A 230,686-nucleotide genomic window follows, 5' to 3' on the forward strand; every position below is an offset into this window, starting at 1 on the left:
CAGACAATGGAATTTTTTTAACGGATTGCATTGAAATTTTCTTAACGCCCATGATTTCTAAGTCGATTAATGGAGAGTATATAAAATAGGCTATCCCATTTCTGAGACAGCCTGTTGTACGTGATTTTCATGAATCAAATTAATCAATAAGTCCGCACGGTGATCCTACAGGAATACATTTCTTTTCGAACGAACACCAGAAGTATCCTGCCAAACACATAGGGATCCCTCCTTGAACTGTTTTCAATTCTTTTTTTGAAAGTTTTTTTAGATTTTTCATACTGCTATTTTTTGATTTTTCCTACTCTATATGCTTTTCGGATTACGCTTTAATTTGGTAGCAGTAAGATACATATTTTTTCAGCAACAAATCGCAAAGCATTCATTTTAAATTATTTAATTAAAAAAAATCACCTTTAATTCAGAATTCCCAGCTGCACTATTTGTTATTTATATTCTTAATATAATCATTTAAATGATTTCCTTTAACAACGATATCCGGCGTTATTCCTTTTCCTATCTCGCCATATACTTCATGCTTTCTATTGATTAGAGTTCCTGTCGTAAGTTTTAATATCGCCCCGTCTGACAATCTGAATTCTGAATTATCAGAAGTCAGTCCCTGAGTATTAACACCCACTACTTTTACATTTTTCTGTCCTATCAGTGCGGCTGTAACAAATTCCCCAGAACTGGCTGTCTTCTTGCTTACCAGTACAAAAACGGGCAGATCTTTCTTTTTAAGCTCAATCTGCTTTACATCTATTGTAGCAATGATCGTATCATCAAAAAGGATATTTTTATCTTTATATTTATAATAGCTTATTTTACCATTGTTGTCTTTAGATCCAACCACATCTTGCTGATTAAGGAAAGGTTGTATAGCTTTAAACATCGGAGAAAACATACCGCCATCATTTTCCCGAAGGTCAACAACCCAGGCTTTAATCTTTTTAGAATCAAGAATTTTTATCTTTTTGTAAAAATCACTTACGTAAAGATTCCAATCATCATTATTGAGATTACCAATTGCAGGAAGTGTAATGTATCCCAGATTTCCATTGATAAGACTATCGTGAGGAAATGGAAACTGAATCCCGGATTCCTGATATGTTTTCATGTAAGCCTCAACCATTTCCGGAGGATAGAACCCTGAATGATGATCTTTCAGAAAGTTCAGGCTGTTGATAATAGCAGGATAGGTTTCCCTGATCGTTTTTTTATCTTTTATTACGCTCATCGTCTCCGAAGTCAGCCCAGCCCAGTCAATTGTACTTTTATTAACTGAATGCTGCTTCATCAGTAAGATCGCATTTTCCACATATTTCTGCGGATTATCCTGAGCATTCAGAAATTGAGAGAAGATTAATAAACAGAATAATACAGCACGCAATAGTTTCATTTTTTCAAGGTAAAATTAGATCTCAAATCTACATATTTATTTACAGGATTGTTAATATTATTCAAACTTTAAGCAATGCACAAAAACAGACAATACACGAAAACAAAAAGCTGCCTCACTATCGAGGCAGCCTTATTCATTTTTATACGTTCTGATCTTACTGATAGATGACTACATCATTTTTTTTAATTTGGTATCCTTTTTTGTAAGGAGTTAAAACATAGCTATCTTTAATGTGAGATCCACTTTTCCAAACCTTCTCATTTCCTTCTCTGTCCAGAATGATGCTTTTAGCCACTCCATCAGGAATAAAAACTTCAACTTTTTTCATGTTTTTAGTGAAAATCACTGCGGTCGTTGAAGAATAACTTTGATCTGAATTTACAGCTTTCAACTTTATTTTCTGACTAAAAGTCTTTATACAATCGTTTTTCAACTGTGAATAGGTATATCCTGCAGATCCGATACAACCATGAACATCTCTGTCACCTCCTAACACGGGAGCTTTTTTTTGTGTGAAAGCTAAAGAGCTAAGGAACATAGCACTGAATAAAATTGTTTTTTTCATATTTAAATTTTTTGATGATGATTGGTCAACTATATTCCCGAAAGAATATTCGTAAATTTCCTCATAAGTTACAAAAAAAACCACTCATGCGAGTGGTTTTTTTATTTTTTGACATCTGTTATTATCTGTAGATCACAACATTATCTTTTTTAAGCTGGTAGCCGTTTTTTTTGTACGGAACCAATATATATTCTCCATTTTTCCAGGCTTTGGCTTTTCCGCCTGCTCTGGTAAGAATTAAACTTTCCGCTCCGGCATCTTTAACGAAAACTTCAGCTTTTTGCTTATCCTTACTGAAGATTACTGCTGCCATTGAAGTTGAACTGCCTTTTGGAGCCACTTCAGTCAGCTTTATTTTTTGTTCAAACGTTCGTACGCAGTCTTTTTTAATTTGCGAATACGTATATCCTGCTGAACCAATACATCCATGTGCATCTTTATCGCCACCTAGTACAGGTGTTTTTTGTGCAAGAACTAAAGATCCAAGGAACAATGCACTAAGTAAAACTGTTTTTTTCATGTTGTTTGTATATGATAATAATTACGAAGTATTATTAAAAATTATGCCAAAAAAACATAAAACCCCAAAACAGTGAATAATTTTCTATTTCCTTATTTCGTCCAATTGATCTTTGAATGTTGTACATTATCGGAACTTGTTCCTATCATAATATCGAAATCACCTGATTCCCAATCGTATTTTAAGTCACCATTGTAGAATTTCAGATTTTCCGGACTGATATCGAAGGTTACTTTCTTAGATTCTCCTTTCTTCAAAAATACTTTCTGGAAGCCTTTCAGTTCTTTTACCGGTCTGGTGATACTTCCCACCCAATCTCTGATGTACAGCTGAACAACTTCAGCACCATCATAATTTCCTGAGTTGGTAACCGTCACAGATGCCTGGATGGTTTGGTTACCTTTTGGATTGGTATTGGAAACAGCGATATCAGAATAATTGAACTTTGTATAACTCAGTCCGTATCCGAAAGCATATAATGGAGTATTACACTCATCCATATAGTTTGAACGGAATCTCTGGTATTCACATTTATCAGTCAGTTCCTGGCTTAATGGGCGGCCTGTATTTTTAGCATTATAATAAATTGGAACCTGTCCAAGGCTTCTTGGGAAAGTCATTGGAAGTTTTCCTGATGGGTTTACTTTTCCAAATAGGACATCAGCAATAGCATTACCTGCTTCAGATCCCGCAAACCATGCATTCAAAATAGCATCTGGTGTATCTTTTACATTGGTTAAAGCTAATGGACGACCAGTGAAAAGAACCATTGCAATGGGCTTCCCGGTTTTCTTCAATTCGTTCAACAGATCAATCTGTGATTGAGGAATGGTAATTTCCGTTCTGGAAGAAGATTCTCCGCTCATTTCTGCAGATTCTCCGATAGCAAGAACGATAAAATCTGCTTTATTGGCAACTTCTACCGCTTCTTTTAATAATTCTTCTTTGGAACGGTTATCTCTGTCTGTTTTCTTTCCGTGAGCAGCATAAATTTCCTCAAGCTTTGCATCATAATCGATATTAGCACCTTTTGCAGAAAGGAATTTTACATCTTTTCCGTAGTTTGCCTGTAGCCCTTGCATCAAATTAACTGAAATAGCATGCTTAGTTGCTACACTCCAGGTTCCCGCCATGTTCATGGAGTTGTTCACCAATGGACCAATTACTGCAACTGTTCCTGATTTTTTCAGTGGTAAAACCTGGTTTTCATTTTTCAATAAAACCATCGATTGGGCAGCAGCATTTCTTGCAATGTTACGGTTTTCAAGGTTGTAAACTTCTTTTGCGGCCAGTTTTGCATCTCCATGCTTGTATGGATTATCAAATAAGCCTAAATCGTATTTTGCTTCAAGAATTCTTCGGGTAGCCATATCAATCTCTGCCTGAGTCACTTTTCCTTCTGAAAGAGATTTTTTAAGGGTAGTTAAAAATCCTTCCCCTACCATATCCATATCAACACCAGCTTTTAGGGCCAAAGCAGAAACCTGCTGAAGATCTCCCATTCCGTGGTCAACCATTTCATTGATTCCTGTATAATCCGTTACCACAAATCCTTTGAATTTCCACAGATTTCTCAATACCTCAGTTTGAAGCCATCTGTTTCCTGTTGCAGGCACTCCGTCCACTTCATTAAAAGAAGCCATCACTGAAGCTACACCGGCATCCACAGCGGCTTTATAAGGCGGAAAATATTCATTGAACATTCTCACGTGGCTCATATCAACCGTGTTATAATCTCTTCCTGCTTCACCAGCTCCGTATAATGCAAAATGCTTTACACAAGCTAATATATTGGTTCCGTTAGCAAGGTCTTTTCCCTGGTAACCGTATACCATATTTTTAGAAATTTCACTTCCTAAATATGGATCTTCACCAGAGCCTTCGGATACTCTCCCCCATCTCGGTTCACGGGAAATATCGACCATTGGGGAGAAGGTCCAGTTGATTCCGTCTGAAGCAGCTTCTCTGGCGGCTACTCTGGCAGACTGCTGGATAATATTCATATCCCACGAAGCGGCTAATCCCAATGGAATAGGGAAAGTAGTTTCATATCCGTGAATAACATCCATACCAAAAATCATTGGAATTTTTAAGCGGCTTTTTTCAACAGCTACTTTCTGAACGGCTTTAATTTTGTCTGCTCCTTTTATATTGAACAATCCTCCCACAAGTCCCTGTTCTACTTTCTTTCCGATATCTGAACTTTGAGCCATTCCGGTGGTAAAGTCTCCGGAAGTCGGAAGATTCAGCTGGCCAATTTTTTCGTCCAGTGTCATTTTAGATAAAAGATTATCTACAAAAGCTTTCTTTTTTGCCTGATATTGAGCGGTCTGATAAGCCTGTACGGGTTTATCCACCATCTCCTGGGCAGAAAATACCGGCGAAAGTGCTAAAGTTGCAAGTACAATTAACTTTTTCATAAATCTATCTTCTTAAATTATTGTTTTATATTTTAATTCAACGGAATTTTTCTTTATCATTCTGTGTTTTATCAACTATTTTTGTTGCTTTTCTTATTTCCTTTTGGATAGCATCCATTCATATAGTTGCGGGTTTGAATAGGCAGAATCCCAGGAATTGTGATTATCATTTGGGAAAATAGTCAATTCGGCATTAGGATTTACCGGATGAAGCTTTTGATAAAACTTAAAAGCATTTTCTGGCAATACAATATCATCCATTCCACCGTGGTATATTTGCATATTCAAATTTTTATATTGTTGAATATTGGCAGTCATTACCTGATCTGTAGGCGCGCAAACAGAAACAACGGCAGCAAACATTTCCGGATGTTCCATTGCCAGTTTTAAGGTTCCCCAACCTCCCATAGAAAGCCCGGTAAGATAAATTCTGGAGGCATCTATTTTATATTTTTTCTGAATTTCTTTGATCAGATTATAAACCGTAACGGTATCCCACCACATATTTTCCGGACACTGAGGGGCAAGAATAGCTACCGGTTCCTTGATTAGTTCTCTGTAAGTAAAAGGGCTGTGTGCTTTTACCATTTCAAGATTATTCCCTCTTTCTCCTGAACCATGAAGGAAAACAATTAATGGAACATTTCCTTTTACTTTTTGTGGATAATCCAAAATATAGGACATTTTTTCGGTCCTTTTAATTTCTTTATTCAATTCTGCTTTTATTTCCTGCGCATTCACCTGTAATGAAAACGGAAGAAGTAAAAGCGGAAGGTGTTTTAGTTTTAATTTCATATTGATTTCGGTTTTGCCTAAAGTCTTTGGATGTGATGTTATTTTATTCCATATTTTGTGGATTGGAAGCTTAGTTTTTTCAATCCTTGCTGAATTTCCGGAGCGTTCATAAAGAGTTTCCAAAGAAATCCGGTTCTGTAATTTTCTATCATAGGAGCAATTGTTCCCTGATCTATTGCCAAATATCTTGGAGTAAACCAATTGTTATAATTGATTGATGTTGCATCATAAGGTCCTGCCGAACCTATAAATTCAGGTTTTTGAGTGTAAATAAATCTCAAAAAATCCATAGATTCTTTTGGTGTATATGGAAAACTGCTGAGTGCAGCTGTAGGAGTGATTACTCCGTGGTCATTTTGTGGAAAATGGGCATCATAACCAACGCTGCCATCTTTATTTCTTGAATAACCGGCTGTTAACCCCCAATAATTTGGTCCATAGCCCTGCCATTGTTTTGGGTTTTCAACACAGTATTTATAGTCGATAAGAACTTGATTTTTATTTAAATCAAAATAATTTTTAATTAACTTATCTGATAAATGGGTCGGATCTAATCCTATGTACGAATATTGTGTCCAGAATAATGGGCCACCATATTCTTCCGCTCCATTATGTTTTACGTACATTGGAAGTCCATATTTTTCGTTATTTGAAAGGTAAGTTCCATTTCTGGTCCAGCCTTTATAATACGTTTCTGCATCAATTGAATAAGTAGGTGAAGAGGCTGCCAGAATATAGGTAATTAGACATTCGTTGTATCCTTCAAGAGGGAAGTTCATTTCCCATTGGTAATCGGGTGACCAGTGCCAGTAAAGAACTTTTTCACCTCCTTTGGTATACCAGTTCCATTGGATTCCTTTCCAAAGCTCATCACATTTTGCAGCGAGTGCTTTTTCTTCTTTGTTTCCATTCTTAAAATATTCTCGAACCATCAAAATTCCTGAAGTAAGAAATGCAGTTTCTACAAGATCACCACCATTATCTTTTTTACCAAAAGGAACTGTTTTTCCTGTTTCTCCGTTGATCCAATGCGACCAGACACCTTTATGACGGTCTGCTTTTGCCAGGAAATCCATGATATGAGAAAGTCTTTCTACAGCAGCTTTTCTCGGGACAAAACCTCTTTCTACCCCTACGAGAATGGTTGCCAATCCAAACCCGGAACCTCCTGTTGTGATCACATGCTTATCATGATCCGGATAAATATCATCTTCATGGTAACGTTCTCTTCCCAGCATAGAATTAGGTTCAGCATAGTCCCAGAAATATGTAAGGGCATCTTTTTGAACTCTGTCCATTAACTGTTCGTCTGTAATATTGTTTTTTACGGCTTCAATTTTCCCAACTTGCTGTTGAGCTCCTGAAGTATTTTTACAGGAATAGGTAAATAATAAAGAGGTGATAGCAATTGATAATATAGTCCTTTTCATGAGATCTCTTTTTTATGGGGTTCTAAAAGAAGAGGAGAACTTTCATTCTCCTCTTAAAGTTTATAATTAAATTTTTAATAGTTAGGATTTTGCTGAGACAATCCTCCAGCTTCTGTTATAAAATCCTGAGGAAGTGGGAATAGCTCGTGCTTTCCAACAATGAACTTCTTACCACCATCAGCGGCCATTGCAGCTTGTGCCTGTCCTGTTCTCACAAGATCAAACCATCTATCATGCTCGAAAGCTAGTTCTAATCTTCTTTGTTTCCAAATATCTGCTCTTACATCCCCTTGAGAAGACGCAGGCGTATCTCCTATATGAGCTCTGTTTCTTACCTGATTCAAAAAAGGAATAGCTAAAGAAGTTTGCCCTAACTCATTCATTGCTTCGGCTCTAATTAAAAGCACCTCCGCATATCTTAAATATCGAATGTTAACATCTGTTGAAGCTTGATCTCTATAATTAGAAGAGTAAGCTTTATAATTATAAAATTTATTTTCTGTATTTGGACCTACATAATACCCATCATATAAAGTCATATCTCTGTGGATAATTGTAGCATCTCTTCTTGTATCTGTTGCTGAATAAGCATCATACAAACTTTGCGTTGGAGTAGCAAATCCCCAACCCCAACCAGTTGTACCTCTAGCTCCTTGTACTTGACTATATTGTTGAATTGCTCTTCCTGCTGTTCCTCCACTACCATTAATTTCAAAAATAGATTCAGCATTATTTTCTCCTGAAACTTTATAAATCTCCTGAAAATCTGGTGTAAGGGAATAGCCGGTAACCAAGTTTGTTTCATCTACAGCTAATTGCCATTTTTTCTGATACAAATAGACCTTAGCTAATAATGCATGAGCAGCCCCTTTTGTTGCTCTAGCACCTCCCGTTCCTGTTGGCAGAACCTCAGCAGCTTCTTTAAGATCTTTTTCTATAAATGCATAAATCTCTTCCTTACTTTTCCTTGTAAGCATCATTAATTTATCAGCCTCAACCCCTGTTACAGCGACATGATCTACCAAAGGTACTCCGCCAAAAGATCTTACTAGGGTAAAGTACATAAATGCTCTTAAAAACTTGGCTTCACCTGCTAATCTAGCACGTAACTGCGAATCAGCTTTATCCAATTGGGGAAGATATTTCAATGCTTGATTACATCTATTAATTCCCTGATAATTAGACGCAAATAATTCTTTAAAAGAAGGTGTTGAAGCCGAAAAAGTTAAAGCATCCAAAATATCTTTATCTGAACCAGAGTCACTTGCACTAGAGCCTTTATCCGCGTCATCAGAAACTATCGACGTCACTCCTATCCATGCAAATGTACTCATATTCCAATCTAGAAACTTAGCATATATAGCTGTGACTAGATTATTTGCTCCTTCATTATTATTATATATTTCTCCAAGTGCAGACTCGGGGATTGCCTCTGTAGGTGAAACATCAACAAAATCATTACTACAACTTTGGTTTACTGCTCCTAAAATCAGAAATGCTGCTGCTATTATATATTTTTTATTCATTTTTTAAAAGTTTAAATTAACACCAAATACAAAAGATCTTAATGTTGGGTAAGCATCTAACTCCACCCCTGCACGTTTGTATGGATCACCCTCAGCGGTAGGATCAGCAGGATTATATCCTGAAAGCTCAGAAGAGTATCCTGAATATTTTTGGAATACAAATGGATTAATTGCACTTACATAAAGCTTAATTGATTTAACGTAATTCGTTAGGTTTTTGAAAGTATATCCTACAGAGATATTATTAATTCTGAAATAATCTCCATCTTCTAGATAAAATGTAGAAGCAATTGGAATATTTTCAGGATTTATTGGATTTGCTGCATTGGTGTTTGTTGGCGACCAGAAATTATTAGCTACAGAAGCTTCAACATTCTCACCTCCACTTCTTTGTGCTTTTTTACCATTATATACTTTAAATCCAAAAGCACCATAACCATTAAGAGCGAAATCCCAATTTTTATAAGCCATAGAAATATTCACACCTAATGTTGATTTTGGTATGTAAGAATCAAAAAAACGTCTGTCTCCTCCATCTACAACTCCATTACCATTCAAATCTTTAAATTTCAGGTTTCCTTTATCATCATAACCATCTGCTTCATATAGATAGAAGCTACCCAAAGCATAACCAACTGCCGCAGCATTGAAAATTTTTGTATCTACTCCATTACCAAGATTTCCTCCTACAATTTGTGAAACTGGTTTAGAAAGATCCATGCTGGTAAGTTTGTTCTTGTTATAAGAATAATTTGCACCAATTGAATAAGTAAAATCCTGACCAACTTTATCTGACCAGTTTAAGCTTACTTCAGCACCTTTATTCACAACACTTCCCATATGAGAATAATTCACTTCGGAGATTCCTGTTGCCATATATGGTACTACTCCTAGAATAAGGTTCTTTGTTTTTCTGTTATAAATATCGAAAGTACCTGTTAATCTGTTATTCAAGATACCAAAATCTAATCCTAAAGAAGATTCTTCTGTCACTTCCCATCCTAAATCCGGATCATAGCCTTTATTCACTGTAACTCCATTGCTTACAGGAGAACTTCCAAATGCATAATTATAGCTAGCTCCCATTGAAAGTGGCAGATAATTCAGAGGCACAGTTTGGTTACCTATTCTACCCCATCCTCCTCTAACTTTTAACATATTAAAGAATCCATCTTTCATAAATTCTTCCTCGGAAACAACCCAACCTGCACCAAATGATGGGAATGTCCCCCACTTGTTACCATCAGAAAACTGAGAAGAACCATCTCTCCTGATTGTTCCACTCAATAAATAACGGTTCATAAATTTATACTGAAATCTTCCAAAATAAGAAATTGTTGTATTTCTGTTACCTTGTATAGATTCAATAGCTTTGGTATCATTATCACTATATAAATCACCATAGTAATCTACTCCATTTAGGTTCCAATAATCTTTTGAAACAGGAAGGTTCTTTCTATTGATCACTAAAGTTTCAAGGCCATTCTTTACAGATGCTTCCGTACCAATAACAACCTCAATATCATGATTCTCAATTTTCTTAGTATATGTTAAATAGTTATTTAATAGCCAGTTGTAGTAATTTTGACTTTTGTTTGTCAATCTTGTTTTCGGAGAAGTAGCTGAATATAAATTCTCTGTTCTCGTCGGATCACTATCCAACCATAAAGCTCTGGAGTTTACAAAATTATAATATTTATAATTACCATATTCTCCACTAAACTGAGAGGTGAATTTTAAATCTTTAATAATATCTATATCCAACTTCAGACCTCCTTGTAATACAAAATTTTTTGCTTTTTGGTCATCATAATTAAGCTGCATTAAAGGGTTGGCTACATTATTGAATCGCCCTCCCACATAACCTATATCTCCAGTAGTCTTATTAATAATTGGTTGACCATATTTCCCATTTGGATAATATACAGGTACTAATGGAGATTGCTTATAAGCATTTGTAAAAGCTCCAAATGATTTTGGTGTCTCATTTGTGAATGTTGCACTTAGAGTTTGTGCTAATCTAATTCCTTTAGCAATTCTAAACTCGTTATTACTTCTTACTGTAGTTCTGTTATAATTGGTTCCTTTAAGAATAGATTGCTCATCATAGTTTCCTAAACTTAAAAAGTATTTTGCAGCTTCAGAAGAGCCCGAAATAGAAACATTATGTTGATTATAAATACCTGTTCTTGTAATTTCTTTAAACCAATCTGTATTATAAGGTTGGTTAGGATTTATATAATCACTTTTACGACCTGCATTATTATAGTTTGCAAATTCTGAACCATTGGCCATTTTGATTGTTTTTAATGGGCTTCTAAACCCAACTAAACCATCATAGGAAATACTTAATTTACCTTTACCTGATTTTGTAGTAATAATAACTACTCCATTAGCGGCCCTGTTACCATAAATAGCTAATGCTGCCGCATCTTTCAATATATCATATGTAAGAATATCATTCGTATTAATATTATTAATATTTTCAGCAAACATTCCATCTACAACATATAAAGGTGTTCTACCACCTAACACGGTTCCCAGACCTCTAATCATAACTGTAGGAGTAGATCCTGGTGCATCAGAAGCTATAATCTGTACCCCTGCTGCTTTTCCCTGAATAGCTTGTGAAGCATTCAATACTTTGGTTCTGGTTACTTCCTCTGCGCTGATAGAGCTGATAGAAGTTGTATTGTCTACTTTCTTACGGCTACCATATCCAATCATAACGACTTCGTCAATCTTCTGGACTTTGGTAGAATCCGGAGTAGTTTGTGCATTCACGTTCATTCCGAAATACAGCACGGCAATGAGACATGAATACTTTAAATCACGTTGTTTCATATAGTTTCAATTTATTCAAATAATCAAATTGTAATATGTCTTAATAAGTGGAGTTATTTCAAAATCTCAAAAAAAGACATTAGCCAAAAATATAAAAAATATCCCACCATGTTAAAATATCTTAAAAATTTAACATTAATTCGTTTTTATTGAATGAAAATTGGAATAGAATCAATTTTTATGAATTTTAATTCAAAATATTCACGATCAAATTAATATATTACTAATAACAAAACATTAATTTTAATGCAATTCTTACCCAAATATCGACCCAACAATTAATATTTTGTTAAATAAAGAATAGTATTTACCTTTGGTGCAGTTTTTGAAAAAAGCATTACGAAAAAAATCAATAGAAAGATCAATGAAAAAATATATCATTGCAGCCGCTTTTATTATCGGAACCGGCGCAGTTATTACCACCACCGTACAATCCTGCACCACTCTCGCAACAAGTGATATGGGACTTTCCATTATCAAGAGGATGCTTTTGAATGGTATTGATAAAGGAATGGGAGTATATGCAAACAAAGAAGCATTTCTACAGAATAATATGGTAGATAAGGCCCTTCCAAAGGAACTTAGAGACATTAACTCTATGCTTGAAAAAATTGCGCCTTCATTGGTTGCCAAAGAGAGAGATTATATTGCGCAGGCAGCTGCATATACGGTAACTACCTCTAAACCGATTTTAGAAGGTGCCGTCAACAGCCTTAATGCTCAGGATGTCACCAGAATTATTCAGGGGACAACTGCTACACAGATTCTGAAAGAAAAAACATCTCAACAGCTTGTAGCTGCCATTGCTCCGAAAGTAGATGAAAAACTGAACGAGTACGGAATCGTAAAAACAATCAATACAGCCTTAGCAGGAAACAATTTTCTGGGGAGTCTTTTAGTAGGAAACAAGAACACTGTAAACTCCGGTGGATTGAGCCAACTTGCCTCTGAGCAGCTTGTGAACGGCTTGTTCAATATCATTGAAGATTACGAGCACCAGAATTCCAAATCCCTATTGGGGCCATTTGGAAAATAGGAATTTTTTCGCTATATTTATATTATATTAACTATTGCAGATGGATATATTACAAGGAAATCAACACGCAAGTCCTGAGGATTTTTACAAGTCCTTAAAGGACAAACTGGAAGGTCATCACGATTTTCCTGAGGATTATTTATTTAAATTTATTGTTCCCACAGATCAGTCAAAATTAACTGAGATTTACAAAGTTTTTGATGGTATCAAGTTTACATTGGGGAACCGAGAAAGCAAAAATGGAAAATATACGGCCTGCAACATTAATGCATTTGTACTGGATGCAGATCAGGTTGTACATATTTATAAAGAAGTAGCAAAAGTAGAAGGCGTTATTCTATTATAAAAAAGCAATAGCCGTTTCATCATCGTGAAACGGTTTTTTATTTCCAGAAAACATAGACAATAGCATGATGAACATTCCATTGATTTTATTTAGTAGTGTTGTAGTGATTTCTTCGATAAGCTGTGTTCATCAGAACAAGAGTGAGAATCATACAATAAATACATCCACCGTGATTCAACAACAAAAAATTGAAAAGATTGAGCTAACAGAACAAACAAGAGGCTTTAGAAGAAGTATAGTACTTACTCCTGCTTCAAAGACCATCAATACGAATGAAGAAGTTGTCAGTTCTAAAATAGCTTCTTCTGAATGGGCTAAGATTTCCAAACTGGTTGAAACCATTGATTTAAAACAAATATCAAGACTACAATCCCCCACTACAGGCAGAAATTCTGATCGTGCGCTGGCTTCTTCTATAATCATCACTTCCGAAGGGACAGAGTATACTTCTTCAAGTTTTGATTCAGGAAAGCCACCTAAGGAGCTAGAAGCTTTATATAATGCTATTGAGATCAAAGAGGAAAAGTAATAAAATACCAGACATAAAAAAACTGCTCTTTTCACAGAGCAGTTTTCTTATTTATTTTTCAATAAAAAATTTTACATTTTCAAGCGGTCTTCCCAGCATAGCGACTGAGCCTTTCACCAGAATCGGCCTTTGGATCAGTGAAGGATTTTCGGATAGAATTTTAATCCATTCTTCTTCGGAATAACTCTTATCTGCATAGTTTTCTGTATACAGCTTATCCATCTTACGGATAATGTGAAAAACGCTTTGATTCAACTTCTTCAAAACTGTTTTGATCTCCAGAATACTTAACGGATCTTCAATGATATTAATAATCTCAAAAGGCACTCCGTTTTCATCAAGATACTCCAATACAGCATTTGATTTTGAACAGTTCCCGTTGTGTAAGACTTTAACTAACATTTTTAATTGTTTTTAAAAATTAAACTCGCCTATAACAAATGTAAGAAGATTAATCCTGAAGGATTCTTAATATTCTGATAAATGTTTGTTAAAACAACCCGTGAAGTTCGGCTTCAATTTTTTCAAGAATCAATCCGAAATCTTCAGGTTTTTCAACAAAATCAAGGTCGTCTACTTCAATAATAAGGAGCTTTCCCTCGGTATAATTTGAGATCCACTTTTCGTATTTCTGGTTCAGCTTTGATAGATATTCAATACTGATAGATGCTTCATATTCACGTCCTCTTTTATAGATCTTTTTTACGAGATTAGGAACGTCTGATTTTAGATAGATCAAAAGATCAGGAGCTGAAACAAAAGATTTCATCAGATCAAAAACTGAGGAATAGTTATTAAAATCCCTGTCTGAAAGAAGATTCATATCATTTAAGTTTTCTGCAAAAATATGGGCATCTTCATAAATGGTACGGTCCTGAATAATATTTTTACCACTTTCTCTGATCTCTTTTACCTGACGGAATCTGCTTCCCAGGAAGTACACCTGCAGTGCGAAACTCCACTTGCTCATATCCGAATAAAAATCCTCCAGATAAGGATTATGATCTACATCTTCAAATTGTGCATCCCATCCGTAATGCTTGGAAAGCATGGTAGTCAAAGTTGTTTTTCCTGCTCCAATGTTTCCTGTAACTGCAATGTGCATATTCTTTTTCCTTGTATTTACTGATTAATTGATAAGCTTTTCCAGGCCTTCAGTCTGAACTTCGGAAGCAGTTTCAATCAATTTTTCTAAAGCATTGTCTGAAGACTTCTCCGTTTTTATTCCTTCCTTATTCTCCTGAGGTTTCTCAGTAGGTTCCGGTTGAAAATCCAGCTGTTTTTGCCTTTTGGCTTTTTCTACTTTTTCAAGGCTGTAAAGATAGAGTTTGTTGGCCTTGATTTCAAAATAAGAAAGGATGTTTTTATCCACAATTTGTGCATCCTGGTCATCGAAAATTATCGATATTCCTTTTTCGGGAATATATTTTGAAATGGAGTTATTGGAGATCACCAGAATATTATCGTTCTCTCTTCTGAACCTCTTTCCGTTATCTATAGGAGCTTCAAAGAGTTTTTCAAATTTAAGACTGTATATTCTGATATGTTTTCTGGTCAGAATATAGACTTTTCCCTCGTACACTAAAAGATCCATCAAATCATCGAAGCTGACATCAAAAGGATACGAATTGATTGTTGTATCGTTTCTGAAATTATATTGTATCAGACGCTTAGTACTATCATCCAAGAGCCACATTTGCTGAAGATCTTCGGCATAAGCCATTCTGATAAATCCAAATTTCTGTTTGAAATCTACCCGTTGGATCTCGTTCATGTTTTGATCTACAAATTTCATTTCCTGCGCATTTTCTGAAAAAAGAGGAACGTTGAGCGGATTCTGGACCGTTTGTATTTTATAGGGAACTGTAAGCATCATCTGCCCGATCTGTTTACCTAAAGAATCGTATTTCGTAAGACTAAAGTCTTTATTTTTATAGATATACAGATTTCCGTAGTCGTCGGCCAACAGATCTTTAGCTTCCTTCAGTTTCAAAGTGTCTAAAGGAATGATATTCTGTCCGAATGCTGTACAGAAAAGGAAAAAAAATAGTATGTTTAAAAACTTCACTCTGCTTTTTTAATGTGTTCAATATACTGAAAAATAATTTCATCCAAAAGGTCATTTTAGGAAACAATACGATCCTTGCCATTCACTAAAATGATTGTTCAAATTACCATTTATTTTTGAGGCATTTTGTAGATTGATTGTTTAATTATTGAATCTGAACTTCGTAAATTTTAGGCCACCTCTTACCTGTTATAAGCATATTTTCACCTTTAAAAGCAATTCCGTTCAATACATTTTCGCTATCGCCACGGCTATTTTCTTTAGTAATTTGTGTAAAATCAAATTTTCCTACAACTTCACCGGTTGCAGGATCGATCTTTAGAACAAAAGGTTTGTGCCATACATTTGAATAAATAAATCCGTTGTGGTACTCGAGCTCATTCAACTGATCATAGGTTTGAGAACTTCCGGCTACGGAAACGGTCTTTACAACTTTTGAAGGGTCTGCAACATCCAGAAAGTAAAGGTTTTTTGAGCCGTCTGTAGCAATCAGATTTTTCCCGTCATAGGTTAATCCCCAACCTTCTCCTATGATATTCGGCAAAGGAAATTCGGAAAGTTTTTCCAGGGTATTTTTATCATAGACAAGGCCAATTTTATTCTTATAAGTAAGCTGATAAATTTTATCTCCCACAATAGTACAGCCTTCAGAAAAGATTTTAGCAGGCTGCTTTCTAACAATTGAAGGAACTTTTGAACCTAATATATATTTTATAAGCTGAGAAGATCCTTCGATCCCATCACTTTCATAAACGGTATTTCCTTCTACTACAAATCCTTCAATAAAATTATTCCGGTCATGCAGATATTCTGCTACAACTTTATACGGAATAGTCTGTTCTTTATTTTTTGTAAATACGTTGATGGTGGCATCCTGATTGAGGGTTTCTCCATTTTTCGTTTTAATCTCAAAAATGACATTGTTATCGCCTAATCTGAAAAATTTCGGGTCTACAACTAAACTGGAGGTTTCTTTATCTTCTAAATTGATGGTGATAGATGCCGCATTATCGGTTACTTCTTTTGGAAGTTGAAGTTTATCTCCAAAATGATATCCTTTTTCTTCTTTTGCGTTGTTGTAATCTGCCAGCACGTCAAGCATCTTTTCATTTTTGTTGCATGACATCAGGAGAAGAACATTGGCCAGACCAGTTATTATATTCAGTTTTATAATACTTTTTATCATTTTTCAAAAATACTAAAATTTAATCCTTACAATGAAAATAGCGTCCACTAAGGAACGCTATTTTATATCTGTATTGTATTATTTTCTATTATTTGATCTGAACTTCATAGATTTTCGGCCAGTTCTTACCTGTAACCAGCATATTTTCACCTTTAAAAGCAATTCCGTTCAATACATCATCACTTCCTTTGGTATTCTGTTTCGCAATTTCTGTGAAATCAAATGTTCCAACCACTTCTCCTGTGGCAGGGTTAATTTTTAAAATAATCGGCTTTTGCCATACATTGGCATAGATAAATCCGTTGTGGTATTCCAGTTCGTTCAACTGATCATAAGCCTGAGAGCTTCCTGCTACAGCGATATATTTCACCACTTTTGAAGGATCATTTACATCAAGGAAATACAATAGTTTGCTTCCATCCGAAGCAATCAGGTTTTTCCCATCATACGTTAATCCCCAACCTTCCCCTAAAACGTTAGGATAAGGAAATTCAGAAAGGAGTTTTAAAGAGCTTTTATCATAAATGTATCCTTTTTTGCTTTGCCACGTCAGTTGGTAAACTTTGTCTCCCACAATAGTACTTCCTTCGGAAAAATCTTCTTGAGCCTGCTTGGTAGAAGCCAAAGGTGTAGTGGTTCCCAAAGTATATTTTAAGATTTGTGACGATCCGTTCTGCCCATCACTTTCATAGATGGTATTTCCTTCAACCTGGAATCCCTGTACAAAGTTTTTTGGGTCGTGAGGATATTCAGCAATAATCTGATATGCTATATTTTTTTCAGGATTTTTTGCAAATACATTGATGGTAGCATCCTGATTCAGGACTTCTCCTCCTTTTTTCTTAACATTAAAGGTGACTGCATTATCTCCTAACGTGAAAAACTTAGGATCAATAGTCAAATTGGTTGTTTCTTTATCTCCGAAACTTATTGTTACACTTTCTGCATTATCAGTGACTTCTTTTGGAAGCTCCAGCTTGTCTCCAAAATGATATCCCTTTGCTTCCATCGAGGTATTATAGGTACTCAGCGTATTAAGAATCTCTTTATCCTTATTACAAGACACCAGTAATACAAAGGCTGCGAAACCTACTATTATATTTTTTTTCATTGAATTTCTAAATATTTCCCCAAAAATAGCAAATTTTATTCCGTATTGCCAATATTATCGACGTTTTCCCCAAATTGCAGGATATAGCCGTTGTTATCATAGATTGCAAATTCTCTCATCCCCCAATCAAAGGTCTCGATTTCATAGCAGATTTTAGCTTTTGTTTTAAGGTCTTCCCAAAGTTTATCCACTGTTTCTACATTGAAATAAAATGATCCTGAAAAGCCGATTCCGGAAGTCTTTTCATGGTGATTAGGCTGGGAAAGCATAATAAAGACTTCGTCTTTTTGAAGTGAAGCCCACTGCCAATCGTCGTTTTTAGCCAGTAATGTAAAACCAAGAATATGGGTATAAAATTCGATGGTTTCCTTCAGATTTTCTGTCCAGAAAATAGGCCGTAATCCTGTAAACTTTGTCATCATGGTTGTGGTTTAAAAGTATTTTTATGGATTTTCATATTAAGGCTAATCCATGTTTCTTCATCAATTTTAACTTCACTCTTCACGTTAGGATCGAAGGTAAAGCCTACTTTTTATAGCATTCAATGGCGCCGGTATTCCAGTCGTAAACATTGAGCTCTGCTGTTTCTTTATCGAAATGGGTAAAACCGTACTTCAGAAGTTCATGCATTACTTTTTTACCATATCCTTTACCTCTGTTGTTTTCATCCCAAATAAGAATTCTTCCGAGGAGAAATGTCTCTTCTTTTAAAAAGATTTGCGCATGCCCTATGGTATTCTGTTGGGTTTGATCTATGATATTGAATAATGTTCTGTTGTTGTCACACAAATCCTTTTCCAACTGAGTTTCTGTAAGGGGAAAATGATACCTGGGCCCTGCAAACTGAAGAAGCATTTTAGCATCTTTTATTTGAGAGATAAGCATTCGAGCGTCCTGAATGGTAAAAAGCTGTAATTCAATCATGATCTATTTTTCTACATATTCTTTTAAACTTTGACCGATAATGGTGTTCCATCCTCCTGTAAAGCTTTCTCTTGAGAAGCCATCACCAAGATCTTTAAAGTTTTCAATATCTTCATGGGTTAGCTTTACTAAAGTTTGTTCGTCTTTCGGCTGTAATTCCCAAGTCACTATGGTTTTCAGTGTTGAAAAATCCGGATAAGACCATGTGTGTTTTAGTTTCTGATTAGGTATTATTTCTAAAATCTCTCCGTGATGGTGGTATTTATTGGCTCCGCCCGGTTCATAGAAATTAAATTCTTTCCCTGTTCCCAATACAAAATCCTGAATATCAAAGTACCAGAATTTCATTTTTATCGGTTAATGCTTTCCATACTTTTTCAGCCGGAGCATTTATGTCATACTGAACAATGATCGGTTCACTCATAGTATTGATTTAATAGATTTAAGTCTTCATCTTCCCAATCAAGGTAAAACGTTTATGCATTCTAAGCTAAAAATTATCCATGTGAAAATCCGGTGATTTTGGCTTCATCAAAATCCAACTGCATTTCAATGGTTCTCATCACGTGATCATCAAAGATTTTCTCTCTTTTCATCCTGTGCAATTCGTTTCTCTGGGCCTGAATGATCTGGCGCAACACATCTTTGTTTTGATTAATTGCTGTGACATAATCTCCCGTAGATGCCATACATTGAGCTTTATCTGCCATCAGCATCATTTCATTTTCAAGTTTATGCTTTTGGTGACGTACCAGGCTATTGGTCACTGTCAGCTCGGAAAATTCATTTTCCAGTTTGTGTAAAGCTGTTTCTTTTAGCTTACGCATCAGAATGACCTCCTGTTTTTCCTCTGGCAATTCACTTCCGGCATCCTGAATGTTCAACAATTTCAGGATGGGGCTTAACAATAAACCCTGTCCTACCAAAGTGATCAATATAATAACGAAAGTTACGAATAAAATGATATTTCGGTGCGGAAATGCATCTCCATTTGGTAAAAATGCAGGAATGGACAATGCAGCTGCTAAAGAAACCACTCCTCTCATCGCTGCAAAACTGATGATAAAGGGCTCTCTCCAATCCGGCTTGGGAACTTTTAATCTTAATTCTTTGGAACAAACTCTGGGAAAATACATTAAGGCATAGCTGTACAGTATTCTTGTTCCGATGATAGCTCCGCCAATGACAACGCTGTAGAATATTCCTTCAGAAATAGTATAGTCTTTCAAACCTTCCACAACGATAGGAAGCTCCAGACCAATAAGGATGAAGATGATGGTATTCATTAAAAATATCAGAACACTCCAAACGTTCCCCGACTGAATTCTCGAGGTATGGCTTAAATAACAATGGGAGTTATAAGACATCAGCAGTCCTCCTGCAACCACCGCCAGTACCCCTGAAAAATGGAAATGCTCTGCTCCCACGTACATAATGTAAGGTACGATAAGGGTAATAATGGTATCTATGTTGGAATTGGTTGGGATGATTCTCAATAAAGCTCCAAACAGAAATCCTACGGCAACCCCTATGGCAATTCCGCCAATAGCCATCGTAAAGAAGTCCTGAACAGCGTCTCTCCAGATAAACTGTCCTGAAATAACTGCTGCAAGAGCAAATTTAAAAACAATTAAACTCGAAGCATCATTGATCAAACTTTCCCCTTCCAAAATACTGGTGATCTTTTTAGGAATTTTCATATGCTTCAATACCGAAGTTGCTGCTACGGCATCTGGTGGCGAATTTACTCCTCCCAGCAGGAATCCCATTGCTACTGTAAGCCCTGGAATAATGGAAGAAGAAAGGTAAGCCACTACAATGGAAGTAAGAAATACCAAACCGAAAGCCATGGAAAAAATCTGCTTTCTCCATTTGTGAAAATCCTGCCAGGAAGTAAACCAAGCCGCTTCAAATAAGATAGGCGGCAGAAAAATAAGGAAAACCAGATCCGGCTCTATTTCCACACGGGGCATTCCTGGAATAAAGCTTATGAGCAATCCTGCAATAACCAGAAAAATAGGATAAGCCACCTTCAGCTTCTGCCCGATCATTACTAATATCATTACAGACAGTAAGACGACAATGGATATGATAACATAGCTGTGAATCATTTTGATGTTGTTTTTTTAAGTGTTGTTTTTAAGTAAGTTCTTGATAAAACGTTATTGAATACTTTAGATGATATATTTTTTATCTAAACCTTATAGGTTTAAAGTAGTCCTTATGTTGAGTTTTTAAAGCACAATATTATTTTTTGGAGTGATAGCGGGTGGAAGTTCTGCCTCATCCAGCATATCTCTCATGTCAATTTCAATTGTTCGGCTGATCTGGGTAATCGGGACGTCGTTCGGACTTCCTTCAAAAGGGTTTACAGAAGCTTCGCCTACACTGTCAAGGGTATGAAAGCACCATGTTACCAATAGTGAAAAAGGAATATTAAACCACAATGTCCAGCCCTCTACCATTGTTCCTTCTCCCAGTTTATCAAATTCCTTCAACAGTCCGAAAGGAACGAAAATGATGAATAAAAGCAAAAGATAAGTCGTAATAGAAGAAAAGTTCCTTGGGTAAGGAAAGTTTTTAATTCGCTCTGTTTTCCCTTGATTATCGGTAAATTTTACAAGCTGCTGGTTGATCTGCGTCCATTGAAAATCATTAATTTCTCCTTTCTCATAAGCTTCGGACAGCTGTTTGCTTTGGGCAGCCATCAACTGTGTTGCTCTGTTTTTTTTGCTTAGAATATATTTAAGCTCATCGTCTGAAAGGTATTTTTCTAATTCTTCGTCCAGTTTTGTAAGTCTTTCCGGAATATCATATTTCTTTGAATATTCGTCAAACTGAACGGTTCCCATGTTTTCCCAAGCTCTGGGCTCACGAAGCTGAAACCTTAGAGCAGTAAGCCAGGAATAATGACGCAGAAACATTTGATTTACTGTATCCGGATCCTTTGAAATAAGGGCATCTCTAAGAATATACCCAAAGCTTCGGCTATCATTGATGATAGCTCCATAGATCTGTCTTGCTTCCCACAATCTGCTGTAGCTGGCATTGTTTTTAAATCCTACAATGAAAGCAACCGCGGTTCCCATGATAGCGATAGGCTGCCATGGTACGGAAAGAAACTTCCAACCAAAAAAGTACAGAACTGTTGGAATTGCGGATAATAACGTAAGTGCGTAGATGCTGCGCCTGGTCCATACTATGAACTCACGCGCTCCAAATCTTTTCCCTGAATGCATATGTGTTTATTTAATTGTATAAATGATATTTTATAAAATTACGATTTCATTTTTCATCCCGGCATTCAGTAAAAAAGGATTACTAATTTCGGGTAAATGGTATGTTGTTATAAAAACCGATTTGAATCTGACCACGGTTTCTGTTTTCCTGAATTTGATTCATATATCCGGCTTCTACTCTCATATTTTTATTGATGACATATCCTAAGGCACCATACACTCGGTTCCTGTCGAAAACCGGGCTGTTGAAATGCAGAAATATTTCATTATACACTGAAGCGTAGATCGTTTTGGGCAACATTTCTTTTTGAGTAATGGGGATATTGAAACCCAGCATATATCGAAATCTCATTCTGAAATCATCTTCCAGAAAACGTTCTTCCAAACGATAACGGTGTTGAATATTAAAACGTCCAAATTTCTGTTTTGTGATATATTGCTGGAAAATTCTGTGTTCGATATTTTCTTTCTTTTCTCCGTTTACATAGGGTTGGCTTAGAATAAAACCATATCCTAACAAAACATTATTATTGTTTTCAGTAAGGTCATATCCTACTCCTGTTCGGATGAGAAGCTGCTCCAGATCACCAATACCATCAAAATTACGGTACTGAATTTCATTATGCCAGTTCAGTTTTTTACTGATCTTATTATTTCCAAAGTACATATACCAGGCGCCAAGATCGTTTTTCTGTGCAAATGTTAAGAGGGAGCTTAATCCTAATACTGTAAAAGCCAACTTCGTAAAAACCTTTCTCATGTTTATCAATTACTATTATCTATCGTTTTTAACAAAATTAATAATTTAAATCAATAATAGCAAACAAATATTGAAGCAAACCTGAAAGTGGTTTGAGAAGCAAGTCATTTTAAATGTGTCACTTCATAAAATCATGACCCTCTATTATCCTGGAATATTTTCAACGAGAATATCTTGTCCTTTTTGATCAAAATAAGTACAGGTCATCTCCGCCAGGTTAATTGTCCAGCCAACCACTCCATTTGCTGCGCAATCGTTACAAAATTTGATATAATCTGTACCACCTTGCTGATGAAGTTTTAATCTTGCTTTAAAACTGTCGAGATCTAAATCATGAGAAATGGTCAAAGGATCGTATTTATTTCCGGTATGAACAGATTGGTTATCTGTATTGAAATATTCTGTATTGCCATCAGTAACATAAGCGGTGTAATGAGAAACACCCAGTTCTTTTATATCCTGGATATACTGTGGAAAATCTGCACCACTTTTTACTTTTTGATGCGCTGCTTTGATGTTTTCGATTGTAAATTTCATTCTTTTGTATTTTGCTGTTAATCCATTGATAAAAATAATATTAATTTTATCAGAAATACAAAAAAGTTATCTATTTACTGTTCAATCATACAATAAAAAGTTCAATATAAGCAAGAGTGCCAATATCTAAAAATGAAGGGTATGTGAGAGCGATAAGCCAAGAATTATCAATAAAATTTACTCAAATCTATCTTTTAAATAATTGGTATCTACAATTTTACTTTCTATGGCAAATACCACCAGACCGGCTGTATTTTTAGCTCCTGTTTTTAGAAGAAGGCTGTTTCGATGTCCTTCCACCGTTCTGGAACTTATAAAAAGCTGATCAGCGATTTCGGAAGTGCTGTATTGTTTGCAGATCAGTTCCAATACTTCTTTTTCACGTTTTGAGATGTGATTGGCATCAAATATACTGGAAACCTTCTTTTTAGGTTCTGTAAGGTTCTGATGAAGAGCTTCCATTACTTCAACATTATAGAAGAAACCTTTTTGATATACCTCTCTGATGGCATTTAACAGTTCTGCAGGGCTGGAATTTTTTTTAAGAAAAGAGCAGGCTCCCGACTGAATCATGTTGACAACAAAGGCTTTTGTATTATAACTGGTAAGGGCAATAATCTTGACTTGGGGATATTTAACATGAATTTGCTTCGTTGCTTCTACCCCATTGATTTCCGGCATATTAAGATCCATTAAAATAATATCCGGAAGTTCCTGGAGGATTGAAAGCGCATCAAGCAGTTCTTTTCCGTTGCTGAAATCACTAACCAATTCAATATCTTTTTCTCTCTGTATCAGCAATGTGATACCCTGGCGAAAGAGGGCTTCATCATCTACAGTTATGACACGGATTGTCTCTTTTTCCATCTTATAATTATTTAAAATGTAAATTCTACGGTGATTCCTTTATTGGTTTCACTTTCAATCTTCAGTGTACCGTTGATCAGTTCTACCCGGCTTCTGATGTTTCGAAGGCCTAGCCCTCCTTTCAATGTCCGCTCATCAAGGTTAAATCCTTTACCGTCATCTTTATAAATACAGGTATTTTTTCCATCTTTTCCAATAAACGCTATTTGAATGTGGCTACTTTCACCATGTTTTATAGAATTATTGATCAATTCCTGAAGAATCCTAAAGATATGCAAATTTTTCTCTTCCTCTGTTTTTGCAAAATACAAACTATTAGAGTAGGAAACCTGTAACGTTTTGGAAAGGTTAATTTCTGAGCAAAGAGCATCTATAGCAGCGTGCAGTCCAAATTTTTCTAAAATAGGAGGAAGTAAATCATGAGAAATCTGTCTGGCACTTTCTGCAGTTTTGTTAACGAGATGGATAATTTTATTTTTCAGATCATTATATTCTTCTCTTTCCAGATTATCAAAATCCAGAAGATGAATATTTAAAGAAACTACACTCAGCTTCGAGCTGATATCATCATGCAGGTCCTGAGCAATACGTAACCGCTCTTTTTCCTGAGCACCAATAATAGCATGGGTAAGGTCTTTCTCGTACCGTATTTCCAGCTCTTTCTTCTGAATAAGGTTTCTCGTTATTTTTTTGTTGGAAAAATAATAAAACAGAATTAGGGTAACAGCCAGTAAGGTAAACGCCAAAAAGGTGTATACAATAGTGGAAATAATAGCATTCTCATTCATCTTGTAAAATCATAACAGTAATTACACATTTTTTTTACGGGAAGAAAGATATTCTGTGAAAATAAAAATCTGATATACAATAAACATAACGACATTGAGGACCCATATTTCTTTATGCAGCTGACTATTCATTACTGTATAAAGGTTTCCGGACAAAAATATCACGGTACTGCTTATAAGATACAGCAAAAGCCCCAGGCTTATATAGTTGTATTTCTTCTGGGCGTCCAGCGTATTATATAAATGAAATAACGCCAGAATAATTATGGAATAGGACGTGACAAAAATTTCAAATAAGTTAAAAACATAATATTTTTCAGGATATAAAATATACTGTACAACAAGAACCGCCGGAATAATTACTAAAAGGAAACGGGCTGTTTTCTTTTGATAAGCTTCCGTAAGAATTTCATGAAAGAATAACCCCAACAACAGGAACTGTCCTATCAGATAATAATGGGAGAAAAAAAGGTTATTGATCTTCTGATAGTTTAATACATAAAATACAACTTCACATATTAACAGCCAGGCCAGATAACTTATAAAAAATGTATAGGCCCTTCCGGAGCCGAAAAAGCCTATACAGTATACCGCCAGATTAATCAGCAGGATGCCTTTTCCAACCAGCGACAATATTTCAATCCAATGATCCAATAATCCTAAGTTTTTGGAATTATCTTTCCCACCATCTATTCAGGGAACATACACTTGGGCAAGGTGTTGTCATATCATATACATAATAGCCTTTTTCATAGTCTACCATATCATTTCCTGAAGCATTAACGCCTACCAAAAGAAATTTAAACTCTCCTTCGTCATTAATTGCGTTATACCCTCTATATTCGGTAAACCCTGTATCTTTCATTAAGATATCGTTAACATCCTGAGCAGGAATTAAGTTAGCTTTTATCGACATTCCAGGAATATCTTTTCTACTTTGCCAGTTTGCAATCCAAGATTGAGCTTGATCCAGTGTTACTGCATGTTTTGGTAAATCCATAGTTTTTAGTTTTTTATTTAAATAATAGTTTTATTATGAATAGTGTTAATAAAAACACACACAATTTAGGAAAAAACACATTATAACGCCAAAATAAATGTATTTTATTTTCAATTTTACAGAATCTTTCTTTTTCTTTTCCAAAATTAGGATAATGTCCCCTTCTAACATTGCGTATTTCTACGGGTTTTCTAATTTGGCATTTTATACCCTGTTCTCTTTTTCTATTTCTCCGTTACTTTGATCTATACTTTAAGATAAAACTTTACCGCAGAATACACTGTCCCAATATTGTTTTATTCTAAAAATATTTTGAGAATACTAAGCCTAAAAATCCATATCATGAAAAAATTGACCTTTTTTGCGATTTTTGTTTTCATAAGCAATATTGCAGGTATGAATGCACAGACAACTACTGTAACTTTTGAAACCTCAACAGGCGGAAGCACAAGCTTTACCAGCAACGGATATGTATTTAATATTGTCTCACAGGCCGGAACATTCAGAATTCAATCCAATTATCCAGGTACTGGCTGGAATGGTACAGCCAATGACAATGTTTATATTGACAATACCGGAACAACCAACATCAATTCCCCATCTTTCAGTGTGAAAAGTACTTCTCTATTTACGGTATCAAAGTTTTGGGTGTTTCTGAGCAATACCGCTTTGAACCAATCTACCTCATCAGGAACGTTAATTATTACGGGAAAACTGGCAGGTATTACCAAATTCAGCACCACCAAAACATCAGGTTTTAATACTACATTTAATGCTACTGCCGGAACAACTGGAAATTTCAACGGATTTACTTTGATTGATCTTGCGACTCTGAACAATCAGAACAACAGCAATACAGTTATTGATGAAATCCAGCTGCAATCTACCGGAGGCTATGTTTATATGTGTCTGGATGCTTTTACCTGGTCAGCCACAGCGACATTGGGAACTTTTGAAAATAAATGGGAAGCAAAAACAAATGTATATCCCAATCCTACCTCAGGAATCTTCCATATTGATCTGAAAAAAAACAATCCGATTTCTATATACGATCAATCCGGAAGACTTGTAAAATCTGTAGACGCTTCAAAAGGTGAAAACAACATTGACATTACAGAACTACCGGATGGTGTTTATATCATTACCTCAGGAACAGAAAGCTATAAGATTATTAAAAAGAACTAAAATCTCAGAGAATACCAATCATCAGCTATACTATAAAAAAACCGACAGCTATCTGTCGGTTTATACGTATTTTGAATATCCATCTGTTTTTATGGATGTTGTTGCATTTTCGCAGGATCATCATAGTTCACCATCCAGTTGATTCCAAACTGATCTGAAAACATTCCGAAATAAGCGCCCCAAAATGTATCAGCCATTGGCATAGTTATCTGTCCGCCAGCAGAAAGACCATTGAACAGTTTATCAGCCTCTTCTTTAGATTCTGCATTGATAGAAACAGAGAAATTATTCCCAGCCTGAAAGTGAGAAGCCCACTCTCCTCCTGTATCACTTCCCATCAATACGGTTTCTTTAGAAATCGGAAGCGTTACGTGCATAATTTTATCTTTATCCTCTTCGGGCATTTCTTTGCCTTCCATTGGAGGCATTTCTCCAAAAGTACCCATGTAAGGATATTCTCCACCGAAAACTGATTTATAGAAATCGAATGCTTCTCTGCAGTTTCCGTTGAATGTTAAATAAACATTTACTGTTGCCATGATTGTTTTTTTATACGTTAAGTTTTTTATTGAATGTTGTTTCAGATCTTTTATGATCTGTGCTGATCGATCAAAATCATATTTCCATCCGGATCTTTCAGATAGATATGTTCAGGACCTGAAGTGGTTTCATCAGCTTCTTTTTCAATCTCTACTCCATTTTCTTTTAAATGCTTCTGAATCGTGCGTACATCATCAAAAGATTCAAGATTCTGCGCATTTTCATCCCATCCCGGATTGAAAGTAAGCATATTGCCATCAAACATCGCTTGAAAAAGGCCTATCAGCGTTGATCCGTTTTTCATAATCAGATAATTCTGTTCCGTATTTCCGGCCATGGCTGTAAAGCCGAGCTTTTCATAAAAGTCTTTAGATTTCTGCAGATCTTTCACACTTAAACTGATTGAAAATGCTCCTAATTTCATATGGTTATATTGGGTTATTTTAAAATTTGGATGATGATTATTGATTTTTAAGACGGGTTTTAAATTCCAGGGTTCCGTCGTAGCTTTTCCAGTCGCCGATTAATTCAATATACTCTCCTTCTACCTTTTCTGCTTTCCTATCCCATTTGAAGTTGTACACAAATTTTCCTTTCAGCATCCCTGAATGTTTTCCTTTGTTTTCTTCCGCCAGCTCATATTCTCCGAATACAGTTCCCTGTTTCTTAGCATCTTTATACTTCGAAATGGTAATCTTTCCTTCGAATTTTGCATAGTTGGCATCTACAAGAGTATATCCCGAAACAAAATATTCCTGATCATTCTTCTTGTTCTGCTCGGCAGTATTGATCTTGAGCTTAAGCTCCTGACCTTTGCTTCCGATTGTGCCTGTATAAGGCTTGCTTTTGTTGAGCCAAACATTTGAAATATCCGGCATCTGGCCCATGACGAAGTGAGCCGCAAAAATAAAGAGTAATAAAAGTTTTTTCATATTGTGAGGGGTCTAAACGCCAAATTGGGATAAATGGTGATTCAGGTGTTTTGCAAACATATTATTCCATTCCTGAGCTTTTAATTTTCCAAAAGAAAAAGATTCTTTACCATCGAAAGCATCTGCTCCCAACTGCTGAGTTTTCTGAATGAAACCGATAAGTCTTGTTTTTTCTTCGTGGAAGTTTTTTCTTCCCGTCACCAAAAACTGAGGAGAGGTAGGGGAATCTCTGGGATATGCTTTCTCTCCCACCACTTTAGATTTTACAAAAGTTTTTAAAATAAATTTTGCAATAGATCCCGGTTTCTTATGTTTTTCAGGTTCGTAAACCATTTCATAAGTGATGCAACAGTGTGCCAACATCTGGTCTACCGTCATTTTTCCCCATAAACCATGCGTATCTTCTACAAGCTTGTTGATTCTATCTATATATCTTTGAGCATCTTTCGCTTCAAATACATTTTCCATATTCTTTCTATTTTCTAACAGACAAATATATCAGTTTTTTTGTTTGATTTTATAGCCTGACACAATTTCGTTCAGGATTTGAAGATAGAAATAAAAGGATCTTTCCAATGTATTTAAAAGAAAGATATAACGGGTTCCAATTCAAGAATAAGGCAGACGTTTTTCCCGGCTTACTTTTTTATTCTTCCATCTTTTTCCCGGAAGTTTCTTCCAAAGCAACTTCCTGTGATGAAGCTTTTTTGAAGATCAGCCAAAGTTTAATTTTCAAAGCAATCCAACCTAAAATTGCATATATAATTAGAAGAATACTCAAATGTTTAAGATAAGGAAAAGTAAGTTCTACAGATCCTTTTTGAATCAGTAAAATCTTAAAAGCCTGTAAAAAAGGAGTCAACGGAATAATATTAGCAATAAACTGCACAAAAGCAGGCATCGCACTTAATGGCCATGTAAATCCACTGATAATGAAGGCCGGCGAGGCGATAACCATCAAAATCTGGGTAGCCTTCAATGCATCAGGAATAAGAATACTTACAAGTACTCCCAGAAATGAAGCGGAACCTACAAACACAGCGGTAAGAAGGATAAAGTTAAATATCCCTTCCGGCATAGGAACCCTGAAAATCATATGCATAAAGTAATAAACGCTGACGATAAGAATAGAAAACACCCAGATCGGAATTACTTTAATTAACATGGTAGGAAAAGCCCATCTTTTCATATTACGGTACTCTTTCACAAAGGATCCTCTTTCAAATTCTGCGGCAAAACTTACTGCCATGGCCAAAAGAATAACCTGTTGTAAAACCACCGCCAGCATTGCCGGCCACATAAAGATAAGATAGTTACCCGTTGTATTGAAAAGCGTTATATAATTGGCTTTGAAGGGCTCATACTGTGTGGCTGCTTTTGCAGCAGGCATTCCTGCTTTCTGAAGCGCTTTTATGGAAGCTCCTGCAGAAAATGTCCCTATGGTCAGCTGAAGAGCTTTGGAGGCAAAATTGGCAGTTAGAACGTTTCCGGTATTGATGTAAACATTGAGTTCCGGGTATTTTTTCTGAAGCATATCTCCTTCAAATCTGGAGGGGATGATCACCACTCCGGCTGCTTCATGTTTGATCACCTCATCTTTAATACTCAGAGGTTCCTGAAGGTATCTGATGATTTTGATACTTTTATTATCGTCCAGCATCTCTGTCAGCTGATTAGATAAAGGTGTATTATCTCTGTCGATTACCAATACAGGAGTATTTTCAACTTTTCCGCTTTTATAGACAAACCCCAGCAAAGTTGCATAAAAAACCGGTGCCAAAAAGAACACCGTCCTCAAGGTAGAATTGCCAATAAAAAGTTTGAACTCACGTTTTAAAAGACGGAAAAATTCTTTCATCTGTTTATTTTTATATTTTTAACGGAGAGGGAATGAATATTTCTGCCCTTCCCATTTCATATTATTTCAGGATAACATTTGCATTGACAAGGATATTTTTAGCCTTATTCATATCTTTTGGCTTCACTTTGATCTCATAAATTGCATCCTGAAGCTGATAATCCGGGTAAGCTGTTGTAATATCTGCGTATTTTGTCAATTGTTTGATGTATACGATATTTCCTGCCAGATTTTCTTTATTATAAACAACCTGCATATTCACATCCTGCCCTTTTTTATATTTTGAGATCGCACTTTCCGGAATAGTAAATCTGAAATAGGTACTTTCGGGAATATATCCGTTGAATAATGCAAATCCGGCAGTTGCCAGTTCTCCGGTATTCAGGCTGATGGTTTCTATTTCCATATTGTTGGTAGCAATGATATATCTTTCAGAATAGGCTACGTTGGCTTCCTGCAAAGCACCTTTAGCTTGAGATGCCTGCCCTGCCGCCATTTCTACTTTTTCGAAACGGGTTCCTCTTGTCACATCATCCAATTCTGCAACAACGGCATCATATTGAGCTTTTGCTCCTTGAAGCTTAGCATAAATTTCATCATGAGCCTGTGGAGACATTAAGCTGTCGCGGAACATATTATTGGCTCTCTTGTAAGATTTTTGGGCAAATTCGTATTGCTCTTTTAAGCCTTTATATTTTGCCTGCAGCTGTTTCATCTGATCTGCTGTAGCTCCATTTTTTGCCATTTGTTCCTGAGCTGTGGCAGCATTCACTGCTCCCTGGGCCTGGGCTATTTTTGCGGAAACTTCAGGTACATCAAGCTGAGCCAGGGTATCTCCTTTTTTCACTGTTTGTCCTTCAGCAACGTATATTTTTACAATTCTTCCGGTAACTTTAGGAGCAAAGGAGATTACATCCTTTTTGGTTTTTCCTTCAGGTTCCGTGATCTTTTCATTTTTCTTGTCACAGCTTCCCAGTATCAACAGAGCAGCAAAGAGTATAGATATATTTTTAGGCATCATTTTCAATTTTAAGGGATTAAATAAAGTTTGGTGATATCCAGCTCCTGGGTAGACCTCATAAGTTCTATTCCTGCTCTTCTCTGGTTAAAAATTGCGTTCTGATATTCAAGCTCGGCCGCTTCCAGATCATTTTCTGCATCAATGAGCTGTGAGGATTTGCTCATCCCATATCTGAATTCTTTTTCAGCCTGCACCAAAGCACTTTTTGCCAGTTCTTTTTCTTTAGCTTTTAAAGTGATCTGAGCGGAAGCAATGTCATAATTGGTTTTATTGTTAGCCAAATTTAGAGTCAGCTTTTTTAAAGCATCTTCTTTCTGGTTCTGCAATACTTCTTTTCCGACTTTCGCTGTTTCTTCGGCATGTTTTCCTTCTTTTCCGTCAAAGATTTCCCACTTGAATCCAACTCCTGCCGTAATAAGGGGAAGCACATTGATATTATTGGGTCTCCAATCCAGTTTTTTGCCTTCATATCCAAGCAAAGGAACGGCAGGAATTATGTTTTCAGAACTTTTGATATGGCTTCCGTAAAGACCGATATAATAGGCAGACGCCATTAACTGTACTTTAGGAATCATCCATGTTTTTTCAGCTTTGATCTTATAATCTGCTGCAGTGATCCCGTGATCCAGCGCGCGGATCTCAGCCCTTTGTTCTATTCCTTTTTCTGCTGTGAGAAGCTCTACCGGAGATAAGGCAGGATCGATCATTTTAAGACGTTCTCTGTTGATTCCTGTTAAAATATAGAGCTGGGTAAGGAGAAGTTCTTTTTTTCCTTCGTATTCTACCAGTTTAGCATTTAACGTAGCCTGAGCCAATTCTATCTTCTTATGATCATAAGGAGTGATCAGTCCGTAGCCCAGTGCTTTATCGGCTGTCTTTTTATTAATGTCCAGTCTTTTGGTACTTTCGTCCAGAACTTTTTTGGACTGATGAATCAATGCCAGCTGATCATAAGCTTTAGAAATGGTAGCCACGACTTCGTCTTTTGTTTTTTCCAGCAGGATGTCTTCAGACTTTTTCTTTTCTTCAACGGCTTTTTTCAGGTATTTCACTTTTCCTCCGGAATACAGAAGCATTTTAGCATCGGCTTTTGCTATACCGGAAAATCCTGACACGTTGAAATTGTTATTAAAAGCACCTTCTGGAATGTTGATAAAAGGAGCAAGGTTAATTTCCGGCGAGGTTAATCTTGCCGTTCCGTTGAGATACCCTGCTTTTCCACTCAGTTCAAGAGTAGGTAAGAAAATATCCTTTAGCTTATGTTCATCAAGGTCGGTAAGTTTATTTTGGGTAATCTGCATTTTGAGATCCGAATCCCGAACCATGGCGCTGTCTAGAAGTTCCTTAAAATCAGGAGCAGACTGTGACCAACCCAAAGCAGGAAAAGCCAAAAAACCAAACGTAAAAATCAATAAATTGTTTTTCATGGCTTATGTTTATAACAAATATAATGCAAAAAATGTTAAAATACTTAAAGATAATTCCACAATACAGTGAATTTAAAGTAAGTTTAAAATATGTTTAAGTGAAACACCTTTACAAACAAAGTTTTGGCTAAAGTGTTTAAATGTTAATTAAAACTTAAAAATTTTTGAAAAAATATTTAACTCTACTTTTTTCCACTCTCCATTTTTGTGTTTTTTTGAGGAAATAAAGGGGGTAAAATAATATTTGATCTGAAAACTTACTGTATATTTTATTTTGAATTTTGGAAGCTGGATTCCTGTGGAATGACAAACTGGATGGATATACATTGCTAGCAATTAAAAACGAAAACTCCCCACATTACTGTGAGGAGCTTGTTTATAATAAGCTTGCAAATTTTACTTTTGAACTGCTTTTTTCATCGTATTATCTGGGCGTAAAACTCTGTAACGAACTTCGATATCTTTTGGTACATAGAATACCAATGGCAGTTTACTGTTGTATCTTACGATTTCAGGTTTTAAAGAAACGAACTTTTTGGTCTGTTTCTTATCCAGACAGCCCATTAATGTACCGGCTGTTTCTCCTTTAGACTCTACTTCGTAGTAGTTGTAGCCCCATCCCTGAAGGTCCTGATTTTTCATGTCTCCCATCAGAAAATAATTGTTACAGTCTAACATTTTTTCCATTCCTACAAAAAGCTCAACTTTTAAATCGTTTTCGTTTTTTTCTATAGGAAGCTGAATATACACTTGTTTATATCCATCTTTTGCTTTTGGGAACATTTCAATCTGTAGTTTTTCAAACCTTTCAGCTTTCTTTTGAGCGAAAGCATTTACACCGATCATTAAAATCAATCCTGTAATTAAAGTTTTAGAAAATTTCATCTTTTAATAATTTTTTTAATTGATATTACTATAATTCCAAAAATCATTCCAAAATTAAACAATTGTTTGGTTTTTTATTTTATTTCTGTTTTATAAACCATTCTGTAATAAAAAAGCTGTAGTAAAAATTACTACAGCTCTTTTATCATTTATTCTGAAATGGCAACATTACTTCCTTTCGTATGAGCATTCATCTGCGGCGCGTAGTAATTCTGCATGGTTGTAATTCCGTTGGAGAATTTTCCTGCAGCATTGGCTACAACATCATATTCAAAAACATATTTTCCTTTCGGCATATATTGAATATAGAAGTTGGTAGAAGCATCTTTTGTAGACTGATAATAGCCCAGATTATTCTTCCACTGATACCCTGATAGTACGTCTAGAGGTTCAAATCCTGCAGCACGCATATCTTTAATATGAATAAATTCCATTGCTCTGTCTGTATTCAGTATCATTCTTACGGTTACTTTATCACCTACTTTCAACGGGGTTTCGGTAGATATTTTCTGAAGTTCTTCTCCGTTTACGGTTTTCACTTTTTTATAAAGTTCTTTGGTTACCGAGATATAGTTTTCTGAAGATTTCACTTTATCCAGGTCTTCGTAATACTGCCAGAATAACCCTCCCTGAACAATACCCGGACCAGGTTTCGTAACGGTAACAGTAGCCAGATTCTTATCAATAGTCTCTGTTTTTACTGTTGATTTCACATATCCCGTCGCCTGAATTTGAGGAGCCAATTCTTTGCCACCCCAAACGATCGTCGCTTTATCACTTTCTGTACCCGTCCATGATTTCCCTGAGTTCAGAATGGTGAAGATCACTTCTGAGGTTCCTCTTGAGCTTCCCCACGAATTGACTTCTTTCTGAGTAATAAGCCAGATTTTCATCTCTTCAATAAATTGCTGATCATTAGGTTTCAACTTATTGAAAGCTTCCAATGCTCCAGCATGATTCACTACTTTTGAACCAAACCATCCCCAGTCGTTCAGATTCTGTTTCCAGTAAACACCTTGTGTTTTAGTGTCTGTGGATGTTTCTTTCAGGTAAGTCATGAGCTTATCAGATACCGTTTTCAGATCATAATTATTCATAAGCAATGCCGCTCTGTGCAATCCGAAGAATGTGAAGTCTGTGATTTTTGCTGTTTTAGCTTTTTGTTTCACCAGCGATTTCAAAGTGGCTCCTTTTCCTGTTAACGGATATTCTTTTTCCCAGTAGTTTCTGGTATCAAGATAGTCGAGCGTCCAGTTATTCCAAATGTTTCCTTTCTTCACATCTGCATATTTATTGATCTCAGTATCTACATAGCGGATCAGTTTTGACACTAAGTCTTTCTGATCTTCATTTTGGTAATCTTTCACATTATCTTTTAACCATGAATTGATTTTCCCAAGATTTTTAAGAATATATAATGAAGTTCCGTATGAACTTGGATATCCTTGATACCATGAGAATCCACCATCAGGGTTCTGCAATTCTCTGAAATCATCCCAATCCTGATTGATAGAGTTTTTCATCGTATTGGCATCAAACAGCAACGAAAGTTTCTGCATTTGCTCTCCTTCATTTTTACTTTCCAGAATCCAAGGCGTTTCTTCCAGTAAAAGCTGTTTTAATTCCTGATTTTTTTCAAGGTTTGAGTTCAGCAGTCCTTTATTCTGATATTCCTCGAAAACGGTCTTCATTTTAGGATTAGCTTTGAATATTTCGGAAGCCAATACATCGGCAAACCATTTGTTGAAGATAACATCAGCAGAATTATTCTGGTCGTTTTTCAAACTTGGAAGTGCAAACATAATTTCCCAAATAGGATTGGTTGTCAGTTCCAACGTATTGGAAACATTAGAAGCTGTAGCTGACGTATTATTTTTAAGATTATCAATTACAAATGTTTTTGTTTCTCCTTCTTTCACAAATACAGGCACAGCATCGGTTACCAGCATTCTGTTGGGCAATATGGCAACCGCTTTTTGTTCTCCGTCTGAATAAGCTCCAGCTTTTGCTACCACCTTCAGGATAATGGACGAAATATTGTTAGGAACCTTCAATTTCCATGTAAGGGCTCCGTTTCCGTTTTCATTCAAATCAAAATTTTGAGTTCCTGATGAAAGTCCGAATTTTGAAGAAATATTTTCATTGGTAAAGGCATCCAAAATCTGCAATTCTGCCGATCCGCTCAGTTTTTTATTGGTAAGATTGGATAGTTTGGATTGTAGATTCAGTTCGTCTCCTTCTCTTAAAAACCTAGGATAGTTTGGTGTTACAGAAAATTCTTTCTGGGTAACAACTTCTTTCTCCAAACTGGCGGCTCTAGCATCTTTAGTATGGGCTAGGAACATCAGTTTCCATTTTGTAAGGGCTTCCGGAGAAGTAAATTCAAAATTTACATTTCCTTCTGCGTCTGTTTTTAAATCTGGATAGAAAAATGCTGTTTCATTTAAGTTTTGACGAACAGCGACTTTGTCCAGCTCTTTTTGTGTGTGACCCTGATCTAAAACACCGTCTGGACCAGATTCCATTTTTGGAGCTTTGGAAGGCTCCGGAACCACATTCTGAACAATTTCAATTTTATCTTCCATAGCATCCTTTCTCATCACCATTCTCGCTTTTGCTCTTACAGATGGCGCTGGCATTGGCGAATAGCCTGCAGTCATTACAACATTATTACTTCTCGGAATATTTCCACGATAGAACTCGAATACCTCACCTCCATCAAACCAGTTAAAATAAGGAATCTCTACAGAGTTACTGCCAAAATATTTCATTCTTTTCTCATAAGTGCTTTGCTCCAGATAATTCTGAATCCCATATGAAACTACTCTCTTAACAGGTGAATATAATCTGTTCCAGCTATAATTATTAGCAGCAAATTGATCCAGAGACATATCGTACATATTGGCCAAAACCTCGGCATTGATTTTCTCTTTATCATTTCCTGTTACCTTTACACTCCATTTTTCTTTTGAGTTAGGCTCTATTTTATCTCTGAAAGTAACCGTTTCTATTTTTAAAGGGCTTTCGGTATCTTTAATTTTTAAAACAACATTCTTAGTGTTGATGTCGTTGAAGGCTACCATTTGAAACTGAATATTCAGGTCAGAAACTTCTTTATCTTTTGGAGCTTCAATTGTATATTCGAGAATTCCTTTTTTAAAGGTATGGGTTTCTGTAATTGTTTTTCCTGATCCGTTCTGTACAAAGACATTTACCAAAGCATCAGGAACTGCAGAAAACACATAGATCTTCGCTTTTTCACCTCTTACAATTTCGTCTTTTGGTGCAATGACGGTAAGGAATGTTTTTTGAGCAGGTTTTAACATTGTTTTATCCCAAACACTGAAATACTGCGATGACTTTATGGTATCTTTTCCTTCGATATTGAAGAGTTCAAGCTGATAATCTCCTGCTTCCAATTTTCCGAGATCCAGATCATTATCGGCGGAAGGCTGTTGTTGTCTTTCTACAAGAACTTTTTCTGTTTTCCAGTTTTTAATCTCATCATTTTTATCGAAAAGATCATGTGGGAATTTATTGATGAACTCTTCTTTCGAATATTTCGGAAGATTCTGAACTTCAAGTTTAAAATTATTACGGAAAACTCTACCTGGAGCTGCAAGCTTCGACAGTTTCACCTGATAGGCTTTTTTAAGGAGCTGTTCGTTATAATTTTTAGTTTCTACTTTCAGTTTTACATTTTCATCAGCAAATGTATCATTGATTTCATTTGCTTTAATGTAGTGAGAAACTGAAGCTACTTTCAACTGGGTATTGGCAGATTGGGTTTCACCATTAATATCTGTAACGGAAGCATTTATTTCATAATTATCAATCTGGATACCTTCCAAGGTTTCATCTTTTTTAAGATCTAAACGAATGGTAAACTCTCCTTTTTCATTGGTCTTAGCTTCTCCCAATATTGAGTTTTCATTATCATACACTTCAGGATACCAGCTGAAATATCTCCATCGTATATTATGTTTTTTAATTTCGTAATCTACCACGGTATTGCTTAAAGCAACTCCTGAAAACATTTTAGCGCTTCCTTTCAGTTCTATGACCTGCCCGTATTTATATTCTTCTTTTACAGGCTCGAAAGTAACTTCAAATTTAGGTCTTTTGTACTCTTCGACACTGATTCCTTTATTTCCACGAGGTTCGCCAATGGTTCTTAAGAAAAACATACCATTCAGCTTACCTTTAGGAAGAATGAAACTTCCATGATAAGAACCAAATTCGTTAGTCGTAAATTCCTGTGTAGATAATTCCTGATTATTAGCATCGTATAGGGTAATTTTCTGTTTCAGACCAGACATTACCGCTTCTACTTCCTTTTCAATTCTGGTATTGATCACCTTAAAATATACCGTCTGACCGGGACGATAAATGCCTCTGTCTGTAAAAATCTGTGCCGTGGTACGGGTTTGTTTATTAGGATCATAGCTTTCGTTATAGGTATTGCTGCCATATATTCTCATGATCTGGAAATCATTGGTTTTAGGCTGCTGAATCAGAAAGGTTCTGTAATAATCTTTATTGGCAGTAGCTGGAAATTTAAAGACACCTTTTTCATTGGTTTTTCCTTCTATTTTGCTTAAATTATTATTGCCTACAAATTCATAGAATGTCAGATTTTCATTGGCCAGAAGTTTTCCATTTTCACTGTTGACTAGTTTCAATTCGTTTGAAAGTGCATTTCGGTCTGTTTTAGACTGATAAACCACTCGATTTCCGGAAACTATAAAATAAAAATTCAGAGGTGAGTCGCTATCTTTAGCGTTTTCTCCTGCAACACTATATTCTACCGCATAAATACCTGATGGAAGCGGTTTTATTTCCAAAGAAGTTTTATGAAGCTGGAAGTCTTTCGGATCTGTCAGTTCAAACGTTTCTTTTCTTACCAGATTTTTCTTTACTTTTTCAAAAGTATTATTATAAGGATTTCTTATATAATCCATGAATGAAGTATAATTATCTTTTACTTCATAAATATTCAAAGTAAATGCAGATACATTTTTGTACTCTGCTACAAAATGAATAGGAAGATTATTTTGAGTCTGAGATTCATATTTGACATTCAGTGTAGGATTGGTAATCTGTTCTTCCTTATTCTTTATATTTTCGATGTATGGTGACTTTGGATACTCACTTTTGGCCTGTTTAGCTACTGCAATGGCTTCTTTAATTTTATTTTTTTCAACAAGCCCATCCATTATATTTTCCATGATGATGACTTTGTAATCACCTGCTTCACTGGATTTCAAAATATTTTGATACTGTTCCAATCGGTCTTTGCAATGAGTCAGATCACAGTTGGTCAGCATCTTTTCTTTCATCAGATAAAGCTTGGCGTTTCCACTATTCTGAGCAATCAACTCATCATAAATAGCATTAATTTTAATATAATTTGCTGTAAGTTCATTTTTTGTAAAAATAAAACTGGAAGACCAAAACTTTATTTTCTGAAGAGCATACCAGTCGTATAACGAAGGGAAGTAAGCCATATTCTTTGTATCAGAAAAAACATTTTCATATTTCTTTAGAGAGATCTTTTTCATTTCCGAACTTCGAGAATCAAGCTCGTTGTAGACCTTCGTTAAATAGTTTTTAAAATCCAGCTTACTCCAAGTCTCAATCTGGGAGATATCCTGAGAGTTCATATTAGTTCTACCCGTTAATTTCCAAAGGTTATTATTATAGTAATCCTGGAAAAAATTGCTTAATAAAACCTGATAAAACAGTTTTTCGTCACCTTTCAGTTTTCCTTCCGTATCCTGTAGTTTTTTGAAAAATGTTGAAACAGAATTATTCTGATCATCATCCGAAGTTCGATTGATAATATTAAATTCAGATTTCAGAGCACTGATCAGCTGAAGGGTGTTATTTTCTTTCATAGCTTGGTTTTGTATGGCCAAAATAATGGGGAGATTAGATTTATAAGCTCCTTTGCTCGTGTTTTCATTGATTTTTTTCCACTGGTCTTCGTAATATTTCTGAGCAAAGACCGATGAAAAGCTTTGCATTACAAGCAAAAGCATAAAAATCTTGGAAAATATTTTCATATATATTATTTTTGATAAATGAACATCTTAAAAATACTGAAAAAAACTGTCATAGACAGCCAAATTTATGTCTCTTTAATGGGAACTCTTTTTGCAGTATTTTTTATGGAAGAGCAAAACACATTCCGTTTCCCTACTACGATTCTGATTTTCATTACTTATTTCAGCGGTTATCTTTACACTAAATATCAATATACCCGACATTTTCTAAAAATCTTAGCCTTAAATGCCGTTGCAGGAATTATCTGCGCCTGTCTGATTATTTATAACCATAATGAGATCAGGCTTCTGAAATGGTTTATTATTGTCATTCTGGGGCTTCTTTATAATAGCTTTTTTCTGGATATTTATATCAGAAAAATTCCTTTACTGAAGGTATTTTATGTGGGATTGGTCTGGGCATTGGTCAACTGCTGGCTTACCCTTCCCGAATTTAGCATTCCTATTTTTCTGATCAGCTTTTTCTTCATTACAGCATTGGTGCTTCCTTTCGATATCAGAGATATGGAAAGTGATACGGTAAAAACTTTTCCCATGTTTATCGGGGTACAGAATACAAAATATGTCGCCTATGCTTTGGTTTTCATAAGCAGTATGATTGCCATCTTTTATCTTAAATTCAATTATGCAGTCTCATTTTTTCTGACTACGATTATCTCTTATATTTTTATTTATTTCGCTGACAACAAAAGGGATGACTCGTATTTTTCCTTCGGCGTGGAAACTTGTTCATCACTTCCTTTTTTATTTTTGCTAATAATGGAGTATTTTTGACCCATGATTATCAAGAAGCTCTCCCTTTACAATTTCAAAAACCATTCAGAAAAAAAGTTTGAATTTTCTCCTCAGATCAATTGCTTTGTAGGCAACAATGGCGTGGGAAAAACCAATATTCTGGATGCATTACACTATTTATCGGTAGGCAAAAGCTTTTTGGGAAATACAGATCTTAACAATATTAAGACGGAAGAAGATTTTTTCACTATTGATGCTGAGATTCAAAATGAAGACAGTGAAGACATTATCAGAATCACTCAACCGAAGGAAGCTAAAAAAGTCATTAAGAAAAATGACAAAAGCTATGACAGGCTTGCTGATCATATTGGATATTTGCCAAGTGTGATGATTTCTCCGTATGACTCGAATTTAATTTCAGATTCCGGGGAAAGCAGACGTAAGTTTCTGGATGCTATGATTTCTCAGACCGATTCAGAATATCTTTTTGATCTTATACAATATCAGAAAACCATTCAGCAAAGAAATGCCCTGCTAAAATATTTTGCTAAAAACAGAACCTGGGATAAAGATTCTCTTGAAATTTATGATGATCCAATTACCCGTTTTGGAACTAAAATTTTCAGGAAAAGAAAAGAATTTGTTGAACAGCTCAACCCTATTGTTCAGAATTTTTATCAGATCATTTCGGGCGGTAAAGAAACGGTATCGGTCATTTATGAATCTCATTTACTAGAAAACTCTTTTGAGACACTTTTAAAAGAAAGTGTTGAACGTGACCGTATGTTAACTTATACTTCAAAAGGAATTCATAAAGATGATCTTCTTTTCGAAATGGATCATGTTCTGATTAAAAAAACAGGCTCCCAGGGACAGCAGAAATCCTTCCTTATCTCTTTAAAACTAGCCCAGATGAGTCTTGTGAAAGAGCTTACGAAGAAAACTCCTATTCTTTTACTGGATGATATTTTTGATAAGCTTGATGACACCAGAGTTTCGCAGCTTATTGAGCTCGTGAATAAAGAAAGTTTCGGCCAGATCTTCATCACTGATACTCACAGAGAACGTACGGAAAGCGTGGTAAAGAAGATCAATGAAGAAAGTATAATCTTTGAGATATGATACAAAAAGTTTTACTTATCCTGTTTTCATTCTGTTTTCTTTTTTCTTTCAGTCAGAAAAAAAAGAAAAAGCATGTGAATCTTCTATCAGAATATAATTCTTATAAGGATGGTGATCTTAGAAAAGATTTCAAGCCTATACCACTCGATAAGAGAATGGCCAGATTTCCTTTCAATAAAGCGGCTCAGGTAAGAATCATTTCTTATAATCTGAATTTAAAAAGAAGCAGTGCCAGTACTTATGCACCCCTGCCGCCACCGCCAAAAACCAAGGAAGATTCTGCCCGGATTACAAGATATTACGACAGTATTAAAATAAATAAGAGATTTGAATTAAGGGAAGCTATTGATCATTCAGCTTTTGAAGGCATCCAGGAATCGAGGACGTTAACTTCAGCCGAAGTTTCTGAGCTCACGGATGTCATCTACAATACCTGCGAAAAATATTATATAGGTGTTGTCTCCACAAGCGGCTGTTTTTTCCCAAGAAATGCGATCCTGTTTTATGATAAAAACGACAAGGTTTTTGCTTTTTTTGAAATTTGCTTTGAGTGTTCAGGTATAGAGTCTTTACCCAGAAAAATGCTGGAACCTATTGAAGCGTGTGAATACCTTTACCCGGAACTGGAAAAGTTCTTTAAAAGTAAGGGATTAACTACTGAATTTATAGAGAGAAAATAGTATGAAGAAGAAAAAACGTGAATATCAATCCTCAGAACTGGTGAAATCTTTCGCCAGAATTTATGGTTTTGAAAATAAACTAATTGCATTTGAGATCAAAGATTTCCTAGAAGATTATCTTGATGAAAGCCTGTTCAATGAAATCAGAAGTGTGAATATTGAAAATGGCTTTATCATTATCAAAATAGATTCCCCATTATTGAAGCATGATTTCAAAATGCGTAAGAGTTTCTATCTGAAGAAGTTCCAGGATAAATTTGGCACAGAACAGTTTCATGATCTTCAGATTTTATAAAGTTTCTCCTATCCATAGATATTACAGAAAATTTATTTAAAAACAATTGAGCTTATTTCGAAATAAAGTGATATATTTAAGGTACATAAAAAAAATATTTACCATGAAAAAAGTACTTACACAAAAGAAATTATCGAGAGAAAATTTAAAAAAAATACAAGGGGCTGGAAAAATGATATGTTGTGCAGTAGTCTGCTCAGACCCCACAGTATGTGCCGTTTGGACACAATTACCAGCATTGTGCCCTGAATCACCAGATTGCAGCATGTAATCATCGATACCATATATAGAAAAAGCTACCAAAAATGGTAGCTTTTTTATTTTATTAATGGTCTTCTGATTTATTAGATTTTGTACTGCTCATCAGGTCATCTGCTTTTTTATCCAATCCTGAACTTAGCGGAATGAAAAATTTCAAAGGGTGTTTGATAAAGTAACTGAAAATCTCTTTATAAATCTCACTTACCTGTCCAAAATTCATTTTTCTTGATCGGAATGCCAAAAACATGGATAAACTAAAACTTACCAAAAAGTTAAAAAATCCTATCAGAAATACGGTCACAAAAGAGATCCAGAATGTATAGGAATCTACTGAAAAATCTTTCCCATAAAGTCCTAATGCGAAGTTTCCTGCAGCAAATGTAATGTGTCTGATGTCCAAATCCAGTCCAAAAAACATTCCTACAGGAGCCGTTGCTCCCAGGAAAACACCAAACCAAAAATTAGAAACAATTCCCGGCCAGTTTTTAGCATAATATTTTGAAAGTCCTTTTGCGAATTTCTTTCCAAAAAAGCTTCTGATAGACAGATTTTTTGCAATCCTCTCAGGAATCTGATAAAAAACAGAGTTATTCCCAATATTTCCAGAAATAATCCCGGAAATAAACAGATAAAAACCTGCAATACTTGCGTGTAAAATGGCTTTCGACTGGAAAGGATCTAAATCTTTTAATAATTTATCTGATCTCTCAACCGCGAGATTTTGTGAAAAGAATACATCCAAACCATAAATAATAGCTAGCGCTACTGGGAATGCCAGTAAAACATTTCCTACAAAAGCAATAAATTGGCTTCGGAACAGTTTGGATACCAAATGTGCAAATTCGGTATTGTTTCTCTGGCTGTTTCCTTCTTCTGAAAGCACTTTAGTCATGGTAGCAGCAGTCATTGCCGGCTGTTTGGTAGCAAGGGTGAATCCCATCAGATAAATCATGACAAACCCCATTGCATAGTTCATAGAATATAAAAATGCATGTGAAAAATCACTCCCGGGAATGTACCCATACAGCATTTTCAGGACACAGAGAGCCCCAACAATAATACCACCACCACTTGCTTTGTAGAACATGGTCATATATTCTTTGCGGGTAGATGTTATATAATGAGTTCCTGCTTCTGCAGTGTGATTGGTGATAAGATGGGAAATCAATCTCGTGCTGTCATTAATCAGATCAGCAATATTGTTTTTGTGAGATTTGTAGCTCAATATATTAAATGCCAACTGCTTGGATTTAATAAGAATATCTCCCTCATTATCAATTACTAATAACTGTACGATATCATAAATTCTTTCTGTCTGCTGACGGATCTTTAACAGGGATTGATTGATCTTTCCTGAAATCCCATATTTTGCCGAATTTTTAAATGCAATATTTACAAATTCAAGACATTGTTCTGTATAAATTTTAATCTGCTTATAGCGGCTGTCTTTGGAATGAAGTTGCAGTTCCGGATCTTTTACCAGATCATCTGCCAGTGTTTCCAATTCATTCTGTAAAGCCAGAAATGGATTGTCCAGATTTCTGTATTGAGGAGCCATTCTCACTACTTCCACTTCCATTGCCATCCCTGTAACCCTCCATGAAAGGATGTTCATTGAGAAAATAAGTTCTTTTTTCACATTGGGTCTGATGATAAAATCAGCTGTACCTAAAATGGTCAGAAATTCATTGATCTCGTTCTCCGGAAGATTATGTAGGTATTTTAAATCCTTCTTTGGTCTCAGACTGACATTATCAATCATATACCAAACCGTTTTTTCATTTTCTACGGGAGGGAGAACTTTATTCAGGATTCGTTTTTTAAGCTCCGGGAAGAAAGCATTTTCAGAAAGGATATTAGCTTCTGTTAGAGACAGGTTGAAAGGCCTTCCTTTAAATATATTATGGATATAATATTTAAAGTTTTCTGCAAAATTCGGATTGCTTCGAAAAAAATTAAGCACATCGGTAAAATCTGCCATTTTAATGCTTTCTAAAAACTCGGCAAATGGCTCTAATGAAAGAGTTTCGTTCTTAAAAGAAAAATATTTTTTAAGAACTGACTCAAAATTTGTGCTGGAATTAAAGAATTTCATTAGTACAAAGATACTATTTCAAACTCACATTCCTCATCTGTCTCATGATCCAATTGTGTTTCTTTCTTAAATAAGGAGATGGACTCTTCGGATCATATTTCTTTGGATTCGGCAGTACAGCAGCAATCCACGCTGCATCTGAAGTACTTAGATCTTTAGATGATTTTCCAAAATAATATTGTGCGGCAGCTTCTACCCCAAAAACGCCCTGCCCCATTTCAATAGAATTAAGGTATCTTTCCAGGATAATATCTTTACCCCATACTTTTTCTATAATAAAGGTATAAACTGCTTCCAACCCTTTTCTCAACCAGCTTCTGCCTTGCCATAGGAAGACATTTTTTGCCGTCTGCTGGGAGATCGTACTTCCTCCTCTGATCTTTTTCCCTTTCTCATTATTTTTCATCGCTTTTTCAATAGCGGTATAATCGAAACCGTCGTGATCAAAGAATTTCTGGTCTTCTGAAGCGATCACTGCTTTTTTCACGTTGCTTCCCATTTCGTCATAGGAAATATAATCTCTGTGGAGTTTTCCGTACTCAAAAAGCCCACCAATCTGGGTAATGGTAATGGGTGGGTTGAAGAATCTTCCCCAGATGATAAAAACTACATTCAGAACAAGAATGATGAAGATAAGTTGTTTAATTTTTTTCCACATAACTTTATAAAAAGGAAGAACAAAAATAAGCAAATAGTACGAGTTACTGCAATTCTTTCATGTAAGTAAGCTTATAATTCTGTAAAAGTTCTGGATGGAAGATTTTAATATAATCTTTAAGAATGAGATCAGCTCTTACCACACCACTTTCAAAAAAATCATTAGCTTTCAGTTTTTCTTTTCCGGCAATGGTATATATTTTTCCTTTATTGAATACATCCAGTTTTCCGTAAAAAGGATTCATGCCCAACATTTCCTGTTTGGAAGTATGACTTCCGGCATTTACCCAGTACTGCACTCCGCCTGCTTTAGCATATACCTCTTCAAAGCTCATCGTTAAAGCTTTTTCATCCTTATTATCTTTCATAATATAAGTAGCGTTAGCATCAGCAATATAGTGAGCTACAGAAGTGTTTCCACCAGGAAGATACCAAACGTCACCATACATTTCATTAGCCAGCACAACAGGTTTTTCTTTTGCTGTAAGGGCTAATTTTTTCAGATCATTATAATTTTTTTCAATTTTATCATATACAGTGAGTGCTTCTTTTTCTTTTCCTAAAAATTCACCAAAAAGTTTAATATAAGCTGTTTTCTGTAATGGCTGCTGCTCCATATATTCATCCAGAAATATCACCTGAATCCCATTGTTCTTCAATAACTGATACGCATTATCAAAACTTGCAATATAATTGGTGAAAATAGCATCCGGTTTCATGGAAATAATTTTCTCTACATCATACTTCTGATCGCTCCCTACATTCTGAATTTTTCCTTCCTTCAACAGATTTTGAATTTTTTCCGAATAAATATACTCCGGACTTGACACTCCAATGATTAAATTTTCTACTCCCAATTCAGAAATATACCCCGCCATACTCGCATTAAGAAGGATGATTTTTTTAAAAGGAGTTTGATTTTGCCTGAAATTATAGGTGAAATTTCCCGATTTCAGCTCCAGGTTTCCATCTTGTTCCTTGTATTGGGTGCGATTTGAGATATTTGTCCAATCTGAGGACGAAATTTTTGATTCTCTTTTACAGGCAATTAGCGAAAATACCGTAAATAAAAGTAAAATTTTCTTTTTCATGTTTCAAAGAACGGAAAAAAGTGGTATATTTGCAACCGTTAAACAACAACAAAACAAACGGCCTCGTGGCGCAACTGAATAGCGCATCTGATTACGGCTCAGAAGGTTACAGGTTTGAATCCTGTCGAGGTCACAAGACCGACATTTGAAGATTTCACTCTTCGATGTCGGTTTTTTTTATTTCCTAATCCGTTGTTATACTGGTAGATACACTGAGCAACAATATTCATTTTAGGTGTTTGAAAACTTTTTCCGTCAAATTCAACTTTTTGGGGAAATATCAAACACCCTATCGTTCTTTTTGTTTGAAGATCTCCCTGCTGATAAAGGTTTGCAAGGTTTTCCATCCCGTCAAGTGCATTTTCTATTTTTGCTCTAATGTCAAGCTCCTTGCTATCCGAAACCATTTGCTGAATTTCCTGTTCCAGTTGTTCAATTTGTGATTTTGTGATCCTTTTGATCTCTTTATAATCCTCTTCATCTAATTTATCTACTAGATATTTATCTCTTGCATTAGCAACCTTTTCATTAAGTAAATTGATCTCTTTTGAAATTGACTTTCTTTTAGCTTCTATATCATAGGTGAATTGTTTATAATTATCTAAAAGTATCTCCTTCATAAGTTCTTTGATGATCGGATTGTATTCCAGTTTAGAAATTTCAAGCTCAAAGAGCTCATTTAACTTGTCAGAGTCAAACCTGAATCCGCACTTATAATGGCAATGATAGTAATAATAGGTTTTTGACTTTCCTTTTGCACCGCTTGCCGTAAGATTCTTTCCACACCTTGGACAGATCAGAAGACCTCTAAGGGGAAAACGCTCGTTTCCAAGAACTCTTCCACCAGGACCTTCTACTTTTCTTTTTTTGTCCATAATGTGTTGAACCTGATTAAACAATCGTTCGCTAATCAATGCCTCATGTTTTCCTTCAGCGTAATAAGCTTCCTCTTGTTTGTAGTCTTCAATATAGATCTTCCCGCAGTAAACCAGATTTCTCATCGCTTTGGCGAAGGCGCTTCTTGACATCGATGCGCCCTCCCTTTTATTCATTTGTATTCTTACATGGTCTGCTGGTATGTGCCCTTTTGCTACTTCGTTAAAGACCCAGATGATATTCGAGGCTCAGGTTCTTTGATAGCAATGTATTCTTACCATCCTCATGACTTCTGTTGATCCATCCATAAGGAGCAATTCCCATGAGCCATCCTTCTTTTTAGGGCATGGATCGGTTTTAGAGATTATTAATAAGATCTTATCGAATTTTCAGAAGACCGCAGGATTATTCTTTCATACCTTATACACCAAAATCTTTACAGTAGTTCTTTTGGCATTAAGCTGCTGGGGAACAAAAGGTGTCAAAAATGAAAAAACCACCTAGAAATGATAAATACTACTTCAGTAATTGGCGTATTACTTTTTTTAACGGTTTACTTCTTAACTCCTTTTTTAAATATTCTATATTTTTATACATATTGACTACATGTTGTGGTTACATCAGCTTGAAGATGTCTGGAGTTTGGATCAGCCGTCTTTTAAGAACTAATCTGATAGAAGATTCTTTCAATAATAAAAACGACAGTTTTCAACAGGAGACAAAGTTGATGCAGAATGAATATTCAGTAAACCTTCTCACAAATTTTCATTATAAAGGTCAATGGAATGACGGATAGATTAAATATTGTCAATCCTTCAGTGCAACGATTGTATTGGGAATACCTGGGTCCGGAAAATCTTATGCTATTGTTAATAATTACATCAAACAACAGATTGAATTAAATCATCCCCCCTCTTCCATCTTGGCAATCCAATCTCATTCTCTTGTGGATAGGGCTTGCGATGGGTCATGCTCATATCTTCCTTAATGTTTTTATGAACTTCCAATTGCTTCTGCGGATCATAACCATATCTCGGATCAGGAATAAAAGACATCTTTACCATTATTGAAATCGTGATAGTCGGAAAATGATAATCGACTGCCAAGCTAAGAACAGCCTCATTTTAAAACGAATATTAATATTTCATGTTTTTTTAATTTTCTTTATATACTTAACTGTATAAAACGGCCTTTAATAGACAGTTTTATGTTAAATTACAATTATAATATTGAGTTAATAGAATAGAAGTCGTTATTCTTTAAAAGATTAGCTACGTTAATTTTTGTATAAAATCACTAATATCCTTCATGGCCTCGGCGCCTTGTTGTGAATTAACGTCCTGCTTAAAAAACTGAATAAATCCATGTTCTACTCCAGTGTATTCTTTAAAAAAAACAGGCACTTGTGCTTCTTTTAGTTTATCAGCATAATCTCTACATTCATCTTTAAGTGGGTCTAAACTTCCTACAACAATCAGTGCGGGTGGTAGGTTATCTACGGCTCCAACCAAAGGAAAAGCATAAGGATTAGTTGCTTCTTTCTCGAAATTTTCGATGTACATTTTTCTTACAAACTTCGCAACATCAAGTGTAGGAAAATATTTATCTCCTAAAACTTTAAACGATTCTGTATTCATATAAGGCGATAATGATGGGTAAAATAACAATTGCGCCCAAACAGTAGCTTTCGACTCTTTTTTATCTCTTAAATATTGTACCAATGAAGCACTTAGGGTAGCCCCTGCACTATCACCCGCCACTAATATCTTGTCGACATCCCCACCATAGCCACCAATATGCTCCTTAATCCAAAGCAAAGCCGTATAACAGTCATCAAAGCCTGCAGGAAATTGATGCTCTGGAGCCAAACGATAATCTATAGATAGCACGAGTGCTTGGTTATGATTGGCTAAGCCACGGGACAACACCTCGTGCGTATCTAAATCACCAGATACAAAGCCACCACCATGAATAAACAAAATTACTGGGCGCTTTTCATCTTCATTTCCCAAACCAATAAACAGTTTAGAGCCAATGATTCTATTAGGATCTTCGGTCGGGATATTTATCTCATGAATATGAGCGACCTCATCTTTTATGCCCGCTAAAGGTATCATATTGCGATAATCTTTACGCATAGTTTCAACTATTTGTCTGTCAGTAACTGACATTTTATTTTTTTCCATTGTATATATTTTTAGATATATAATTTAACATTTTTTGCGATCTTTTATTCGATCCACTTTTTAAAAACCTTTAATACTATAGGCATTACTAGATATACCATAAGGCTTGAAATAATTAAAGCGACTAATATTCCTTTTAGAATCACTGAATCAAATTCCAGCTTAATAAATAAAGTAGTCACCTGCTTAGGAATAATTACGGTAAGTGGATAAACAGCTATAAAAGAAACGATCACCTGTCTTATACGAGATTTCTTTTTAACTGAATTAAGCTGAAACCCAAAAGGATTCTGGATGACTTGCTCTAATCTATTTGATATATCACCTAGCGCTTCTTCTAAAAGCTTTTTCCGTTTTTCTGACTCTAACCAATTTTTGGCATCTCTCAAAGTCATAAAACACAATACAATGGTTAGGTGCTCTTCTTCTAAAATTGGAGGCAGCTGTAACATATCAATAAATCCTTCTTCCTGCTCCGTTACTTCTTTTAATTTTTTAAGCCAACCAGTCGATTCAAAATTAGCAACATCATTTAGTTTATACTTTACAACAACTGTACTAATCATTTTGCAACTAATATTGTTTATTTAGCAATTATACCTTATAACTTACATAAACTTAACTATGCTTTTAATATACCTGCATGATGATAAATATGCTTATGCTCCAAAAAATCTTCAAGTGCAGCTAAACCATTAAGTCTACCTAATCCACTACATTTATAACCACCTTCTTCAAATTCGTCATTAACTTTTGCCCAATCATTAATCCAAACAGTACCCGCATTTAACTCTCTAACCACCTGTAATGGTAAATCTACGTTAGTACTCCAAACCGATGCTGCCAAACCATAATCATTATCATTAGCTAACTCTATAGCTTCTTCAGCTGTTTCAAATATTTGAACCGTTGCCACAGGACCAAAGGTTTCTTCTTGTACAATAGACATTTTATTATCATCTACTAATAGTAACGTTGGACGATAAAAAGCGCCTGTTGCAAGTGGGCCTTCAAGTACTGTTCCTCCTCTTACTAATATCTTCGCACCTTCTGCAATTGCTCTTTTTACCACTTCATCTACTCTTTCCACATTAACCTTATCAATCATTGGGCCCATATCGCTACTTAAATCGGCTGCTGGGCCAACTTTTACATGCTCTAATTGTGCAGATAGCTTTTTTATAAATACATCTGCAATACCTCTTTGAACCAAAATACGGCTTCCTGTCATACAAAACTGACCTGCAAATACAGTAATCGCTTTTTCTAATGTTGACACCGCCGCTTCTAAGTTGGCATCGTTAAAAACTAGCATCGGCGTTTTTCCGCCTAGCTCAAAACCAAACCTTTTAAGCTGCGCCGATCCATTCTTCATCAATATTTTTCCTGTTTTTGTACTTCCGGTATAAGAAATTGTAGGCACATCTTTAGATGCTACCATTAAAGCAGCACCTCCGTTTCCACTTTCTGTAAATTGATTAATGACTCCTTTTGGCAAACTTTTAACAGCGGCGAAAACCTCATTAATTTTTGCATTAATCTGTGCCGTTTGCGCTGGCATTTTAATTACAGCTGTACAACCTGCTGCCAATGCAGGGGCTAAAGATCGAATCATTAAAATAATAGGCGAATTCCATGGAGCAATAATCCCTGCTACACCAATAGCCTCGGTAATCACCATACTATACGAACCTGGTTTAGTTTCTAAGGCTCTACCCGATTGTGTTAATACTTGCGCTGCATAATATCTTAATTTTGGCGCTACCAAATTAAATTCAAATTCCGCTTCACCTCTAATTTTTCCATTTTCTAAGGTTAAGAGTTCTATTAATTCCGTTTGATAAGCTTCAAATTGATTCGCTAGTTCATTAATAACTTGATATCTTAATTGCCTGTTATTTTTCCAATCGCTTTCTTTAAATGCTTTTTTAGCCGCTGCAATAGCTTGTTCTGCTTCTGCAATACCTCCATCAGAATAAGATCCAATTTTTTCTCCTGTAGCTGGATTAAAGCTATCTTTATAAATACCATTATCTACCCATTCTCCATTAATCCAATTTGTTACTGCTTTCATATCTTTAAAGTTTTGTGATTAATTTTAGTTAAGTATTTTTTAATTACCTTTTTTTATTTCATCAGCAATCTTCTCCGCAATCATAATTACCGTTGGGTTAGGGGCTGCAGAAACGGCATCTGGAAAAATAGATGCATCTACTACTCTCAAGTTTTCTACATTAAAAACTTTCCCTGTAAAATCAACCACCGCTGTCGGATCATTTTCTGCGCCCATTGGCACCGTCGAGAAAGGATGATGGTAGGTATCTAAACTCTGTTTCATAGAGTTCAGTAAATCTTCTTCCTCAATTAGCTGTTTACCTGGATTAAGTTCTTGAACCACTATATCTTTAAAAGGAGCAGTTTCACCTATAAATCTTGCTATTTTGATCCCCTCTAATAAGCGATCCCGATCTTCTTTTTCTGCTAAAAAGTTTAAATCGATAATAGGTGCTTCCTCTGGTTTTGTGCTGGCAAGTTTAAGCGTACCTTTCGATTTTGGATTGGTTAAAGCAACCGCTAATACAAAGCCCACTTTTGTTGGACTTTGCTCATGTGGAAATAAATGGGTTGCAGTGATATGTAAATCCAATTCACCCTCTTTTGCAAAAGACGATTTAGTCCATACTTTAGCACCTATCACTGGTGTTTGGCGTCCTACATGTGCCGCATCAAGGGCATAGGCATTGTAATAAAAAGGATGGTCGTATAACTTCAGGCCTACTGGAAGGTTTGCTTTTAAAGGGATACTTAATTGTTGTAAATGCGCTTTAGGACCTATACCAGATCGTAATAAAATAGCTGCGCTACCATAAGTACCAGCAGAAATAATAATTTCTTTTCCTTTAAATACGCTACCATCTGCCAGTAAAACCCCAACCGCTTTTTGCTCTTCAAATAAAATTTTATCTGTTAATGCTTCGCCAACAACCGTTAAATTATTTCTACCCCTAACAGCCTCATTAAGATAAGCCATTCCTGCGTTGTTGCGTATTCCATTAACAATATTCATCGGGTAAGAACCTACACCATGCTGCTCATTGGCGTTGAAATCTGATATTTCTTGATAACCTAATGCCTTCGATGCCTGTATAAACAACTTCTGCATAGGGCTAATTTCATCCTTAGTCATTTGATGAATTACAAATGGCCCTGTATTTCCATGCCATGTAGCATCTTCAATCGAAGTGCTTTCCATTTTTTTGTAATACGGCAATACATCATCCCAAGAAAAACCTTTGATATTGTATTTCTCTGTCCAACGTTCGAAATCTGAAGGTAAAGACCGCACCGCAACCGCACCATTAACACTAGAGCTACCTCCTAAAACTTTGCCACGTATGGTTGCAATTGGGTGGCTCACAAAAGAGCCTTCTACAGATTGAAAACCCCACTCGTAACGACGATCGCCATTAGCACCTAAAATATCACTACTGGCAATACTATCTGGAAAGCCTTTTTTATCAAATACTGATCCTGCTTCCAGCACCAATATTTTTTTATCTGCACTTTCTGATAGCCTATTCCCTAAAACTGATCCTGAAGATCCTGCGCCAACAATGATATAATCATATTCTACTAAGCTGGCTAATGTGGTGTTTTCTGCTTTCATTTTTCTTAATTTTAGATTTAACAAAAATTATTATTCAAAAAAAGTATGGATATACCATTTTGAATACCACAAAATTATAAGGGAAGGAAAAGTCAAGAAAGGTAAAAATCCGACTTTATAGTGCCTTTTTACGAAAAAAGCGTTAAAACGACTAAAATAAATACTTCTATTACAAGCTTTTACAAAGTGCTTTTCAGAATAGTATCTGTTAATTGCTTTGTCTATTTTTCAACATAAACTGTGTTGGGGTAATACCTACTTTCGATCTGAAAAACTTAGTAAAATAAGAAGGCTCGTCAAAACCCAAAGCATAAGCAACCTCTTTTACGGTCATCGATGCATGTATCAACAAACGTTTACCCTCTAAAATAACTTGTTCATCAATAAGCTCCTTCGGCGATTTGCCCAAAATATCCATCACCACTTTCTGTAATTTTCTCTCGCTAATGTTAAGTTTATTAGCATAATATGTTACTGTTGAAGATTGCTTAAATTCTTCTTTAATCATTTTTTTATATGTTGCCACATACTGGTAATCTTTAGAATAATTGTTATGATTAAATGCCGTATGATGATTAAGAACTTTCCATTTTCGTTCTAAAATAAATAAAATATTGGATAGAAAATTATTGAGAATAGACGTCTGAAATTCATCATTAGGTTTAGAAAGTTCGATTCTCATTTTGTTAATGAGATGAAGTATATCTTCAAAAATCTGGGCATCACAATGAAATTTAGTCAGTAAATCTACGTTGTTAAAAATTTGAGCGTTTTCTATAAATAGTTTATTTTGAATAGTTTGATAAAAAAATTCTTTTGGAAAGGCAATTAGGTAACCATCATAAGGTTCTATTTTAATAAATTTATGAACCTGACTTGGAGATATTACCAATACGTCTCCAACTGACATCTCCACTTCTTGAAAGTCTATCATGTGTTTTGAGCGTCCTTCTGACATGATATAGATAATGTAAAAATCTGTCCTATGAGGGATTTCTACAGAATTCCCACCTTTTTTTAACCGTTCAGAAATTGTAATAATATGCACATTTTGCTGCGGATTATTGATAGGTTTAAAAAGATAAGATTCTAAAGAAGTCATAGTGATAATTTTATCTACTAAACTAATATCGTACAATCAATTTCTTTATGTTTCAAAAATTAGCTTGAGATAGGATAGTAAATATACTAATAAATAATCTTAATACTTTCTACTTTATGATTTATTGCATAACGAAAATACTTCAAAGTTAAATCATTAGCTATTTTTATCTAATTAAATAGAACATGAAGCATGACTATTAGGGAAAGTTTTGATATAAGATAAAGTAAGATTTTTATTAATGGTATATGCTCAGAATTAATTTATGAGATTTTTTTAATCATCAATGTACAATTACAATCCAAAAATATAATTGTGAACATTATGAAAGTAGAATTATAATTTAGGAATTACATTCTAGAACTTACTAGGGAAAATTTATATGTTCATAAAGACTTTATCGATCAATATAATGTGATTGATAAAGACTGGTTAGATATATTAAATTATGTGATAGTAAAAGATTAGTTTTAGATTCAACTCCGATAAAATGAAGGCGTATGATTGGCTTTCTTTTTAAAGAAATGATTAAAATGTGATGTGTCTTTAAAGCCCAGATTATAGGCAATCTTACCTGCTCCTTATTTTACAGATAAATAGGTTTTTCTGCTTTCTGAAATTAGGGGAAAGATTGAATATATTCTCTAAAACAAGCATCATAAAAAGCTTCCGTGAAAATAAAATAACCTGTATTTTCTTGTTCTTCGATCTCTTCTATAAGGAACCGACGGACTGAAAAAAGACAATGAAACACCCGCTACTTTGATACTTTCATCGGCATAATGCACCACATAATTTCCGTCCAACAAACTTACTTTGTAAAAATCTCGTCTTCGGTATAATATAGGATTTCCAGACAAGCAATCGGCTGAGCTAAAAAAGCGAAATGACATATCTGCAGAAACGCTATTTTACAAAAGCAAATTTCGCTTTTCGAATTCAGTTACACTTTCATTTTTCGGTATTACTTTTTGTTTTTTCATTTTTCAACTAGAATAAACAAACTGTCCCTTATTTGGATAAGGAAACAGTTTGAATTAGATATAAATAGATGAAATATTATGCTCCTGTCGCGGCATTAACCATAATTAAAGCTTTTTCTGGCGAACGAAGATAGGTTTGGTAAATAGCTTTTGTTAAACCAGTACGTATTTCAAAGTTTTGATTTTTCATACTTTCTACCAGATCTGCAATCACTTGCTCTAGTGATACTTTTAAATCTGATTTCACTGCGCTTGAAAAAGGTGAGTCTACCAACTTGTAGTTTCTAAAATTTATATTTACCCAATCTAAATCAATTCAAAAAACAGTTTTTGCTTTGAGACTTTCTGTCAATAAAATCTCAGCTTCCAGAAAACTTGACAAATTAAAATCAATAATATTCCCAGAAACCTTTACTTGATCATAACCTTTGATAGTATCTAAATAGGCATTAATAGCATAACCCAAAATCTTGATATCACGATCATTGGTAACTTTATAGCATTGACACGTTCCTTGATTAGCTTCTTTCTCCCCTTCCCTTTAAACCCCAAATTATCTAAACTTTCACAATTATAAGATAACTTAGCATTTAACATTGCTTCAGTATGATCATATAAATACACCTAAAGATGAAATATGAACACTTTTAGAAATACAAGACTATTTACGAACTCATAAAAATTACTTCACAGAATTTGTAAACATTACCCCAAAATCATAAACAAATAAATACTAAAGATAGTAAACTCAACAGACTTCAAACTAAAAACAAAAAAACATACAATACGTTTAATTCCAATAACATAACTCAAAAAAAACTCTCTAAATTAGTAAAAAAAGAGTTTGAATAGCGTCCTGGCAAGCGTCTTTTTTATTCACCAGCACTGTTCTCTATAATTAATTTTTATATAAATTAATAAATCATTTCAGTAGAACTCATTTTCAATCTCTCAAGAAGTTATTAGCATTCATAAAAATTCTTTTTTATCAACTCGTACGAAAGAACTATATTTAGCCATGATATGCCACCACAAATCTTCAAAACAACTTTAATAAAAAATTGATTTATACAACACTTTTAAATATTGCTATTTTTCAGGGAATAATCCTAGGCGTAGTTATTTTAAAATCTTCCCTATTCAATAGCAATTCAAATAAGTATTTAGCATACTTACTATTTGCGCTTTCTATTGTTTTACTGAATTATGTTTTCGAAATTGAAGGTGCATTTACGTCCTATCCTTTGCTATGTTTTCTGGATTATATTGAGTGGATATTTTTACTCCCCGTCTTCATCTTCCTATTTATAATAAACAGAATTAATGATACTGTAAAGAACAGACAGAAAACCTATTTGTATTACATTCCGTTTGTCTACTCCTCTACTTTTACTATTGCATACCATCTTAATGATATTTTAGGAATTTATAAAATTACAGATTCAGGCATTTTCATAATCAATATACTTAGATTGATTCAGCTTTTATTTGCCTTTATCATCATCCTGTTTCCTCCTTTTTACTCTTATTTTATGATAAGGCACTTAAAAGACCCACAAGAGAAAAAATGGGTAATTACCTTATTAACTACTCTGTATTTATTATTATCTACCTGGCTAATTACGTATATGGTTGGCTTCTTTTTTGGAATAGACATTTCCTCTACCATGAGTGTACTGGCTTTATCAGCAACATTTATCATGCACTGGACAGCTTATATAGGCATTTACAAATACAAACTTGCAAAAAACAAAGATGCCATCTACAATTTTCTAAACAACGAGTTGGTTACTGTACATCCCAATTTGCAAATTGCAGAAAACAGTATCAATATTATTCAAGAAAAGAGCACTGTAGAAGAATCCAAAGAATCTATGACAGCAGAAAATCTTTATTTTCAAAAACTTGAGCAGCTTTGCAAAGAGCAGTTCATTTATACCGACAGTACATTAAACAGAGAAAAAGTGGCTGAAAAACTAGGGATAAGTGCTGGATATGTTTCACAAATTGTAAACACGATAACAGGAGATAACTTTGCTCATTATATCAATCAATACCGGGTGGAAGCCGTAAAGGAAATGATATCAAATCCGGAATATGAAAACTATAATCTACTGACAATGGGATTGGAAGCCGGATTTACTTCAAAAACAACTTTTTTTAAAGCGTTTAAAAAAATTACCGGTCAGACACCTAATGAATATAAAAGCACCAACAAATAAGTACTATTTTATCCATTTTTAAGCTTTTGAAACCCGTTCTAATTTGAATTAATTGAGTTTTGCACTTAAATAATTTAAATTAATATTTATGAAAAACAAACTTTTACAGATCATTGTTTTGCTTGCCTTTTATTCTGTGAATGCTCAAAGTAAAGCTGATGCAAATTCTTATCAAAAAAACAATGAAATCAAATTAAATTTACTTTCCCCCTTTTCCGGTGCCGTGGAAGTAAGTTATGAACGGTTTCTTAACAAAAATTCATCATTAGGGATTTCTGCATTCAAGGTATATGAGCATTCAACAAATGATGATATGAACTACTACATCTCTCCCTACTACAGATATTATTTTGGAAAAAAATATGCTTCCGGTTTCTTTATCGAAGGATTTGGAATGTTCACTTCCATTGATGGAAAAAAAATATACGCTACAGACAACGTGACATTCACCGAAGGTAAAGATGTATATGATCTTGCATTAGGCGCAGGTCTCGGATGGAAGTTGGTTACCAAGAAAGGATTTGTTTTCGAAGCCAATGCTGCCTTCGGAAAACTTGTCTTCAATGCAGATAAAACAGATCATGATCAGGTTCTAAAGCTTGGTCTGAGTATTGGCTATCGATTTTAAAATTTACTATAAGCATATCAACACTTTTGATTTATTACCTTGAATACAAATTAAGACAACTATATACTTGGATGTACTGAAAAAAAATATAATACTATTTTTTAAATCAATTTTACTATTTGTAGAGAAGTATAATTGATTTTTCAGTGTAATAATAAGACTGGTAAATTTAAGTATATAGTAATATTAAATTAACTTCAAGCTTGATTTTCGCTGATATATTGAGATACTGCAATAATTTAGAGAGTAACGAAATACAAAGTCAGACCCGGTCTTTTAATTAGCCAGATCGTTATTTTCAATTTTTCTACTCGTACATTTGATTTCATCCTTTGGCTTTACAAATTTGTAAGCAATATTAAACCCAATGATGTGTAATAATCTCTCGTATAATTATTCTGGCAGAAATCAGTTTCGATTGTTTCTGTCATAGCTTTTTTGAATTTACTATCCATTTTTCAGTGTTAAGAACCCAATTTGGTTTTAGCCAAAATCGAATATAAGTTTTGATAATGTTGTAATAAGATAAAAATCTCTACATTTGTATATTGTATACAATATGCAGATTGAATTATGATTACACAAGAATCCCTGAAAAGTCAAATCATTAAGGCGTTGTGGCAATTGATTATTGATGGGAAAATATTGCCTAATGAACCTATGAGAGAAGTACAATTGACAGAATTGCTCAACATTAGTCGGACTCCATTGAGGGATGCACTTCAACAATTGGAATGGGAAGGAATTGTGGTTTCGGAACCGAGAAAAGGATATAGATTGGCTCAATTTTCGGAAGCTGATATTGTTGAAATTTATCCGTTGAGAGCAAAATTGGAATCGTTTGCTTTAGAATTATCGGGCCTTCCGGATAAAACAGCTTTAGATGAGCTCAATGAAATTAATTTAAAAATCCTCAATTCAAAATCACCTAGAGAAATAGTTGAGTTAGATGAAAGCTGGCACATTCTACTGATTTCAAATTGTCCCAATCAAAGATTATTAAAAATGATAAAAACCCTGCATCGCCAATCTCAACGTTATGAATACGCTTATATGGCAATGAATAAAACGGTTGAAAAATCAAGTAATCAACACGCAAATATTCTTCATCAATTACAAAAAGGACAACTCCAAAAAGCAACAGAGTTGTTGTCCGAAAATAACTTAGTTGGGATGGATGCGCTTATCAATTGGTTGAAATCTGACAATAAATAAAATGATAATTTTAAACAAAAAATAATGTTAAAATTGCCCATAAATACACCTGTTCCATAAAAAATATTTTAGAAACTATTTTAACCTTGAAAATTTATGACACCAAAAATAATAGTCTTTTTATTACTATGCCTGTTTACAATAGGATATGGGCAGAATAAAAAAGAATTTAAAAATCAGACTAATTCAGGACTTGACAGCCTGAAAATCACAGCAGAAAAATTGATGAAACAAAAAAAGCTCAATGGATTAAGCGTTGCGGTTTTTGAAGATTATAAAGTCATCTGGACAAATCAATGGGGAATAAAAGAAGCGGGCTCAGCTGAGAAGATCGATGTGAATACGGCATTTTCTACAGCCTCAATATCCAAACCTATAACAGCTATTGTATGTGCAATTTTGGAAGAGAAAGGGCTAATTAACTTAGATGATCCTATTTCAAGATATATTAAAAGATGGGAATTGCCAAAAAGTGATTTCACAAAAGATACCGAAGTTACCTGGAAGCACCTTTTATCTCATACTTCCGGAACTTCCCAGGGTGGATTTGAAGATTATTATGAGGGCGATTCTATACCTACCATTGTACAAAGCCTAAATGGCATCTTACTGCCAAGAACTAAAGAACCGATTAAATTTCTTTTTAAGCCTGGTACCAACTGGGAGTATAGCGGCGGTGGATATGTGATTGTGCAGCTTGCACTTGAAGACCATTTACAAAAGCCTATGCCAGCAATTGTAAAAGAGTATTTACTTGATCCTTTGCAACTTAAAAACTCAACAATGATCCAGCCCAATGAAAAAGGATTTCTGATTAATGTTGCCAAAGTACATAATGATAACGGAGAAATAATACGAACGGGAGTTCCAATCACACCACAGGTTGCCCCCTCAGGTCTATGGTCAACTCCTTCTGATCTCGCTGTTATAGCCATCGAAATGCAAAAAGCATTAATCGGAAAAGATAATAAGGTCATTTCCACCAACGTCGCAAAAAAAGTTACGGACATTGTTACGCTCATGGGACCCAGAGGTTGGGGATATGGCTGGCAACGTAGCGTAGGCTGGGGAAATCAGGAGTGGTTTTTTCATGATGGATCCAATACAGGAGTTGGTGGAGATGTCTTAGCAAATATGAAGAATGGTAGTGGCATTGTCATTTTAGCTAACGGTGACAAACCTAACAGGTATCCTTTGATGAGTCATATTAAAAACAAAGTTTTCAGCATACTTAATTGGAATCTTCCAAAAGATAAAAAGAGTATAAAAAAGATACCGAAGAGTTTGGCTAAGGCAATTAGCGGTGTCTATACCGAATTTCTTCTAGGATATACCCGAATTGGGATGAATACAATTTTTCAAGAAAATAATATACTCTATATCAATTCCCCGGTTTTGAAGCAAGATATAGGAATTGAGAAAAATAAGATGTCTTACCTTGGTAATAATACCTTTGTGATTGATAATTACCCAAATCTTATCCGATTTGATCTCAATAAAAATAATGAGCTAACGGGAATGACAATTTTTAAAGAGCAGGAAAACCTAAAAAAGCTAATTATTCCTATTGACAAACTTAGAACTATTGATACGAAATTATATGATGCTTTTCGCAACAACGATTATGAAAAAGCATTATATATATATCAGCAGATAAAAATGAAGGATCCCATCTTTAATTTTGAAAATGCACTGAATAATTTAGGATACCAGTTTTCTGCAGAGAACCAAAGCGAAATTGCTTTCAATGTTTTCAATCTTAATGTAAAAGAATTTCCAATGTCGTCCAATGTATATGACAGCCGGGGTGAAACTTATTTCAATAAAAAGAATTATTTATTATCAAAAAAAGATTATTTGAAAGTATTAGAATTGCAACCCGGCAACCAAAATGCAAAAGAAATGCTTTTGAAGATAGAGCAGGAATTAAAAAAATAAAACAAAATATAAAAACCCTCTATCAATCAAAAATGAAAAAACTAAACCAAATCATCGTATTGTTTTTATCACTCAACACTTTTGCACAAAATGTAAATGATAAAATTAAAATATTTGAATCCGATTTTTTCCATTGGGACAAATCGAGAAAAAAGTCATCTTTAAAAGATTGAATGGCATTTTACAACGTCAATGCGGTAAGTATTGCAGTCATTAAAGATTACAAAGTAGAATGGGTAAAAATATACGGTTGCAGATGTGTCCGAGAAAAGATCAGCTACACTTCAAACGTTATTTCAGGCTGGTTCTATTAGCAAAACAATTAATAGTTGGGACATTTTAAAATTGGTTCAGGAAGGAAAATTGAGTTTGGACGATGATATTAATAATTATCTTAAAACCTGGAAATTTCCTTATGATGATGTTTAAAAGGGGAAGAAAATCACTATAGCCAATTTATTAAGTCATACTGCAGGTTTGTCGGTTCACGGTTTCAGAGGTTATGAAAAGTCACTTTACCTACAACCATTCAAACGCTGGATGGATTGAAACCTTCCAATTCTGGTGCAGTTTGGTCTATATTTGAGCCCGGTTTGAAATACGAATATTCTGGTGGCGGAACTACAATTTCTCAATTAATTCTTGAAAATACAACCAGTGAAAAATACGAAGACTATATACTGAAAAATATTTTGACCCCATTGGAAATGAATAACAGTTCTTTCAGTCAACCTCCGGCAAAAGACAAAGAAAGTTTCTTGGCAACGGGTTATAATTATGATAAAGAAGTGAAAGGAAAATAATTAGTGGTATTCGTTTCTTTCTATTTTTTAATTGATTATTTGATTCAACAGTTAAAAAAAAACGGAATTGTATCTGCCTTTCTTATATATAACTAAGGATTTTTTCATCATTGATCTTTAAATCATAATTTTAAGATTTTCCAATAATTTTTGCTTTTTCTTTCATAATCCCAAAGTAGGAATTGGTAAAAGCCGATAGACTTTTATAGCCAATCATAAAAGCGATCTGACTTAAAGTATATTCTCCTGTATTAATGAGTTCAATACTTTTTAAAATACGAATCAGCTGCATATATTTTTGGATAGTAATACCTGTTTCCCGCTTAAATATACGCTGAAGACTTCTTACAGACATTAAGGATAGATCAGCCAAATCATCTATATTCACCTGTTCCATGTAATTCTTATTAATATAATTGCATACAGGCAGTAATCTTGGATCAGCTGGAATCGGGATCTGTAACCCTACTTTCTCTGTGCAGAAATGGGGAAGACTATTCAGTAAAGCGGTCAGGAAATACCCCTGTTCTTCATCTTCTTCCAATAATTTATTCCACTTTGAGGCATATTGTAACATTTCTCTCAAAACCGGGGGCGCTGCAAAAACATGCACTTTATTATAAAAATCATTATCAAAAACCGTTTTGAATAAGATCACCATAAGATTAACTGTACTGGCTTCCGACTGAGTATGATGTTTTTTGCCTGAAGGGATCCAGATTAAGTGATTTTGCGGAACCAGATAGATTTTATTTTCAATATGAAAATACTGATACCCCTCTTCAACATAAGTCAGCTGATATCTTTGGTGAGCATGATCATAGTCATCATGTGCCCAGTCTTTCTCATACCACACATAAGCATCGATATTAATTTCATCATCAAACTCCCCTTTTCTTTTTTCTAATAACCCACATTTCATTTTGGCGTTTTATATAATAATTCTGGCAAAGTTAATAATAATACCAATTGTAAATTTGTATTATAAAATAGTTACACTTCCTGTTTTTCTATAATTAGATGAATTTGTAGTAAACATTTACTGTTAAAAGATAAAAATTTATCAATGGGAAAGGCATAGGAAGGTTATATATTCAATACCTGGAAACTCATCTGTTGAAATTCAAGCTATCTTTGAGATAGATTAATAGTAAAAATAACATTCAATACATAAAAAATAATAGTATGAAAAAAGTTTTTGTTGCAGGAGCCACCGGATGGGCGGGTTCTGAAATTAGCAGAGCAATATTTAATAATGACGAAATGATATTAACGGGCGGACTTTCTTTATCTCAAGATGGGAAAAATCTGTCAGAGATTCTGTCATTAAAATCGGATAACAATATACCCCTGTTTAAATCTATAGAAGAAGCAATAGAACATGTAGAATTTGATATTCTTGTAGATTTTACCAAACCGGAGATCGCGAAGCATAATATCCACACTGCTTTGCAAAAAGGCAAAAAAGTCATCATTGGAACTTCAGGACTAACTGATAAAGATTATGAGGAAATAGAACGTATTGCCAATGAAAATAATACTTCTGTTCTTGCTGCAGGAAACTTTGCACTCACTGTTGTTTTATTGCAAAAGTTTGCTGAAATGGCCGCAAAATATATCCCCCACTACGAAATCATTGACTATGCGGATGCTAAAAAAATTGATGCACCAAGCGGAACAGTGGCAGAACTGGCTTATCGTCTTTCTAAAGTTCAAAAGCCCGAACTATCCGTAGCCATAGATGATACCATAGGAAATAAAGAAACAAGAGGCGCAACAATAAACGGTATACAGGTTCATGCTGTTCGCCTGCCCGGTCACACACTCGGCGTGGAAACTATCTTTGGACTCAAAGGAGAAAAATTAATCCTAAGACATGATTCCGGAGAAAGTGCAGAACCCTATGTAAAAGGAGTACTCCTTGCCATCAAAAATATTGATACTTTCAAAGGTTTACGAAGAGGATTAGACTCAATAATGGAATTTTAACAATACGTGTTTGAAAATACGCTTGTTTGGCCAGCAATAACAAAAAATCGTTACTTTTTAAGTAGCGATTTTTTCATGTATACTTTTATCTTAAAACAAAAAAATTCAAGACTGGAATCATGCGCTAAAAATTGAGATTGACTCCTAACATTTCTCTCCTTCTTTGAAGTATAAGGTGCGCGGCATCCAGCATTTTAACGGTATGAATGTAAGGCATCACGATATTCCTTTCCGGGAGTTTTTCATAGACGCCCATTGAGAAATAGACAATTCCGGACATAAAATAATCAAATTCTTTGAGGGTGTATTCCCTGAATGCTTTTTTGAAAACCAGTAGTGGATTCCGGTATTCTTTCTCCGAAAGCAGGCCGAGAACCCAAGGAGAAATCTTTTCAGTCTTGGTATAGGCCGTCCATTTCCTTTCCTTTAGCATGATGAGATAGCTTGCCCGGATCAATGACCGCATCGACTGGTAAAATTCAGAGATCTCTGCCGGATCTTCATGGATCCAGCTATTCCTCTTTACTGCATAATTCATCATATTGCTGAGCCTTTCTTTGGAAACATCCAGCTCATTGAAGTGAAAGAACCTTTCCATCAGTTGTAGACCGGAGCGCTTCTTACCTGCCCGAAACCAGGGATTGAAATTTGTTTTCATCTTTTTCATGTGTTTGTATTTTTTTATAAATACAAGAAAAGAAATTTGATTACGGTCGATCGATCGTAATTTTTTATTATTTCATTTGTTCTATGACAGATATAAACGAGAAAATTAGTTTATACATTACAAAAAAATGGTTGATACCTTGGCTTCAAGAAGGCAAGTCACAAAATTCTTTTGCTAAAAATCATGGTGTAGAAGAAAGTACTATTAGAAAAATTAAAAGTGAAGAAACTTACAGAATACCAGTTGAAACACTTTTTAAGATATGCGAAGCAAGAAAAATTAGTTTATCTGATTTCTTTAAACTTATAAATGAATAATCCTGACGAAAGTTGTTTCTTTTGTATGTAATATCTTAGCTATAATTTCTAAATAAAGTTTCGGTATATGATTTATTACAAAATCTACAATGTTTATCACCAGAGTTTTCAAGCACAATTTTATTAGTCGGATCATTTTCTTGAACTTCAATTGATATTTCTGTTCAAATTTGCTGTTCATGGAGTTGAAGAGAATTACTTTCTTGCCTGTAAAGTTGTTTTACGGGCAAATTCAAAGATTTGTGGAGCTGGGCTGTACAGCGAGATTGGAGAACCCATATGGATGGTTTCGTACTTCAATAGATCAATTTTACCGGGAGTAATCTCAGAGGCTGTATTTCTTGCGTCCTGTAATGCTTCAATCCATCCTGTGAATCCTATACAATCTCTGTCTGATTGGATAGGTATTACTGCTGCATTCTAAAGTTTTTGATTTTCGCATTAAAAGATTCTGCTGCTGCATTGTTGCTTCTTTTGTCAAAGTAGCTCAGGATATCCCTATAATGATTCATTATTGTCTTTCTTAAGGTGGAAAATGATTTAAACCCTGCTTCTTCAACATTTTTGAACCAATGCGCCAGCTTAGTCATTGCAAAAGATTTTGGAATGTTGTGATTACAAATTTTTCTAAGGCCGTCAGCTTTTTCCAAATCAGGATATTCACTAAAAAGGATGGAAACTGATTGTCTTTGGGGTAAAGTCCATTTTTCCCTTCATTTTAGACCACTTTCAAAACTCATCACTATTACACTAAATTCTGTCTTAATACCCGACCCCAAACCTATCGAACTCCCTCAAACTCTTTTTTAATCAATCGTAGTTTTACTATATTTTTTGGATTTTTCAAAATTTATATTGTTGGTATTGTCTAATTATCTATATTTGAAAACAACACAAATCACTCTTATCGATGAAAAAAAATCTTTCTAATTCTGAAAGGATTTCAGAGAATCATATGCCCGGAATTAACCGTGTGGTTAAGCTGGACATCGTGATTGAAGGAAAATCCATCAGCCATTTTAAACACTTCCGTTTACAGCAAAGCGCCAAAACGCATCATCATTTTAAACTGACTTTAGCTTATGATTCTTTAGATGAAGTACAGAATCATAACCTTGAAGAAGCGAGGCAGTTTTTAGGGAAACGCATTACAGTAACTTTCAAATACAAAGACTTTGAAGATGAAAGTCCTGAAACAACTTTTGTAGGGGTTATTACACAGGTTGCATTTAGCCAAAAGCAAATGAGTCTTGGTAATATTGTTCTGGAAGGATATAGCCCAACAATTTTAATGGATTCGGCCCCGCATACCCAGAGTTTTGGAGGAAATCAATCGGTAAACACCTCTATTATTGCCGACAGAATCATTAAAGAATCTCTGGGAACCAGTAAGTTTGATTACAGAATAGAATCTCAAAATAAAGGTTACATCAATTACAGTGCACAGTATTGTGAAACCCATTACAATTATCTTGCAAGATTAGCAGAAGCCTATGGAGAGCAATTTTATTATGATGGGTATATTTTACATTTTGGAAAACTTCCTCCATCTGAAAAGGCTATACAACTCATCTATGGAAGTAATGTTACAGATGTACAGGTAGAATTAAAGGCAGTTCATATAAAACCCGAATATTTTGGTTATAATAGCAGCAGCCATGCAAAAATGCTTGGGTCCGATAATAAGATAAAACACCTCGGAGATTTATCTCAAAAAGCATACGAATTAAATGATGGCATTTTTAAAACAAGGTCTCTTACCCCTACTCCTATCAATGCTAATATGTTTCTGGATGTGGACGACTCCCAAAAAAGTGCAAGAGGAAGTAAAGCCGTAGAAGTTTTTACGGTTTCAGGAAATACAACAGTTCCCTTTCTGTTTGTAGGTTGTATAGCAGATATAGACATGAGAAATCAAGATAGTAACCAGACTTCCCATTTCACAACATTAATGATGACAGAAGTAAGCCATGAAGTGGATGCCAGAGGTTATTATACAGGCAGCTTTAAGGCTATCGCTGAAGGAACAGGCTTCATGCCTAAACCTGATTTTATAATGCCAAAAGCTGAGCCACAAGTGGCCACTGTAATCTCCAACGTTGACCCTTTAAACCAAGGAAGAATACAGGTTAGATTTGACTGGCAATTAAATGACACCACCCATTTTATCAGAATGATGAGTCCTGATGCAGGGGGAACAGATGCTGTAAGCCAGAATAGAGGCTTTGTAGCTGTTCCAGAAATCGGGGACCAGGTAATGATGGATTTTGAATATCATCATCCCGATTTCCCTTTTGCAATGGGAGGAATGTTTCACGGAGGTGTAGGTTTAGGAGGTGGAATGGATAACCGGGTAAAATCTTTACAGACCAGAAGTGGGCACAGATTAGTGTTTACAGAAGACGAAAGTATTGTATTGACTGATAAAAGTGGTAATGAACTTAGGTTTGATACAAAAGGAAGTAACATCAACATTACAGCCCCTGAAACCATTACTATAAAATCAAAGAATCTGAAGTTTGATATTGAGGAAAATATTGAAACCAAAGCAGGCAAGAATATAGATACCCATGTTGGACAGAATATCAAGATTATTGCCAAGCAGGAGATCAGCCAGGACAGTGGTAAGAAGACCATCATTAATGCCGGAACCAATACTGAAATATCAGCAAAAGCACACTTAGACCTTTATGGTAAAGAAAAATTCATAGGTTATACAGATGGCCAGACAGAGTTCGGAGCCAAAGACAGAATGCATGTATACGGAGCTAACTCATTACTGACGGCTAAAGACAAGATTGAGTACAAAGCCCCTCAAATGAATAAACTCCCTCAAAATGGAGAGTTTGAGTATACCAAAGAGAAGCAAATAGCATCAATGTATTGGGCATATGGAGAAGACAATGCTCTATTATTAGATGACTCAAGATTCTATGTTGATATGAATTTGGTCGTACAAACAAGAAACTATGAGGAAGGAGAAAGTATTGATGTGCTGATTAAATCTGAGGATGGAGAACCAATTGCCGAAGGCTTGCACGAATTAAATCTATCGGGAGTAGTTGATAAAAACGGAATAGTAATCTTTAAAGAACCTTTGAAGTCATATTCCTTAAAGCTTGAAAACGATGAGGAAGTAACAGAACATGTATGAAAAATTTATTAAAATGAATATTAATAATCTTATACCTATATTATTGGAGCAACGAAGAGGGTTTGTTGCTCAGAGTGGAAGTCAGCAAACTAAACCTATTCAGATTAAAAGACCTAAGTGGGATGATGTTTATCATGGTTATCCAAAAGTAAATCCTGGAAAATCTAATGAAAATGATTTACCAGCCTCTTTGGTATTTGCTTCCATATTTGGAGAAAATTATGATAAAGTGACATTTGGAAATGCTTGTGCAACCAGAGTTTCATTGGGGCTTATCAATGGAAAAATTAAAGTTAAAACTGAATATCCAATTAGTGAAGGGCTTAATAAAGGAAAGGGGATTATTGTTAGTGCTGTAAACATGGGAAACTGGCTAAAGAATAAACAATTTGGTAAACCTGATGAAACAATTGAAAATCCAAAATCTTTTAGTGAAGTTTCTAATAGAATAGGAAATAGAAAGGGAATATATGTACTAATATCTAATGATTCTCGATGGGCAAGTGGACATGCTACTTTGTGGCATGATGGCGACGCAATTGGTGGGCATAATTACTATGAGCATGCAAAAGTTATATATTTTTGGGAACTGAAATAAAAAACAAAATGAAATATTTATTAATTGCTTTATTTACCTCTGTAAGTTTTTATTCACAAAAAACATCGAATGATGTTCAGAATAAAATAATAAATGATAAGGTTGCATATATACATTTTTTAGAATTGGGTAAGTGTCAATGTATGGATATTCTTATACAAAAAAGTAAAATATATCGTACTGAATCTAAAGGTAAAAACAACAATTTGTTTGATAGACACTATTATACTCTTTATGATTTAGGATACACATTACCAGTTTTTTATAAAAAAAGTGAAATAGAGCTAATTATTACTGATTTTCATAATAATAATATAGGAAGTGTTGTAAATTTTTACAAAGAAAAAGATGAGCATATAAAAGATGACTATAGCTCTCCATTTTTATTTTGTAATAAATTGTTTGAAGAGGATAGAATGACTAAGGAATTATATAAGAAGCTTGTTTACAATCCAAATGCATTTATTAGCAACTATCAGAGTGAAGAGAAATATTTAAAAACAAAGTAATTATAATATGCCCCATCACATCACAGATACCACCCAGCTAAAATGTGATAAAGGAGCTTCACCAGCTTCGCTCACACTAACAAGTCATTCCTTTATGTGTATTAATGAATTATATGTGCTCTCACATGCTGCATGAGGAGGGGTATATTTAGGCTATCATAATAATGAAAGTCAAGTATCTCGAACTGATGCTTATAATCGAAGCCTGGTGACCAGACAGAGTTTGGAGCAAAAGACAGGATGCATGTATATGGAGCAAACTCATTATTGACTGCAAAAGATAAAATTGAGTACAAAGCTCCTCAAATGAATAAGCTTCCTCAAAATGGTGAGTTTGAGTATACCAGAGAGAAGCAAATAGCATCAATATATTGGGCATATGGAGAAGACAATACTCTATTATTAGATGACTCAAGATTCTATGTTGATATGTGAATTTGGTCGTACACACAAGAAACTATTAGGAAGGAGAAAGTATTGATGTGCTGATTAAATCTGAGGATGGAGAACCAATTGCTGAAGGCTTGCAAGAATTAAATCTATCGGGAGTAGTTGATAAAAACGGAATAGTAATCTTTAAAGAACCTTTGAAGTCATATTCCTTAAAGCTTGAAAACGATGAGTAAGTAACAGAACATGTATGAAAAATTTATTACAATGAATATTAATAATCTTATACCTATATTATTGGAGCAACGAAGAGGGATTGTTGCAACATGTGGAAGAGCATCTACGACAATACGAGTGAAAAGACCCAGTTGGTCAGATGTTTATAATGGTTATCCTAAAGTTGGTAATGATGATGAGCCTGCAACTTCAATTTTTCCTAAAATCTTGGGTGATGATTATAATAAAAAAACTTTTGGAAATGCTTGTGCAACTAGAGTGTCTCTTGGACTATTAAAAGGAAAAATGATTGTAAGAAAAGATTTTCAGATACAGAAAGGAGATTTTAAAGACAAAGGATTTATAGCCAGTGCTGGAAGTCTGAAAAAATGGTTAGAAAAAGAAAGTGTGTGGGGTACTGCTGATATAACAGTAACTGGTCCATCAGATATTAAGACTGTTGCTAATAAAATTAACGAGAGCAGAATAAAAAATGGAGTTTATATCATTTTAGGTGGATTTGTAGACGGAATTACAGGACATGCTACCTTATGGATTGGAAATAATAGAGATGTAATTGGTGGACATAATTATGTTAGCTATGGCGGAACAGTTTATTTTTGGGAATTAAAATAAGTTTTAATTATGAAATGGATAGTAATTTTTACCGTGTTTTTTATTTCATTAAATGCACAAAAAACGAGATTTGATTCTGTTGCAATTAAATTTAAAAAAGATAGTATTTCTTATAACCAATATATTGAGTTTGGGAAAATTTATTGTTTAAATAACAAATCATATACTTTAGAAGATGAATATGGTTCAAAATATAATTTATTATTTCCACTACCCAGACTAATAAGTAGTAAAGTAATAAAACAGCAATTTGCCAATTATAATAAAAATCACAAAAAGAAAAAATGTAATTGCATATATCGGTCGGGTAGTGATTTGAAAAAGATGTACATTAATTTAGTAGAAAATAAGAAAAATTACAATATAGAACCTGAATATGATGTTGAAAATTATATGAAAGACTATCTTGAGAATTATTATATAAGGATTCAGACAGAGTAAAAATATAAAATTAAAGACATTATATACATTATTAAAATCCGTGATAAATTCAAATTACGCCCCAACACATCACAGATATCATCCAGCTGAAATTTAGCAAAGGAGCCTCACCAACTCCACTCACAGTAACAAGTCAATCTTTTATGAGTATTGATGGAAAGCTACAAACCACAGAAAATGACAAACAGCCTAACACTAACATTAAACCTTTTGGAATGTGTAGTGTTTTAAGGTCTCCCTGTACGCCCGCACTTTTAAACTGAGAATAAATGACAAATTTAAATTAATATTTGATTCAATGCACTTTTATAACACCCTAAAATAAACTCAGTATAATATAGATGAGCGTCTAAAGCCCGGAACATGGAGAAAAAGGACAGAAACCATAAGCTCCTATCCTTAATTAATTAAAACCTTTTGAAAACAGATTTACTATTTTATAGGGATTTTAATATGTTCATTATTAAAGTCAAGAATTCTTAAGCCTATTCTCATGGTGTATATTGCTTTTTTCCAGTCTTTATTTAAGACTACAGTGTTTTCAAATACCGGAGAACAGCATTTTGTATGCTCAATACTTTCAACCGCTCACCCTATTTTCCAGTATAAAAACGTATTACTTTATGGTGATATGACTTTAATAGGTTTGATAAATTCCTGATTATTATAATACAAAGATGACCGTTTCCGTATATACCAAGCTATATATATCCGGAATATTCTTACATATATCCCACTTTTTTATAAGTCTTCCAGATTTCCAAGGCGTCTTTGTTTCAACTGTTTATAAAATGAAGGGGAAAGCCCCGTGATCTTTTTAAACTGATTAGAAAGATGGGCTACACTGCTATAGTTGAGTTTATAAGAGATTTCTGTAAGGTTAAGTTCATCATACAACAGGAGTTCTTTTACCTTTTCTACTTTATTAATAATGATAAAATGCTGAAGGGTCATTCCTTTAACTTCTGAAAAGGTATTGGCAAGGTAGGTATAGTCATATCCTAATTTTTCACTTATATAGTCTGAGAAATTTTCTTTTGGAAGCGCATCTGAATAATGAATCATTTCTATGACTACATTTTTTATTTTTTCTATCAGTATGCTTTTTTTATCATCTAATACTTCAAGTCCTGTCTTAAGTAAATTTTCTTTCAGAATTTGTCTTAGTTCCACGCTGATATCATTCAATAATTCTACAGTTCCCAAATCTACAATAGCATTTTTAATGCCCAGCCTTTCCAATTCCTGATGAACAACCATTTTGCAGCGCAAACTTACCATATATTTTATATACAACTTCATTCCCCTTACTGTTTATATCTGCAATTATTTCATTGACAGTTATTTACCAAAGTTAGTCTATTAAATCGGAAATATCTATGATTTATACAACAAATTAAAAGACAATTGTAAAGCTTTCCTTTTTTAATGATTGAAATTTACAGGTAACAAAAAAATATTTTACAATGTCAAAGGAAAAAGACGGAAAAAAAAAATCAGATAAAACTCCACCTGCAAAATCCGCAAAAGAGAAACGGGAAGATAAAATGAATAAACGAAGAAACAAGGAAGCAGAATCCCGAAATACCGGTAACTAACATGGTATCTCTGAAAAAAGAAGGAATTATACTCAGAAAAACAACATTAGATTTTGAAAGTGAGGGTGTTTTAAACCCTGCGGTTATACAGGATAACGGAAAGATACATTTACTGTACAGGGCTCTTGCCAAGAATAATTTCTCCAGTATCGGATACTGTATACTATCAGATTATAAAACTATAGAAACCCGGTTGGATAATCCGGTTATCATCCCCGAGTTTGAATATGAGAAACATGGGGTTGAAGATCCGAGAATCGTAAAAATCGATCATTTATTTTACCTTACTTATACCAGTTATGACGGGATTAATGCATTGGGAACCCTTGCCGTATCTGAAAACCTTATATCGTGGCAAAAATTGGGTATTATCGTTCCCCGAATTCCATACAAAAAATTTAGACTTTTATCAGAATCGCAAGGTGAAATTGGAGAAAAGTACAGACGCTTTAACAAACTTCCGTCTACTCATAACAAGAATAAAGAGGTCTTCCTATGGGATAAAAATGTGATATTTTTCCCAAGAAGAATTAACGGGAAGCTTTATTTTCTTCATCGCATAAGACCCGATATCCAAATTGCAGGTATAGAAAATATAGAAGATCTGAATACTGATTTCTGGAAAGATTATTTTCTTCACTTTAATCAGCATATTGTATTATCTCCCAAATATGAGCATGAGGTAAGCTATATTGGCGGAGGATGCCCCCCTATAGAAACCGAACATGGGTGGCTTTTGATATACCATGGTGTACATGATACCATTGAAGGCTATGTTTACAGCGCATGTGCTGCTTTACTGGAGCTTGATAATCCTGAAAAAGAAATTTCAAGACTTCCTTATCCTCTTTTCAAACCCGAAGAAGAATGGGAACAGAAGGGAGAAGTGAACAATGTCTGCTTCCCTACCGGAGCCATCGTAGAAGGAGATACACTCCATATCTACTACGGAGCTGCAGATAAAAGAATAGCTGTTGTTTCTTTAAGTGTTCCGGAATTACTAAAGGAATTACTACAATACACATCATAACTGGCTATTCACTACAGAATGTCAGACTTTAAAACAGATATCAACATGAATAAAAATATAAAATCAGACGTGGAGGAAAAGACAAAGAGACGATCTGTACAAAATAAAAAAAACACAATTAATTATAAACCAGAAATCATCTTTATAAGTACTTTTCCTCCTAAGGTTTGCGGCATTGCAACGTATTGTCAGGATTTGATAAAATCTCTACAGTTAAAGTTCAGAGAATCATTTACAATAACCATCTGTCCAATGGAAACAGAGGACGAACACTATCATTATAACGAAAACATTGAATATAGCTTAAATACATCCGATGCTATTTCTTATTTGGAGCTGGCTTCTAAAATCAACAAAAATGACAATATTCAACTGGTTATGCTCCAGCATGAATTTGGATTTTTCAACGAAGCCAAAAACGGATTGCTGCTTTTTCTTCAAAATGTAGAGAAAGATATCATTGTTACTTTTCACACCGTTCTACCAAAACCGGATAGGGAATTAAAAGAAAAGGTAAAAGAAATCAGCAGTTTCGTCCAATTTATTATTGTGATGACCGATATTTCTGCAGATATACTGTCCAATGATTATGATATTCCATATGATAAAATTAAAGTGATACCCCATGGCACTCATTTACTACCATTTATCGACAAAAGTTCATTGAAAGCAAAATACGGATTTAAAGATAAAAAGATACTTTCAACATTTGGTTTATTGGGGTCCGGGAAAAATATAGAAACTACTTTAGAAGCACTTCCCGAAATTATTGTCCAGAACCCCGATGTAATGTTTCTGATTATTGGAAAAACGCATCCCGGCATCATTAAGTATGAAGGTGAAGAATATCGTGATTTCTTGCATAAAACAATCAGCAGACTCCATTTGGAAAAACACACTTATTTTATCAACCAATATCTACCTTTGGATGAGTTGCTAGATTATCTCCAGCTTACCAATATCTATCTTTTCACTTCAAAAGACAGAAACCAGGCAGTAAGCGGCACCTTTTCCTATGCCATCAGTTGTGGCTGCCCTATTGTTTCCACTCCTATTCCCCATGCCCTGGAAGTATTAAATGAAGACCTGGGAGTTATTATTGATTTTGAAGCTCCGCAACAACTTGCAGCTGCCGTGAATACATTACTGAAAAATGAAACCGTACAGGAAAAATTACGATCAAATAGTTTAGAAAAAATGGCTCCTACAGCCTGGGAGAATTCTTCAATTTCACACGCCTTATTATTTCAACAATACAGCAAAGATAAAATGACATTACATTATACATTCCCCATCATCAATCTCAGCCATATCAAAAATATGACAACAGATTTTGGGATGATCCAGTTTTCTAACATCAACAAACCTGATATCAATTCCGGATATACTTTAGATGATAATGCCCGTGCTATGATTGTAGCCTGCAGACATTATGAACTAAGCAAAGATGAATCTGACCTTGATTTAATTTCAACTTATCTGAGGCTTATTAAGTTTTGCCAACAGCCCGATGGAAGTTTCCTCAATTATATCAACCAACACAGGGAATTTGCACAGCAGAATTATGAGACCAATCTTGAAGATTCCAATGGGAGGGCTATCTGGGCTCTGGGATATCTTCTTTCGATAAAAACGATCTTACCACTACAATTTTCTGATGAGGCAGAATCCATCATTGAAAAAAGTCTTTTATCTATTGAGAAGATCCATTCTACCCGTGCCATGGCTTTTATCATAAAGGGATTGCATTATCAAAATTCTGAAAACAATATTCCATTACTAAAAAAACTGGCCAATAGACTGGTAAAAATGTATCAGCATGAAAAACACAGAGACTGGCATTGGTTTGAAAGCTATCTTACCTACGGAAACGGTATACTCCCTGAGTCTTTATTGTGTGCATGGATTACGACCCAAGACGAAATGTATAAGCAAGTTGCAGACGAATCATTCAAGTTTTTGCTTTCTAAAATATTCATTAAAGGAGGCATCAAAGTAATTTCCAACAAAGGGTGGCTACAGAAAGAAACGATTAAAAATCCTGAAACGATTGGTGGTGAACAGCCTATAGATGTTGCTTATACCATACTGGCCTTATCTACATTCTATAAGGTTTTTAAGGATGAAAAATATTTGCAGATGATGAGGAATGCTTTTAGTTGGTTTTTAGGAAAAAATCATTTACATCAGATTATTTATAACCCTGCAACAGGAGGATGTTATGACGGTCTTGAAGAGAAAAATGTTAATCTCAATCAGGGAGCAGAGTCAACAGTCAGCTATCTTATGGCAAGGCTCTGTTTTCCAAGATAAATCCCTCGATTACCGCTATCTTTATATATATTTATATGCAATAGTTTAGTTTATGGAACTATCGTAATGAAAAGATAAATTAAAAATATAGCAATCAGTACAATTCCCTGCATGATATTGGTTCTGCCTGTTGCCAGTGAAACGGTAATAATAAAAAGTGAAAGTCCTAAAAGTATGGTTGATTTAATATCTATTCCCAATGTCATTCTTATCCCGGTTATTACGGATATAATGGCTATGGCAGGAATACTCAGTCCGATACTTGCCAAGGCAGAGCCAAAAGCCAGGTTTAATGAGGTCTGGATTTCATCACTTTTTGCGGCTCTGAATGCAGCCAGCCCTTCCGGAAGAAGAACAATACCGGCAATAATGATCCCTACCAAAGACCTGGGAGCACCCGCTGAAACCACTATATGCTCAACATCTTTGGAAAGGAGCTTTGCCAATAAGACGACTATCCCCAGGGATAATATTAACAATACACAGCTGATATACAATTGTTTTCGGGAAATCATTTCATGACTATTCTGTACAGACTGATTTTCGGATAGCTTGTTTTGTGGGGAAATGAAAAAGCTTCGGTGCCTAAGTGTTTGGATCATGGTAAAGCCGAGGTAAAGCCCCAAAGAAATCAAAGCAATAAAAAGCAACTGAAAGGAAGTATATTCCCCTCCGAGATGGCTTACGGTATAATTGGGCAGGATAAGCACAAAAATAATAACTGAGGTAAGCGTAATCAATGCAGTACTTACCCCTTGTAAGGTAAAGCTTTGTTCTCTATATCGTAAAGAGCCTATTACAATGCAGCTTCCGATGATTCCGGTAAGGATGATCATCACTGCTGCAAAAACAGTATCTCTGGCAAGGGTGATAGTCTCTAACCCTTTCGCTCCCATCATGATAGAAATAATAAGCCCTACTTCGATGACCGTAATGGCAAATGCCAGAAGTAAAGTTCCGAATGGCTCACCCAAACGATGGGCAATGACTTCGGAATGATACACTGCGGCCAAAACACTTCCCATCAAAAATAAAACAAGAATCACAGAATAATATCCTGAAGAGAAAACAGAATTTCCAACATAAGAAAGCCACGCCAGGATAGGAATCAAAAACGTCCACATCTCTAAATATTTTTTTATATTCATAAAAACACTAATATTTTTTACAATTGAATTGTCGTTTGAAGAAAATCACAAGCTTCATATTTCCTTTTTCAAGAGCGTTTCTATAAATGATTTGAAGCAGACTGGAGGATATACTGGAAATACCAAATAATGAAAAGAAGTGAATATGTCAGAACCAAAAGTCCCGATCGCCAGTTCAATGTAGTTATTCAGCAAGATACGAATAATCAATCACTTATTGGGGATTATATAGTAGTATTTTAATTATATGAACAACATTCAGATACTCAAAACAATCCGGAGTTTTTGTAAAAGTGTGATATGTGCAACATAAAAGAAACAATCTGTAATACAATAAATTGTAAAACGTCCACCTTTGTACTGTAGCAATGAAGTTACACTAAAATCCACATTATGGACACAAATCACAACAAAGGCGACAAATTTTTCAAAACTCCTGGAGACTGGATTGAGCAGTCAAAGCAACTGAAAGAAAAATTTTCAACATTAACGGATCACGATCTGAAGTTTGAAGAAGGTAAAGAAAAGGAAATGCTTGAAAGAATCGGAAACAGATTAAGAAAAAACCGTGAAGAAGTTCTCAATATTATCAAAGAAATTAATCTTTCATAAATTGTTTCAAGAACAGCTAAAATCCATGAAAAGAGATATTTATCAAAAGTTTTTAGCTGGAAAAAGGGATGGAATATTAGACAGTTCTATCCCTTTTGTTTACAAGACCTTCTACTCTTTTATGCTTATATACTTTCAGGTAGAATGTTCCCCTTACCATCACCCTATCCAAAAGATGGATCAATAGAAAAATGAAAGATAAGCTTCACAATAAATCTCAAACTAAATTTTCATCTTATTAAATATTTTTGCAATGAAAACAATACATCTCTTTCGGTTTAACGATTCTATTTTCCGTAAAATTCCTTTCTTCAAAGAAGAACATAGGTTGAAAACCGATGTAACGGACCTCGATTTAATGAATATTGAAATAGTAACCGAATATATCGTGAAAACCCATGATGACTTTAGTTTCGACAACACCTCAAGAAATGATCTTTTATCAATGTGCAAAAAAGCTCAAAAAACAATTGAACATTACTTTGTGATAAAACTGGATCACTATGATTTTATATGAAAAAGTTATTTAATTAGATTTTAGAATAACCATCCAAACGATAAACTTCCAAGAATTTAATCTTTTTTAGTCTGTCATTTTTACTATAAAAAATGATAAAGAAAAATAACATCTCCCACATAAGCAGGTTTTGAATAATTTCTTATCAAAAGTTTCGCTTCCACCACTACCTTTACCGTTCCTCTGAGATCCGTCACTGATTTTACAGTGGCCTGTAGCTGCACATCACTCCCTACCGGAACGGCCTGGCCAAATTTAAGATTCTCAATCCCATAATTGATTTCCATTTTGACGTTCCTTACCTCAGCAATTTGCTTCCATAAATAAGGGATTAGCGCTAATAGCAAATAACCATGAGCAATAGTGGATTTAAAGGGGCATTCATTTTTTGCCCTCTCCTCATTAATATGGATCCACTGATCATCTAAAGTCGCTTCTGCAAACCTATTGATTTGCTTCTGGTCTATTGTGTACCACTCAGAAAAACCAACCATTTGTCCTTCCAAAGCTTTATATTCAATAAAATTGTTAATAATAATCATGTTGAATGTCTTAGTATTTAAGCTGATGAGAATTATTTCTTGAAAAACCTCTCACGTACTGTGAGAGGCAAATGAACATTATGAAAATAAAAAGTAATTAAACTTACACCAATGTTCTTTCAAACAATATACTTCAAACTCCAAAGGTTACTGGACTTTGAATTGTAAAAAAATAAAAAAATATAATACTGAAATTGAAAATAATATTTATTTCAAACAGATGATATTAAAGATTAATTACGCCAATTTTACATTCACCGCATTTAAACCTTTATCACTCTTTTGTACATCGAAAACGACTTTATCATTTTCACGGATTGCGCTTGTGCTTAATCCTGAAGAATGTACAAATATGTCCTTACTCCCATCTATAGGAGAAATAAATCCGAAGCCTTTTGCTTCATTGAAAAATTTTACTGTGCCTTGTTGCATTGTAATTATTATTAAAAAATTATTTAGTACTTTCTGTAAACGCTACAGATTTTATTTATAAAATGATCTGACCGGCATTGTGAATCCTATCAATTTTTGAATATTTTTAAGATCTAACCGCTCATCGGTATCGCAAAATGAAATAGCGGTACCTTCCATTCCTACCCTACCGGTTCTTCCGATCCTGTGGACATAAGTTTCCGGGATATTGGGAAGCTCGTAGTTCACTGCATGAGGAAGATCATCAACATCAATCCCTCTCGCTGATATACCACTAGCTATCAACACTTTAATCTTACTGTTTTTGAAATCATCAAGTGCATGCCTTCTTGCCATATGAGATTTGTTTCCATGAATTGCTGCTGCAAAAATTCCTACTCCTTCCAATTGCTGTACAAGCTTATTGGCAACATGTTTCGTACGGGTAAAAACTAGTGAGCGCATTATTTTCATTTTGCAATAAATCAATTAGTAAACCCGTCTTATCTATTTTTTCCACAAAATAAACGGATTGTTTCACCATTTGTACAGTTGAAGATACTGGAGTTACAGTAACCTCTACAGGATTATTCAGAATTGTTTCCGCAAATTTCCTTATCCCTGCGGGCATTGTAGCCGAAAAAAACAAGGTCTGTCTTTTCTGGGGAATTAGCCTCGAAATTTTTTTGACATCATTGACAAATCCCGTATCCAACATTCTGTCTGCTTCATCCAAAACTAATATTTCTATTTTAGAAAGATCAATATGTCTTTGACTAACCAAATCCAGTAATCTGCCGGGTGTAGCCACCAGAATATCTACTCTTTTTCTAAGGGCGGCAAGCTGATTTCCTGCTGCAACTCCCTCATAAATAGAAAGCTGTGATAAAGGTAAATATTTGCTGTAAACAGCAAAACTCTCTTCAATCTGTATTGCCAACTCACGAGTTGGTGTAAGTATTAATGTCCTTATTTCTTTATGTTCTGGAGTATATTTTTTTAACAGCTGCAGAATAGGCATTGCAAAGGCTGCCGTTTTCCCCGTTCCTGTCTGGGCACATCCTATAATATCTTTCCCGGCAAGAATATGCGGTATAGCGGAATACTGTATTTCAGTTGGCTTGGAATATCCTGATTCTGTTACAGCACGGATTATTGGATTAATTAAATTTAAACTTTTAAAACTCATCATAATTTTCTCATTTCCCTATATTTTGTAAGCAAATTCAGTTTTTAGAATTTGAATTGGTATATGATAGAATGAGTAAAGAATTTCTTTTCTCATCACTTTCCCTTGCTTAGCTTAATATGTAATTATCATTAATAAGCCTGCAATAACGTATCATTCTAAGATGAAAAAATTTATATAGCATTTCACATTAGAAACACGATTGATAATTGGGTGGCTGAAAAAGCAAAGACTGAAAGAAAAAATTGTGAGTTTAAACTATTACAGAATAGCAAAGGCAGAAACCTTTTTTATAAGTGCTTTGCAAATATACAATAAAATAACTGAGCCATAATCAATTTAATCAACTGATTATCAAAAATATATTCGTAGATTACGCACATAAACTGAATTGTTTGCCTGTGCGGATGATTTTAAATTTCACTCCTATGCAAACGTCACTTCCTATAACTCATCCCCATTCACAAACTTCAGACCTACATTCTGCTTCGCAGGTGAGGATTGCTTATTTTATTATGATCCATCATAAACCTGATGTATTTAAAGAAATGTTTCAGAAGATTTATACAAGGGATCAATTTTATCTTATTCATATTGACCGGAAGGCAAAAGCAGAATTTACAGAAGAAATACAATTATATTTAATACACTTTCCCAATGTATATATTTTGGAAAGCATGAATATTGTAGCTGGAGGGTTTAGTATGATTCAGGCTGAACTTAATGCAATGGAATATCTTTTGAATGTTAGCAATGAATGGGATTATTTTATCAATCTAAGCGGTGAAGATTCCCCCCTTAAGTCACAAAATATTATACGTAAATTTCTTACAGTCAATAATGGAAGAAACTATATTTTTTATTACGATCAGAAGTTTTACAGGCCAGATACACTTCAGAGAATACAAAATCACTTTACAGAGCTTACCCACAAAATCTCTTCATTAATATATAAAAGAGATTTCATGAAGGGAGTTATCCCTTATATTGGTGGGAAATGGTTTATTTTTACAAGAGAAACCTGTCTTTTCTTGACCAATAATAAGAGGGTAATGGATTTTGAAGACTATTATCTTCATACTCTTTTACCAACTGAATCATTTTTTCAGACGGTTCTTCTCAATACCCTATTTAATGATATTATTGTGAACGACGATAAAAGAGCAATTATTGAAAAAAGTTTTTTTAATAAAGACCAATATACTGATAATCTCATCAAAACTCTAAAATCTTCTAATTATCTTTTTATCAGAAAAGTAAATGATAAAACAAGTGAAAATATTCTAAAATATATAAGTGAAAGTTATCAGCTTCCTTTATTGGAAATTGATGAGATAGAACGAGAGCTTAGGAGGAATAGTAGTCAGAATAATTAATTAAAATTATCAGAATAGGAATATTTATTTCTGTGAATCTTTCCAAATCCTCCACCAAATATTTCGAATAAGAGTAAAATATAGCTACCTAAATGTAATTTCTCAAATTGATTTCTTTTGTAACCTGTTCCGAACCGCCAATTATCAGAACTCCTTGAGGAGTAGCTGGAGTATCGAACTGAACTTTTGTCACAGGATACCATTCTCTTTCTATAAGTGCTTTAGTACATAATTCTGCATAGCCAGAATAATAATCAGAAACAGCTTCTCCATGAATTGTAGCTTCATAACCTAGTGAATATAAACAAACTTTTAACTGTTCAGGGGCAAAACCAGTTCCATATCCTGCTTATCTGTATAAATCGATCAAAGGACAAAAACGTGCTGTTTCATCACCAATTATTGCGACCATTAAAGGAAATCATAAACTTACGGCTTTTACAAAAGATTCGGGAGTTCTCCTCCTACTCCAAATCAAACCTGGATTTTTTCCTGAACTGATCGGTTAATGATTTAATGACATCATTACTTTTATTTTTCTAAATGTCTTCAAAAAATCTCCGGACAGTTAACACTAGCACAAATATCTTTGATATTGTAAAAAATTTAATTCAAATGAAAACTTGTAGGGATTTAGGAAAACACCTAAATTTACAAAACAAAATTTATGGAGTATGAAATTATTGGAGGTCATCAAATCGTTATCAAATGAGACACGTCTGAATATCCTTATATGGTTAAAAGATCCCTTCGCTCATTTTCCTAAGGAAGAATTAAGTAATTATATTCCTGAATTAGGAGTCTGTGTTTCTGATATTGCGCAAAAAGCCGGAATGTCGGTTCCTACAGTATCAGATTATTTAAAAACAATGTCGACCGCTGAAATTCTTATTGCAACCAGAAAGGGACAATGGACCTATTATAGGAGAAATGAAAAAGCAATACAGGAATTAGCAAGATCCATCAGAGAGGATTTGTAAAAAATTTCAACCAGCATTTAGATATTTACCTAATTATATAATTAATATTCCTGAAAAATTTTTGAGAATAAAAAAATCTCCAATAAGATTTTTTAGCATCGGCTATTGGTAATTTACTCATTAACATTTGCCAAAGTTTCCTTATCATAATATAAATTGATATAAATTTTTATAGTCAAGAGAAACTAACCAGAAATACAATAACAACTTCTTACGATCTTCATTATCAAAAAAGGAAAGAATGAATTCAAGATTAATAATGAGTAAACAATTTTCAACTAGAATTTAGATTTTTACCTAAATATATAAATAACTAAAGAAATAAAATCATTATGAAAGCAGCAGTATTAAACGAATTTGGCTCAGTAGAAAAATTTGAAATACTAGACGTTCCAACCCCAAAACCGGGAGTTGATGAAGTACTGGTAAAAGTAATGGCCACATCGGTAAATCCATTGGATTTTCAGGTTCGCAGAGGGGATTATAAAAATGAGTTGCAGCTTCCGGTAATCACAGGACATGATGTGTCGGGCGTTATTGTGGAGATTGGGACGGGTGTCAAAAACTTTAAAATTGGTGACGAAGTATATTATACTCCCGAAATTTTCAATGGATATGGAAGCTATGCAGAATATCATGTTGCCAAGGAATCAATAATCGGTATCAAACCGAAAAACATCAGTCATTTGGAAGCAGCAACGTTTCCTTTAGCAGCAGGAACTGCCTGGGAAATGCTTTACACAAGAGCCCAACTTAAGATCAATCAAACAATATTGATACATGGAGGTGCAGGAGGTGTAGGAATACCTACGATTCAATTAGCAAAAGCCATGGGTGCAACTGTTTATACGACAGCCAGAACCGTTCACCATGAATTTCTCAAAGAGTTGGGAGCAGACCATATTATTGATTATAAAAAAGAAAACTATATTGATACCATTTTAGAGTTGACAAATAATAAAGGCGTAGATGTTGTCATCGATACGATTGGAGGTAATACTCTTTCCGATAGCGGAAATATTTTAAATCAAATGGGACAGGTGGTGACCCTAGTGGATATTGAAATCCCACAAAATCTAATTCATGCATGGGGCAAAAATGCTACTTATCATTTTGTATTTACAAGGCAGAATAGGAACAAATTAGATGAACTAACGAAGCTGATAGAGTCTGGAAAATTAAAGCCTGTCTTGAACATTGTTTTCCAATTGTCAGAAATAGGTAAGGCACACAGACTGCTTGAATTCAGAGATAATGATCCGGATTTTTACGGAAAGATCGGTGTACAAATTGGTAGTTCATCAAGTCATTAAATAAAGTCGATCATGAGCAATCAGGATAGTTTTACCTATGGAAAATAATGCCTGCGAAGCCCTGAATAAAGAAATTGAGGGGCTTAACAAATTGCTTTCAGAGCTAGGCTTCACAATACCCATCCAACTATCATAAAAACAGATGACTGAATAATCAGGAGGTATACCAGCTTTTGAACATTAGTAAAGGAAGCCTGCAAAGCTTTAAGTAAAAAAGCCTATCGTCATACACCTTCATCAGCAGAAAAAAATATTTTTAATATAATGATGTAATCGCAATGAGTTAATCAATAATAACGATAAAGGCCTTGGTCATGTCAGATAAAGGTGCTAGATTTGATTTAATGATATTTGTAAGTAGAGCTTAATTTTGAATGACAACATTGTATTACCCTTTAAATTTATTCTATCATGAAAAAACAAATTGTTATCGCGATGTCGTTTCTAGGAGCAATCGCTTTAGAAACTGAGCAGGTTTTGGCACAAAATTCTGATCAAGTTAGTAACTCCGTCAATATTGTGTTATCAGATGTTATTTCAATGGATATAGGTACTGTTGCATCACAAGGCACTGTAGATTTTAATTATGTGAATACAACAGATTATAATTCTTCAAAAAAGGTGACGGTGCCCAATAGTTTAGTCATTATCTCCTCCAAAAATTTCGATGTAAAAGTAAAATCTGAGGGCCCAAATTTTGTAAGTGGCGCCAACGTAATTCCAGTAGATATATTACAGATAAAAGCAATACCGGGGGGAAGTTTAATGGGAACCCTGAATGAGATCACCTTATCCGCAACCGATCAGGTCCTGGTAGGTAATGCAAGTTCTGGAGCAAAACAATCTTTAAATATTGCATATTCTATTTCGGCAGAAAAAGCATCTAAGGTACTTCTGGGAAAACCTAAGGGAACTTATGCGCAAACGGTAACCTATACTGCGACAGCTTTATAATAAAAAACAAACAGCAATTTTATATAAGCCCTCAACACCTTGGAAGTGTTGAGGGCTTTTCTATTTACACCCAATAAATAGTCCTGTAGTGATTTTACTACATGAACTTCCATTTTCCACTACAAAGAAACTTTTATAGCCACTGTAGATTTGCAGTATAATTAAACAACAATTAAACATTATGATCATGAAAAAGCAAATCGCAATCGTGGCCTTATCTCTTGGAGCAATTATATTAGGAACTAACAATGTTCAGGCTCAAAATACCACTGCAACCACAACGGTAAACATCACCCTGAACGATGTAATCTCTATTGATGCGGGAAGTACTGCAATTGGTAATACGGTTGACTTTAACTATGCTACTGCAGCAGATTACAACTCTGATCAAACGGTTACTAAAGCCAACTCGTTAAAAGTTACTTCAACGAAGAACTTTAATGTAAAAGTTAAAGCAGGAGGTGCTAATTTTATGAATGGGACCAACTTAATCCCTGTAAATGTTTTGACCATCAAAGCAGCTACAGCTGCCGGAACTATGGGCGGAACAAAAAGTGCTGTGGTTTTATCTGCAACCGATCAAACGCTGGTATCAAACGCTCCGCTTGGAAGCGCATTAACACTGAATTTGGACTACACTATTCCAGCAGCGAAATCATCTTCGTCCGATATTTTAGGTAAACCAGCCGGAACTTATACGCAAACAGTAACTTATACTGCAACCGCTTTATAAAAAAAACACAACAATTATATAAGCCCTCAACATTGTACCGGTGTTGAGGGTTTTTATGTGTAAGCCAAATTAACAATCCTGTAGTGATTTTACTACATCAACATCCATTTTCCATTACAAAGAAACTTTTAACGCTGCTGTAGATTTGCAGTATACAAAAGAAAACAATTAAATAAAATTTAAATATTACGATCATGAAAAAACAAATCGCCATCGCAGCCTTAACTATCGGAGCCGTTATACTGGGAACTAACAATGTTCAGGCTCAAAATACCACTGCAACCACAACGGTAAATATCACCCTGAACGATGTAATCTCTATTGACGCGGGAAGTACTGCAATTGGTAATACGGTTGACTTTAACTATGCTACTGCAGCAGATTATAACTCTGATCAAACCGTTACTAAAGCCAATTCTTTAAAAGTTACTTCAACGAAGAACTTTAATGTAAAAGTAAAAGCGGGAGGTGCTAATTTCATGAATGGAACCAACGTAATCCCTGTAAATGTTTTGACCATCAAAGCAGCTACAGCTGCCGGAACTATGGGAGGTACAAAAAACGCTGTTGTTTTATCTGCAACCGATCAAACGCTGGTATCAAACGCTCCGCTTGGAAGCGCATTAACACTGAATTTGGACTACACCATTCCAGCAGCGAAATCATCTTCGTCTGACATTTTAGGTAAACCAGCAGGAACTTACACGCAAACAGTAACTTATACTGCGACTGCTTTATAATATTTTTTTTTAGTTTATAAAGGTTCCTTTTGTTACGTTTTCAGTAGTTTTAGGAATCTTTTATTTTAAACAATTTACAACATGCGCAAGTTTATTCATCTCTTCATTTTCGTTATCCTCACAGGGTCTTCTTCAATCCTGGCACAAAGTATTTCTATGTCTCCGACACGCTTATTTTTTACCGGTAATCCTGGTGAAAAAGTGACACAGACTGTGACGCTTCAAAACAGTTCGGATAAGGATTATGTTTTTAATCTCAACTATAAAGATTGGGTGAGAGAAGAAGATGGAAATAAGGTGTATCTTGATGCAGGCAGTTCAAAAACGTCCAATGCCTCCTGGATATCCACCTTAGAAAACGCTGTTACAGTTCCTGCAAAAAGTACGAAAGAAATTGTAGTGACCATGCAGATTCCTGCAAACGCATCCAGGTCTGCTGTTACAAACAGCATGTTGTTTTTCACCCAGCTTCCTCAGCAGGCAGATAAGGCACGTATTCAAAATGGCATTGGTATTATCACCTTATTTGAGGTAGGACTTCACATCTTTTATACACCACCGGGGAACCATGTAAAAAGTTTGGATATTACCAATATTTCAGAGGTGAATAATGACAAGGCAGCGAACAGAAAAGTCGCAGTAAGCATCCATAATGATGGAAATACCATCAATGATGCCACCGTTGCATTTGAACTCACCGACACCGATAGTGGCAAGGAAATAAAATTACCTTCAATTTCCATCTCCATGCTTCCGGATACCAACCAAACCGTTCAATTTTCTTTACCAGACAACATTTCAGGAAACTTTCTTGGCGTGGCTATTATTAAAATGGCAGAATCCAATGATTTACGTGTAGGCGAAAAAAACTTTAAATTTTAAAATTAAGTCTTGAAACAGAGTGGCATATCGATATCAATCCTAAGAAGAACCATCTTATTTTTTGCATTGGCTCTCCTGCACTTTTCATTAGCCTTTGCGCAGGAAAAGAAGGATATCCAAATTCATTTTGAAAATGAAAGTGTAGCTGTTGAGAAGGGTTCTACTTTTACTAATTTTCTGGTTATTGAGAATAAAAGTTCCGAAGAGATTAACATTCAGAATATCATACCGGAGGAACAATATCCGGGATTGCTTTTCTATCCCAAAAACACCTTTACCTTAGGTGCGGGTCAGTCTAAAAACCTTCCTGTGAAACTAATCGCTAATGTGGATTTTATGAAGCTGAGATCTAATGAGATCAAATTCAAGGTTTCGTACACTACCCCAACGGTCACCGGCACTGAAAGCTCGTCATTCTTCGTTAAAAAAGACGAGAACAAGAACATCGCAATTTATACGGCCACGTACGAAAATTTTATTAATCCTGGCACGCCCGAATCCTCAATTCTTCTGATTGTAGAAAACCAGGGCTATAGTAAACGAACTGTTAGGATTGATTTGCAATCAGTTCCCGATGGCTTGGAAATGATGCCCAGGCAACAAACCGTATCTCTGGAAGGTTTAGAAAAACAAACGGTTGAGATCAAAATTGCAGTCAGAAAACAGAATACTCTTTATCCGGAATTTAATATTAATGCAACCGCTACAGACATGCTTGATAATAAAATCGTCGGAAGCAATACGCTCTATCTGGTTATTTTATCACACAACAGACAAATTGCCCGGGGAAACGAAGCGGTGAGCGGAAGTAATTTTGCTGAAATCAGCTATAATGAAAACAGTTCTGGTTTTGATTATCTTCAATTGAGGGGAAACACAGCGTTTCGGATCAACGAAAATTTGAAATCGCGCTTCAATGTGGGTGCGGATTACTATCTTGACGGTCGTTATAACCTGTATGACACCTGGCTGGAAGTCGAGAGAAAAAAGACAGTATTACGAGTAGGAAATGTTAATAGCAACGATTACGATTATCCGGTTTTCGGAAGAGGTGGGAAAGTTGCTACCCAATTTGGTAAAAATAACCAGATTGAAATTCTTGCACTGGAAAATAATTATAACCTATATGGTACTTATTTCCAACAAACAAAAGGATCTACCATGGCGGGAGCAAAATATAGTTTCGGGAATTCCAAATCTTTCAATGGGAAAGTGTCTTATATATTCGACCATGATCCTCGCTTCAACGTAGATACACAAGTGACGAACGGGACAGCATCATTTTTAATTAGCGATAAACACATCCTCCGCACAGAGGTAGGATTGAGCAACGAGAAAGGCCTTTCGAACAAAGATGAAAACACAGGCGCTTTAATGGGAGCCAATTACGAAGGGAAAATAGGGAAATGGGATATCCAATCTATTAATTCCTTTGCGACCAAAAGTTATGCAGGGATTAAAAGAGGATCTTTTATCTCAAATCAGCGAATCGGCCTCCAATTATCTAATTCTCAGCGTGCTTTTATACAATATCAGGATTCGCAGGTAGATCCCGAGTTCCTGAGCTTTCAGAATGCTCCCATACAACCTGGGAATACCGCTAATCTGCGTTATTATTTCAACAGTACAGAAGCTTTGGGATTAGGTTATCAGTTTTCTTTAAAGAAGTGGAATTTTCTACTGGCTCCAAAGGTTGAAAAGCAGAAAACAGCCAATTTTTATGCATCGCAGGAACTTTTTTCTTACCGACTGGAGACCAGCATAAGTGCTGTACTGGGTGCTCACGGATTGAATTGGACGGCGGAATATTCTTATTCAAAAGCTAATAACAGGGAAGAATGGTTCAACAGCCTGAAAACAACTTTGTCTTACAGGTATAAATCCTTCTCCCTTAACGGAACTGCCCAGTGGAATGCAACAAGTGTATTTGATTTAAATTCTTACTACAATGCTGCAGACCGTAATTTCGCCAACTATAATTTATATGCCTCGTATAATTTCCAGATGATGAATAATCATCTGAGCGGATCTTTTTCAGCAGGAGCTTCCTATTCGGAACTTTATAAAAACTTAAACAGTAATGTGAGCGGTAATCTGGAATATAAGATTTCACCTTCCTGGTCCAGCACAGGTTATTTTAATTTTTCAGGTTATAAATCTACGGCTGATTATGTAACCAGTGGCAGTTATTACCAGCTTAGAGTCGGAATTAAAAAATATTTTACAGCAGCGACCTCTCTGGGAAATCATAAAGTGACGTTACAGTTATTTGAAGATAAAAATTTCAATGGACTTCTGGAGACTGGTGAATCGGTACTTGCCAATGAAATAGTAAAACTGGACAATTTTGTTGCATTAACCGATAAAAATGGAAAAGTAGTTTTTCAGAATGTGCCTGAAGGTATGTATACCCTAAAAGTAAACGAAAGTGCAGGGGCTCAATTGATGATGGATCCTGTAATTATGGTGAATAACAACATCAACCGCAAAGTAGGCTTGGTAAAAAACATCAGAATCAAAGGGAAATTAACAGAGATCAGACAAGCATACGATGTGGTGGAAACGGATGTAACGGGAATCCTGGTGTACGCAAAAAGTGAAGATGGTAAGATCTATACTGCAGTGGTTAACCAAAAAAATGAGTTTGAGTTTTTCCTGAAAGATGGAAAATACGATCTCTATATTGAAAATGATAAATACAGCTATACAAAACCCATCCAAACTATTAAGGTAACAAAAGATGGTTATTCAGAAACCGTTATTTTTGAATACAAAAAGAAAGACACTACCATTAAGGTAAAAAAGTTTTAAATTTAGACGTATGAAAAAGATGAAGGCTTTTTTAACAGGAATTTTCATGGTGTTCTGCGGGGCTACAGCAACGAAAGCTCAGGATATGTACCTATCGATTCCTGAAAATAATATTTTTAACAGGAGTGAATTTACCTCAGTGCCTACCAGAGTAATGGTAAACGCCAACAGGACAAACTGGGATTATACTTTTTTTGGATTGGTGCCAACAGCTCCTACATTTACCTCTGTGTCCGGGCCCAATTTTACACACACCTCTTCCGCATTTACTTTACCCAGTTCCATTCTTCTGTGGCAGTTGGAAAGTATGGGCGGCCAGCTTCCAGCTACTGGATTTTCAGGTTCTTTACCCGGTTTTCAGTCGTTCAGTACGAGCGCTGTAAAATGGTTTGAACCACCATCGATCAGTATTGCGGGAGGATTCAACCGGGGAAATATTAATTTTATATTTAAAATTCCAGCCGCACAGTTTGCTGCCAATGCTTACCGAGCCGGGAATTACTCCATGGATATCAGTCAAAATTATAATGATTTCACGCCACGTAACTTTAAAGCAATTTTAACCATTCCTTCATCCATCAAATGGAACACAACATCTTTAACAAAATACATAGAAATATCTTCTTTAAATGACTACAGAGTTGCAGGCACGCGAGTGTTGAGTTTAGATAATGCGGAAATTGCGCATACCGTTGATTTTAATTTATGGGCGAAAACTGCTGCCACAAATATTCAGTTCACTTCTTCTAAAGGTGTTCCTGGAACCCGAAACATAGCAGCCATTAAATTGGGCAGTAATGGATCTACACTTACGACCAAAGCCTTATCTGGTGATTTTCAGAATTTCTCCGCCACTAATTTCAATGTTGTAGCGGGAAACAGAAACAACTTCAGTCCAGAGCTTTATGTGTCTGCAGAAGATTTCAAAACCCTTTTTTTTGAAGCCGGAACTTATACATTTGAACTGAACTTCAATGCCAGAAGTACAGATAACTCAATTAATAGTTTGCAAAATACTGCTGTTCAGCTAAAGGTGCTTCCTCTGTCGGAAATCACCATTCCCAGCTCCGGGCGAAATGTAAATTTCAATTTTAATACAGCTGCCCAGTATACTAATGGTCAGTCACAAACGATTCCAAACCAGATTGTATTGTCCAATAATGAGAATTTTGAACTGTATGTGAAATCGGACGAAAATTATTTCAAGAAAGGCGGTCTTCAGACCGACATCAATTCCAACCTATTACAAATTGGAGTGGATGGAAGTTCTGTAAATGCTCCCTTATCCAAAACTCCGCAAAAAATACTTTTTAACGGAACACCAGTTTTGGACCGGGGATTGAACATGAGATATACCATACCAGCGGCGGGTGCCCAAAGTTTGGTAGGTAAAGAAAATACCACCTACTCTATCAATGTGTATTATAGCTTTACGGCAATTTGACAATACTCCTCAAACTCTGCTGCTTCTAAGATGATCAACATGGAGCTTTGTACAATGCATATTGCCGCTGAAAGGCCAGTCTATTTTTTCACTTCCAGCATTGCATATCAAAATCAGATTTATCCTCAGCATGGACAAGTCTGATTTTGACATGATTATTACGGATCAGCAGAGTCCGGTTATCGGACAGCATTGAAACCATTAGGAAATGGATATATTATTCACAGCGCTCATCATGTAGCGCCGTGAATTGTTCTGTATAGCTCTTCCGATGGCATTAATTGACAGACGCATGTGGCAAATTGGAAATGGAAAATCAAATTGCAAAGCCCAATTATACATCACAGATATACCAGATGTTGTCCTCCTTAAAAGACAAACTGAAGCAAAAACAAAATTTAGCACATGAAGTGAGCAAGCACTAATAAAAATTTTAATTGCTTCTTACAATACTATTAATTTTACTTCTTATTAAAACATATTTAAATAATATTATTTCTAAAAATTTATTATTCGAAGCAAATTATGGCATTAAAACGATTGAAAATGCCAAAAAGAGAGCCATGATCTTATGACTATGGAGATTTATAGCCTTATCTAAAAAAGCATGGAAGCAACCAAAACAATAAGAGTTTTGGAAAAATGTACTGAAATACCTATTATTGCACTGCCAGAAGGGATTCTTACTTATAAGAGAGCAGTTTCTGCAAGCCAGAAGGCCGGATTTTTTAAGTATTAATACAGAATGTATGAATGACGTGATCAACGAACTACAATTAAAAATCGAAAGACTGGAAAACGAAATCAGTTTTAAGAACGGTCTGATCTCGATATTGTCTCATGATTCAAAAGAAATGTTTGGAAATTTTCTGTGGCTTATAGAAGCGCTGGAAGATAAGATGATCAATGAAGAGGATTTTTTCAACTTGTTGCCGCAGGTAAAAAGCGATGCACGAAAGAATATGCAAACCATTCAGGACAGCACGGCCTGGTTAAAAACACAATACGGGGACTTTAAGATTAAGCCTGTGAAAATGCTGGTGATTGATCTTTTTCACCATTTCGAAGAAAAATATGCTGCTCAATTGAAAGAAAAGAATATTAAATTTTATTTTAAGGGAGATCCCAATACATCTCTTACCACTGATCGCGTATTACTTGAATATGTTGTAGACAAAATTTTTAATAATGCGGTGAAATACTCTTTTCCCGGGCAAGATATCTACCTTCAGGAAGCTACAGAAAGCGATCAGACCGTACTTTCTGTCATAGATTTTGGAACGGGAATGGCTGAAAAATATGTATCTGCGATCTTCTCTTTTGACAACCCGATATTCCAGGGAACTTCTGGCGAGAAAGGCGTTGGATTAAGTTTGAAAATTGTTAAAAATTTTGTATCCTTGATGCGTGGAAACATCCAAATCATTTCCGCTGAAAATAAAGGCACTACAGTTTCCCTTTTTTTAAGTAAATTAATAGAATGATGGGTTTAAAAGTAAACGTTCGTATTATTGTAGCAGACGATCATGGCATCGTCCGGATGGGATTGGTACAAACCATCAAACGTCTCCAACCTGAAGCTATAATTTCAGAAGTAGAGGATTATAGATCGCTGTACAAAGCAATTTCGAAAGAAGAATGGGATCTGGCCATCATGGACGTTAATATGCCTAATGGTTCTGTTCAGGAAGCGATCGATTACATAAAAATTCACCAACCCGACTTAAGAATTCTCATATTTTCTTCTCAGGATGAAGAGCTCTACGCAGTGCGTTATTTAAGAATGGGTGCCGGGGGCTATCTAAGCAAACAAAGCTCCACTGCAGTAATTGAAACAGCTTTAACGAAGATGCTAACTACCGGCCGGTATGCAAGTGACAGCATAAAAGAAGCAATGTTTTTAGAATCATTGAATGGTGAGACAAAAAATTCACCCTTTGAAGCACTGTCAGACCGCGAGCTGCAAATTGCCAATAAGATTGCAGAAGGTCTTCCCCTCAAAGAAATTTCTAATCAACTGAATCTCCATTCATCAACAGTCAGCACTTATAAAAACAGACTGTTTGAGAAGCTAAAAATACGGTCTGTGCCTGAATTGGTGGAGATTCTCAGGTTGTATAATCAGTAAACAATCTATTATTTCCCACTTTGTCATCCCGAAGAATTGCGGGATCTTTTACCTCACAAAAAGATGATTCACTCCGCTATCTTCAGCAAATTTTTAGTTAAATATCATTTTATACTGACAGAACCGGAGGTTGTGAGATCGGCAGAAGCCAGGCTCACGAATCTCCCGTGCTATCAGATATATTCCTCTCTTTTGAATTTGCTTATCACAAAATCAAGGAGATTATATTCTTACCTAACTTTTTGATTTTATTTTAGTACATTTTTTATCAGATCTAATCCTATTGTTATTTCTTCTTTTATTTCTTTTTCCATCGCTGAAAAATCTATATTTTCATCAGCTTTTTTCTCCCATTTCAGCGCAGAGTCTGAAAGTCTGAAAAGACCTGCAGTTCCGGCGGTGCCTTTAAGCTTATGAAGGATTATTTTGGCAGAGTCTGCATCGTTTACTGCGGCGGCGCCAACAATATTATTCACGGTCTGTGTAAGCTCGTTAATCACAAGGTTTAAAAAGATTTCTTTGAATTCATCATCACCTCCAATCTGCTCATTCAGCATATCCATATTGATATATTTCTCGGGTAATATTTCAACATCTGCTTCAACATCTTTATCTTTTTTAATAACAATATATTTTTTGAGCATCTCCAAAAGATCTCCCTGTCGCAAAGGTTTAGGCAGAAAATCGGTCATTCCCGACTCCAGACATTTTTCTTTCTCTCCCAAAACGTTTCCGGCTGTTACCCCAATAATGGGTACGTTTTTGTAAGCAGGCAGGAGGCGGACCTGTTGTGTAGCTTCTATACCGTTCATTATTGGCATCTGTACATCCATAAGAATGATAGAAAAATCTTTTTTCTTACATTCTTCCAAAGCTTCGAGACCATTGACTGCTTCTGTAAGATGCACGCCAGGTATAAGTGATTTCATCATTCTATTATTCAGAACCATATTCACCGGATTATCATCTACTAAGAGAACTTCCAGCTCATTCATAAAAGAAAACTGGTCTTTTTCAAAATGTTCCGGAACAGCCGCTTCTGTCACGGTATTTTGATCTACACGTCTAAGTGTTTTATAAAGATCATCAGACTTAATAGGCTTCAGAAGAAAATAAGAATTATCTTCCTTACGGAAAGAATTAAGGACATCATGCTCCTCCGAAGAAGTGTGAAGAATGACCAATGGTGAAGTCTCATTCCGTTGACTAAATAACTCTTTGATCTTATCAATTGTTTCCAAACCGGAAATTACTGGCATATGATAATCCATTAAGATCACATCGAAACGTTCCCCTTTAAGCAATATCTGCAAAGCCTCCATTCCGTTGGCAGCCAGTGTAGATTCTATATTTTTATAGATAAGCATGTGTTGAAGAATGATTCTGTTTGCCTCATTATCATCTACCACAAGCACTTTTTTTATACTAAGATCACCTTCTTCTCTCAATTCGGATATTTCGTAAGGAATTTCAATATCGAAGAAAAAAACAGAACCTTTTTCTGGCATACTGATCAATGATAAATGACTTCCCATATATCCAAGAATATTGTTTGAAATGGTAAGACCGAGACCGGTTCCTCCGTAACGCTTACTGATAGAGCTATTTTCCTGAGTAAAAGCATCAAATATATGTTTCTGCTTTTCAACAGGTATACCAATTCCTGTATCTCTTACAGAAAATCGCAGAACAATGTTTCTATCATCCATGCGGAGTTTTTCCACTTTCAGCTCAATTTCACCTTGTTCGGTGAACTTTACTGCATTACCCAAGAGGTTAATAAGGATTTGCTTTAATCTGGATTCATCAAGTAATAAAGTTTTTGGAAGTCCCTGCTCAATATTAAGAAGAAGTTCAATATCTTTTTTCTGAGACTGATACAGAATGACATTAATAACCTGACTTACCATATCATAAACATCACTTTTCTCTATAAGAAGTTCCATCTTACCTGATTCTATTTTAGAAAAATCCAGAATATCATTAATAATGTTCAAGAGATTTTCCCCCGATTCATTAATATAATTAAGATATTGAGTCTGAATATCGTTGAGAGGAGTTCGCAAAAGAAGATCAGAGAAACCAATCACTCCATTTAAAGGTGTGCGTATCTCATGACTCATATTAGCAAGAAACTCTGATTTTGCCTTGCTTGCGATGTCAGCCATTTTTTTTGCATTTTTAAGCTCTTCATTGGTGCTTACAGAATTGGTAATATTTTGTACAGAAACAATTACCCCTCCAATTTCATTATCTGAAAGATACCATGGCCCCACCTTAAGGTCGAAATGCTGAATTTCTTCTTTGCCATCAACACTAATTGCAAAATCTTCATTAATATAAATTTTACCTTGCAAAGCAGCACGATAAATTTCTTTTCGTTCTTCAGGAATGTTTGGTGATACCACAAAAAGATTCTTTCCGATTATATCATTCTCATCCATTCTGAATTCATCTATCCATCTGCTGCTTACAGAAATGTAATTAAGATCTTTATCAAACATCGCCACGGCAACCGGAACATAAGTAACGAACGACTGCATCATTGCCTCTTTTTTAGCAATATCAAGAAACATATTTTTAAATACATCAATATCCTGAATAATCCCATACACCCTGTTACAAACTCCATTTTCAAATTCCGGGATTCCTTTTACCCTTACCCAGATTGTAACACCATCATTACGTACCAGTTGAAATTCTTCATCATACGGAATTCCTTCTGTTACCGCTCTGTTGAATAAAAATTGTACTCTTTCTCTACTATCTTCTTTATAAAAACCGATAGTATTTTCTAAATTAGGCTGAAAATCATTACTAATTTTATGAATTTCTTTGGTACTTTGAGACCATAATACGGTATCTTTTTTCAAATTGACTTCCCAACCTCCAACTTGAGCTACAGAACTTGTCTGCTCCAGCATTTTTTTGGTATGAATCAAATCTTTCTCTAAAGTCATTCTTTCCGTGACATTCAATGCTGTGCTTATTATATAAGATTTGCCTTCTTTATCTATCTCAACAAGATTGTGGTACATCCAGATCTGCTCTACTCCATTCTTTCCCTTAAGAATCATCGTTCCGAAATCCTCTTTGTTTCTATTAATCCTATCAAGGTACTGGTATAAAGAAGGCCAATTATGCTCAGGAACAAGATCTCTAAGGTTTAATTTTTTTACCTCATCTGCAGAATAATGAAGTGTTTCTCTTCCTTTTTCGTTAACAGCGATAATATTTCCCTCCATGTCATGCATGCTCATCAAACCGATAGCATTTTCAAAGAAACTCCTGAAACGTCTCTCTGAGCTTTCCAACTGACGTTTTTCTTCTGTCTGTGCAGTAATATTGATTCCGAAGCAAAAAATTTCAGAAAGTTCCTGATTGGGTTTCAAAACCCATTCTACAATGACAGAACTGCCATCATAAACTATGGTAGAAGTCGTAAAAGATACTTCCTGGTAAATTTTCGTAAGATTTTTAAGCTTTGAAAGTTCTTTACTCCCTTCACCGAAAACCTGATTGAAACCCAGTCCAACTGCATCTGCTTTATTTAATGAAAATACTTTTTCGACTACCGGATTGAAATCTTTAAACTTTAATTCGTCATCTAAAACACAGATTAGATTATTGGATATATTGAAGAGTTGTTGAAAATATTCTGCATAAATTGTCTTTCTCTTTACCATCAGAAGGTTAGAAATAACATCTGAAAGCTTTTTGAGTGCTGCAATCTGCCTGTCTGATATGGTTCGGGGTTCATAATCAATCACACAGATTGTTGCTAATGCAAAACCTTCGTCGTCAATAATTGGTATGCCTACATAGAACCGTATTCCGCCTTCCAAAATTAGTGGATTGTTCCGGGATCTGTCATCCAAAAGCGTATCATTAATAATCACTACTTCTCCACTTGCTATCGCATACTGGCAAACCGTATTCTCGCGTTCTACAGAATCTATCTCAAGGCCTATACAGCTTTGGATGGTCTGCGTTTCACTTTTCATAATTGCAATTAAAGAAGCAGGACAATCGGCAATGAGACACGCAGTCTCTGCAAAAACATCAAATTGAGGATCTTTGCCTAAGTTCAGGAGATCGAAAAATTCTATTTTTTTTAGTCTTCCTGACTCATTATCAGGAATGATATTGTTCATCATATTAGTCGCTAAATTATTTAAAAATAAATAAATATTATTATAATATGTATTCAAATAACTTTTTACAAAAGGTTTATTTAAATACCATAATCCCTACTTATTCAAAAATAGGGACAGAGTGATAAAAATCTTGCTTTGAAGTTTATAGATTATAAAATATGATCTGTGGAATTGCAACAAAAAACCGGAGATTATTTTACGGTATTTTTGGTTTTTATTTGTTTTATTTCCAGGCAACATTTCCAGTGAGTTCATCCCGTCTGCTTGTTGAATATATCCTGTTTGTATTGTACCAATTTAATATAACTAACCTTTACCCTTATCTCTTCACATTATTGCATTTTTTTAATCATTAGCTTCTTTTTCACCTTTTTGTCGAAAAGCAAAATATATAATAATTACACTTATAAACATTAAAATGGAGGCCAGAAAAAACGGAGCTCCTGAAAATTGAAATGGTGCTTCATCATGAGTGAAATAATAGAATAAGTTAGTCATCACTGGTGGTCCCAAAATAGAGGTAGCACTCACTAAACTTGATAATGCTCCCTGCAGTTCACCTTGTTCATTTGCAGGAATATTTTTACTGATTATTGACTGAAGTGCGGGTCCGCAGATTCCACCTAAGGAATAAGGAACGAGAAAAACAAACATCATCCACCCTTGATTAGTAAATGCAAAAAGCATTAAACCTAATGCATAAAATAGCAACCCCAAAAATACACTTTTATGTTCTCCTAATTTTGGAGTTGTCCACCTAATTAGAATTCCCTGTACTAAGCCAAGCAATAAACCAAGCAAACCAAGCGATAGGCCCACAGTTCTTTCTGTCCAATTAAATTTATACATAGTAAAAAAATGCCAATTGCTTTGTACGGCGTGGAGAGCAACATAAACCAAAATTAAAGCTATGACGAGATTTGATATTTTTGACTGTTTTCGCAAAAAATTAACTGTTCCAATAGGGTTTGCACGTTTCCAGCTAAATGATCGACGTCTATCTTTTGCTAAACTTTCCGGTAGTATAAGCAGGCCGTAAAGAAAATTCACCATGCATAATATAGCAGCGAAATAAAAAGGAACTCTTGCTCCATAATGGCCAAGCAAACCACCTATTACAGGACCTATAATAAACCCTAATCCAAAAGCTACACCGATTAAGCCGAAATTTTTAGCTCTATCTTCATCGGTGGATATGTCAGCGATATATGCACTTGCTGTTGAAATACTAGCCCCAGTAAGACCGGCAATGATTCTTCCAAAAAACAACCACCTAATAGAAGGCGCTAGTGCTAATAGTACGTAATCTATAGCAAATCCGAAAAGAGAAATTAAAATAATTGGGCGTCTCCCATACTTATCACTGAGATTACCCACTACAGGTGCAAATATAAATTGCGTAATAGCATAAGCAAAGCCAAGCCAACCTCCATATTTTGCCGCTTCACTAAGGTCGCTGTTGATAAGTTCTCCAATGAGTTTAGGGACCACAGGAAGTATAATTCCCCAACCCGTAATATCAATCAACAACGTTATAAATATAAATCCAATAGCTGCTTTTTTTCCTGTTTTTTTCATGTTGTAAAATTAAACAGAGAAAAAAAGCAGGTATTAACAATTTAATGGTGTTTACGTACAATCTGAAAGCTAATGATATTTAGCAATCTATAAATAGTTTAGAAGTATAAAAGAAGATAAATTATTATTCGTTTCTATAGGTCTTTGGTGACAATCCCACTATTCTTTTAAAGTATCTGCAAAAGACACTTGTTTCTTCGAAATGAAGCTCGTTGCTAATTTCTTTAATTGATAAATTAGAAGATTTCAGTAGTGTTTTAGCATGTAGAATTGTGATATGATCAATCCACTGTAATACAGATTTTCCCGTTTTCTGTTTCAGGAAAGTTGAAAGATATTGTGGTGTTAAATGTAGCTTTTCAGCGTAAAATGCAACACTTCTTTGTTGGTTTGCATGCTTTGAGATTAGCAGATAAAAATCATCTATAATCTCATGTGTGCGGTTTTTCACAAAGCTTTTGTTACTCGGTAAACAAGAATATACCTCAGAAATCATACTCATTAGAACCATAACAAGATGTCGAAGCATTTCCGTTTTATTATGGCTGGGTTTTTTATTGTAGAAATTCTGTATAAGCGTCAATACTTCATTTTGCAACTTCATTTCTTCAGGCTGAAGTCTGATAATGGGCTGCCATCTAATTTGGTTGTTCATTATAAACTCACGTAAAATTGGAAATGCTGTAATAAAATCTAAGGAAAGACCAATTGTTACAATTTTAGCATCTTCACTCAATGATTTTGTGTCGATCATCAATTGCGGTTGTAAAATAGCAATATCACCTGCGTTCATTTCATATTCTAAAAAATGAATCTGTGCTTTCATAGATCCTTGTATCAAGAATCCTAGCAATAAGCCGTCAAATAGACGACTATTATTTGTATACTCCTTTTTAGGATCATTTTGTTGATTGAGAATAACTATTCCTTCCGTCTTTTTTGAAGAATCAAGATTGTACAATTTATAGACATTATCCAAAGTTATCAATAGAGCCATGTGCAAATATCTAAAAAATGAAATTATATCTTAAATTAATAAGGTGCTAAATCATCAATATGGGGTAATTTATCCTGTCAAGTTAGCAAAAAAACAAAGAGAGTTGACATCTTTTATTTTGTTTTTAGAGTACCCAACAATAGCTTCTTTGGACGTTTGGAATCTGATCTTAAAAAATCATCGTTATAAATTCATTTCCATTATACAAAAGAAAAACATCACACATTCTTATTATAATAATAATTTTTATACTATAAAAATATAATAATGATAAAAATATATTTATTTTACATTATATTTGATAAAATAAAAAATAAATCAACCAATTATGAATTGTAAATTATTGACGAACTGGCCTATTATTAATGCTATAATTTTGGCAAATACAATAGTGAATCAATAATATATTAGACATTGTAACTTTCCCCCTTATTAATACAAAACACAGATCAATAAACTTTAAACCACAATATATTTAATTATGAAAAAAAAACATCTAAGTCTTATTTTTGTTCCCATAATTTGCATTGCATTATCTGCATGCAATAAAACCATTGATTCACTTAATGATGAGCCTGATGCAGTCTCCCCAACTATGGGAAGGGCAGCAGAATCCGTTAGTATCTGGGTTACCTCCAGTGATAAAAGCCGGCTTCTTCAGCAACAGCCAAATGTTACCTTTGGCCCAGATGGAGGATCCAATAATACTACAATAACGGTTAATGAGGGTTCTACTTTTCAAACGATAGACGGATATGGCTATACCCTGACACAAGGAAGTGCCAAATTGATTTCCAATTTGCCATCGGCAACCCAAAATTCCTTGCTGAATGAGCTGTTCAGCCCTTCCTCTGGGATAGCTGTTTCCATAATTAGGATAGGAATAGGGGCAACCGACCTGAGTGATTACTCTTATACCTATCGTGATGGCAGCTCATTTAGCCTTGCAGGTCCTGATCTGACGTATACTATCCCAGTCTTAAAGAAAATATTGGCAGTAAACCCCAATATCAAAGTTTTGGCTACACCATGGACCGCTCCTAGATGGATGAAGACGAATGGTTCATTCGTCGGTGGCACATTGAAGGCAGAAAATTATGAGAGCTATGGCCAGTATTGGCTGGATTATATGAACGCCATGAAAGCCCAGGGAATCAATATATGGGGGATAACCCCGCAAAATGAGCCTGAAAATCCACATAATGAACCCAGTATGACTCTGACCAAAGAAAACCAGCTGGGATTAATCAACGACTATATCGGTCCAAAGCTTAGGGGGGCAGGCTATAATTGTAAAATCATCTGTTTTGATCACAACTGTGACAACACCCAATACCCTATCTATGTAGCAAACAACAGCCAGTATGTGGATGGTTCAGCCTTCCATTTATATGCCGGGGACATTTCCGCGATGACTACTGTGAGAAACGCTACTGGAAAAAATGTTTATTTTACGGAGCAATATACAGCACCTACTACAAATTTTTCTGATTTATCATGGCATATGAGGAATGTAGTAATCGGCTCCATGAACAACTGGTCAAGAACTGCAATGGAATGGAACCTAGCTAGCGATAATAACCAAGGGCCACATACCCCTGGTGGAAGTTCTGTATCCATGGGAGCGCTTACCATTCAGGGAAGCTCAATTACCCGTAATGTTTCCTATTATATTATTGCCCATGCCTCAAAGTTTGTTACTCCCGGTGCAGTTCGGATTGGATCAAATAATTCAGGAAACGTTTCCTCAACGGCATTTAGAAATCCTGATGGCTCAAAGGTTCTTATCGCTTACAATAATAGCGGCTCAGCAACTTCATCCAAAGTCAAATGGGGGACGCAATCCTTCACCTATAGCATACCTGCCAATTCGGCAGCCACATTCAAATGGACTGGCAGCACCAATTAGTCATCCACTGCATCAATTGACCAGAGCGTTACCCTTAAGGGACTTAACAAGCGGTATGTGAGGAGTGAAAATGGTGTTGGCGAAATGACATGCAGTTGCAAGTCTATCAGACACCAGAGAAAATTTGAATGGGTGGTCAATGCTACTGGAAAAATCTCATTATACAGCGACAATGGACGCTATAATTAACCCCAGAAGATAACCTGCAACAGGGCCGGAATATCTGGCTGGGAAGCATTTGTTGTACACCAGGAACCAAAAATATCCGATCGGCATTATTACCGGTCGGTTTTTTAGTATTTAGAAGTATCATGTTAGGTAGATGTATTTTCTAAATATGGCTAAGGGTATAACCTTGACAATGAGCTTGTACCAAGATTTCGTTAAAAAAAGCTTCATACATTGCGGAAGAAGGAAAGGAAAGCATCATTAGATTTGCGCTGGAAGATTGGTGGGTCAGCGATTATGATGCTTATTTAAAAAAAGAACCTGCAAAGCTACCCATTGAATGTCTTGAAGACTGTGAACTTCTCGCGCTCTCCTTTCATGACCGCGAAAAACTCTGCAGAGAATTCCCCGAAATGGATTATCTTTTCAAACAAAGAAAAACAAGGCTGAAAAAATACATCATTAATCTCGTGAAATTGAGGTTATTTTTGATATAAAATTGAGATAGTTCTTACTTAAATAATTAATTTCGTTTTCTATTTATGAGAAAAGAAAATTCTACGAATTCCATTAATGAAAAAGCATTACAAAATTTCTGTAATGCTTCTAAAACATTGATGATGATCAGTGGTCGTTGGAAGCTTTCAATTTTATTTAAACTGATTGATGAAAATGTATCTTATTCTGAGTTTAAAATTCTTCTGCCCGAAATTACCGACAGAACGCTTTCAAAACAGCTGAATGAGTTGATTCGGGATGAATTGATAACAAAGGATAAAAATAAAATTTCCTCCATATATTCACTGACCGAAAAAGGAAAAAAATTGCAGCTGGTTTTATTTTCATTATCAGATTTTCAAAAGTAAACTTTTTGCTAAAAATTTACTTTCTCTAAAAACTCGATCACTTCACCATTGGGACTGTAAACCAAACTGTTTTTTACATTCACAGATTTAGTATTATTGATGAGGTCTAATTGAAATACCCCTTCGCTAAGATCCTTTGCTCCATATTCTATTGCTTTTTTCCGTGCATATTCAGCATTCTTCACAGTAAAACAAATATGAAGCAAAGCACTTTCAACATACTCCTCACTTTCTAAACGCTTTCTTCCCTGTGTTGGCATATCTGCATTTCTATCGCATATTTCGAGGTAACAATTGATTTTTTGATGATGCAGCATGGCACATTTTTCAAGATTAAAATCAGGTAACGACCAGTCATGAACCATTTCGAACCCTAATTTCTTATAAAAGATGATGGTTTTTTCTAAATCCTGAGCTTTAATGGATACATGATGGAAAGCAATGATATTTTCTGATAATTCCATTTATAGTTAATTTTTCATCAAAGGTAGAGAGACTGATATTGGCATGAAAGGACTTACAAAATTGTAAGTTGAATGAACCCGGCTATTATGCTGACATCTTGTGATTACAATAGTATCGATTAAACTATAATATTATTATTTCTTTTTTATCCTAGTTTTCTACGCTGGCCGTTACCAATACTTAACTTCGAACACAATATTGGTTACCAGAAACTTACCCATTAGGTTTTCACTTCTGTGTGCGCTTAATTTTAATCCTTTAAATCCTTTTATTACATCGGTAAACTTCCCTGTTTTTCAAACAAATTAAAATTATTAAATTTAGTTTGATAAACCTTATGAAAAAGAGTAAATTTTCAGAACATCAGATTATCAATATTCTGAAAGAATATGAATCTGGGAAAGCGGCAAAGACTATTGCCATATAATCATTTTGGAATTTGGCTTTACCTGAAACTGTACTATTGATTATATATATAATTCCGGAACTTAAAATAGTATTTGAAAGTGCATAGAAGATTATATATATTAATTCTTTAAATTTTAATTTGAATATAATAAATTATTTTACAATTACATGAGTAAAATAGCCCTCAATTAATTTTGCCAATTCCTGGGCATGTTCATTAATAAAAAAATGATTTCCTTTACATATTTTAAATTGAAAATCAGCATTCGTAAAATTTCTCCAATTTTCTAATCTGTCGCAAGTTTCTTCTTCATCTCCCATTAATCCATACAATGATGTATTTAATCTGATTTCTTTTTCTGAAAAATTATCGTTTTCAAGTACTTCGAAATCAGCTCTAATTATTGGGCTAAAGAATTCATACAGTTCTTCATTTTCAAGGACTTCATCCGGAATTCCACCTAACTCTTTTAATACAATCTTAAATTCAGCATCTTCTAATAGATAGCGCTTTGTATTATCTTCTTTTTGTATTCCCGGTCCCGGATTACCAGAAACTATTAAAGCTTCTGGTTGATCTCCGTTTTTTTCCATCTTTTCTACAACAGATAAACCTAATGTGGCCCCCATACTATGTCCAAATATTAAATAGGGTTTATTATTTCTCAAGGCTTTAATCTGAATGACATAATCTTTGATGGCTTCTTTTTTATTCTTTAGCAATTCTTCGCTAAAACGTTTCCCTCTTCCAGGCAGTTCAAGAGGAATAAATTCTATATTAGGTTTTATATATTTCTTAAGAAAGTCAAAAGAATAGACACTTCCTCCTGCAAAATGGAGTAAGAATAATTGATATTTCATGGTTTTTTTTTATTATTAGTATTCGATACTAGAGGACATTTGATAAACTTTGGTATTAAATTCCAGAACGTCTTTGCTCTTCTTCATTACCAAATTTTCTATTGTCAGCTTTTACTTTCTTGCTTCCAAAGCTGTAAAGAAGAGAAAGTCTGAAAAATCTGTTACTGTAATTAAAATTTCCTATTTGCTTTACCCCATTTACAATGGATATGCTATTATTTAAGTACGATGTATTAAATAAATCAGTAATTAACAGAACAACCTTTAAGTTATCATTTAATAAACTTTGTCTCACTCCTATATCAAGACTATGGGACTGTCCATTTTCAAACAATCCTCTTTTATGCTTCGAGCTATACCAGTAATTAACTTCTAATTTTGTTGTTTTAGTAAGTGAAAAAGTATTGTTTGTATTAAAATAAACCCTAACTCCGTTCTGAACCTCTGCATTTATATCATCAAGTAAGGTAGTTTTAGAACCTAAAAGCGACAGGCTGCTTTGGCTTGTCCACCAAGAATATTTATCAAATGTGTAGCTTTCGCTAATACCATAATAATATTCCTTTGAGTAGTTTTTTCTTGTTATAACCTGTAAGTCCTTCTCTGTATCTGTAGTAAAAAATATCCCAAAATTATCATTGGTAACTCTAAAAAACAGATTTGAGCTTAGCTTTTTCTTAAAAGTGTGGGTTAAATCAAAATTATCACTAAATGAAGGCTGTAAAAAAGGATTACCTACAGAATAACTGTTATTATTTAAATAAAATCGATATGGATTTAAATCATTAAATCCGGGGCGGTTAATTCGTCTTCCATAATTAAAGACAAAATTGTTCTTATCGTTTGCAGCATAGGAAACATAAAATGTAGGAAACAATTTAAAGTAATCCCGCTTATTTGTTTGATTTATTGTTTTTGAGAAACCTTCTGTGGTTGTATTCTCCATTCTTAGTCCTAATTGTAAACTCAGTTTTGAGCTTATTTTCTTTGAACCACTGGCATATAATGCCTGAATGTTTTCTTTATATTCAAACTCATTAGATTGCGATTCATCCAATACTGGCGGATTTGTTGTAGCATCAAAAAACTTGACATCACTATTTGATTTATTGAAACTTAGCTTACCTCCATAAGAGAAGTTGGCAAATTTGGTTGGATGCTCAACATCAACCTTTGCACTAAAATTTTCAATAGTCTGTCCTGAATTGTTAATGGCTGATCGCTGTTGCATAAAAGCAGGGTCATTGGGAACTGACGTATTTGTTGCAAAGCTATTATTTTGTTTTACATTGTAATCTAAATAACTAAAATCTACAGTAAGTTTTCTTCCTAAGGTGTCTAATTTCGACATAACATTCATATTATAAATATTACTGTTATATTCTCTGTCATTAAAACCTTTACTTTGAATTATTTGCTCAAGATTATGATTAGAATCAAATAATTGAGTAACTGATTTATTATCTTGATCTGGTCTTCTTATATTACCTAAGTACATAAGACCTAAAACGATATTTTTAGTAAGATCATAATCAACTGACGCTCTTCCTGTAAAACTATTCTTTTTTTGTTTCGTATCAGAATCCAGTTCCTGTAACTTATTTGTGGAAAAAGCATCAAAACTTTCAAGAGCCCTATAAGCACCAATACTTCCATTTAGCCCCAAAGAGAATCTAAGTTTATTTTTATTGTATAGGAAATCATTACCTAATGTAAAAGAGCTATAACGGTTCTGATCATAAGCAAAAGAAGATGAATTTTTCCAAGAGTTTCTCATTCCTTCTTTATAAACGATATTGATGAGTCCTCCATTTCCTCCTGCATCATACTGAGCCGGTGGGTTCGTTATAATTTCGATTTTTTTGATGTTGCCAGCAGGAATTGAATTCAAAAAACTGATTAAGTCATCACCTGACATCTGCATCAATTTACCATTCACCATTACCTGTGATGATCCTTTACCTAAAATACTAATAGTCCCATTTTGAATCATAAGACCTGGCGCTATTTTTAATGCATCCAGGGCATTACCTGAACCTGCAGTAGGACTATTCTCAACATTAAATACAAGACGATCCATCTGCTGCTCAAAGACTCTTTTTTTGCCTGTGATAACAACTTCCTCCAAATTTTTTGAATCCGAGATCAACATTATATCGTCCAAAATAGTACTGTTTTCTAAGCTGACTTTTTTATCCCAACTTTTATATCCCCAAAGATTAACCTTAATAGTATAAGCTCCTTTAACTGTCTTGATTGTAAATGCACCATTATTATCTGTAGTTGCTCCGGATTTTACTACTCCAAGGGAGTCAACAAGTGCCACATTTGCAAATGGAACGGGAGCTGTATTATTCTTTATCTTTCCTTTTACCTCTATTTGGCAAATTGCCAAATAGGGAATTAAAAGAAATAGTGCTATTAAAAAGTTTTTGTTCCTGAGTTTTTTTCTCATTCTGTTTAATTTCATAAAAGAGTTATTCATGTTATTACTTAGATAGTAAATTTATATAATTCTTAAGAAAACATGTTCAATTTAGAAATTCTTTTGTTAGTGATTAATTTTAAAAAAAATCTTATTTTAAGGGCCTTATCTGATGATAACACTTTCTAAAAGGTCATCTAATTGAAGTATAACTTCCTCATTTTGTTGATAAATAAGGGTGACTTCAACTCCATTATCTCTTACCCTACATATGATATCCAATGGATGCTGATTTGATAATAAACCTGTTTAAACTTTTATTTTTATGAGAAACAAAATAGAAAAAGCCAGATAATGTAGATTTCTCCAAGTTAGATTCAAAGTTTCAAACCTTATTAACAAAGCTTTGAAGCCATCAGGCCAAGCATTTGTTTTTTCTATCTTGAATCTTCTTTTATACAGTTTGGGATCAAAATATTTTTCGTTCTTTGTATCCCCCGTTACCAGAATTCTCCTTAATGTTCCCGATAATCTCTTTTTTATTTAGAATATCTCTGAATTTTTTACTGTCAAAACCAGAATCTGCGTTTAGAAATAATCCCTTGCTCTCGATATCTGCATCATGCAAAAGACCAAGAATCTCTTCTAATGTTTCTTCAATATTATAAAGGTCATGATGCTCTCCACTTATTGGTTTTCCCATTGAAAGCATTTGCCCCTGACTATCACAAAGGAAAATACAATTACTCGTCTTAGATGATTTTCTTCCCTGATAGCCGACTGATTCTCCTCCCATTCTGCTTCGGGTATGGCTTCCATCTAATTGTACGCTGGAAAGATTCAATTTCTTTTTATTATTCTGCAAAAGAGAAAGCCAAATTCGCCGGAAAGAACCATCCTTACACCATTTATTGAAGTAATAATAAATCAGTTGCCAACTTACGTTTTCTTCAGAAAAATATTCTTTCAGGCCTAATTCTCGCCATTGACAACCCGTTTTTAATCGTTTTATAATGAGTTTGAATATTTTTCCTAAATCAAATCTTGTAGAAAAGCCTCGCTTACCTGTGCTTAAATGAGGTAAAATCCATTTTTCCAGTTTATCTTTGCTTATAAGTTCCAGATTTTAGTTCTTTTTTTTGCAACTCTAAATTGCTAATTTTCTGGAAACTCTTTCTCTAAATAAGTTTAAACAGGTTTATTAATAAAAGTTTTTGTATAAACGCTCATAAAGTTCACAAGACCTATATTTGAAGATTCCTTTCATTTTCGCACCCATTACTATACCGACAGATACATTGATCAACAATGTTCATTTAAGTTGTTTGATGACTTTTTTCGTCAAATTCGACTTCTAAAAAAAACATCAAATTCAGTAAAAATACTTAAAAGATAATTGGTAATGTTTATTAATTTTACTTTGTAATTGAAATCTTAAGACTTATCAAAATTTATACATTACAGATGAAACTGAAGTGACATTTTTAGGAAACAAGCACATAGGTAACAATCATATATTATAGGCACAGTTACATCCTTATTCTGAAAACACACCTTAAAACATTTCTGGTATAAAAAGGGTTGACCATCCGGAATAACAGAAAAAAGATATACCGTTTTACAAGCACTCAAATAACATCAACCTGCAGAAATATCTGCCAGGATAAAATATTCACAAAAACTAATTAACAATGGAAAAAATCAAATTAACATTACCCATTTCGAATACCTACTCGCTAGGTGCCCTGAAAATAATGCAAAAGGAAATACCATTAGAAATGGAGCTCATAGAAGGCAATCACATTATTAACAGTGATTCTATTGAAATAGGCAATTATTTTCAATATAAAATATTTGCTTACCTATCGATTCCTTACAGCTATGACCCCGATTTGCAGTACGTAACTATAGCAGGACCTGACGATACAAGCGATCGGCAGATTAGAATTATCACCAACCTGGAGACGATCCCGGAGACAACGTACGTTCATCTTTTGAACAGTAAAGGACTTGTGGTAAGCTCCAACAATCTCTGGTCAGATTTTATAGAAAAATCCCCGGAAATCAGACAAGTCAATAAAATAGCTTTAAGACAGACCATAGAAACGCTTGTGCAACAGCTGTTGGATGCGGGAGTACAGGGTGTAATACAAACAGGAACACCTCCAGTGGTAACACCTGATAACTACAATGATTACAAAGCAATGTTCATGCCCGAGAAAGAAGATGTACAACAGCCAACATTAGAAGATATTCTTCAGGTTCAGGCGGTTGTATTCTCTACTTATTATGGGACCATTACCTGGACCTCCATGTACTCTTTTGCCAATATTATGTACTCTACCAATGATCCCAAACCTCCTGGATATAGTTCCTGGATTACGCTCTGGAACGATAAATGCAACGGCGGTTATTACCCTGCAAAATGTACCTCATATAACTATTCGAATGGCAAGTCCGGATTTGTCTGTGGGACAGATTTTGTAGGTGGTCATGTCATCCCGGGAACTACAGCAAAAAGTGTTGCCAAGGGTGGTACTGCTTATATTTTCCCTATTTGTAAGGCGCATAACAATAACGACAACATTTATATGTCTTGCCGATTTAATCCGAAAGGAGTAGTGCTGAAAAATTATAATCAATAGCTTTTCACACAACTATCAGAAAACTTGTAAGTCGCCATAGCATATACATGTTAAATCATAAAAAGTAAATAGAATATGGGCGACTCGTTACAGTGATGAAGGCAAGTAAAAACATGTGGAGCAGCACCCACTAAAAAAAGAATTAGTATACGAAAAGCAATAGTAGAAACTTAAATATTATAAAATTATGGCATACGCACAATGGATTGAAGTTAAAATCGTATCAGAAAACATGACTTTAACAGTAAAAAATGCAAGCTTATCATGGGGTAAGTTTTATGAGCAAGGAAATAAAGATAAAGAAATCAGCACTGCTGATATCAATAAAATCACAGTAGAATCTGGCAAAAATGCATCCATATGCTCCTGCGGAAGATCAGACGCTTCTTCCGGTACAGAAGGTAGTTTTGAACTGTATAATGGAGATACCAAGATTGGTAAATTTAACTGGGACTGCCCTTGGGGTAAAAAAGACAATAGTTTTAACTGGAATCAGGATGCCAGCAAAGATTCCTACTTTTCCAGCAGAGAAGGCGGGAATACAAATTCCGGAGCAATTGGTAATGTAACGATTACTTGTATTAAACTATAGTTGATTAATACAATTTTCTAAAAACTATAAACTATAATAATCATGAGCAATACAAAAAGTTCAAACGGATCAATCAATCCCTTTTATGCTGTTGAGGTTGGAAGCATTATAAAAAGTGATACAGGGCGATTCATGGCCACTATCATAAAAGGAGATATTACAAGAATGGTTCCCGACAAGGAAGTAAAGCAAACGATGACAGGTGGTAGTTCATTTGTTTATACCGACAGCCTAAACCAAGGTTCTGTAGGAGTTTCAGGATCTTACGGTATCTCCGGACTTTCGAGTATTAATGCCGGATTGTCTGTATATGTGGGTAATTCAGCTGCAGAATTAACAAAGAAGATCTCAGTGAATTATAACGTACAAATGTTGTCAGGTGTTGAGTATATAAATTTCAACGATTTAAAAGCCGAAGATTTAATTAACTCACTGCAAGAAAACCCTAAACAAATGGCATTGCAGGCATTAGACAATTATAATGCTTTAACAAAGAAATTAGGAAATGATAACCTGTTAAAGATCATGCAATCTCCGGACGAACATCCTGAAATTATGAGACTAGTCAATGATTGGGTAAAATCTGTTCAGCTTTTCTTTAAAGAACACGGTGACGGAATGGTTGTAGGAGTAGTATGGGGAGGTATGGGAACAGTGTCTTTGGAGATGATATCTTCATCTGGTGAAAGCAGCTGGAAATATGGCAGCAAAGGGAATTTTACGTATTCAGGAATTGGTAAGGCGATTACTGTAGAAGCGGCATATGACGGAAGTAATTCTCGCAGAGAATCAGATGTCAAGGTAACCACATCATCCTGGTCCAGTGGCGGATGTGTACAACAACAGATTGCTGCATGGAGTCAGGTTGTGGAGGACAAAGCATTCAGTGAGATCAGTTCAATCAGCCTACTGGAAAAAGCGCCACAGGTAAGTTCAGTAGCAGATGCACCCAAAATACCCGAATTCAAAACACCGGAAAAAGATCCGAAAGTAACGGAAAAAGTAGACGAAATAAAAAGTCTGGATAATTTGGAAGAAATGGCAAAGGCATCCGCCTTTGAGGAAGCTAAAAAGACCGAAAAAGACCTGACATTAGAAGAGTTTTTAAAACGTTCTGAGGATAAAGCAGATCCGAAAAATGTTGTTGATCTTAAAAAAGATGTTGCTGAAAATAATCTTGATGTGCTTCAAAAAGATACTGCACTCAGAAAGGTTAATCTTACAAAACAATCCAGAGCTATTGGGCTGCTTGATACTGAACCAATTGAAAAAATTGAAACTTTAAAAAAAGATGACAATTATACTGTGCTTGGTGTATGGATCAGTAACTGGCCCGACTTATTCCCATGGATGGCTACGGGATATTTAAATGCTATAGATGATTTAAGTTCTACACAAGAGCTATTAAAAAAACAATCGATGATTCAGGATTTTCTTACCCTCGGAAAAACCTATTATATGCTGGAAGCAAGCGGAATATCATATACTGATTTTAAAATGTCTCCGTTTAATCAGATTGCAGCCTCCTTCAGTCAGCAAGCAGGTTATATCAGGGATAATTTTGATGCTGAAGACGTTATCCAAACCGCATACAGCAAACTAAGTACAGATGCACAGAAAATTTATAAAAAATGGAACGACATTAAGTTTCTGCGTAGTGCAGAGTTAGGATTAGGTGTACTTTATAAAGGTCAAAAATCCATCGGAAATGACATTGTAAAAACAGAATATAATGCCGGATATACCAATATATGGTATAAAACAGAAGATTGTTCTTTTTTACCTAATAACTACAGTGCCTTTAGTACATTTTTAAAAGTTCTTCCATTCATTACACCATCCGGAGACATCTATGCTTTTGGCCCTTCACAAATGATTCTAAACCAGATCAATAGTGATGGAGCGAAGTTTTCTAAAAACCCGTTAATCGCTGCAAAGTTTGAAGTCGATATGGATAATCGAACATTAAAAAAGGGAGATATGGTGCTTTATCCGGTAAAGTTTGATGCGGCTAAAGATATCTCATCAACATGGCAGGGTCAAAGTATCAACACCAATATAGCAGCGATCAAAAACATTAATGAGCATCTTGATAATGCAATACAAAAGATGAAAAACTTAAATGTTTACAGCTTTAGCAGCAGCAGTTGGAAACCCAATTGGAAACCTGAAAATTATTACAGCATTAATTCCATCAAAAAACAATACATTGGAATTGTAGAAGAACTACATAATGTATTTGGCAATTAATACCTGTCACTACACCTGATCATCACAAAACCATCAAATGTAATTCATTACTTGATGGTTTTTTAGTTCTTTGTAAACATGTCTATAATTTTTTGTTTTGCCTCTGGTTCTTCTTGTTCATATACCTTATTAAGTATTAAATAAGAGTTTTGCTCAGGCGAGTTTAAATGAACGAAATGTTCGGAATTAAAGAAAAACCTGGCAAAATATGTATACACTGAAAGACGTTTATTGTTTGCCTTATTTACATTACTGAGCTCATCAATAGTTGGACTAGCCATAAAAAAAAACGACGCTAATGGATTTTCTTTATAGATTGACAATCCGATTTGAACACAGGTTGCGATCACGTTTTTTGCTATGGAAGGACCAACATTGGCAAGTTCATTAAATTTGTCAGCAATTTCTTGGTTTTCTTCAAGGCAAAATTGAAGGACATATACGTGATGTTGGTATTCCTCAAAGGTAACCAAATAACGTTTTTCGCCAGCATTAAATTTATATACATGTACTGCTTTAAAATAATGACTGGGATTATTTGCTCTCAGTACTTCACAAAATTTATACTGATAAATTTCTAATTCAGAAAGTGACATATAAGTAAGGATATAATCATCAAATAACTTGGCTGTTTTTTTATAAATGTAAAAAATAAATGTAATATAATTCTAATATTTTACTCAAAGAATAGATATACTTACAATTTAAGATTTTTAAAATGATGTACAACTTCCGACAAATGATTTGAGCAGAATCCTTACGAGATCACAAAAGTTTCCATTAGATGAAGATGGAGCCTTTTAATTTTGAGAACAAAATTCTTCAAATCATACTTTTCAAAATTTAATGATTGTGATGGAACCAAAATGAATTGCCCCGGATTTTCACTTTATTTTTGTAATTCTAAATCGCTAATTTTCTGGAAACGCTCTTCTAAATAAGTTTAAAACAGGTTCAAAATCAGACATTATTTTGAAGAGAAATTTCATCCTATTTTAATAGCTATTCTAATTTTTAAAAATCACCGCAAACTACCATAAAATAAGGATTTTTTGAAAAAAAATCTCAATTAATTCCGAATAAATTCAGTACTTTTGCGCGCAAATTAAATTCTTTAATGAAACAAAAATTAACTACTATTTTACTATTGTCCTCTGCAATTATTTTCGGACAAAATTCTATCACAACTACTTCAACTACTGTAGGGGCAACCACTACATATACCTTTAACTTAACCGCTGGTCCAGGAGGAGGAACCTGGAATGCTATTTCTGCCAAAGTTGTACCGGGATCTACCCTTCCCTCTTTCTCTGCTAATGCTTCACCTGCCAGTACTTCTGATATTGATGTTTTTCTTAATGGTTCTACTACCGAAACTCCAGGATATCTACGAAATTTTGGAAATGGTGAATTGAAAATAGATATTTCTCAGGCACTTTCTCAAGGCACAACAATTAAGGTAATTATTAAAAATGTTATCAACCCATCTGCAGCCAACAATGCAACCGCTAAAATAGCCTTTCAGAATAGCAATTATGCTGACCTAAATAGCTTTTCAAATAACTTTAATATCACGGCGGGAACACTGAATACTTCTGAAAATACATTCTCAAAAAATAAAACAGAGATTTATCCAAATCCTACCACTGATTTTATAAGATTAACAAACCTTCAATCCAAAGTTCACTATACAATTAATAATCTTAATGGGCAGTTGGTTTTGGCTGGAGAATATAATAACAGAGATATCGATGTCAGACAACTTCCAGTTGGAATATATATTCTTAATTATGATAATCAATCAATTAAATTTCTAAAAAAATAAGTAAATAATTACAATATTAAATACGTCGGTATAATATAAAGATAGAACATCTGTTCTATCTTTTTTAATTTTATGAGTATTGTAAATAAAAATTAACTTCAATCATTTACTGCAATATTTAAAATAATTCCAACCCCAGGTTTATCCAATTATTATAAGCGGCTTCCTGAGCCTGCAATCATTTTTGAGCCAAAATTATATCAATTTCCTTTTCTACTCATACTTCGAACAATATTTTTCTGCCCCTACATACAATGGAGTAAGATCTACTTTAGCCGTATTTACTGCTAATACAAGTTTTTCATTTTTAGAATATCAATGATCTCAAAAAACACAAATGGTATCTATCACAAGATTCCCAATCAGAACATGATTCACAGTGGACAAATTCTGTTTCAATAGGTTTTGATACATTGTTACGGTTCTTTATATCTTGTTTTTCATAACGTTTATTTAGCTTCTCCTCCTCCACTCAACTTTATCTTCTTATTAAAATGTACAAATAGCTTCATTAAAATTCGGTGCAGTTCTTGCCTTTGTTAGCTGATAGGCACGCTTAAGCGCATCCTCAAATTTACTGTCAGGAGTGACAATTTGCTTACCATCTATCTGGCGGATTGCTTTATCATCCTTTGCATAATAACGGTATACACTTTTTGTTTCAGGGCCCATTGCAGGACCTCCGACAATGGCCTCAACGGCAAAAATAAATTTTCCCTCTTTAAAATAATATTCAGTGAGTGTGTATCCATCACCTTTAATATATTTTTCAACAATCTTCCTTACATCATTACCCTTCATAAAGTAGGCAGTCTCCCCTTCATCAACACACTCAAGATCTTCATATTTAAAAGATTTTGTCTTTAAATTCATTCCATTGATCTTTTTGTATTCCGCTTTAATATCATCTATATCTTTATTTCCCTGTTGTACGGAACGTTTCAAATATCGTTCGGAATAGTTAAAATGATTGTTGGGAATGCTGGCTGAAGACATACAAAAGAAAAAAAAGAGCACAGCTAAGGTCTGTATTTTATTCATTGATCTGGTTATTTGTTCAAAAATAAGGAGATATTTTCAAATCAGGATTTGTCTTACAATAAATTTCAGATAATATGCTTGAATCTATCAAAAGGAAAAATACATAAAAAGAGAATCGTATTTAAAGATACTGAATAAATATATTTGAAAGAGCAGACATGAAGAATACATAAATAAGAAATAATGATTCAATCCTGCCAAAGAAAGCGCAGGCTTATTGCCGGACTGATAAAGGATTTATTCACAATCCTTATATGAATGATGAATGAGAGAGCGTTTATGCTTTCTAAGGCAAAAGACTAAAGAATAGAAAACTATTTTTCCTGCCCTTTTAAGCTCAAGAGTTCCTTGTACTTGATTAGGCTTTGCCGGCTACTTTTCCACGCGGATCGTCTATATGAATTTTTGAAACATCATAACGAACACCTTCCCTGTCGAGAATTCGAACGTTTTTCACCACAGTACTCAACGCCTTTAAAAATGTTTCTGAGTTTTCGTGGCGTTTATACGCTTCCTCATCCTTCCAGCCTTCCAACAGATGAAATGTATTTTCATCTGTTAAGTCTTGTGAGAAAGCATAATAAATACAGCCTTGCAATTGATTGGCAGCAATCATCTCAGGAATAACTGCATCAATGAAAATGTGTCTGTCTTCTGGATGTACTTTGTAATAAGCACTTACCGTAATTTCGGTAGGTTGCGTTTTATCGTGATTGTTGGATGTACCTATTTTTTCTGAATGATTCATATTATTTATTTAAAAAATTAATGATTAAAGAAAAGTAACAAAATCCTCAAAGGGTTTGCGTACTTTTTTCTGTGTAAGATTCCAGTCATTTTCTGGGTCTCTGTAGCCCAAAGCCAGGAGCATTGAACTTCGTAAACCTCTGGAAGAAAGTTTCAAAAATTCATCCAGTGCAATTGGGTCAAAACCTTCCATTGGTGAAGAGTCTATTTCTTCTGAAGCAGCTTCAACAATTGCTAAACCTAAAGCAATATTCGCTTGTTTTGCTGCGTGATGAAAATTTTCCTCGATGCTCATATTTCCGAAAAACTGCTTTGAAAATTCTCTTTGTTTGTCATAATGAGCAAAATCCAGATTGCGTTCTTCAACCAGATAATCGAATACCTTATCAATTCTTTCTTTAGAATATTCGTCCCAAACTGCGAAAACCAGAAGATGTGAAGACTCCACAATTTGAGGCTGATTCATTGCAATTGGCAATATTTTCTTTTTGATTTCGGCATCACTGATGACGATGATTTCGTAAGGCTTCAGTCCAATTCCTGAAGGAGCTAAATGAGCGGCTTCCAAAATTTTACGGAGTTTCTCTGAAGGAATTTTTTCGCCCGTCATTTTTTTTGTGGCGTATCGCCAGTTCAATAATTCTATTATATTTTTCATTCGATCTTATGTTTTAAATCAAGGCAAATGATGATTCAAACGACCTTGATGGCTTTATATTTAAAGAACTCCTAACTGTCCTAACAGGATCGTTCCTGCATTATAACAATGAAATGATTTCACTTTGCCATTTTCTATTTTGAAGACGTCGCAACAAGGCACTTCGATTGTTTTTCCTGTAGGGGCCAAAGTTCCTGACGCCAATTGAAGGGGTCCGTTGTGAGTTCCGTTCAACGACAATTCTACGATTACTGTATTTTCATCTTCCAGGACATACAGGTCGTATAATTCTCTGTGCATGTCCGGAAATGCGGTAGCAAAAACATCTACCGTTTTACCAATGTCCTGACCATAATATCTAGTTCCGGAAGATACGTCCCAAAAATAACCGTCTTCTGAAAAAAGTTCCGTAAATCCCTTCGAATCCTGAACTTCGGCAATTCTGTACAATTCGCGGATTAATGTTTCGTTTGCTGAATTTTGATTGATTACTGATGCTTTCATACTGTTTTATTTTATATGTTAAAGAGTAGTTGATTAAAATTTGGTTTGATATTGAATAGAAATTACTTTTTGTTGTCTACAAAAACGTATAGTTTCACAGCTTTACCGTTTTCAAAAACGAATAAATCCATTCCTGTAACAGCATCCGGTTTTTCGGGAGTTCCGTTTTGCCAGTACAGTCTTGCAATGTTATGGTTGACGTCTATTGCTTTGATATGAGAAAATTTAGAATTTGGACTTTTCTGTTGCAATCCATCCACAAAACCATTGATTTCTCTATGACCGATGGCGATAAAGTGACTATCGACCATTTCAATATCATCAGCATAAATTTTTGACATTAAAGCTTCACGCTTTTCAGGGTCTTTCTCATTCCAGATAGCCAAATGCCCTTCTACCAAAGATTTAATCTCTTTTTCAGAAAGTGTTTTAGAATCTGACTTTTCAGTTTGATTTTTTACAGCATCTTTAGGTGACCATAAAATTGTTGCCGGATTTTTTTTCTCATACCCTTTTCCGTTTGGATAAGAAACCAATTCCATTTTAGAGCCCCAAGGTGTTACAAAATATACCCAGGTTTCACCTTCCGTATCTCCTGAAGGCATTAAAAATGGCTCTCCTAAAAATTGAACGCCTTTACCTTTAAGATAAGCTACACTTTTGCTGATATCATTAGTATAAAAAGCAATATGGCTTGCTCCGATATCGTCTCCTCCTGGGTGCTGTAAACTTCCTCTGTTATCCTGATATTCGAATAACTCTATATTGGCACCTGTTCCGGTCTTTACCATTTTGATCGTTACAGGACCTGTTTTAGCATTCATATGGTTATTCTTTTTCCAAGTATTATCCAAAGGAATCGGACCTAAATTGGTAACTACTGAGAAACCCAAAACATCTGTAAAAAAATGAACCGCCTGTTTCATATCCGGAACGTTGATTCCCGTGTGATCTATTCCAAGGATTCCTGTTTTTTCCTGTGCTGATGTATTTGAAACAGCTGTTGATAATAAAAGTGCACTTGCTACTGCTGTTGCATTGGCTTTGATTTGTTTTTTTAAATTGCTCATTGTGATAAATTTGTTTGTTATTGTATGAAGCAAATTTCCAACATTCAGGGGCCTTCTTCCATTGACAAAAGCTTGAAAAAAAAGCAAACAAATGTCAATGAAAATGATAGTCTTATTTTTAAAACCATCATTTTAGCCCCGATTGCAACGGCATCCTTTTGTGGAGCAAAGCGGATCAAAAGATATAGTGGAAAGCGGGATTAAGCTCCCAAAGAATAAATACTGATTGAATTTTAAAAAATAAAAAAGATCGGAACGAAACATTCCAACCTTTGAATTACTATTTACATTCTGTTTATTCAGTGTATTTTGCAAGCCATTTTGTTTTCAATTCTGCTCTTGCATTGATGAATTCCCAATCTATTCCCTGTGCAACAGCATCCAGTGGGAAACGTAAAGGCCGAGGGCCTCCTTTCATCTGAATCAATTCTAAAATTCCGTCTGCGATGGTTTGCGGATTCATATTAAATTCTTTCATTTTACCAAACAATGCAGCTCCAATCGCATTGAATTGCTCAGTTGCCACAGGATCATACAACGTTGCAATTTCTGGTTTGTCTGCATTAACTCCTGCTTTTTCTCCTGTATTCATTTCTGTGAGATACTCTCCGGGCTGGATGGAAACGTTATCGATATTAAATTGTTTCAATTCGCCCTGCAAACCTTCGGTAATACTTTCAACCCCAAATTTCGATGCAAAATAGGGAACGTCTTATTTCCTGACCATATTCCTACGCAGTCTGGTAAGGGTTTCGGGAGTAATGCCAATATATGAAGCAATCATATGCTGCGGAATACGATTGACAATATGAGGATATTTTTCAAGGAAATTCTGATATTTTTCTTCCGCTGTAAAACTGATATTAGCCAAAATTCTTCCTTGTGAAACAATAAAGCTTTTCTGAATAATCTGATTGACCATTTGGTTCAGTTGAGGAATTTCGTTGCAAAGTTTTTCAAAATCTGATTTTTCTATTAAAATCAATTCTGTAGGTTCAACAGCATCGATATTAAGACGAGATGGGGTTCCATTAATTAGGCTTTCACGATCACCGGTCCAATAATTTTCGGGAGCGAAGTTGATGATGTGCTCTGTTCCATTTTCAGCGATAGAAAAAGTTTTCACCAAGCCTCTACAAATAAAAGCGTTGTAGTTCCAAACATCTCCTTCCTGACAAAGAAACTGTTTCTTGCGGAGCTTTTTTGGTTTGCAAACAGATTCTATTAAATGTACTTCCGAATCGGAAAGTTCTATTTTGTCGGTAAGGTATTTTAGAAAGATTTCGAACATGTATTAACGGTTATAGAACAAATGTAATCAAAATACAGATTTTATGATATTATAATAGCATGTTTGACTTGATATTTCTCTTTTCCCTGCAACGTTAAAAGACAATCGGAATAAACTAAAGTCAAATTGCCACTACTTCAATGAATTTAAATATTTAAAATAAAACAGTAAAAAAACTGACCCTACAAGAAATTGAATACGGGATATAATATAGCACATACTTATTTAATTGGGTTTGAATGAAACCAATCATCGATAAAAGAGGTTGAGGATCCACTGGTCTTAGTTACAAAAAGCAAATAGCGCCCATTAAAGATAGTTGGCGCCATTTTTTAAAGATAATTTTAATACGTTTCTAGTTCCTGAAATACCAAAGTATAGATTATCTTAGTCTTATGTCTGTTCAAACTTAACCACAAAAGTTTTTTATTTTCTTAACACTTTAGTGTTTTAATTTGTTGTGGCTTTTAACGGAGTTGAATCTTCAATTTACGGTTTAATAAAAACACATAAAAGAATGATAATTTCTAAGGCTGGATTCCTACGGAATTACAAACAGCATGTTGAGAGCATCCGTACACTTCGTCATTCCGAAGGAATCTAAACATTCTATAATGTTCAACTAGCTTACTCTAGTTTTAAATTTTCTATTTTTTTATGATTTTTACAGTCTCAAGACCTTGTTCAGTTTTTACTCTCACCCAATAAGTGGCTGGAGTAAGAGATGACACATTAATTTCTGCTTTAACGCTGTTTATTTTTTGTGCAATAACAGTTTGTCCTAAAAAATTAATCACTTCAACATTTAAAATGGGTTGTTGAGAGGTCAGGAATACCTTATTTGTAGCGGGATTAGGAAATAATTTAAAATTTGTTGTTTTTTCTACTGAGGATACATTTAAATAAGTGGTACAAGTATTTCCGGTACTGATAACACTATTGCCAACCCAGTTAGAAGTATTTCCATTTAAAGCAAAACCATTAAGAGCTCCATGATAATTATTTCCGCTGCTGTCCAGCAAGGTTGTTACGGAAGCATTATTCCCATTAGCGATACCCTGATTAAATTTATAATACGCAATTAATCCTGCTACCGGACCTGGAAGCTCACAGTTCATCGTGCTTGTTATTTCCCCGGGAGACAATGCTCTGTTCCAGATTCTTACCTCATCCATCATTCCTTTAAATACATTGTCTGCACTATTAAAGGCACCTAATCTAACCATGCTTCCCATCTCAACCGGATCAATATCATTACTACTATCTACTAATGTACCATCTTTGTATAACTTCAGTGTGGCGGTAGCCGCATCATAAGTTACAGCTACGTGATGCCAGGTATTAACAGGAAAGGGAACACTGTCCTCTACAGCATACCAATCTCCGTTATGCCCCGCAGCAAGTTTACCGGAACTATTGGGTACCCAGAAAGCGTGCAATCCATCAGAATCACCACCAGAGATGATATTATTCTGACTGCTTAAACTTTTCACATAGATCCATGCTTCTTTGGTGTAAGATACAGGCAAAATGTTTCCACAGCTTACATCATCGTTTATGCCGTCAAAATCTAATGCCGTGCCTTGCTGAGAAAATCCAATTTGGAAAATCATTAAAAAAGATGCCATCCAAATTTTTTGAAAATTGAGTTTGATGGGCATTAAAAGTATTTTACTTTTCATAATAATAATTTTTATTAATTACCTCACAAAATTGTAGTATTCTTCCCGAGATTCATACAAGGGTAAACCCCTGAATTGAAGATTGCACAATTTTCAATATTAGAAATTGATACATTTGTAAAAAAATATAGGTATGCCTACGATTAAGAAAATTATATTCTTATTCATTACTTTTTTCATATTATCTTGTAGAGAAAGCAAGGAAAATTTTTATTTTGAAAAAGTAGCTCCACCCAAAGAAGAGCCTACAAAAGTTTGGTTAAGAAAAAATGAAAATTATAACACAAATAAAGAACGTTATCTGAAAGTTTTTCTGGACTATTATCAGAGTAAAGTTGGTAAAGGTGATTATTCGGACGCTTCCAAAATTCTAGATTTAGTGACTACAAAATTTGTCTATTTCTATGATTTTGATCCTCGTCTCACCAACATTGTCAATGAGTTTAATGAAAAATACAGAAGTGAATTACCGCCCATCAAAACAATTTATATTGACAGTTATTATGGCAATTTAGAATTTGACAGAGACCATCTCAACAAGGCTAAAGATTATTTTTTAAAAATTACCGCGTTAGAACCTGATGATTATAAGAGCTGTTATAAAATAGCCCGTGCTTATTACGACTTATCATATACCTATTTTGTGTTAGGAGATTTGAAAAACAGCATAGAAGCGAATGAAAAATCAAGAAACTACTCCATAAGAATCAGAGATCAGGAAAGTATAGCTTCTGTAGAGTCGAATTATGTCAATATTTATAAAGCAAATGGTTCTTTTCAGAAAGCTATTGAAAGTGCGGATGAAGTAATAAAGATCTCTAAAGAAACCGGGAATACCTATGATTATTTTATGGGTAAATATAACAAATGTTCGGTTTACGGTTTTTTTAATAAGCATCCGCTGAAAAATAAATACATCCACGAAACTTACAAAGAATATATAGCCAGCCAATATGATAATGATGTACTTCTGCTTGGTATTTCTGATTATGAAATAGAAGCTTTAATTGAAGAAAATAAACTGAACGACGCCCAGATCGTTTTAGACAGAATAAAACCTGTTGCAGAAAAAAACACCTCTCAGAATTGGCAAAAGGATTACCAGGCGACATTAGCTTTATATGAAATCGCCAAAGATGTAAAAACATGTAACACAAAATATATAGAAAATTCACTGCCCAATTTGCTTGAACATAAAAACTACGAACGAGCCAACTTATTTTATAGTGTTTTATTAGAAAAAGCAATTCAAAGCAAAGATCTGAACAAGGTTGTCCTTTATAATAATGAAGTTTACCGTACAAAGGACAGTTTATCAAGTGCAAAAAGCAAGCTGATCAATTTAGAACTCGCAGCAAAATATGAAACTAAAGAGAAAGAGCAGGAAATTCAGCTCCAACAGGAAACTATTATCAATAAAAATGCCGTTATTATGGCTTTAATACTCGTTTTTATTGCATTGTTACTGGCAATTATCATTTATTATTTAAAACAAAAACAAAAGAAATTGTCTTTAGAAAAAGAACGTTCATTACAGTTTACTAAAAACCTTCTGGATAAAACCGAGGAAGAGCGGAAAAGAATTGCTTCTGATCTCCATGATAGCGTGAGCCATGAACTATTGTCGCTTAAGCATTCGTTTGAGGTAAGCCAACTTCAATTAAACGAAAAAGTGGATAACATCATCAATGATATCAGAGCCATCAGCAGAAATTTACATCCCGTTCTTTTTGAAAAAATAGGACTCGAAGCCAGTTTGGAGCAGTTCATAGAACGTATCCAAAATACACACCTCTTTATGATCTCATCCGAAATCAATTATCAGGATGGTCTCCCGACTGAAAAGGAATTACAGATTTATAGAATTGTACAGGAAGCGGTTTCAAATATTATAAAATATGCAGATGCTATCGCAGCAAAAGTAATGTTAACTGAAAACAAAGACACCGTTATTTTAGAAATTATGGATAACGGAAAAGGATTTAATGTAAAGGAAACTTTGGAAAAAAAAGATGCTTTTGGGTTACACAATATGATAGAAAGAAGCAAAGCAATTGGTGGGCAAGCTTATATTACATCAACTGATAAAGGCACAAAAATAGTGGTGCAAATAAAAAAATAATACAATGAAAATTCTCGTTGCAGACGATCATCCTTTAACCCTGAACGGAACTGTTTCTTACCTTACCAATCTGGGATATAACGTCGTAAGTGCCTGCTCTAACGGAACAGCAGCACTTAATTACATTCAGATTTATTTGCCGGATGTAGCCGTCTTAGATTTAAATATGCCAGGTTTGGACGGATTGGAAGTGGCCAAAAAAGTAATGGAAAATAAATGGCGAACTAAAATTATCATCCTTACCATGCACAATGAAATCGGCGTTCTGAACAAAGCAAAAGAATTTGAAGTAGATGGTTATATTTTAAAAGAAAAAGCTTGTCCTGATTTGGAAAAATGTATGAAGGAAATTGCTTTAGGAAAGAAATATTATTCCGGAGCTTTACTCCAAAATTACACGATAGAACCTACAGATGACCTCGGCAAACTCAACCTCCTAACCCTTTCTGAAAGAAAAATAATAGAATTAATAGCCGCTCAAAAAACAAGTAAGCAAATCGCAGAGCTTCTTTTTCTGTCCGAGAAAACAGTAGAAGGACACCGTACCAGAATTATAGAAAAATTGGGGATTCCAAAAGAAAAAAATGCGTTACTGATTTGGGCCATACAGAATTACAAAAAATGAAAGATATCTGGATATTCAGAGGGGTGAACTACATTATGAAATGTCTGATAAAGCGACTATTACAAGGTTGACAAAACTTTGATACATCATGAAAAGAATAAAGTGCTTCAAAATAAAAAACCGTCTCATACCCATCATGAAACGGTTTTTTTATTACCTATAATATCGGGAATTTATTTATCTTCTGCCTCTTCCACCACCTCCTCTGTGCATTCCTCCCATTCCCATTTCTCTTCCTCCTCTGTCAAATCCCTGTCCTCCCGGAAAGTTCATGCTGTGGATCATTGGACCGGAATTATGATGAAACTGTCCCATATTATTTCTCATATTCATTTCATGGTCCATTTGTTCTTTGCTTGCGGAAACACGGTTATCATGCATACCGTCCATTTCATCTTTATTCGGATGGTACATCACGCCTTTTCCTCCATTAAAGCTCATACGATTGTTATTAACAATATTCACTTTATTGATGTAGGTATTGTGAATATTGTTATTCACTCTCCACACTGAAGTGTTGTACATAAAGTGCCCATGATCCCATCTTCCGCCATAGAAACCGCTTCCAAAATATCCGAAACCATAGTTGATTCCTCCATAATACCCTACTCTGTGTCCCCAATATCCAGGGTGCCATCCGTAGAAGCTATCGTAGAATCCCCAGTATCCAGGGGTCCACAACAGGCCAACAGAAGGTGGCAAAATCCAGACTCCCGGAACCCAGTAGTATCCGCTTACATCCCAGGCCCAATACCCGGGATTCCACAAATAACCATCTCCCGGACACGGAGGTTGTACATAATCCGGTAATGCAGGTGGGGCAACCTGAGTTTTTACAGTAACCGTCGTTTGGTCATCAATATACCCTGTATTCTGTGCAGAAAAAGAAGTTGTTGCAAAGAGCGCAATAATGGAAAGCATTATTAATTTTTTCAGAGCCATGTACCATTTTGCAGCAAGCAATTGAGTACCGTCTGAGGTCATATCATCCTTCATTAGGAATACGTCTTCATGATAGGAAATTGTGTTTGTTTTCATAAAAAAGAGATTTAAGGTTTGATTTAAATTATTATATCATACCTCATAGAGGTTATAGTTATCAAAAAATTATAATTGAAAAACTATAATGTATGGGGATTACTCTTAATTATTCGGATAAAGAATGTAAATGTTTAATAAAATTAGGGGGCTATATACAATTTTACATTACTGTCATTCTGACGAAGGAAGAATCTCATAATATAGCTTAGATTCTTCATTTCACTTCGTTACATTCAGAATGACAGAGTCATCATAATAAGATAACCGCATTAGTGCAAAATTGTGTGTAATTACCTAAAATTATTATTTATTTTCTATTGAATAACATCCTTTTTCTAATCATTTATATCCAAACTACAGACCAATCTCAATAATTAAGCATCAATAAAATTAAAATTATATTAAATATTGATTACCAAACCAATACAATATTATTGAGTGAATCTGGCCTGCAGCAAAAACAAATGGTGTAAGCTCAAAAATTTTCAGATCATTTCAGCCGGTAATGGGAAATAATTAGATTTAGAAAACTTAACATTTTTGGTCATTATTATTTTTTTTGAGGTAAATTGATCCAGTGAAAACCGTCTTTGGCGATCAGCGCATCTGCATTTTCCGGGCCCCACGAATTGGCGGGATAATTCGGGAAGCTAGTCATTTTATTGTTTTCCCAATGATCAAGAATCGGCATGACGACTTTCCATGCTTCCTCCACCTGATCAGCCCGCATAAATAAGGTCTGATCTCCCGAAATAACATCTAATAATAGTGTTTCATAAGCCTCCGGTGACTCGGTCTTTATTTTTTCAGAATAATCAAATACCATATCCACTGTATTCAGCATCATTTCAAGACCCGGTGTTTTACTTTCAAGCTGAAATTTAATCGACATATCCGGTTGGATACTAATAATGAGTCTATTCTGTTTTGGAATAGCGTGTTCTTCATTATTGAACATATTATGTGGCACTTCCCGAAATTGTATCACGATATAAGAAGCTGTTTTAGAAAGCCTTTTACCGGTTCGCAAATAAAAGGGAACACCCTGCCAGCGCCAGTTATCAATATTGAATTTTATGGCAGCATAGGTTTCAGTATTTGAATCCTCCTGTACATCAGATTCTTCAGGGTAACCGGGAACTTCTTTACCTTCAACCCAGCCGGAGGCATACTGTCCTCTGACAGCAACAGTATCAATCTTACCAGGAACAATTTTCCTAATGGCCTTCAAAACATCAACCTTCCGGTCGCGCACAAGATCAGCATCAAAGTTAATAGGAGGCTCCATGGCGACAATACATAAAAGTTGCAGTAAATGATTTTGGATCATATCCCGTAAGATACCTGCATGATCAAAATAACTTCCCCTGTTTTCTACACCAATCTGTTCGGTCACCGAGATCTGAATATGTTCTATATGCGTACGGTTCCATAATGGTTCCATAATGGTATTGGCAAAGCGAAAAGCCATCACATTCTGAACGACTTCTTTTCCCAGGTAATGATCTATCCTGTAGATTTGCTTTTCATCAAAAATGGTCAGTAAGTTTGCGTTCAACGCTTTTGCAGATTCCAGATCTCTCCCGAATGGTTTCTCAATGATGATGCGCGTGGTTTTCTGATCATTCTCCAATTTGCTTTTAGAAATATTCTCTGCAATGGTACAGAACAAATCCGGTGAAACAGCACAATAATACAATATTGAAGGGCTCTGCTTCCACTCCTCCTTCAGCTTGCTTATTCTCAAATAGAATTCATTATAAGAAGCTACATCATTGATATCAGCTGCCTGATAAAAAATATTTGAGGAAAATTCTGCCCAATTCTCTTTTTTCGCCTTACCTGTTCTGGAAAATTTATTGATTCCATACAACAGGGAATCCCGATACTTCTGATCACTCAATTCTGTTCTTGAAGTTCCTATGATGGCAAATTTTTCAGGCAATCTGTTTTCAAGAAAGAGGTTATACAATGCCGGGATGATTTTCCGTTGAGTTAAATCGCCGTTTCCTCCGAAAATAATTAAGACTGTAGGGTTTATTTTTATATCTGATGTTTTTGACATTTTTATTTACTTTTTTAATTTAGCTTAAAAGAAACAGGTTATTTTAAAATGCTAACATTTGAAAGCACTTACTATCACGCACGGTCTTCCAGATTCCGAATTTTTTCCAGGCGCCGCAGATGTCTTTCAGCACCAATGAATTTTGCATTAAGAAAAGCTAAAACCAATTCTTCAGCTATTGCATACCCTGTTACACGTCCGCCGAGACAGATTAAATTCATATCATCATCCTCAACGCCCTGATGTGCAGAGAAATAATCTGCAATTAACGCTGCCCGGATACCGGGAATTTTATTGGCAGCAACACAGGCTCCCACCCCACTGCCACAAATTGCAATACCCCGGAAAACTTCTTTTGAAGCCACGGCTTTTGCAAGTGGAATTACAAAATCCGGAAAATCATCTGCATTATTAAGTTCCATTGCACCATAATCCACCGGTTCGAATTGATTTTCAGTCAAGAAAGATTTTATCTTTTCCTTAAGTTCAAAACCACCGTGATCTGCACAGATTCCAATTTTTATTAATGTTGACATTCCAATTTTTTATTTAATTCTAAAATATTTTTGTAATGGTCAGAATACATATTTAGCTCGTAAAAAGGTTATCTGCTTTTTGAAAATAAAACAACAGCTCTTTCTACTATATTTTCGATGCTAAATCCGTATTCTTTCATGATTTCCTCTCCCGGTGCAGATTCTCCAAATTTGTCGATTCCAATCACATCACCATCGTCAGTTGTATACTTCATCCATCCCATTGGCGAGCCCGCTTCAACGGCCAGTCGTTTACGGATGTTTTTGGGAAAAACCTTTTCCTTATAGGCATCAGCCTGCTGATCAAATATATTCCAGGAAGGCATGCTTACCACACGGGCATCAATCTTATTTTTCTTCAATTCCTCCTGTGCCTTCAAAATCAAATGGACTTCGGATCCACTGGCAATCAGGATAATATCAGGTTCTCCTTCCGAATCTGAAAGAATATAAGCCCCTTTCTCCAGGTTTTTTGCATTCGTATATTTTTTTTGATTAATAATCGGAATTTCCTGTCTGGTCAGTGCAATGGCAACAGGTCCGCTTTTGTGTTCAATAGCAACCCGCCATGCATGTACGGTTTCGTTGGCATCTGCCGGACGAATAACTGTCATATTCGGAACAGTGCGTAATCCGATCAGTTGTTCTATAGGCTGATGTGTTGTCCCATCTTCTCCGAGTCCGATACTATCGTGGGTAAAGACCATGATCTGACGTATTTTCATAATCGCTGCAAGCCGAAGTGGCGGACGCATATAATCTGAAAATATTAAAAATGTTGCGCCATATGGAATTAAATAATTGCTTAGAGCCATTCCGTTAAGGACAGCCCCCATAGAATGCTCGCGGATTCCAAAATGGAAATTGCGGCCATCTCGGTTGGCTGTGGAAAATGATTGATAAGCTTCCAGAACTGTATTTGTAGAGGGCGATAAATCTGCTGACCCGCCTATTAACTGAGGTAAATATTCTGCGATCGCATTCAGTGTTTTACCTGAAGCTTTACGGGTTGCCATATCTTCACCTTGTTCAAACACCGGTAGCTTTTCTTCCCAGCCCTCAGGCAATTTTCCGGAAGAGATCAACTCATATTCTTCAGCAAGATCAGGATATTTTTTCTTGTAATTTTTAAATAAGTCATTCCATTCATCCTCATTTTTGGCGGATTTCCTGCCTGCCTCACGATAAAAATCTAACACATCATGAGGCACAACGAAGCTTTTTTCAGGATCAAATCCGAAGTTTTCTTTTACCAACTGAACTTCATCTTTCCCCAATGGAGAACCATGTGCTGACGCAGAATCCTGCTTGTTGGGACTTCCATAACCGATATGGCTGCGAACTTTAATTAAAGAGGGACGCCCTGTTTCTTCCTGCGCATTTTTAATGGCATGGGATAATGCTTCCAGATCATTAATATCCTGTACATCTTGTACGTGCCATCCGTATGCTTCAAATCTTCTGGCAACGTCTTCATTAAAAGCCAGATCAGTATTCCCTTCAATGGTAATATGGTTGCTGTCGTAGAAATAAATCATATTTCCTAACCCCAGATGTCCGGCAAGCGAGGCTGCTTCAGCAGATACTCCTTCCATGATATCACCATCACTGCATATGGCATAAATTTTATAATCAAAAATAGTAAAATCCGGTTGGTTGTAACGTTTTGCCATATATTGCTGAGCAATCGCCATTCCGACTCCGTTCGCAAACCCCTGTCCTAAAGGGCCGGTCGTTACTTCAATTCCCGGAGTGAGTCCATACTCAGGATGACCTGCTGTAATACTGTGCAGCTGTCTGAAATTTTCAATGTCACTTAATGTAACGTTATACCCTGTTAAATATAAATAGCTGTATTGAAGCATACACGCATGGCCACAAGAAAGAACAAACCGGTCTCGATTGGCCCATTCTGTATTTTGTGGATTATAATGCATGACCTCAGACCAAAGTAAATGCCCGAGTGGTGCTAAAGCCATTGGCGTTCCCGGATGTCCTGAATTTGCTTTCTGTACTGCGTCTGCGGATAGAACTCTTACTGTATCAATACTTTTTTGAATTAAATTTTTATTTTCCATTGCTACATTTTTGATTAATTATTTTCAGTTTCCAAATTCAATGTTCTCTTTTTTTACATCAAAACTGTGACCATTTAAAAATAACCCGACATTCAATACTTCAAAAAAATCTAAACAAGATGGTGACAGGAAAAGCCTGTGAGCAATTTCTTGAATGATATAATTAAAAAATGACAGGGCCGGAAAGAGTATGGTTTATTCCCAGATCGGGAAAAATTTGGTGAGCCAAGCATGTGATTAATGGTAAAACTATTGCAAGGCAGGACAGGCAATATAACAGGAGAGTATCATAATAGTTTTTTAATACAATATAAAATTTAAAACAATAAACTCTTGTAGATATAAAAATAATCCTTCAAAATAAAGCAGTTTCTAACGAATATATCTGTAACATTTTTATTCATGACTCAGTTTTTATCAAATTAAATTGTATTTTTGCCATTCTAATTATGCAAAAATTCCTAAGAGTTTTTTTCATTTTATCTTTATTTCTGATATTTGTTTCTAGTGTCAGTGGTGTAACCACATGTCTTGATCATGCGAAACATTCAAAGACTAAAGTGGTCTATAAAAAAGGTTCCAAAGAAGAGAAAATCCCTACTTTTTCCCAGGATGACGAATGTCAGTGTGCGCTTCATATGCACATGAATAATGTTCTTCTTCCTGAACCCTTGAACATGGATTTTTCCATCAATATTACGAATGACAACGAAATGCCTCAACCAAAAGCGATTTCCTACCGTTGTCTTCTCGATTTCTTCAGCTCCAGAGCACCCCCTGCAACATCTTTGGTGGTAGCTTAATCCGGCTGCCTTATTTTTCTCTAAACAGATTCAATAATCTGTAGAATTTTTTACGTGGATACCTGTGTCTTCACACCATTAAAGGTATCCTTTTATTAATGGGCGTTTTCACTGCCCGTATATCCCTATTCATGATTACCAGTAATTTTAATTATTTGGGAATAATTCATTGTATTTCCCCAAATTCTGCAAAACTTTTAAGTTTAAGTTTCGTTACCGCATCATCTTTTCTGCATGCTCAGTCTCATTCTGAAGATTCCTTATCTACAGTGGTACAAACCGTTGAAATCATCGGAAGAAAGTCTAAAGATTATACATCAGACTACTCTTTTGCTGCCACTAAGATTGCTATGAAAAACAAAGATCTGCCTTTAACTCTTAATACAGTGACCAAGGAACTGATTACCGACCGCCAGGCTTTTCAGCTTGGAGATGTTATGAAAAGCGTGAACGGAGTCTCTCCTTCCAGTTATTACAACCAATACAACATCCGGGGAATCAGCCAGAATGAAGAAGGACAGATTATCAATGGAATGCGGACAAGACAGTATTATTTTCTACAACCTATGACCTCCAATATCGAACGTGTAGAAATTTTCAAAGGTCCGGCAAGCATTACCATGTCCAGTGTAGATCCCGGAGGAACCATTAATATGGTTACCAAAAAACCGTTGCCTGTTTCCCGTCACGAGATCACCTCATCGGGAGGTAGTTTTGATACTTACCGTGTCACCACAGATCTTACAGGACCTTTAAATAAAAGCAGAACCTTGTTGTACCGTTTTAACGGTGCTTACCAAAATGCCCGGTCGTTCAGGGATCATGTCAAAAACAGTGGTATTTTACTCTCTCCTTCCATCACCTTTGTTCCCAATGAAAAAACGTCGGTGAATGTGGAAATGATTTTCAATGATCTTTATGGAAACCTGGACAGAGGACAGCCTATTTTCGGCGCCGTTGCAGGAAAAACAGATCTGAACAGCACTCCAAGAACATTGAATCTGGGAGCACCTGATGATTTCTTTAAAACCAGAGAACTCATTATCATGGGAAGTGCCGCTCACCACTTTAACGAAGCCATCAGTTTTAATGCCTCCTATATGAAGCAATACTGGAGAGAAAATCTGCAGGAACACCGGACAACCAATTCCTTTGCTCCTGATATGGATAATAAACCGGTTTCCAGCCTTGCGATGATGCAGTTTGTACAAAGAAAACAAAATTGGGCCGTAGACAATATTAATGCTTATTTTAATTTTAAATTCAAAACAGGAGCTGTTCTGCATCAGGCTTTAATAGGCTATGACAGCCAGATCTGGGAAAAACGAAAAGGCGGGCAACAGAATGCCGCAAGAGGTTTTCTTTTAAAAAACGGTTCTGTAGCTCCTTCTTATAAACCTGCTAACGCTGCTGATTATCAAACGCTCAGTTATAATGGAACGCTCATTCCTAAGCCCAACGTCACTCCATTTGATCTGAATCCTGGCGCAGAGAATTATCAGGGTAATGATTATAACACATTGAATGTCATTACTCCTCTGCCTTCCGCTCTTACAACGACACATGCTGCTTATATTCAATATTTTTTCACATGGAAAAAGTTCAAGGTTCTATCGGGAATACGGCAGGAATGGTTTCAGGACATCACCAATTTCAAAGAATCGAATGAGTCTTCATTCCGGAATAATAAACTCCTGTACAGATTTGGAATTACCTATAGTCTTACAGAAAACATCAATATTTACGGAACTTATCTTACCGGTTTCCAGCCACAATCCAATACAGTAACTTTAATGCCCAATACTTCCAACCTTACAGGCACAGCGTCTGCAGCGCGATTTAAACCATTGACTTCAGACCTTAAAGAACTTGGAATGAAAGCACAGCTTTTCGGAAAAATCTCATTGAATATTGCAGTATATGAGATTAATCAGAGAAATATTTTAATCAATGCCAATAATCCTTCAGAACCTGACGAACTTGTACAGAGAGGTGCCGACCGGAGTCGCGGATTTGAAACTGAAATTTCAGGACATCTCCTTCCTCAATGGCATATTTACGGAGGGTACAGCTATATTGATGCTAAAATACTTGATGATACTCATCCTGATCTTGTAGGAAAAAGGAAAGAAAATACTTCTAAAAATTCTTTCAATATCTGGACGCGCTATAACTTTTCAACCATAGAACTGATAAAAGATTTTGGAATTGGAGCGGGAATGCTATACCAGAGTTCAAAAGTACCATGGTTTACAAGAAGCTTTGAGCTACCATCCTATACCACCATAGACGCTGCCTTGTACTATACTCCTGCAAAATCTGTCCAGTTGGCTTTTAACCTGAATAATATTACCAATAAAGTCTACTGGATTGGTGCTCAGAATTACCTGAGATTATTTCCAGGCACACCAAGAAACTATTTACTAACCGCTACTTATAAATTTTAAATTATGGCTATTTCAAACTTACAACTGATTGTGCGAAAGACCTGGCAGGACCTCTTTAAAGGGAAACAAAACCTGCTCATCACAATCGCTGTACTCCTCTTCTGCATGCTGAGCATCAGTATAGGATTTACAAAATATACCGATTCTTTTTCAAAAATAAAGGAATATCGGAAAGAAGTCAGGGAACACTGGGAGCACAGACCTGATAAGCATCCGCACCGTATGGCTCATTATGGTTATCTGGTTTTCAGAATCGGGCATCCATTGAATATTTTTGACAACGGATTAGACGATTATCTTGGAAATGTTATATTCCTGGAAGCGCATAAACAGAATACAGCCAATCTTTCAGAAGCTGGTAGTTCAGGCACGTTGGTAAGATTCGGGGCCTTTAGCAGTGCTTTTATTCTGCAGAGTATTGTTCCCCTGGTTATTCTTTTTCTGGGGTTTGGATTACTTGTCCAGGAACGTGAAAACGCCACCTTAAAAATCATCAGTGTACAGGGCGCTTCAGGAAGAGATATTGTCTGGGGAAAAGTTTTGGGGCTCTGGCTTTTCTCTTTATGTTTCCTGATTCCTGTAATTCCTCTTGTTTTCGTGGCTGCATGGATGTCAAAAACTACAGATTCTGTTGATATACTGATCCGTTTATCACTTCTCCTGCCTGCTTATATGATGTATTACTTTTTCATCAGCGCCTTAACGGTTATCGTTTCTGCGAACAGTAAAAGTACATCTTCAGCCCTCATTAGTCTTATCGGGTTCTGGCTTCTTTTCATTATTATTTTACCTAAAGGAATTCAGTTTGCAGCTCAGAATTTATATCCGGCTCCATCCCGTATTGCTTTTGAAACTCATCTCGAAAAGGATATTCTAAAATCGGGAGACAGCCACAATCCTGAAGATCCTCATTTTAAAAAAATTAAAGACTCTCTACTGGCTCATTATAAAGTGACCACTACCAATGAACTTCCTTTCAATTATGGTGGATTTGTCATGAAGGAAGGGGAAAAAATAAGTTCCCGAATCTATATAAGACATCAAAAAGAACTGCAGACCATTTACCAACAACAGCAAAATCTCACTGATATTTCGGGGTTAATCAACCCTGCTATCGCTATTAAAAATTTTTCTATGATAGCGACGGGCACTGATTTTTTCTCTTATACTCAATTTCAAAAGCAGGCGGAAGAATACCGTTATCAGATGGCTCAGCATTTAAATGATCTGCAGATTAAGCATATCAGCAATATAAAACCGGAAAAAGGAGGACCACCTGCCATAATTGATAAAGATAACTGGAAGAAATTCCCGGACTTTAATTATCAGTATACTACTGTTTGGGACAGCTTGAAAGAACAATCTATTCCCGCTGTTGCTTTACTTCTTTGGTTTGCAATATGTATAACCGTCATTGAAATAAGTGGAAGAAAATTAAAATTAATCTAGATGAATCGTTATTTATACACCCAATTTTACCGTAACAAAGCTTATATCATTGCGCTGCTATTCTTATTCATGGCCGGGATGATGGCTATTTATACAGGAAAGAAATTTCTGGACCGGAATGAAGATATCATTTCCAAAAGCGGTACGTTCCAGAAAGAAAGCATAGAAAGGAACACGAAGTTTCATAAAGATGATCTGGGACTGGTACTTTATTATATTACATTTAATCTGGCCAATGAAACTCCCAGACTGGCTGCCTTAAATATCGGAATGCGGGATTTAAATCCTTCTATCCAGGGAGTCACCATCCGAAATCTTGAAGAACAGCGTTATAATTCTGATTTTTATAATCCTGCCAATGCTGCTGCCGGAAATTTTGATTTCAGTTTTGTCATTGTATTTCTTTTTCCTTTGGTAATTGTCGCCTTTTGTTATAATCTGATTTCTGAAGAAGAAGAAAGAGGAACCTGGAAGCTGCTATCGGTTCAAAGTGGTAATTTACAAAAGCTTTTAGATAATAAAATGCTCATACGACTGTGTGCTGTAACTGCTGTGTATCTGGCTCTGATGATCATCGCTCTGGTTTGGATAAAAATACCTTTAGACCTTTATTACATTGCGTTTGGAATCAGTGGATGGCTTTATATCCTGTTTTGGTTTGCTCTGTGCAGATGGATTATTTCTTTCCGGAAATCGTCAGCTCAGAATGCGTTGATCCTTCTTATGGTATGGGTAAGCATCAATTTTATCATTCCGATGAGCAGCAATATTCTCATCCAGAAGATCTATCCTGTTCATGAATCCCTTAAAGCTGTTATGGAACAAAGAGAGGGCTATCACAACAAATGGGATGAAGCCAAACGCCCGACTATGGAAAAGTTCTATAAAGTATACCCTCAATACAGGAATTTTACGGTAGAAGAAAATGACACTTTTACCTGGACCTGGTATTATGCCATGCAGCATATGGGAGATCTGGAGTCTGCAAAATCTTCACAACTGTACACAGAAAAAATGCAGAAGCGAAATCAGGCGGCAACTTATTTAGGCTATCTCCTTCCGAATCTCCATACTCAGCTCGTAGAGAGTCATCTTGCAAAAACTGATATGAGTAATCAGTTGCAGTATGCATCTTCACTCAAGAAATTTCACGAGAAGAAGCGCTTGTTCTTCTACCCGTTTATTTTTTCAGGAAAAAATGCCGAATCTATAGACTGGGCACAGCAAACCATAGAGGTATTCAGCTGGTCTGAAGATCTGAAGTGGCTTCAGCTGGTTCTGCCCTACCTCATCTTTATTGCTTTATTCATGATCCTTTCACAAAACAAATACAGACAACTATGTTAAAAACCATCAACCTACATAAAAAATACAACGATTTTACAGCACTTCAGTCTCTTAATCTTGAAGTAAAAAAAGGAGAAATATTTGCTCTTCTCGGACAAAACGGAGCCGGAAAAAGTACAACGATCAATATTCTTCTCGGGCTCATTAAAGCAACCTCTGGAGATGCTTTCATTAATGATATTTCAGTAAAAGATGAGCCTCAGAAAATTAAAAAACATCTCGCCTATATCCCTGAAACGGTTCTTTTATATCCTCATCTTACGGGAATAGAGAACCTTGACTTTTTCTCCAAAATTGCAGGATTTAACTATCAGAGAGAAGAATTATCTGCATTACTTCAACGTACCGGATTGCAGGAAACAGCCTATCATAAAGCATTGGGAGGTTATTCTAAAGGAATGCGTCAGAAAGTGGGAATTGCCATTGCCCTCGCCAAAGATGCAAAGGTATTGCTTCTGGATGAGCCCACCAGCGGACTGGACCCCATCGCTACAGCAGAATTTACCGAAATCGTACGTCAGCTGGGTAAAGAAGGCCGAACTGTTTTGATGGCTACCCATGATATCTTCAATGCGGTAAGTGTTGCCACGAATATTGGTATTATGAAACAGGGAGAGCTTGTACAAAATCTTCCTTCCAAAGCATTTACAGCACAGGAATTACAGGAGCTGTACCTGAAAACAATCTGATTGTGCTTCCACACATTCAGTGATATAAAACAATTTGAAAAATAGGCTATCTCTTTTGAAATAGCCTATTTTAATTTCTTACACTTAGATTATTTTATCTCTACAGGAACTGAGATTTTATCCCAATCCATGGTGAATCCATTGCTGTTTACTTTATACACTAAAGCCTCCTGTGTTGCTGGTAAAGCTTTTGTTTTTACATCAACACGTAAAGCATCTTTTGATTCTTCGTATTTGTAAGCTCCCCATTGTTTAGGCTCTTTGTTAAAGATTGCAGTCCATGTTCCGCTTTCTTTAGGGATCAAGAAAAAGCTGTATTTACCTTTAGCCAGTTTTTTTCCCTGCACGGTAATATCTTTATCCGTTTCGAAAGTAGTTGCTTCATTAGCTCCTGCACGCCAAACTTTATTATACGCTTCTAAACCACCCCAGATTGTACGTCCTTTTACAGAAGGACTGCTATAAGCAATGGTAATGTTTGCATCTTTTACTTTTCCTGTAGCTGTAGCTGGCGGACTGGCAGGTTTTTTAGTATCCTGTGCAAAAGCATTTACTGAAATTGTCATTGCAGCCAAAACCATGGTAGCGGATTTAATCATTGTTTTCATACGATTTTTATTTGTTTGTTTTTGTTTTTGTCTGTTTACGAATTTACGGCTTTCGACTTATAAAACAGCAATCCTATTGCCGAAAATATAATGACTGCCGCAGCCCCGATTACATTGAGCCAAAGAAACGAAACGATGTCGAACTGATACACGGCAATCACGGCAATTTCCGATAAAATGGCAGCAATAAATACATTGGGACCGTTAACTTTTTTATAGTAAAATGCGACCAGGAAAATCCCCAATATCGGGCCGTAGAAAAGAGAACCCAATACATTCACCGCTTCAATAAGGGAACCCATCTGCGTGGCAAACATGGCGACAGCAATTGAGAAAATCCCCCATGCTAAAGTATGCAGGCGACTGTATTTCAATTCGGTTGCATCATCAGGAATATCTTTTCTGAATATCAAATGAACATCTTTTAATGAGCAGGCAGCAAGGGAATTCAGTGCTGCTGAAATGGAACCCCAGCTAGCCAGGAAAATTACGGCAAACAGTAAACCGATCATCCCGACAGGCAAAGTATTTTTTACGAAATACAGGAAAATATAGTTCGTATCCGTTTTCTCCGCATTATAGTTTGATTTATTGATTGCTTCCTCTACCCTGCCGTGAAGTGCTTTCACCTGAGTCTGAGTGTTTCTAAAATCCTGAATCGTTTTTGTGAGTTGGGGAGAGTGAGTTTCTTTTAACTTTAGAATTTCTTTCGATTCTGTATTAAATTTTACTTGTAAATCCTGATGTTCTTTTTCAAAAACCGCAGTCTGTTCAGGTTGTGCTTCTTTTAAATTCTGATAAGATCGCTCGTTAAAATAAATAGGAGCCGGTTTAAGAGAAAAGAAAGCGAAAAGCAAAGCACCAATCAAAAGAATCGCAAATTGCATCGGAATTTTCACCAATCCGTTCAACAGCAAACCCATTTTTGCATTGGTATTGTCTTTGGCAGTAATATATCTCCCGACCTGGCTCTGATCTGTACCGAAGTAAGATAATGCCAGAAAAAAACCGCCAATCAATCCGCTCCAGATATTGTATTTATCTTTCCAATCGAATTCTGTGGTGATGACATTCAACTTTCCGGATTTCCCAGCCAGATAAAGTGCATCATTAAAACCAATTCCATTCGGCATATTTTCAATAAGTAAATAACCTGCAAAAGCCATGGTCCCCAGAATAATGAGAAACTGCAATTTTTGAGTATGAGCAATCGCTTTTGCTCCACCAACATAGGTATAAATCAACAGAATACCCCCTGTTAAAACATTGGTTAAATAAATATTCCAGTTTAAAACGCTTGATAAGATGATACTTGGAGCATAAATACTGATTCCCGTGGACAAACCTCTGGAAAAAAGAAAAAGCAGTGAAGTAAGTACCCTTGTTTTTTTATCAAAACGGTTTTCTAAATATTCATAAGCGGTATAAACATTTAAGCGCTGAAAAATCGGGATGAAAGTAATACAGATCACAATCATCGCCAATGGCAAACCGAAGTAATACTGAACGAAACGCATCCCATCTGTATACGCCTGTCCCGGCGCTGAAAGAAAGGTAATGGCACTTGCCTGCGTAGCCATAATCCCAATCAGTACAATGTACCAGGGCATTTTATTATCTGCTTTCAGGTAAGATTCGTTGCTTTTTTGCCCACGACCGATGAATACACCATAAACCACCACTGCAACCAGCGTCAAAATAAGAACTGTCCAATCTATCGTACTCATGCCCAGAATTTAGTAAACCAATAATAAAATACAATCTGTGATATTAATGCAAGCGCCAATAATATGTACCAGATATTCCAATTTTTAAGTTGCTTGTTCATCAGTTTTTCTGTGCAGATAAAAAGTTTAAAAATAAACGTGCTGCTCCAACATTTCCTGCAGGCAATTGTCTGAAAAATGCCAACGGTGTGTAAATAAAATTACCCTTACCGTATTGGGTATATAAGGTTGATCCCTGCAAAGGCTCTTCATCTGTATCGTGCATTTCAAAAAGCGGTTCATATGCCGGATCCCATTTATCGGGGAAATAAGCACCACGCTCCTGTACCCAGCCTTTAAAATCATTCGCCGTAATTTTATTGGGGAAGTTCAGTAATTTATGATTGGGATTTAAAAATTTAACCTCGGCATTTTCTTCGGTAACCCTCTTATTGGCAATATTGAAATTGTACATTCCCAATTGGTCAACGGTTGTATCCTGATTGGTGTTGTACTGCATCACCAGATTTCCACCTTCTTTTACATAAGACCATAAGAAAGGCATCCAGCGACCCAGCTTTTTCTCTGTGTTATTGGCACGAACACCCAGTACAATAGCATCATATTGTGATAGCTTGTTTTGGCCGCCGTTTCCGCCAGATTCATCCAGGTTGCCATAAAAATCTCCGTCTTTCAGGACATCTACCTGAATACCTGAAATGCGCAGGAACTCAGGAATGAAATCACCTGCACCTTCTATATAACCCACTTTTTTCACCTTCGCCTGAATATCGCCTTTCATTACAATTGCAGTGGCAGGCGTAAAATATTGTAAGGAAGGTAAATGGGGATATTGAATTAATATCTGCTTTTTGTTATATGTGGCTCCATCGGCAACATAGTTAGCTTCCAGTTGCAAACGGGATGAGTTAATTGTGGCAAGCTTATTTTTTGGAATTACATAATCAATGGTAGTTTCTTTTCCATTGAATGAACTTACATTAGCGCCTCTTAATCGTTCTCCGTTACACATAAGGTTTAGAATACCTTTATTGAATTGTTTGGTAGAATTAACTTTAAAATTTAAACTCAAATGTAAATCTTCATTTTCTTTCACTACATAAAGTGGTTGTGCGAATTTCAGTTCCAATGCGGGAACAATGCGCAATGCTTCTACTACATCACCACGTACCGGGTCTAGTTTTTTGAAAGATAAAGGAAGGCTAACCTGGAACTTTTCTGTACCAATCTTTAGATCCAGCAAAACATTCAGTGGTGATTCTGCTTCAGGCAAACCGACTAAAGTATCATTAGGAACAGAAAATGTGGCTGCGTTTACAGCTGGTTTTGCCAACCAGTAAGGTTCTGTGAGGGCAGCATCCACAGGAATCTGAATATCGTGCTGAATGGTAATTAAAGAGTCTTTGGATAGTGTTTTGTTGACGCTTTCTGACTGATTTAACCATTTTACCTGGTCTAAAACAACGGGATTGGAAGCTCTTGAGATCAGGTTCAATCTGAAATTGTAACGATCTCCAGCCACCGCTTCAGGCTGGCTGGTAACCACCTCGCCCATAAATCCGGCACAGCTTAGAATGATATGGTCTAAAGAGGTAAGTTTATCTTTTTTTAGATCTGCATCTTTTAGTGTCATCACTTTTTTTCGCAAAGCAAGCAAATCAGGCAGGCTCTTCTCCGGCTCGTTGAAATTAAAGGTAGAAATAATGGTATCCAATGATTGGTCGATGTCTGCATTTCCCTGTGAAGTCCAGGTTTTAGCTACTCCATCAAAAAGGGTTGCTTTAGCAGGTTCGCCAATAACGTGGCTAAAATATTCAGTTTTGATTCCGGCCACCGATTGGGTTCCTGCTCCCTGACTTTTATGTAAGCTTCTGCTTAATCCAGCCAGTTCACCATATCCCATACCTAGTTGTGCGTCGTATTGCCCAGCCGTTATTTTCAACTGGTTTTCGGCAGTGGTATTAACGGAGCCAAATCGGAAGGTATTCCATAGTACCCGTTTGGGCTGCCATGCATTAACATATTTCAGCTGATCTGGAAAAGCATTTTTATCACCCGCCAGCTGGAACGCTTTTTCTGCAACTACAGCCGAAGCTGCATGCTGTCCGTGTCCTGCCGCAGCTGTAGGAGGAAAGCGACAGATGATCACATCCGGACGGAATTTTCGGATGACCCACACAACATCCGCTGTAATGCTGTCTGCATTCCATTGTTTAAAAGTGTCGGTTGTATTTTTAGAAAACCCGAAGTCTATCGCACGGGTAAAAAACTGTTGGGCACCGTCTAATTTTCTGGCTTCTAAAAGCTCATGTGTTCTGATTAAGCCTAATGCAGGCCCTTGCTCGGTTCCCAATAAATTCTGACCGCCATCTCCTCTTGTTAATGACAAATAGGCCGTTTCTACATTCTGATCGTTGATGAGCCAGGAGAGTAATCCTGTATTTTCATCATCGGGATGAGCCGCAAGGTATAAAACTTTAGGCAGATGTTTCAGGGTTTTGAGTTCACGGTAGATCTCGGATGATTTTGAAGGTCGTACCTGTTGGGCCGAACAAAAAACCGTATAAAAACCAAGGGTAAATATACTTATTACTTTTTTGAACATATGAATTTGCTTTGCGGGGCAAATATAGGTAAATCGTTTATCTTTCAGCCTTAAAAGAATCAGACTATGAATTTTACAAAAAAGGTTAAAACAGATGGTCAGCTTCGATTGTTTTTAAGGTTTAAAGTGTGAAGACTTTTATTGTAATACATTTTTAAGCTCTACTACTTCAAAGTTATCATTGTTTTCTAAAAGATGCTTTAAAATAGGAATGTGTCCCTGTCCAAAAATTAAAATAACATATTTGTCCGAAGGTTCAACCTGATTAATAATATTCGAATAAATAGCAAGATTTCTTAAATACCATTCTGATACAGATTCTGCGCCTACAAAGTTTTTACCTGCACCAACCTTTGCGATGTACTTCAGATAGATTGATAGATTTCTTTTTAGTTCTTCTGGTCTGTTGATGTATTGTAACACCTCAGTAATGGTTCCGTTTTTCAGTTTATCATCAAAATCTTTGATCATTGCTTTGGCATGAACCTGTAAATCGTTGAGTAAATAAAGCTGATTATTTTCTTTAGCCGTGGCGGCCATCAAACTGTCGCGGGTCATTCCGTAGAATTTGTCTACACAGTTTACCCGGTTTAGTTTTAATTTTCTGGCCAATCTAAAACCAATTTGTTCTCTTTCTGAAACAGGAATTTTATAGCGATCTTTTACATATAAGCTGTACAGGCTGTCGGTAGATTGCTGCTTATCAATCGATCTTTCAATCATTACTTTACTGGCTTTTGTCCGGGACAGACGATTCGTAAGGTCTTCTAATTCGTTTTGTCGCTTTGCGCTTAAGAAATTGTCTGTTTCTAATTCGAACTGATCGGTATGCGGGTTTTCAAAATGAATCGTTCCTATTAATACAATTTTGGTTTTTTGTATCTGTCCGGATACGATAGTCCCCAAAGCCAAAGCGCAAATCAGCGTTATTATTTTCATGTTTATTAGTTTGTTTTTACTGTTACATAGTTTCTGCGCATAAGAACCGTAAACGTCTTATCGCTTCATAACGTTAGGAGCTAAAGATGCGAGTTTTTTCGCTGAGGTACAAATTTTTAAGGCCTGTTCACAAACAATTAAAAAGCACAACTTCAAAAAGGAGTGCTTTTAGGAATATAGATACCTGATTTTGATTTCTTAAAGTTTCTGGTTTTATTGAATTGATGTGCTTTTAATTCAATTTACTTGCTAAATTTGCGTAACTAATGATTAATTTGCATTAATGGATATACAACAGCTCAAATATTTTCTGGCATTAGCAAAGGAGCTTCATTTCTGGAATACCTCTGCGAAAATGAATATTACGCAATCTGCTTTGAGCCGGCACATTCAGTCTTTAGAGGGTGAACTGGGTGTTCAGTTGTTTTATCGTGACAAGCGAAATGTGAAGCTTACTCCCGCAGGAAAATTTTTGCAGGAAAAATGGGGCGAAGAACTGAGTCAGATGGAGTCTTTTCATCAGCTGGCCCGGCAAATTCATTTAGGAGAATCCGGAACAATAAGAATTGCGCATCCCGATTCCATATCCTCTTCGGTGTTGCCCGATTTTATAAAAAGGGTTTCCGCTGCTTTTCCTCATCTTAATCTGGAATTGTTTCAACTGACGAACGAGATTCAGGAAGATTATCTTAAAAATTACAAGATAGATCTGGCATTTTCACGGGATGTTAATACCTATTCGGCCATTCATGAAAAGAAATTGTGCCATGAAAATCTATCTTTCGTAGTTCCCGAAAATCATCATTTCAAAACCCTCGCTGATATTTCTGAAGAAACACTGAGAGAACAAAAATTTCTTCTGACAACAGGAGACGATGGCAGCAGCTACGATATGCTGGTTCAGGAAGTGATCGATTTTTATAAAATCAATCTTGGCTCCTATATCCGATGTGAGTTTGGATCAACCATTATTTCACTGATTAAAAACGGATTAGGCATTTCTATTCTCCCGCATTCTTATCATCTTCATCAAAATACCGGAATCCGCTTTATACCTATTCCCTTTGTTACCGATTTGTACATTCAGTGGCGAAAAGACGACCCTAATCCGATTCTTAAAAATATTCTGGAATTAGTGTAAAACCATTTCTATATGCGGAATTCCGTCTTCATCGTAAGGCTCCCCTACTTCTTTGAAGCCCAGAGAATTGTAAAATTTCAACAGGTAAAACTGTGCACTGATCCGAATGGTTGATTCCTTAAGAATATCTTTACAGCCTTGGATAGAATGTTCCATCAGCTGTTTTCCCAGTCCAAGTCCTCTGTACTGCGAACCAATCACAACACGGCCAATTGAGGCATCTTCGTACGTTAAACCAGGAGGAACAATTCTGGTATATCCTGCCAGATTTCCATCAACGAAACACATCAGATGATGACATGTTAAATCTTTATTGTCAATATCCTGATACACACAGTTTTGTTCAATAATAAATATTTCGCTTCTTAGTTTTAAGATTTTGTAGAGCTCAATAGTAGATAATTCTTCGAATGATTTTACAAAAAATTCAATTTTCATCGTGTCGGTTTTCAAATCCAGTTTCATCATAATATCGGTCTGCTCTTCATTTCCGAGTCTGAAAATATGTTGATCAAATTCTTTAAATCCATTTTTCTCATAAAATCCAATAGCCCGCAAATTGTTTTCCCAAACGCCCAGCCAAACGTAATCTACCTCTTTTTCTTTGGCAATGGCCATCGCTTTGTCATAAAGAGCCTGCCCTGCTTTCTTTCCATGAAAATCTTTGGAAATATATATTCTTTCAATTTCAAGGGCATTATCCTCTTTCATTTCAGTCTGTGAAGATCCCGTGTTGAGCTTTAAGTACCCGATAACCTGATGATCTACTCTGGCCAGGTAGAATTCGGAGTTTTCATCGTTCACCTCAGCGCGAAGCTTTTCTGTTGCAAAACTTGTTTCAAGATATTGCGTCATGCTTTCTTCCGCATTATTCTCAGCGAATGTTTCCGCAAATGTTTTTTTGCCAATCTCCTGTAAAGCCGGTATTTCGTTTTCTTTAATCTTTGTTATGCTAATTTCCATTTCCTTATACATTCCATTCGTAGTTCAACCAATCCTTATTTTCTTTTGCGCCCAGACGGTTATAGAATTTCTGTCCGGCCTCGTTCCACGGAGCAACGGTCCATTTTATGTGCGAGCAATTGTTTCTTTGGGCTTCAGTTTTCAAAGCATCCATAAGCTGTTCGCCAATTTTCTGACCGCGATAATGTTCATCCACATAAAGCTCTTTCATATAGATCGCGGGTTTGTTCTGTGCCGTGTAAGGAAGAAAATAATACACCAATATCCCTGCAATTTTACCTTCATCTTCCGCAACCAGACAATAAAAATCCGGCGGACTTTTTCTAAATCCAGATTCTTTTACAATTTCAGGCGTAATTTTAAAACTGTCGATATAGTTTTCGAAGATGGCCAGTTGCTCCATCAAAACCCAGATTTTTTCACTGTCCGATTCTACTGCTTTTCTGATAATAATATGTGTATTCAATGTAATCAATTTATTGCTGCAAAATTAACCCGTACAATAATGCGAAAAAATGCTATTTTTTGATTATTTGATTTGATTTTTGCATTAAAGTCTGATGACAAAGATTAAACGCAAAGCTCATTAATCATTCCGTTTTATTGTAAGGAGCAAAGAGATATTATACATAAGCTACAGCGAATCAACTTTATTGATTTTATACTTTGCGTCTTACAATCAACAGTTTTAAAAAATAAAAGCTTTGCGTCTGAAAATATATCATCCATATTAAAAGCTCTCAACCTTTTATTTACGCGCAATCCTATTGTCCTGAATGGGTGTCGGCTGTCTTCCTTTCTTTCCTTCTTTGAATAATAAGGTGCGCAGCATCCAGCATTTTAACCGTATGAATGTAGGGCATCACAATATTTCTTTCCGGTAGATTTTTGTAAACGCCCATTGAGAAATAGACGATTCCCGATAGAAAATAATCAAACTCTTTGAGGGTGTATTCCCTGAATGCTGTTTTGAAAACCAGCACAGGATTCCGGTATTCCTTCTCCGAAAGCAAGCCAAGAACCCACGGCGAAATCTTCTCCGGCTGAATATCTACAGTCCGTTTCCTTTCCTTCAGCATCATGAGATAACCTGCCCGGATCAACGACCTCATCGACTGATGAAACTGGAAGATCACCGCAGGATCTTCATGGATCCAGCTATTCCGCTTTACCGTATAATTCATTAAGTTACTCAGCAATTCTTTGGAAACATCCAGCTCATTGAATTGAAAGAAAATTTCCATTTGCTGTAAGCCGGAGCGCTTTTTACCTGCCCGAAACCTGGTATCTAAATGTATTTTTATCTTTTTCATTGTGTATTTTTTTATAAATATAAGAAAAGAAATTTAATTACGGTCGATCGACCGTAATTTTTCACTATTTAATTATTTCATTTGTTCTATGACAGATATAAACGAGAAAATTTGTTCATACATTACAAAAAAATGGTTGATACCTTGGCTTCAAGAAGGCAAGTCACAAAATTCTTTTGCCAAAAATCATGGCGTCGAAGAAAGTACCATTAGAAAAATTAAAAGTGAAGGAACCTACAGAATACCTGTTGAAACACTTTTTAAAATATGTGAAGCACGAAAAATTAGTTTATCTGATTTCTTTAAACTTATAAATGAATAAAATCCTGACGAGAGTTGGGATTTTTTTGTGATGAAATTCTTCGAAATCTGTAAGAAATTCCGTGAAAATACTGATTGGAAATTTTAAGGTGTTTTATATTTTTGATGTTTACGGAAAGCCGTAAGATAATGCAAATTATCATTTATAAATTTGACTAAGTTAACAAAGAAACATTAATATTATGGCACTTAAACCAGGACCTAAAAGAACAGCAATATCAACTGGTAAACCAGATTAACGTCAACGTGATAATAAGGAGACACCAGGAAATACACCTTCTTTAAAACCTCCAAAGAAACCGCAAAGTAAATAACTTTTTATTTCAGTAATTAATTCTGACGAGAGTTGGGATTTTTTTTGTAACGAAATTTCGTAAAAATACTGACATAAAAGTTTAAAATATAATTTATTTTCACCATCTTCCGGAAATCAATAAGACATTATATATATTTTATGATAAAGCATAAATATAGTCGAATAAACGGATAAATACAGGCTCGTAAAAATAAGAGAGCCTAATGAGTTGAGATCTCTAAATATTATACTAAAACTAATTCTAAATGAGAAAAATAATTTTTGTTGATACTAATATTTTTTTAAGATTTTACGATAGTAATAATAGAGAATATAAAAAAATGCTAAAAACTCTATTATCATTAAAAGAATTTATTTTTACTCCATACCAAATCAAATATGAAATAGATAGAAATAAAGTTGAAATATTTAAGAATTCATTTGAATCTTATATTAAACAAGCTACCTTATTTAATAATATCACTCTTCCAGAACATTTAGACAATTCAACAGAAACATTAATTTCAAATTGGAATACTGACCGAAAAGAAATTATCAAACTGGTTAAGGATAGTAATAAAAAACTTGTTGATCTCTTTGAGAAAAAACTGCAGAATATTGCTAAATCAGAAGATGAGGTTTCAAAAACTATTGCAAAAATTTTTAATTCACCAAAAGATTACACAAATGCTGAATTTCTAAGTGCAAAAATTAGAAAAGAGAGAGGGAATCCCCCAGGAAAAACAAATGACCCTCTAGGTGATGAAATAATTTGGGAGCAACTCTTAACAATTATAGGAGGGTATCAAGAGTTATATATTATTTCTAATGATTATGACTATCTAATATCTTACGAAAACAAATCTTATTTGAATCCAATCCTTTTTGAAGATTTAAAAGTAAAAGCCCATAAATTAAAAGTTTTCAGTTTTCAAACCTTAAGTGATGCTGTAATTTACTTAAGTAAAAATTCTCCTGAATTAATAAAAGACTTACCTACAGAAAAAGAACTGAAAACAATTTCTAAAGTAGAAGCAGAACTAATTGAAACTGAATATCCAAAAATTCTAGAAAAGACACCAGATTCGCGATTTGATGAATTGCAAAGGCTTGAATACATGAAGAGACATAACTTAATTCGTACAGATGAATATCAATCTAGATTAATGAAATTAGGAGTTTTTAATAATTTGCCAAAATAATATTGTAAGCAAATTTATTATTGTCACATTCTCTAAAGTCTTATTCTTTAAAACTTTAGCGTAATTTATAGGCTACTAAGGATATAGGTGCGGCCAAAATATTACGTGAAACCATAATGTAATGTCATTTTTTTTCTTTTTTTTGTGAAAAATATACTTTTGGAAAAATATAAATATGAAAATAACTGATCCTGATTATATCTTACCTGAAATATTAGCATTAGGACATCTAAGTGCTTTACCTGGAGGAACTACCTTACCAATGGTAATACGTGGTATTTGTAAAGCCAACAACAATAAAGGCGATTATGTCATAAAATATATCTCAGCACCAAGAATGAATTGTAATGCTTGTTGTCGAGAGCTAGTGGCATCTTTTATAGCGCAAGAAATGGGACTTGTAACTCCTAATCCTGTAATTATTGATGTTACACAAGACTATATTGAAACGTTAAGAGGTGACGATAGTTTTAAATTAGTAAGTGATTCTAAAGGACAAAATTTTGGAGCGGAATTTTTGCAGGGTTTAATTCCTTTTATTAATGGTCAGAATATTACAGATGTACAATTTCAAAGCGCTACAGATATTTTTGCATTTGATATTTTAACATTAAATACAGACCGTCGCACCGACAAACATAATTTGGCAACAGATGGAAAAGAAAATATGATTATATACGATCATGAGCTTTCCTTTGGTTTTGTTCACGAAATTTTTACTAATCCTACACCTTGGCTTATCAAAGAATCAGAAATGACATGGATTACAAATCACGTATTTTATAATTATCTCAAAGATAAAAAACCTGACTTTGGCACATTTATAGATAAGTTAGATCGTATAGATGATACATTTTGGGGTAAAGCATTGTCAATGATACCAACGCATTGGCAAAACGATCAACTAGATAAAATAAAACATCATTTTGATTCGTTGAGTAATAATAAAGATGTATTTTTGCAACAATTAAACAAATTAGTTTCATGAAAAAGTATCAATATCAAGTAGTTAGATATAGACACGATCTTGTAACTGGGGAATTTGTTAATGTCGGGATTGTGCTTTACAGTCCAGAGGAAAGAATTTTAGACAGCAAATTTATTACCAGATATAGTAGAATTACTCATTTTTATGATGACGTAAATGGTAATTATTTGGTCAAAGTTTTAAAACATTTCAAAAATCAAATAGATTTATTGAAGAACAATTTTAATTCACTTTTTTCACCAGAATATAAAAGCATAACGGAAATAACTGAACCAATTCTTCTAAAAGATGATCTTAGTATATTTTGTTCTGACATTTATAATGTGATTGATTTAAGTTTTGAAAGTGCTCTTAATGATTTATATGAAAGATTTGTAGATAAATATGTTAATGAAAGTGATAAGGATGTTCGTGATGATAAATTTGTTTGGAAAAATATTTATAAAAAATATTTTGATGAATATAACATTACAGATAAATTAACATCACATACTGTTTTAACTAAGAATGATAAAATAGAATTTGATAAAACTTGGAAAAATGGAATATGGAATTGTTTTGAGAGTGTATCTTTTGATCTTAAAAAGCCAGAATCAATAAAAAATAAAATATACAGATGGAATGGCATTCTTAATGAACTTGAAACTGCTCAGGAAAAGATAAATCTGTATTTCCTTACTGCTTTACCTAATGAAAAAGAAAAGACTCTTACAGACTTTATAAAAGACACTTTTTCTAGAGAAAAATATCAAAGTATAAATGTATCATTAATTACTGAATCTGAAGCAAAAGAATTAGCTTCCACTTTTAAAGAAAAAATAGAAAATCATCACAGTTAACTTGTAATAAGAGCAATCCCTACTAAATTGTGAGGATTGCTCTTATTACAAATTAACTTTTCACATTATCTAACTTTGAAGAATATATTTCGAACAGGTCATAATAAAAAATAATTGTAAAATCTTACAGTTATTACCCCATCCCATTCCTTCGCTCCCCGAAGTCTCCTGACTTTGCAGCAAGCTTAAAGAAAACAACCTCATTTACCTGTAAAATCCAAAGACTCTACGATTCAAAATTCATAGATCAACAGGCTTCGCTTTTAACAATAGACTTTTGCATTCGGTGGTTTGGAAAAGTTCCAGTCCTTCCTGCCATCATTTCTTCTTTATCAAATATAAAAGAATAGGTGGTGAGTATCCTGTTGATGAAAAAGAAATTGATGTGCATATTGGTCGTGGCCTCCTTGCTCCCCAAAAAATTGGATTATTTCGGAATTTTTTCTTCAATGAATCTTACCTAATTAAAATTCCATCACGGTATCTAAACCTCTCTTTAAACCCGTAAATGTGTTCACTTTTTCTATGGCAAGAAGAGCTCCGTTTACATAAGGTTCTGCTCCTGTACCCGAATCGTGGCGAATTGTTAATCGCTCATCTTGTAGTCCAAAAATAGACTCCACAGAGATAACATATCCGGGAAGTCTCACAGAATGTACTTTTACGCCATCCAAATTAGCTCCACGACTACACTTATCACCAACTATTTCATCATCAGAAACAGATATGACTGGCTTTTGAACTTGAGAAAGTCTATGGGCTAATTCTCTGGCAGTTCCGCTGGGGCTGTCAATTTTATCCTCATGAGCATAGTCTATAATTTCAAAATTGGGAATATATTTTGCGGCAATTTCAGCGAACTTCTGAAGAAGAACTACGGTCATCGCAAAGTTACCTGCAGCAAGAACTGAGCTTTTATTTTCAATGGCGACCTTGCTAATCTCTTCATAATCTTCCGAAGTAAGACCAGAAGTACCTACCACTACCCGCTTCCCTTTTTTTAAGGCAGAAATAATATTTTTTTTACCTATATCAGGACGTGTATAATCTACCAGAACATCAAATTCAATGTCAGACAGAGCCTTATCAATATCATCATAAATAGGAATTTTTACACTTTCTATTTTTAAAATATCGGCTAAATCTTCCCCCGCTCTCCGAAGTCTCCCGACTTCGGAGCAAGTTTAAAGAAAATAATCTTATGTACCAGCTCAAAATCGAGAGACTTTACATAACAAAGAGTTTGTTTCAATTTGTAATCCACACATAGAAAACACTCAACTCAATCGTTTTTTTGATTATAATTGTATCATTAAAAAATGATTATACCTGTGAAAACCACAATACCGCTTCGCTTTAGTTTATTGACCCTCCTTATTACATCTGCCTTTACCATAATTCCAGCGCAATCAACCGCTGTTCTTCCGATAAAGAAAATAGATAACGATACGCTTTTAGTCGCTTATAAGAAATCTATTGATGATGTTTCACATGGTTTATATTTGGAAGCTTCATTCGGTATGCTCAAAAGACTGAATATTGAAAGTGTAGATCAGCTTGATGATCCCGATGTGGTGGATCAATGGGCACAGGTGATGTCTACGATGACCGGAATACCAACATTCAATAAGGCTAAAAGTTCGGACTTCCATGTACCAAAAGAACAGATTGCGAACTTGCGTTTATCTAAAGGAACTAATGCCATCGATGAAATAGTTAAGCGGGCACGTCATACCCGTATCGTTATTCTGAATGAGAATCATCTGGATCCTCGGGGACGTGCTTTCGGACTTGAAGTGGCCCAGGCTTTAAAACCACTGGGTTATACAATTCTTGCTATGGAAGCTTTGAGACCCTATGCAGATGATCAGGAAGAACGCCGCAAAATGGATCAGCTTTCGGCAGATGGAGTTGTGAGAGGTGCAGGTGATTTCTATAGCGGTTATTATTTTGATGATCCCATTTTCGCTGATTTCGTGAGACAATCGTTAGCAATGGGTTATCATCCGGTATCTTACGAGACAGCCGGTCGCGGATATACAGCTGAGGAGCGCGAAGAGAAACAGGCCGATAATCTTATTCGGCGTGCTGTGCAGTCTTTTCCGGAAGCTAAAATTCTTATGTATGTTGGTGAACGTCACGCCGCTGAAGGACCTATTCTCAACGAAGAAAAACCTTATCTGAAAATGGCGGCTATTCTTAAAGCTAAAACCGGCATAGACCCTCTGACAATTGATCAGGCCGGGCTCTCCCCTATCCCAATGAACAGACCTGACGTTGATCTATACAAAATCGCCTCACTGAAAGCACCGAAAACATCAGTCGTTTTATTGAATCAGGGTAAACCTTTAACTACGGGCCTTTTATCCGGAGCCGTAGATTTACAGGTTGTTCATCCGCCAGTTAAACTTATCAATGGACGCCCTGAATGGCTATTAAAGATGAACAGGCATTCCATTTCCGTTCCTCAGAACCTCCTGCCAGCATCAGGTATAAGACTCATTCAAGCTTTCGTTGCAGATTCACCGGAAGATGCCCGCCCCATCGATCAGGTATTAATCATGTCTGATAAAAAACCGCCTGTTTTAATGCTGCCTGACCTCAATATTCGTTATGCTACTCAGGATTTTCCGAATCAGATAAAAGCATCGGATAAATAGGAGTCAATTCGTATTTAGTTTGTCAGCTTCCAACACTTTTATTAATCGTAGCAAACCCGCATTTGCAGCTCTCTTTATGATTGATTTACATAAGGTCTACAGGTTTTGCCTTTAACAATAGACTTTTGCATTCGGTGGTTTGAAAAAGCTCCAGCCCTTCCTGCCACCATTTCGTCATTTCTTCTTTATCAAATATAAAGGAATGGGTGGTGAGTATCCTGTTGATGAAAAAGAAATTGATATGTACATTGGTGGTTGCCGCTTCCAACTGTGAAATAATAAGATCGTCACTGGCAATCTGATTCAGCATAAAATCTGTGGTACGGGCAAAAACATCCAATACATTTTGTAAGGGCGGATTATTGTATGAGGTTTTTTCCAGCCGCAACACAATGGTATCAATGGATGATGCTCCTTTTTCCAGGGCGTGCTGCAAAGGGATAAGGTTTCCAAAGCCTCCGTCGGCATATTCATTTCCGTTTTTCTGGCATAAGCTCATCAAAGGAACCATATTGGAGGAAGCCCAGATCCAGTCGCAGAAATCCTCATAGCTGTGTTCATTAGAGGATTTATACTCTATTTGCTGTGTTGTAAGGTTGGCTACTGTAACTACAATTTCTTTTTTCAGCTCTTTTATTTTTTCAAAATCCCGCTTTGTAAAGCTATTGCGGATAAGGTTCCTGAGGTTGGTACTGTCTCCCAATGTCTTTTGCCTTTTTATAAACTGCTTTATAATCCCCAGATGGTTGATCCCTATTTTTACTTTACCATCCTTCTTCGTTATTTTAAACGGACAAACCGTAAAAATATCGGACTGCTCGATGGTGGTATACAACTTTTTAATTCTTTGGATGTCTCCAAGAGCCAGAAAAGGAATCAGAAGGCTTCCGGTTGAAGTCCCTACAAAAAGTTCATAGTCGTTTTTATTATGTTCTATAAGATGTTCAGCTACCCCGCCTGCAAAAGCACCTTTGCTCCCTCCTCCTGAAATGACCAATGCTTTCATAATTGATTTAAAATTAACGTAGTACTAATGTAATGATAAATCAAATAGGTTATTCATAATACATTCAAACTCGCTCTCCAAAGTCTCCTGACTTTGGAGCAAGTTATCTGCTTAAAGAAAAGCTAATAAGCAAATCCAAGTCTATTTTTAACATGCTTACTTTCTTCATCTCTTAATTTTTGACTGGTCATGATCTCATGTTCTTTATCTTTTTGGATAACCTTAAACCAATTTATTGCGGGAATCATCCCATTGGAATGTAGTTCAAGTCTAATGATGAACTCCTCTGTCGGATTTCGATGATTATTTATATATTGACTCAGTACAGCAGGCTTGATATCCACCTCAACAGCAAAGTCTTTATCTTTTTTCTCTTGTCTGCTCACATACTCTTTTAAAAAAAATCCAAAACTAAGAGCTTCTACATATTGGCTGCTATCTATATAGTCTTCTAATTGAAACTTTAGCTGTAACAATCTTGAATACATTCTTTGCTTATGAGAGCGATTTTCAAATTGGTTTCGACGGGCTTTCCAAAAATCATCTTCCTCTTTTTTCGCTTTCGCATTCAAAACTTTATCAACAGGGAAGACAAAAGCATCCGCAAGTTCTTCACCTGTCAACTTTGAAAAATTTGTTTCCTTAATTTCTTTCCTGTTTGTCTTCATAATATTCCTGAATTAATTGTAATGAGTTTTCTCCTTCAGTAACCAAATACATTTTAGTTGACTGAAATCCATATTGCTGCATGTAATGTTGCTCAAGCTTTGTTTTTGGCCTTAAGCATACATATCCTTCAAATCCTTTTTTAAATGCTTCTCTGCATACAAATGCAATAAGGCAACCCGCAATACGGCTGTACTCCTTCGATTGACCAACATTTTCTTTAGAGACCGCCAAAAGTCTGATTTCCAAAGCATAATCCCGTAACCGCTCCTCCATTGATAACATTCCTATCGGTTCTTCTTTGCCCTCTACTGTTAACTTATAAACATGATAGGCTTTTTCTTTGTTCCAATTAAAATCAAATCGTTTGGTTTTATTAATTTGCGAAATTTCAGCGGCATCAATTTTAATTATTGTTGCAGCTTGTTTCTCACCCGTAATTTGATTTAGCACGTACATTACCTAACAAATATACAAAAAAAAGTTTACATTATATGTAAACTTTTTTAATCAATTATTGAAGGCATTGTCATCATTTTTTCACCAACTCCACTCTACGGTTCTGCGCCTTCCCTTCTTCAGAATTATTATCTGCTATCGGATTTTTGCTGCCAAAGCCTTCTGCTGAAAGTCTTGTTTTATCAATGCCTGAAGCTGCGATAGCGTTTAATACGGCAGTTGCACGATCTTTTGACAGTTGGAGATTATGGGCATCATTTCCGCTGTTATCGGTATATCCGTTGATAGCCAATTTCAGATTGTTATCGGTTTTCAGGACTTTTGTAATTTCATCTACAGCTGTTTTGCCATCGGCTTGTAAGCTCGCTTTGTCGGTATCAAAATTAATATGCAACACTGCCTTACCTTTTGCATCCAGTTCTTTTTTTATGTCATCCGATTTTAGGATCGAAATGGTTTGTTTAAACGGTGCTTTCTGTAAAATTTGTATGGCACCGCTCGATGTATTGGCATAAAGCTGAATATAAATATCATCACCATTGGCTCTTCTGATGACATATACTTTTGCAGGTTCATTCCAATAATCGATAGAACCTTCCTCGCCAAAATATTTGGCATCTTCTTTTATTCTGTCAAGTTCCTCCTTTGAAACTTTACCATCAAATATTTTGACACCGCCCACTTTGGTAATAGCGTCATCATAGCTTTTCAAAAAATACGGCATTGACCATTCTTCTGTATTGCTTTTCTCATTAACGACATAGGTTTTCCATACTTTACCTTCTACCGGAGTCATTACGCCGTTAATTGGAAAATACAGCATATCATAGCTTCTTTGTACCGGTTTGTTTTGGGATTCCAATCCTTTGGGAAAGCTGAAAAAAGGAAGATTGCCCACCTCAGCGGTAGAAACCGGTATAGAGTTGATATCAAAACTATTGGTTCCCCCCGAAGATTTTTCTGCATCAGTAGGATTTCCTATGGCGACAGTATCCTTCGCAGTATCTGTTTTTTGTTCAGCCTTTTTGTTGCAGGCAGCAAGTAAAGCGCCTATGGATAGAATAATCAGCGTCTTCTTCATTGTATAATATTTAGGTTTTGGTATATCAATTTTTTCAAATAGTGAGGGATAATAACAGCATGAATCCTTCTTCATCCAATCGTTCTGTATATTTTTATACTACACTATTTTTTTCGGCACTAACTTACAAATAAAATATGAATAGGAACTACCTAGATTTAAGTATTTTAGGGATTAAAATATACTATTTGGATGCTGTTTTTCACGCAAAGATTTTATTTTTGAAACTGTTTATTTTTAAGAATACTAAGGATAGAATCAACTTTGTTGGTTCGTTGAAGCATATGGATGAGTACACCGCTTCGTCAGTGGCAAAGTCGCATCACTTTGCCTCACTTACAATAAAACAGAATAATCAATGAACTTTGCGTTGCTATCTTTAATCAATACATCATTTTAAATAACAGCAGAAATGAATAACCAGAGTATTGTCCAAAGCTCTTTTTACTTCCTGATGAAATCCTTTGTAAGATAGATATACTTAAACATACAAAATGTCGCTATCGCCCCGAAAGTATGCCATAAAAAGTGGGTTCCGAAACTGAACCAGTCCAATTTATCAATGATACGGAAGGTTAATGCAAAAACAAACGACAGTATCGCAAGGCCAACCCATTTCCCAGCTTTCCATTGGGTATAGATTAAGTATCTTATTACCGCGAAAACGACAAATGAGGCCATGATTGCATAATTGACGTTGATAAAAAGAGAAGGATTATCTGCCAAGATCCAGTTTCTCAAAGCGAACATAAGGAGTGCATATCCCAAAACCATTACAGCAGCATAATACCATCTGGTACTCTTCGCTACAAAATAAAATCCGGCAGATAAGCATAATACCATAATGGGCAGCCAATCCATCATAATAAATACCGGCCATTGTCTGAATGAATGATAAACACTTCCCCCGATGGCTCCCACATATAATAAAATTAAGCAGTAGGTCAAAAAAGGATATTCTTTAAAATGCCCCTTCATTTTGAGGGTCCAGAAAATAGCGATGGCTAAAAAAAATACAGCAGTGATTGCATTTAACGGCTCAGGGAAAAACTGAGTCATATCTGTTTCTTTATATAACATGCCTCCGTCCGGAGGTAGTGAGGTTATCGGCATTGTTGTTTTTTATATTAATATTTACAGGCAAGCGTCCGGGTGCAAGATACAAACACAAGCATTTTTCTAAATTACTAAAACATATACTCCTATAAATTCTAAATATAGAAAAAATTACCACACCATATACCTGGATATCTCCGATTATATATTATAAAAATATTAATTCGAAGCCAACTAACGATCAAACCTGTAAAGAATAGTTTTAAAAGGCCTGTTTCCTTTCAGATTCACTTGAGAATACTTTGATACTTTCTCTTCTCATAAATCCTTTTTTTGTGAAAAATTAAGTATTACTACTGATTGACCAATCTTTTTTAAATAATACTTTTACAGGGTAAATGAAACCGAAAAAACAGTTTGCTTCAATTATATAACCATAAATCTACTAACACATGAAAAAATTCTTACGAAGAAATGCATGGAATCAAGAAGGAACATTTGATAATCCTGATTTATTCTGGTACGCAAAAGCAGTTGCTGAAATGCAGTCCAGAAAATTGGATGACCCAACCAGTTGGTGGTTTTTTGCCGCAATTCACGGTGAAAACCTTGCTGGGGATCCTGATGGTATTGATTGGAATACCATCAAAACTCCTCCAAAAGTACCTACAAGCCCCGTTCCCTCTACAGACATAAAAAATAAATACTGGAACCAGTGTCAGCACCAAAGCTGGTATTTTGCACCTTGGCATCGCGGTTATCTTATAGCTTTAGAAATTCAGATCAGGGCAATAGTAATAGAACTTAAAGGACCAGATGACTGGGCTTTACCCTATTGGAATTATTTTGGCGGAGAAAAAGAAAATAAAATACCTCCGGCATTTACTCAGCAGTTTTTAGAATTGGATACTCCCAACCCTCTTTTTGTTACAGAAAGACACGGTCCTGATAATGACGGAAATATTTACATCAAATTATTCAAAGACGGCAAACCAAGGGTTACACAAAATTGTGAACTTAAAACGGTATATACCGGTGATCAAAATTGTTTTGGGGGACCTGAAACGGAATTCTCACATTATGGCAAGATATTTCCTGAAGAAAGTTTAGAAACCAACCCTCACAATTTTGTTCATAATGACGTAGGAGGAGTTGTTAAAGGAAATGAAGGTCTTATGTCTGATCCCAACGCTGCAGCATTGGATCCTATCTTCTATCTTCATCACTGCAATATTGACAGAATGTGGGCATCTTGGAATGCAAAGGGAAACCACAACCCAACAGAAAAAGAATGGCTGAAAGGTCCGAAGGAAATTGGTGAACGTGAGTTTGTAATGCCCTTACTTAAGGGAAAAGAATGGGTATATACCCCCAATGATGTAGCCCATCTTGATCTTTTGGATTACAGCTATGATAATCTTAAAACAGAAATAGAAAAGGCTGAAGCCGATACGACTTCTGAAAGACTGAGAAAACTAGGAATTCCGATTTTGGATCACGCCCAACTAATTGAATCTACTATGGATAATAATGAAAAACCAACAGAATTAGTCGCTGCAAACCACGGTTCTTTTGAAATTAAGAATGCAGTAACCAAAACTACAGTTAATTTTTCCGATAAAGGATTAAAGAAAGTTTCCACAAGCTTTTCAAAGGCTTCTGCATCGGAAGTTCCTGACCGTATCTATCTAGTTCTTGAGAATGTGAAAGGCAATGTCAACGCCAATACACTTGAAGTCTCTGTAAACAATCAGCATATAGGATTTATCTCGCTTTTTGGGCTTCTGAATGCATCACTGGACGATTCTCACGGTGGAGGTAACGGACTTAGCTTTTCTTTGGACATTACCAACATCATTGATGAACTCCATCTTGAAAATGATCTTGATAGCCTAAAATCTTTAGATATTGCCATTTCTCCTGATAACGAAATCTTATCTGACACGAAAATTACAGTAGGAAGAATAAGTATTTACAGAGAAAAACAATAGCAATGAAAACATCAATTGCTAATCGAAACCTCATAAGTTACAGTGTATGGGGTTTCAGCATTATCTGTTGGTTTATCCTGCTTTACAATCCCGGTAACTTGCTCGCTGCAGCTCATTGTCAGATGGCTTTATGCGACGGAAGCAGTGCTTCATTAAAAATACTTCTTAAAACCAATCCTTTCTCAGAAATGATGACCGGATGGCTATTGATGGTATTGGCCATGATGCTTCCCAAGTTGATTATTCCTATTCAGATCATCATTAATCAAAGCTTTAAAAATATGAGGTTTTTAATGAGCATTCTTTTTGTAACAGGATATGTTTTGATGTGGACTATAGCCGGGCTTTTATTAAATATTTTAATTTTTTTTGTCAGTATTAAGATGCCCGGATCTTTTACTCCGGCAGTTATTTTCGGAATCATCACATTAGTCTGGCAGTTTTCTCCAATGAAGCAAAAGTGTCTTAACAGGGGGCATTATCATCCTGTTTTGGCGGCCTGGGGTTTAAAAGCTTATCAGGGTGCTTTTTCATTTGGGCTTACTCACGGTTTCTGGTGTGTTGGCGCAGGCTGGGCGTTAATGCTTTTCCCGATGGTATTGCCGCAAGGACATCATGCTGCCATGCTCATTGTAACCTTTATCATGTTGAGTGAACATATGGAACATCCGCAAGTTCCCCGTTGGCGCATAGATTTGAGGTTAAAACTGCTGAGAATAATCATTCCTGTGAATTCTCTCAGACGGTAATCTTCTTAAAAAAAGATCAGGTAACAATCACAATATCCAAATAGCGCCACTTGTTGTAAAGTGGTGCTATTTCTATTCATACAGGAAGAGCCCCACAAAATGGAATTATCTGGTAAAATGAACGTATACCTCTTAGTTAATCGGGCTCAACCCTACATAAAAATCTTTGAAAATATATTTTCCCCATCTATAAAGTGCTTAATACTATTATTTTTCTACCTTCTAATTTTGAAACTCAATACAGTCTTTTCCATTTTTACATAATAAACATAGTTGTTTTTTAATTCCATTGGCTAAACTTATTTTATTGATACAGCCCTCTTCTTTAAAAAATAAGTAATTATTCGAAATATGGGTGGGTAGTTGAAGTCCTGAAAAATTATAATAACCAATAAACTGCTTTTTCTGATTATAAATGAAAATTTCACTGTCATTTCTTAAGTTACTTATATTCAAATAGACAGAATTTACAACATAGAATTTTTCTCTTTTTTTGGTTATAAAGCTTCCAAGAAATTCAGCTTCATATTGATAGCCTTTCTCAAAACTTTTCTTTTTTATTTTATGTACTTTATTAGAATGTATTATAGCCTTATTAAACTCATGTCGCTCCTTCTGATGCGCAAAAATATCCTGGCAGTATACATTGGTGACGTTTAAAAAAAATGCCATAATAACTAATATCCTCATAGAGTAGCAATTAAAATAAATTAACAAACAGATACAAATTTATATCATACAAGGATTTTAAGTAAGTCAATTTAAAAAAGTTCATGATTTACACACATTTATTTAACACAGGATTAATCTATTCTCATCATTATAGATTTTTGGTTGATGATAACTAATGTAACGATTGAAAGAAAATTTTGTATAATTTTTTTACTGATATGCATTTCCGTAAATTTGACCATAAAATAAATCTTAAGTAAGAATGGAAAAGTATAATTACGGGGTCATCGGTCTCGGAGTAATGGGTAGAAATCTGCTCTATAATATTGCAGATAACGGTTTTTCTACAGTAGGGTTCGATTTGGATGAGGAAAAAGTAAGAGAACTTCATGATGGAGCCACTCCTGGAACATCAGTGAAAGGAACAGCTTCTCTGGAAGATTTTGTAGCAGCTTTGGAGAGCCCAAGAAAAATTATTTTAATGGTTCCTGCAGGAAAACCTGTTGATGCTGTTCTTGAAAGCATTACACCGCTTCTCAGCGAAAAAGATATTGTAGTTGATGCAGGAAATTCTTATTTTAAAGATACCGACAGACGTATTGCTGATTTGGCTTCAAAAAACATGCATTTCATGGGAATGGGTGTTTCAGGTGGAGAGCAGGGTGCGAGAAGAGGACCAAGTATTATGCCTGGAGGAGATCTTGAAGCCTTCAATGAATTAAAACCGATGTTGGAATTAATTTCAGCAAAAGTTAACGGCGAACCTTGTACTGCTTATATGGGTAAAGGGGCTGCAGGAAATTATGTAAAGATGGTTCACAATGGTATTGAATATGCCATCATGCAGTCGATCAGTGAGACTTACGACTTGTTGAGAAAAGGCGCTAATCTGGACAATGATCAGCTTTATGAGGTTTTCAAAAAGTGGAATGAAGGCGAAATGAATTCTTTCCTTATAGAAATTACCAGAGATATTTTCCAGCAAAAAGATGACTTGTCAGAAGGTTTTCTTGTTGACAAAATTTTAGACAAAGCCGGAGCAAAAGGAACCGGGAAATGGACTTCCGAGCAGGCAATGGAAATTGGCGTTTCTATTCCAACCATTGATCTTGCTGTAACTTCAAGAATTTTATCCGCTTATAAAGATGAGAGAATAAAAGCTTCACAGTTATATGCCAAAGAAGAAATAACAAAACCGGAAAATACAGAATTATTCATCAAGGAAGTAGGCGATGCGCTGTTTCTTACTACGTTAATCAGCTATGCTCAAGGGTTGGCATTATTAGTAAAAGCTTCTGAAGAATATCAGTTTGAAATTCCTTTAAAAGATGTTGTTAAAATATGGAGAGGAGGCTGTATCATCCGTTCTGTTTTATTAGAAAAATTCTATTCAGCCTATTCTAAAGACCAGAACCTAACTAATATTCTATTGGATCAGGGTATTTCAGAAATCGTTAAAGATAAAATTCCGGCATTAAGAAAAACAGCCGCTTTTGCTGCATCAAACGGAATTCCAGCTTTGGGAATTCAGTCGGCTTTAGGATATTTCGAAGCCTATACTACAGAATCTTTACCGATCAATCTGCTTCAGGCACAGCGAGACTATTTTGGTGCACACACTTACCAAAGAAATGACAGAGAAGGCGTTTTTCACACTTCATGGCAAAATTTAAATAACTAAATTCGGAAAATGAGCGACAATACAATCCTGCATCCAACCACAATTGTTATTTTTGGTGCAACGGGAGATTTGGCAAAAAGAAAACTTTTTCCTGCGTTTTACAACTTATATATTGATGGCAGAATGCCCAAAGGTTTTAATATTTTAGCTTTAGGAAGAGCCGAAAATACGGATGAAAACTTCAGAGCTTATATTAAAGAAAACCTGGAAAATTTTTCAAGAAAGAGCATCACTCCACAAGGCTGGGCTGGTTTTCAGGCACACATCAGTTATTTTCAGCATCAGTTGGATGAGGAAAGTTCTTATCAAAGCTTATACGAAAAACTGGAAAATTTTGATAAAGTGTATGGAATGAGAGGGCACAGACTCTTCTATCTTTCCATTGCCCCGAATTTCGTATCGGTAATATCCAATCATATTAAGAATACTTCTATCGCTTCTGATCCGGCAAAAGACCGAATCATTATCGAAAAACCCTTTGGCCACAACAAAGAATCTGCGATAGAGCTGAACAACCTTCTTTCACAAACCTTTCAGGAAGAGCAGATTTACCGTATAGACCATTATTTAGGAAAAGAAACCGTTCAGAATATTTTAGCATTCAGATTCGGGAATTCTATTTTTGAACCGTTATGGAACCACCGACATATAGAATCTGTTCAAATTACCGTTGCTGAAGAAGTGGGGGTAGAAACGAGAGCTAGTTTTTATGAGCAGACGGGTGCTTTACGTGATATGATTCAGAATCACCTGTTGCAAATTCTTTGTATGGTGGCTATGGAACCTCCGGTTTCACTGGAATCCGGAGAAATCAGGGACCGTAAAGTTGATGTTTTAAAATCAATCCGCAGAATTTCACCGGATAAAGTAGATCATTATGCTGTACGAGGCCAGTACGGAAGAGGCAAAGTAAATGGAATAAAAGTAAACGGCTATCGTCAGGAAGAAGGAATTCCTGCAGATTCCAACACTGAGACATTTGCTGCCATCAAGTTTTATCTGGATAACGAGAGATGGGAAAACGTACCATTCTACGTTCGTACCGGGAAGAAAATGAAAGAGAAGCATTCTTACATTACCGTTCAGTTTAAGCCCCTTCCCCATTCTACATTTTCTGAAAGCTCTTCGCTTTTATCAGCTAACAGATTGGTTATCAACATCCAACCACAAATGGACATCAGACTGCAGTTCATGTCAAAAAAACCTGGCCTTTCGTTAGAATTGAAACCAGTAGAAATGATTTTTGATAATTTTGCATGTCAGACGGATACTCCCGAAGCTTATGAAACCCTTTTATTAGAAGCACTTGTTGGCGATCTTACCTTGTTTATGCGTTCAGATCAGGTAGAAGAAGCCTGGGATGTTGTAAAAACGATTCAGGAAACCTGGGAAGGAACCAAAGATCCTTCTTTTCCGAACTACGAAGCAGGAAGCTGGGGACCTGATGACAGTGACGCACTGGTTGAAAGACAGGGACATCAATGGGTTTAAAATTTAATTAAGAAATATAAAATGGATATCACAATATTTAATACTCTGGATACTTTATATAAAAAAGCAGCAGATACATTTGTTGAGCTTTCTGAAAAATCGATCCAAAAACATGGCAAATTTACCGTTGCTTTGAGTGGAGGTTCTTCGCCTAAAGTCATTTTCAGCCTATTGGCAACTCCGGAATATGCAGGTAAGATAGATTGGAGCAAAGTATATTTTTTCTGGGTAGATGAAAGATGGGTTTCTCTTGATGATGAAAAGAGTAATTTTAAAATGACTTTACATACTCTTTTAGACAAGGTTCCTGTAAACAAAGATCAGGTTTTCCCGATGTATAAAGACGGAATTGAGCCAGAAGAATATGCCAAAGAATACGAAACACAGCTCAGAAATGTATTAGGTGAGCAGGGTATTTTCGATTTTATCCTTTTGGGAATGGGCGATGATGGTCATACCGCTTCCTTATTTCCGGGAGAAGCAGTTTTGCATGAAAAAGAAAAATGGGTAGCCGCTTATTATTTGAAATCTCAGGAAATGTTCAGAATTACATTGACAGAACCTATCATCAATAACGCTGAAAATATTTTGATTATCACATTCGGCACATCTAAAAAACATGCTTTGAATGAAGTTTTAAACGGAGAATACAATCCGGAACTATATCCACTTCAGCTTATAGAAAAAAAAGAAGGAGTTCAGATTTTCACTGACGAAGAGGCAGGCGCGTAATCTTTACAACTTCCTACCATGATATACTTCAATGCATGATATGATATGGTACAATGGTTTTCCAATGCTAAAAAATAACATACCCATTTTACTATAAAATGAACTGCTCTTCAAGATTTTTTAGCTTTGGAGAGCAGTTGGTTTTACATGCTTAGCTTTTGATACATTCAGATCTCAAAAAATATCCGGATTAATTCTGCTCGGGAAATTGTTTTCTAAAAGATAGTGGTGAAAGGCCAGCTTTTCTCTTAAAAACTTTTGTAAAGTGAGACGGATGTTCGAATCCGAGTTCATAAGCAATCTCACTGACGGATTTTGTGGTCCCAAGAAGTATATTTTTTGCCTTTTCGATCAATTTGAAATGAATATGTTCTATGGTTGTATTGCCCGTAAATTTATTGAGTAAATCTGAAAGGTAATTGGTAGAAAGATTCATCTTATCTGCAAAATATTTTACATTCGGAATTCCCTTTTCAATCAGTTCATCGTCATTGAAATAGTCATTTAAAAGGACTTCGAAACGTTGGATGAAATCATTTCCTACTTTTGCTCTTGTAAAAAATTGGCGGTCATAAAAGCGGTCACAATAATAGAGAAGCATTTCAATTTGATTCAAAATCAGTCCCTGGGTATGTCGGTCTATATTCTGAGAATACTCTTTTTTAATTCTCAAAATGATGGTATCCAGCAAGTCTTTTTCTTCTTGTGAAACGTGAAGCGCCTCATTGCTTTCGTACAGAAAGAAAGTATATTTCTTAATTTTACGTCCTAATTCTGAACCATGAATAAAATCCGGATGAAACGCCAGAAACCAACCTTCCTCAATTTCCGTATCAGCGCTTGGGCTCATCACCTGATTGGGTGCCGTAAACATTAATGTACCTTCCTGAAAATCATAATGTGAGCGTCCATACATCAATTTTCCTTTAAACCTTTTGTAAATAATACTGTATAGTTCAAGATTATAAAGATAATTGGCAAAATTTTCATCGAAACGGTTTACATTTTTCAGATCAATCACCGTTATCAAGGGATGCTTCGGACTTTCACATTTATAAAAATGATGAAGGTCTGCGATGGATTTTATGGAAATAATTGCTTCTGACATTTTCCTGATTTTATCTAAAATTAGAAATTTTCACAGATTAACTCTTCATAAGTCTCAGAAAATCTTCCTCAGAATTTTTATTCTTCAAATCGATGTAAAATTGTGCATCTTCTCCAATCACGTATCTTAATTGAGAAAGCTGATCTGTAGCTGCTTTAAAGATGGTTTCCGCTACGTCTTCGGCACTCGCTTTGGGAAGATGTTCCGTTCGTTTTGTAAATTTCAGAATAAATGCAGCCAATTCAGTATTGTAATCTTCAATGGTATTATGAATCATTTCTATGCTGTTTCTGAAATCGGTTGCAATACTTCCCGGTTCTATAATTTTCACATCAATCCCAAAAGCAGAAACCTCAAAATGTAATGCCTCCGAAAATCCTTCTACAGCAAATTTAGAGCTGTTGTACAAGCTGGCAAATGGCCCCGCCGTAATCCCTCCAAATGAAGAAATATTAATAATCATTCCTTTTCTCTGGTTTCTCATTGTGGGTAAGACTTCTTTGATGACATTCATTAGCCCCAAGACGTTTACAGCGAACTGGTTTTCAATCTGATCAGGATTTGAGGATTCGAAAACGCCCATCAATCCGTATCCTGCGCTATTTAGCAAAACATCGATGGTTTCAAATTTTTCTAATCCCTGTTCTACAGCCCCTTGAATTTCTTGTCGATTGGTTACATCAAGCTTTACCAATACAACGTTTTCGAGAAGATTAAGTTCTTTTTCGTTTTCCGGTGAACGCATTGCGGCAATAACATTCCATCCTTTCTGTTGAAATAATATAGCGGACGCTTTCCCCAACCCCGATGATGCTCCGGTGATAAATACTGTATTTTTCATAATAAATTTGCTTACAATTTCTATGACAAATTTCCGGCAAACAGTAAAAATTCATTTATCGATTTCACGGAATTCTTTATACATTTCTAAGATTTCCACGAAAAGCCCATCCTATTATTGTGGGAGTATTGCCACGGCTTCAATTTCTACAAGATATTCAGGTTGTGCAAGTGCCTGTACTCCTATCCATGTTGAGGAAGGTGGATTCTTCTTCTCCAAAAACTTCTTTTAAACATTTAGCGATCAGATCAGCATCACTGGGTTTTAAATGACAAACGTAGATCCTCAGATGTTGCAGATCATTTTCTGTTCCAACCGCGGTTTTAGTGACCGTGATGACGTTATGCAAGCATACCATGATTTGTCCTTCCAATGTGTTCTCTAATAATTCTCCATCAGAGTTCCATACCACCTGACCCGCTATATGAAGTACGTTTCCTGATAGAGAACTGACTACCTGTGAGAATCCCCACGGTTTACTTTTAAATAATTCTGGAGGTTAATATATTTTACGCATACAATATTTGATTGGGGCACACATACAAATATAATTTACAAAAATGCAGGAGAAGGTTTATTGTGACATAGCGAATGATCAGTCTAAAAAAAGCATTTTCCTTCTTCCCTACTCATTTTTTTGAACTAAAAACAGATTACCGTTACAAAAATGGCTTATGATTTCAGTAATATGGCTTCGTTTTTTTTCATATCTTTTAAGGAACTTTGATTCATCATTAAACCAGAAAAAAATGGAAAAGAAAAAGATTATCGTTATAGGCGCAAGTGGTACTATCGGTAAATTATTAGTAAAATCTTTAGAATTAAAGGGACACGAAGTTATTAAAGCCTCCCGAAGTTCTGCAGAATATCCAATGGACATCACCAATAAATCCAGTATGGAGGCTTTGTTCAAAAAATGTGGCAATTTTGATGCTGTTGTGATGACGGCGGGAGATGTGGTTAACGGACCTATAGATCAAATGACAGATGAAAATTTTGCATTTGCCCTTGGAAGCAAACTTATGGGACAGGTTAATGCAGTAAGAACAGCTCTCCCATATATTTCAGAAAAGGGCTCGTTCACTCTGATTTCCGGCATATTAACCGAAGAACCTATTGCGGGTGGAACAATAGGCACAATGATTAATGGGGCTGTGGAAGGCTTTGTAAAGGGGCTGTGCTTCGAGCTGCCAAGAGGCATTCGTATCAATTGCGTTAGTCCAAATGTGCTAAAGGAGTCCGAAAGTTATCATCCTTACTTTCCCGGCTTTATTCCGGTAGAAGGGTCTAAAGTTGTGGCAGCGTATGAAAGGTCTATCTTTGGAATTATTAATGGACGCATTATCCATGTTCATTAACGGATGATTTCATGAAAAAAAGCATCAGTCCATACCACATTCAATCTATTCAGGAATTTCATTCTCTGATGCAGTTACCTGAGCCCAAAGCTCCTTTAATCAGTCTCGTTAGATTTGAGGATATTAAAGAAATACCTGTCACTGTACCTAAAAGCCTTATTTTGCCTTTCTTTTCGCTTTGGCTTAAAAAAGATTATCATGGTGGAAGATTAAAATATGGACAACAGATTTATGATTTCGATGCAGGTTCTATGAGTTTTTTTGAGTCTGGGCAGTTCTTTACTTATGATGAAGGCGAGGTATCTCATAGAGGATGGTGGCTTATGATTGCTCCGGAATTCATCCTAAAAAGTCCGCTGGCAAGTACAATAAGGCAGCGGAGTTTCTTTTCTTATTCCATTCATGAGGCATTACATTTATCAGATGAGGAAGAAATGATTATTGATGAAATTATGCAAAAAATTGACTGGGAAATCACGCATTCTATGGATGATTGCAGCTCTAAAATTATTATCAGCTATGTAGAATTACTGCTAAACTATGCAGAGAGATTTTATAACCGTCAGTTTATGACAAGAAAAACGATAACCAACGAACTGGTCGACAGATTAAATAGGTTACTGGATGATTGGATAAACAACAGCATATTAGAAAATGAGAAGCTTCCCAGTGTAAAAGCTGTTTCGCAAAAACTGAATGTATCCACAAATTACCTCAGCGATATGCTCAAAGGAATTACAGGGAAAACAACCTTACAGCACATTCATGATAAGTTGATTGAAACGGCTAAAATTAAATTATCAACTACCAACATGACAATTAGTGAGATATCTTATGAGTTAGGATTTGAACATCCACAATCCTTTGCCAAACTATTTAAAAATAAGACCAATATATCTCCCAATCAGTTCAGAAGAAACCTACAATAAATGAATCAAAAATTAAAAACCTGAATAATAAATACCAAAACTAAGACAAGGAAAATATGGGAATTTTTAACAGTACACTCCTACTATTAAAAGAAAAAAAAGCTTCAGCATCAATGATTCTGGAGCTAAATGAAAATTTGAAATCTGTAGGTATTTTGCTTCAAAAAAGTGATTATGGAAGAATCATTTTTAATGATAGCCGAAATGAAGAAGAAAAAGAACCTATTACGCTACAAGAATCCCATACAGATGAAGAGATCATCAGTTTGCTATGTTCGTGGAAGGCTTTGGGCCTTTTGTCGTATAGGCATATCAATATTGAATTCACTTTCCTTATCAATTATATTTCTTGGGATGATGTGTATATACAAGGTCTGGAAATTTCCTATCAATTATCTGCAGAAAATTATACCAATAGAGATCACATTAAGAATAATGTTCTTCTTAAGATCATTGAGTTTACCAATCCCTTATTAGCAGTAGGAAGTATTGGTAATAGTGAAGATGAATTTAGGGTGGAATTAGGTTTAGAATATAACCTGGACTATATAAAAAATAAAAAGTTTGATATTGATATCAGATTATAAAATATCGATCATATATGTTTAAGATAGAGTTTAATACCACGACAGAATTAGGAAAAATAGATACAGAAGACACCTCTGTTGGTGAAGCCATATGGACCATTCATCCTTACTATGAAAATGACGTATTTATTCAGTGGAAAGGTTATCAAATAGAATTGGATAAAAGAGGAACCATCAGCGATATTTACAATGATCTTATTTACCTATTAGATGAGCTCCAAGCAGGAAATCCCCAATTCACAATCAGTTTTTTATGTAGTGGGTTTACAGCATACTGGCATTTCCGGGTTGAAAAGAACGTGATTACAATCCATCCTCAGTTTTTTGAAGTGGCAATAAAACGCAACGATGATTATTTGGATATGAAAGAGATACGACAATTAGATTTAGATATTGAAATCGGTTTCGATCATTTTATCAGTGAGTGGAATAAGCTTCTAAAAAGTATCAAAGATGATTTACTAAAAGTGGGATATACCGAAGATTTGGAAAATTTTGAATATTTGAGAAATTTAAAATAATAAAACCTACGACCCTGCTCTCTCAAATTCCTCATGCTTCAGTACCTTTATTTTCATTTCATTATTTTTCTGAAAGTAATAGATATCCGTCTTTCCCGGGGAATGACAGTATTCTGCCATTTGTCATTTTTCACGGCTTTTATACCGTGTTTCCAACTGTACCTTGCTTCATCACTTAATAGCAAAATGCTTCTGGATTGTAAGAGTATTTCATTCTTCTGTTGGTCTTTTGAAAATTGCATTATGCAAGGAGATAGTAAGCTTATGGAAATAATAGTTTCTTCAAAACAAGGTACACAGTCTATATGATTTGATATTCCTTGTCCCGGTTCATATTCATTAATAATAACCTGATCAAAGGAGTTTTTAAGATTAAAGTGTATTTTGATCTTATTTTCCAATGAAAGAAGCCAGTCAGGTAACTGTCCTATTTCCAACTCCTGATTGATATTTTTTTTCTTGTAATCATAAATGTATCCATAATGCTGAACCCTGCGTTTAAGACTTGCATCCCATACGGCATTATCTATTTCTGACAGAATTAATTTTTCTTCTTCAATACTCAAGAAATCATCCTGATACAGAAGCCCTTTTATACTATTACGATTCATTTTCAATGGTTATAATATATTTTAAAAAGTCTACAAAGTTTTTACAAGCAGGTTGATATCCAAATTCCAGATCTTCAGAAAACCATATAGAGTTTTCATTTTCTTCTGTGGCATGATAGCCATAAAAAACAGGTTCATCATAATGCTCATACATAAGATCTGCCAGTATATAGATTCCGGAATCGTTAAGCAATGGAGAGGTAAGAAGGCTGGGATTCAGCCAATCATCAAACCCAAAAATCCCCACATCAAAACTATCTCCATAAATATTACAGCCTCCATATTCACTTAAAAAATAGAAATAGGCAGCATCTTTTATAAATGCTGCTTCTTTCATAATTCCCAGTGTTTCTTCTTCCCAGAGATGGTCTATTTTTTTATGATTTAAAGTCTCAACTCTGTATTTTGAAGCTATAGCCTCCATAAGTTGGTCTACTTCGATAATCTTATTAATCATATTTTAAAATTTCCTGATAGCTCAGGTATTGTCATTATTACCCAATAAGAAACTCTTCTTTTTACCGAAAATACAATAAAAACATTGAAAAATTTCAAACCTCTTTTTTTTCATTAATAATTTTTTTTACATTGTACAAAAATACCATGAAACACCCTAAATTAATTGGATTCACTGCGTGGCTGATTTTATCAGGAGTCCACATGAACGCTCAAAAAAAGGAAAACGCAGCTCCGGCAAATCAAAATGCTATAGAAAGGTCGAACACTCATGAAATTCAGAGAAATTCCGGAGAGGAAAATTCTACGACACAATGAACACATCCGTGTGTAAGTTCATTAAGTATGGTTAAAAAAATTGAAATCAGCAGGCAAAAGTTATTCGATGGAGAAGAAGAATGTTTACCTACCATTTTCGAAATCGAAAATCAAAGGATTTCATTGGCTGAATTCTACAACAATCCGTTGAGGAATTTAAAGAAAGAAATCGATGGTGAAAGTTTTGAAAGTATGGTTGAAGGAAGTAAGTTCAGCCTAAGCAATCGTTTTATTGAAAAATATACTTCTGAAAATGGGTTGGAAGTCTACTATTTCAAAAGCGATGATATGATCTATCTATTTTCTTATGGAGAATATCAACCCGGAAGATATCTGTTGTTTTTAGAAGGCATTTGGCATTACTCAACATAAAAAATGAATATACAGGTGTAAATACCTTATACTGACTAAAGAATTATTCGCTATGCAATTATTGATCAATGAACAGGAAACCGACTTTCATCATATCAGTTACCATGAATATTACTTTGGGAAATATGTAGAGGGAAAAGAAATCAGTCAGTTTGAAATCAGAATTCTCATCCAAGATTTCAATAAAAAAATGAAACCGAAATATGAAGAATTACGACACGAACTGGTAGAAGACGATGAAAAAACAGGTGAAAATTTTGCTTTAGAATTGTTTGAAACCCTTACCGAATATCCTTCTTATGAAGAAATACTGATGGATACTAAGATTAATATGACCGAAAAAACAGGCTTTATGAACACATTCTTCATCTCGCAAATCTTCAAGGAATATCTTAGTAAGCACAACAATATTCACTATTGGATTATAAGAGAGGCATTTTACTTCCATCAAATCGGAGAATATATTACCATTAAAGGAAATGTCCAAAGAATAGATTAATGATTGGCTGAAGCTTTGGCCACTACTGTTCGGCAAACTTGTACTCAAACTTGGTATTGATATTTCCGGAAAGGATTTCTGCGATGACATCAAGTCCATGGTAGTCTGCTGTATAATAATCTGTTGCCTGTGTAGCCATGATTATATCTGTCCGTTTATTGATTTCTGCAAACACTTTTTTCAGTTCTTTTTCGTGTGCCATTTCAAATACCTTTTCATTGACATCAAAAATAACGGCTTCTATATTCTTTTGATCAAATGATAGAAAAGCGACTAACAAAGTATATCCAAGTTCATATCCTTTTTCGTCATATCCCCAATGCATCTCGTATTCGTAATACCCGCCCGTAGGATGTTTTTTAAATTCTTCCCATGCCTGTTGCGCCTCTTCCGGTGTCTCCGGCTCTATTTTTCTTGAGTCATCCACATCGCTGTGAGGATCTGTATCTTCAAAGTAGAACGTATTATAACGATAGCTAATGGTAAGGTTATTTTCCAACATCACTTCATTTACGATATTCACAATATCTTCGGATCGTGTTTTTTCTATAACAAAAATTGTTTCTGTTGAAAAATACCCCATATTTATTTACATTAATTTGTCTTATTTCTTCTATTCTATCAATTTACCAAACTCTGCTGTCAATTGTAAAAGAGCTATTCAAAATGTGTTCTTTGATCTTGTCTAAGCTTTCTTCCATACTTATGTAGCTTCTGGAAGTATTGCCAACGTCACCAACCACGTATTCATACTCCAGAAACTGAGAGATTTTAACAATCAGTTCTCTATGTTTTACTTCCCTTTCAAATGCCGTATCTCTTTCAGCAAAAGAGATCATAACGCCCTGAATATGTTCATCATCCCATGTCATGAAAGCAACTCCAAAATCAAGCAGAAAATCAGGGTGCCTGTAAGTAAGCATCCCCAAGCCTTTCCAAGAGCAGACCAAATCTATAACATCTTCATCGGTCATGGATTCATCCAACCAAATTGATTCTTTTTCTTCCTCATCGCGGGTATCATTAAATGCAACCAATTCATAATCACTTTTTTGAAGTACAACCTGTATCGTTTTCAATTTTTCATTGAGGTTTACTATGAAGGGCAAAGGTTCCTTTTCTTCTTTCAGAAGTATAAATGTTTCGTCAAAATTGCTCATATTTATTTCATAAAACTTTTAATTTTCTCCGATTCTTCTATATTGTACGCAACCCTATTATCCAGATTTATTAAAGAGTTGAAGATCTCCTTATATTCATTGAAATTACTCTTATCATAATGAACAAGCACCGGAAACAGCTGGCTGGCCTGATAATATTTGTGATGCTGTAAAGCTTCCTGCATCGCCTGTTCTATTTCTTGTACAAGGGGGCTGAAGTCTTTCTTCAACAGCAGATTCTTTAAGTCAGACTCAAAAAAACGGGTGCCATACAGATGTAAAAACTGTTTGATATAAGGATATAATTCTTCTTCGTTTTTTCCATTAAAGGTTGAAATATACAACGCATCAGCAACCACATCATATACATTATCTTCTCCATAAAGTCTATGAGGCTCAAATTCTTCTCTCTGTTCCCATTTTTCGTTGATGAACCTGTTAAGGAATTCAAATCCTTCCGGAATGGCCCAGGCAAGGAGAATAAGCATTGCCTGATAGGCAATGTACCGATTATCATGCAGCAGAAGATCTTTCAGCTTTTCGGCTCTATCGGGATCTTTTATTTCTAAAAGCTGTACTTCACTCAGATCATATCCTTCATTTCCATCTTCTTGATAGTAATACAACAAGCACTCTATTTCTGTATTCATTTGATTAAAAGTTTGCCATTATTTTCTTCCCCTCATACTGTTACTTCCAATCTATTGGAGGTGATTCCTGAAAAACTAAAGGTAATATAAAACTTTTCAACTCCTGAAATTCTGAATGAGATTCCCTTAAAGGCTAAAATCAATTCTCCATCTTCCTCAAAGATCTTAGCCGGAAGTTCAAATCGTTGGGTATTGCGGGGAGCCAGAATATTGACATTCGTTTTTTCACCATTGTACACGGGAGAGATAAAAATCCTTTCGTAGGCATGTATTTCCTCCTCTTTGGTATTGAAAAGCATGATTCCGTTTCTGGCCAATGCACCGCTGTCATTATAAAAGTAAAAAGACCGTTCTTTATCACAGGTATTGGTTATATCAATGTAGAGTATAAAACGGTTTTCCTCAAGATGATAAGAAATCGTATGTTTCATAGGGTTATTATTCAAGGTTTTGTAGCAAAAGCAATAATACCATTTTATTTCGCTGTATACTGATCTACCAAATCAAGAATCTTTTTTTTCAGATTTTCATCAATCCCTTTCCGGATATTTTCGATGGTTAAATAACCTTCTCCGTCATTTACAAAAGGATCTGCTTTGTACTGCAGTAATAATTCTATCATTTCTAAATTCTGATAATAAAAATGAAAAGCCAGGCCTAAAGGTGTTTTGGCCTGATGAGATCCCGATTTATTAATAAATTCTTCACTGGAATAGGGCAATAATAACCTTATCAATTCAATATTTCCATCTAAAGCAACTTTTATTAAAGGTGTTTCGCGCTCTTCTCCAATCAGGTTGACATGAGCTCCATGGTCCAAAAGCAACTTTAGTATTTTCGGATTATTAAAAGAGATGGCCGTGAAAACAGGTGCATTGTATGCTTCATGGGTATAATTAACATCTGCACCGTTTTCTATTAAAATTTCTATGATTTCTATATAGGTCTCCTCGTCATCTTCTATCTCATCCAAAGCATATTGTATCAAACTTTCCCGATAATAATCATCAGCCTTTCCAAGGATCATTGCTGCATCTCCTCCTTTATCAATCCACTCTTTTAAAGCTTCAACATCTTTATTTTCCAGGATACTTATGATTTCTTGGTCTTTGTTCATTGTTTTATTGTGATTATATAAGGATCAGAGCTTATTATTCTTTGTGCTTCTAAGGTTTAATAACCATCCAAAGATCCTTTAAATCCGGAATATAAGTTGTGATGAGGGAAGATGGTTTTTCCGGGTGTTCTTTTGCTTCCACACAACCCCATTCTCCTCGTGTTCTATACGGGATCACTTCTTCCCAAAGGGCTTTTGAAGGATCAATAGCCAATAAAGCGGCCACCGTGTCATGAAGTGCTTTTTCTTTCAGTTCTACTGCCTTCAGAAATAGTTTAAGACCTTTATTATGATCACGGTATGGGATCAGAAGTTCTGCGTCTTCCTTGGTAAAAACAGCTCCATGGCATACATTTTTACTGATCATCCTTCTTTCCGTCATCGGAATTGAAAACAAAGCTTCAGCAGCCAATGGATTACCGTTGAGGTTAAAGGTTGCACACGTACGCTTTCCGTCAAATTTCTCCAAACGATACTCTTTCGGAACGATATTATCTCCTGCAAAACCTCCCTGGCAGAACCAGCGGTCAAAGAAAATTCCGGTTTCGAATAAAGCATAAGGATTGGTAAGTGCCGCGCCTGTTAGCAAAGTACAGTCTGGAAACTTACGAAGTGTTTCAGCCATAATATTTGCCGCAGTATCATCAGCCTCTGAATGTTCAAAACGGCCTACCCACTCACGGTAAAAGCCAGAAACGCGACTGGCGGTAGATTTGGGTGTTCCGGCTCCAATGCGTATATCTTCCCGGCCAAGAATTCTTAAAACATGGCGTACAAAACCAATTTGGTCTGTTCCTCCAGGATGTACAGAAACACTTATGAGATTAACTTTGGGATGAGTAGCGAGAATAGCAAGGGTCATCGGATCATCGGGATCCGCAGTTTCCATATCAAAATGGAATGGCAATTTAGATTGCATGTTGTAATTTTAATTGTATAGATATTAGTTTTCGGGTGCAAAGGTATAGAAAATAAAATTTATATTCCACTGATTTCCTGACACAAAACTAAAACCTGACAAAAGCAATTGCTTCTAAGCTCCTATTATCAGTCGTTTTTTGAAGAAATTTAACGATCAGATCTTCCTATTTTTTTATGAATAATCTTATTCCTTTTTCTTAGATAAACTACTATAGCTTCTTTTTCTACAGAATTAATCCTGCCATTCGTTTTGACAATTATATTGTATACTAAATGACCATTTTTAAGAATATGCTGGCTCTTGAGCAGAAGCTTTCAACTGCTCAACAAAATAAGAAGGGGTAAAACCGGTCTGCTGCTTAAAAGCATTTACAAAAACCCTTGGCGTAACATACCCACACTCTTCTGCGAGATAGGTAATTTTGTACTCTCTATAAATGGGGTTCTCATAGAGTTTTTTAATGATATAATTGATGCGAAGTTCATTAATATAATTCGTGAAGTTATGATTCCGCTGTACTTTGATAACCTCTGAAAGGTATTTTGTATTGGTGGCAAGGTGATTGGCCATCCAGGTGAGACTCAGATCTTTTCTTAGGTATTTTTCTGAGTTTTCAAACTTTTTAAGCTTGGTCAATAATGATTTTGCTGTTTCGTCGGTGATGGCAACTGATGTATTTGATTTACTAACTTTATCAGACGATTCCTGCGCCGCTTCTTCATAAGTTAATTGCTTTTCACGATTAATCCTGGCAATCAGGTCTTCATATTTTTTATGGGCAATTTTATTTTTTCTTCTCCAGTAAAAAGTAACCAAAAGTAAAGCCAGAAGAGACAGAACTGAAATAATAACTATTTTGATTGAAGACGTTTTTTCCTGAGTTTTTTTAGAATCCTGCAGTAAGATATTGGAAGAATAGTCCGTATTATTTTTTTCTGTAATCCGTATGCTGTCTTTTAAGCGGGTATATTGATTCATATAGAGTTTTGCATTCTTTGAGTCTCCCATTTCGGTATAGGCAGAAGCTAAGAATTCAAAAGATTCTACCCTATTGGTAGGATTAGGAAATTTTCTTTCAAGATCTCTGGACAGATTTGCGTATTCTATCGTTTTCTGATATTCTTTCTTTTCCAGATACAGCCAACTTAATTGATTCAACAACAACACTTTATCATCGGCTTCCAGATTGTATTTATTGGCAATATTTAAGCTTTGGGTCAGATACTTTTCAGCAGTCTGCAATTTTCCAGGTTTATTCGCTTCTTCCAAATCCGTAATCCCCAGTCTTGTATAATTATATGAAATTATGTCATATTTTTTTTCCAGATCGATTTCTTTACCACTCCCATGAATAAGTTCCGCAGCCTCAATACTTTTTTTACAATATGCAATAATTGAGTCCTTATAGGTAGGATTTTCCAACCTTTTATTCAAAAAATAAATAGTCATATTGCTGTAAGAAAGCGCCAAGGTGTAATTTCTAATATCAGAACCTGTAATCTTTTGAGCATAGGAAACGGCTTTTTTAAAATCTTTTAAACTCGCCTCATCCAGTCCTACATATCCTAGAGCCAGAGCTTTTGAACGATAAAGGTTGGCCATGCTTCTGTTGGCTTCAGGTCCTGCATCAATTTTTTCAAGCTCTGTAGCAAGTTTAATCACTTCTTTATTTTTGTTTTGCTTTTCATATATTTCAATAATTCGGCGTCCGCTTTTCAGAATTCCCCATGGATATCCGATTTTTTCAGATTCCGATTTCAAACCGAATAAAGCCTTTTCTTTTTCAGTATCCGAAATTTTAGCATCAAACCTTAGCTTTTCCAGCTGATTGTCGATATATTCTTCGTTTGGATTGGTTTTGGTTTGTGCATTGAGACTAAGACTCATTAACAAGCATAGCAGCAATGAAAACAGGAACTTTATCATAAAAGTACGGTTCTTCAATTATAGTTTTTGCAAATGTAATGATATATAATTTTCAAAAATACAAATACCTATGTGGGATTTTTAAAATTCAACTCAAATAGCCTATAAAAACATAACAAACTGATTTACAGTAATCCAAAATTGTAAAACACTTAAAAAAACACATGAAACTTTCTGAATTCTTCCTGTATTGAGCTTGTGCATACATTATCGTAGTTATAATATTGCATGAAAATGCTAACCGATTCTGAAAATAACATGATGAACCCAGTCTTCTCTTTCCATTCATTTGGGGGGAGAAGATTTTTAGTATTGATCTTATTATTGATCAATATTCATATCATGCAGGCGGTTTGCAGAGATAATGAGCCTCTTTCATCAAGCATTCCGTCTTCCTCAGCTCAATTCGTTATATCTGAAGGCACCCTTATTTCCGGTTTGGAACAAATCCAAATTCCTAATCAAAACAAGGAAAAAATAAAGAAAACCTTCAAAAGAAGGAGTAGGCCTATTTCCTGTAAAAGAAAACATAAAAAAGAACATCATCCTTCTGAAGGTGATGAATCAGGTGATAAGGTTCCCTCTATTTTTATTGGAAATACTCCATCGGGTACATCCTTACTGTTAGCCTCTCATTCTAATCAGCAATTAATCATACCTAGCCAGCATACAATATCCTATCTTCTGCTTTGGGCTGAAAGCCCAACTATTGTATTACATTATCTGCTGGATCTTCTTCTAAACAAAACTCATAAAGATGGGTGGCATTCCTATCTCAGGTTCTTTCGAAAACTTAGTCGTCCACCGCCTTTTATCAATGAGGTTATCACGTCATTCTTTCGATAACTTTTTTTATATAGCTGAAAATTGATCCTGATTTATCCATCTTCGCCGGCCTCATCCGAACGCGAACAGGGAGCATGATGCCAACCTTTCAGCCAAAATTTATGATAGCGATCTGACATGGTTGCAAAATATTCATCCATCAGAGCTTTCAAATTTTAAACAAAAACTGAACAGATAAAAAATTCACCAAGTATTCACCTATACAATTAATCCCCTTTTAACAATGAAAAAAACTACAATTTTACTCGTATCACTCTTTACAGGAATTACCGTCTATAGCCAAGTAGGTATTAATACCAATTCTCCAAAAGCAACCTTAGATGTTACCGCAAAGGCAACCGATGCTACAGCTATGGATGGCCTCATTGCCCCAAGACTTACAGGAGCTCAGCTTAGAAGTAAAACATATACGGCAGACCAAACAGGAGCCTTGGTGTATGTAACCGCTGCAGATACAGCACCTGCAGGTCAAACGATAAATGTAACAAAGATTGGTTATTTTTATTTTGATGGAACCAAATGGGTAAGCAATGGAACCAATACGAATCTCTACAATTCTGATGGTACAATCACCGGTAACAGAATCGTTAGCATGAATTCCAATATATTAAAATTTTCCGGGACTGATGGGACAATGAAAGTAGATAATGAAGGGGAATCTGAGTTTTATATTACGGCACTCAATTCCAATACAGCTAGAACACGACTGACTTCCGGAACCAGTGATCTGCAAATTGCTGTAAATCCTAATGGTAATATTGATTTTTCTGGGGAGCCAGGGGGAACAAGTTCATTATCTTTTGGTACTCCAACCGGAGCGAATCCTTCCTCACAAGTTGAGCTATATACCTTAGGGCTAACAAGAATGTCGGTAAACGGAATAGGAAATGTAGGTATTGCAACAACCAACCAAACAGAAACTCTTGATAATAATGGAATTACAAGATTAAGAAGTCTTCCTTTAAACGGGGCTACCAATGCCATCCACACTCAAAGTGGCGGAAGTGCGTCTCCAACCCAAAACCAGACTTTTACAGCAACAAGAACAGTAGTCGCTGATGCCAACGGAGTATTGGGGTATGTAACCGGGCTGCCATCTACAGGAAGCGGTACTCCTCCATCAGGAAGTATCAATGTGGGAGAAACGATTTCACAGATTTATACAGTACCAATCGCTACTGCCAATACCAATTCTTTTAATTTGGGGAACTATATCACCACAAATAGCCTTCCTGCATTACCCATTATCGATGGTTTACAGATCAATATGCAGGGAGTGAGTTCTGCGTATTATGATCCAAGAATTTACAATGTATCTTCCGCTTCTCAATTGATAAGCTTCCAGTCATTTGCTACGCAGGTTAATCAAAACAGAACGTCTCTCAACAATACAGTGGCGGCTGGAAATTATTTACAAATAGATTCGGATAATTTAGTGTATTGGACGACCTCTGCTGCAGAAGTAGAAACAGCCAATGTTCAGGTACAGATAGACGCCAATACGTACAGATGGTATGAGTTTAAATGGTGGTGTATGGAGATCAGCAGTACCAAGAAAATCTTCTTATCGATTACGCGTAAAGCTTAATCATCATTTATCAGAGATTTAGGAATTATAGAAAACGATCTGCTCATTGAGGGCAGTATCACCGGAACATAATAATTCCTGATTAAAAACAAGTTAGTTCATGAATTGATAAACTCTTAGCTCCAGAAAGTAAAACACCGAACGGAGCTAAGATTATCAGTTGGGAAATCAAACAGACATCATCAATACATGTAAAACAAAATCACAGTAAACACTTAAGACACTCAGAACAAAACAATTACAACAAAAACCATCAGCAAACTTATAATACTTACTGAATCAGTACTATCCACAAAAGGCTTTCTACAGTATAGAAAACCTTTCCCTTTCCTTTTAAAAGAAACAAAATCTATGAATTCAAACTTTAAAAACATTCATATTGGGACATTTATACATCTGCGGGTTAAAGAAAACAATATTGATACCCCCCGGATCTGCAACTTTATGAACTGTACAGAATCTGAAATCAATGAAATGTATACACAGGAAAATCTTTCTACCCATATTCTATTGAGATGGAGCAAGCTTCTGGAATATGATTTCTTCAGACTATACTCTCAACATCTGATCCTTTACGCCCCTCCTTCTGCATCATTGCGGGAATCTGAGACCTCCAAACTTCCTTATTTCAGAAAAAATATCTACACCAAGGAAATGATTGATTTCATTTTGGAAATCATAGAGAAAAAAGAAAAAACAAAACGACAGGTGACGGATGAATACGGAATTCCTTACACGACAGTTTGCAAATGGATCGCCAAAAATAATAAATAGCAGCCTGCACAAAAGACAGTCTATAGAATATTAAGATAAGTATAATGAAAAAAAAGAGTCAACCTAATTATAAACGAATTTATTCAGACATTCTTGATCAGAAGTTTCCCCATAAGAAAGATGCCTGTGAAAGGCTGATGAAGAAAAAAATACTTTCCGCAATAGATATCATGGAACTCAACAAAAGAATTTTCGGAACTAAAGACCAGGATATCAAAAAGATGAACCAAAAGCTACGTTCCTACAACCCAACAGATATTGTTCACATCCTTGATTATCAAAAAAATCATAACATGAATAACCTACAGGTTGCCGAACATTTTGGACTGAGTAAAAACACCATGACCAAATGGCGAAGAATGTTTCAGTAGAAGATATTGAAAACAGAGAAGGAGCCTCCAAAAGAGCTCCTTTACTACTTATATGATGCTAAAAGGTCTTATTTTCAGAGCTTTTTAATGTTTTTTGTTTACTTCGCTTTTGCACTGGAAAGGTAATAATGCCAAAGCATCATCGAAGCTACAGACCTGAAAGGTTTCCATTGCTCACTGATTTCGAGAATTTCCTCTTTGGTGGTTTTGGATTCTAATTGTTTTAAACGTTTCACTGCATTTACCGCTGCCAGATCGCCAATTGGGAAAATATCAGTTCTTTGAAGGGTAAACATCAAATACACATCAACTGTCCAGTTTCCAATTCCTTTCAATGCAACTAAAGATTTTCGAACCTCATCATTAGATAGCTCCGGAAAATTTTCAAGACTCATGTCACCGCTGATAAGAGCATTGGCCAACCCTTTAATATAAATGTTTTTCTGGCGGCTTACGTAGCACTCTCTCATTTCCTCATCATTCAGCTTCAGAATATTTTCAGGTGTGATTTCTTTAAGTTTTTCTTTCAATTTGTTTAAAGTAGCCAACGCCGAAGCCAAGGAAACCTGTTGCTCCAAAATAATATGAACCAGTGTTTCAAAAGTATTCTTTCGCGTCCACATGGGAGGATAGCCATGGTTTTTCAAGATCAAATGTAGATCCGGGTCATTATTCGCCAAATGATCGCATAATTCCTGAAAATTCTCAACATTGAAGGTTTCAATTTCGTCCAGCGCATTACTCGTCATCTCTTTTTTCATCTATGTATTTTTAATTTAAAATAAACTTGGCATCCTGAAACCTTGTTCCAATTCGAGAAGAATCGATTTATTATTCAAACCTCCTGCAAAACCTACCAACTGTCCGGAAGCTCCTACAACCCTGTGGCACGGTACAACAATTGAAATTGGATTTTTGTTTAAAGCACCTCCCACCGCACGAACGGCTTTGATACCTCCCAGAATCTTTGCCAATTCACCATATGTTTTTGTGACTCCATAAGGAATTTTTAATAAAGCTTCCCAAACCCTCATCTGAAATTCGGTACCTTCAAAATCAAAAGGAATTTCAAAAGAAGTCCTTTTATTGTCAAAATATTCATTTAACTGCTGCTCAGTTTGCATTAATATAGGATGATTTTCGTCCTTCACAGGTTCTGAAAGTTTAGTTCTTTTATAATCTTCACCTTCCCAGATAATCGCAACCAGTCCTTTATCGGAAGCTATTGCTCTTATCAGCCCAACCGGCGATGGCACATCTTTATATAGCAGGTGTTTTTGTTCTTTCATATTGTTTTAATCACTTTTTTGGAGGTTTCAGCTTCTGTTTTCATACCGGGAAGTAATTGAAGCATTACTCCTACCATCAGAACGCAGATCAAGAGACAGATCATTCCAAAATGATACGCCGTTTGCCAGCCATTTTTCGAAAAATAAAAAAATATGCCGCCAATAATGCTTACTCCCAATGCAGAAGCCGTTTGCTGAAAAGTAGAATAAATTCCTGCCGCCGCCCCTGCATACTGTGAAGGTACGTTTTTCAGCGCAACATTTAATAATGAAGGAAGCACCAATCCGTTTCCGAATCCCCAAATCCCCATCAATCCAATAATCAGCCAAGTGTTTATTCCCGGTTTCCAAAGCATCATCTGAAGAGAAAATGCTACGAACAAAATGATGACTCCAACCTGTAGTACTCTTTTTCCAAATTTAACAATCAATCTCGAAGCCATTACGGAAGACGTGATAAATAAAATTCCCGGAACAACAAAATACAGCCCTGAATCTAACGCAGAAATTCCCAACCCATTTTGCAGATAAACTGCGCTCAGCAACAGATAAGCAGTATGCAGCATAAAGTGAAACAATACCGCCACCAGACCGATATTAAAATCTTTTATTCTAAATAATCTAACATCAATTAATGGATTTTCATTGCTGGAAAGCTTTATTTTCTGATTATAAATGAAAAACACAAAAAGTAAACCCGATACAATAAGCAACCCGAAACTCCATAATGGCCAACCAGCCTCACGTCCCTGTATTAAAGGGTAAATAAGAGAAAATAACGCTAATGTTAGGATCAGAATTCCTATATAATCAAATTTTGTATTTTGATGTTTTACGGTTTCTGTCACGTATTTATAGGTTGCCCAAAGGGTAATCATTCCGATGGGTAAATTGATAAAGAAAACCAGTCTCCATCCATCAATAAACCAATGTACGTCAGACAAATACCCTCCTAACACCTGCCCGATCACCGCTGCTGTTCCCAGAGTAATCCCATATAAACCAAATGCTTTGGCGCGTTCTTTTGTATCGGTAAACAAAAGCTGAATAAATGCGATCGTCTGCGGAACCATAAATGAAGCGCTTAATCCCTGAAAAATTCTTGTGATATTCAGCTGTAAAGCTGTTTGAGATAAACCGCACAAGCACGAAGCTATGGTAAAGGCAAACATTCCCCAAAAGAAAACTTTTTTTCTTCCAAAATGATCTCCTGCCCTCCCACCGGTGATCAGAAAAGCAGCATATCCCAGAAGATAGCCGGCAATAACAAGCTGTACTTCTCCATCGGTTGCATGCACTCCTTTTTTAATCGTCGGAATAGCTACATTAATGATGAATACATCAATTACAGAGAGCAATGGCGCGGATAAAACAATGATAAGTTCGAGCCATTTATTTTTAATTTCGTTCATTTTAAATCAGTTTTTCAATAATTTTTTTTGCAGATTGAATTTCATCGGCTTTCTTAAACACTGAAGCCGTTACAATAGAGCCTTCTAACATCACATAGATGGTTTCCGACAATTCTTCGTCCGACAATATGTTTTTATGATTACAATTTTCTACCAACATTTTTATAAATGCTTTGCTGTGCATTTTTGTAGTCTGAATCTCCACCAAAAAGCGTGGGTCATCTATTCCTGCTTCATCATTAGCTTTAATAAAAGGACAGCCTCCGAATTGTCTTATTTCCTGTCGTTGTGTATGATGATCAAAAAGAGCTAGGATTTTCCCTTTAGGATCTGAAATTTTGTCGACAGCAGCTTCAAGTCTTAAAAACCAAAGCTGGTGTGTACGCTGAACGTATGCGATCAGAAGATCTGTCTTTGTTTCAAAATGTTTATATAAAGAAGCCTTGGCAATATCAGCTTCCTCAATAATCTGATTGATTCCAGTATTGCTATAACCTTGCGAATAGAATAATTTTTCAGCCGTATCAAGTATTTTATCAACCACGACTTGTCCTCTCTGTTTCATGGGACAAAGCTAAGTAAATAAATAGACAATGTTGTCTATTTATTTGTTCAGGTTTTTCTATCATATGATAAAACCTTGAAATTGAAGCCATTATTCAGATGCTCAAAAAGTCTTGAAGAATTTATATAAAGTGCTCTACACCTCATCTATATTGATAAAACTGTTATCTTTGTGAGAGACCTCAATTTCTCAATTATGAAGTTAGAATTATATCAAATAGATGCGTTTACCGAAGAAATTTTTCATGGAAATCCCGCCTGTGTTGTTCCATTACAAAACTGGTTACCTGATGAAGTTCTTTTAAAAATAGCCCGTGAAAATGCCGTTGCAGAAACCGCTTTTTTTATTGATAATGGCAATACCATTCATCTGAGATGGTTTACCCCCGAGATAGAGATGGATTTATGTGGCCATGCTACCCTGGCTACAGCTCATTGCCTGGCTACTATTCTCAATTATCAGAACGACAGAATTGTTTTCCAAACCAAAAGCGGTGCGCTGACAGTGGATCTGAAAGATGGATCTTATTATATGGATTTCCCTTCAAGAATGCCCGACGTTTCTATTCTTCCTGAAAGTATCGCACAATCTCTCAATATTCAGCCAAAGGAAGTCTTCCAATCAAGAGACTATGTTCTCGTATATGAATCTGAGGAAGACATCAAAAATATAAAAATTGAAAGATCTCTGTTTGACCTTATCAATCTGGATCCGGGAGGTGTAGTGGTAACTGCAGCAGGCACGGATTGCGATTTTGTTTCAAGATACTTTACACCACAGTCTTCAATTCTTGAAGATCCTGTAACCGGCTCTGCACATTGTTCTCTGATTCCTTTCTGGGCATCAAGATTAGGGAAAGATAAGCTTTTCGCCCGCCAGTTATCAGAAAGAGGCGGTAAGCTCTATTGTGAAAACAAAAGGGAAAGAGTTATTGTAGCAGGTAAAGCAAGAACCTATTCTGTGGGACATTTCTGGATTAAATAATAGTATAGATAACTTTTGATTATACGAATCCCCTCTGCCATATCTAAAAAATATAAAATCAGAGTAGAAAACGACCTACTCTGATTTTTATCTGATAAAAGAATCTTTTAATTTTTTTAGAAATTCTTTACGGGTTTTCTGAAAGTGTTACTCCTTTTCCGATCTCAGCTTTTTCGTCATTTGCTTTCTCATACACAGATACACCGCCTACCCAGGTTTCCAATACAGGAATGTCTCTCATTTTCATATATTGGGATGTCTGGGTCTTCATGGAAAGAGGATCCTGCTCCAATATAACGAAATCAGCAAAATGACCTTTCTTTAAAGAACCTACCCATTTGTCTGCATAACATTGCCATGCAGCATCATAGGTAACGGCAACCAGCGCCTGTTCAGGAGTTAGACACTCTTTACTGTTTAAAACTTCAATAACTGATGTATTCTTTTCCATGATTCTGGTAATAGATTGTTCCATCATTCTCAAAGGCCCCAATGGGCTTACTTCATTATCGCTGTGAAGGGAAATTCTCATCCCGGCTGCAAGTGTTGAGCCACAAAGGTCGAGCATTTGAGCCTTTTCTCCGAATATCACTTTCTTAAAAGCATAGCCCCAGTATCCCACGTGTCCGATAAGGAAACTTGGCGAAACACCCATTTGAAGCATATTGGTAATTTGATCGGCCGTCAGAAGTGAACAGTGTTCTATACGGTTACGAAGTTCAGGACCTCTGTATTGGGCAAGAGTTCGCTGATAGGCATTGATGGCAAATGTTACTGCCTGATCCCCATTGGCATGTACCATTAGTGGCCAACCTTTAACCGCTACCACCGTATTAATTAAGGTATTGTAACTTGGCGGGATTGTATGGGCAGGAATACCCGTCTGTGGAAAATTAAATACCCCTGTATTATTCACCGGGTCACAAAGATAGGGCGCACTCTGATAGCCTGTAAGTCCCTGATTTGAACCATCTGAAACCACCTTAATATGTCCATAATATACAGGTTTATATTGACCAGGTTCTTTATAAGGATCGAGGTTATCTACTTCTTGCTGTCCCGAACAAAGAAGTGCTCCCCCTGTTCTTACCCTTTCTTGGTGCGTATCAAAATAGGCTTTTAACAGTATTCTTGAACCTTTATTCAGTCCCGCATCATACATAAAGGTAACTCCTCTTTTATTGGCTGTCTGAAAAAGATCTGTAAGATAACTGTTAATCTGTAAGCTCATCGCTATGATCTGCAGTTTTACGACCTTCAATGCAGGGGTCATCTGTAAACCTTCCTGCAGCTGACCTTTGGTTTTCTTTATATAATCTTCAGCGGAAGAATAATTACTTTTCACTTCAGGGCTGTGGTTATATACATATGTTAATGCTTTGGTATTGAGATAAAGCGTATGCATAGAAGCACTTAACAGCATTATGGGCACATCCGCATTAATGTCATCGAGCACTGTATTGTTGATGGTTATGAGTTCATTTTTGTTATTTAAAACTTCAAATGGCATTAATGAGGGATCCAATCCTCTTCCTAAGATAAAATAACCCGGAATTTCAGGAATATGTTCGTTTATTTTTGATCCAACAAAAGACAGATCATATACCGGTCGTAAATTCTGTCCATCGAAAGGGCTCACATCCAGCCAGCCCTGCATCATTGCTGTAGGAACCATATGAACATGAGGCTCAATAAGACCGGGAAGCAACGCCTGTCGACTGGCCAGTTCTTTGGTTTCATATCCCGGATAATATTTGTCCATATGATCTTTTACATCACTTTTCTTACCGGTTATCACAATATTTCCTTCCGATATTCCAATGGCTTCAACCGTATCGGTTGATCCGTTAATCATAGGTCTTATAATTCCTCCGGTGATCATGAGTGTCTGCGGTTTTTCGTGAGATGGTTTTCCGGAACCAGGATTTATTTTCGTCAGATTCTCTGCACTGAAGATTTCTTCTTTTAAAATTTCTAAAACTGGGTTGTTGCAAGAGCAATGGGTGCAGCCATGCGTGTGGTCATGTAAATTTTCCATAAAATTGATTGGGTTTGATTGTATATGTATGTTCAGTTAACTGATATCAGTTTTTAGTGAAAAATTGATTTTTTGCATAGGAAGATAAAACCTGTCCTTAGATGAGGCGTATTATTCAATCAGAAAGTAAAAAAAAATTATTTTCAGGATATTATGTTGAAATAAATATCAGAATGCGAATAAATTTCATTTGTTTTCATGTTTTAGTTTATTTTATAAATTTAAGAAAAATATTCTTTCAATCCATTTTTTATCACTAAATGTTGATTAATTTCTTCTATCTAAATTTTTAATTTACAACTCATTCCAGATTAACTCACTATTTTAACCAGTACTTTTTCAACACGTCAAAAGGTACTCTTTCCTAGGATCCTTATCATAAAATAAAGCTCATATTTTCACAGAAACGATTGACAAAATCATTACCAAAATTGCTTCAAAAGATGACAACAAAGCAGTCTTATCTTTTGATATTCACCAAAACACCGAATTATATTTAGAAAACAATATAAATAAGAAGGTAATATCAATTTTTGAAGTGATTTAATGTTTAATTTAGCATAGAATTAAAATGCGCTGAGATTTCTATGAAAAATATATTCTGTGTATTGCTTCTTTCCATGGTACAGCCTATAATGGCACAAACCAAACTGGATAAAGCTCTTACCAATCTTGAGAATAATTACGATCAGGAAAAAGTTTACTTGCTTACCGACAAATCACAATATGCCGCAGGGGATAAAATCTGGTTCAAAAGTTTCGTATTTGATGGCTACAACCGCTCTCCTCTTTCCACAACTCTATTTGTAGAGCTGTATAGTTCTGATAAAAAATTAATAGACTGGAAAACAGTACTTTTAACCAATGGTGAGGGCAGCGGAGATTTTCAGCTGAAAGAAGACCTTCCGGAACAGGTTTATTTTGTAAGGGCGTATACCCCTTATATGACCAACTTCAGTGAAGATTTTCAGATTGTTAAAACACTTCCTGTTTACAACCCCAACTCCACAGAATCATTAGCCGTCTCTAAAAGCTCCGACTGGTCTGCCAAAGCTTTTCCCGAAGGAGGAAGTTTCATTAATGGAATTCCTACAAAGTTTGCCGTAAGAGTATCTACAACAACTTCTTTCCCGGAAAACTGGACCGGAAAAGTAATAGATGTCCAAAATCCTAATACTCCTATCACCACATTCAAATCTTTTGATAAAAATGTGGCATCTTTCACCATGACTCCTGCAGCCGGAAAAAAATACCAGGCTATCATTCAGGATAATACCGGAAAAAAACAGACAATAGATCTGCCACAGGCTGCCGATAGCGGGCTTCATGTAGAAGTGCAGAGTTCTAAAGAAGGAATTAAATATACCTTAAAAGGAGTCAATCTAAAGCAGCAGCCTCAGGATTATAAAATCGTAGGGACCATCAACAATCATCTTGCCTATAGAGCCAATATCAAGCAGTTGACGAATGAGATTTCAAGTCTTATTCCTGTCAAAGTAAGCAATGGTGCGAACGCTATTTTACAATTAGCCATTTTTGATGAGAATGACAATCTGGTTGCCCAAAGACTTTGCTTTATAAAACCTGGTAATTTGAAAATTGAAAAACCAGATATTGTCGCACAAAACCTGAAACCAACTCCAAGATCTTTCAACAGTATTGATCTTTCTCCGGAGTCTTATTTCAAAAACTACACAGTTCTCGTAAGTGAAGATAACGGCAACAACACTCCGGAAGAGGAAAATCTTTTGAGCGGCCTATGGTTGACAGGAGATTTTACCGATAAAATAGACAGCCCTGCCCAGTATTTCTCGAAGACCGCCAATACTGAAGCTCTGGATGCTCTGCTTATTTCTGAAAAATGGAAAAGATTCGACTGGAATTCTGTTCTTACAGGAGCTACACCGTCTATTAAAAGCAATTCTTCAAAGTACCTTTCTTACAGGGTAAAACCTATTAAGAATAATGCGCTGATGATTAACTCTAATGTCATTTTAGCTGTCAGAATGGGTAAGAATGAGCCAAGCATCACTCCCTTTAAAACAGATCAGAATGGGTATATTTATTTAAATGAAATTAATAATGAGGAGCCTTTGAGTGTTTCATTATATGCCAATTCAGAAAACAATAAAGAATCAAGCACGGATAATTTATTTGTTACAGCAGAACCACTAGTTAATCCTACAGAGTTTAAAGGAAGTTTCCCCGGTACAAAATATACACTGGTAAAAGCTGCCGGAAATAAAACCCTTCCCCCAAGCATTTCCAGAGCAATCAACACTCAAAAGAACAATAAAAAAATAGAGAATGCCGATATAGAAATTGAACAGGTAAAACTGGTAGGAAAAAAGAAAGATCCCAAGGAGGAACTGGACAAACAGCTATCTACCGGAATGTTCAGCTCTATGAATTCTACGGTATTTGATTTCGTGAATGAGGATCAGCATGCCACAGGATCCACTAATATATTAGACTGGCTGCAGGGAAGAGCTGCCGGTTTAACGTTTCAGAGAAACAATTCCGGAGTCAATGTGCCTTACATTCGTGGTCAGCAGGCTAAGCTATATTTAGATGAGGTACTCGCCGATGCTTCCATGATTGCCAACCTTCCTGTAACCAATATCGCTATGGTAAAAATTATTAAAAACTCAGGGTTGCTAGGTGATGCAGTAGCCATATACACCATGAGAGGCGATATGAAGACTAAAAGTAATACAAAGGAAACACCACAAAATAACAACTCGGCCATCATAAAAGGATATGATAAACCTTCGGAATTCCTTGTGGAAATGTTGGATGAGAATGTTAAAATTGATAACGACAGCCGCGAAACGCTATACTGGAATCCTAATTTGTTTGACAGCGATTATGTTCCACCGAGAATTAAGTTCTTCAATAATGACAGCGCAAAACAATATAAAGTGCTGATCATCAGTTTTGACGATGATGACAACATTCTTTATGATCAGCAAATCTTCAAGTAACCAGAAGATATTAAAATACAAAAAAAGGGGAGCAGAAAGTAATGGAAGCTCTCCTTTTTCTTTTCACCCTTGACAAGGGTTCTCACTCATCATTACCACACTTAGAAAAAATCAATGAAATTGATTCTCTCTTTACTCCTTTACAATAAACAGCCTTACGTGTAAATCTTTGCGTTAAAAAAACATTCTCTATTATGAATCAAAGTGACCTTTTAATATCCTATCTTTCTTTCCTTTAAACGCAAAGATAAAATTCAATCTATCATTGATAAGGAGCTAAGATGGCGGCAATGCCGCTGATGAAGCTATATGCTTATTCCCACGCTCAGAAAAATCAATGAAATTGATTCTCTCTTTACTCCTTTACAACAAACAACCATACCTGTAAATCTTTGCGTTTAAAAAGATCCATCATTTATTATGAGTAAAGCATATATCAACAACGACCAATGTTTTATTTTCTTTAAACGCAAAGAAAAAATTCAATCTATCATTGATAAGGTGCTAAGGTGGCGGCAATACTGCTGATGAAGCTATGTCATTATTCTCACGCTTAGAAAAAATCAATGAAATTGATTCACTCTTTGCTCCTTTACAATAAACAGCCTTACGTGTAAATCTTTGCGTTAAAAAAACATTCTCTATTATGAATCAAAGTAACCTTTTAATAAACGCAAAGATAAAATTCAATCTATAGTTAAGATGGCGGCAATGCTGCTGATGAAGCTATGTCATTATTCTCACGCTTAGAAAAAATCAATGAAATTGATTTCCTCTTTGCTCCTTCACAATAAACAACCTTACCTGTAAATCTTTGCGTTAAAAAAACATTCTCTATTATGAATCAAAGTGACCTTTTACAATCCTATCTTTGTTTCCTTTAAACGCAAAGATAAAATTCAATCTACAATTTAATAAAAAATGGCTTACATCTATGCAAGTTGGACAAGTTATAAAAGGTCTTCAACGACTTTCTTGCTCTCTGGAGGTTCTTTCAAACTGCCTAAAACCATTGGAGTAAGTGAGTATCAACAGCTATAGAAATAGCTCTAAAGGCTCCCTAACCACCTCCAGGGACTTACTTAACCCCCTAGAGGGTCTTTTAAACGGCCACTTTAAACACTTTCGTTTACGACAGAGTGCAAGAAAGCACCATGATTTTGAACTGGTATTGGCTCACGACTCTTTGGGTGAGGTACAAAACCACAACCTTGCACAGGCCCAAAAGTTCCTGGGAAAAAGAATCACCATTACTTTTAAATATAAAGATGCTGAAAGTGAAAGTCCTGAAAGAACCTTTATAGGTCTTATTACGCAGGTAGCTTTCAGCCAGGAAAAAATGAGCCTGGGGAATATTGTCTTAAAAGGAAAAAGTCCCACAATTCTGATGGATTCAGCTCCCCATACCCAAAGTTTTGGAGGAAGCCAAACGATAAAAAGATTAGTAATATAACGGAATGAAAAAATATATTTAATTTCAACAAAGGACAGCAAACCTTTTGATATGAAGAGGATATATATTCATCATGAAGGAGAGATGGGGCTTGCCAACTATACTCTATTTAATATCGATACCAATCACATCCTCTCGATACGGGATTATGAATTTTCTGAGAATCCTTTTATGATAAAACCTTTGCGAAAATATCAGCTTCTTCCTTCCGGATGGTTTTCCCGATATTACGACAACGATGGACCTTATAAAAATAATGAAGAACAGGGAATGGTAAAAAATCATCGCAGAGAAGGGAAATGGATAGAACTTAAACCGAACAGATTTATAGATTCAAAAGAATATCCTGACTTTACCGACACGTATACGTACCTGGAAGCATGAATACAAAGAGGGTGTACCCGTTGGAAGCTGGAACCGCTATAAATTACTGCAAAAATACAATGAAAAAACTGGTGAACCCATCTTTAAAACAAGGAAGAAAGGAAAACTGATTTATACGGAAATATATAAGGATGGGATGTTGGATAAACGGGTGTTTCATTAAGGTGATAATATCCTCTACCCTTTTAATGTAAAAAAACTGAGCTCTTTATGAGTTAACCTCATCGGAACCACTCCGGACCTATATATAACCCCTCCGTCGGGGTCCCCCAACCCCAAATTAGGAGTCCTGAACCTATCCGCAGAAGTTCAGGACCTTAAAGAAGCAGTTCGGAACCTCAAAATAGGGTTACAAGCCCCCAACCGATATATCCGGAACCACAAAGGATGAATAAATAAGGGAAAATTTTCAAAAAAAAAACAGGATCTTTCAAAAGAAACTCCCAAATATTCCGTTTAATTCTTAAATTTGGCTAATGCGAAATAACCTTTATCTCATCATTCTATTATGTTCTCTTACCAGCTGCTATACTTATCAGGTAAAGAAGCAACAGGACCCGGCAACCGATAACAAACAGGACCCTAAAAAGAATACTGCTCTTGCCAATCCCGCTTCTCCGCAAATGAAAAGCGCTCCGACGGGATCTCAAAATCTGAGCCTACAGCCACAGCCAGCCGCTCCTGTCAATATTCAGGATAAGCTTGCATCGGGTAAAAATGTTAAGATTGAAGTAGATGGACACAGTTATAAAGTAATTGTTGACAAATGGCAGGGAGACAGCCTTGTTGCACATCCCGTTCGCAATGCCAAAAAAGTTCTGAAATTCCACAAGAACCAGATCAATGCAGAAAAAATTGCAGAAAAGCGTTTTTCACAACCTATAGCTGATATTCTTACCGTTACAGCTTACGCTGCCATTGGTGTCGGGATATGGTTTCTTGTACGCTAGTTTTTGAATCTCTTCTCACATTAAAAAAAAACAGCACTATAGAGAAATAGTGCTGCCTGGGGGAATGAATTAATCTTTATACTTGATAAAAACGGCTTCAATCTTTTTTACTTTCACATCCATAGTGGACGAACTTGCGCTGAATGTATTGGAGCTTTTGTTGCCATTGTTCAGAGAGCCAAAATCATTTTTCTGGCTTCCGGTAACTTCCTCTACCAATTTCACGATGACACCATCTGCCCCTTTGGACTTTCCTAGTTTAATGACCTGGTCCTGTGTTTTCTGTAAAGATTTGAATCCCTGGTTAACACTGGATTTCCCCATAACCTCATAAGGTCTTTTTATATTTTCGGCTTCCAGATACATGTCTACTTTTTCTGTGGGAGTATAGCTTTTCCCAAGATAAGCCTGGCCTTTAACTTTCGATACCCATACCGAAACTGACAGGATAAATAAGGGCATAGCAATCCCCTTAATGAAATTAATTGTTTTCATTCTCATTGATTTTTTGTTATTTTTTTATTGATTAATTTTCCGGAACCGAAGGATCTGTGCTGTTTTTATTAGATACTACTTTCCCAGACATGGCTTTCATAAAACTTTCACGATACGTCTGCCCAATCGGAATTATATCTTCCGTATATTCCAGATAAACCGTATTCCCCTGAATCATCGTAATAAAAGGGACCGCGATAATAAAAGACTTGTGTATTCTTATAAACCGGACGCTGGATAGTTTCTCTTCCAGACTTCCGATATTGAGCAAGGTGGTAATCTTCTCTCCTTCTTTTGTATGAAAAGTGACGTATTTGCTTTTGCTTTCTATATAGACGATATCGTTCATCCTTACTTTCACCATCTTTCCTTTATATTCTGTTTTGATGAGCATAAAGTCGCTCTCTTCTGAATGGTTACCCGGCCTGGATTGCTGTATATTTTCCTGAGCGCGCTGTGCTGCCTGAAAAAACCTTGGAAAGAAAATAGGTTTCAACAGATAATCTACTACATTATGTTCAAACCCTTCAATAGCATATTCTCTAAATGCAGTGGTGAGGATAACCTTGCTTTTGCCTTTCAACAGAGGAAGAAATTCAATCCCTGACATCCCTGGCATCTGGATATCAAGAAAAATAAGATCTATCTGTTCTGTGTTCATCAGCTGAAGGGCTTCCATGGGATTACCGGCAGTTCCCACTAATTTTAGAAAGGGTGTCTGCTGAATATGCAATGTCAACAGTTCTATGGCATGAGCTTCATCATCTACAACAATACATGTAATCATAGCTTAAAGGTTTATCGTTATTTCATTGGAATAAAACTGTTCGTCTTCTTTTATGGTGAAAGAATGCCTGGAGCCATACATCAGGTCCAACCGTTTTTTTACGTTGCTGAGCCCAATGCCTTTTGAAGGTTCTTTAATTCCTTTTTTCTTTTTGTTCTGTAGTAAGAAATGAACCTGGCTTTCTGTAACCTTGAGTTCGATGTTCAGCTTATTCTGCGCGTCTGTTAAATCACCGTGCTTAAAAGCGTTCTCTATTAAAGTAACAAAAACAAGAATCGGTACCTGAACTTCTTTAAACCCGATCTCTTCATGATACTGAATCGCCAATTGATGATTGAACCTAATTTGGTTCATGGCTATTACTTTCTGCATTTGAGCCACTTCAGACATCAGCGGAACGGTTCCCAATTCTCCCCAGTCTTCCAATGCATAACTCATAATCTCTGACAGGAGCTGTACAGCCTCGGCAGCCTCAGGCTGGGTTCTGTAGGTTTTGGTATATATAAAGCTCAATGAATTGAAAAGAAAATGCGGATTGATCTGATATTTCACAGCGGCCAATTCGGCTTTCAGTTTCTGTTTTTCGAGTTCTGCTTTCCGTTGGCTCATTTCATTGGAGATCATAAGAACGGCGGCAAAGATAGATACCAATAGAATCAACACATCCAGCATAATAATCGACAAAACAAAGGTACGAACCGTAGTATGATGCTGATCTAAAACGATGGGTGTGTCTATATGGAATGCCCAGATGTATTCATAAAGGGTAAGTACAATAAAAAACAGAGCGGTTTGCCATCCTAATTTTTTCCAATCTTTCCTTTCTAATGAAGGAATAATGATCCTGAAAATTAACAGATAATACACCACAGTTCCTTTAAGAATAGAATGTGCGAAGTTCCAAAAAATGTTTTTCCCTCCAAACTGTTCCAAGGTGAGTGTACGTCCCTGCAAAGCAACCAGAAACAGAAAAGCAATCATCGACCAGCAGGTATATAACACCCCGATCATCAGTATTTTTTTCCAGTTTTGCTTTATAAAGAGTTTCATTGTATTTTGTCCTAGATTTGTAAAAAGATAGGTAAAGTATCTTTTATAGTTTTCTAATTTGCTGCTGCAAAGGTAGTCCGTTCATGATTCTATATAAAATAAAATACGCAAACAGTCGTATTGTAGCCATCAACAATAATATTGTGAATACAACTTAATTTTTATGATTAAAAAACACTATAAATATCGATATCAATACTGCTTTTGACTTCGTATATAGCCTGTTTTCTAAGTCTGTTTATGACTTTTGTGGTCTAATAAAATGGTGTTATGTATTGATCTCCCCATTTTTCAGTGCCTGATATTCTGCCTGTTGTTTTTGGGGTAATTTAGCCAATACTTCATCTACAGAATGCAGGATGAACTTTTTAACCAACTCATCACTCACATCACCGTTCAATTGTATACTGTTCCAGTATTTTTTATTGAAATGCCATGCGGGAGAAACAGCACTATATTTCTCACGAAGTTCTATAGCATAATCGGGATCACATTTTACAAAGATACTCAAATCGGGATCACCCAACGGAATCACGGTAAACCATTTATCATACACACGAAACATCAGATACTCGTCTTTAAAGGGCATATCCTCGGTGGCTAAAGGGATAGACAGGCAAAATTCACGAAGTTCTTCTATATTCATAAGCTGTATTTTGGATTCAAAAAGATAATCAACAATCTGGATCTTTAAAAGCAAAGATAAAATGGAAAAATGACATTCATTATATTCAGTGAAGGATTCACTTTAAAATTCAGCCAATGAATGAGCTCTCCATAAAAAAACCTCCTGGATAGAAGGAGGAAATTGTTTTTTTAGAATTATGAATGTTAAGGATTCTCAAATATAGGTTTCGCATGTAGAGATGAATATGACTGGGGTCATACTACAGAAAACGATAATTGCAGATATAAAATATGATATAAACCCTTATTGGAACTGAGTTTTTTTATCAAATTATTCTATTTTTGTTTAAAATTATAGTCAAATCATGCAACTCTATACAGAAAGATTACTCTTACGCGATATTACCCCTGATGACCAACAGGCTCTTTTTGATTATCGTTCCGATGCGGAAGCGAACAAATTCCAAAGCTGGATTCCTGAGAGTCTGGAAGATGTGGAAAGCTTTATTAACAGAAATGCTAAAGAATTCAATCAACCGGAAAGTTGGTATCAGCTTTTAATTACGGATAAAGAGACAAAAGCCGTCATTGGTGATGTTGGAATTCATTTTTTCGGAAGCGAAAATTTACAGGTAGAATTGGGCATTACGTTAAACCAATCGTTTCAAGGAAAAGGGTATGCTTCGGAAACACTAAAAGGGATCATCACTTTTCTTTTTAATGATCTGCACAAACACAGAATTATGGCTTCCATCGATCCCGACAATGCTGCTTCCATGCAACTCATGGAAAGAATTGGTTTAAGAAAAGAAGGACATTTCGTGAAAAGCCTTTTCTGGAAAAACAATTGGGTAGATGATGTTATTTATGCTGTTCTAAGGGAAGAGTGGACTGGGTAAGATTTTATTGTTCAATTTTAGAGAAATTTATCTGTTTTTGGGAAAGGCTTTTTTATGTTTTTTAGGATGAAGACTGACCAGTCCTGAAATAGGGTAAACTTCATTGATGATAAAAAAATAAAATCATTGTTAACATCAATATTTCCTTTATGTTGTTCAAATATCTCTATTGTTTTATTTAAGTAATTTTCTACTTCATCTCGCTTTAATATACTTTGAGATTTACAATTAAACAATAAAAATATACATACTTTATACAAAAAAATAACCCATCGCAGTAGCGATGGGTTATTTTTTATTCACGAATTATAAATTTGCGAAAGTAGGAATTTAACCTTCTGATTTATAGTAACTTATTATTTTGCCAGTATTTTTATTAATATTGATATAAATTTTACAATATCTACAATTATAACTTTTTATAACAATGTGCCATACTTTATTATCTGTAATCAAGCTAATTTGATATGGTTTAGATTTTTCAGGATCTAATAACTCTCTCTTTCTTATAAGAATATCAACATATTTAATTGCAGTTTCTTCATCAGGTATAATGTCTGTACCAAAACGATTTGCAAGTTTACATGGTAATTGATCTATTCTTCTATTTTTATCTTTGCATTTCCCTTCTTGTGCCATAAGAGACAATGGTAGGAAATATAAAATTATTAAAACGATTCTCAACATTGTTAGTATCTTTTAGGTTGTTCAGTGTCAAATCCTTTAGGTGGTACATTAGGCATATTTGTAGGCGAAACATTATTTAGTCTTAAAGATCCGGAAGCGGGGTCAGAAGGTAAATCTCTAGTAACAGGAAGATTGTAATTTTTTACGGGCATTCCTGCGGCATCTGTTTTTGTAGAATTGGAATTATTACTAACTCCTGGTGTATATTCTCTTACCCCCCCATCTGGTGTTGCAACATAACCTGTTATGGGTTTCCCATAAGCATTCTCTTCTTTTTTGCCATTACTATCATATAGGGTATTTTTATATGATGCAACATCTCTATTTGAAAACTCGTTTGCACTACTATAATCTTTTCCATCCATTTTTATAACATCCGTGTCTCCACTATGTGTATGGCCATCACCTACAATTTCAGCATCTTTTACTGCTTTCGCAACATCATTTGGGTCTATTTCCCCTGACGTTCCGCTAGCTCCAGTTCGAGGAACTGTATAACTATAATAGGTTTCTCCGTTCGTATCAGTTGCTTTATAAAAAGTAGTACGAACATCAACATTATAATTGATTAATAACTCATTATATTGTTTTCCAAAATCAATAGCAGCCGATCTTAAACTTTTAAATCTATCTCCTGGATCTAAAGCTTGCCTCCCATCCGGATCAATAAATCTGATAGGATTATTATAAGCATAAATATACGTTGACCAACGTCTAGACGTTTCCGCTAACGGATCTACCACGCCCCATCTTCAAATATCCGGCACATCCTTGCGCCATAATCATACATCCCCGTTTCCTGCAACTCCTTGCCGTTGTATTTATAATTTATTCTTATCTACAGACATAAGTAGGAAGATTTATTTTATTATACAAATATTTTGATTTTTTTCTAAAGTATAATAATGATTATATTTAATTATAATTGAGTCATTTAAAATGTATTCATTGGGAGATTCAAGACCATTTTGTATTAAATCACTAACAGGAATTATTTTTAAAGAATAGTTTTTCCCTAATTTAATTTTTTTGCAATTATTAGATGTGTTTTCTTTAAATACTTCTATAATATCATTATTATCTGCTATTAATATATTAACCTCTTTATTTTCTTTAAAAGAGATTATCTTCCTTGTTATATGAATAGGTTTTGAACTAATAATTACATTGTTTGTTTGACAACTGTAAATGACAAAAAAAAGCAAAACTATATTTTTCATAGGACTATTTTTTTAATCTTTTATCATCTGAATAAACTTTATATAAAGGCTGTGTCTGAATTTTTCCGTTAGCATCTTTTTTTCCAGCAAAACCTTCGTAATATTTTCTGCTTGTTGTTCCAACAGTCTCAAATCTTGTTCTAGCTGATATCACTAAATTATCATACGGCATTATGCTTCTTGTTTGATCATGAAATTTATCAAATATTGGACTAGGATTTAATGCTGTTTTTATCGGAACGTCTATTTTTGTATTTAAAGACTCTTGGGTAATAAGTACATTTTCGACAACTTCATGTGTTATTCCTGTTCCTTTTTGAGTTCCGGTAAAACTTTCTGCATTTCCTAATACATCAGGATTTGTATATTGAGTTCCTGTACTAATTCCCGTGGCTGAATCATAATTGGCACCACCAAAAGATCCTCCGGGCATTAAACCTCCACTTGGTGTTATATTGTTACTTTCAGCATAAATTCTGGAATCAATACTGCTATTTTTTATGCCATCATATAGAACTTTATCAGTTGCGGAAAGTTTATTATACCCACTTTTACTTAACTTTGCAGTATCTAATTTTCCATTTGAATCCTTTGTCATAGCAAGACTACTATTTGCATTTAATTGCTCAAGTGCTTTATCTGCTAAATTTCCTAAAAGATGAATGTCCTTATTTTCCATTCCATCCGGATCAATAAACCTAATAGGGTTATTAAATGCATAAGCGTAGGTAGACCAACGTCTTGAAGTCTCCGCAAGCGGATCAATTACACCCCATCTTCCTATATCCGGCATATAGAATCTCGCTCCGTAATCATACATACCCGTTTCAGTCTGAAGCTCCTTGCCGTTGTACTTATATTGATACGCCGGATTTCCCACTAAAGGTGTACCCTTCATGCTTCAGTCCAAATGGATAGTAATTGTTTTCTTCCAGAACTTCTATGCTGCTTCCATTATGGAAATAGCTCAATCTCACATTTCCTAAGTGATCAGTGTAATGGTAAATATACTTATTGTTTTTAAAATAAATATATAGCTTTTCATCTACAAAACAGAACGCTTTTACAACAAGAAACCACCGCAATTGCAATGGTTTTTTTTATTATTAGCTCAAAGTTACAAACTTTGCGCAGCGGGATTGTTAATAGATTTATTACTGACTGAAAGTTGGCAGACTTTGAGTAACAAAGATTTTTTTGCATTGAATATATTCTTGTACATTTGATAATAAGTCTGTTTTATTATAAATTTGTAATTCTATTGAGTATTCATTAGTTAATAAATTACCCTTGCCAATTAAATTTCTTTTTTTAATATACTTTCCTACAATTATACTTTTGGGAATAGATACAATGTTTGAATATATATAAAATAGATTTTCATTTTTTATTATAAGACTATACAAATCTCCATTTCTAATTATTTTAGATACTATGCCATTAGATACTGAAAAAACACTAGGTTTTTTAGATTTTATAAAAAGTGAATTGCTCGGATTATAATAAGGTTTAGAAAAAGTAGAATCTATTACTGTATAACAAAGACAGTCCTTCATTGGTTGTTGTTTCTTTTGTGAATTAAATAAACCTATTAATAAAAAGAAAAAGCAGATAAATAGTTTTAATTGCATAGTTGTATTTAATTTATGGATTCTGTATACATTTTTTTTGCCTCATTTTTAGCATCTATTTCGTTTTGCCTTTCATTATATGGTATACTCTTTTGATTTTCCATATATTTCCCTGTATCAGGATTTTTTATTTTTTCTGTAAAATCCATAGAATTTTGAATAGAATGTACAGCTTCTTCACCACCTGTTTTTATATCACCTAAGGTATTTCCTTTTTCCCCATCTACAAGTAATCCCATATTATTTGCAGTATTAATCTGGTTCTCGCCTAAGACAATATGAGTTTCATTCCAATCAAATGTTTTATCATATTCTCCAGTATTTTCATTAAACTGCCCCATAGTATTCATTGATTCAGAAGAAATATTTCCTGTACGTTTCATTTCATCGTACATTTTCCCCGTCATTGTTTCGCCATTAATATTTGATTTTGAAAGATAGTTTGATTCTATTTTCGTACTACTGTTAATACCGCCATTTACATAGTGAATATATATAGTTCTTTCTGAATCAACCATTTTTTGCCAAATTTGTCTTCCAGTTTCAGTCTTTGATAGAGCACTTTGTAATCTTTTTGCATCTGCACTTTCTGGATTTCCAATCTTTAAAGGAGTTCTTCCATCCGGATCAATAAATCTCAACGGATTATTAAATGCATAATTATAAGGACTATGTCTCCTCATTTTCTCCGCAAGCGGATCTACAACTCCCCATCTTCCAATATCACTCATATACATCCTCGCTCCGTAATCATACATTCCTGTCTCTCCTTGCCGTTGTACTTGTAGTTCATTTATCCACCTAAAACCCCTTTCAATCCTTCGATATGGTTCGTTCCAAATGCATAATAATTGTTGGTGTCTGTTATTTCAATAACGCCATTACTAGCTTACCCGGGCATTTCCAAGGTGATTTTTGTATTGATAAATATAACTATTTACGATCTAAAAAAACAGAGCAGAAAAAACTTCCCGCTCTGATTCAAATAAATTAAGCTACAGAGCCTCTAGTTTAAAAAACTCAAAATCAGAAAACTTTGCACGAAGCAGATTACCATAACTGATTATTTACATCTTTTAAAACAAACTGTTCTTGTTTACAGTCATAATTAAAGACATAAATACTTTTATTCAAAAAGCTAATTCTTTTTTTCTTATAGAATTCTTTCATAATAATGATACGTATATCATTATTATAAATAATAAAAGGTGAAATATTAAAAACTACAAATCCTTTTTTTGATTTTTTCCTAATTTCATCATTAGACAGAAAATGAATATTCTTTCCATTAATAATAGTATCATTAATTTTTAGGAATCCATTTTGTTCTAAAAAAACATTAAATTCCTTTTTTTCATTTCCATTCTTTTCCTCATTAATAACTTTTTCTTTGATACAGGCTATAATGATGTCATTCCCAGCCTCACTCTGACAAAATGCATAAGTGCCTAGAAATAAAAATACAATTAAAAAAAACTTCATATTATTTGCCAAAATTTTTAAATGGAATGATTGCTACCACTCCTGTATTATTATAAATATATACTTCTTTAGAGCGCATCCCAAATTCATATTTTATACCATTTCCTGCATTAGAAACATCATAAGCTGATGGTAATTGATTAAATCCGCCTCTAATTAATTGATTACCATTCTGTATTGAAATTTGACCACTTTGATGACTATGAAAATCTGCAGGAGAATTTAAACTTCCGTGTTGAGATGCATTAGAAGGTAAAACCATAGGGCCTGATTCTACAGGGCTAATACCACCATTTGGACTAATAGTTCCTCCATGCTCTTTAAAATTATCTGATTTGAAGCCAGACATTGTATTTGTATTAACGACAGTACCCAATCCATCATCCTTTGAAGAGACATAATCTAACATATTTTTCTGTGTATTATTATTTGCTATTTCTATAATATTTTTCATATGATCACCTTGCAAATTTCCTTTTTTTATTGCATCTTCAGTCATACTTGCATCCTTTTTTGAAATAGACATCACCTTTGCTTCATCAGGGTTAGCTCCATTATTACTTTGTGTTGTTTTTACCACAAAAGTTCTATCCGGTCCATCTTTCTTATCACGATAGATTTCTTTACCATTTCTATCTTTATAAATATCATCTGGAGGTGATATAATTTCATTTCTACCATCCGGATCTATAAATCTAATAGGATTATCATATGCATATCTATAAGGTGTCCATCTTCTATCTTTCTCTGCCAGCGGATCTACCACGCCCCATCTTCCTAAATCGGGCATATAGAATCTTGCGCCATAATCGTACATCCCCGTCTCCTGCAACTCTTTACCATTGTACTTATATTGACTAACAAGAAGCCGTCTCACAACTGAGGCGGTTTTTTTGATTTTGCCACACAATAAAAGTATTGAGAAGAAAATGTTATTTCTTACTTAAAATAATATTTTCTTCAATCATTTTAAGTTTTTGATTATCAATTATTTTAAGCTTATAATCTCTTTTATTCATATAGCCGTTTGATAACATATTCATTACTACATTTTCTTTATTACATCTTAGATACAAAGTATCTTGAAAAATTTCCCACTTACCAACACAATTTGGAGAAGCATCTTGGGATTTGTATGATATATCAAAACTATCTTTTCTTATTGAAAGATTATATTCTTTAGGGAATCCATTAGAAACTCCTTTGTATTGATAATTACCAGATATATTTTTCTTTGTGGCACAAGAGCATATTATAAAAAACAAAAAGTAAAACACTCCTAACTTTCTCATTATTTAGTTTTTATATTTGGATAATCATTTTTAAGAATAAATGTATTCGGTAAACTATTTAAAGTAGCCGCATTATGAGGATAAGCATTAATTAAATCAGTTTTTGTTGAATTTATGTTTAAAGGGGCGACTCCCGTATTTGCTCTTCTACCAGGATTATATAAAGTCCCACCATCTAATCCTTGTACCCAACTAGAGGTAATATCTTTCGTTGAATTTACAGCAGTTCCTGATGTAGAAGGTAAACTTGATACAGAAGAAGGGTCATAATTATACTGTGCTTGATATGCTGCAACTTCATCCCCTATATCTTGACCTACTACCTTGCCTGTGGTTCCGTCAAAGCCTATATCTCCTGATTCAAATTGTGCTCCGTGTGTCATTTCGTGAACAAAGTTAGAGTCACTTCCATATGCAAAAACAATATTACCACTACTAGGATCATATGTCGTTCTTCCAATTCCTGAAGAACCTATACTACTTAAGCTGTACATTTGCGTGCTTGCTTCCAATGTGTTCATATTGTTAAGGGTAGATGTCAAACTTTGAACTTTATCTGATAATGCTCCACCCGTTAAAAAATCAGCAACTATAGCTGACGCTTGCTGAACTTGGACAGCCTGTTTCTGCCTATTCCATTCGGCTTGACTTCCTGGCTCTATTTGTTCTGGGGCTCTTCCATCCGGATCAATAAACCTGATTGGATTATTAAAAGCATAATTATAAGGACTATGTCTCCTCATTTTCTCCGCAAGCGGATCTACAACTCCCCATCTTCCAATATCACTCATATACATCCTAGCGCCATAATCGTACATCCCCGTCTCCTGCAACTACTTTCCATTGTTCTTATAGCTATAATACCCTCCAAAATTAGAACTGTTCAACATTCCTTCAATGTGATTCAATCCAAAAGGATAATAGTTGTTAGTGTCTGTCACCCCAAGAGCGCCTGTGCTGTCTTTGGCAAAGCTTACCCGGGAATTCCCCAAGTGATCTTTATACTGATAAATATAACAATCTTTCTTTGAGAAAAAAGTAAAGCCACTGTATTTGCTGTGACTTTAATTTATTTATGAATATGATCGAAAAATCCAGGTGGAGGAATATTCCACAAAGATCAAAGCTGGGAGACTGCGTAGCTAGGATTAGTTTTGAAAAATTCCCAAATCTTTAGAGACAAATAACTTCAATTCTATTATTATTTCTACGTTTAAATTCAGTTCCTTCTAAACAAAATATAGGATATTTATCTCCGCAATTTTCTATTTCAATGATATTATTATTAAATTCATTCAGTTTTTTGCTTAAGCTATTACTTAGACTTTTGGTATATGCTATAGTTCCTTTTGAAGCTCCTCCAAAAATATGTATTCTGATTTTAAATTTTTTATCATTATACCTATTAAGAAAAGTAGATAATTCATTGATTTCAGAATCATCAATGAATCTACCATCTCGATGTCTAAACATATTTAATAATATTATATCATTTGATTTAACTTCTTTAGGATAACCAAATTTAAAATCCTGAGACCAAATACATTGTGAGAAAAATAAGATTGTTAAAATCAAAAATTTATTTATGTAAGTATTGTATTGCATTTGTATGTTCTTTTGTTGCGTTATTAGAATTAATTATTGTTGGAGAGTTATATTTATGATCTTTTGATCCTGTTCCAAATAATGTAAACCCCCATTTTACTGTAAATGATGCCTTGCCATTAATAATCATTGAAGATTGGGCATTCCATTTTACTGCTGAAGAAGAGTTTTTATCAACTTTTTCTCCAAAATATTCTCTTTGAGGAGCATCGTGAAGTGTATTAAGCTTTGGAACATCAAAATATTCAGGTTTTGTAAAGTCTTTTGATCCTTGAACAAGACCTTCGCCGTCTAATCTCTCATCCAACACGCCCGGTATAGAACTTTTTTCGCTTCCATCATAATCAGGAGTATTGGATATATATGTCTGAAACCATCCAGAGCTCGAACTCTTGTCACTTGGTATAAAAGTCATTGTAATTTCTGGAGCTATAAGACCATCTTCGCTACTATTTTCAACCCAATCATTCATTACTAATGATCCTGATCCGTTAGGTAAAGTGTATTTGGATGAATCATTTTTATTGCTAACGTATGCAAAGGAACTTTCTCTTCCCTTGTAGTTTTTATTAAACTCATTCTGACTGTTCGTATTTTTATCCCAAGATACTTCACCTGTTTTTTTATCCTTAATCCAACCTTCTGCTTCCCTTCCATCTGGATCTATAAATCTCAACGGATTATTAAAAGCATAATTATAAGGACTATGTCTTGTCATCTTTTCCGCCAATGGATCTACCACTCCCCATCTTCCTATATCCGGCATATAGAATCTTGCACCATAATCATACATGCCAGTCTCTTGCAATTCCTTGCCATTGTACTTATAGCTATAATACCCTCCAAAATTAGAAGTGCTCAACATTCCTTCAATGTGATTCAATCCAAAAGGATAATAATTGTTCGTATCTATCACCTCAAGAGCACCTGTATTGTCTTTGGCAAAACTTACCAGAGTGTAATCTTTATAGTTGTAAAAATAATAAAATGCCGCACAAGGAGTTTCGTGCGGCAAAGATATTTATATCATTATACAAATTGAATACTTGATTAAGTAGCATTAGATTTAAATTGATAGAGAAAATGTTATATAAATATTAACAAATTTACATTCCAATTTTAGCTTTTTGCACAACACCATATTAAAGTATTGTGATTTCAATATTATTTTCAGCCATCTTTTTATAGGCTTCGTCAGAAAAATAAATAAATGAATCCTTACAACCATTAGCAATGATATTATTCACTATAATATTGTTATTTTGTAAAATTATTTCCAAGCTTTTTTTAAGAGATTCAGAAATTTTTAAATTATACGGACTTACATTACTGTGACAATAGCTAATCTTCACTTCAGTTTTAAGTCGCTTATCATTCGTGTTTTTCAAAAAATCCAATAATTGGTTTAAATTCGAATTATCTTTAGTTATAAAACGTCCATCCATATTATTTGGAAGATTAATTATAATTTTATCTTTTTGAAAAAGAGATAAATCATTATCATCTATAGGAATGCCGAAAAAAACTTTATTTCTGATATTCTGACAACTACTATTTGCAAAAAATAACAAAAATATAACACTTAATAATTTCATTTTATTGTTTTTAGGTAAGTTAGTTATCCCTATATTATGAAAAGCGCTACTGTTATTTATTACCTTAGGGCTTCTATAAATTACTTTTTCATTTGATTTTATAGAAAATCCATATGTGACAGTAAAACTTTTTTGTCCATTTATTATCATTGAGTTCTGAGCATCCTAATTTACAGTTCTTTCTTTATGTGATGTTCTAGAAAGAGAAGCTTCAAATTTGGTCATTGACAGATAATTAAAATATTCACTTTTTTTGGATCAGGATTTCCAAGTATTTTTTTTTCAGGGAAGGAATATTATTCCTTATAACAAAGACCTTTTAGATTCTCTGTTATAAATAAATCTTTTTTAATGTTGTAGTCTTTGTCAAAAGGAACTAATGTACCATTATACGTGATACCTCTAAGATTATGTGATACCAAATTTTTAGGATATAAAGAGATAGGATTTAATCTATAATTCTTATCAACAGTAATAAGATTTTTTGTTTTACAATTTGTTTTGCTCTTTGCTGATACTATTTTTATTATAGCAGTATTTTTTATACTAAAATCTATCTTTTCTGCATATATCAAATATGTATTTTCGATAGAATCAATTTTAGTAATTCTATAATTGTAGCCTGTAGTAGCTTTCGGCTTTATGCCACAAGCATATAAAATAAATGATGCTACAATGAATATTATCTTTTTCATAAATTTAAATTTAAGGATAGGTTTGAACAACTTTGGGCTTTTTAACACCGCTTGGATCAGTTAAGAAAAATTCAGCACTACCACTTTTGTATAAAACGCTAGAGGGTTTTCCATTTTTATCAAAATATCTCACATCATAACCATCCGTCTGTGGAGTAGCATTATTATGAGCGGCATTATATACACTGAAAGGATTATCATTTTCCGCTTGCGACGCAAAAACAGAATCTTTCCCAAGTCTTCGGGAAATTAAAGCTCCTTGATATGCTTCCGTTACTTCATGTAGCATATCTGCACCAGGTTTATTAAAATAATCACTCATAGCACCTAATACTTTAGGATTAACTTCTTGATAAGCATTTGTTATAGTATTTACAGCACTACCATCTCTATTAAGTAAATAACTTGTTTTGTTGCCTGAAAAAGTACCTCCTACATATAAATTTCCTGATTTTGTTGTATTCGTATATTCTGCACTAACATTTACATTTACTGAATGATCATCAATTGCATTAACCAGCTGTTGAGCATCTGCGGACAGCTTTGCTTTAGGATTATTTTGAGTATAGCTAACTTTTCCATTACTATCCGTTTTAAGGGCAAATTCCGAAGAAACTGATTTTTGCAATTCTTGCAATGCAGCATCCTTTGCCCCTCCTGTAATAATAACATCATAATTCTGCCGTCCATCAGGGTCTATGAATCTCAATGGATTGTTGTAAGCATAAGTGTAAGTAGACCAGCGTCTCGAAACTTCTGCTTTATTATCAATTACCCCCCATTTACCTAAATCCGGCATATACATCCTCGCTCCATAATCATACATCCCCGTCTCCTGCAGCTCCTTGCCGTTGTACTTATAGCTATAATACCCTCCAAAATTAGAACAGTTCAACATTCCTTCAATGTGATTCAATCCAAAAGGATAATAGTTGTTGGTATCTGTCACCTCAAGAGTGCCTGTGCTGTCTTTGGCAAAACTTACCTTTGAATTAATAAATATGGTTAATTGTTAATAGAAATGCCACACAAAAGGATTCATGTGGCAAAGGGAATAAAAAGGACTTTTACTTTTTTTTATATAATAATCCTTCTATATTTTTTGAAGAATATATCCAACATTTATCTCCTTTATTCCAAATGGTTTTATCATCTACCCCCCAACTATCTATATTATCCAAACCTTCTAAAATTTCATATGATAAGTTTTTTAACTCTAAAAAATATTTTTTTTTAAGCTTTAATTTCTTTCCTTCTTTATAAGATTCTAATTTACTACTTGTTAAAAGAAAACAGTTTAAAGAGTCAGGTTTACTAGAAGTGAATTTCAAAATATAAAAATTTTTTGTAGAATCAATATTTAAAAGTTTATATCTGCCTTTTATTTGTTGTGCAAATAAAATATTAGCAATAAATAACGAAATTATTAAGTTTATTCTCATTTTCTTTTAACATTTTTGTTAGTTGACATAAACTCTTCTCTTCCATCTTTTGTTACATATAGATCAATTGTTCCTCTTCCAGTCTTAGAATTGTATTCTTTTTCATAAGGTTTAACAAACTAAATTTAATAATTTTAATTTGTTTGAAAAACAGGGAAGTTTACCTTTCATCTACAAAACAGAACGCTTTTACAACAAGAAACCACAGCAATTGCAATGGTTTTTTTATTATTAGCTCAAAGTTACAAACTTTGCGCAGCGGGAGTTTCTATGGAATATACCGCAGTTTTGGAACAACTAAAACTCATAAACGAACTCGACAACGAAGAAAAAAACATCCTCCTAAAACTTATTGAAACTTTCGTTTCTAAAAAACGATTTAAAGATTATTTGCAAAAAAATATTGCGACATTATAAAACAATAAAACCTCGCATTTGCGAGGTTTTATTGTTATCTGCCACACGATACAATCGTGCAGTAGCAAGGAATATTTTATGTCATAAACAACATATTTCTACATTAACAAATCAATCATATTGGAAACCACGGTTTTGCTGTAAAAGTTTAAAATCATTATTTTTACCCTTACTTAATCCAATATATTTTCCGTCATGAAGATTGACATGAAGAATACTTTTTTTGTCATTTAACCTTAAATACAATACTAAATCTTTACTTAAATCGAGATTACATTTTTTTTCAATAACGTTCCTTTTTCCTCCATAAAAGGTAATCAACATTTTATTGGGTTCGTAAAACTCTCCAATGACTCCTCCAAAACCAGTATCGCTAGATGTAAGTATTTTATTTTCAAAAATTTTACATTTTCCTATCCTTACTGAAACTTTATCCCCATTAAAAAAATCTTGTAAAGCAATCTCAACTTTTTTCTCTAAGTTTTGTGCATGAAACACAAATCCAGTAAACAAACTTATTGTAAAAAAAAATTTATTTATCATATTATAATTTTATTTATCATTATTGATGTACAGGTATTTCTTGTATGCCATTATTTAGTTTAGAGTCTTTCATAAAAAGAATTTGATCCATTGTCATATTTAATCCTGCATTTGGCGAAATAGTGGGAAGCATTACATTCCCAGACGGATAGTTATGTCCTTGTTGATTCCCAGAATGACCAAGTTCATGTGGTCCCGTACGTTCTAATGTCCCATCTCCGTTATCTGCTTTTCCAGTTCCTGCATATTGTCCACTATTGGCAGGTTGATTTTCTAACATAGTATCAGCTAGATAAACTACATTTTCTCCTGGCAAAGCCTTTCCTAAAGTTCCTAATGGTTCATAACCACCTTTATTATCTGGAATTTCACCATCTTCAACTAGTCTGAATGCATGATCTGTTTTTGAAAGTGGATTATCATTAGTTGCAACTGAAATATTAGTAACAACATTTACTTCATAACCATCTTCCCTTATTCCATATACACTTTTAAAAGAATCACTTAACCTATTGGCATAATTATTTAATTGTTCATTTGAGTATTTATTACCTGTCTGATCAATTATTTTACCTGTGACTGTCATTGTAATTACTTTAGTACCATCAGCTTTTACAAATTCATTGAACCCAATATGTTTTCCCTCTCTTCCATCCGGATCAATAAACATTATTGGATTATTAAATGCATAATTATAAGGACTATGTCTCCTCATTTTCTCCGCAAGCGGATCTACAACTCCCCATCTTCCAATATCACTCATATACATCCTCGCCCCATAATCATACATACCAGTCTCCTGCAACTCCTTCCCATTGTACTTATAGCTATAATACCCTCCAAAATTAGAACAGTTCAACATTCCTTCAATGTGATTCAATCCAAAAGGATAATAGTTGTTGGTATCTGTCACTCCAAGAGCGCCTGTGCTGTCTTTGGCAAAGCTTACCTTTGAATTAATAAATATGGTTAATTGTTAATGAAATGCCACACGAAAGGACTCGTGCGGCAGTAAGTATTAAAGTTATTGTTAATATTTAAAGGAATTATTATTCATTTCCACAATTAACAGTCATAAAATGTTTTGTTTTATCTAGATCTTTAACGAATTCTTTGTTTTTAAAATAAAGAGCATACTCATTAACAAGGGATTGTCTCCCTTTTGGAATATTTGAAATACTTAAATTTACTTTTTTAAAATATAAATCAAAAAAGTTAATGATTTTTTTGTCCTTTTCTTCATTTAAATCAAAGATTATCAAATTCCCTTTATAATCATAAGTTTTATATGTCTCTGAAAGGTGATCATTATAATTCATTTTTGCAATACCAAATAAATATTCACTTTTGCATTTTTTTATCAAACTTATTTTAAAGTATAAAAATTTACTCTCAGAAGTTATTTTATCCAAATAGCCATATAACTCTTCTTTTTTATAGCTCTGGGAAGCGCAGCCATAATTCATTAATAATATCAATATTAAAATAAAAACCTTATTCTTTTTTAAATTTACCTTCATACGCTTTAATTATTGTAGTACTATTATAGATTATTGTTGTATTATGTGCAGGAGCATATATAAAATTGACCGCATTTGGAGCAAATTTTGCAGATTCTCTGTCTCCTCCTATAGTTTTAGACATTATGCTAAAATTATAACCATTCTCTTTTAATGGAAATTTTGACATACGAAAACCACTTGGATTTAAGGGACCTGAAACTTGTGAAGGATCATAATTTCCCGGATGTAAATGTCCATCTAATTTCACATTATCCCCACCATACAAAGGAGAAACATTCTCTCCATTACCAGATGTATAAACCACCGTATTATCTTTACCTCCAATATCAGCTGTCTGTATTCCAAATTCTACACTTATATTTCCCTCTTTCATCCAATCAGCAACCTTATTAAAATAATCCATCCCTTTTTGTTCATCTATCTTGAAATCTAGATACTTACTTCCATCTTGTCTGTATTGATGAAGATTATTTTTAACAAAATCTTTTCCACCAACTTCAAATCCACCATCATTATTTTCTTTTAGTTTTCTATCTTTTCCTTCTCCTTCAAAATTTTTGGAGGTATACACAACATCTCTATCAGAAGGCGCTATGTTATTTAATTTTCCCTTCTCATCCATTTCGTAAATATCTTCATTCCTTCCATCGGGATCTATAAATTTCAAAGGGTTATTATATGCATATCGATATGGTGTCCATCTTCTATCTTTCTCTGCCAACGGATCCACAACGCCCCATCTTCCTATATCCGGCATATAGAATCTCGCTCCGTAATCATACATTCCTGTCTCTTGCAACTCCTTCCCGTTGTACTTGTACTGATATGCAGGATTTGCAGAATTTCCTCCGGAAGTATGTCTTAACCCAAATGGATAGTAATTGTTTTCTTCAAGAACTTCTATGCTGCTTCCATTATGGAAATAGCTAAATATTACATTTCCTAAATGATTGGTATAATTGTAAATGTATTTTTATTTCCAATATTAAAGTACAAAACGAAGCGGACAGATTCTACTGGATAAAAACATTGTCGCTAAAATTTTAGATATACAAAAGCTAAAAGAGAATGATAGACAGCATGTCTTCGCTCTGCTTGATGCATTTCTGAAACAATACTCAATTTAAAAGCCAATATATAATCTTTTTGGCTTCGCTTTTCTCTTGTAAATTCTGCTTTTTTCATAAATAAGTCGAGTTTCTGTCAACTTATTTTAGGACGGGACACATAATGTATAATAAAGCCACTCATTCGAGTGGTTTTATTATTGTTTTGATGAATTTAATCTTCTGATTTGTAATAATTTAACACTTCACCAGTGTTTTTATTGATATTAATATAAATTTTACAGTATCTACAGTTATAACTTTTTACAACAATTTGCCATACTTTATTGTCTGCAATCAAGCTAACTTGATATGGTTTAGATTTTTCAGGATCTAATAACTCTCTCTTTCTTATAAGAATATCAACATATTTAATTGCAATTTCTTCGTCAGGTATAATGTCTGTACCATAATGATTTGCAAGTTTACATGGTAATTGATCAATTCTTCTATTTTTATCTTTGCATTTCCCTTCTTGTGCCATAAGAGACAATGGTAGGAAATATAAAATTATTAAAACGATTCTCAACATTGTTAGTATCTTTTAGGTTGTTCAGTATCAAATCCTTTAGGTGGTACATTAGGCATATTTGTAGGCGAAACATTATTTAGTCTTAAAGATCCGGAAGCGGGGTCAGAAGGTAAATCTCTAGTAACAGGAAGATTGTAATTTTTTACGGGCATTCCTGCGGCATCTGTTTTTGTAGAATTGGAATTATTACTAACTCCTGGTGTATATTCTCTTAACCCCCCATCTGGTGTTGCAACATAACCTGTTACGGGTTTCCCATAAGCATTCTCTTCTTTTTTGCCATTACTATCATATAGGGTATTTTTATATGATGCAACATCTCTATTTGAAAACTCGTTTGCACTACTATAATCTTTTCCATCCATTTTTATAACATCCGTGTCTCCACTATGTGTATGGCCATCACCTACAATTTCAGCATCTTTTACTGCTTTCGCAACATCATTTGGGTCTATTTCCCCTGACGTTCCGCTAGTTCCAGTTCGAGGAACTGTATAACTGTAATAGGTTTCTCCGTTCGTATCAGTTGCTTTATAAAAAGTAGTACGAACTTCAACATTATAATTAATAGATAACCCATTGTACTGTTTTCCAAAATCAGTAGCGGCAGACCTTAAAGTTTTAAATCTATCTCCAGGATCTAAAGCTTGCCTTCCATCCGGATCGACAAACTTCACCGGATTGTTAAACGCATAATTATAAGGACTATAACGAGTCATCTTTTCTGCTAGTGGATCTACCACGCCCCATCTTCCTAAATCCGGCATATAGAACCTTGCTCCGTAATCATACATACCAGTCTCTTGCAGTTCCTTGCCGTTGTACTTGTAGCTATAATACCCTCCAAAATTAGAACTGCTCAACATTCCTTCAATGTGATTCAATCCAAAAGGATAATAGTTGTTGGTATCTGTCACCCCAAGAGCGCCTGTGCTGTCTTTGGCAAAGCTTACCCGGGCATTTCCCAAGTGATCTTTATACTGATAAATATAGCGGTTTTCTGTGAAACTATAAAATCCTTCTGCTGTGGGAACAAAATCTAATTTCCATTCAGCAGGACCACCAATAATAATTGAGCTGTTGATGTTTTTATAGGCCTGTTCTTCAAACGCGGTTTCAGTTCTACAGGTCAGACATATGCCACCACCGTCAAAATAGCTGTATTGAAACCCATCAAGATAATCGGTGATACGCGTTGCGCCTGAGGATCCTCTTCTTCCTCCCCGAACATAATTTTTACGAAGCTTTACTCCATCGGCACGATACAGGTATTCAAGACTAATAGTTGAAGGCTGTCCATTACCAAATGGATCTGCCTGAGTAATTGAAAAACTATCCGGAAGGTTAAGATAATTGTAAACAATACTCTGAATACCTTTATCTTTCATGGTAATCATATTACCGTTCAGGTCATAGTCAATGATATTGTTTCCGCCTTCATAGCCTGTATCATTTAATGACGTTTCGATCACCTGCGTTAAACGGTTTCCGATATATTTATATTCAAGGTCATCTACTTTTGTTGATGTTGTTCCAAAAACAGGAATTGCATACCTTTTTAAGAAGGCAATATTACCATTTAAATCATACAGTAAACGTTCATCGAAATTTTTATTATGAGGATTGGTTTTCTCCGGTTCCGAATATTCAGCATCAGTTAATCTGTTAAGGTTATCATAGGTATAATTATATCTCTTTAGATTATTAACGGTTGACATATTCCAGTCTATTTCTGCAATATTTCCGTTATATTTTCCCGGAGCAATATCTGCATAGACCGGATTTGTATATTTAATCTTATATCCAAACAATTTACCATTCAGATTAGCTGGATCATTAATCTGGGTCATCCAACCCCGGATATTGTATTGATAGTCGATTTGCTGAAGCGGTGAAGCAGCGGCTATTCCGCCCACTTTTTTAGAAGCCAGCTGAGAAAGTTCGTTGTATTTGTTTTGGGTAAGATATTCAACTGGGTTATTGTCTACCTGATGTTTATGTACTAATAGCCTGTTTTGGTTGTCATATTCGAACGTTTCGGTAAGTACTCTTTCCTTGTCGGTATCTAATCTTTTATGTCTGGTAATTGTCTTCTTTGGAGCTCCTGAGAAGTCCAGCAGTGACTCTGTGCTGGTATACCCGCCAAGATGATTAGCTGAATATGTTCCTACAGCACGGCCCCTGAAATCATAATAAAAATAATTTTTGGTCCAGTTATCATCTTCAATATTCTTTATATAGGTTGCCGTTGGCATTCCCTGAGTAGTAACTGTACCTGCCGCATAGATTACAGGTTGCCCCATTATATTGGAAGGTGGATAATTTTTAGTGTCTCTTGGGTACACATCATAATAGTTCACACTAAGAACAGTTTGTGCATCAGGAAAAAAAGTATTGGTATAATACACCATAATACCATGCTTGTTAAATCCTGCGGTGGTCTGTTCTTCAATAATATTCTGACTGCCAATCTGGTTCTGCATTTGTTCTCTTCCCGATCCGTTTACAATTCCGGTGTATATAACTCTTCCAAATTTATCATATTTGGTAAAAAGCCACTGTCCTTTATCTTCCATTACCGTATCACGGGTAAGGATCAATCTGTCCTGTTTGTCATAGACCATATATTCCCAACCTTTTCCCGGAAGCTTTTTTTGAACAAGCCTTCCCCTGCCATCATAACGATATTGATAGCACAAGTTATTGAGCAATTCATCAGTAACAGGATAATGCACCGCATTGGGAGGGATCACAAAAGCAAGCTGATTGTATTCGTTATAGACATAGTAGGTATCAACATGGAGTGTGGAACTCATCACTTTTCTTACTAATACCGTTTGCCCTTTTCCGTTTTTAAATTCTATCGTTTCATTACCGTCTTCATCCTTCACACTGTTTTTATACAGTTGGTTCACAGGATAGGTCCCGTTTGAAGATAAGCTCAATGTACTTTCGGTAGCTCCGCCAGACCATGACGTATTGGTAATATATTGATAAACTTCATTAAAAGCATTGGTCTGATAATCAAATTTCAAAGGTTTATTGATCCAGTCATTTCCCACCTGAACCTGCTCCTGAACACGGTTAAGCGGGGAACTTTCCAATCTTTTCTCAGAATAGATCTTCTCACTGCCATAAATCTGAGGACTGCTGGCGTTGGCAAGCGGAGAGCCATAAATCGCTCCATTTTGGGTTCCGGACTGAGGAACAGGGAGATATTCATTCACCTGTCTTCCGAATAAATCGTATTCAAAGGAGGTTACAACATCTTTCCCATCCGGAGAAGCTTTGATATTGATATTCTGTTTGGGTCTTGAAAGCCCATCCAAATACTGTACGGTCTCTGTTACTTTAGGAGTGGTATAATCAAGATAGGTTTTGGTATAGACATAGTTTTCTGTTGGTGAAAGCTGGGCATGAAGAGCTCCTGTACTCAACAGAATTCCTATTGGAATTATCATTTTTTTCATCGGTCTTTAGTTTTTAAAATGGTACTGGTATTCTTTTAATGTCTTATAAGAAATATTTCCGCTTGCATCTCTTTCCTCTTGTTTTACTTCTTTCAGCCTGTTTTCTGTATCGTAAAAATACAGCTCCTTTAATCCTGAAGGTTGTATGATACTTCTTATTCCGATCAGAGGATCATGGGTGTACGTGGTAATTTGGGTATTGGCTACAGTGGTTTTTCTAAAGGTATCCAGAACAGCCAACAGCGCCGATTCATCATTGTTAACTCCGGCAGATGCATCGATATTGGACGCATTGACAATGGTTGTTATGGCCGATTGTGGAATATCAATCATCCTCGCTCCTTCTATTTTGGCAATAGGAAGAGTTTTGTTGTACCCCCAGATGATGGTTACAGGAGTTCCTTCTTTTAAGGTATATTGTTCCAGATTACCTTTGCTGTCGTATCTGTCATATTGAATCTGGTTTTCCATGATATTACTCTGAATATTAAGTCCTATTACTTTATCAGGGAAAAGACTCGCAGTAGACGGGTCATAAATAAGCTCTGTCTTAGCCAAAGTTTTACTCTGACCCGAAGGGCTTGCTTTCTGAGCAACTTCTGTTTCTAAAGGAATACCAATCATATTGGCCGTAATAAGCTTCTGGTTATTCTTCTCAGTGGCATACAGGTAATTCGTAATGGTTGAAGTACCATCAGCAAAAACCTGGTTAGACAAAGAAGGGTAGTCTAAGGTATTATAAGCGTGAGTAGTCGTACTGCTTACTGAACTTTGAACCCCGCTATTATAAAAATAAGAAGTTTCTGTTTTAGAAGTAGGCAAAGTGATCCCAAACTTTTCGAAGTTTTTATAGGGAGTGGTTAAACTTACATTTCCAACGTGATTTAAAAGTTCCTGAAATGAGTTATAGGTAAAATATTCGGCAACCGAAACTCTGTAAAAATTATCAAGTAATTTGATCCCATCATTTTTTTCAATTTCTATGGAGGAATAATTCGTTTGGGTTTCTGAAAGGATCTGTCCGGTGGAATTATACTTTTTTTCAGAAACCAACTGTCCTCTCAGGTAATCGAGATTAGGAATGGGTCTCACAGGAGGCTGCAAGGCTAAGCTACCCTGATTGGGGTACTCAAGCGGAGATCTGAAGGTATAAACCGTTCTGCCATTATCTGTAATATTATCATTATTATCTCTTACAATCTGTTTTACGGTAACATATTTATACCCCACATCGGATCCCTGGGTTTTCTGAACAGGAAGGATATTATAATCTGTTTGTACATCAAATTGAGCGCTATACGTAATATCAGCATTGTATAATTTATTCCTGTAAGAATAACTATCCCCATAATTTGTAATAGGCTCCGGAAATACTAATGAACCACTACTTTTGTTAGAAGCATTGATATTTTTGTAGTCGTATATAAACTCTTTGGCCACAGCTCCTGTAGTGAGGGGGGTATCAAAATACTTAATATCATTAATTCTTAAACCGCCACCTTTTCGAATTACATAATCATTAAAAACACGTTCTTTTGTCTCCGCAGAAAAAACATAAGAAACGGGTTTGTAGGTTGGACCATGATTACCGCTTAAGGATGCATAATATGTTCCAGGTTCAAGTTCTACGGTTTCATTATTGAATTCAAAAATAGGTTCCTGTCCTGCACCAGAACCAGGACAGAATCCACCGCCGGTCTGTATGCATAATTGATAGGGAAACCCAGTGGTAAATACGGGTGGGGAAAAAGTGTTATTACCCAGCTTTTTGTAGATTTCCAGTTTCCAGTCAGAATACATTAAATTTCCTAACACGAGATACAGTTTAACTTTTTGCGCTGAGTTTATAGTAAAAAATTCAGCTTTTGCTGTAGGGCTAAATGAGTTTAAACCGGTAAGGTTAAAAGAATTATACAGATCAACCCATCTTCCTGTAATATCTTCCATTCCCATCCCATTATAATAATGGCTATAGTCATTGATTCCAAAATCAAAAACTACCTTTCCTTTTGTAGGATAGGTAATGGATTTAATGACATCGTTCGTTATAGAGTTAGAGTCATCCCCTCTGTAGTATCCCCAATTGTCTTTATTCAGAGCCCCTGTCGTTTTATTATATTCTAAAGTATATTCCTGATTTTGGTTATTGGGTGAAATTTTAGTCACCTTATTCAACATCATCTTTCTTAATACTGTTGGGGGCATTGTTCCTTGTTGATAATTTGTATTGGCATAGTCATAATCAAAAGTGTATTTCTCAGTATATTGAGTAGAGGCTTGCCCAGGATAATTAGACTGAATTGATTTTAATTTGTAAAGATTAAGGGGCTCAATATAATTAGAATCCTGCCTTCCTTTTTCGTAATTTAAATAAATTGTTCCTTTATCTATTATTTCAATGCTTGTTAATAAACTTGTACCGGTAGTGTTATTGATTGTTTGGGATTCAATGGCTCCGGGCATATTCCAATCTGGGTTCTGCAGAGTTCCCCCAACGGTGTTACTTGTATTGGTATAATTAATATTGCTTGCATATCTAAAAGTACGGGTGGTTGGCTCTTCAAATTTCACTAATGAGGAAAGCTCATATTTGAATAATGCTAAAACTATGTTATTTTGATCCGTAATTTTTGTAAGATGAAATGACGACCAATAATCATTAATTTCCTCATTTGCCTCAATGTTCGACAGTCCTGTTGTAAGTCCTGTTTTTATATTGGTAATTGACTTTTCTGACTTTTCCATAGGACTGAAAATATACTTGATCCCTTTATCATCTACAATCGTAAAGGAAGTAACTTCTCCAGTAGAATCATGATCAAAGGTAATCCTAAGATTATTTCTATCCAGTTTCTCAGCCTTGTAATTTCCTGCGGTATCTTTTACAATATAGAATCTTCCGGATTGACCCATAAAGTTATATTGAAAGAGGTCATATTCTGTGTCATACCGCCCCTGCCCTGCGAAGAATTTATAGTCATCCATATTTACAGGCTCATCATTCATTATTTTAAAAGTAGGATTATAAGTATGATTATAGATTCCGAATTTTGTTTTGGGAGGGCTTGAAAAGGCAATTGTTCTGTTCTTTTCATCGGCTCCACCACCTCGTATCGTTCTGGATATTGTTCCCCCAGCGATGAGGCTCCAGCCAAGGCCTGTTTCACCCGCTTTATCATCCGGTTTGGCGTTGAGAGGATGGTATTTAAGTTGGATATTGACAGGTACTTTTGAATTACTTGTCGGAATATTGAACAGAGGAATGCTTATATCAGGAATTCCTGTATAGTAACTGACAGGGACTTCTTCAAATTTCATCAGGTTATTTGAAGTAGGAGCCGCCGGAAACATCTGATTGATATCTCCAACATAACTTTTAGCAGCATCTCCGCCTGCAGAAGCCTGTCCCTTAAGCGCATGCCCCAAGAAGGCTGTTAATAAAATAACAGCTATTGTACTTTTTTTCATGATTCTTAGTTTTATTTCTTAATCAGCTTTGCATTGGCTGTTTTATTCGTATCTGTTTTTATAACCACTAAATAAGCACCCTGTACCAAAGCCTGTGTATTAATCTTGGTTACCTTATTCTTCGTTTTTATATTCTGAAGCTGTCTTCCACCCATATCATACAATAAAATATCTGCTTCCTTGAAGTCGAAACCGATTTCTACATAAGCATAGTCGGATACTGGGTTAGGATAGATTTTGATATCGTATTTCTCTATTAACTTATCAACCTGCTTGTCTCCCAGCTTGACGATCTTCCAGTTTTCTTTTCCCAATTCTTCGGCGCTCGTTCCAGCCAGAATAATGGAACCGTCTCTATTCAGTTTTAAGTCAGCTAACCTTTCTTCTCTCTTTCTGGATTCTCCGGTGATGTGTTTTCTCCACTGTTCATTACCATTCTCATCTAAATAAAGCATCCAGAAGGTTTCATCATCCTTTTCTATTCTTCCTTCTGCCTGAGTATAACCGCCTAATAAAATTCCTTTAGAAGATTTATCATCCGCTGAATGCAGTACACTCATGCTCATCAGAATATCTCTGTTTTTAAAATTGTAGGATTTCTGCCACTGCTCTTCACCTCTTTCATTCAAAGAGATTAGCCACAGATCCGTTCCTTCTTCAACACCTACCGTTTTGTTTCCGGATCTTTCTGATCGGGATTCTCCTCCGATAATAAATCCATTAGAAGTTAAAGAAAGGGTTCTGATGTGATCGTCTCCTTTTCCTCCAAAGTTCTTTTCCCATTCTACTTTTCCGTTTTTGTCTAATTTGACAATCCAATAGTCACCTTCACCAAAATTGCTGCTGGCTTTTGGCATCTGGCTAATGGCTGTTGAAGTGGCTGATCGTTGTTCGGATCCCGAAACCCGAACTTCGGAACTCCTTGAATACATTCCCAGTAAAACGCCTCCATCTTTTGTGGGAATCATTTTCTCCACTTCGTCTAAACCTTTTCCGCCTAAAATAAGTTGTGAAAGTTCTTTTCCGTCTTTATCAATTCTACTGATCCAAACATCTTTGGAACCATATCCTTTGGAAGAGTTCTGAACATTTCCGGCTACAAAAAATCCTAAGTCTGTTGTTTGAATAACAGATCTGGCTTCTTCATCAAAAGAGGTTCCGAGTGTTTTCTGCCACAATTCATCTCCAAACTCATTGATTCTGATCAGCCAGATGTCTGAACCGCCTTTAGAATCATCTTTTTTATCCAGTCCTTTTCCGGAATAGGAAGTTCCGGCTAATAGAAAACCACCATCCTGAGTGGTCACCGTAGCTGATAAATAGTCATGATTATTTCCTGAGAAGTATTTTTCCCAGACTTCCTGTCCCTGTTGATTCAATTTAATAAGATGGAAATCGTACCCATTGTTTTGCTTACTTCCTGAAGCTTGCTGCTTAGCGCTTTGAATAGAGCTTCCTGTAATAAGGTACTGCTGATCAATTGTAGTGGTCACCTGGCTTAAGAAATCCTGCGTTGAGGATTTGATATCTTTCTGCCATACAACCTCCTGAGCAGAAATACCTAAGACCGTGCATAAGGTCAATGCACTAAGATAGAGTTTTTTCATTCTCGTATTTATATTTGAGTTAGTGATTAGCTTTTTTTGCTTTGTAAATTTAATTATTTATCATGAATTGAATACTAAATAAACGATATTTAATAATAAAATCGACTTTTTGTTAAATATTTACTGCATAATAAAAAGTTTAAGAATTGATATGCAATAATAATTCATCATTACGACAAAATGTGCCGTGTTTTAAACTAAAAAATCCAATCATCAAAGAAATAAAATGCTTAATCAGTAAAAATGGATGAAAACATATAAGGAACATTATGAAAAATTGATCTCAAATATTAATGCACTGTTGATGTTTGGTGATGATTATATAGTTAACTATATAGTTTAAAATATTTTTATACCTTTGAAATCAAATAATTCAAAAATGGATGCTGATTTTATCAAACAAATGGGCTATAAAGCACTGGATTCCCGAATGAAGAGAATAAGTGATAAAATAGCCTATAGTGTCAAAAAACTATACAAGGATCACAAAATAGAAATAGAACCTCATTGGTATCTTGTTTTTATGCTTTTGAGAGACCAAGGGCAATTATCTATTGCAGAAATAGCAGAAGCGTTAGGGTACGCCCATCCTACCCTGGTAATAACGGTAAAAAATATGAATTCCAAAGGTTATCTTATTGTTGAAAAAGATCCGGCTGATAAAAGAAAGCAAATGGTATCCCTATCTCAAAAGTCAATTGAGATGATGCCTCAGTTTGAAATATTGTGGAACAGCTGTGAGGCCGCTATTTTAAAGTTAATTGATCATGACCTCGGAATTATTGAGTATCTGGACCGCATGGACGATGCACTGGAAAGAACGTCATTTTACTATCGATTTAAACAGGAATATAACAATCAAAACCAATAATCTTATGAAAAGTATAATAGCCTTAATTTTCTGTCTATTCTGTTTATCAGTATATGGAAAAGAGACCACCGTAACGGTAAGAGTGAAAGCTAAAGATGCCAAATTCATCGGAAGTTCTTTAGGAGGTGCTTATGTAATTATTCGTAATAAAACGAACAATAGTATTCTTGCAGAGGGCAAAACAGCGGGAAGTACGGGAAATACAGATTTGATAATGAAGTTTCCCAAAGAAAGAAATGCCATCATTACAGACGATGCAACGGCTAAATTTGTAGCCAGAATTAATATTGAAGATCCTACTTTTATCAGCGTTGAAGTTCTGTCTCCTTTCAACAGTAAACAGGCACAGTCTAAGGTTACTTCAGAAATGTGGCTTATTCCGGGAAAAGATATTATTGGGGAGGGAATCATCATGGAAATTCCCGGTTTTATCATCGATATTCTGAGTCCTCGAACTCATCAATATATTGCATTGAAATCCATCATTGGGAAACCTTTTCAGATTCAGGCTAATATTGTTATGATGTGTGGTTGTGTCATTGACAAAGGTGGTCTTTGGAATTCTGATACATTCGAAACCAAAGCCATCATTAAGCTAGATGGTAAAAAAATTGACGAAGTTGACATCAAGTTACGATCTACCAATCTTTTTGAAGGAAATTTTGCAATTTCCAAGCCAGGGAATTATGAAATTACTGTTTATGCTTATGATCCTATTACCGGAAACACAGGTGTAGATACGGTGAACTATGTTGTATTTCAATAAAAAATCAAAGTTTTTTTCAAATCTATGTATTGTGCATTAATCATACAAAGGTTGAATAGAAAGAAGCCAATGATTGTTATCTTTTTCATTACTCTACGTTTTAATGATCTATTCATTTGAGATATTCAAAAGTATTAATTAGTTTCTAAAGAATAGCGCCACCTATAAATAAGTGGCGCTATTTTTATAAAAAAGGGTAATCATTATCTGTGATCCCAGAGAAAAGATACTTTGTAAAGTGACGCTTAGGTCTCACTAGATTTTCCTTATGAATTAACCTTTCAAAGATTATTGCTTAATTACTTTTACAGTTTTCACAAAGTTGTTGGCTGCATTCACTTTTATCAGATAAACTCCTGATGGGAAAGCAGAAACATCGATCATTCCTTTAGTAGCGTTGATCTCTTTCGTAAGAACCTGCTGGCCTGCCATATTGAAAACAGTTAACAGAAGAATCTTTTGATCAAACGAAACCGTAAGAATGTCACGTACAGGATTTGGGAAAACTTTCAGTTGATCTCTCTTTACTGAAACATCCTCAACCTGTAAGTTAGCACTTGTAGGACAACCAACAGGGGTGAAAATTTTTCTTGATATAAGCGTTCCATCACCTACCTGACCTGAATTATTAGGACCCAATGCTGCTAAAAACCCATTATTATTTATAACAAGTCTGTTATACATATTGGCAGCGATGCTTTTGGTATCAGTAGCGGTTCCTATTTGTACCGGAGCATTTCTGCTGGTTGAGGTTCCGTCTCCCAATTGTCCATTACTATTCAGACCCCATGCCCAAAGAGTTCCGTCTGTTCTTATTCCCACAGAAGAATGAAGATAATCAGCATTTACACTCTTCCAGTTGGTTGCGGTACCAATTTGTGTAGGAATAATTTTATCGCTTTGGGTTGCGTCTCCTAACTGACCATACTGGTTACCTCCCCATGCCCAAAGAGTTCCATCTGTTTTAACTCCTACCGAATGATAAAATCCTCCGACAGCAACTTTCCAGTTGGTTGCAGTTCCAATTTGTGTAGGAACAGATTTATTACCTAGTGTTCCATCTCCTAATTGACCAAAACTATTCCATCCCCAAGTCCAAAGTGTACCGTTGGTTTTTACAGCAATAGTATGTGATACTCCAGGAGCCATACTTTTCCAATCATTGGCAGTTCCGACTTGTGTTGGGGTAATTCTATCGATTACTGTTCCATCTCCTAATTGTCCGTAATTATTCAGACCCCACGCCCAAAGAGTTCCATTGGATTTTAAGGCTACTGTAAAATTATCACCATTGGCAATACTCACCCAGTCTGTTTCGGTTCCGATTTGGGTAGGACTCATTTTGTTGACCATCGTACCGTCTCCTAACTGACCATACTGGTTACCTCCCCATGCCCAAAGAGTTCCATCTGTTTTGACTGCCACTGTATGATACATCCCGTTCGATACTTTCAGCCAATTATTTGAAGCTCCTATTTGTACAGGGGCTTGTTTTAAGATTCCACTACCATCTCCAAGCTGTCCAAAGGAATTGCTTCCCCATGCCCATAATGTTCCATCTGTTTTGATTCCTGAAGAATGACTGTATCCTGAACTCACGCTTTCCCAACAGCCCGTTGTACCTGCAGGAAGTGTTGTAAAGGAACCTCCATATTCCCAATTGCTTTGACTGGTTCCACATTTAGAGGCAACCCACCAATAGTAAGTGGTATTTGGCAATAGATTGGCCAGGTTAGCTGTTGTAGAAACAGCGGCTCCATCTGCCCCTCCTAAAACCGGACTCATATTGTATAGATATACATATCCTCCGCTAGGAGCAGTTGTTGGTGCCACCCAGTTAAGAGTAGCGGCTGAAGAAGTGATCCCCGAAGTATACAACTGACTTGGAGAAAGACAGATTACACTACTACATGCAATGGAAACAAGCCCGTTCTTTTGAACAGTAGTACCATCTCCTAACTGACCTGCTTCATTAGCACCAGCTGCTTTCAGGAAGCCATCATTGTTTAATGCTAAAGTATAGTATCCTCCTCCAGAGATCAGGATAAAGTCGTTCGCATTTGATACAGAAAACGAGTTTGAGGTATTATTCGTTGTACTGTTTGCCAGCTGACCGAAATAATTGTACCCAGAAGCAATCATATTTCCGGCAGTTGTTATCGCTATTGTATGATGCCCTCCTGCATCAATACTCTGAATTCCATCATAAACAAAGGCTGGTGTTGATTTGTTTACATAAGTACCATCACCCAGTTGTCCCTGGCTATTATCTCCCCAGGTATAGAGAATTCCATTGGTCGTTTTTGCTACGGAATGCATAAAGCCAGCTGAAACATCTGCCCAAGTACTATTGGTTATAATTTGGGTAGGGATATTTTTATTAACCGTTGTACCATCACCTAACTGACCGTATTGGTTACTTCCCCATGTCCATAATGTTCCATTGGTTTTTACTGCAAGAGAGAAGTCAGTTCCTGCTGCTAAACTCTTCCAATTTGTTGCTGTACCTATTTGTACAGGTGCGTTCTTATTGGTATTGGTTCCATCACCCAGCTGCCCGGAAAGATTACTTCCCCATGCCCATAGTGTTCCGTTTACTTTGATAGCCAAGGCATGTGTCTTACCTGCTGCAATATCTAGCCAGTCGGAATTCATACCTATCTTCGTTGGAGTCAATACATTGGTACTCGCTCCGGTTCCTAACTGTCCTGCTGAGTTATATCCCCAAGACCAAATCGTACCGTCTGTTTTTAATCCAATTGAATACTGAGCACCTCCAACAATTTTTTTCCAGTTATTATCTGTACCAATCTGAACAGCAATATTTCTATTGGTAACTGTTCCATCACCTAATTGGCCATATTGGTTACTTCCCCATGCCCATAATGTTCCATCTGTTTTGATTCCTAATGAATGAGTTTCACCTGCATAAACAGTCTGCCAACAACCTGAAGGAGGAAGTGTTGTAAATGAACCTCCAGGTACCCAGCTGCTTTGGCTAGAGCCACAATTAGTCGCCACCCACCAATAATAGGTAGTATTAGGTACCAGATTGGTAATATCTGCTGATGTAGAAATTGTATTTCCATTAGGACTTCCCATCGTTGAAGAAGTACCATAAGCATATATATACCCTCCGGTAGGTGCTGGTGCTGAAGCGCCCCAGTTCAGCGTAGCTGTCGTAGAGTTTATATTGGACGTTGATAACTGACTTGGAGGATTACATGGAATACAAGTAATAGAAACCAATGTATTCCTCTGAATTGTTGTACCATCTCCTAATCTTCCTCCATCATTATTTCCAGATACTTTTAAGAAACGATCGGTATTTAAAACTAATGTATGCGTTGCTCCTGCGGAAACTACTGCATTATCAATATCGTTTCCTACAGCAACCCAAGTTGAGCTGTTAGTCGTTGTATTATTTCCCAACTGACCAAAATTATTGGCACCACAAGTATATAATTTTCCGTCTGTAGTAACTACAGCGGTATGATTTGCCCCTGCCGCTATACTTTTAGTAGAAGAATATGCAAAAATAGGAGTTGACTTATTGGTATTGGTACCATCACCAAGTTGACCTCTGTCATTTCTTCCCCAGGTATAAGCAGATCCTCCATTATTTCTTGCTACAGCGTGAGTGTATCCTGCTGAAACTTCTACCCAGCTTACAGATGTTCCTATCTGTGTAGGCAGGATTCGATCTGTTGTTGTACCGTCTCCTAACTGTCCATAATTGTTTAAACCCCATCCCCAAAGAGTACCTGAAGTTTTTATTGCCAAAGAAAAATTATCACCTCCGGTAATGTTTTTCCAATCGGTTGCGGTTCCTATTTTCGTAGGTACTGTTTTATTTAAAATGGTACCGTCGCCTAATTGTCCGTTTCCATTATTTCCCCAGCCCCAAAGGGTACCGTTTGTTTTGATGGCTAAAGTGTGATTATTCCCGCTGCCAATATCAGCCCAGTCTGTAGCGGTCCCAATTTGTACTGGTACATTTGTACTCGTAGTGTTTCCATTTCCTAATTGACCAAAAGAGTTGTATCCCCAAGCCCATAGTGTTCCATTGGTTTTCAATCCGATTGAATACTGAGCACCAGTTACCACTTTTTTCCAGTTGGTATCTGTACCAATTTTCGTTGGAACTTGTCTGTCGGTATTTGTTCCATCACCTAACTGCCCATCGCTATTCGTTCCCCAAGTCCAAAGGGTGCCGTCTGATTTTACTCCTGCGGAATGGTTACTTCCTCCAGAAACATTTTGCCAGCAGCCTGCAGGAGGTAATGTCGTAAAAGATCCTCCAGCTACCCAATCACTCTGCGTAGATCCGCAATGAGATGCTACCCACCAATAATAGGTAGTGCTTGGTAATAGATTGGTTGCTGTTGCTATTGTAGAACCGGCAGTATTGATCGTACTGCTGCTACTTGCTACATTTGATGAAGTACCATATTTGTACATATATCCTCCCGCAGGTGATGCTGCTGGTGCTACCCAGTTAAACGTAGCCGCGGTAGAACTAATATTGGTAGCTGATAACTGGCTTGGAACAGGACAGTCTGTAGGACAAGCTATCGCTGCTGGTATCTGTATATTAGCCTGATATCCAGTTGTACCATTACCCAATTGACCAAAATTGTTATATCCCCAAGTATGTAAAGTCCCATTATTGTTTATAGCCATCGAATGATAATCTCCTGCTGAGATACTGTACCAGCTGTAGGATACTCCAATACGTTTCGGTGCAGTTCTGTTAGCGTAAGTACCATCACCTAACTGAGCTTCATTATTTCTACCCCAAGCCCAAAGTGAACCATCGGTTTTAATAGCCAGTGAGTGGTCTGTATAAGTATCAATATCTCTCCAATTGGTTTCTGTACCAATTTGTGTAGGTACGTTTTTATTAGTGGTAGTTCCATCACCTAATTGACCGTAGGTATTAATTCCCCAAGACCAAAGGGTGCCATCTGTTCTTACTGCTAAGGTGTGCCCTAGAGCAGCTTTTATCTTTTTCCAGTTAGTAGCCACTCCGATTTGTGTTGGTACCAGAACATTGGTAGTATTTCCATTACCTAACTGACCATCTGCATTATACCCCCATGTCCAAAGAGTGCCATCCGTTTTTAAAGCGACTACGTTTTCTCCTACAGTAGACACAGCCTCCCAGTCAGCTGCAGTACCTATTTGTGTCATACTTGATTTACTAACCAAAGTACCATCTCCCAAAGCCCCATTACCGTTACGTCCGCAAGCCCAAAGGGTACCGTTTGTTTTAATAGCCAATGTGGTTTCATATCCCACTGTTACACTTTTCCAATCGGTAGCCGTACCCACTTGCTTAGGTACAAAAATGGCTGAATTATTACCATATCCCAATTGTCCGGAATTATTGAAACCCCATGTCCATAGAGTACCATCTTTTCTTAAACCGGCAGCATGTTGTCCACCTGAGACTACATTCTTCCAATTCGTGGCAGTACCAATTCTTTTTGGCATATTATAATTCACATTGTTACCTTCTCCCAAGTTTGAGCCATACCCCCAGCCCCAAAGGGTACCATCTGGCTTCACAGCAAAACTACGTGAACCACCGGCCTCTATTTCATTAAAACAGCCTGAGAAAGGAAGTGTTGTAAAACTTCCTCCCGGCACCCATATAATATTGGTTCCACATCTAGAACCTATCCACCAATAATAAGTAGTTGAAGGTAATAAATTCGTTATGTTTACTGTTGTAGAAACTGTATTACCATTTGAGCTACCCATTGTTGAAGAAGTACCATAAGCATATAAATACCCGTTACTAGGCGCGGATGCAGCAGGGAACCAATTAAGATCAGCATCCGTAGCAGTCACGTTAGCAGTATACAATTGGCTTGGAGGAGTACAGTTTGAAGTACAGACAACAGGAGTTAGGGTATATCTGTAAGTAGTAGTACCATCCCCTAATTGCCCCGCCTGGTTAGTTCCGCTTACCTTCAGAAAAGCATCGTTATCCAGTACTAAGCTAAAGTCAGAAACCATAGAGTTACCAATTAATTTATAATTAGTAGCATTTCCTACAGTGATCCAGTTTTTCTTATCTACACCAGTACCATCACCCAACTGTCCACTATCATTAGCACCGGAAGCAATTAAATTTCCGGTTGTTGTTATAGCCAGAGTATGACTTACTAATGCACTAACACTTTGAACTCCATTACGTACGAGATTCGGTGTCGTTCGGTCAGTATTGGTATTATCACCAAGCTGCCCTTTATGATTTCGTCCCCAAGTGTAAAGCTGCCCATTGGTATTTAATGCTGCAGCATGAGAATATCCTGCTGAAATGCTAGCCCAGTTTGTGCTTGTTCCAATTTGTATAGGATTAAGTACTATTGTTGTGTTACCGCTATTCAGCATTCCAAAACTATTAACTCCCCAGCCCCAAAGGGTACCATCTGTTTTTATTGCAAAAGATAAACTTTCTCCTAATGATATGCTCTTCCAATTGGTTAATGTTCCGATTTGTGTAGGTACGGTTTTGTCTGTATAAGTTCCATCACCCAGTAAAGTACCATAGCCCCAGCCCCAAAGGCTGCCATTGGCTTTTATACCCATTGTATGTCTAGTTCCAGCAGAGATATCTACCCAGTCGGTAGCCGTTCCGATTTGTGTAGGAACGTTTCTGTTAATTGTAGTTCCGTCTCCTAGCTGGCCTATACTGTTACCTCCCCAGGCCCATAATGTTCCATCTGTTTTTATAGCTACCGAATAGTCTATCCCAGCAGCTACTTTTTTCCAGTTATTGGCCGTACCTATCTGTACGGAAACATTTCTTTGAATAGTCGTCCCATCTCCCAATCTACCATAACCATTTGAGCCCCAAGCCCAAAGAGTACCATCTGTTTTTATTCCTAAAGAATGGGTAGAGCCCGAAGAAAGACTCTGCCAGCACCCTGCAGGGCCAGGAGCCTGTACATCAATAACATTTTTAAAAGCAGGTCCCCACGTACCATTGCTATCTTTAACACGAATATTAAAAACGTGCAATCCAACGGATGGTAAAGCAATTCCTGTCTTTACCAATTGCTCATAAGAGCTGTCAAAATTACCGTCAGCGGCCAGAACTGCTGTTCCGTTTCCTGCTCCCGGATCTGTATCCCAGAAATATTCAGCCTGTGTAAGCGATAGAAAAGGCAGCTGATTTTGCTGAACATCAATAACGTTCGTAAAAACCGGCCCCCAGGTTCCATTACTGTCTTTGACACGGATGCTTAATTTATGTAAACCATTGCCAGGTGCCGAAACTCCTGTTTTGGTCAATTGTTCAAAAGCACTGTTGAAACTTCCGT

The 230,686-nt window shown here is 35.4% G+C and carries 213 protein-coding genes, 1 tRNA gene and 10 pseudogenes (1 of these 224 cut by a window edge); 88 read left to right on the top strand and 136 right to left on the bottom strand.

What is annotated here, in order from left to right:
• Positions 1-139: 139 nt before the first annotated feature.
• The 9 genes from ACQ76T_RS09795 to ACQ76T_RS09835 form a co-directional block, all read right to left on the bottom strand.
• Positions 140-280, bottom strand: coding sequence for a bacteriocin-like protein (locus ACQ76T_RS09795; protein ID WP_431343120.1), 141 nt, complete (start codon positions 278-280; stop codon positions 140-142).
• Positions 281-439: 159 nt separating this feature from the next.
• Entirely contained in the window at positions 440-1,402 is a 963-nt protein-coding gene (locus ACQ76T_RS09800) for a S41 family peptidase (protein WP_431343121.1), read from the bottom strand.
• Positions 1,403-1,559: 157 nt separating this feature from the next.
• Entirely contained in the window at positions 1,560-1,970 is a 411-nt protein-coding gene (locus ACQ76T_RS09805; protein WP_431343122.1) for a hypothetical protein, read from the bottom strand.
• 121 nt (positions 1,971-2,091) lie between these two features.
• Complete coding sequence (locus ACQ76T_RS09810; RefSeq protein ID WP_431343123.1) at positions 2,092-2,490, bottom strand: hypothetical protein; 399 nt, start codon at positions 2,488-2,490, stop codon at positions 2,092-2,094.
• A gap of 92 nt (positions 2,491-2,582) precedes the next feature.
• Positions 2,583-4,910, bottom strand: coding sequence for a beta-glucosidase BglX (gene bglX / locus ACQ76T_RS09815; RefSeq protein WP_431343124.1), 2,328 nt, complete (start codon positions 4,908-4,910; stop codon positions 2,583-2,585).
• A gap of 93 nt (positions 4,911-5,003) precedes the next feature.
• Positions 5,004-5,705 carry a prolyl oligopeptidase family serine peptidase gene (locus ACQ76T_RS09820; RefSeq protein WP_431343125.1) on the bottom strand — a complete coding sequence of 234 codons (702 nt, stop codon included), beginning with the start codon at positions 5,703-5,705 and terminating at the stop codon, positions 5,004-5,006.
• Positions 5,706-5,743: 38 nt separating this feature from the next.
• Positions 5,744-7,135 carry a glucoamylase family protein gene (locus ACQ76T_RS09825; protein ID WP_431343126.1) on the bottom strand — a complete coding sequence of 464 codons (1,392 nt, stop codon included), beginning with the start codon at positions 7,133-7,135 and terminating at the stop codon, positions 5,744-5,746.
• A gap of 74 nt (positions 7,136-7,209) precedes the next feature.
• Positions 7,210-8,661, bottom strand: coding sequence for a RagB/SusD family nutrient uptake outer membrane protein (locus tag ACQ76T_RS09830; protein WP_431343127.1), 1,452 nt, complete (start codon positions 8,659-8,661; stop codon positions 7,210-7,212).
• A gap of 3 nt (positions 8,662-8,664) precedes the next feature.
• Entirely contained in the window at positions 8,665-11,505 is a 2,841-nt protein-coding gene (locus tag ACQ76T_RS09835) for a SusC/RagA family TonB-linked outer membrane protein (RefSeq protein WP_431343128.1), read from the bottom strand.
• Between the two features lie 364 nt (positions 11,506-11,869).
• Between ACQ76T_RS09835 and ACQ76T_RS09840 the strand changes: the two genes are divergently transcribed.
• The 3 genes from ACQ76T_RS09840 to ACQ76T_RS09850 all read left to right on the top strand — a co-directional run bounded on the left by ACQ76T_RS09840 (position 11,870) and on the right by ACQ76T_RS09850 (position 13,416).
• The gene (locus tag ACQ76T_RS09840) at positions 11,870-12,541 is read left to right on the top strand and encodes a DUF4197 family protein (RefSeq protein WP_431343129.1); all 672 of its coding nucleotides are present in this window, start codon (positions 11,870-11,872) and stop codon (positions 12,539-12,541) included.
• A gap of 40 nt (positions 12,542-12,581) precedes the next feature.
• Positions 12,582-12,887: a DUF493 family protein gene (locus tag ACQ76T_RS09845; RefSeq protein ID WP_431343130.1), complete on the top strand. Its 306-nt coding sequence runs from the start codon at positions 12,582-12,584 to the stop codon at positions 12,885-12,887.
• A 169-nt stretch (positions 12,888-13,056) separates the two neighbouring features.
• The gene (locus ACQ76T_RS09850) at positions 13,057-13,416 is read left to right on the top strand and encodes a hypothetical protein (protein WP_431343131.1); all 360 of its coding nucleotides are present in this window, start codon (positions 13,057-13,059) and stop codon (positions 13,414-13,416) included.
• A gap of 51 nt (positions 13,417-13,467) precedes the next feature.
• On the opposite strand, the gene ACQ76T_RS09855 is transcribed toward ACQ76T_RS09850, so the two are convergent.
• The 16 genes from ACQ76T_RS09855 to ACQ76T_RS09930 all read right to left on the bottom strand — a co-directional run bounded on the left by ACQ76T_RS09855 (position 13,468) and on the right by ACQ76T_RS09930 (position 25,896).
• Complete coding sequence (locus ACQ76T_RS09855) at positions 13,468-13,818, bottom strand: ArsC/Spx/MgsR family protein (RefSeq protein ID WP_431343132.1); 351 nt, start codon at positions 13,816-13,818, stop codon at positions 13,468-13,470.
• An 88-nt stretch (positions 13,819-13,906) separates the two neighbouring features.
• On the bottom strand, positions 13,907-14,521 hold the full coding sequence (locus ACQ76T_RS09860) for a deoxynucleoside kinase (protein WP_315033920.1): 615 nt from the start codon (positions 14,519-14,521) through the stop codon (positions 13,907-13,909).
• Between the two features lie 24 nt (positions 14,522-14,545).
• Positions 14,546-15,484, bottom strand: a complete 939-nt coding sequence (locus ACQ76T_RS09865; RefSeq protein WP_431343133.1) for a hypothetical protein — start codon at positions 15,482-15,484, stop codon at positions 14,546-14,548.
• A gap of 145 nt (positions 15,485-15,629) precedes the next feature.
• Entirely contained in the window at positions 15,630-16,655 is a 1,026-nt protein-coding gene (locus ACQ76T_RS09870; protein WP_431343731.1) for a glutaminyl-peptide cyclotransferase, read from the bottom strand.
• A gap of 103 nt (positions 16,656-16,758) precedes the next feature.
• The gene (locus ACQ76T_RS09875; RefSeq protein WP_431343134.1) at positions 16,759-17,781 is read right to left on the bottom strand and encodes a glutaminyl-peptide cyclotransferase; all 1,023 of its coding nucleotides are present in this window, start codon (positions 17,779-17,781) and stop codon (positions 16,759-16,761) included.
• 35 nt (positions 17,782-17,816) lie between these two features.
• Positions 17,817-18,203 carry a VOC family protein gene (locus ACQ76T_RS09880; RefSeq protein ID WP_431343135.1) on the bottom strand — a complete coding sequence of 129 codons (387 nt, stop codon included), beginning with the start codon at positions 18,201-18,203 and terminating at the stop codon, positions 17,817-17,819.
• 103 nt (positions 18,204-18,306) lie between these two features.
• A complete protein-coding gene (locus ACQ76T_RS09885) occupies positions 18,307-18,705 on the bottom strand; it encodes a GNAT family N-acetyltransferase (RefSeq protein ID WP_431343136.1) in 399 nt (132 codons plus the stop codon).
• A 3-nt stretch (positions 18,706-18,708) separates the two neighbouring features.
• Positions 18,709-19,053: an SRPBCC family protein gene (locus tag ACQ76T_RS09890; protein WP_431343137.1), complete on the bottom strand. Its 345-nt coding sequence runs from the start codon at positions 19,051-19,053 to the stop codon at positions 18,709-18,711.
• 149 nt (positions 19,054-19,202) lie between these two features.
• On the bottom strand, positions 19,203-20,816 hold the full coding sequence (locus ACQ76T_RS09895; RefSeq protein ID WP_431343138.1) for a Na+/H+ antiporter: 1,614 nt from the start codon (positions 20,814-20,816) through the stop codon (positions 19,203-19,205).
• 123 nt (positions 20,817-20,939) lie between these two features.
• Positions 20,940-21,944: a bestrophin family protein gene (locus ACQ76T_RS09900; protein ID WP_431343139.1), complete on the bottom strand. Its 1,005-nt coding sequence runs from the start codon at positions 21,942-21,944 to the stop codon at positions 20,940-20,942.
• Positions 21,945-22,026: 82 nt separating this feature from the next.
• Positions 22,027-22,704, bottom strand: coding sequence for a DUF2490 domain-containing protein (locus ACQ76T_RS09905; protein WP_431343140.1), 678 nt, complete (start codon positions 22,702-22,704; stop codon positions 22,027-22,029).
• Positions 22,705-22,848: 144 nt separating this feature from the next.
• The gene (locus tag ACQ76T_RS09910; protein WP_431343141.1) at positions 22,849-23,241 is read right to left on the bottom strand and encodes a DUF1398 domain-containing protein; all 393 of its coding nucleotides are present in this window, start codon (positions 23,239-23,241) and stop codon (positions 22,849-22,851) included.
• 177 nt (positions 23,242-23,418) lie between these two features.
• Positions 23,419-24,108: a response regulator gene (locus ACQ76T_RS09915; protein ID WP_431343142.1), complete on the bottom strand. Its 690-nt coding sequence runs from the start codon at positions 24,106-24,108 to the stop codon at positions 23,419-23,421.
• An 11-nt stretch (positions 24,109-24,119) separates the two neighbouring features.
• Complete coding sequence (locus ACQ76T_RS09920) at positions 24,120-24,896, bottom strand: sensor histidine kinase (RefSeq protein ID WP_431343143.1); 777 nt, start codon at positions 24,894-24,896, stop codon at positions 24,120-24,122.
• A 21-nt stretch (positions 24,897-24,917) separates the two neighbouring features.
• Entirely contained in the window at positions 24,918-25,550 is a 633-nt protein-coding gene (locus ACQ76T_RS09925; protein ID WP_431343144.1) for a hypothetical protein, read from the bottom strand.
• A gap of 19 nt (positions 25,551-25,569) precedes the next feature.
• Positions 25,570-25,896, bottom strand: coding sequence for a hypothetical protein (locus ACQ76T_RS09930; protein ID WP_431343145.1), 327 nt, complete (start codon positions 25,894-25,896; stop codon positions 25,570-25,572).
• Between the two features lie 342 nt (positions 25,897-26,238).
• On the opposite strand from ACQ76T_RS09930, the gene ACQ76T_RS09935 reads away from it, so the two are divergent.
• Positions 26,239-27,081: a T9SS type A sorting domain-containing protein gene (locus tag ACQ76T_RS09935; RefSeq protein ID WP_431343146.1), complete on the top strand. Its 843-nt coding sequence runs from the start codon at positions 26,239-26,241 to the stop codon at positions 27,079-27,081.
• Between the two features lie 89 nt (positions 27,082-27,170).
• On the opposite strand, the gene ACQ76T_RS09940 is transcribed toward ACQ76T_RS09935, so the two are convergent.
• The 9 genes from ACQ76T_RS09940 to ACQ76T_RS09980 all read right to left on the bottom strand — a co-directional run bounded on the left by ACQ76T_RS09940 (position 27,171) and on the right by ACQ76T_RS09980 (position 39,809).
• Positions 27,171-27,620 (bottom strand): VOC family protein, encoded by a 450-nt coding sequence (locus ACQ76T_RS09940; protein WP_431343147.1) that lies wholly within the window; start codon positions 27,618-27,620, stop codon positions 27,171-27,173.
• Positions 27,621-27,670: 50 nt separating this feature from the next.
• Positions 27,671-28,045 (bottom strand): VOC family protein, encoded by a 375-nt coding sequence (locus ACQ76T_RS09945; RefSeq protein WP_431343148.1) that lies wholly within the window; start codon positions 28,043-28,045, stop codon positions 27,671-27,673.
• A 37-nt stretch (positions 28,046-28,082) separates the two neighbouring features.
• Complete coding sequence (locus ACQ76T_RS09950) at positions 28,083-28,553, bottom strand: hypothetical protein (RefSeq protein WP_431343149.1); 471 nt, start codon at positions 28,551-28,553, stop codon at positions 28,083-28,085.
• Positions 28,554-28,565: 12 nt separating this feature from the next.
• Positions 28,566-29,021 (bottom strand): DUF1569 domain-containing protein, encoded by a 456-nt coding sequence (locus tag ACQ76T_RS09955; RefSeq protein ID WP_431343150.1) that lies wholly within the window; start codon positions 29,019-29,021, stop codon positions 28,566-28,568.
• A gap of 178 nt (positions 29,022-29,199) precedes the next feature.
• Positions 29,200-30,411: an ABC transporter permease gene (locus ACQ76T_RS09960; protein ID WP_431343151.1), complete on the bottom strand. Its 1,212-nt coding sequence runs from the start codon at positions 30,409-30,411 to the stop codon at positions 29,200-29,202.
• A 61-nt stretch (positions 30,412-30,472) separates the two neighbouring features.
• Positions 30,473-31,429 carry an HlyD family secretion protein gene (locus ACQ76T_RS09965; protein ID WP_431343152.1) on the bottom strand — a complete coding sequence of 319 codons (957 nt, stop codon included), beginning with the start codon at positions 31,427-31,429 and terminating at the stop codon, positions 30,473-30,475.
• Positions 31,430-31,440: 11 nt separating this feature from the next.
• Entirely contained in the window at positions 31,441-32,859 is a 1,419-nt protein-coding gene (locus ACQ76T_RS09970; RefSeq protein ID WP_431343153.1) for a TolC family protein, read from the bottom strand.
• Between the two features lie 396 nt (positions 32,860-33,255).
• A complete protein-coding gene (eco, locus tag ACQ76T_RS09975) occupies positions 33,256-33,744 on the bottom strand; it encodes a serine protease inhibitor ecotin (RefSeq protein ID WP_431343154.1) in 489 nt (162 codons plus the stop codon).
• 149 nt (positions 33,745-33,893) lie between these two features.
• Positions 33,894-39,809 (bottom strand): alpha-2-macroglobulin family protein, encoded by a 5,916-nt coding sequence (locus tag ACQ76T_RS09980; RefSeq protein ID WP_431343155.1) that lies wholly within the window; start codon positions 39,807-39,809, stop codon positions 33,894-33,896.
• An 18-nt stretch (positions 39,810-39,827) separates the two neighbouring features.
• Here ACQ76T_RS09980 and ACQ76T_RS09985 point away from each other — a divergent pair, with 18 nt between their 5' ends.
• From ACQ76T_RS09985 to ACQ76T_RS10005, 5 genes are all read left to right on the top strand, one after another.
• A complete protein-coding gene (locus tag ACQ76T_RS09985) occupies positions 39,828-40,583 on the top strand; it encodes a hypothetical protein (RefSeq protein WP_431343156.1) in 756 nt (251 codons plus the stop codon).
• Positions 40,584-40,586: 3 nt separating this feature from the next.
• Entirely contained in the window at positions 40,587-41,666 is a 1,080-nt protein-coding gene (recF, locus tag ACQ76T_RS09990; RefSeq protein WP_431343157.1) for a DNA replication/repair protein RecF, read from the top strand.
• A 74-nt stretch (positions 41,667-41,740) separates the two neighbouring features.
• Positions 41,741-42,346, top strand: coding sequence for a hypothetical protein (locus tag ACQ76T_RS09995; protein WP_431343158.1), 606 nt, complete (start codon positions 41,741-41,743; stop codon positions 42,344-42,346).
• A 1-nt stretch (position 42,347) separates the two neighbouring features.
• Positions 42,348-42,641 carry a hypothetical protein gene (locus ACQ76T_RS10000; RefSeq protein ID WP_431343159.1) on the top strand — a complete coding sequence of 98 codons (294 nt, stop codon included), beginning with the start codon at positions 42,348-42,350 and terminating at the stop codon, positions 42,639-42,641.
• Between the two features lie 103 nt (positions 42,642-42,744).
• Entirely contained in the window at positions 42,745-42,912 is a 168-nt protein-coding gene (locus ACQ76T_RS10005; RefSeq protein ID WP_431343160.1) for a bacteriocin-like protein, read from the top strand.
• Positions 42,913-42,966: 54 nt separating this feature from the next.
• On the opposite strand, the gene ACQ76T_RS10010 is transcribed toward ACQ76T_RS10005, so the two are convergent.
• Genes ACQ76T_RS10010 through ACQ76T_RS10020 form a run of 3 tightly spaced genes read right to left on the bottom strand, consistent with a single transcriptional unit; the run spans position 42,967 to position 46,745 of the window.
• Positions 42,967-44,997, bottom strand: coding sequence for a recombinase (locus ACQ76T_RS10010; RefSeq protein ID WP_431343161.1), 2,031 nt, complete (start codon positions 44,995-44,997; stop codon positions 42,967-42,969).
• A gap of 13 nt (positions 44,998-45,010) precedes the next feature.
• Positions 45,011-45,655, bottom strand: coding sequence for a monofunctional biosynthetic peptidoglycan transglycosylase (gene mtgA / locus ACQ76T_RS10015; protein ID WP_431343162.1), 645 nt, complete (start codon positions 45,653-45,655; stop codon positions 45,011-45,013).
• Between the two features lie 43 nt (positions 45,656-45,698).
• Positions 45,699-46,745 (bottom strand): ABC transporter substrate-binding protein, encoded by a 1,047-nt coding sequence (locus ACQ76T_RS10020; protein ID WP_431343163.1) that lies wholly within the window; start codon positions 46,743-46,745, stop codon positions 45,699-45,701.
• A gap of 59 nt (positions 46,746-46,804) precedes the next feature.
• Here ACQ76T_RS10020 and ACQ76T_RS10025 point away from each other — a divergent pair.
• A tRNA-Arg gene (locus ACQ76T_RS10025) sits at positions 46,805-46,878 on the top strand.
• Here the strand turns inward: ACQ76T_RS10025 and ACQ76T_RS10030 are convergent.
• Positions 46,844-47,797, bottom strand: coding sequence for a recombinase family protein (locus tag ACQ76T_RS10030; protein WP_431343164.1), 954 nt, complete (start codon positions 47,795-47,797; stop codon positions 46,844-46,846). The two genes, ACQ76T_RS10025 and ACQ76T_RS10030, sit on opposite strands and share 35 nt — an antisense overlap.
• Before the next feature lie 157 nt (positions 47,798-47,954).
• Between ACQ76T_RS10030 and ACQ76T_RS10035 the strand changes: the two are divergent.
• Positions 47,955-48,519 (top strand): annotated as a pseudogene (locus ACQ76T_RS10035) (YWFCY domain-containing protein); the annotation flags it as partial.
• On the opposite strand, the gene ACQ76T_RS10040 reads toward ACQ76T_RS10035, so the two are convergent.
• The 8 genes from ACQ76T_RS10040 to ACQ76T_RS10075 form a co-directional block, all read right to left on the bottom strand.
• Positions 48,503-48,685 carry a hypothetical protein gene (locus tag ACQ76T_RS10040; protein ID WP_431343742.1) on the bottom strand — a complete coding sequence of 61 codons (183 nt, stop codon included), beginning with the start codon at positions 48,683-48,685 and terminating at the stop codon, positions 48,503-48,505. The pseudogene ACQ76T_RS10035 and the gene ACQ76T_RS10040 overlap by 17 nt on opposite strands.
• A 207-nt stretch (positions 48,686-48,892) precedes the next feature.
• Positions 48,893-49,807 (bottom strand): alpha/beta hydrolase, encoded by a 915-nt coding sequence (locus ACQ76T_RS10045; RefSeq protein ID WP_431343165.1) that lies wholly within the window; start codon positions 49,805-49,807, stop codon positions 48,893-48,895.
• A gap of 44 nt (positions 49,808-49,851) precedes the next feature.
• Positions 49,852-50,373: a hypothetical protein gene (locus ACQ76T_RS10050; RefSeq protein ID WP_431343166.1), complete on the bottom strand. Its 522-nt coding sequence runs from the start codon at positions 50,371-50,373 to the stop codon at positions 49,852-49,854.
• Between the two features lie 56 nt (positions 50,374-50,429).
• Positions 50,430-51,881, bottom strand: a complete 1,452-nt coding sequence (locus ACQ76T_RS10055) for an aldehyde dehydrogenase family protein (RefSeq protein ID WP_431343167.1) — start codon at positions 51,879-51,881, stop codon at positions 50,430-50,432.
• Positions 51,882-51,920: 39 nt separating this feature from the next.
• On the bottom strand, positions 51,921-53,474 hold the full coding sequence (locus ACQ76T_RS10060) for a GMC family oxidoreductase (RefSeq protein WP_431343168.1): 1,554 nt from the start codon (positions 53,472-53,474) through the stop codon (positions 51,921-51,923).
• 208 nt (positions 53,475-53,682) lie between these two features.
• Complete coding sequence (locus tag ACQ76T_RS10065) at positions 53,683-54,576, bottom strand: AraC family transcriptional regulator (RefSeq protein WP_431343169.1); 894 nt, start codon at positions 54,574-54,576, stop codon at positions 53,683-53,685.
• 476 nt (positions 54,577-55,052) lie between these two features.
• A complete protein-coding gene (locus tag ACQ76T_RS10070; RefSeq protein ID WP_431343732.1) occupies positions 55,053-55,145 on the bottom strand; it encodes a hypothetical protein in 93 nt (30 codons plus the stop codon).
• A 490-nt stretch (positions 55,146-55,635) separates the two neighbouring features.
• Positions 55,636-55,833 carry a hypothetical protein gene (locus ACQ76T_RS10075; protein ID WP_431343170.1) on the bottom strand — a complete coding sequence of 66 codons (198 nt, stop codon included), beginning with the start codon at positions 55,831-55,833 and terminating at the stop codon, positions 55,636-55,638.
• Positions 55,834-56,620: 787 nt separating this feature from the next.
• Between ACQ76T_RS10075 and ACQ76T_RS10080 the strand changes: the two genes are divergently transcribed.
• From ACQ76T_RS10080 to ACQ76T_RS10110, 7 genes are all read left to right on the top strand, one after another.
• Positions 56,621-57,781 carry a helix-turn-helix domain-containing protein gene (locus ACQ76T_RS10080; RefSeq protein WP_431343171.1) on the top strand — a complete coding sequence of 387 codons (1,161 nt, stop codon included), beginning with the start codon at positions 56,621-56,623 and terminating at the stop codon, positions 57,779-57,781.
• An 88-nt stretch (positions 57,782-57,869) separates the two neighbouring features.
• Positions 57,870-58,409 (top strand): DUF3575 domain-containing protein, encoded by a 540-nt coding sequence (locus tag ACQ76T_RS10085; RefSeq protein WP_431343172.1) that lies wholly within the window; start codon positions 57,870-57,872, stop codon positions 58,407-58,409.
• 573 nt (positions 58,410-58,982) lie between these two features.
• Entirely contained in the window at positions 58,983-59,624 is a 642-nt protein-coding gene (locus tag ACQ76T_RS10090; protein ID WP_431343173.1) for a GntR family transcriptional regulator, read from the top strand.
• Between the two features lie 96 nt (positions 59,625-59,720).
• A complete protein-coding gene (locus ACQ76T_RS10095; RefSeq protein ID WP_431343174.1) occupies positions 59,721-61,562 on the top strand; it encodes a serine hydrolase in 1,842 nt (613 codons plus the stop codon).
• A gap of 173 nt (positions 61,563-61,735) precedes the next feature.
• Complete coding sequence (locus ACQ76T_RS10100; RefSeq protein ID WP_431343743.1) at positions 61,736-61,876, top strand: hypothetical protein; 141 nt, start codon at positions 61,736-61,738, stop codon at positions 61,874-61,876.
• The gene (locus ACQ76T_RS10105; protein WP_431343175.1) at positions 61,821-61,991 is read left to right on the top strand and encodes a serine hydrolase; all 171 of its coding nucleotides are present in this window, start codon (positions 61,821-61,823) and stop codon (positions 61,989-61,991) included. The genes ACQ76T_RS10100 and ACQ76T_RS10105 overlap by 56 nt, the downstream gene beginning before the upstream one ends.
• A 116-nt stretch (positions 61,992-62,107) precedes the next feature.
• On the top strand, positions 62,108-62,365 hold the full coding sequence (locus ACQ76T_RS10110; protein ID WP_431343176.1) for a serine hydrolase: 258 nt from the start codon (positions 62,108-62,110) through the stop codon (positions 62,363-62,365).
• Between the two features lie 130 nt (positions 62,366-62,495).
• On the opposite strand, the gene ACQ76T_RS10115 is transcribed toward ACQ76T_RS10110, so the two are convergent.
• The gene (locus ACQ76T_RS10115; RefSeq protein WP_431343177.1) at positions 62,496-63,287 is read right to left on the bottom strand and encodes a helix-turn-helix domain-containing protein; all 792 of its coding nucleotides are present in this window, start codon (positions 63,285-63,287) and stop codon (positions 62,496-62,498) included.
• Positions 63,288-63,550: 263 nt separating this feature from the next.
• Here ACQ76T_RS10115 and dapB (ACQ76T_RS10120) point away from each other — a divergent pair, with 263 nt between their 5' ends.
• Positions 63,551-64,354 (top strand): 4-hydroxy-tetrahydrodipicolinate reductase, encoded by an 804-nt coding sequence (dapB, locus tag ACQ76T_RS10120; RefSeq protein ID WP_431343178.1) that lies wholly within the window; start codon positions 63,551-63,553, stop codon positions 64,352-64,354.
• Between the two features lie 124 nt (positions 64,355-64,478).
• Here the strand turns inward: dapB (ACQ76T_RS10120) and ACQ76T_RS10125 are convergent, their stop codons facing one another.
• Positions 64,479-65,021, bottom strand: a complete 543-nt coding sequence (locus tag ACQ76T_RS10125) for a hypothetical protein (protein WP_431343179.1) — start codon at positions 65,019-65,021, stop codon at positions 64,479-64,481.
• 83 nt (positions 65,022-65,104) lie between these two features.
• Here ACQ76T_RS10125 and ACQ76T_RS10130 point away from each other — a divergent pair, with 83 nt between their 5' ends.
• A complete protein-coding gene (locus tag ACQ76T_RS10130) occupies positions 65,105-65,338 on the top strand; it encodes a helix-turn-helix domain-containing protein (RefSeq protein WP_431343180.1) in 234 nt (77 codons plus the stop codon).
• A gap of 407 nt (positions 65,339-65,745) precedes the next feature.
• Here the strand turns inward: ACQ76T_RS10130 and ACQ76T_RS10135 are convergent.
• A pseudogene (locus ACQ76T_RS10135) lies at positions 65,746-66,036 on the bottom strand (transposase); the annotation flags it as partial.
• A 212-nt stretch (positions 66,037-66,248) separates the two neighbouring features.
• On the opposite strand from ACQ76T_RS10135, the gene ACQ76T_RS10140 reads away from it, so the two are divergent.
• From ACQ76T_RS10140 to ACQ76T_RS10170, 7 genes are all read left to right on the top strand, one after another.
• Entirely contained in the window at positions 66,249-68,492 is a 2,244-nt protein-coding gene (locus ACQ76T_RS10140; RefSeq protein ID WP_431343181.1) for a type VI secretion system Vgr family protein, read from the top strand.
• 13 nt (positions 68,493-68,505) lie between these two features.
• Entirely contained in the window at positions 68,506-69,090 is a 585-nt protein-coding gene (locus ACQ76T_RS10145; protein ID WP_431343182.1) for a T6SS effector amidase Tae4 family protein, read from the top strand.
• Between the two features lie 8 nt (positions 69,091-69,098).
• Positions 69,099-69,599 (top strand): hypothetical protein, encoded by a 501-nt coding sequence (locus ACQ76T_RS10150; RefSeq protein ID WP_431343183.1) that lies wholly within the window; start codon positions 69,099-69,101, stop codon positions 69,597-69,599.
• Positions 69,600-69,839: 240 nt separating this feature from the next.
• Positions 69,840-70,034, top strand: coding sequence for a hypothetical protein (locus tag ACQ76T_RS10155; protein WP_431343184.1), 195 nt, complete (start codon positions 69,840-69,842; stop codon positions 70,032-70,034).
• 222 nt (positions 70,035-70,256) lie between these two features.
• A complete protein-coding gene (locus tag ACQ76T_RS10160; protein WP_431343185.1) occupies positions 70,257-70,841 on the top strand; it encodes a T6SS effector amidase Tae4 family protein in 585 nt (194 codons plus the stop codon).
• Positions 70,842-70,850: 9 nt separating this feature from the next.
• Positions 70,851-71,282: a hypothetical protein gene (locus tag ACQ76T_RS10165; protein ID WP_431343186.1), complete on the top strand. Its 432-nt coding sequence runs from the start codon at positions 70,851-70,853 to the stop codon at positions 71,280-71,282.
• Positions 71,283-71,368: 86 nt separating this feature from the next.
• Positions 71,369-71,545, top strand: a complete 177-nt coding sequence (locus tag ACQ76T_RS10170) for a PAAR-like protein (protein ID WP_431343733.1) — start codon at positions 71,369-71,371, stop codon at positions 71,543-71,545.
• Between the two features lie 478 nt (positions 71,546-72,023).
• Here the strand turns inward: ACQ76T_RS10170 and ACQ76T_RS10175 are convergent, their stop codons facing one another.
• On the bottom strand, positions 72,024-72,584 hold the full coding sequence (locus ACQ76T_RS10175) for a helix-turn-helix domain-containing protein (protein ID WP_431343187.1): 561 nt from the start codon (positions 72,582-72,584) through the stop codon (positions 72,024-72,026).
• A 164-nt stretch (positions 72,585-72,748) separates the two neighbouring features.
• Between ACQ76T_RS10175 and ACQ76T_RS10180 the strand changes: the two genes are divergently transcribed.
• From ACQ76T_RS10180 to ACQ76T_RS10190, 3 genes are read left to right on the top strand one after another with little or no spacing between them, the layout of a single operon-like run.
• The gene (locus ACQ76T_RS10180) at positions 72,749-72,880 is read left to right on the top strand and encodes a hypothetical protein (RefSeq protein WP_431343188.1); all 132 of its coding nucleotides are present in this window, start codon (positions 72,749-72,751) and stop codon (positions 72,878-72,880) included.
• Between the two features lies 1 nt (position 72,881).
• Positions 72,882-73,910, top strand: coding sequence for a pesticidal protein Cry7Aa (locus ACQ76T_RS10185; protein WP_431343189.1), 1,029 nt, complete (start codon positions 72,882-72,884; stop codon positions 73,908-73,910).
• Between the two features lie 45 nt (positions 73,911-73,955).
• On the top strand, positions 73,956-76,223 hold the full coding sequence (locus ACQ76T_RS10190; protein ID WP_431343190.1) for a glycosyltransferase: 2,268 nt from the start codon (positions 73,956-73,958) through the stop codon (positions 76,221-76,223).
• A 50-nt stretch (positions 76,224-76,273) separates the two neighbouring features.
• Here ACQ76T_RS10190 and ACQ76T_RS10195 read toward each other — a convergent pair whose 3' ends face one another.
• Complete coding sequence (locus ACQ76T_RS10195) at positions 76,274-77,371, bottom strand: calcium:proton antiporter (RefSeq protein ID WP_431343191.1); 1,098 nt, start codon at positions 77,369-77,371, stop codon at positions 76,274-76,276.
• A 393-nt stretch (positions 77,372-77,764) separates the two neighbouring features.
• Between ACQ76T_RS10195 and ACQ76T_RS10200 the strand changes: the two genes are divergently transcribed.
• Together ACQ76T_RS10200 and ACQ76T_RS10205 are read left to right on the top strand one after the other, a co-directional pair.
• The gene (locus ACQ76T_RS10200) at positions 77,765-77,983 is read left to right on the top strand and encodes a hypothetical protein (RefSeq protein ID WP_077415531.1); all 219 of its coding nucleotides are present in this window, start codon (positions 77,765-77,767) and stop codon (positions 77,981-77,983) included.
• 253 nt (positions 77,984-78,236) lie between these two features.
• Entirely contained in the window at positions 78,237-78,500 is a 264-nt protein-coding gene (locus ACQ76T_RS10205) for a heme oxygenase (RefSeq protein WP_431343192.1), read from the top strand.
• An 83-nt stretch (positions 78,501-78,583) separates the two neighbouring features.
• On the opposite strand, the gene ACQ76T_RS10210 is transcribed toward ACQ76T_RS10205, so the two are convergent.
• The 3 genes and pseudogenes from ACQ76T_RS10210 to ACQ76T_RS10220 form a co-directional block, all read right to left on the bottom strand.
• Positions 78,584-79,042, bottom strand: coding sequence for a MaoC family dehydratase (locus tag ACQ76T_RS10210; protein WP_431343193.1), 459 nt, complete (start codon positions 79,040-79,042; stop codon positions 78,584-78,586).
• A gap of 237 nt (positions 79,043-79,279) precedes the next feature.
• On the bottom strand, positions 79,280-79,474 hold the full coding sequence (locus ACQ76T_RS10215; RefSeq protein ID WP_065394328.1) for a cold-shock protein: 195 nt from the start codon (positions 79,472-79,474) through the stop codon (positions 79,280-79,282).
• A 51-nt stretch (positions 79,475-79,525) separates the two neighbouring features.
• Positions 79,526-80,642, bottom strand: a pseudogene (locus tag ACQ76T_RS10220) (DEAD/DEAH box helicase).
• Between the two features lie 428 nt (positions 80,643-81,070).
• Here ACQ76T_RS10220 and ACQ76T_RS10225 point away from each other — a divergent pair.
• The 12 genes from ACQ76T_RS10225 to ACQ76T_RS10280 all read left to right on the top strand — a co-directional run bounded on the left by ACQ76T_RS10225 (position 81,071) and on the right by ACQ76T_RS10280 (position 94,003).
• Positions 81,071-82,018 carry a beta-1,6-N-acetylglucosaminyltransferase gene (locus tag ACQ76T_RS10225; protein ID WP_431343194.1) on the top strand — a complete coding sequence of 316 codons (948 nt, stop codon included), beginning with the start codon at positions 81,071-81,073 and terminating at the stop codon, positions 82,016-82,018.
• A gap of 674 nt (positions 82,019-82,692) precedes the next feature.
• Positions 82,693-82,998, top strand: coding sequence for an ArsR/SmtB family transcription factor (locus ACQ76T_RS10230; protein WP_431343195.1), 306 nt, complete (start codon positions 82,693-82,695; stop codon positions 82,996-82,998).
• A 332-nt stretch (positions 82,999-83,330) separates the two neighbouring features.
• Positions 83,331-84,311, top strand: coding sequence for a zinc-dependent alcohol dehydrogenase family protein (locus ACQ76T_RS10235; protein WP_431343196.1), 981 nt, complete (start codon positions 83,331-83,333; stop codon positions 84,309-84,311).
• Positions 84,312-84,746: 435 nt separating this feature from the next.
• Positions 84,747-85,265: a peptidoglycan-binding protein LysM gene (locus ACQ76T_RS10240; RefSeq protein ID WP_431343197.1), complete on the top strand. Its 519-nt coding sequence runs from the start codon at positions 84,747-84,749 to the stop codon at positions 85,263-85,265.
• A gap of 187 nt (positions 85,266-85,452) precedes the next feature.
• Positions 85,453-85,998 (top strand): peptidoglycan-binding protein LysM, encoded by a 546-nt coding sequence (locus ACQ76T_RS10245; protein WP_291938134.1) that lies wholly within the window; start codon positions 85,453-85,455, stop codon positions 85,996-85,998.
• A gap of 194 nt (positions 85,999-86,192) precedes the next feature.
• Complete coding sequence (locus tag ACQ76T_RS10250; RefSeq protein WP_431343198.1) at positions 86,193-86,738, top strand: peptidoglycan-binding protein LysM; 546 nt, start codon at positions 86,193-86,195, stop codon at positions 86,736-86,738.
• Between the two features lie 81 nt (positions 86,739-86,819).
• Positions 86,820-87,620, top strand: a complete 801-nt coding sequence (locus ACQ76T_RS10255) for a hypothetical protein (protein ID WP_431343199.1) — start codon at positions 86,820-86,822, stop codon at positions 87,618-87,620.
• 9 nt (positions 87,621-87,629) lie between these two features.
• On the top strand, positions 87,630-90,431 hold the full coding sequence (locus ACQ76T_RS10260) for a hypothetical protein (RefSeq protein WP_431343200.1): 2,802 nt from the start codon (positions 87,630-87,632) through the stop codon (positions 90,429-90,431).
• A gap of 10 nt (positions 90,432-90,441) precedes the next feature.
• The gene (locus ACQ76T_RS10265; protein ID WP_431343201.1) at positions 90,442-91,875 is read left to right on the top strand and encodes a hypothetical protein; all 1,434 of its coding nucleotides are present in this window, start codon (positions 90,442-90,444) and stop codon (positions 91,873-91,875) included.
• 607 nt (positions 91,876-92,482) lie between these two features.
• Positions 92,483-92,614, top strand: a complete 132-nt coding sequence (locus ACQ76T_RS10270; protein ID WP_431343202.1) for a hypothetical protein — start codon at positions 92,483-92,485, stop codon at positions 92,612-92,614.
• Between the two features lie 10 nt (positions 92,615-92,624).
• Positions 92,625-93,359: a sensor histidine kinase gene (locus ACQ76T_RS10275; RefSeq protein ID WP_431343203.1), complete on the top strand. Its 735-nt coding sequence runs from the start codon at positions 92,625-92,627 to the stop codon at positions 93,357-93,359.
• Positions 93,359-94,003: a response regulator gene (locus ACQ76T_RS10280; RefSeq protein WP_431343734.1), complete on the top strand. Its 645-nt coding sequence runs from the start codon at positions 93,359-93,361 to the stop codon at positions 94,001-94,003. Before ACQ76T_RS10275 ends, ACQ76T_RS10280 begins: the two co-directional genes overlap by 1 nt.
• Positions 94,004-94,251: 248 nt before the next feature.
• Here ACQ76T_RS10280 and ACQ76T_RS10285 read toward each other — a convergent pair whose 3' ends face one another.
• The 3 genes from ACQ76T_RS10285 to ACQ76T_RS10295 form a co-directional block, all read right to left on the bottom strand.
• Complete coding sequence (locus tag ACQ76T_RS10285; protein ID WP_431343204.1) at positions 94,252-98,160, bottom strand: response regulator; 3,909 nt, start codon at positions 98,158-98,160, stop codon at positions 94,252-94,254.
• Positions 98,161-98,505: 345 nt separating this feature from the next.
• The gene (locus ACQ76T_RS10290; protein ID WP_431343205.1) at positions 98,506-99,738 is read right to left on the bottom strand and encodes a TCR/Tet family MFS transporter; all 1,233 of its coding nucleotides are present in this window, start codon (positions 99,736-99,738) and stop codon (positions 98,506-98,508) included.
• A 124-nt stretch (positions 99,739-99,862) separates the two neighbouring features.
• Positions 99,863-100,735 carry a helix-turn-helix domain-containing protein gene (locus ACQ76T_RS10295; RefSeq protein ID WP_431343206.1) on the bottom strand — a complete coding sequence of 291 codons (873 nt, stop codon included), beginning with the start codon at positions 100,733-100,735 and terminating at the stop codon, positions 99,863-99,865.
• Positions 100,736-101,216: 481 nt separating this feature from the next.
• Between ACQ76T_RS10295 and ACQ76T_RS10300 the strand changes: the two genes are divergently transcribed.
• Positions 101,217-102,644 (top strand): glycoside hydrolase family 30 protein, encoded by a 1,428-nt coding sequence (locus tag ACQ76T_RS10300; RefSeq protein ID WP_431343207.1) that lies wholly within the window; start codon positions 101,217-101,219, stop codon positions 102,642-102,644.
• A gap of 710 nt (positions 102,645-103,354) precedes the next feature.
• Positions 103,355-103,678, top strand: coding sequence for a winged helix-turn-helix transcriptional regulator (locus tag ACQ76T_RS10305; RefSeq protein WP_431343208.1), 324 nt, complete (start codon positions 103,355-103,357; stop codon positions 103,676-103,678).
• An 8-nt stretch (positions 103,679-103,686) separates the two neighbouring features.
• Here the strand turns inward: ACQ76T_RS10305 and ACQ76T_RS10310 are convergent, their stop codons facing one another.
• The 5 genes and pseudogenes from ACQ76T_RS10310 to ACQ76T_RS10330 form a co-directional block, all read right to left on the bottom strand.
• Positions 103,687-104,142, bottom strand: coding sequence for a VOC family protein (locus ACQ76T_RS10310; RefSeq protein WP_431343209.1), 456 nt, complete (start codon positions 104,140-104,142; stop codon positions 103,687-103,689).
• A gap of 562 nt (positions 104,143-104,704) precedes the next feature.
• Positions 104,705-105,412: a thioesterase II family protein gene (locus ACQ76T_RS10315; protein ID WP_431343210.1), complete on the bottom strand. Its 708-nt coding sequence runs from the start codon at positions 105,410-105,412 to the stop codon at positions 104,705-104,707.
• A gap of 55 nt (positions 105,413-105,467) precedes the next feature.
• On the bottom strand, positions 105,468-107,867 hold the full coding sequence (locus ACQ76T_RS10320) for a TonB-dependent receptor domain-containing protein (protein ID WP_431343211.1): 2,400 nt from the start codon (positions 107,865-107,867) through the stop codon (positions 105,468-105,470).
• A 439-nt stretch (positions 107,868-108,306) separates the two neighbouring features.
• On the bottom strand, positions 108,307-108,702 hold the full coding sequence (locus tag ACQ76T_RS10325) for a transposase family protein (RefSeq protein WP_431343212.1): 396 nt from the start codon (positions 108,700-108,702) through the stop codon (positions 108,307-108,309).
• 69 nt (positions 108,703-108,771) lie between these two features.
• Positions 108,772-108,960: pseudogene (locus ACQ76T_RS10330) on the bottom strand (transposase); the annotation flags it as partial.
• A gap of 568 nt (positions 108,961-109,528) precedes the next feature.
• Between ACQ76T_RS10330 and ACQ76T_RS10335 the strand changes: the two are divergent.
• From ACQ76T_RS10335 to ACQ76T_RS10345, 3 genes are all read left to right on the top strand, one after another.
• The gene (locus tag ACQ76T_RS10335; RefSeq protein WP_431343213.1) at positions 109,529-110,482 is read left to right on the top strand and encodes a hypothetical protein; all 954 of its coding nucleotides are present in this window, start codon (positions 109,529-109,531) and stop codon (positions 110,480-110,482) included.
• 187 nt (positions 110,483-110,669) lie between these two features.
• The gene (locus ACQ76T_RS10340) at positions 110,670-111,074 is read left to right on the top strand and encodes an aegerolysin family protein (RefSeq protein ID WP_431343214.1); all 405 of its coding nucleotides are present in this window, start codon (positions 110,670-110,672) and stop codon (positions 111,072-111,074) included.
• A gap of 42 nt (positions 111,075-111,116) precedes the next feature.
• On the top strand, positions 111,117-113,324 hold the full coding sequence (locus tag ACQ76T_RS10345; RefSeq protein ID WP_431343215.1) for a hypothetical protein: 2,208 nt from the start codon (positions 111,117-111,119) through the stop codon (positions 113,322-113,324).
• A gap of 62 nt (positions 113,325-113,386) precedes the next feature.
• On the opposite strand, the gene ACQ76T_RS10350 is transcribed toward ACQ76T_RS10345, so the two are convergent.
• Positions 113,387-113,920, bottom strand: a complete 534-nt coding sequence (locus ACQ76T_RS10350) for a hypothetical protein (protein ID WP_431343216.1) — start codon at positions 113,918-113,920, stop codon at positions 113,387-113,389.
• Positions 113,921-114,441: 521 nt separating this feature from the next.
• Between ACQ76T_RS10350 and ACQ76T_RS10355 the strand changes: the two genes are divergently transcribed.
• The gene (locus ACQ76T_RS10355) at positions 114,442-115,149 is read left to right on the top strand and encodes a T9SS type A sorting domain-containing protein (RefSeq protein WP_431343217.1); all 708 of its coding nucleotides are present in this window, start codon (positions 114,442-114,444) and stop codon (positions 115,147-115,149) included.
• A 489-nt stretch (positions 115,150-115,638) separates the two neighbouring features.
• On the opposite strand, the gene ACQ76T_RS10360 is transcribed toward ACQ76T_RS10355, so the two are convergent.
• The 5 genes from ACQ76T_RS10360 to ACQ76T_RS10380 all read right to left on the bottom strand — a co-directional run bounded on the left by ACQ76T_RS10360 (position 115,639) and on the right by ACQ76T_RS10380 (position 119,169).
• Positions 115,639-116,190 (bottom strand): hypothetical protein, encoded by a 552-nt coding sequence (locus tag ACQ76T_RS10360; RefSeq protein WP_431343218.1) that lies wholly within the window; start codon positions 116,188-116,190, stop codon positions 115,639-115,641.
• A gap of 358 nt (positions 116,191-116,548) precedes the next feature.
• Positions 116,549-116,938: a putative quinol monooxygenase gene (locus ACQ76T_RS10365; protein ID WP_431343219.1), complete on the bottom strand. Its 390-nt coding sequence runs from the start codon at positions 116,936-116,938 to the stop codon at positions 116,549-116,551.
• Positions 116,939-116,962: 24 nt separating this feature from the next.
• Entirely contained in the window at positions 116,963-117,595 is a 633-nt protein-coding gene (locus ACQ76T_RS10370; protein ID WP_431343220.1) for a nitroreductase family protein, read from the bottom strand.
• 60 nt (positions 117,596-117,655) lie between these two features.
• Entirely contained in the window at positions 117,656-118,099 is a 444-nt protein-coding gene (locus ACQ76T_RS10375) for a nuclear transport factor 2 family protein (protein WP_431343221.1), read from the bottom strand.
• Between the two features lie 62 nt (positions 118,100-118,161).
• On the bottom strand, positions 118,162-119,169 hold the full coding sequence (locus ACQ76T_RS10380) for a VOC family protein (protein WP_431343222.1): 1,008 nt from the start codon (positions 119,167-119,169) through the stop codon (positions 118,162-118,164).
• A 24-nt stretch (positions 119,170-119,193) separates the two neighbouring features.
• Here ACQ76T_RS10380 and ACQ76T_RS10385 point away from each other — a divergent pair, with 24 nt between their 5' ends.
• The gene (locus ACQ76T_RS10385; protein ID WP_431343223.1) at positions 119,194-119,373 is read left to right on the top strand and encodes a hypothetical protein; all 180 of its coding nucleotides are present in this window, start codon (positions 119,194-119,196) and stop codon (positions 119,371-119,373) included.
• A 91-nt stretch (positions 119,374-119,464) separates the two neighbouring features.
• Here the strand turns inward: ACQ76T_RS10385 and ACQ76T_RS10390 are convergent.
• The 3 genes and pseudogenes from ACQ76T_RS10390 to ACQ76T_RS10400 all read right to left on the bottom strand — a co-directional run.
• Positions 119,465-119,863, bottom strand: a pseudogene (locus tag ACQ76T_RS10390) (SDR family oxidoreductase); the annotation flags it as partial.
• 18 nt (positions 119,864-119,881) lie between these two features.
• Positions 119,882-120,460 carry a Crp/Fnr family transcriptional regulator gene (locus ACQ76T_RS10395; protein WP_431343224.1) on the bottom strand — a complete coding sequence of 193 codons (579 nt, stop codon included), beginning with the start codon at positions 120,458-120,460 and terminating at the stop codon, positions 119,882-119,884.
• 647 nt (positions 120,461-121,107) lie between these two features.
• Positions 121,108-122,142, bottom strand: coding sequence for a LamG-like jellyroll fold domain-containing protein (locus ACQ76T_RS10400; protein ID WP_431343225.1), 1,035 nt, complete (start codon positions 122,140-122,142; stop codon positions 121,108-121,110).
• A 133-nt stretch (positions 122,143-122,275) separates the two neighbouring features.
• On the opposite strand from ACQ76T_RS10400, the gene ACQ76T_RS10405 reads away from it, so the two are divergent.
• Positions 122,276-124,264: an ATP-binding protein gene (locus ACQ76T_RS10405; RefSeq protein WP_431343226.1), complete on the top strand. Its 1,989-nt coding sequence runs from the start codon at positions 122,276-122,278 to the stop codon at positions 124,262-124,264.
• A 4-nt stretch (positions 124,265-124,268) separates the two neighbouring features.
• Positions 124,269-124,889, top strand: coding sequence for a response regulator (locus ACQ76T_RS10410; protein ID WP_431343227.1), 621 nt, complete (start codon positions 124,269-124,271; stop codon positions 124,887-124,889).
• 177 nt (positions 124,890-125,066) lie between these two features.
• Here the strand turns inward: ACQ76T_RS10410 and ACQ76T_RS10415 are convergent, their stop codons facing one another.
• The 4 genes from ACQ76T_RS10415 to tkt all read right to left on the bottom strand — a co-directional run bounded on the left by ACQ76T_RS10415 (position 125,067) and on the right by tkt (position 130,609).
• The gene (locus ACQ76T_RS10415) at positions 125,067-125,927 is read right to left on the bottom strand and encodes a YXWGXW repeat-containing protein (RefSeq protein ID WP_431343228.1); all 861 of its coding nucleotides are present in this window, start codon (positions 125,925-125,927) and stop codon (positions 125,067-125,069) included.
• 553 nt (positions 125,928-126,480) lie between these two features.
• The gene (gene zwf / locus ACQ76T_RS10420) at positions 126,481-127,995 is read right to left on the bottom strand and encodes a glucose-6-phosphate dehydrogenase (protein ID WP_431343229.1); all 1,515 of its coding nucleotides are present in this window, start codon (positions 127,993-127,995) and stop codon (positions 126,481-126,483) included.
• Positions 127,996-128,069: 74 nt separating this feature from the next.
• Positions 128,070-128,531 carry an RpiB/LacA/LacB family sugar-phosphate isomerase gene (locus tag ACQ76T_RS10425; RefSeq protein ID WP_431343230.1) on the bottom strand — a complete coding sequence of 154 codons (462 nt, stop codon included), beginning with the start codon at positions 128,529-128,531 and terminating at the stop codon, positions 128,070-128,072.
• Between the two features lie 68 nt (positions 128,532-128,599).
• Positions 128,600-130,609: a transketolase gene (gene tkt, locus ACQ76T_RS10430; protein WP_431343231.1), complete on the bottom strand. Its 2,010-nt coding sequence runs from the start codon at positions 130,607-130,609 to the stop codon at positions 128,600-128,602.
• Between the two features lie 449 nt (positions 130,610-131,058).
• Here tkt and ACQ76T_RS10435 point away from each other — a divergent pair, with 449 nt between their 5' ends.
• The 5 genes from ACQ76T_RS10435 to ACQ76T_RS10455 all read left to right on the top strand — a co-directional run bounded on the left by ACQ76T_RS10435 (position 131,059) and on the right by ACQ76T_RS10455 (position 137,344).
• Positions 131,059-131,412: a hypothetical protein gene (locus tag ACQ76T_RS10435; RefSeq protein ID WP_431343232.1), complete on the top strand. Its 354-nt coding sequence runs from the start codon at positions 131,059-131,061 to the stop codon at positions 131,410-131,412.
• 131 nt (positions 131,413-131,543) lie between these two features.
• Positions 131,544-133,859, top strand: a complete 2,316-nt coding sequence (locus ACQ76T_RS10440; RefSeq protein ID WP_431343233.1) for a TonB-dependent siderophore receptor — start codon at positions 131,544-131,546, stop codon at positions 133,857-133,859.
• Between the two features lie 3 nt (positions 133,860-133,862).
• Positions 133,863-135,308, top strand: coding sequence for an ABC transporter permease (locus tag ACQ76T_RS10445; RefSeq protein WP_431343234.1), 1,446 nt, complete (start codon positions 133,863-133,865; stop codon positions 135,306-135,308).
• On the top strand, positions 135,309-136,655 hold the full coding sequence (locus tag ACQ76T_RS10450; protein ID WP_431343235.1) for a DUF3526 domain-containing protein: 1,347 nt from the start codon (positions 135,309-135,311) through the stop codon (positions 136,653-136,655).
• The gene (locus ACQ76T_RS10455) at positions 136,649-137,344 is read left to right on the top strand and encodes an ABC transporter ATP-binding protein (RefSeq protein WP_431343236.1); all 696 of its coding nucleotides are present in this window, start codon (positions 136,649-136,651) and stop codon (positions 137,342-137,344) included. The genes ACQ76T_RS10450 and ACQ76T_RS10455 overlap by 7 nt, the downstream gene beginning before the upstream one ends.
• An 89-nt stretch (positions 137,345-137,433) precedes the next feature.
• On the opposite strand, the gene ACQ76T_RS10460 is transcribed toward ACQ76T_RS10455, so the two are convergent.
• From ACQ76T_RS10460 to ACQ76T_RS10475, 4 genes are all read right to left on the bottom strand, one after another.
• On the bottom strand, positions 137,434-137,952 hold the full coding sequence (locus tag ACQ76T_RS10460) for a DUF2911 domain-containing protein (RefSeq protein WP_431343237.1): 519 nt from the start codon (positions 137,950-137,952) through the stop codon (positions 137,434-137,436).
• A gap of 35 nt (positions 137,953-137,987) precedes the next feature.
• Positions 137,988-139,679, bottom strand: coding sequence for a sodium:solute symporter (locus tag ACQ76T_RS10465; RefSeq protein ID WP_431343238.1), 1,692 nt, complete (start codon positions 139,677-139,679; stop codon positions 137,988-137,990).
• Positions 139,680-139,779: 100 nt separating this feature from the next.
• Positions 139,780-142,284 (bottom strand): PIG-L family deacetylase, encoded by a 2,505-nt coding sequence (locus ACQ76T_RS10470; RefSeq protein ID WP_431343239.1) that lies wholly within the window; start codon positions 142,282-142,284, stop codon positions 139,780-139,782.
• A gap of 138 nt (positions 142,285-142,422) precedes the next feature.
• The gene (locus ACQ76T_RS10475; RefSeq protein WP_431343240.1) at positions 142,423-143,223 is read right to left on the bottom strand and encodes a DUF5694 domain-containing protein; all 801 of its coding nucleotides are present in this window, start codon (positions 143,221-143,223) and stop codon (positions 142,423-142,425) included.
• 283 nt (positions 143,224-143,506) lie between these two features.
• Between ACQ76T_RS10475 and ACQ76T_RS10480 the strand changes: the two genes are divergently transcribed.
• Positions 143,507-144,364 (top strand): LysR family transcriptional regulator, encoded by an 858-nt coding sequence (locus ACQ76T_RS10480; RefSeq protein ID WP_431343241.1) that lies wholly within the window; start codon positions 143,507-143,509, stop codon positions 144,362-144,364.
• On the opposite strand, the gene ACQ76T_RS10485 is transcribed toward ACQ76T_RS10480, so the two are convergent.
• From ACQ76T_RS10485 to ACQ76T_RS10495, 3 genes are all read right to left on the bottom strand, one after another.
• Positions 144,356-145,327: a GNAT family N-acetyltransferase gene (locus ACQ76T_RS10485; protein WP_431343242.1), complete on the bottom strand. Its 972-nt coding sequence runs from the start codon at positions 145,325-145,327 to the stop codon at positions 144,356-144,358. The genes ACQ76T_RS10480 and ACQ76T_RS10485 overlap by 9 nt on opposite strands.
• 4 nt (positions 145,328-145,331) lie before the next feature.
• Entirely contained in the window at positions 145,332-145,793 is a 462-nt protein-coding gene (locus ACQ76T_RS10490) for an N-acetyltransferase family protein (RefSeq protein ID WP_431343243.1), read from the bottom strand.
• Between the two features lie 298 nt (positions 145,794-146,091).
• Positions 146,092-146,640: a hypothetical protein gene (locus ACQ76T_RS10495; RefSeq protein WP_431343244.1), complete on the bottom strand. Its 549-nt coding sequence runs from the start codon at positions 146,638-146,640 to the stop codon at positions 146,092-146,094.
• An 88-nt stretch (positions 146,641-146,728) separates the two neighbouring features.
• Here ACQ76T_RS10495 and ACQ76T_RS10500 point away from each other — a divergent pair, with 88 nt between their 5' ends.
• The 4 genes from ACQ76T_RS10500 (at position 146,729) to ACQ76T_RS10515 (ending at position 150,285) form a co-directional block, all read left to right on the top strand.
• Positions 146,729-146,962 (top strand): helix-turn-helix domain-containing protein, encoded by a 234-nt coding sequence (locus ACQ76T_RS10500; protein WP_431343245.1) that lies wholly within the window; start codon positions 146,729-146,731, stop codon positions 146,960-146,962.
• 560 nt (positions 146,963-147,522) lie between these two features.
• A complete protein-coding gene (locus tag ACQ76T_RS10505) occupies positions 147,523-148,458 on the top strand; it encodes a PIN-like domain-containing protein (protein WP_431343246.1) in 936 nt (311 codons plus the stop codon).
• 175 nt (positions 148,459-148,633) lie between these two features.
• Complete coding sequence (locus ACQ76T_RS10510) at positions 148,634-149,446, top strand: HipA family kinase (RefSeq protein ID WP_431343247.1); 813 nt, start codon at positions 148,634-148,636, stop codon at positions 149,444-149,446.
• Positions 149,443-150,285, top strand: a complete 843-nt coding sequence (locus tag ACQ76T_RS10515; RefSeq protein ID WP_431343248.1) for a DUF3037 domain-containing protein — start codon at positions 149,443-149,445, stop codon at positions 150,283-150,285. Before ACQ76T_RS10510 ends, ACQ76T_RS10515 begins: the two co-directional genes overlap by 4 nt.
• 464 nt (positions 150,286-150,749) lie before the next feature.
• On the opposite strand, the pseudogene dapB (ACQ76T_RS10520) reads toward ACQ76T_RS10515, so the two are convergent.
• Positions 150,750-151,433: pseudogene (gene dapB / locus ACQ76T_RS10520) on the bottom strand (4-hydroxy-tetrahydrodipicolinate reductase); the annotation flags it as partial.
• Between the two features lie 183 nt (positions 151,434-151,616).
• Here dapB (ACQ76T_RS10520) and ACQ76T_RS10525 point away from each other — a divergent pair.
• Entirely contained in the window at positions 151,617-152,945 is a 1,329-nt protein-coding gene (locus ACQ76T_RS10525; protein WP_431343249.1) for a hypothetical protein, read from the top strand.
• Positions 152,946-153,030: 85 nt separating this feature from the next.
• On the opposite strand, the gene ACQ76T_RS10530 is transcribed toward ACQ76T_RS10525, so the two are convergent.
• The 5 genes from ACQ76T_RS10530 to ACQ76T_RS10550 form a co-directional block, all read right to left on the bottom strand.
• Entirely contained in the window at positions 153,031-153,951 is a 921-nt protein-coding gene (locus ACQ76T_RS10530; RefSeq protein WP_431343250.1) for a patatin-like phospholipase family protein, read from the bottom strand.
• A 122-nt stretch (positions 153,952-154,073) separates the two neighbouring features.
• Positions 154,074-154,619, bottom strand: a complete 546-nt coding sequence (locus ACQ76T_RS10535) for a helix-turn-helix domain-containing protein (RefSeq protein ID WP_431343251.1) — start codon at positions 154,617-154,619, stop codon at positions 154,074-154,076.
• Positions 154,594-155,076 (bottom strand): hypothetical protein, encoded by a 483-nt coding sequence (locus ACQ76T_RS10540; RefSeq protein WP_431343252.1) that lies wholly within the window; start codon positions 155,074-155,076, stop codon positions 154,594-154,596. The genes ACQ76T_RS10535 and ACQ76T_RS10540 overlap by 26 nt, the downstream gene beginning before the upstream one ends.
• 73 nt (positions 155,077-155,149) lie before the next feature.
• Positions 155,150-156,157: an OmpA family protein gene (locus tag ACQ76T_RS10545; protein ID WP_431343253.1), complete on the bottom strand. Its 1,008-nt coding sequence runs from the start codon at positions 156,155-156,157 to the stop codon at positions 155,150-155,152.
• Positions 156,158-156,601: 444 nt separating this feature from the next.
• Entirely contained in the window at positions 156,602-157,270 is a 669-nt protein-coding gene (locus ACQ76T_RS10550; RefSeq protein WP_431343254.1) for a hypothetical protein, read from the bottom strand.
• A 395-nt stretch (positions 157,271-157,665) separates the two neighbouring features.
• Here ACQ76T_RS10550 and ACQ76T_RS10555 point away from each other — a divergent pair, with 395 nt between their 5' ends.
• A complete protein-coding gene (locus ACQ76T_RS10555) occupies positions 157,666-159,204 on the top strand; it encodes a tyrosinase family protein (RefSeq protein WP_431343255.1) in 1,539 nt (512 codons plus the stop codon).
• A gap of 2 nt (positions 159,205-159,206) precedes the next feature.
• Positions 159,207-159,953, top strand: a complete 747-nt coding sequence (locus ACQ76T_RS10560) for a DUF2182 domain-containing protein (RefSeq protein WP_431343256.1) — start codon at positions 159,207-159,209, stop codon at positions 159,951-159,953.
• A gap of 222 nt (positions 159,954-160,175) precedes the next feature.
• Here ACQ76T_RS10560 and ACQ76T_RS10565 read toward each other — a convergent pair whose 3' ends face one another.
• Entirely contained in the window at positions 160,176-160,625 is a 450-nt protein-coding gene (locus ACQ76T_RS10565; RefSeq protein ID WP_431343257.1) for a hypothetical protein, read from the bottom strand.
• A 262-nt stretch (positions 160,626-160,887) separates the two neighbouring features.
• Here ACQ76T_RS10565 and gndA point away from each other — a divergent pair, with 262 nt between their 5' ends.
• The 3 genes from gndA to pgl are packed head-to-tail and all read left to right on the top strand — an operon-like array spanning position 160,888 to position 164,529.
• Positions 160,888-162,306: an NADP-dependent phosphogluconate dehydrogenase gene (gndA, locus tag ACQ76T_RS10570; RefSeq protein ID WP_431343258.1), complete on the top strand. Its 1,419-nt coding sequence runs from the start codon at positions 160,888-160,890 to the stop codon at positions 162,304-162,306.
• A gap of 9 nt (positions 162,307-162,315) precedes the next feature.
• Entirely contained in the window at positions 162,316-163,797 is a 1,482-nt protein-coding gene (zwf, locus tag ACQ76T_RS10575; RefSeq protein WP_431343259.1) for a glucose-6-phosphate dehydrogenase, read from the top strand.
• Positions 163,798-163,818: 21 nt separating this feature from the next.
• Positions 163,819-164,529, top strand: coding sequence for a 6-phosphogluconolactonase (gene pgl / locus ACQ76T_RS10580; protein ID WP_431343260.1), 711 nt, complete (start codon positions 163,819-163,821; stop codon positions 164,527-164,529).
• A 190-nt stretch (positions 164,530-164,719) separates the two neighbouring features.
• On the opposite strand, the gene ACQ76T_RS10585 is transcribed toward pgl, so the two are convergent.
• Together ACQ76T_RS10585 and ACQ76T_RS10590 are read right to left on the bottom strand one after the other, a co-directional pair.
• Entirely contained in the window at positions 164,720-165,637 is a 918-nt protein-coding gene (locus ACQ76T_RS10585) for a helix-turn-helix domain-containing protein (RefSeq protein WP_431343261.1), read from the bottom strand.
• A gap of 37 nt (positions 165,638-165,674) precedes the next feature.
• Complete coding sequence (locus ACQ76T_RS10590) at positions 165,675-166,478, bottom strand: SDR family oxidoreductase (RefSeq protein ID WP_431343262.1); 804 nt, start codon at positions 166,476-166,478, stop codon at positions 165,675-165,677.
• A 749-nt stretch (positions 166,479-167,227) separates the two neighbouring features.
• Here ACQ76T_RS10590 and ACQ76T_RS10595 point away from each other — a divergent pair.
• From ACQ76T_RS10595 to ACQ76T_RS10610, 4 genes are read left to right on the top strand one after another with little or no spacing between them, the layout of a single operon-like run.
• Positions 167,228-167,836 carry a short chain dehydrogenase gene (locus tag ACQ76T_RS10595; protein ID WP_431343263.1) on the top strand — a complete coding sequence of 203 codons (609 nt, stop codon included), beginning with the start codon at positions 167,228-167,230 and terminating at the stop codon, positions 167,834-167,836.
• Positions 167,837-167,847: 11 nt separating this feature from the next.
• Positions 167,848-168,765 carry a helix-turn-helix domain-containing protein gene (locus ACQ76T_RS10600; RefSeq protein ID WP_431343264.1) on the top strand — a complete coding sequence of 306 codons (918 nt, stop codon included), beginning with the start codon at positions 167,848-167,850 and terminating at the stop codon, positions 168,763-168,765.
• Between the two features lie 56 nt (positions 168,766-168,821).
• The gene (locus tag ACQ76T_RS10605) at positions 168,822-169,352 is read left to right on the top strand and encodes a hypothetical protein (RefSeq protein WP_431343265.1); all 531 of its coding nucleotides are present in this window, start codon (positions 168,822-168,824) and stop codon (positions 169,350-169,352) included.
• A gap of 14 nt (positions 169,353-169,366) precedes the next feature.
• On the top strand, positions 169,367-169,873 hold the full coding sequence (locus ACQ76T_RS10610; protein WP_431343266.1) for a hypothetical protein: 507 nt from the start codon (positions 169,367-169,369) through the stop codon (positions 169,871-169,873).
• Between the two features lie 53 nt (positions 169,874-169,926).
• Here the strand turns inward: ACQ76T_RS10610 and ACQ76T_RS10615 are convergent, their stop codons facing one another.
• Positions 169,927-170,484 (bottom strand): alpha-ketoglutarate-dependent dioxygenase AlkB, encoded by a 558-nt coding sequence (locus ACQ76T_RS10615; protein ID WP_431343267.1) that lies wholly within the window; start codon positions 170,482-170,484, stop codon positions 169,927-169,929.
• Positions 170,474-170,941, bottom strand: coding sequence for a hypothetical protein (locus ACQ76T_RS10620; protein WP_431343268.1), 468 nt, complete (start codon positions 170,939-170,941; stop codon positions 170,474-170,476). Before ACQ76T_RS10620 ends, ACQ76T_RS10615 begins: the two co-directional genes overlap by 11 nt.
• A gap of 146 nt (positions 170,942-171,087) precedes the next feature.
• Between ACQ76T_RS10620 and ACQ76T_RS10625 the strand changes: the two genes are divergently transcribed.
• Genes ACQ76T_RS10625 through ACQ76T_RS10635 form a run of 3 tightly spaced genes read left to right on the top strand, consistent with a single transcriptional unit; the run spans position 171,088 to position 172,129 of the window.
• Positions 171,088-171,258 (top strand): hypothetical protein, encoded by a 171-nt coding sequence (locus ACQ76T_RS10625; protein ID WP_431343269.1) that lies wholly within the window; start codon positions 171,088-171,090, stop codon positions 171,256-171,258.
• A gap of 27 nt (positions 171,259-171,285) precedes the next feature.
• Entirely contained in the window at positions 171,286-171,630 is a 345-nt protein-coding gene (locus tag ACQ76T_RS10630) for a hypothetical protein (RefSeq protein WP_431343270.1), read from the top strand.
• A gap of 52 nt (positions 171,631-171,682) precedes the next feature.
• Complete coding sequence (locus ACQ76T_RS10635; protein WP_431343271.1) at positions 171,683-172,129, top strand: hypothetical protein; 447 nt, start codon at positions 171,683-171,685, stop codon at positions 172,127-172,129.
• 22 nt (positions 172,130-172,151) lie between these two features.
• Here ACQ76T_RS10635 and ACQ76T_RS10640 read toward each other — a convergent pair whose 3' ends face one another.
• The 7 genes from ACQ76T_RS10640 to ACQ76T_RS10670 all read right to left on the bottom strand — a co-directional run bounded on the left by ACQ76T_RS10640 (position 172,152) and on the right by ACQ76T_RS10670 (position 177,904).
• Positions 172,152-172,712 (bottom strand): hypothetical protein, encoded by a 561-nt coding sequence (locus ACQ76T_RS10640; RefSeq protein WP_431343272.1) that lies wholly within the window; start codon positions 172,710-172,712, stop codon positions 172,152-172,154.
• 43 nt (positions 172,713-172,755) lie between these two features.
• Complete coding sequence (locus tag ACQ76T_RS10645; RefSeq protein WP_431343273.1) at positions 172,756-173,289, bottom strand: hypothetical protein; 534 nt, start codon at positions 173,287-173,289, stop codon at positions 172,756-172,758.
• Positions 173,290-173,291: 2 nt separating this feature from the next.
• A complete protein-coding gene (locus ACQ76T_RS10650) occupies positions 173,292-173,939 on the bottom strand; it encodes a hypothetical protein (protein ID WP_431343274.1) in 648 nt (215 codons plus the stop codon).
• A gap of 32 nt (positions 173,940-173,971) precedes the next feature.
• Positions 173,972-174,370 (bottom strand): hypothetical protein, encoded by a 399-nt coding sequence (locus ACQ76T_RS10655; RefSeq protein ID WP_431343275.1) that lies wholly within the window; start codon positions 174,368-174,370, stop codon positions 173,972-173,974.
• A gap of 44 nt (positions 174,371-174,414) precedes the next feature.
• Positions 174,415-175,056, bottom strand: coding sequence for an ankyrin repeat domain-containing protein (locus ACQ76T_RS10660; RefSeq protein ID WP_431343276.1), 642 nt, complete (start codon positions 175,054-175,056; stop codon positions 174,415-174,417).
• Between the two features lie 49 nt (positions 175,057-175,105).
• Positions 175,106-175,975: a nucleoside hydrolase gene (locus ACQ76T_RS10665; protein WP_431343277.1), complete on the bottom strand. Its 870-nt coding sequence runs from the start codon at positions 175,973-175,975 to the stop codon at positions 175,106-175,108.
• Between the two features lie 285 nt (positions 175,976-176,260).
• Positions 176,261-177,904 carry a helix-turn-helix domain-containing protein gene (locus ACQ76T_RS10670; protein ID WP_431343278.1) on the bottom strand — a complete coding sequence of 548 codons (1,644 nt, stop codon included), beginning with the start codon at positions 177,902-177,904 and terminating at the stop codon, positions 176,261-176,263.
• 258 nt (positions 177,905-178,162) lie between these two features.
• Between ACQ76T_RS10670 and ACQ76T_RS10675 the strand changes: the two genes are divergently transcribed.
• The 4 genes from ACQ76T_RS10675 (at position 178,163) to ACQ76T_RS10690 (ending at position 181,483) form a co-directional block, all read left to right on the top strand.
• Positions 178,163-178,750: a hypothetical protein gene (locus ACQ76T_RS10675; RefSeq protein WP_431343279.1), complete on the top strand. Its 588-nt coding sequence runs from the start codon at positions 178,163-178,165 to the stop codon at positions 178,748-178,750.
• Positions 178,751-178,973: 223 nt separating this feature from the next.
• Positions 178,974-180,338, top strand: a complete 1,365-nt coding sequence (locus ACQ76T_RS10680; RefSeq protein ID WP_431343280.1) for a hypothetical protein — start codon at positions 178,974-178,976, stop codon at positions 180,336-180,338.
• 351 nt (positions 180,339-180,689) lie between these two features.
• Positions 180,690-181,112, top strand: a complete 423-nt coding sequence (locus tag ACQ76T_RS10685) for a transposase (protein ID WP_431343281.1) — start codon at positions 180,690-180,692, stop codon at positions 181,110-181,112.
• A gap of 44 nt (positions 181,113-181,156) precedes the next feature.
• Positions 181,157-181,483: a helix-turn-helix domain-containing protein gene (locus tag ACQ76T_RS10690; protein WP_431343282.1), complete on the top strand. Its 327-nt coding sequence runs from the start codon at positions 181,157-181,159 to the stop codon at positions 181,481-181,483.
• A gap of 98 nt (positions 181,484-181,581) precedes the next feature.
• Here ACQ76T_RS10690 and ACQ76T_RS10695 read toward each other — a convergent pair whose 3' ends face one another.
• Genes ACQ76T_RS10695 through ACQ76T_RS10710 form a run of 4 tightly spaced genes read right to left on the bottom strand, consistent with a single transcriptional unit; the run spans position 181,582 to position 184,749 of the window.
• A complete protein-coding gene (locus ACQ76T_RS10695; RefSeq protein ID WP_431343283.1) occupies positions 181,582-182,244 on the bottom strand; it encodes a DNA-3-methyladenine glycosylase family protein in 663 nt (220 codons plus the stop codon).
• Positions 182,245-182,259: 15 nt separating this feature from the next.
• Positions 182,260-182,772 (bottom strand): methylated-DNA--[protein]-cysteine S-methyltransferase, encoded by a 513-nt coding sequence (locus ACQ76T_RS10700; RefSeq protein WP_431343284.1) that lies wholly within the window; start codon positions 182,770-182,772, stop codon positions 182,260-182,262.
• Complete coding sequence (locus ACQ76T_RS10705; RefSeq protein ID WP_431343285.1) at positions 182,769-184,184, bottom strand: MFS transporter; 1,416 nt, start codon at positions 184,182-184,184, stop codon at positions 182,769-182,771. Before ACQ76T_RS10705 ends, ACQ76T_RS10700 begins: the two co-directional genes overlap by 4 nt.
• A gap of 1 nt (position 184,185) precedes the next feature.
• Positions 184,186-184,749: a TetR/AcrR family transcriptional regulator gene (locus ACQ76T_RS10710; protein ID WP_431343286.1), complete on the bottom strand. Its 564-nt coding sequence runs from the start codon at positions 184,747-184,749 to the stop codon at positions 184,186-184,188.
• 195 nt (positions 184,750-184,944) lie between these two features.
• Between ACQ76T_RS10710 and ACQ76T_RS10715 the strand changes: the two genes are divergently transcribed.
• The gene (locus tag ACQ76T_RS10715; RefSeq protein ID WP_431343287.1) at positions 184,945-185,733 is read left to right on the top strand and encodes a PhzF family phenazine biosynthesis protein; all 789 of its coding nucleotides are present in this window, start codon (positions 184,945-184,947) and stop codon (positions 185,731-185,733) included.
• A 127-nt stretch (positions 185,734-185,860) separates the two neighbouring features.
• Here ACQ76T_RS10715 and ACQ76T_RS10720 read toward each other — a convergent pair whose 3' ends face one another.
• The gene (locus ACQ76T_RS10720; RefSeq protein WP_431343288.1) at positions 185,861-187,771 is read right to left on the bottom strand and encodes an amidohydrolase; all 1,911 of its coding nucleotides are present in this window, start codon (positions 187,769-187,771) and stop codon (positions 185,861-185,863) included.
• Between the two features lie 587 nt (positions 187,772-188,358).
• On the opposite strand from ACQ76T_RS10720, the gene ACQ76T_RS10725 reads away from it, so the two are divergent.
• The 4 genes and pseudogenes from ACQ76T_RS10725 (at position 188,359) to ACQ76T_RS10740 (ending at position 193,542) form a co-directional block, all read left to right on the top strand.
• Complete coding sequence (locus ACQ76T_RS10725) at positions 188,359-190,755, top strand: hypothetical protein (RefSeq protein WP_431343289.1); 2,397 nt, start codon at positions 188,359-188,361, stop codon at positions 190,753-190,755.
• 1,111 nt (positions 190,756-191,866) lie between these two features.
• A pseudogene (locus ACQ76T_RS10730) lies at positions 191,867-192,205 on the top strand (Vgr family protein); the annotation flags it as partial.
• A gap of 54 nt (positions 192,206-192,259) precedes the next feature.
• A complete protein-coding gene (locus ACQ76T_RS10735; RefSeq protein WP_431343290.1) occupies positions 192,260-192,592 on the top strand; it encodes a hypothetical protein in 333 nt (110 codons plus the stop codon).
• 476 nt (positions 192,593-193,068) lie between these two features.
• Positions 193,069-193,542: a hypothetical protein gene (locus ACQ76T_RS10740; RefSeq protein ID WP_431343291.1), complete on the top strand. Its 474-nt coding sequence runs from the start codon at positions 193,069-193,071 to the stop codon at positions 193,540-193,542.
• 69 nt (positions 193,543-193,611) lie between these two features.
• On the opposite strand, the gene ACQ76T_RS10745 is transcribed toward ACQ76T_RS10740, so the two are convergent.
• The 4 genes from ACQ76T_RS10745 to ACQ76T_RS10760 form a co-directional block, all read right to left on the bottom strand.
• On the bottom strand, positions 193,612-194,037 hold the full coding sequence (locus tag ACQ76T_RS10745) for a hypothetical protein (protein ID WP_431343292.1): 426 nt from the start codon (positions 194,035-194,037) through the stop codon (positions 193,612-193,614).
• Between the two features lie 31 nt (positions 194,038-194,068).
• On the bottom strand, positions 194,069-194,824 hold the full coding sequence (locus tag ACQ76T_RS10750; RefSeq protein ID WP_431343293.1) for a LytR/AlgR family response regulator transcription factor: 756 nt from the start codon (positions 194,822-194,824) through the stop codon (positions 194,069-194,071).
• A 3-nt stretch (positions 194,825-194,827) separates the two neighbouring features.
• Entirely contained in the window at positions 194,828-195,874 is a 1,047-nt protein-coding gene (locus tag ACQ76T_RS10755) for a sensor histidine kinase (RefSeq protein WP_431343294.1), read from the bottom strand.
• Positions 195,875-196,142: 268 nt separating this feature from the next.
• Positions 196,143-196,520: an MmcQ/YjbR family DNA-binding protein gene (locus tag ACQ76T_RS10760; RefSeq protein ID WP_431343295.1), complete on the bottom strand. Its 378-nt coding sequence runs from the start codon at positions 196,518-196,520 to the stop codon at positions 196,143-196,145.
• Between the two features lie 346 nt (positions 196,521-196,866).
• Here ACQ76T_RS10760 and ACQ76T_RS10765 point away from each other — a divergent pair, with 346 nt between their 5' ends.
• Complete coding sequence (locus ACQ76T_RS10765; protein ID WP_431343296.1) at positions 196,867-197,400, top strand: GNAT family N-acetyltransferase; 534 nt, start codon at positions 196,867-196,869, stop codon at positions 197,398-197,400.
• Positions 197,401-197,730: 330 nt separating this feature from the next.
• Here the strand turns inward: ACQ76T_RS10765 and ACQ76T_RS10770 are convergent, their stop codons facing one another.
• The 26 genes and pseudogenes from ACQ76T_RS10770 to ACQ76T_RS10895 all read right to left on the bottom strand — a co-directional run bounded on the left by ACQ76T_RS10770 (position 197,731) and on the right by ACQ76T_RS10895 (position 221,715).
• Positions 197,731-198,087, bottom strand: coding sequence for a hypothetical protein (locus ACQ76T_RS10770; RefSeq protein ID WP_431343297.1), 357 nt, complete (start codon positions 198,085-198,087; stop codon positions 197,731-197,733).
• Between the two features lie 650 nt (positions 198,088-198,737).
• A pseudogene (locus tag ACQ76T_RS10775) lies at positions 198,738-198,913 on the bottom strand (RHS repeat-associated core domain-containing protein); the annotation flags it as partial.
• A gap of 34 nt (positions 198,914-198,947) precedes the next feature.
• Positions 198,948-199,307, bottom strand: coding sequence for a hypothetical protein (locus ACQ76T_RS10780; RefSeq protein ID WP_431343298.1), 360 nt, complete (start codon positions 199,305-199,307; stop codon positions 198,948-198,950).
• A 673-nt stretch (positions 199,308-199,980) separates the two neighbouring features.
• Positions 199,981-200,341 (bottom strand): annotated as a pseudogene (locus ACQ76T_RS10785) (RHS repeat-associated core domain-containing protein); the annotation flags it as partial.
• Positions 200,342-200,461: 120 nt separating this feature from the next.
• Entirely contained in the window at positions 200,462-200,938 is a 477-nt protein-coding gene (locus tag ACQ76T_RS10790; RefSeq protein WP_431343299.1) for a hypothetical protein, read from the bottom strand.
• An 8-nt stretch (positions 200,939-200,946) separates the two neighbouring features.
• Positions 200,947-201,780 carry an RHS repeat domain-containing protein gene (locus ACQ76T_RS10795; protein ID WP_431343735.1) on the bottom strand — a complete coding sequence of 278 codons (834 nt, stop codon included), beginning with the start codon at positions 201,778-201,780 and terminating at the stop codon, positions 200,947-200,949.
• Between the two features lie 208 nt (positions 201,781-201,988).
• Positions 201,989-202,420, bottom strand: coding sequence for a hypothetical protein (locus ACQ76T_RS10800; RefSeq protein ID WP_431343300.1), 432 nt, complete (start codon positions 202,418-202,420; stop codon positions 201,989-201,991).
• A gap of 667 nt (positions 202,421-203,087) precedes the next feature.
• A pseudogene (locus tag ACQ76T_RS10805) lies at positions 203,088-203,276 on the bottom strand (RHS repeat-associated core domain-containing protein); the annotation flags it as partial.
• 76 nt (positions 203,277-203,352) lie between these two features.
• Positions 203,353-203,712, bottom strand: coding sequence for a hypothetical protein (locus ACQ76T_RS10810; RefSeq protein WP_431343301.1), 360 nt, complete (start codon positions 203,710-203,712; stop codon positions 203,353-203,355).
• Positions 203,712-204,530 carry an RHS repeat-associated core domain-containing protein gene (locus ACQ76T_RS10815; protein ID WP_431343736.1) on the bottom strand — a complete coding sequence of 273 codons (819 nt, stop codon included), beginning with the start codon at positions 204,528-204,530 and terminating at the stop codon, positions 203,712-203,714. The genes ACQ76T_RS10810 and ACQ76T_RS10815 overlap by 1 nt, the downstream gene beginning before the upstream one ends.
• A gap of 15 nt (positions 204,531-204,545) precedes the next feature.
• Complete coding sequence (locus ACQ76T_RS10820) at positions 204,546-204,704, bottom strand: hypothetical protein (RefSeq protein WP_431343302.1); 159 nt, start codon at positions 204,702-204,704, stop codon at positions 204,546-204,548.
• Positions 204,705-204,885: 181 nt separating this feature from the next.
• Positions 204,886-205,317 (bottom strand): hypothetical protein, encoded by a 432-nt coding sequence (locus ACQ76T_RS10825; protein WP_431343303.1) that lies wholly within the window; start codon positions 205,315-205,317, stop codon positions 204,886-204,888.
• Positions 205,292-206,332 (bottom strand): RHS repeat-associated core domain-containing protein, encoded by a 1,041-nt coding sequence (locus ACQ76T_RS10830; protein ID WP_431343304.1) that lies wholly within the window; start codon positions 206,330-206,332, stop codon positions 205,292-205,294. Before ACQ76T_RS10830 ends, ACQ76T_RS10825 begins: the two co-directional genes overlap by 26 nt.
• A gap of 127 nt (positions 206,333-206,459) precedes the next feature.
• A complete protein-coding gene (locus ACQ76T_RS10835) occupies positions 206,460-207,062 on the bottom strand; it encodes a hypothetical protein (RefSeq protein WP_431343305.1) in 603 nt (200 codons plus the stop codon).
• 146 nt (positions 207,063-207,208) lie between these two features.
• Entirely contained in the window at positions 207,209-207,607 is a 399-nt protein-coding gene (locus tag ACQ76T_RS10840; RefSeq protein ID WP_431343306.1) for a hypothetical protein, read from the bottom strand.
• A 10-nt stretch (positions 207,608-207,617) separates the two neighbouring features.
• A complete protein-coding gene (locus ACQ76T_RS10845) occupies positions 207,618-208,556 on the bottom strand; it encodes an RHS repeat-associated core domain-containing protein (RefSeq protein WP_431343307.1) in 939 nt (312 codons plus the stop codon).
• A 118-nt stretch (positions 208,557-208,674) separates the two neighbouring features.
• A complete protein-coding gene (locus ACQ76T_RS10850) occupies positions 208,675-209,049 on the bottom strand; it encodes a hypothetical protein (protein ID WP_431343308.1) in 375 nt (124 codons plus the stop codon).
• Positions 209,050-209,577: 528 nt separating this feature from the next.
• A complete protein-coding gene (locus tag ACQ76T_RS10855; protein ID WP_431343309.1) occupies positions 209,578-210,009 on the bottom strand; it encodes a hypothetical protein in 432 nt (143 codons plus the stop codon).
• Between the two features lie 19 nt (positions 210,010-210,028).
• The gene (locus ACQ76T_RS10860) at positions 210,029-210,922 is read right to left on the bottom strand and encodes an RHS repeat-associated core domain-containing protein (protein ID WP_431343310.1); all 894 of its coding nucleotides are present in this window, start codon (positions 210,920-210,922) and stop codon (positions 210,029-210,031) included.
• A gap of 136 nt (positions 210,923-211,058) precedes the next feature.
• A complete protein-coding gene (locus ACQ76T_RS10865) occupies positions 211,059-211,529 on the bottom strand; it encodes a hypothetical protein (protein WP_431343311.1) in 471 nt (156 codons plus the stop codon).
• A complete protein-coding gene (locus ACQ76T_RS10870; protein WP_431343737.1) occupies positions 211,504-212,499 on the bottom strand; it encodes an RHS repeat domain-containing protein in 996 nt (331 codons plus the stop codon). Before ACQ76T_RS10870 ends, ACQ76T_RS10865 begins: the two co-directional genes overlap by 26 nt.
• Positions 212,500-212,567: 68 nt before the next feature.
• A complete protein-coding gene (locus tag ACQ76T_RS10875) occupies positions 212,568-212,717 on the bottom strand; it encodes a hypothetical protein (protein ID WP_431343312.1) in 150 nt (49 codons plus the stop codon).
• Between the two features lie 96 nt (positions 212,718-212,813).
• Positions 212,814-213,170, bottom strand: a complete 357-nt coding sequence (locus ACQ76T_RS10880; RefSeq protein WP_431343313.1) for a hypothetical protein — start codon at positions 213,168-213,170, stop codon at positions 212,814-212,816.
• A gap of 2 nt (positions 213,171-213,172) precedes the next feature.
• Positions 213,173-216,640 carry a DUF6443 domain-containing protein gene (locus ACQ76T_RS10885; RefSeq protein WP_431343314.1) on the bottom strand — a complete coding sequence of 1,156 codons (3,468 nt, stop codon included), beginning with the start codon at positions 216,638-216,640 and terminating at the stop codon, positions 213,173-213,175.
• A gap of 6 nt (positions 216,641-216,646) precedes the next feature.
• Entirely contained in the window at positions 216,647-220,108 is a 3,462-nt protein-coding gene (locus tag ACQ76T_RS10890) for a hypothetical protein (RefSeq protein ID WP_431343315.1), read from the bottom strand.
• 11 nt (positions 220,109-220,119) lie between these two features.
• A complete protein-coding gene (locus ACQ76T_RS10895; protein WP_431343316.1) occupies positions 220,120-221,715 on the bottom strand; it encodes a T9SS type A sorting domain-containing protein in 1,596 nt (531 codons plus the stop codon).
• A gap of 358 nt (positions 221,716-222,073) precedes the next feature.
• Between ACQ76T_RS10895 and ACQ76T_RS10900 the strand changes: the two genes are divergently transcribed.
• Entirely contained in the window at positions 222,074-222,586 is a 513-nt protein-coding gene (locus ACQ76T_RS10900; protein WP_431343317.1) for a MarR family winged helix-turn-helix transcriptional regulator, read from the top strand.
• Positions 222,587-222,590: 4 nt separating this feature from the next.
• Positions 222,591-223,352 (top strand): hypothetical protein, encoded by a 762-nt coding sequence (locus ACQ76T_RS10905; protein WP_431343318.1) that lies wholly within the window; start codon positions 222,591-222,593, stop codon positions 223,350-223,352.
• Between the two features lie 288 nt (positions 223,353-223,640).
• On the opposite strand, the gene ACQ76T_RS10910 is transcribed toward ACQ76T_RS10905, so the two are convergent.
• Positions 223,641-230,686, bottom strand: partial view of a fibronectin type III domain-containing protein gene (locus tag ACQ76T_RS10910; protein WP_431343319.1) — the 3' portion only. Its footprint extends 136 nt past the window's final position; the window shows 7,046 of its 7,182 coding nt (coding positions 137-7,182); its start codon lies beyond the right edge, outside the window; its stop codon occupies positions 223,641-223,643.

The sequence above is a fragment of the Chryseobacterium sp. JK1 genome, from assembly GCF_050632815.1.
In the GTDB taxonomy this organism is placed as follows: Bacteria; Bacteroidota; Bacteroidia; order Flavobacteriales; family Weeksellaceae; genus Chryseobacterium.

Bases quoted from the DNA above. Each gene is read 5' to 3' on its own strand.
- ACQ76T_RS10100 (WP_431343743.1), top strand. From the start codon at position 61,736: ATGGCATTTTACAACGTCAATGCGGTAAGTATTGCAGTCATTAAAGAT.
- ACQ76T_RS10085 (WP_431343172.1), top strand. From the start codon at position 57,870: ATGAAAAACAAACTTTTACAGATCATTGTTTTGCTTGCCTTTTATTCT.
- ACQ76T_RS10190 (WP_431343190.1), top strand. From the start codon at position 73,956: ATGAATAAAAATATAAAATCAGACGTGGAGGAAAAGACAAAGAGACGA.
- ACQ76T_RS10780 (WP_431343298.1), bottom strand. From the start codon at position 199,307: ATGAAAAATATAGTTTTGCTTTTTTTTGTCATTTACAGTTGTCAAACA.
- ACQ76T_RS10855 (WP_431343309.1), bottom strand. From the start codon at position 210,009: ATGATAAATAAATTTTTTTTTACAATAAGTTTGTTTACTGGATTTGTG.
- ACQ76T_RS10595 (WP_431343263.1), top strand. From the start codon at position 167,228: ATGGAAAAGAAAAAGATTATCGTTATAGGCGCAAGTGGTACTATCGGT.
- ACQ76T_RS10255 (WP_431343199.1), top strand. From the start codon at position 86,820: ATGCGCAAGTTTATTCATCTCTTCATTTTCGTTATCCTCACAGGGTCT.
- ACQ76T_RS10305 (WP_431343208.1), top strand. From the start codon at position 103,355: ATGAGAAAAGAAAATTCTACGAATTCCATTAATGAAAAAGCATTACAA.
- ACQ76T_RS10815 (WP_431343736.1), bottom strand. From the start codon at position 204,530: ATGTACGATTATGGCGCTAGGATGTATATGAGTGATATTGGAAGATGG.
- ACQ76T_RS10675 (WP_431343279.1), top strand. From the start codon at position 178,163: ATGATGAACCCAGTCTTCTCTTTCCATTCATTTGGGGGGAGAAGATTT.
- bglX (WP_431343124.1), bottom strand. From the start codon at position 4,910: ATGAAAAAGTTAATTGTACTTGCAACTTTAGCACTTTCGCCGGTATTT.
- ACQ76T_RS10470 (WP_431343239.1), bottom strand. From the start codon at position 142,284: ATGTTCAAAAAAGTAATAAGTATATTTACCCTTGGTTTTTATACGGTT.
- ACQ76T_RS10695 (WP_431343283.1), bottom strand. From the start codon at position 182,244: ATGAAAAAAGAGATGACGAGTAATGCGCTGGACGAAATTGAAACCTTC.
- ACQ76T_RS10405 (WP_431343226.1), top strand. From the start codon at position 122,276: ATGCCTACGATTAAGAAAATTATATTCTTATTCATTACTTTTTTCATA.
- ACQ76T_RS10020 (WP_431343163.1), bottom strand. From the start codon at position 46,745: ATGAAAAAGAAAATTTTACTTTTATTTACGGTATTTTCGCTAATTGCC.
- ACQ76T_RS10535 (WP_431343251.1), bottom strand. From the start codon at position 154,619: ATGAAGACAAACAGGAAAGAAATTAAGGAAACAAATTTTTCAAAGTTG.
- ACQ76T_RS10065 (WP_431343169.1), bottom strand. From the start codon at position 54,576: ATGACTTCTTTAGAATCTTATCTTTTTAAACCTATCAATAATCCGCAG.
- ACQ76T_RS10840 (WP_431343306.1), bottom strand. From the start codon at position 207,607: ATGAAAAAGATAATATTCATTGTAGCATCATTTATTTTATATGCTTGT.
- ACQ76T_RS10185 (WP_431343189.1), top strand. From the start codon at position 72,882: ATGGTATCTCTGAAAAAAGAAGGAATTATACTCAGAAAAACAACATTA.
- ACQ76T_RS10365 (WP_431343219.1), bottom strand. From the start codon at position 116,938: ATGAATCATTCAGAAAAAATAGGTACATCCAACAATCACGATAAAACG.
- ACQ76T_RS10150 (WP_431343183.1), top strand. From the start codon at position 69,099: ATGAAATATTTATTAATTGCTTTATTTACCTCTGTAAGTTTTTATTCA.
- ACQ76T_RS09855 (WP_431343132.1), bottom strand. From the start codon at position 13,818: ATGTTAGTTAAAGTCTTACACAACGGGAACTGTTCAAAATCAAATGCT.
- ACQ76T_RS10605 (WP_431343265.1), top strand. From the start codon at position 168,822: ATGGGAATTTTTAACAGTACACTCCTACTATTAAAAGAAAAAAAAGCT.
- ACQ76T_RS10140 (WP_431343181.1), top strand. From the start codon at position 66,249: ATGAAAAAAAATCTTTCTAATTCTGAAAGGATTTCAGAGAATCATATG.
- ACQ76T_RS10240 (WP_431343197.1), top strand. From the start codon at position 84,747: ATGTCGTTTCTAGGAGCAATCGCTTTAGAAACTGAGCAGGTTTTGGCA.
- ACQ76T_RS10735 (WP_431343290.1), top strand. From the start codon at position 192,260: ATGAAGAGGATATATATTCATCATGAAGGAGAGATGGGGCTTGCCAAC.
- ACQ76T_RS10115 (WP_431343177.1), bottom strand. From the start codon at position 63,287: ATGAAATGTGGGTTATTAGAAAAAAGAAAAGGGGAGTTTGATGATGAA.
- ACQ76T_RS10370 (WP_431343220.1), bottom strand. From the start codon at position 117,595: ATGAAAAATATAATAGAATTATTGAACTGGCGATACGCCACAAAAAAA.
- ACQ76T_RS09950 (WP_431343149.1), bottom strand. From the start codon at position 28,553: ATGAAAAAACTTTTATTACTCTTTATTTTTGCGGCTCACTTCGTCATG.
- dapB (WP_431343178.1), top strand. From the start codon at position 63,551: ATGAAAAAAGTTTTTGTTGCAGGAGCCACCGGATGGGCGGGTTCTGAA.
- ACQ76T_RS10650 (WP_431343274.1), bottom strand. From the start codon at position 173,939: ATGAATACAGAAATAGAGTGCTTGTTGTATTACTATCAAGAAGATGGA.
- ACQ76T_RS10000 (WP_431343159.1), top strand. From the start codon at position 42,348: ATGAAGAAGAAAAAACGTGAATATCAATCCTCAGAACTGGTGAAATCT.
- ACQ76T_RS10210 (WP_431343193.1), bottom strand. From the start codon at position 79,042: ATGATTATTATTAACAATTTTATTGAATATAAAGCTTTGGAAGGACAA.
- ACQ76T_RS09905 (WP_431343140.1), bottom strand. From the start codon at position 22,704: ATGAGAAAGGTTTTTACGAAGTTGGCTTTTACAGTATTAGGATTAAGC.
- ACQ76T_RS10905 (WP_431343318.1), top strand. From the start codon at position 222,591: ATGAAAAGTATAATAGCCTTAATTTTCTGTCTATTCTGTTTATCAGTA.
- ACQ76T_RS09805 (WP_431343122.1), bottom strand. From the start codon at position 1,970: ATGAAAAAAACAATTTTATTCAGTGCTATGTTCCTTAGCTCTTTAGCT.
- ACQ76T_RS10765 (WP_431343296.1), top strand. From the start codon at position 196,867: ATGCAACTCTATACAGAAAGATTACTCTTACGCGATATTACCCCTGAT.
- ACQ76T_RS09795 (WP_431343120.1), bottom strand. From the start codon at position 280: ATGAAAAATCTAAAAAAACTTTCAAAAAAAGAATTGAAAACAGTTCAA.
- ACQ76T_RS10410 (WP_431343227.1), top strand. From the start codon at position 124,269: ATGAAAATTCTCGTTGCAGACGATCATCCTTTAACCCTGAACGGAACT.
- ACQ76T_RS09835 (WP_431343128.1), bottom strand. From the start codon at position 11,505: ATGAAACAACGTGATTTAAAGTATTCATGTCTCATTGCCGTGCTGTAT.
- ACQ76T_RS09900 (WP_431343139.1), bottom strand. From the start codon at position 21,944: ATGCATTCAGGGAAAAGATTTGGAGCGCGTGAGTTCATAGTATGGACC.
- ACQ76T_RS10250 (WP_431343198.1), top strand. From the start codon at position 86,193: ATGAAAAAACAAATCGCCATCGCAGCCTTAACTATCGGAGCCGTTATA.
- ACQ76T_RS10310 (WP_431343209.1), bottom strand. From the start codon at position 104,142: ATGGAATTATCAGAAAATATCATTGCTTTCCATCATGTATCCATTAAA.
- ACQ76T_RS10560 (WP_431343256.1), top strand. From the start codon at position 159,207: ATGAAAACATCAATTGCTAATCGAAACCTCATAAGTTACAGTGTATGG.
- ACQ76T_RS10195 (WP_431343191.1), bottom strand. From the start codon at position 77,371: ATGAATATAAAAAAATATTTAGAGATGTGGACGTTTTTGATTCCTATC.
- ACQ76T_RS10540 (WP_431343252.1), bottom strand. From the start codon at position 155,076: ATGTACGTGCTAAATCAAATTACGGGTGAGAAACAAGCTGCAACAATA.
- zwf (WP_431343259.1), top strand. From the start codon at position 162,316: ATGAGCGACAATACAATCCTGCATCCAACCACAATTGTTATTTTTGGT.
- ACQ76T_RS10400 (WP_431343225.1), bottom strand. From the start codon at position 122,142: ATGAAAAGTAAAATACTTTTAATGCCCATCAAACTCAATTTTCAAAAA.
- ACQ76T_RS10770 (WP_431343297.1), bottom strand. From the start codon at position 198,087: ATGTTGAGAATCGTTTTAATAATTTTATATTTCCTACCATTGTCTCTT.
- ACQ76T_RS10300 (WP_431343207.1), top strand. From the start codon at position 101,217: ATGAAAAAAAAACATCTAAGTCTTATTTTTGTTCCCATAATTTGCATT.
- ACQ76T_RS10800 (WP_431343300.1), bottom strand. From the start codon at position 202,420: ATGAAGTTTTTTTTAATTGTATTTTTATTTCTAGGCACTTATGCATTT.
- ACQ76T_RS10165 (WP_431343186.1), top strand. From the start codon at position 70,851: ATGAAATGGATAGTAATTTTTACCGTGTTTTTTATTTCATTAAATGCA.
- ACQ76T_RS10030 (WP_431343164.1), bottom strand. From the start codon at position 47,797: ATGAATAAAAGGGAGGGCGCATCGATGTCAAGAAGCGCCTTCGCCAAA.
- ACQ76T_RS10880 (WP_431343313.1), bottom strand. From the start codon at position 213,170: ATGTTGAGAATCGTTTTAATAATTTTATATTTCCTACCATTGTCTCTT.
- ACQ76T_RS10295 (WP_431343206.1), bottom strand. From the start codon at position 100,735: ATGGCTCTATTGATAACTTTGGATAATGTCTATAAATTGTACAATCTT.
- ACQ76T_RS09860 (WP_315033920.1), bottom strand. From the start codon at position 14,521: ATGCACATTGCAGTTACAGGAAACATTGGAGCAGGAAAAACAACTTTG.
- ACQ76T_RS10290 (WP_431343205.1), bottom strand. From the start codon at position 99,738: ATGAAAAAAACAGGAAAAAAAGCAGCTATTGGATTTATATTTATAACG.
- ACQ76T_RS09845 (WP_431343130.1), top strand. From the start codon at position 12,582: ATGGATATATTACAAGGAAATCAACACGCAAGTCCTGAGGATTTTTAC.
- ACQ76T_RS10555 (WP_431343255.1), top strand. From the start codon at position 157,666: ATGAAAAAATTCTTACGAAGAAATGCATGGAATCAAGAAGGAACATTT.
- ACQ76T_RS10635 (WP_431343271.1), top strand. From the start codon at position 171,683: ATGCAATTATTGATCAATGAACAGGAAACCGACTTTCATCATATCAGT.
- ACQ76T_RS10215 (WP_065394328.1), bottom strand. From the start codon at position 79,474: ATGCAACAAGGCACAGTAAAATTTTTCAATGAAGCAAAAGGCTTCGGA.
- ACQ76T_RS10745 (WP_431343292.1), bottom strand. From the start codon at position 194,037: ATGAAAACAATTAATTTCATTAAGGGGATTGCTATGCCCTTATTTATC.
- ACQ76T_RS09840 (WP_431343129.1), top strand. From the start codon at position 11,870: ATGAAAAAATATATCATTGCAGCCGCTTTTATTATCGGAACCGGCGCA.
- ACQ76T_RS10050 (WP_431343166.1), bottom strand. From the start codon at position 50,373: ATGATTAGTACAGTTGTTGTAAAGTATAAACTAAATGATGTTGCTAAT.
- ACQ76T_RS10505 (WP_431343246.1), top strand. From the start codon at position 147,523: ATGAGAAAAATAATTTTTGTTGATACTAATATTTTTTTAAGATTTTAC.
- ACQ76T_RS10455 (WP_431343236.1), top strand. From the start codon at position 136,649: ATGTTAAAAACCATCAACCTACATAAAAAATACAACGATTTTACAGCA.
- ACQ76T_RS09820 (WP_431343125.1), bottom strand. From the start codon at position 5,705: ATGAAATTAAAACTAAAACACCTTCCGCTTTTACTTCTTCCGTTTTCA.
- ACQ76T_RS09945 (WP_431343148.1), bottom strand. From the start codon at position 28,045: ATGAAATTAGGAGCATTTTCAATCAGTTTAAGTGTGAAAGATCTGCAG.
- ACQ76T_RS10750 (WP_431343293.1), bottom strand. From the start codon at position 194,824: ATGATTACATGTATTGTTGTAGATGATGAAGCTCATGCCATAGAACTG.
- ACQ76T_RS10130 (WP_431343180.1), top strand. From the start codon at position 65,105: ATGACAGATATAAACGAGAAAATTAGTTTATACATTACAAAAAAATGG.
- ACQ76T_RS10710 (WP_431343286.1), bottom strand. From the start codon at position 184,749: ATGAAACAGAGAGGACAAGTCGTGGTTGATAAAATACTTGATACGGCT.
- ACQ76T_RS10445 (WP_431343234.1), top strand. From the start codon at position 133,863: ATGGCTATTTCAAACTTACAACTGATTGTGCGAAAGACCTGGCAGGAC.
- mtgA (WP_431343162.1), bottom strand. From the start codon at position 45,655: ATGTGGAAAAAAATTAAACAACTTATCTTCATCATTCTTGTTCTGAAT.
- ACQ76T_RS10125 (WP_431343179.1), bottom strand. From the start codon at position 65,021: ATGAAAAAGATGAAAACAAATTTCAATCCCTGGTTTCGGGCAGGTAAG.
- ACQ76T_RS10620 (WP_431343268.1), bottom strand. From the start codon at position 170,941: ATGATTAATAAGATTATCGAAGTAGACCAACTTATGGAGGCTATAGCT.
- ACQ76T_RS10810 (WP_431343301.1), bottom strand. From the start codon at position 203,712: ATGAGAAAGTTAGGAGTGTTTTACTTTTTGTTTTTTATAATATGCTCT.
- ACQ76T_RS10660 (WP_431343276.1), bottom strand. From the start codon at position 175,056: ATGAACAAAGACCAAGAAATCATAAGTATCCTGGAAAATAAAGATGTT.
- ACQ76T_RS10450 (WP_431343235.1), top strand. From the start codon at position 135,309: ATGAATCGTTATTTATACACCCAATTTTACCGTAACAAAGCTTATATC.
- ACQ76T_RS10475 (WP_431343240.1), bottom strand. From the start codon at position 143,223: ATGAAAATAATAACGCTGATTTGCGCTTTGGCTTTGGGGACTATCGTA.
- ACQ76T_RS10515 (WP_431343248.1), top strand. From the start codon at position 149,443: ATGAAAAAGTATCAATATCAAGTAGTTAGATATAGACACGATCTTGTA.
- ACQ76T_RS10600 (WP_431343264.1), top strand. From the start codon at position 167,848: ATGAAAAAAAGCATCAGTCCATACCACATTCAATCTATTCAGGAATTT.
- ACQ76T_RS10565 (WP_431343257.1), bottom strand. From the start codon at position 160,625: ATGGCATTTTTTTTAAACGTCACCAATGTATACTGCCAGGATATTTTT.
- ACQ76T_RS10395 (WP_431343224.1), bottom strand. From the start codon at position 120,460: ATGTTCGAAATCTTTCTAAAATACCTTACCGACAAAATAGAACTTTCC.
- ACQ76T_RS10175 (WP_431343187.1), bottom strand. From the start codon at position 72,584: ATGAAGTTGTATATAAAATATATGGTAAGTTTGCGCTGCAAAATGGTT.
- ACQ76T_RS09885 (WP_431343136.1), bottom strand. From the start codon at position 18,705: ATGATTGAATTACAGCTTTTTACCATTCAGGACGCTCGAATGCTTATC.
- ACQ76T_RS10755 (WP_431343294.1), bottom strand. From the start codon at position 195,874: ATGAAACTCTTTATAAAGCAAAACTGGAAAAAAATACTGATGATCGGG.
- ACQ76T_RS09915 (WP_431343142.1), bottom strand. From the start codon at position 24,108: ATGGAAAAAGAGACAATCCGTGTCATAACTGTAGATGATGAAGCCCTC.
- ACQ76T_RS09980 (WP_431343155.1), bottom strand. From the start codon at position 39,809: ATGAAAATATTTTCCAAGATTTTTATGCTTTTGCTTGTAATGCAAAGC.
- ACQ76T_RS09810 (WP_431343123.1), bottom strand. From the start codon at position 2,490: ATGAAAAAAACAGTTTTACTTAGTGCATTGTTCCTTGGATCTTTAGTT.
- ACQ76T_RS10285 (WP_431343204.1), bottom strand. From the start codon at position 98,160: ATGATGAACAATATCATTCCTGATAATGAGTCAGGAAGACTAAAAAAA.
- ACQ76T_RS10360 (WP_431343218.1), bottom strand. From the start codon at position 116,190: ATGAATAAAATACAGACCTTAGCTGTGCTCTTTTTTTTCTTTTGTATG.
- ACQ76T_RS10680 (WP_431343280.1), top strand. From the start codon at position 178,974: ATGAAAAAAACTACAATTTTACTCGTATCACTCTTTACAGGAATTACC.
- ACQ76T_RS09935 (WP_431343146.1), top strand. From the start codon at position 26,239: ATGAAAAAATTGACCTTTTTTGCGATTTTTGTTTTCATAAGCAATATT.
- ACQ76T_RS10160 (WP_431343185.1), top strand. From the start codon at position 70,257: ATGAATATTAATAATCTTATACCTATATTATTGGAGCAACGAAGAGGG.
- ACQ76T_RS10485 (WP_431343242.1), bottom strand. From the start codon at position 145,327: ATGGAAATTAGCATAACAAAGATTAAAGAAAACGAAATACCGGCTTTA.
- ACQ76T_RS10500 (WP_431343245.1), top strand. From the start codon at position 146,729: ATGACAGATATAAACGAGAAAATTTGTTCATACATTACAAAAAAATGG.
- ACQ76T_RS10480 (WP_431343241.1), top strand. From the start codon at position 143,507: ATGGATATACAACAGCTCAAATATTTTCTGGCATTAGCAAAGGAGCTT.
- ACQ76T_RS10610 (WP_431343266.1), top strand. From the start codon at position 169,367: ATGTTTAAGATAGAGTTTAATACCACGACAGAATTAGGAAAAATAGAT.
- ACQ76T_RS09880 (WP_431343135.1), bottom strand. From the start codon at position 18,203: ATGATGACAAAGTTTACAGGATTACGGCCTATTTTCTGGACAGAAAAT.
- ACQ76T_RS10545 (WP_431343253.1), bottom strand. From the start codon at position 156,157: ATGAAGAAGACGCTGATTATTCTATCCATAGGCGCTTTACTTGCTGCC.
- pgl (WP_431343260.1), top strand. From the start codon at position 163,819: ATGGATATCACAATATTTAATACTCTGGATACTTTATATAAAAAAGCA.
- ACQ76T_RS10725 (WP_431343289.1), top strand. From the start codon at position 188,359: ATGAAAAATATATTCTGTGTATTGCTTCTTTCCATGGTACAGCCTATA.
- ACQ76T_RS10010 (WP_431343161.1), bottom strand. From the start codon at position 44,997: ATGAAATTCTTTAATTCCAGCACAAATTTTGAGTCAGTTCTTAAAAAA.
- zwf (WP_431343229.1), bottom strand. From the start codon at position 127,995: ATGTCAAAAACATCAGATATAAAAATAAACCCTACAGTCTTAATTATT.
- ACQ76T_RS10655 (WP_431343275.1), bottom strand. From the start codon at position 174,370: ATGAAACATACGATTTCTTATCATCTTGAGGAAAACCGTTTTATACTC.
- ACQ76T_RS10645 (WP_431343273.1), bottom strand. From the start codon at position 173,289: ATGAGCAATTTTGACGAAACATTTATACTTCTGAAAGAAGAAAAGGAA.
- ACQ76T_RS10590 (WP_431343262.1), bottom strand. From the start codon at position 166,478: ATGAAAAATACAGTATTTATCACCGGAGCATCATCGGGGTTGGGGAAA.
- ACQ76T_RS10640 (WP_431343272.1), bottom strand. From the start codon at position 172,712: ATGGGGTATTTTTCAACAGAAACAATTTTTGTTATAGAAAAAACACGA.
- ACQ76T_RS10340 (WP_431343214.1), top strand. From the start codon at position 110,670: ATGGCATACGCACAATGGATTGAAGTTAAAATCGTATCAGAAAACATG.
- eco (WP_431343154.1), bottom strand. From the start codon at position 33,744: ATGAAATTTTCTAAAACTTTAATTACAGGATTGATTTTAATGATCGGT.
- ACQ76T_RS10530 (WP_431343250.1), bottom strand. From the start codon at position 153,951: ATGAAAGCATTGGTCATTTCAGGAGGAGGGAGCAAAGGTGCTTTTGCA.
- ACQ76T_RS09825 (WP_431343126.1), bottom strand. From the start codon at position 7,135: ATGAAAAGGACTATATTATCAATTGCTATCACCTCTTTATTATTTACC.
- ACQ76T_RS10740 (WP_431343291.1), top strand. From the start codon at position 193,069: ATGCGAAATAACCTTTATCTCATCATTCTATTATGTTCTCTTACCAGC.
- ACQ76T_RS09955 (WP_431343150.1), bottom strand. From the start codon at position 29,021: ATGGAAAATGTATTTGAAGCGAAAGATGCTCAAAGATATATAGATAGA.
- ACQ76T_RS10715 (WP_431343287.1), top strand. From the start codon at position 184,945: ATGAAGTTAGAATTATATCAAATAGATGCGTTTACCGAAGAAATTTTT.
- ACQ76T_RS10060 (WP_431343168.1), bottom strand. From the start codon at position 53,474: ATGAAAGCAGAAAACACCACATTAGCCAGCTTAGTAGAATATGATTAT.
- ACQ76T_RS10890 (WP_431343315.1), bottom strand. From the start codon at position 220,108: ATGAAAAAAAGTACAATAGCTGTTATTTTATTAACAGCCTTCTTGGGG.
- ACQ76T_RS10465 (WP_431343238.1), bottom strand. From the start codon at position 139,679: ATGAGTACGATAGATTGGACAGTTCTTATTTTGACGCTGGTTGCAGTG.
- ACQ76T_RS10825 (WP_431343303.1), bottom strand. From the start codon at position 205,317: ATGCAATACAATACTTACATAAATAAATTTTTGATTTTAACAATCTTA.
- ACQ76T_RS10435 (WP_431343232.1), top strand. From the start codon at position 131,059: ATGCAAAAATTCCTAAGAGTTTTTTTCATTTTATCTTTATTTCTGATA.
- ACQ76T_RS10225 (WP_431343194.1), top strand. From the start codon at position 81,071: ATGCAAACGTCACTTCCTATAACTCATCCCCATTCACAAACTTCAGAC.
- ACQ76T_RS10345 (WP_431343215.1), top strand. From the start codon at position 111,117: ATGAGCAATACAAAAAGTTCAAACGGATCAATCAATCCCTTTTATGCT.
- ACQ76T_RS09800 (WP_431343121.1), bottom strand. From the start codon at position 1,402: ATGAAACTATTGCGTGCTGTATTATTCTGTTTATTAATCTTCTCTCAA.
- ACQ76T_RS10205 (WP_431343192.1), top strand. From the start codon at position 78,237: ATGAAAACAATACATCTCTTTCGGTTTAACGATTCTATTTTCCGTAAA.
- ACQ76T_RS10235 (WP_431343196.1), top strand. From the start codon at position 83,331: ATGAAAGCAGCAGTATTAAACGAATTTGGCTCAGTAGAAAAATTTGAA.
- ACQ76T_RS09830 (WP_431343127.1), bottom strand. From the start codon at position 8,661: ATGAATAAAAAATATATAATAGCAGCAGCATTTCTGATTTTAGGAGCA.
- ACQ76T_RS10145 (WP_431343182.1), top strand. From the start codon at position 68,506: ATGAATATTAATAATCTTATACCTATATTATTGGAGCAACGAAGAGGG.
- ACQ76T_RS09960 (WP_431343151.1), bottom strand. From the start codon at position 30,411: ATGAAAGAATTTTTCCGTCTTTTAAAACGTGAGTTCAAACTTTTTATT.
- ACQ76T_RS10885 (WP_431343314.1), bottom strand. From the start codon at position 216,640: ATGAAAAAAATGATAATTCCAATAGGAATTCTGTTGAGTACAGGAGCT.
- ACQ76T_RS10720 (WP_431343288.1), bottom strand. From the start codon at position 187,771: ATGGAAAATTTACATGACCACACGCATGGCTGCACCCATTGCTCTTGC.
- ACQ76T_RS10385 (WP_431343223.1), top strand. From the start codon at position 119,194: ATGAAGCAAATTTCCAACATTCAGGGGCCTTCTTCCATTGACAAAAGC.
- ACQ76T_RS10245 (WP_291938134.1), top strand. From the start codon at position 85,453: ATGAAAAAGCAAATCGCAATCGTGGCCTTATCTCTTGGAGCAATTATA.
- ACQ76T_RS10415 (WP_431343228.1), bottom strand. From the start codon at position 125,927: ATGAAAACAAACACAATTTCCTATCATGAAGACGTATTCCTAATGAAG.
- ACQ76T_RS09920 (WP_431343143.1), bottom strand. From the start codon at position 24,896: ATGAATGAGAATGCTATTATTTCCACTATTGTATACACCTTTTTGGCG.
- ACQ76T_RS10180 (WP_431343188.1), top strand. From the start codon at position 72,749: ATGTCAAAGGAAAAAGACGGAAAAAAAAAATCAGATAAAACTCCACCT.
- ACQ76T_RS09965 (WP_431343152.1), bottom strand. From the start codon at position 31,429: ATGCCTAAAAATATATCTATACTCTTTGCTGCTCTGTTGATACTGGGA.
- ACQ76T_RS09875 (WP_431343134.1), bottom strand. From the start codon at position 17,781: ATGAAAAAAAATATAATAGTAGGTTTCGCAGCCTTTGTATTACTGGTG.
- ACQ76T_RS09985 (WP_431343156.1), top strand. From the start codon at position 39,828: ATGAACATCTTAAAAATACTGAAAAAAACTGTCATAGACAGCCAAATT.
- ACQ76T_RS09930 (WP_431343145.1), bottom strand. From the start codon at position 25,896: ATGGATTTACCAAAACATGCAGTAACACTGGATCAAGCTCAATCTTGG.
- ACQ76T_RS10425 (WP_431343230.1), bottom strand. From the start codon at position 128,531: ATGTCAACATTAATAAAAATTGGAATCTGTGCAGATCACGGTGGTTTT.
- ACQ76T_RS09895 (WP_431343138.1), bottom strand. From the start codon at position 20,816: ATGATTCACAGCTATGTTATCATATCCATTGTCGTCTTACTGTCTGTA.
- tkt (WP_431343231.1), bottom strand. From the start codon at position 130,609: ATGGAAAATAAAAATTTAATTCAAAAAAGTATTGATACAGTAAGAGTT.
- ACQ76T_RS10690 (WP_431343282.1), top strand. From the start codon at position 181,157: ATGAAAAAAAAGAGTCAACCTAATTATAAACGAATTTATTCAGACATT.
- ACQ76T_RS10090 (WP_431343173.1), top strand. From the start codon at position 58,983: ATGATTACACAAGAATCCCTGAAAAGTCAAATCATTAAGGCGTTGTGG.
- ACQ76T_RS10760 (WP_431343295.1), bottom strand. From the start codon at position 196,520: ATGAATATAGAAGAACTTCGTGAATTTTGCCTGTCTATCCCTTTAGCC.
- ACQ76T_RS09970 (WP_431343153.1), bottom strand. From the start codon at position 32,859: ATGAAAAACAATTTATTGATTTTTACGTTTGGTTTTTTGGCTTTTCCT.
- ACQ76T_RS10835 (WP_431343305.1), bottom strand. From the start codon at position 207,062: ATGATAATAAATGGACAAAAAAGTTTTACTGTCACATATGGATTTTCT.
- ACQ76T_RS10865 (WP_431343311.1), bottom strand. From the start codon at position 211,529: ATGAAGGTAAATTTAAAAAAGAATAAGGTTTTTATTTTAATATTGATA.
- ACQ76T_RS10230 (WP_431343195.1), top strand. From the start codon at position 82,693: ATGAAATTATTGGAGGTCATCAAATCGTTATCAAATGAGACACGTCTG.
- ACQ76T_RS10665 (WP_431343277.1), bottom strand. From the start codon at position 175,975: ATGCAATCTAAATTGCCATTCCATTTTGATATGGAAACTGCGGATCCC.
- ACQ76T_RS10790 (WP_431343299.1), bottom strand. From the start codon at position 200,938: ATGCAATTAAAACTATTTATCTGCTTTTTCTTTTTATTAATAGGTTTA.
- ACQ76T_RS10895 (WP_431343316.1), bottom strand. From the start codon at position 221,715: ATGAAAAAACTCTATCTTAGTGCATTGACCTTATGCACGGTCTTAGGT.
- ACQ76T_RS10355 (WP_431343217.1), top strand. From the start codon at position 114,442: ATGAAACAAAAATTAACTACTATTTTACTATTGTCCTCTGCAATTATT.
- recF (WP_431343157.1), top strand. From the start codon at position 40,587: ATGATTATCAAGAAGCTCTCCCTTTACAATTTCAAAAACCATTCAGAA.
- gndA (WP_431343258.1), top strand. From the start codon at position 160,888: ATGGAAAAGTATAATTACGGGGTCATCGGTCTCGGAGTAATGGGTAGA.
- ACQ76T_RS10335 (WP_431343213.1), top strand. From the start codon at position 109,529: ATGGAAAAAATCAAATTAACATTACCCATTTCGAATACCTACTCGCTA.
- ACQ76T_RS09910 (WP_431343141.1), bottom strand. From the start codon at position 23,241: ATGAAATTTACAATCGAAAACATCAAAGCAGCGCATCAAAAAGTAAAA.
- ACQ76T_RS10875 (WP_431343312.1), bottom strand. From the start codon at position 212,717: ATGAAAAAAGCAGAATTTACAAGAGAAAAGCGAAGCCAAAAAGATTAT.
- ACQ76T_RS10315 (WP_431343210.1), bottom strand. From the start codon at position 105,412: ATGAAATATCAATTATTCTTACTCCATTTTGCAGGAGGAAGTGTCTAT.
- ACQ76T_RS09940 (WP_431343147.1), bottom strand. From the start codon at position 27,620: ATGGCAACAGTAAATGTTTATTTAACATTCAACGGAAACTGCAGAGAA.
- ACQ76T_RS10155 (WP_431343184.1), top strand. From the start codon at position 69,840: ATGCATGTATATGGAGCAAACTCATTATTGACTGCAAAAGATAAAATT.
- ACQ76T_RS10045 (WP_431343165.1), bottom strand. From the start codon at position 49,807: ATGGAAAAAAATAAAATGTCAGTTACTGACAGACAAATAGTTGAAACT.
- ACQ76T_RS10625 (WP_431343269.1), top strand. From the start codon at position 171,088: ATGAAACACCCTAAATTAATTGGATTCACTGCGTGGCTGATTTTATCA.
- ACQ76T_RS10055 (WP_431343167.1), bottom strand. From the start codon at position 51,881: ATGAAAGCAGTAACAAATTGGATTAATGGAGAATGGGTAGATAATGGT.
- ACQ76T_RS10380 (WP_431343222.1), bottom strand. From the start codon at position 119,169: ATGAGCAATTTAAAAAAACAAATCAAAGCCAATGCAACAGCAGTAGCA.
- ACQ76T_RS10350 (WP_431343216.1), bottom strand. From the start codon at position 113,920: ATGTCACTTTCTGAATTAGAAATTTATCAGTATAAATTTTGTGAAGTA.
- ACQ76T_RS10510 (WP_431343247.1), top strand. From the start codon at position 148,634: ATGAAAATAACTGATCCTGATTATATCTTACCTGAAATATTAGCATTA.
- ACQ76T_RS10275 (WP_431343203.1), top strand. From the start codon at position 92,625: ATGAATGACGTGATCAACGAACTACAATTAAAAATCGAAAGACTGGAA.
- ACQ76T_RS10850 (WP_431343308.1), bottom strand. From the start codon at position 209,049: ATGAGAATAAACTTAATAATTTCGTTATTTATTGCTAATATTTTATTT.
- ACQ76T_RS10585 (WP_431343261.1), bottom strand. From the start codon at position 165,637: ATGTCAGAAGCAATTATTTCCATAAAATCCATCGCAGACCTTCATCAT.
- ACQ76T_RS10495 (WP_431343244.1), bottom strand. From the start codon at position 146,640: ATGAAAAAGATAAAAATACATTTAGATACCAGGTTTCGGGCAGGTAAA.
- ACQ76T_RS10670 (WP_431343278.1), bottom strand. From the start codon at position 177,904: ATGATAAAGTTCCTGTTTTCATTGCTGCTATGCTTGTTAATGAGTCTT.
- ACQ76T_RS10685 (WP_431343281.1), top strand. From the start codon at position 180,690: ATGAATTCAAACTTTAAAAACATTCATATTGGGACATTTATACATCTG.
- ACQ76T_RS10700 (WP_431343284.1), bottom strand. From the start codon at position 182,772: ATGAAAGAACAAAAACACCTGCTATATAAAGATGTGCCATCGCCGGTT.
- ACQ76T_RS09890 (WP_431343137.1), bottom strand. From the start codon at position 19,053: ATGAAATTCTGGTACTTTGATATTCAGGATTTTGTATTGGGAACAGGG.
- ACQ76T_RS10320 (WP_431343211.1), bottom strand. From the start codon at position 107,867: ATGAGAAAAAAACTCAGGAACAAAAACTTTTTAATAGCACTATTTCTT.
- ACQ76T_RS10095 (WP_431343174.1), top strand. From the start codon at position 59,721: ATGACACCAAAAATAATAGTCTTTTTATTACTATGCCTGTTTACAATA.
- ACQ76T_RS10040 (WP_431343742.1), bottom strand. From the start codon at position 48,685: ATGGTAAAGATGTCTTTTATTCCTGATCCGAGATATGGTTATGATCCG.
- ACQ76T_RS10460 (WP_431343237.1), bottom strand. From the start codon at position 137,952: ATGAAAACAATGATTAAATCCGCTACCATGGTTTTGGCTGCAATGACA.
- ACQ76T_RS10200 (WP_077415531.1), top strand. From the start codon at position 77,765: ATGGACACAAATCACAACAAAGGCGACAAATTTTTCAAAACTCCTGGA.
- ACQ76T_RS10550 (WP_431343254.1), bottom strand. From the start codon at position 157,270: ATGCCGATAACCTCACTACCTCCGGACGGAGGCATGTTATATAAAGAA.
- ACQ76T_RS10280 (WP_431343734.1), top strand. From the start codon at position 93,359: ATGGGTTTAAAAGTAAACGTTCGTATTATTGTAGCAGACGATCATGGC.
- ACQ76T_RS10265 (WP_431343201.1), top strand. From the start codon at position 90,442: ATGAAAAAGATGAAGGCTTTTTTAACAGGAATTTTCATGGTGTTCTGC.
- ACQ76T_RS10705 (WP_431343285.1), bottom strand. From the start codon at position 184,184: ATGAACGAAATTAAAAATAAATGGCTCGAACTTATCATTGTTTTATCC.
- ACQ76T_RS10005 (WP_431343160.1), top strand. From the start codon at position 42,745: ATGAAAAAAGTACTTACACAAAAGAAATTATCGAGAGAAAATTTAAAA.
- ACQ76T_RS10440 (WP_431343233.1), top strand. From the start codon at position 131,544: ATGATTACCAGTAATTTTAATTATTTGGGAATAATTCATTGTATTTCC.
- ACQ76T_RS10615 (WP_431343267.1), bottom strand. From the start codon at position 170,484: ATGAATCGTAATAGTATAAAAGGGCTTCTGTATCAGGATGATTTCTTG.
- ACQ76T_RS10270 (WP_431343202.1), top strand. From the start codon at position 92,483: ATGGAAGCAACCAAAACAATAAGAGTTTTGGAAAAATGTACTGAAATA.
- ACQ76T_RS10375 (WP_431343221.1), bottom strand. From the start codon at position 118,099: ATGAAAGCATCAGTAATCAATCAAAATTCAGCAAACGAAACATTAATC.
- ACQ76T_RS10630 (WP_431343270.1), top strand. From the start codon at position 171,286: ATGGTTAAAAAAATTGAAATCAGCAGGCAAAAGTTATTCGATGGAGAA.